Origin of the sequence: Dactylosporangium sp. CA-233914 (assembly GCF_050942935.1) — a bacterium.
Lineage (GTDB): Bacteria > Actinomycetota > Actinomycetes > Mycobacteriales > Micromonosporaceae > Dactylosporangium.
Genome location: NZ_CP192030.1, coordinates 7680616 through 7911301, shown reverse-complemented (window position 1 = coordinate 7911301; position 230686 = coordinate 7680616). Strand labels below are relative to the sequence as shown.

Sequence of the window (230686 nt, the reverse complement as noted above, 5' to 3'; positions counted from 1 at the left end):
GACGGTGGTGCCGCCAGTGACCACGACCTGACGGCTGCCGTCACGGGCAAGATCGAACACGCCGATGATGTCGCCCGGGTTCAGACCCTTGGTGGCCCAGCGGAGCGAGAGGTCAGGCCCGGTCGCGTACACGCTCGCCGAGGTGATGTACAGCAGGCTGGTCCTGCCGTCGCCGTCGAGGTCGGCCGTCATCACCCACGGCGTGGCCCCGCCGAGATAGGCCTTGGCGAGCACACGCGGGCGCCGGATCCTGCCAGGGAGCCGTTGGTTGCCCGAGTTCCGGTTGTCGGCCCGGGGGAGCGCCCACTGTCCTACCTTGAACGGGGTGTCACGGCTCGGCGGCGCCGCGTTCGCCTGCGCCGAATCGGATCCGGTGATCCCAGGTATGGCGACGAGCGCCATTGCCCCAGCGCCTGCGGCCAAAAAGCCGCGTCGACTCACATCAGCCACTATGGCTCCCAAGCGAAAGTAAGGATTGACACATGACCTAAGTCACAGGATATGACCGGGGCGTGAATCCGGTCAATGTCTCGCGAAGCGCGTTGACGCGGTCACCCGCCGGTATGCCGAATGCAGTTGGGGCGACCTGATGTACGCCCTGCAGTGTCGACTGACAGGAGGATCCGTCGTTGCCCACGCCGAGCGGCGTCACCTGCTTGCCATCGCGACGACAACGATGAGGCCTCGGTCGCTGAGAGAACTGGCCAGACGTGCGCCCCTGGGCGGACCCGCGACCGGCCGTAACCCCTCGTCGACATACCCCGCACCGGTGACGACACCAGTCACCGCATTGCTGCGGAGGGGAAGGCGGATCTCCTCCCCGCCGTCCCCTCCCGTCGGCCGGCTCAGTGCGTTTCGTCGATGACGTAGAGGTAGCCGTCCTCCGCGGTCACCACGAGTTCGCTGCGGCGGTCGCCGTCGACATCGGCCGCAATGATGTCGCCGAGTCGCTGGCCGATCGACAGACTCCACTTGACCCGCCGGCGGGGGTTGGGTCGCGCGTCGATCGCGTAAACCGTGCCGTCTGCGGTGCCGATGACGTACTCGATGTGGTTGTCCCCGTCGACGTCGACGGCCACGACGTTTGGAGCGACGCTCCCTCCTGGCACGGTGAAGCTCCACTTCACGGCGCCGGTGGCGGCGTTGTGGCAGGTCAGGACACCGGAGTCGGACAGGGTGGCCACCTCGAGCACGCCGTCGCCGTCGACGTCGGCGAGAGCCGATCGCCGGCCGAAGATCTCGCCCGGGTTGGTCTCGACCTGCCACAGCAGAATTGTCGGGGCACCGGTCGCGTCCAGGTCGATGACGTAGAGGTTGTTGAATCCGGCCGTCATCAGCACCTCGGGCAGGCCGTCGTTGTCGACGTCGGCGATGATCGGCGTGTGGTAGAGACCGAGTGAGTCCCATCCGGTGCCGATGTGCCCCTGAAGGATCTTCACGCCGGACGTGTTGACCCCGTTGAGGTCATAGGTCACGTCGGCAGCCATGAAGATGACGTTGTCGATGCCATCGCCGTCGATGTCGTGGACGGCGGGAGCGCCCGTCCACGGTCCGAACTCGGCGCCGACGTGGCCGGGCCCGTCGTCGCGTGAGGCGAGCAGCGCACCATTTCGCCCGTTGAGGATCCGGCTCACTTCGGTGTTGTAACCGGCCCGGTTCGCACCGACGTACACGTCAAGGCCGTCGTGGCCGCTGAAGTCGCCGAACGTCCACAGGTACGCACCGTTCGGGCCGGAGAAAGTTGGCGCGGGCAGGTCGGTGAAGACGTGCTCCCACACCAATCGGCGGTCTCCGTCGACGACGCGCATGCGGGTGTGGTCGTCCACCGCGTCGACGAAGACCAAACTCCACCGGCCGTCGCCGTTGAGATCGGCGGCGGGTACGGCTTCGAGCCCCTGGCGGTACACGTACTCGCCTCGCCCCGGCAACTGCCACCGCTCGGTCAGTTTGTGATGGCCGTAGTCGTACACGCGCACACGTCCGAAGCCGGGGACACAAATGGAGTTGTGGTCCTTCCGGTCGAGCCGGGCCACCGTGGCCATCCCGCTCAGGCCGGCCAGCTGAGTCTGCGCAATCAGCGTGCCGTCGGGCTTCTCGAGGCGAAGGTAGCCGTCTGCGCTCTGGTAGACGACGGTCGCCGAGCCGGATCCGTCGAGGTCCTCGATACGGTGCAGCACGCCGCCGTCGTCAGCACGCGTCCACGCCTGGGTCACCTTGCCGCCGGCGTAGGTGTAGCCGACGAGCGAGCCACCGGTGAGGACGACGAACGAGCACAGTGGGTCGGCGCGTAGTACCTCGAGCCGGCCGTTGCGTCCGGCGGGGCCGATCGTCGACGGATAGGGCGAGCGCGGATCGGTGACGACGCTGGCACTCGGTAGCGACCAGGCCAGCTGGTATTTCCCGTCGGCTCCGACGGCGTAAAGCTCGACTGTCGCGCTCGCCCCGGGGGTCTGCGTGTGTTCGACCGAGACGAGCAGTTCGGCGTGGCCGTCTCCGTCGAAGTCTTGGACACCGCGCAGATACCGGTCGGCCAGGTCGAGCTTCGGGCTGTCGAGGCCGCCGATCGCGTCGGCAACCAAGACGTGCCAGCGCTTGTCACCGGTGTCGTTGTACAGGCCGCATACGATCTCGACTCGACCGTCGCCGTCCACGTCACGAACGCTGTTGACGGTGCTGCGCAGCGCCTTGTGGTTCTCGGTGTACTCGATGAACTTGTCCCACAGCACCGAGAACCCGGAAGCGTTGTTCTCGACGACCGCCGCGTGCAGGGTCACGCCGTCCGCGAGGTCAACCACCTCGAGCCGGCCGTCGCCGTCGATGTCGACGAGTTGGATGAGTCCGTAGTTGCGGCCGTCGACGTTCGGCCCGGTCTCCCAGTCCACATGGCCGTTCCAGGCGCCGCCGGTACGTCGTTCCCCGGTTGCTCCGGCGAAGGCGGTGACCTCCCGGAACCCAGCAATGACGACCTCGGTGGCGCCGTCGCCGTCCGCGTCGCCGATCACCACCTCGGGTAGGTAGGCCGGGTTGGCGTAGGCCGGGTTCGACTGCCACAGCTGGTACCCCGCAGCCACGCCCTTGTCGAACGCGAACGCGTAGCCATACTCACTGAAGTAGGGCCAGGTCACGATCTGCAGCCCGGCGAGGGCGGGATCGAGATGACCGATTTGAGTGGCCGTGGCGTACACATAGGACGACGCGCCCATGTCCTTCTTCCAGACGACGCTGCCGTCGGTGGCCGAGAGGGCGTACAGGGTAGTCGGGCCGAGCATGACGACCTGGCGCTTCCCGTCCCCGGCGAGATCGTAGACGCCGAGGATGTCAGTCGGAGCGAGCCCGGCGACCGACCACAGCTCGGCCAGTTGGTGGTCGCGCGCGAACAGCACTCCGCCGCTGATATAGAGCAGGCCGAGTGTGCCGTCATCGTCAAGACGTGCGGCCATTACGGGGGAGGACGTTCCGCCGAGATACGTCCGCGCCGCGATACCGGGTCGGCGGATCTTGCCGGGCATCGGTTGGTAGCAGGTGTTGCGGGTGTCCAGGCCCATCCGCGGCCACTGCCCGGCCAACGGCACCGTGGGCGGATGGGCTTCGGCCCGGGGCGCCGACACCAGTGAGCCGGCTAGGCCGGCCAGCCCGGCTCCAGTTGCTCCGGCGATGAACGTTCTGCGAGACAGCTCGCGCATGGCATCCTCCAGCTCGGGGCCAGTTGATGTCCTAGGTCCTAGCAGGAGGGCAAGCTGGCGACAATAGCCAACCGCGACACTCGAGGGAAACGCAGCAAGTATCAATACCCAGCACCGAGCGATCGAGCGCCTCTGGGGTGGCGCCGGTGAGCGTGGGCAAGTGGCGCGGCAGGCCGATGGCTGTCCTCATAGCGGTCGTGGGAGGTGCCACTGTCGTCTGACTCTTGACCTACGTCAGACCTGTGCCTACGCTGGCGGCACGATCCATGACCCGCCCGGAGGGCATCGTGACCGACGCCAGCACGATTACCTACACCGCCAGCGGTACTGGAGCGGTCACTCGGAACGTCGCCGCCAAACTTGGCGAAGCTCCATCGATCATCGATTATGGCGGTGATCCGGCTGGGGCGACTGATTGCACGCCAGCGTTCAACGCGGCGCTTGCGGCCGCGGCAGCCGGAGGCGGCCGGCGAATCTACTTCCCGACGGGAACCTATTCGTTCCGGTCGCGGCCGAACCAGATCTGTGGGTCACCACTCGCGGCTCGAACACGCACGAGACCACGCTCTACATCGACGGCAGCGCGAAGGCAAGCGATCCCAACGGCGCCCGAACCAACAAGGTCCGCGGATGTCACGTCTTCGGCGCTACCGGCTACTCCGTCGTGATCAAGGGTGTATCTGGGTTCAGCTGGCACGGCGGCGGTGTATACCAGGCCGGTGGCACCGGGCAGGTGAGCGGCGGCATTCAGATCGCGGGGACCGCCAATGGCCTGCAGTCCACGAATGCGATCATCGACATCGAGACCTGCCGCTGTCTCAACCTCAGCAACACGCTTGGCGCCAACCTGCGCTTCGGCTCGATAGCAACCGATGGCATCCCAGGGTCCGGCTATTCCGTGGCCAACGAAGGTAGCGCAGCAAACATCGCGCTGCACGCCTGCTACCTCGCGGGCCCCGTCATGGGCAACTGGACGAACTCGGGCGTCTGCCGGCCGACCGGCTGGTCGGCGACCTGACGAAGCGGGCGATCCTGGGCAACGAACCGAGCGGAGTCTCACGCAGGGCTGTACTACGCGCCTCGGCACTTACTGTCGCAGGCGCGGCGTTCGCCGCCGCCTTACCCGACGGATCATTGCCGCGAGCCGCCGCCGTGAGTCACCGGGTCGGCGCCATCGTCACGCTGGACGGAATGCACTACGGCAAGGTGGTCGCAGTCGACGCCCGACACGTACGAGTGCAGGTTGACGGACGGGGCGATCTGCAATTCTGGGCGAAGGAACGCGCACTGATCCAGCGATGACGCGTCATTCACGATCCCACGACTGCCTGGAGTATCCGTGCCCCATGAGTTCCCCGGTTACCGCGACGCGAACGAGCGGCGCGGCGAGTGACGTTCTCGACCTACGTCACGGACCATCCAGCGGCGCGCACACCGAACGCCACGTCGACGGCACGCGCCAAACGTCGACGGCATCCTCCTGGTGACTCGCCCGTGGTGATCAGCGTGTAAATGCCTGATCGGGCCCGCGATGCTCGCCCCGGTCAAGAGTCCGTCAACCTACGAGACCCGAGAAGGAATGATGGTGTCCGAGTCGCTGTCCAACCTGTCGCACGAAGACCGCCGCTTCGACCCGCCGGCGGGGTTCGCGGCGAGCGCGAACGTCACGGCCGACGCGTACCACGAGGCGTCAGGCGACCGTCTCGCGTTCTGGGCGAAGCAGGCCGAGCGGCTGACGTGGGCGGAGAAGTGGACCGACGTTCTGGACTGGTCGGACAAGCCAGTCGCCAGGTGGTTCGTGGGCGGCAAACTGAACGTCGCCTACAACTGCGTCGACCGGCACGTTGAGTCCGGGCACGGGGCTCAGGTCGCCTACCACTGGGAGGGCGAGCCGGGAAACACCCGCTCGATCACCTACGCCGAGCTGAAGGACGAGGTGTGCCGGGCGGCCAACGCCCTGCTCGAGTTGGGTGTGCAGGCAGGCGACCGTGTCGCGATCTACATGCCGATGATCCCGGAGGCGGTGGTCGCGATGTTGGCCTGCGCGCGTTTGGGCGCCCCGCATACGGTGGTGTTCGGCGGGTTCTCCTCGCAGGCGCTGTCCGACCGGGTGATCGACTGCGATGCCCGCATCATCATCACCGCTGATGGGGGGTATCGGCGCGGGGTGCCGTCCGCCCTCAAGCCGGCCGTGGACGAGGCGGTCGAGCGCTGCCCGGACGTGCGGGGGGTCGTGGTCGTGCGCCGCACCGGCCAGGACATCCCCTGGAACGAGGAGAAGGACGTCTGGTGGCACGAGCTGGTCGACCGGCAGTCGGCCCACCACGAGCCCGAGGCGTTCGACGCCGAGCACCCGCTCTACGTCATGTACACGTCCGGGACGACCGGCAAGCCGAAGGGCCAGCTGCACACCTCGGGCGGTTACCTGACCCAGGTGGCGTGGACGCACCACGCCGTGTTCGACGTGAAGCCCGACTCGGACCTGTACTGGTGCGGCGCGGACATCGGCTGGGTGACCGGCCACTCGTACATCGTCTACGGGCCGCTGGCCAACCGGGCGACGTCCTTCATGTACGAGGGCGTCCCGAACAGCCCGGACGAGCACCGCTGGTGGAACATGATCGAGAAATACAAGATCACGATCCTGTACACCGCGCCGACGACGATCCGCACGTTCATGAAGTGGGGCGAGGCGATCCCGCAGGCGCACGACCTGTCCTCGTTGCGGCTGCTCGGCTCGGTGGGCGAGCCCATCAACCCGGAGGCGTGGATCTGGTACCGCAAGAACATCGGCGGTGACCGCGCGCCGGTGGTCGACACCTGGTGGCAGACCGAGACGGGCGCGATCATGATCAGCCCGCTGCCGGGCGTCACGTCGACCAAGCCGGGCTCGGCGGCCAAAGCGTTGCCGGGGATCGGCGCCGAGGTCGTCGACAACGACGGCAAGCCCGTGCCCAACGGCGGCGGCGGGTTCCTCGTGCTTACCGAGCCCTGGCCGGCGATGACGCGCGGCATCTGGGGCGACCCGGAGCGGTTCAAGGAGACCTACTGGCAGCGCTTCGGCGAGCAAGGCTATTACTTCGCCGGGGACGGTGCGAAGAAGGATGACGACGGCGACCTGTGGCTGCTCGGCCGGGTCGATGACGTCATGAACGTCTCCGGGCACCGCATCTCGACCACCGAGGTCGAGTCCGCCCTCGTGTCGCACCCGTCGGTCGCCGAAGCGGCCGTGGTCGGCGCGACCGACCCGACGACCGGGCAGGGCATCGTGGCGTTCGTGATCCTGCGCGGCGGCGTCGAGGAAGGCACGGATACGGTCAAAGCGCTACGCGACCACGTCGCCTCGGAGATCGGGCCGATCGCCAAGCCGCGGCAGATCATGGTCGTGCCCGAGCTGCCGAAGACCCGCTCGGGCAAGATCATGCGCCGGCTGCTGCGCGACGTGGCCGACCACCGCGAACTCGGCGACGTCACCACCCTCACCGACTCCTCGGTCATGGACCTCATCGCGCAGCGCTCCTCGACCGCCCCGGCCGAGGAGTAAGGCCGCCCTCCCGTCGTGTCCCAGCGGGGACACGGGCGCCGACCGTTCGGCGAGGAGAGTAGCCGGCGAAGCATTTACGCGCATGGTCGATCGACCGCCGGTCCGCGAACACGTGAGCGACGCTATGCGGAGACGGCAGGCGCGGACAGGTCGAGAGTTGTCCTCTCAACGTGCTGCGAAGTCACGCAGCCCTGAGGCGACCGCCGTGACGATCGTCTCGAGGTAGCGGCGTGCCCCGGAAGCCGGCCGTGCGCCTGGGCGCCCGCATAGACCAGTTCGTCCCACGCCATCACCCAATAGGATCCGGCGCCGGTGAGGATTCTCCATTGCGCGCCGATCTCCCGCGCGACTACCACCAGGAGCTCGGCGTTGCCGCAATGGCCATTCAGCAGGAAGTCCGGCCGAAACCCGCACCGACCAGGCCACCGCAGATGTCCGTCAACTGGGTGCGAAGGCTGTCGACGGTGCTCGTCAGCGTCGGTCCCAGCGGGACGTGGTAAGGCGAGTAGCTGACGGCCACGCTCGGCGCGACGATCACGTCCACCTCCCCGTCGAGCCGGGCGGCGACCTGGTCTGCTACGTGTTCAACAATGAGCAGATCCGTGTGGAAGATGCGGGCCGTGCTGCTCGCAGGCGCCCACTGGTACGACGGCGACCGCATCGGGGGCGCGCCGAGTTACCGCCTGCCGGGTCAGAGGAGCTTCAATGCCCGCGAGCATGCGTTGTCCACCGCGACCCAGCGACCAACGGGGCCTAGGACCGCCCCGTGGACGCCGGCCACGAACGTCACCGACACCGAGCGGCTCGCGGTGTGGGGCCCCTCGCCGCCCGCGAGGTGGGCGTCGATGACGAGCGGACCCGAGTTCATACTGTGCTGGTTGCCGAGTCGCTCGGGGCACCGTTGTCGTGATAGCCGGCGGTGACCAGCACGTGGGCGAGCTGGGCCCGCTCGTCCTCGCGAAGCGGGAGCAACGGAAGTCGTACGGCAGCGGAACTGCGCCCCATAAGCGCCAGTGCCTCCTTGATCACGGTGATGTGATACCCGGGACGGGCGGTCCTCAGCGCGGCGATCGGCCGAATCCGTTCTTCGACCAGCCGCGCATGCGTCGCCCGGTCACCAGCCGTCGCGGCGTTCCACACGCTGATCGCCAGCGACGGGTCGAGGTTCACCAGTCCCGACGTCATCGTGACCGCCCCGCGCTCTGCGTAGTCCGCGGCTGGCAGCTCTGCCATGCCGTTGATCCAGGCGTAGCGGTCACCGAGCCGGTCGACGCAGCGCTCGAAATGTTCAAGGTCGCCGACCTCGTCCTTGACCGCGACGGCTGCTTCCACCTCGGCAAGGCGTTCGAGCTCGTCTGCGCCGTACACGGCGCCGCTCGTGCTGAAGACCACCAACCCGAGCCCGGAAACGTCACCGAGGTGTCGATAGTGCGCGGCGAGGCCGTCGAGTTCCGGGCGCACGAAGTACAGCGGGTTGACCAGCAGGCCGTCGGCACCGGCATCGGCTGCGACGCGAGCCAGACGGGCCGCGATGTCCGTCGAGTGTCCGACGCCAGCGAGGACCGGCACACGACCAGCAGCTGCGTCGACGGACTCGCGCACGATGTGGCGGTACTCGACCTCGTCCAGCGTCCAGAACTCGCCAACGCCACCGCAAACGACGATGGAACCGACTCCGGAAGCCGCCAGGAAGTCGATCTGTCGTCGATGGCTGGTCAGGTCGAGGTGGCCGTCAGCGGACATCAGAGTGGGGGAGAAAGCCATCACGCCCCGAAGCGCGTCGCGCAGGTGCTGGAGTTCCATGTCAAACCTTCCGTGGGGATGTGTGGTTCTGATATACCAGAACATGTGACCTAGGACCAACCTGAGGAGAACGGGTGATCGACGAGCAAGGACGACTCGGGAGCGATCTGTCACTGCTCACGGATGTACTTCTCGACCTGGCCCGCCTGGAGCGCGGTGAGGTCTGTCTCAGTTCGGCAGGAATGGGGCAACGGGCCGGTGGCGCGGTCCCGGTGACCTTCGGAGTCGGCAACGGATGCGGCGAGTCATCTGACGTACTGAGATGCCGGGTCGCATCCGCGGTGCTGCACGCGCTGAACACGGGAGGCGTGCGTCGGTTGCCGGAAGGCTCCGCCGAATGGTCCTTCATGCGTCCGGGGCTCTCGCTCGGCAAACCGCTGGCGATGTTCGACGTTCAAGAGCAGTCGCACATCACGCTACGGCAGGGGTGCCTGCTGCATCTGAGCATCGAAGCCCAACCCCCGACGCCGCCGCCCGGGCAGGTTCTCGCCCTGGTGGAGCAGTACATCAGGGACCACTTCGCCGAGAACCTCCGGCTCGCCACGGTTGGTCGTGCGGTCGCCGTGAGCCCGTACTACATCAGCCATCTGTTCCAGAGGAAGCGCGACACGACGTTTCTCAAGTACCTCACCAGCGTCCGTATGCAGCACGGCCGCCGCTTCTTGGTCGAGACCGATTTGCCGGTGGAGGCCATCGCCGAGCGAGTTGGCTACAGCGCCGCCAAACGCTTTCGGGAGGTGTTCAAGCGGACCTATCACTTGACCCCCAGCGAGTACCGCAGGCAAGCGACGGCGCGATCGGAGTGGGCGGTGGCCGGATGACGATCGTCGACGTGCACACCCACTTGATGTGGTTCCCGGACCACATTGAGGAGTCGACGGCGCGGGAGGCGCTGAGCGCCAAGCTGGTCAAGTTCGAGCGCAGCAGCGGTTTGGCCCACGCCGCTCACCTGGACCTGCATTGCTGGGACTCCACACCGGAGGAGCACTGGGCCGCGGCGCAGGAGGCCGACCGGGTTGTCGTGTTCGGGCTCCACGCCAAGCCGTCGAGGATCTTCGTCCCCAACGAAGTAGTGGCGGATTACGTGCGGAGGGACCCCGAGCGGCTTGAGGGATGGGCGTCGGTCAACCCGGCGGAGCCCGGGGCGGTTGAAGAGCTGGAACACTGCGTTCAGGATCTCGGCCTGCGTGGCCTCAAGGTCGGGCCGACGTACCAGCACTGGGACCCTCGAGACCCGCGCAAGTGGGCGGTCTTCGAGTACTGCGCTCGCCACGACCTGCCAGTCATCATCCATCAGGGAACGACCTTCCCGTCCACGGCGCGACTGGGGTACGCACAGCCGCTGCAGTTGGAGCCGATGCTGATGCACTTCCCAGACCTGCGGGTGATCATCGCGCACCTCGGTCACCCGTGGGAGCAGGACGTCGTGGCATTGATGCGCAAGGTGCCCAACCTCTACGCCGACATCTCGGCGCTGCACTACCGCCCGTACCGGTACTGGCACGCGATGATCACGGCATTCGGGTACGGCGTAACCCGCAAGCTCCTCCTCGCATCAGACTTCCCCAGTGCCACGATCGGGCAGACGCTCGCCGGGTTGCGTCGGGTGAACGACATCGTCGCGGGAACGCCGTTGCCCATGCTGCCCGGTGACGAGCAGGAGCGAATCGTGCACGAGAACTGGCGAAGGTTTTTCGGGGTCGCATGACGCAGTCCATCGAACCCCGGACGGCGCAGGTCTTTGGCGCCGTGCACCCCGACACCGAATGTCGGGAGCTGGACTCCGTGCTGACCCGAGCAGCCGACGCGGCGGAGGCGCTGAGGTTTACCCCGCCCTCGGTGCTGGCGAGGGCTCTGCATGCAGTTGCGGACGCCCTTGACGACGAGGCACCCGACTTGGTCCGAGTAGCCGATCGAGAGACCGCGCTCGGGACCGAGAGGCTCGCCGGCGAGATGGTGCGCACGTCCTCGCAGTTTCGCATGTTTGCCGATCTCGTTGTGAGCGGCCGGCACCTCGACGCGGTCATCACGACGGACCTTCGCCCGAGTTCGCCGGCACGCGACCTGCGTCGGATCGGGGTACCGATCGGGCCCGTGGCCGTCTTCGGTACGTCGAACTTTCCCTTCGCGTTCGGCGTCGCCGGAGGCGCGACTGGCTGGCGATCAGCCGCGGTGGGGGATCCACGGGCCGGGGAAGGTGTCACCGTCCAGTCGGTCGCCTGCGGCGAGACCGAGCGGATCGGTCACGACGTGGGCGGTGCCACTGTAGGTTGTCGCCTCATCCATGTAGATGATGACGTGTGCGTATCTGGCCAGGTCGGTGCGGTTGGGCAGGGCCATGTGGCCGGTGTAGCCGCTGTGGAAGGTGCAGTCGCCGGCCAGCAGCGGCACGGTGACGCGAGGGAGCCAGCGTAGCGACGGGTCCAACGCGAAGAGGTCGTCCTCGTCACCGAGATTCTGCGGGCGCAGGCCGGTGCGATGCTGGGTGCCGGGCAGGAAAGTCATGCAGCCTCGCTCGGGCGGAACGTCGACCAGCGCTATCCACGCCGACAACGCGAGTCGGTCGCCGGCATGCGGCCAGAACGGACGGTCCTGGTGGAACTCGGTGGCGACATTGTTGTGCGGCTCCTTGACCAGCATCTGATCGTGCCAGAGCCGCAACGGGAACCCGGCGAGTTGTTCGGCGATCCGGCCGAGTCGCGGGTCGAAGGTGAGCGCGCGGAGATTGTCGTCGCGTTGCCAGACGTTGACCAGTTGGCTGAAGGTGCCCTGCTTCTCCAGACTCTCGGCGCGATGCGCGATCAAGTACGCCTCGGCGCTGGTCCGGAAGCGCTCGACCTCGTCCGGATCGAGAACGCCACGTACTCGGACGAAACCGTGTTCGCGGTACGCCGCCACCAGTTCGTCCGGCACTCGGCCGTTGGCACCGATATCGCTTCTTCCGGACTGCTCGGTTGTGGTCATCGTAATCCCTTGCCTCCGACAATTCCTTGCTGTCTGGTTACTGCCCAGTGTCATCGTGGCGTGCCGCCGTGGGCTAGGCCGATCCCTACCAGTAGTCGTACGATCCCGACATGCCTCCAACCCTGCACGAGCACGCGTTGTTCGCCCGGGGACCGATCTGGGGCGGGGTCCATCAGCTGAGCGCGGACGTCGATCTGCACGCGCACGATTTCCTCGAGATCGCCGTGATCGGGGTCGGTCGTGGCCGGCACGTGACGAGCCGGGGCGAGCACGAGTTGCGGCGTGGTGAGGTCGTCATCCTGCGCCCTGGTGCCTGGCACGGGTTTCGAGGTTGCGCTGACCTGACCGTCGCCAACTGCTGCCTGTCAGCCCAGGCGTTACGGACCGAACTGGCCGCGCTATATGACTTTCGGATGCTGCGCCGGATGCTGTGGACCGAGCCGATGGCATCCGGCGCACACGGCGTTGCAGTGGTGACTGTCGATCAGATCGCCGCCGAGGAGGCCATCGCGGAGATCGGCCAGTTCGCACGGGACCTCGCGACCGCTCAAGCCCGGCCGGGCCGTGTTCTGGGCCGGTTGGTCACCGTGTTGGGCATTCTCGCCGACGGCCGTGACCCCGAACCCGCGACTGTCAAGTCGGTGATGCAGCCCGCCGTCGCGGCGACCGTCGCCAGGCTTGAGGCGAATCCCGCGGAGCAGTGGCGACTGGACGATCTCGCCCGGGCGGTCAATCTGGATCCCGCCTATCTCGGCCGCCTGTTCGTACAGCACATCGGGTTGACACCGATGGGCTTTCTGGCCCGGGTGCGGGCCGAGCGCGCTGCTACCTTGCTGGCGCAGTCCACCCTGCCGACCGCTCAGGTCGGCGCCGCCGTCGGCTGGGACGACCCGACATACTTCGCCCGTCGCTTTCGAACGCTGGTCGGGCTGACGCCCAGCGAGTACCGGCGACGTAGCCGAGCCGTCGCGACGCAGCACAGCTGACGGCATGTGCCGAACCGGCCATGACCGGCGGCCTCGCCGCGATAGCGGCCGGTCGTCGGCCAGGGCGCCGTCGATCCAGGTGCGGAAGCGGTTCCCGGTGGTCTGGATCCGGATGCGGCACGTGGTGTCCGCCGCGCAAGGCGAGCGGTGACTCAGAGCCTGGTAAATGACGGGGATCCGGGGCGGTGCATCACGGGTTTGATCGATGTGGTCAACGTTGGCGCGTGTCGGGCTGACACGAGGAAGGGCCTTCGAGTAGGAGCACTGGTGACGAGCTGGGTGACGGGAGGCTGTCACGCCCGGGCCTGCGAGAGCCGGGAGGTGAGACCCTCCCGGCTGCTCGACCTGAGGCGCGTGCCGGGGGATCCGCGCCCGAGAAGGTCAGTGGATCGGTGGCGTCTGGGTTGGGCGCGGTCATGCGTAGGCTCCCGGGTCGGGAAGGGGGCTCGTAGCGGTGCCATCGTCGTTGCCGTAGACGATGAGCTTGACGATTTCGTCCACCGTGCTGCGTTCGCGCTCCCGGATTCCGGCGACGGTCCCGAGGTGCATGACGAGAATGCGGTCGGCAGTACGCCATACCTGCTGCAGGTTATGACTGATCAGGATGATCGCCTTGCCGGCGTCCCGCAGGTCACGGACGAGTTGGAGAACCCGTTCGGACTCTTGCACACCCAGTGCGGCGGTCGGCTCATCCATGATCACGATGTCGGGGCCGCCGATCAGGACGCGGCCGATGGCGACTGCCTGCCGCTGACCACCGGAGAGCAGGTAGACCGGGACGCGCACCGACGGCAGCTTGATGGTCAGCGTGGAGAGCAGCTTCTCCGCTTCGCGGTAGATGCGGCGGCGGTCGACGAACGGTCCCCGGTGGTATTCGCGTCCGAGGAAGAGGTTGGCCGCGACGTCTCGGGTATCGACAAGGGCAAGGTTTTGATACACGGTGGCGATGCCGGCGGCGGTAGCGTCGGCCGGCTTGCTGAAGGTGACCGGGCGGCCCCTCATCAGCACGTGACCCTCGGTCGCGTCGTAGGCGCCGGACAGGATCTTGATCAGGGTGCTCTTCCCGGCACCGTTGTCGCCCAGCACTGCGAGGACTTCGCCGGGGTAGAGCTCGAAGCTGACATCGTGCAGGGCACGCACGTGTCCAAATACCTTGCCGATGCCTTTGGCCGCAAGGATCGGTGCGCGGTCGTTGTCGATCATCGTGCCCTCCGTCGCTCGGCGATCGCGGCCATGACTACGGCCAGGACGAACGCTGCTCCACGAGCCAGTTGCTGGTAATAGGAGTCAACCGACAACAGGGTGAGTCCGTTGTTGAGCACGCCGATGAGGAGGACACCGGCCAGCGTCCGCTCCAGCCGTCCCGCGCCACCGCCGAGCCCGATTCCGCCAAGCAGGACGGCGGTGAGGACATCGAACTCGGCGCCGGCGGCGTAATTCGGACCTCCGCTGCTGGACGTGCCGGTGGTCATGACGCCACCGAGTGCCGCCAGCGCCCCCGTGGTGAGGAAGACTCCGGTGTAGAGCCGCTTGGTGCGTATACCCGCACGGAGAGCGGCGCTCGGATTTCCGCCTACGCCGTAGACGTGCCACCCGGCGCGGGTGAAGGTCATGACGATCGTTGCGATCAGAAAGACGGCCAGCAAGATCCACACAGTGGTCGGAATGCCGAGCGGGCGGTCGTTGACGAAGTTGGGCAATGCCAAGTCCGTCAGCGGCTTGTTCTGCCCGTTGGTGAAGATCAGTGCGATGCCCCGGATCGCGATGCCCATCGCCAGCGTGGCGATGATCGAGTTGATGCCGACACCGACGATCAACGCGCTGTTGGCCAGACCGATCATGAGACCGACGCCGATGCCGGCAACGACGGCGAGTGGGGCGGCCCAGTGCTCGTCTTCGATGAGGATGCCGACGACGACGCTCGTCAGGGCCACGTTGGCTCCAACGGTGAGGTCGAGCTGGCCCGCTATGAGCGCGATGGTCATGCCGGCTGCGAGCACACCGGTGACCGCGACGGCCGACCCGATGTTGAGCAGGTTCCGTTCGGACAGGAAGTATGGCGACGCCTGCCAGAAGTAGATGACCAGGCCCACCAGTGCGACATAGAGGCCGAGGTCGAGCATTCGATCAACCACTGTTCGCCGGCCCGTACGCTCGTCCGAGCCGCGGGTGGAGGTGACCGCACTTCGGCGAAGCCAACCACGTGGGTCGAGCACACCGAGGCCGGTCGAGGCTCCGCCCGGCGATGCGACTTGCCGGGAGGAGGCCGACGACCGCTCGTTGATCCCGGTCGAGCGATCGTGACCGGACGGTGAAGTCACCTTCGTCTCCTGCAGGTGAGCGCGTTCAGGGTTGAGGCTCACTTGCTTGACTTGTCGTTCGGGTAGAACTGGTCGACGTTCGCGGCAGTGAGCACCCGGTCGACAACGTAGGGGGCGAGCGGCTTGCCCATCGTCGTGGCGATCGCCGCCTCGATCCAGTTCCATCCCTCGGCATACGGTTGGTAGTCGACGGCAGCGACGAGGATTCCTGCGTTGCTGGGGTCACGAAGCGCAATGCGAGCCGCCGAATCGCCGCCGTTGCTCACCGCAAGGACGTCGTCCTTGCGCCCAGCGGCCTTGGCGGCGTTGATCGCGCCGATGACCGGTTCGTCGCCGTAGGACACGACCAGGACCGTGTCATGAGGGTGGGCGGTGAGGAAGTCGGTGAACGTGCTGGCCGCCGACGACGTCGGATCCTGACTGGGCGGCGTGAGCATTGTGGTGTTCGCCGCAGGGATGCCGAGCTTCGTCTCGGCGTCGGCGAAGGACGCCTTGACCCGGGTGTCGCAGGGAGTGCAGCTCGCCGCGGTGATCCCGGCGACCAGGACGTTGCGGCCCTTCCACGCGCCGGTCATCTTCGCCTTCGCCTGGTCGGCCATCGTGTCGATGGCCAGCTTGCCGACCTGCTCATCATCGACGCCGAAATGCACCACGTCCTTGAAGCTGCCGTCGATCATGACGATCTTGGCGCCGTCGCGCTTGGCCGCGTTGTACGTCGCATCGTTCATCTGGCCCGAGCCGATCACCGTGGGCTGCTTGACGGCGACCTGTTGGTAGGCGTTCAGCTCCGTGTCGTACTTGAAGTTCAGGTCCGCCTCGTCGAGGTCCACGCCGTAGAACTTGGCCGCGTCTTTCATCCCTTGCGACCACGTTGCGAAGTACGGGTAGCTCAGGCCGGGGCTGAGGAATGCGAACCGGTAGCGCTTGGGAAGCTTCTTCGGCACAGCGAACAGCGGACGTACCTTGTACGTGCCGGTCGCCGCGGCGACCTCGGCCGCAGTGTAGGTCGCGCCGGCCAGGGCGCTGTCGCTCGATCCGCTCCCCGTCGAGGCGCCGTCACCCTCCTTGTTGCTCGATGAACACGCCGAGCTGGACGCGACGAGGGCTATGCCGCACAGCACTACCGTAGTCTTGCACCAGAACGATCTCACGTGCCTGCTTCCTTCCAGGGCCCTCCCGCGCCACCGGCCGAGCGGAGGCCGCGGGCAGTGAAATGTTTCAGTGCTGCGGGACGGTAGCCTCCGATGCTTAGGCACGTCAAGGTTTGGGAGGCGCTTCGGTGGCGAGTCGGAATGGGACAAATTCGGCCAAAGACGCGCCGCCGATCGGGTCCGTGACCATCAAAGAAGTCGCGGCGGCGGCGGAAGTCAGCGTCGGCACAGTGAGTAACGTCTTGAACCGTCCCAACGCGGTGTCCGACGAGACGCGACTCAAGGTGCTCGATGCGATCGACCGGCTGGGTTTCGTCCGGAACGCAGGCGCTTCGCTGCTGCGCGGCGGGCGCGCGCGCACGATCGGGCTCATCACGCTGGACATCCGGAACCCGTTCTTCACCGAGCTCGCGCGCAGTGTCGAGCACACCGCGCGCGAGGCCGGATACCTGCTCGTCCTCTGCAACTCCGACGAGAACCGCACGCAGGAGAAGCGGTACCTGGAGCTCCTGGAGGAGCAGCGGGTGAACGGGGTGTTGATCAGCCCGGTGAACGAACGGGACAACACCCTGCAATGGCTCCGGGACCGCGGTACGGCCGTGGTGCTGCTGGGGCACGATCGCCGCAGCTTCTGCTCCGTCCGCGTCGACGATGTCAGCGGCGGCGAGCTAGCGGCGGATCATCTCCTTGACCTGGGCCATCGCCGGCTGGCTTTCGTCACCGCTCCGCTGACGATCGCGGCGTACAACAGTCGCCTCACGGGCGTGCGCCGCGCACTCGCCCGGCGTGGGTTGCCGGACGACGCGTGCGAAGTCGTCGAGGTCGGGTCGCTGGGTACCGCCGCCGAAGGACGCGTGGCGTCCGACATCCTGGTTGACGATCACCCTGAAGTGACGGCCGCCGTCTGCGGCAACGACCTCCTCGCGCTCGGCCTCATCGCCGGCCTTCTGCGGCACGGCATCCGAGTTCCCGGCGACATTTCCGTCGTCGGCTACGACGACATCGAGCTCGCGGAGCACAGTTCGCTGCCGCTCACGACGATCCGGCAGCCGAAGCAGGAGCTCGGTCGCGTCGCCACCAACCTGCTCATCGAGGAAGGCCAGCGCGGAGCCGCACACGCGCACCAGCAGATCGTCTTCCAGCCGGAGTTCGTCCTGCGCGACACGACGGCTGCGGGCCGCCGCTCCGCGCCCAGGCGGCGCACGGAGGGGCGGTAGGCCGGGCGAGCTTCCCCGACGCCCTGCTCCGCCCTGTGGCAAGCGCGAGTTTGTTCCCCACGCATTGACGCAGTGCTGTGGGTCACATACGCTCCATCCGAGCGACCTATTGAAACGTTCCACCAAATCAGCGCCACGTCGTGCGGCGTCCATCGCATCATGCGAGGTGGGGCGGTAGAACATGTGGAGAAACGATTCAAAGAAGGAGGTGGAGTCTATGCTCCGCCATCGGCGCCGCCAGGCACCCTCTGCGGCAATCGCGGTTCTCATCGCTCTGGTGGTCGGCTTCAACATCCCGGCAGCGGCCGCGGGATCCGGGCCCGCAGGGGCCGCGCAATCGGCATCGCAGGGCCCAACGTTGTCCGCGGAGACCTGGCGGGCTGTCGAAGTCGCCCTGCACAGCACGGTCAGCTACGCGGATCCGTATCGAGACGTGGACGTGACCGCCACGTTCAGCGGGCCGAACGGCCAGCGCCTGACCATGCCCGGCTTCTGGGACGGCGCCAACACGTGGCGCGTCCGCTTCGCACCGCCCACGCCGGGCCGATGGCAGTACACGACCAGGAGCACCGACGCCACCAACACCGGCCTCGATGACCACCATGGAACGATCCTGGCCCACCGATACGCCGGCGACCTGGCGATATACCGGCACGGGTTCCTTCGTACCAGCCCGAATGGCCGGTACATGACATACGCGGACGGCACGCCGTTCTTCTGGCTCGGTGACAACCAGCAGAGCAACCTCACTGGCCAGACCAGGCTCTACGAGTCGAACGACGCCCGGTTCTCGTCAATGTTCAAAGGTATTGTCGACACCCGCGTCGGGCAGGGCTTCAACGTAATCTGGAACGAGACCTTCGCCAACAACGGCGGCAACGTGAACGAGGGCGGACCCGTCTGGTTCGGCGGCACGTTCCACACCCTCAATCCACAGTTCTGGGACAACGTCGACGAACGGATCGGCTACATCGCCAGCAAAGGTGTCGTGGACGCGCTGACGATGGGGGTGGGCAGCAGCCTGACGGATGCCAACAAGGACCAACTCCCGGAATACAAGCGCCTTGCGCGGTACCTGGTCGCCCGCTATGCGGCATACCCGATGGTCTGGCTGACGGCGCAGGAATTCGACCAGCCCGGCAACTGCGCCCAGTGCTGGGTGCAGGTCGCACAGGTCTTCGCCGACGCGGACCCGTATCGGCAACCCGCATCGCTGCACAACTATCCCATCTACGCCGGCGGTGGCGTCGAGCCCCGCGATCAACCCTGGTACGGATTCGTCGCGCTCCAGGAAGGGCACAACCGGGTCGACAGCGTCGCGGACTACTGGCTGAAGCAGTACCAGCAAACACCGACTCGCCCTGTCGTAGAAGCCGAAGCGAACTACGAAGGGATCGACGTGTTCTGGGACAACCACGCGATCGTGCAGAACTGGCAGACACGTGAGAGCGCGTGGAAGGCGCGGGTTGGGGGCGTTGCTGGTAACAACTACGGAGCGGCAGGCGTCTGGTGGGCGTGCTGGACCGCTCAGGATCCGGATTGGAACTGCCTGAACTTCGGTAGCACGCCCTGGAACGAGGGGCTCTTCCTGCCGGGCGCCGAGCAGATGGGCTACCTGAAGTCCTTCTTCACCTCGCTACCGTGGTGGCGGCTCGCGCCAGCACCGACGGTCATCACCTGGGCGGATACCGCGCCGACCGATTCGCAACTCGCGTTCGCATCCACCACTGCGGACCACTCGCACACCGTCGTGTACTACCCGCACCGGCTCGACGGAGGCCAGCCCTACACCGGCACCCTCACCGACCTGCCACATGGCCAGTACAGCATGAAATGGTTCAATCCCCGGACCGGCGGATACGCGGCTGCCGGCTCGTTCAAGGTCACCGGCGCGCAAGGTACCGCGCAGCTCCCGCCCGAGCCCTCCGCTACGGACGACTGGGCGCTGCTCATCAGCAGGGCAGCCCGATGATGGACCAGCGCTAGCTGCCGACGGCGGCACTTGCCGGCCGATCAGCAGGCCGCTGCTCACGATCGTCTCAGGGAACTGTAGCCGACCAGCGGGGGCATGCGGGCCACGCCGAAGATGGCCCGCTCCCCGCTGGTCCGATGACCACCACGCCCCCGGGTCGAGTACGGCGTCGAACGCGTCGACCCGCTGAAAGTTGTTGCCAGGAACGGTACGAGTGGGTCGAGCCAACGCCCTGTTGCCAAGGACAGACCGCTGCGAAGGAGCCGAAATGTCAGGCGTCACGCACCGATTCGATGTCACCCGGCGCGATGTGCTGAAGGGTGTGGGAGCCGCGGCAGTGGTTGTCGCGCTGCCGGTTGGGGCCGGCGGTCCGGCACAGGCAGCCACCGAGACGTCAGCGGCGCGGCAAACGCTGGATCTGGCGGGCATGTGGGAATTCGGCACCGACGGCTCGACCTACCCGTACTCGGTGGCCGTGCCGAACTTCCTCGTTCCGGTTGGTTGGTGGATCTACACGCCGGCCGACTTCCCCGAGGAGACCGAGCGGATCGCGAGCTACGGCTATGACGCCACGTCGCTCACCGAGGGGTGGTACCGGCGTGCGGTCGACATCCCCGATTCCTGGGCGGGCAAACGCGTCGAGTTGCAGTTCGACGGCATCGCGATGTATTCGGAGATCCGCGTCGACGGGACGCTGCTGAAGTCGTCATGGGGGATGTGGCGCACCCACCGCCTCGACATCACCGAGCACCTGCAGGCCGGGCGGCCCATCACGATCTCGGTATACGTGAAAATGGATCTGCAGGCCGACCGCTACTCACACGGCGAGTTCGGCGGCCTCGGGCGTGGAGCCACCTCGCGGGCGCTGGGCATATGGGAGTCGGTCCGGCTGGTCGCAACCGCACCGGTCCTGGTCGATGACGTCTTCTTCAAGCCGCGGACGGACGGCGCGGACATCGACGTCACGATCGCCAACCACACGACGTCCGACGCGGTGTTGCGCGTCCGGAACGTGGCGGCCGCGGTCAGTGACGGCAGGAAACTGTTCGAGCACACTTCCAGCCTCACGGTGGAGGCGGGCGGCGCCGGGACGATCACCGCCTCGGCGTGCGGGGCACGGCCGCGCCTGTGGTCGCCCGACGACCCGGTGCTGTACCTGCTCACCACGATCGTCGAGCGCGACGGCGAGATCCTCGACGAGGTGACGAACCGGGTCGGATTCCGCACGTTCGAGGTGCGGGGCAACGCGTTCTACCTCAACGGCAAGCCGTACTGGCTGCGCGGTGCCGGCCAGTTGCCGACGATCATGGTCGGCCGGGACAAGATCCCGCAGATGCGGCGGTGGCTCGGGCTGCTGCGCGAGGACAACGTGCGGGTGTCGCGCATGCACATGGGTCCGGCACCCTCGCCCTGGTTCGACCTGACCGACGAACTCGGCATGGGCGTGGACGTGGAAGGCATTCGCCAGTGGGCCTTCTCCGGGTCCCCGGCGCCGGCCGACATCTACGTCCAGGCCTGGACCGAGGAGATGCTCGACGTCATCCGGCGCCTGCGCAATCGTCCTAGCATTCTACTGTGGACGACCGGCAACGAGATGGGAACGTACGACCTGCCGAGCTGGACCGTGCTGTCGAATCTCAACAAGGCGATCCGCGCAGCCGATCCCACCCGGCCACTGGTTGCGGACTCGTGGTACCTACGCAACCCAGAGACCTACGAGTCGACCCTGAAACCCGCCGGGATCGACGACGGTGACATCGACGACGTCCATCTCTACCCCGGCTGGTACCAGCGCTCAGCCTTCGTCCTGGAGGCCGGGCAGGTCAACGGCGGTTCGCAATCGGACTTCAACCGTCCAATCATCAGTGCGGAGATCGGCGGGGGCTATCCGGACTTCCACACCGGCCGCCCGGAGGATACCTACCTGAACCTGGTGCACTCGCCGCAGACCTGGGTGGGCGCGCACGCCTACGACGACGACCCGAAGATCTTCCTCGCCACCCACGCCCTGCTCACCAAAGAGCTCGCCGAGATGCTGCGACGCACCCGTTACCAGGGGCGCGCCACCGCAGGGTTCCTGTTGTTCTCCTCCACTACCTGGTTCCAGGACTTCTACAGCAGCCCGAACCCCACCCCGTTCCCCGTGAACGACGGTGTCCGGCTCGCCTATCAGCCAGTGCTGGTGTCACTGGACGACCCCGCCCGACACTTCTACGCCGGCGAGCGGTTCCACACCCGCGTGGTTCTGGTCAACGACGACATGGAGCACGGCGACTACGGCCCTATGAAGCTCTCTTGGGAGATCCACGACGCCGCCGGCCGGCGACTTGCTGCCGCTCGGCCCGTCCAGCTGCCGGTGCTGCCGTACCACAGGAACGTGCCCGCCGACGTCACCCTCGCCATGCCAGCGAGGCTCGCCACCGAGCGGGTCGCCGCCGTCCTGCACCTGGCGGTCAAGCACGGCTCCAAGACGGTCTCGGAGAACCGGTACGACATCGTGATCGCAAGCCGCGAATACGTCGCCGCCGGTTCCGCCGGCGGGGCGGACAGCGTGTGGCTGTACGACCCCACCGGAGTGACACGGCCATCCCTGGACACCGTAGGGCTGCGCTACACCACCGTCGGGAGCCTCGCCGGCCTCGCCGCGGGACGCCCGGACCTGCTCGTCATCGGCAAGGACGCCGTCGACGACACGGTTCTCGCCGCGAACCTGCACGACTACGCCGACGCGGGCGGCCGGGTTGTCATCCTCGAGGGCGGCAACCGGACACGGGAGCTCTTCCCGGCCGAGATCGCAGACGTCCAGACCGTCGACGGCGAGGTTGTGACCCCGGTCCACGACGACGCCAGTGTGTTCGCGGGCATGGACCCGATGGACATGCGCTGGTGGCGACACGACGACGGCAGCAAACCCTACGTCACACACAAATCTGTGCAGATCGACCGCTGGAATGCCGTCAACATCGCCCGGCTCGGCATCTACACCGCGCCGAACCGGCCATTCACGACGCCGTCGTTCGATGAGCGGTCCGGGTATCCGGTCTTCTTGAAGAAGACACGGCCCCAGTCGAACGGCTACCTCGTCGTCTCCGAGCTGACCACCTCGACCTCGGCCACCGTTGATCCGCTCGCCGGCAAGCTGCTCGCCAACCTGCTCGCTATCCCCGGCTCCGTACCACTCGACCCGAACCCGCCGACCTGGGACGGCTTTACGGAGAGCTTCGAGAACGGCCTCGGCGCGTGGTCTGTGCACAAGGGCACCCTGGCGGTCTCGACAAAGAACGCCCGCACCGGCACGCACAGCCTGGGCAAGAACGCGCCGGGACCCGGTGTCATCTACCGCCAAGCCTCACCCACCCACGGCACTGTCACTCTCTGGTTGTACGACGACGCCAGCGCGACGAACACCATGTTCGTAACGCGCGTCGACGACGACCCCGAGACCGGACACTTTCGCGGCATCGGCGTCCGCACGGATATCAACCGGAACAACTACGTGATGCGTATCGATGGCACCTTCAGCGTCACGCCGATCGTGCGGACGACAGGATGGCACCAGTTCCGTTGGGACTACACGTCCGGCGTCGGCGTCACCATGTCCATCGACGGCCAGCCGATCGGCACCGCAACCGGGCTCGCCAAGTTCAGCACCATCGCGCTGGGCGACTGGTGGGGGCTCCCTTCCCAGTACGGCGTCGAGTTCATCGACGACATCACCGTCACGGTGACGTCTTGACCCGGAACGTCGCAGCCGGCGACGGGTAGGGTGAATTCGGTCGGTTCGCCCTCCTGCCGGCGACGGTGATCCGGTGGCCGCCGTCGGCACGGCGCACGGCTGTCACACGGGGGCGGGCTCGTCGGTAGACCGGCGGGACAGCGTAATGGCGGCGGCGACGATCTCGCCGGGCGATATGGCGCGCGTCGCGAGCCAAGGCACAGTTGGTGTACTGGCCGAGGGGGCTGGTGTCCTGGAGGACGATGGCACCGGCCCCCTCCGCCAGTGCAGTCCGCGGATGACGGAGCGCAGATCGTCGCTCGCCGCCTCCGCGGACGGCTGCGGACGGTCGGCGCCCAAGTCAGTCCGCAGCGGCTTGACGGAGGCTACCGGCCAGCCACCGATACGGAGCCTCGTGGCCGGCGTGGGTCCGTCGACGCGCGCCAGGCGTACCTCGATGCCGCCGCGGACCACGCACACCACCCGCCGGCTCCTGGGCGAACAGGGTTCGGAACCCGCTACGGTGACCCGCCCTACCACGCTCGTTGAGCAGCACCACGGCGTTGTCGACCGGGTCGGTGGCCGACGGGCCCGTCAGCGGTGGCGTGGTAGCCGTGGAATAGCCGAGACGGGCGTAGAGCGGGAAATCGTCGCGGCGGGCGCCAGGCCGTGCATGATCGGTGCCGTGGTTCCCGTCTTGCCGCCGTGAGGACAGACCGTCCGGCCCGAACGCCCCGTGCTCCGCGAAATGGGAGACGATGCCGCTGAAGGCCGAGGTCAACTGTCATCTCGGGTTTCGAAACGCGCGCCGCTTACTGGCAAGCGGGGCTCTGCGGAGGAGTGGTACCGGTTCTCGCCGGCGAGTGCACGCGTCCTGTATGCGGAGGGGCTGAGTCCGTAGGCGGTCTTGAATCGTCGACCGAAGTAGCCCGGGTCGTCCCAGCCGACCCGTGCACCGATCTGGGCGATCGGCAGATCGGTTTGCACGAGAAGCCTGGCTGCGGCCTGCTCTCGCAGCCGGTTGAGGTAGGCGATGGGCGATACTCCGAGGTTGCGCTGGAACAACCGAACAAGGTGTGTTCGCTCCGTGGCGGTCGCAGCGGCCAGTTCCGCGAGCGTCCATGCGCGAACTGGTTCGTCCTCCATCAGTTGCGCGGCTCGAGACACGGCGGGATGGAGGAGTGCGGTCGGGCGACGGTGTATCGAGCGCTCGGCGGACCAGGAGCGGTTCAGGATATCGAGGTAGATAAGTAGGTGACCGACAACCTGGATGCGGGAGCGCCGTGCGTGTGTCACATCGCTGATGCTGTGGAGTTCGGCGATTGCCAGGCTCAGGTCGTATGGAGGGAGTTGGATGCGTTGTGGCAGCGGCAGGCTTGATGTGTGGACGGTTTGCATCAGCGGGAGTTCCGTGTCGAGGAACGACAGGGTGCTGTCGATGAGCTCTGGAGCGATGAAGGTGTCGAAGACCACGAGGTTCTCGCATTGGCCGTAGGCGTGCCACTGGTTCGGGGGGATCACGACGGCGCTGCCCGGTTGAATGGGATGGTCACCGTCGGCTGCGATGTGCAGTGCGTGGCCTTGGGTGACGAGGGCGATCTCGAAGAAGTCGTGGTCGTGCGCGGCGATATCGGTGTCGAGTCGGTGGCGGTCTGCCCAGACCGGTAGGCCGTCGGGGTTGAACACGGCTGTCCGTCCGTAGCGGGGCCTTGTTCGGCTACCAGTCAATTTTGTCCTACTTTCCCTCAACCTAGGCGACGGTGCGAGAGATCAGCTGTCCCTAACATCTCAGTCATGGCTGAGCAACGGTACTCGTTCGTCGACTGCTGGGCGACCTCGCGGCGATGGTGGTGCGGCGTATGAGCGGGCGTGCGGTGACGATCGCGGCGTACTACTTCCCGAACTATCATGTCGACCCGCGGAACGAGGGGTGGCATGGTGAGGGTTGGACTGAGTGGGAGTTGGTGAAGCGGGCCACGCCGCGGTTTGCGGGGCATGAGCAGCCGCGTGTTCCGTTGGATGGGTTCCAGGACGAGGCTGATCCCGCCGTGATGAGTGGCAAGATGGCGATGGCTGCCGGTCATGGTGTGGATGCGTTCATCTTCGATTGGTATTGGTACGGTGGTCGCCCTTATCTGGAGCGTCCACTGGAGACGGCGTTCATGCCGAACGCCGCCGCCCATGACATGAAGTTCGCGGTGATGTGGGCCAATCATCACTGGACCAACATTCATCCGTGGAAGTCCGCGACGCCGGCCACCCTGCTCGAGTCGGGGAGTGTCGATGGGGATCAGTTCGAGGCGGCGACGGATTATCTGCTGGAGCGGTACTGCAGCCATCCAGGGTATCTGTGTCTTGATGGCCGACCCTATCTGTCGATCTATGACTTGCCGACACTGGTGGACGGTCTCGGTGGTGTCGACGGTGCGAGAGTCGCGCTGGATGGTCTCCGCCAGCGGGCGGTCCGGGCTGGTTACCGCGGGATACACCTCAACGCCATCACCCGGGAGCGGCCGGTGCTCCCGCAGGACGGTGTTGCGGCGGACGAGGTGACGCTGGTGCGTCGTCTCGGGTTCGACAGTGTGACGTCGTATGTGTGGGTGCATCATCATGCGCTGCCGACGCTGCTGACTCCGTATGCCGACGTTCTGGCGGAGGCGGAGAAGGGTTGGGAGACGTTCACGGCGCGCCATGACGTGCCGTACTTCCCGAACGTGACGGTTGGCTGGGATTCCTCGCCGCGAACGGTTCAGTCCGACCGTTTCAACCCCGGCCTCGGCTATCCACACACCAACATCATCGCGGACGCCACGCCGGAGCAGTTCGGACGGGCGCTGGAGAAGGTACGCACGTTCGTGGAGCGGACCAACACTCCGTTGGTGACCATCAACGCCTGGAACGAGTGGACCGAGGGCACCTATCTCGAGCCGGACACCGTGCATCGATACGGACACCTGGAACAGATCCGCCGGGTGTTCGGCACCCGACCCCGACCCTAACGGTCCACCGCACTGCCCTCGTAATAGTTGTCAGCAGCGACGTGCGGCTCGAAACATGTCGCGTTGTCGGCGTTGACCAGTTGCAGGCGCTCGTCCTGAGCCGCGGCGGGGGTCCACATCGTCAGGCCAGGAGGTGACGATGTGGGCCTGCCCCGTTTCGACGGAGTAGCTGCAGCAGGCACGAGCGCAATCGACACCAGGAAAGTGAGAACGCATGCACGTTGACTGGCCAGTTGAGGACCTCCGGCGGTACCAGCCGGAGCGCGACGAGCCGAGCGACTTCGACGACTTCTGGGCCGCCACGCTCACACAGGCACGGGAACGTGCGGTTCCGGCCCGGTTCACACCGCATGACGTGGGTCTCGCGACAGTCGACGTCCACGATGTCACCTTCGCCGGCCAGCCCGTGCGTGGCTGTTCCTGGTGCCTCGTGGCGCCGGTGGAGTACATCGGCTACAACGGCGGCCGGGGGCTGGCGCACGAGCGGCTGTTCTGGAGTGCCGCCGGGTACGCCCACTTCGTCATGGACACTCGGGGGCAGGGCAGCGACGGTTCGTCGGTGGGAGACACCGGCGACCCGGATCTGGACGGCACCCCGCAGACTCCGGGCTTCATGACCCGTGGCGTGACCGACCCGCAGCGCTACTACTACCGGCGGGTGTTCACCGACGCCGTGCGCGCCGTGGAAACCGTGCGTGAGCACCCGGCTGTCGACCCGACCCGGGTGGTGGTGGCCGGGGGAAGTCAGGGCGGTGGTATCACACTGGCGGTTGCGGGCTTGGTCGACGGGCTCGCCGCCGTGCTACCGGACGTGCCGTTCCTGTGCCACTATCGGCGGGCCACCGCGATCACGGACAGCTTCCCGTACCAGGAGCTGGTCGCCTATTGCCGCACACATCGCGACCAGGCGGACCGGGTCTTCGCCACGCTGCGCTACTTCGACGGCGTCAACTTCGCCGCCCGGGCCGGTGCTCCGGCGCTGTTCTCGGTGGCGCTGATGGATGCGGTCTGTCCACCGTCGACCGTCTTCGCCGCCTACAACCATTACGCGGGGGAGAAGGAGATCACCATCTGGCCCTACAACGGCCACGAGGGCGGAGCCGGTTTCAATCTGGCCGCCCAGCGGGCCTTCCTCGCGAAGCTACTGGACGGCGCTGACATGTAACCCTCGTCAGCGCTCACCGGTCGGACGACCACATGGGCACCGAGCACTACGTGGCCGTCCGCCGCCCCGGCACGATCGCGCCGCACAGCCAAACGGACGGCAACACCGGTCAGGGCCGAGCCGGCGCTCGCCTTCGCCTCGACCATCAGGGCCTTGGCCGGGGCAGGGTCGGCGTCGATGAGGTCCCGGGCCCTTCCGATGTTCAGCCGTACCGCTACGAGCCGCACCTGCGCGCCGTCGTGCGGATCCCGTCCGATCCGGCGCAGTTCCGCCGCGGAGGCGTCGACGGCCACCGCCCGGGCGGCGGTCAGCCAGTCCACGCGGGCCGGCAGCCTGGCCGCTGAGGAGGTGCCCCGGCAGGCGGTACGCCACGAGCACCGACCGGTACCACAGTTACCCCAGCAGGGCCGACCGGCCGGTGAACTCGAGCACCGCCGGGTCGAAGCCGGTCCGGGCCGGGAGCAGGGCCCGCGGCAGCGGCGCGGTCGGGCACTCCACGGCGGCGAACCACACGCCGACACCCACCGCGAGGCGGACCTGCTTCGCGGCAGGGGCCGGCATCCTGACCGGCGAACCGCCGGCGCCGGCCGGCCCCCGGGCGGCTCCTGGTGCGGGTTATGGGGCTCGGGTGAGGATTTCCATGGCATGGTGGTCGGGGTCGTCGAAGTACACGCCGCGACCGTCCCACCGGTGGTTGATCTGGCCGGGTTGGCCGCCGCCCGGCTCGGCGTAGTAGTGCACACCGGCCCGCTGGATGCGGGCGAAGGCGGTTTCGAATTCGTCGTCGTCGACCAGGAATGCGTAGTGCTGCGGTTGGGGCTCGGCGACGGTCATGTAGTCGAGCGTGACGCCGTTGGCGAGGTGGACCGGCGCGAACGGGCCGGCCTCGGCGCCGACTTGTAGTCCGAGGATGTCGGCGAGGAACCGCGCGGACGCGTGCTTGTCGCGGGCTCGCACGATGGTGTGGTTCAGCTGGACGGACATCAATGCTCCTTACTCGTCGAAACTTCACCGTTTGCTCGGTCTGGCTGGCCCGGCTGGCCGTGTTGCCCGCGTGGGGAGGTGACGAGAACGAACACCAGGACGGCCATCACGGTGAGCAGGGCGGTGGACCATGCGGTCGCGTAGACGTAGCCGTGGACGAGAGCGGCCACCTGCCGGGAGGGACTGGGGGCATGGGTGGCGAGGTAGGCGGCGGTGGAGCTCACCGCCAGGGCGTTGATCGCGGCGGTTCCGATGGAGCCGCCAACCTGGGCGGCGGCGTTGATCACCGCCGATGCGACACCGGCGTCGCGCGGGGTCACGCCGCGGATCGCCAGTTGGAACGCAGGTGGGAACAGGGCGCCCATTCCGGCCCCGATGAGTACCTCGGCGGGCAGGACAATAGTGAAGTATCCGCTGTGCGGGGTCAGCTGGGTCATGACCGCCAGGCCCGACGCGGCGATGAGCAGGCCGCCGGCGATCAGGATCCGTGGGGCGACGCGAAGCATCAGCCGGTTGCCGAGCTGATATCCGCTGAGCGAGTTCGCCAGGGTCATGGGCAGCACGGCCAGCCCGGCGCGTGCCGGCGAGTAGCCCAACACGACCTGCAGGTGATAGGTGAGCAGCAGGAACATGCCAAACGCCCCGACGACCGCTGTCGCCGCGGCCACGTACGCCCCGGCCCGGTTGCGGTCGGTGAGGAGGCGCAGCGGTAGCAGCGGGCTGGCCATCCGCCATTGGCGCAGCCCGAAGCCTGCCAACGCGCAGACACCGGCGGCCAGCCAGCCCAGCACCAGCGCGGACGTCCACCCGTGCCTGGCGGCCTGATTACACCCGAACACCAAGGCCGCCAAGCCGCCGGTGGCCAGCCCGGCCGACATCGCGTCGATCCGAGCCGAGCCGAACCGCGGCGGATCCGGCAACACGGACCGGCCGACCGCCAGGACGATGGCTGCGATCAGGACGTTCACGAACAAGCACCAGCGCCAGTCGAGGTACTCGGTCAGGACCCCGCCGAGCAGCAACCCGGCCCCCGCCCCGCTACTGGCCACGGCGCCGTACACCGCGAACGCTCGCGCCCGCTCGCGCTGCTCGGTGAACGTCACCGCAAGCAGCGACAGCGCGGTCGGTGCGATCAACGCCGCGAACGCGCCCTGCAGTGCGCGTCCCGCGACCAGGACGGGCAGCGTCGGGGCGAGCCCGGCCACCAGCGAGGCGAGCGCGAACCCGACCAGGCCGATCTGGAAGGCTCGCCGCCGACCGAGCACGTCAGCGACCCGCCCGCCGAGCAGCAGCAATCCGGCGAAGCACACCGTATATGCGGTCACCACCCATTGCCGCTGGGCATCACCGAATGCCAGGTCACTCTGAGCCGACGGCAATGCGATGTTCACGATCGTCGCGTCCAGCGCGGTCATCAACTGCGCGGCGGCGATCACACCTAGGCCCAGCCAGCGGCCCTTGGATGCATGCGTCGCCGAGTCGCGCCCGGGCATCACATCGGTCATGTCATCCCACCTCCACAAACGTAGGGAAACCCTACGGATAACGTAACCGTAGGATCTTCCTACGTCTACTGGTAGGCTCAAGCGCAGGCGGCACGTGGGAGGGGGCAGAACGCCATGCGCGCCGACGCACGCCGCAACCACGAGCTGCTCTTGACCGCCGCGCGCGACGTGTTCGTCGAGCGCGGACCGGACGCGCCCCTCGACGAGATCGCCCGTCGAGCCGGAGTCAGCATCGCCACCCTGTACCGGCGCTTCGTGGACCGCGCCACCCTCATGCACGCCGTCGTCCTTGCCGCCTTGACCGCCACCGTCGAAGCAGTCGAGCGTGTCCAACGCGATCACGCCGACCCGTTCGACGCCCTGAGCGCCTACGTCCACGCCGTACTGGATCTACGAACCTCGGCGGTCATCCCGACCCTGCTCGACCAACTCGACCTCAACGAGCCGCAGCTCAACGCGGCCCGAACGAAATCGGCCCAACTCATCGAGCAGCTGCTGGACGCGGCACACCACAGCGGCGCACTGCGCAAAGGCGTCGCGTTCGGCGATATCGGCCTGATGCTTGTCCGGCTATCCCGGCCACTGCCCGGCCCAATCCCGGCCGAGACTCAACACGCCCTCGCCCACCGGCACGCCGACCTCTTCCTCGCCGGGCTGCGCACCACACCGTCCGACCAGCGCCTGTGCGGCCCGGAACTGGACCTGGCCGCTCTCCATCAGCTTGAACAGGCAGCCAACGCGCCCACGCGCCAACCATCAACGACGCCCTGACCGGCTGGACCGTGCAAGAGCGTGCCCCCGCACACCTGATCATCCGGCGTCGCCCTGTGGCCATTGCTCTGCTCTCTGGCCATGCCGGGTGGCTGCCTGCCGCTGCTCTGAGTCGCCCGGTCGGGGCTGCGCGAGCAGTACCGCGCCGATGATCAGCAGAATTCCGGCCAGCTGTGGCATCGACAGTGTCTGATGGAGGAACAGATATCCGAGGACGGTTGCCACGACCGGGCTGCCCAGGGCGAGGAAGGAGACCGCGAGCGCCGGCAGCCTCGCTATCCCGCGGAACCAGATCGCGTAACTGATGGCGGCGCCGAGGGAGGCGAGATAGGCGAACCCGAGGATGTTCGGTCCGCTGATCGTGGCGGGCAGCCCTTCGACGGCCAGCGTGAACGGCAACGACAGGAGCCCGCCGGCGGTGAGCTGCCAGCCGGTGAACGGCAGCAGCCCCACGTCGTGCGGGCGGCCCCACAGCTTGGTCAGCGTGATCCCGGTGGCCATGCAGGCCGCGGCCACCAGCGCCGCCGCCACGCCGACGAGGTCCACCGCCGTCGTGCCTTTGAACACCAGCGACACGACGCCGGTCGCGCCGAGGACGCACGCCAACACGTGCGTGAACCGGATCTTGTCCCCGATGAGCAGCGCCGCCATGACCAGCACGATCATCGGCTGTACCGCCATGATCATTGCCGCGATGCCGCCCGGTAGGCGATAGGCCGCGACAAACAGCAGGACGTTGAACGCGCCGATGTTGAGCGTGCCGAGCACCAGGGCTCGCCACAGCCAGATGCCCTTCGGCAGCGTACGGGCGATGGCCAGCAGCACCAGGCCGGCGGGAAGTGCCCGCGCGGTGGCGGCCAGCAGTGGGCGGTCCGGCGGCAACCATTCGGTCGTAACCAGGTAGGTCGTTCCCCAGATCGCCGGGGCCGCCGCCGTCAGGCCCGCGGTGCGCAGTTGTCGATCGCTTCTCACGCCCTCAATCTCACCCTCGACAAACAATGAGTCCAACACATGCTTGTCACGTCATCGATCTCGATACAAGATGGATTGTGGAGCTTCAGCAGATGCGTTACGTCGTCGCGGTCGCCGAGACGAACAGCTTCACCCGGGCCGCCGAACGATGCCGGGTTGTCCAGTCCGCCCTCAGTCACCAGGTCGCGCGCCTGGAACGGGAGCTGGGCGCGAGACTCTTCGAGCGCACCAGCCGCCGGGTCCGGCTGACGCCGGCCGGCGCGGCGTTCCTCCCAGTCGCCCGGCAGTGCCTGGACGCCGCCGAGCGCGCGGCCGCCGAGGTCGCCGCCGCCGTCGGCGAGGTGCGCGGACGGCTCGCCGTTGGCGTGATCTCCACCCTCGCCGCAATCGACATCGCAGGCGCCCTGCGGACCTTCCACCGGCAGTACCCGTTCGTGCGCATCGGCCTGCGCGTAGCCGCGAGCGAGCAGCTCATCGAGCAGGTCAGGCAGGGAGCCGTCGAGGTGGCCGTCGTCGGGCTGCCGACCACGGCCCGACCCCAAGGTGTGCGCGCCCGCGAGCTCGCCCGCGACCGGCACGTCGCCGTGGTCGCGCCGGATCATCCCCTCGCCCGGGCAACGACGGTCGACCTTCGCCGGCTTTCCGCCGAGGTGTTCGTGGACTTTCCGGCCGGGACTGCCGGGCGTACCGAGTCCGACCAGGCCTTCGCGGCCGCCGGCCTGGACCGCGACGTCGCTTTCGAGGTGACCAATGCGCACTTCCTGGCCCGGCTGGTCGGGCAGGGCCTCGGCGTCGCCATGCTTCCGTCCGCCTACGTGCCCCAGCTCACCGGCGTGGTCACCATCGAGGTCGCCGACGCGCCGGCTCGCGTCGAGTACCTCGTCTGGAACTCCGCCGGCCACACGCCGGCGGCGGCCGCCTTCCTCGCCGTGCTCGACCTGCCGGCCAAGCCCGGCACCGAATGACCGCAGCGCTCGTCGCGGCCTCTATGGCGGCGCCGCCGGCCCGGACTCCTCGACGGTGCCGGATCCGGTGAGCTCGGCGTCGGCACCAGGTTTGCTCGTCGTTGCCGGTCATCGTCGCGTCGGACGGTGTGGTGCCCGCGGGCGACGATTGGGGTCTCGCGCCGCCGACTGATGAATCGGCCCGTTGGGTTCGGGTCTGGGTCGGTTGCCCCGCCCGTGAGGGCTTCGGGGTCGGTGAGTTCGTGGCGGAGCTGCAGTGCTGACACCGCCTACAGCTCGTCGGCCGCCGCGAACGACAGGTTGAATCTGTTGTACACCACGGGGGAGCCGGCACGAACGTGTTCGTCACCAGCGGCAGCCCCGGGCCAGTTGAAGAGCGACACGTCGACCACCTCGTTCCGAGCCAGCACCCCGTCGCGGCTGGCCTCCACCCGCGTACACGATCGCGCCGTGCCGACGCTCGGCGATGCCGGGACCCGTCCCGCTCTTCTAGATTTACGTTCTGGGCAGCGCACCTGGACCGGACACCGGACTTACCTTGCGGGCGCTGCCGCTGGCAATCGCCTGGTGAATTGCCTTCCAGAATGTGTGGCGCCGCTGTTGCGAAGTGTTCCGATCTGTTCCGAACAGTGCAGGACCTGGCGGGCCGAGTTGGCGGACCGGTGGAATCAGGACACCGATCTTCGGCATCCTGCTACTGAAGGGGAAGTACGCAATGCGTATTCGTTCTGCTCTCGGCGCCAGCCTCCTCGGCGTCACTCTCGCGCTCGGAACCATGTCCGCCCCTGCTCAAGCGTCCATCCCTTCCTGGTGCTCGGGTGGGGGAGAATGGTCGGACGGCAGGACCTACGGAGCTCATTGTGACGTAACCTTCGCTTACTACGCGAGGGTGAAGTGTACTGACGGCACGACCACCAAGACGGCGCGGGGCGTCGGCACAAATGACAACCGCTGGTCATACGCCTACTGCACCTCATTCGGGCCGGCGTACCGGATCACCGGTGTGGGAACCCCCGTCAGGGCATAACTCACAACTTGGCGCCGACCCGGCGCGTCGAGTACGCCGACGAGTGATCTTGGCGCTGACCCTCGCGGCGGGCCTGAGCCTGGGCGCCGTCATCGCCGTCCCGGCGGGCGCTGCCCAGGCCGACATCGGTTGCTGCTGAGCCCGTGGCCGCCGACCCGCGAGGTCCTGGTCAGCGGCCGGCCCTGGGGGCTGGCTGGATCAGGAACTGCTGGTCGGCGGCGGCGGTGCAGTGCGTCTGTACCGCCTCGGCGCCGGCGTCGATGTCAGCGGGGCCGCCGAGGATGCCGATGCACAGGCCGCTGTGGACGGGGCGGAGCCGGAAGGCGCCGTGTACGGGGGTGTCCACGGTCTCGAGCAGGAACTGCTGGTGGGCCGCGCCGACACAGTCGGCCGGCGCCACCAGCGCGCCGTCGCCGACGAGTGCCTCGTCGACGGTCAGGCAGCCGGTGCCACTGACCGGGTCGTGCCACTGGATCTCGTACACGCCCTCGCCGACGCGGCGCAGGTAGGTTTCCGGGACGGCTCCGGCGCAGGGCCGCTGGACGACCAGGGGCCGGTCGGTGCGGCGGTTGCGCTCCCGGCCCTCGCCGAGGCAGAGGCCATGGTCTTCGATGTGGGCGGGTTTGATGCGGTACCACCCATCGGCAAGTTCGCCCGGGCGCCGCCCGTCGGCGAGGACCAAGGCGATGATCACGAGGGCCACCAGCAACAGCGTCGCTGCGATCGTCGACCCCCGCCGGTGGCCGGGCCGCACGGGACCGGGCGCCTCGTCCGCCGTGGTCGCCATGGTCGACTCGGCGCCTGGCACCGGCGTGTCCGACCCGATGTCCGAGCCGATGGCCGCCCCAGTGGCCGGGCCAGGCGCGGCGGTGGCAGCGGCGAGGCGCTGACGAACGGCCAACCACCCCTGCGTCGTGTTGTCGTCGAGCCCACATGCCCGCACGAACGCGGCCACGAGCTCGGCCCGCGGCAGGCTCCGCCGGCTCAGCGCGCCGGCGATCGTGCTCGAGGGCAGCACGTCGCCGGAGGCCCGCGCCTTCGCGGTCAGCTGCCGGTACGTCAACCCGGACCAGCCTCGCAGCGCGGCAAGCGCCGCGACGAACTCAGCCGGTGTCGTGAGCCCCTCCGGGCGGGGCGGATCGCTAAGTGTGTCGGGCATGCCGGTCATCCTCGGCATCCAGACTTACGGTTTCCTTACGTGGCAGTCGCAGCGCGACCTCATGAGCAGCAAGCACCCGATGAACCGGCTCACGGGCTGTGGTGAGTGACGACGCTTGGGTCGGCTGCGAGGGAGATCCGCCGTCGTGGGGCTCATGTCGGGCAGCGCCGACGCGGTCGCCAGGTATGCCTCGGGGCCCGCCGGGGTGAGGACGACGAGCATACGGCACGGTCCGTCGGTGACCCGGACGGCGACGGGCGACCCCCGCGGTACGAACGCGAGGCCACCGATGCCGACCGACCGGCCGTTCGTCGTCGTCGACGGTCAGCATGCACGCGTACGCGAGCACCAAGAACGCGTGGTCGGTACGCGGCATGGAGTGCGGCGGCGGTGTCTTCCCCCCGCCCGCCAGGTGCAGACCACGCCAACGAACCTGCGGTCATGGTTGCGTCGGCGAGCACGGCGATCGGCTCGCAGATCGCGTCGTCGCCGAAGTCCCGGGGACGCAACCCTATGCGGCCCATCGTCCCGCAAGGTCTTCTGCGAACTCCCGGGCCGGACCGTCACCCGGCGGGGCAGCGACTGGCCGTCCCGGCCCGCCGTTACGGCCTGTCACCGAATCGCCCCCGACGTCGCACGCACATTCCGCGCTCGGTCCTGTCGAGCGCGTCAGCACAGTGATCCGCGCTCGACCTGACACCGGGCTGGTGTGCCGCGGGCGTTCGGTGTCCGACGTCGGCGCGGCGGTTGTGCTGCCGGTGGTCGCTGAGCTGCCGGGTGGACTGCGCCGCGGCGGGACCGTTGCGGTGACTGCGACGACTTCCGCATGCCGTGGGACCACGAGTAACCGTCGGCGCAGCCTTCCTCGACTGTCCGCAACTGATTCCGGCCATGCCAGCCGGCCCGGCGGCGTACCGTCTGGAGGAGTAAGTGTCGGCTCACCTTTGGTGCGGTGGTGACCGGCCCGGGAAGGTAGCCGCCACATGAGCACGCCGGAGCCCGGCACGGTAGTGGACCCACTGCGACAGATGAAGCCGGTACGCCGCCGGCGGCGATGGCCGTTGCGGTCCTATCTGATCGGGCTGCTGGTGCTATTCGTCGTGACGGCCGGGGCAGGCATCTCCGCCGGCTGGGTACAGGCCCGGCACGACGCCGTGTCCGCCGCCCGGGCGGACGCTTCGATGGCGGCCGGCCTGGCGGCGCGGCAGATCGGCGGGAGCCTCGCCACCGTGCGCGCCAGCGTCGAGTCCGTCGCATCCAGCCCGGGCGTAGCGCAGGTGTTCGCCGACCCTGGCGCATGCCGGCTGGCGTTCTCCCTCGGCGGTGCCGATGACGGGCACCTGGACGTCCTACGCCCCGACGGGACCATCGTGTGCTCCTCCACGCCACCGTCCGACGGCCAACCGGCCAACGCCTACGCCGGGTCTTCCTGGCTGCCCAACGCGGTACGTACACCACAAACCGTCGCTCCGGTCCGCGACGACCGCACCGGACGACCCGCCTTTCTGATCACCGCCGTAATCCCCGCACTTGGACTGGTAGCGGCATTCGTCGACCTGACCGCCCTCGGCGCGGCGGCGGGCAACCTGTTCGGCGGAGCCCGCCACCTCGAATTCGTGATCACCACCGAGGGCCACACCGCCGTGCTGACGCGCTGGCCCGACGGACTCCGGTGGGCCGGCACTCAGCTGCGCCACGCCCGGCTCACGACGACCGGCGCCGGCGTCGACGTGACCGGGCTGCCCCGGTTGTACGGGCGGGCGGCCGTCGAGGGCACCGGCTGGCAGGTCTTCGCCGGCGCAGACCGGTCCGCTGCGCTGGCGGACGCTGACCGGCTGGCACGGCACCAAGCCTTGATCGTGGCGCTCGGCCTGTTCGCGGGGCTACTGGCTACGATGGTCGTGCAGCGACGCGTCACCGCCCCGATCGGCAACCTCCGCAGCTCGGTGCGCACCGCCACCTCCGGCAACCTGGACACGACCGTCGCGGTCACCGGCCCCCGGGAGGTCGCCGAACTTGGCGAAGAGTTCACCGCGCTGCTGGCCACCGTCGACCGGGAACTGCAGGAACGCCGCCGCGCAGAACACACCGCCCGGGAACACGAACGCAACTACCGGCAGATGTTCGACGCCAGCCCGAACCCGATCGTGCTGTTCGACGCCGACACCCTTGCCATCGTCGCCGCCAACGCAGCCGCCCTGGCGTACTACGGCCGGCCCGGCGACGCCCTCCTCACGATGACCTACACCGATCTGCTCGCACCGGACGATCTCAACGAGGCAAGCGCCGACGGCGCGGCAGCCGAGCCGGTCGAACGCGACCGGCCACAACGCCACATCAAGCACGACGGCACGATCACCGAGGTAAGCGTCACCACCTACCTGACGTCGTTCGCTGGGCGGGAGGTCCACTGTGCCGTCATGACCGACGTCACCGAACGCGAACATCTGCAGCGACGGCTGCGCCAGTCCGACCGGCTGGAGAGCCTCGGCCAGCTCGCCGCCGGTGTCGCGCACGACTTCAACAACCTCCTCGGTATCATCAACGGCTACGCCGGCATGGCCGCCGCGGACCTGGAACCGGTTGCCGCAGCAGACCCCGCCTGGCGCACTCTGCACGCCGACCTCACCGAAATCGTCTCCGCAGGCGACCGCGCGACTGCCCTCACCCGCCAACTGCTGGCCTTCGCGCGCGCCGACCCCGCACCCGAGACCCGCACCTTGGACCTCAACACCGTCGTCACCGACCTCGACACCCTGCTGCGACGCGCCCTCGGCGAGGACATCACCCTCATCACACACCTCACGGCGCAACCGTGGCCGATCAGAGCCGACCCCGGCCGCCTCGAGCAGGTCCTGGTCAACCTTGCGGTCAACGCCCGCGACGCCATGCCCGGCGGCGGCACCCTCAGCATCGAGACCGCACCAGTCACCGTCGACGAGCACTACGCCGCCCAGCACCCCGGCATGCGAACCGGCCGGTACATGCAGCTGCGGGTCAGCGACACCGGCACTGGCATGAACAAAGCCACGCTGGAACGGGCTTTCGAACCCTTCTTCACCACGAAACCCAAAGGCCACGGCACCGGCCTCGGCCTAGCCACCATCTACGGCATCATTACCCAGGCCGGCGGCCACGCCCAGATCTACTCCGAACTCGGCCACGGCACCACCATCACCGCACTGCTCCCCGCCACCGACGACCTCGCCGAACCGGACACCACACCCGCGGAACATCCGCGGTCAGGCGCCGGCGAAACGATCCTGCTCGTCGAGGACGAAGACAGCCTCCGCGCGATCACCGAACGCATCCTGTACCAGGCCGGCTACACCGTTCTGTCTGCCGCCACGGGCACCGATGCCCAGCTCCCCGCCACGACACACCCCGGGATCGCACTGCTGCTCACTGACGTGATCCTGCCCGACATGCACGGACCCGCCCTCGCCGCCGCCCTGCACAGCACACATCCGGGACTGCCGGTCATCTACCTGTCCGGATACACCGAGACGATCCTCGCCACCCGCAGCACCATCCCCACCGGCGCGACCCTGCTCACCAAACCGGTCAGCGCCCACCAGCTCCTGCATACCGTCGCCCGCGTTCTTGACCACGCAGCCGCGGTAGGCCCGCCGTCGCTGTCAAGACACGCTGACTAGCATCGCCTCCCTGGCCGGCCTCGCCGGCCTCCGCCCCCGTAGGGTCGGTCGGGCTGCAGCCGCCGTGACGCCCAGCCCCACTCGCCGCTCAGGGCGCCGTCCTGGAGGAAGGTCTGGGTAATACGTCAGATGTACCTGCGTCCCTTGCAGGACAACAACTGTAGCGCATGTCGATCACGAAAGCCCGAATCTCTCGCTGGGCTGTCAGGCCGCGCGGTGCCGGTACCAGTCGAGGGTCGCGGCCACGCCTTCTGCGTGTGGGGTGACCTTGGCGGGGCCGAACGCCTTCTGGAATGCCGAGTCGTCGGAGATGAATGTCCGGTCGCGCTGATACCAGGTCTCGCCGAGTTCGCGGACGGTCGGGTTGAACAGCCCGATCAGGCGCTGCGCCGTCCGGCTGAGTCCGGCAACCCGGGGCTTGCCGCCCGCCGCTGCCCACACGAGATCGAGGAATTCGCGGCCGGTGACCGGCGCGGCGGCCGGTAGATGCCAGGCGCGCCCGTCGGCGTCCGTGCGCTCGCCGAGGGTGATGAGACCAGCGGCGATGTCGGGGAGGTACGCGACGGTGTGCGGCTGATCGAGGTCGCCCACCCAGCGGGCGGTCTTGCCGGCCAGGGCGGCGGCGAAGACGGTCGGGCCGATGACGGTGTTGACGCCGCCGGGGCCGTAGTAGTCGGAGGCCCGTCCCAGCGTTGCGCGGATTCGCCCGGACCGGTGGGCGTCGAGGATCAGGTTGTCCACCTCGGTGCGGGCTCGGCCCTTGGGGTTGGTGGCGGCGTACGGCAGGTCCTCGGTCATCGGCCGGTCGACGGGCCCGTAGACGTAGAGGTTGTCGGCCATGACCAGCTTCGCCCCGGCGGCCTCGACGCCGGTGAGGATCGTGCGGGTGAGACCGGGGAACTCCTCGGCCCAGCGCCCGTACTTCGGTTGCGCGCATTGGTAGACGACTGCGGCACCGGCGCAGGCGGCGATGGCTCCCTCGGTGGTCGTGACGTCGGCGCGGAAGTCGTCCGGACCGGCGCCCGCGCCTCGGCTGACGGCGCGGACCCGGTGGCCGCCGGCGGTGAGTTCGGCGGCGACGGCCGAGCCGATCGCACCGCTGGCGCCGAGGACTACGTGCAAGTCAGACATGGGGTTCTCCCGAATTCAGATTTAGTAACGCAGTTATATAACGACGTTACGGTACGATCGCCGTCATGCCAAGACCCAGAAACCGGGACTACGTCGAACTCCGTCGCGACCTCGTCGACGCCGGCGGCCGGCTGCTGGCCGCCGAGGGCCCGTCGGCGTTGAGCACCCGCCGCGTCGCGCAGCAGGCGGGCGTGTCCACCACGGCCGTCTACAGCCTCTTCGGCGACAAGGCCGGGCTGGTTCGCGAGATGTTCCTGGCCGGGTTCGAGCGCCTCGCCGAGGCGTTCGCCGCGGTGCCCCGCACCGATGACGCCGTCGCCGACCTGCGCGGTCTCGGCCAGGCCTACCGCGCGAACGCCCTCGCGAACCCTCACCTCTACGAGCTGATGTTCGGGCGGCCGGTCCCCGAGTTCCAGCCCGATGCCGAGACCGCCGCACTGATCCAGCCCACGTTCGACGCGCTGGTCGCAGCCGTCGCTCGCTGCACAGCGGAGGGCGCATTCGCGCCCTCCGAGCCCTACGACGTCGCCGTCATGCTCAATGGCCTCGCACACGGGCTCTGCAGCCTCGAACTGCGCGGCGCGCTCGGCGACCCCGATGAGGCACGCCACCACTGGGAAAGGGCCTTCGACACGATGGTGCGGGGGCTGGCCAGCGGCTAGCGCCCGACCGGCGCCGGCCAGATCCTATGTGGACGTCGCGGTGCGGTGACGGTCCCGGACGAGGGCAGGGCGACGGGGGCGGGAGGACGGCCGGCGTTTTCCTCAACGCCGCGGGTGCGGCGCCGATGGGGTGTGGTGAGAGTGGCCGTGGTGCTCGAACGCTTGGGGGTCGATGTGGTGGAGCGGGTGGTCGGTTCGCTCGGCGTCCGTACGGCAATCATGGTCACCGTGGTCGTTACCGGCCTGGTCGCCCTGGTCATCGGGGTGCTCGGACTGCTGCAGACACGCTCGGTCGCCGCGCAGGGCGACGAGATGTACCGGCGTGCCGTGGCGCCCGCCGAGACGCTGGGCAAGCTTCACGAGCTGGTGTGGAAGTTCCGGTACAGCGCCCTGGCCACGACCACGTCGGCGGGCGACCAGGCACGCCAGACGTTCACCGCGATGCAGGAGCAGACCCTGAAGGACCTCAACGCCGGCATCGAGGCGTACGGCCGATTCGACCTGACCACCGAGCAGCGCGACGCCTTTGCGTCGTTCAAGCAGAGCTGGCAGGGGTACCTCACCCTGCGCGACCAGGCACAGCAGCTGAGCGCTCAGGGCCGCACGGCCGACCTCGAGGCCCTGCGCGTGCAGAAGCTCAACCCGTCCGCGGACCAGACGATCGCCGCGCTGGACAACATGACCGCCATCTCCGTGCGGATCGGCGAGGCGCGCCTCGCGGCGGCCCGGGACACGTACTCGCAGGCCCGGCTGACCCTGAGCATCGTGCTCGTCGGCGGCCTGCTGCTGGCGCTGATCCTCGCCGGGCTCGTCGCCGGGACGATCATCCGCCCGCTGCAGCGGCTGCGGCAGGCCTTGCAGGCGCTCGCCGGCGGCGACCTGACCCAGACCGTCGACGTGACGGCCCGCAACGAGCTGGGCGAGATGGCGGTGTCAGTCAACGCCGCGACGGCGCAGATGCGCGCCGCGGTCGGTACCCTGGCCGGCAGCAGCACCGGCCTGGCCGGGCGCGCGGCCCAGCTCGAGCAGACCAGCCAGGACCTGGAGCGCAGCGCACAGCGCACCTCCGAGCGGGTGGCATCGATCGGCCAGGACCTCGGCAGCGTCTCCAGCAGCGTGCACTCGGTCGCTGGCGGCGCCGGCGAGATGGGCCAGTCGATCCGGCAGATCTCGGCGAGCGCGAGCGAGGCGGCCACGGTCGCCCGGGACGGCGTCGAGGTCGCCGCCGCGACCGAGGACATCATGAAGCGCCTCGGCATGTCGTCGGCCGAGATCGGCAACGTGGTCAAGGTGATCACCGCGATCGCGGAGCAGACCAACCTGCTGGCGCTCAACGCGACGATCGAGGCGGCGCGGGCCGGCGAGAGCGGCAAAGGTTTCGCGGTCGTCGCGGGCGAAGTCAAGGACCTGGCGCAGGAGACGGCGAAGGCGACCGAGGAGATCGGCCGGCGAGTGCAGGCGATCCAGGCCGACACCGGCAGCGCGGTGGAGTCGATCGCGAGCGTCAGCGAGGTTATCCGGCGCATCAACGAGTACCAGACGACGATCGCGGCCGCGGTCGAGGAGCAGAGCGCAACGGCCGGCGGCATGGCCGGCGATCTCAACGTCGCGGCCGGCGGCGCCGAGCGCATCGGCGGCGGTATGCGCGAGGTCGTGCAGGCGGCGGACAGCACCCGCGACGGCGCGGCCACCGCCCGCGCCGCGGCGGCGGAACTCAGCGAGATGTCGGCCGAACTGCGCACCGCGGTGAGCGCCTTCCGGTACTGATCCGGCAACTTCAAGAAGCGCGCGATACGCCCACATCACCCTGGCCGTGCTCGCCGCCGCGTTCCCGGTCGCCACGCGGGCCGTGGAGGGGGTACCGGCGACGGCGAGCACACGCTGATCCTGTTGACCAGAACCGAGATCCGTCGCCTGTTCGGCAAACTCGTCCTCATTGGACAGACCGCCGCTGCGGTCTCAGATGGTGATGACGGCGATGGCCTGGCCGGTGGTGATGTCCTCGTCCACGGCGACGAGCTGTTCGGTGAGAACGCCGGCCACCGGGGAGGGGATCTCGACGACGGCCTTGTCGGTTTCGACGCGCATCAGGATGTCGCCGGCGGAAACCGACTGGCCTACCGGGGCTTCCCAATCGAGGACGACGACCTCGTCCACCGTATCGGCCACGCGGGGCAGCTTGACGGTCATTCTCATGCGCGTGCTCCTGCCGCCCAGATGTTGCTGAACATGTCGGCCAGTGCCGGATCGGGGCTCGCGGACACGTTGCGGATCACCGTCTCCAGATCCTCGCGGATGGTCGCCTCCCGAGTGTCCAGGTCGGACGTCGATGCCAGCTCGGCGCGCAGGAGTGCCAGCGGGTCGCGGGTGCGCCAGTGCTCCAGCTCGCCGGGCGGACGGTAGGTGGCCTGGTCGGCCCGGGAGTGGCCGGCGAAGCGGTAGGTCTTGGCCTCCACCAGGGTCGGGCCGCCACCGTCGCGGGCGCGGGCCACTGCCTCGCCGATGACCGAGCGGACGGCGGCCAGGTCCATGCCATCCACGGCGATTCCGGGTATGGCATACGACTGCGCCCGCACGTGCAGGTCGGTCACCGAGGTGGTCAGGTCGATCCGGCTGTACTCGCCGTAGACGTTGTTGTCGCAGACGAAGACGACCGGCAGGCGCCATACCGAGGCGAGGTTGAGCGCCTCGTGGAACGCGCCGATGTTGGTCGCGCCGTCGCCGAACACGGCCACCGCGACCCGGCGCTCGCCGCGGGTCTGGAAGGCCATTGCCGCCCCGGCCGCGACCGGGAGCCCGGCGCCGATGATGGCGAACGTGGGCAGCAGGCCGATGTCCGGGTCGGACAGATGCATCGACCCACCGAGGCCACCGGTGCAGCCGCCCGCGCGGCCCATGATCTCGGCGAGCACGGTGGCCGGGGACATGCCGAGGGCCAGCGCGATGCCGTGACCCCGATAGGTGGCCGTGACCACGTCGTCCGTGGCCAGCTCCGCGGCCAGGCCAACGGCCAGGGCTTCCTGGCCGAGGCAGAGGTGGGTCGTGCCGTGCACGGCCCCCTGGGCGAACAGGTCGTTGACACGCGCCTCGAAGACGCGGATCTCGAACATGCGCTCGTAACAGGCGGCCGGCCCGCCCGCCAGCGCGGCCCGGCGGGCGGCCGGATTCGTTTCTAGGACCATGCTCATGCCAGTACCCCTTCCCGCACCCACCACGGCGCCGGGATGTCGTCGGTCTTCAGGAAGGCCGCCACCTGCGTCACGATCTCGGCCGTGTCCGGGCAATACCGCGCTTCCAGCGTCTTGCTGTACGGGACCGGCACGTCGGGGGCGGTGATGCGCAACGGCGGGGCCTGCAGAGACCGGAACGCTTTCGCGGTCACGGCCGCCACGATCTCGGCGCCCCAACCGCCGCCGGCGGGTGCCTCCTCGACCGTGACCAGCCGCCCCGTCCGCGCCACCGAGGCCAGAACCGTGCCCTGATCCCAGGGCACGAGCGTGGCCAGGTCGATCACCTCGAGCCCGGGCGTCTGCGCGGCGGCGTTCACCGCCGAGCGCACGGTCTGGCCCAGCGCCACCACGGTCGCCGAATCGCCCCGCGTGAGCGTCCGGGCCTGGCCCAGCGGGACGATTCCGGTGTCCCCGGTCACGACCTCGCCACGCTCGGCGTAGAGCGCCCTCGGTTCCAGTACCACCACCGGGTCCTCGTCCTGTATGGCCGCCCGCAGCAGGCCGTATGCGGTCTGCGCGTCGCTGGGCACCACCACTTTCAGGCCGGGCGTGGCGGTGAGCCAGTTCTCCAGGGTCTGGCTGTGCTGGCAGGCGAAGCCGAGCCCGGAACCGATACTGGCCCGCACGGTCATCGGTACGCCGAACCGGCCCTTGCTCAGGTACCGGAACTTGGCCGCCTCGGTCACCAGCTCGTCCAGCGCGACGCCGAGGAACTCCATGAACATGATCTCGATCACGGGCCGCATCCCCATCGCTGCCGCGCCCACGGCCGCCCCGGTGAACCCCATTTCGGCGATCGGGGTGTCCCGGACCCGCAGCGGCCCGAACTCGGCCAGCAGCCCCTCGGACGTCTTGAACGGCCCCTCGGCCGCCGCGATGTCCTCGCCGAGCAGCATGACCGCGGGATCTCGCCGCATCTCATCCGCCAGCGCGGCAGCGATCGCCTGACGCACCCTCATCCTGGCCACAGTCTGCCTCACCCACGTCCGCCAAGGGGCGGTCACGCGACCGCCGGGACCATTCTGGAAACGATTCGAATCTTGCCTGGCAAGGTCTTCCGCGTCAATATCATCCGACGAATTCGCGGCGCCACCCACTCAGCGGAGGTCAGGCCCGGCGCAGCACGCTGGAACCCTTTCCGCACATGCGCTCCGCCAGGATGGGAGCCGTGGCCGGCGCAACCGGGGACATATGCGGCCGACCGGACAGGCTTGGCGCCTGATGGCAAAAGGGTCGGGCGGGTGTCGGGTTTGGAGTTTGGGTGGCGGCCCCGCCGCGGTTCCATGGGGTGGATACAGCCGCCGGCGGGCCGATGGTGATCACTCGGCCGGCGAGGAACGCGCCTCAGGGGAAGGCGATGATGCCTGCGGTGGACAGGCGGGTGAGGTGCTCTTCGGTGTACTGCAGCAGGTCCGTCAGGACCTCGCGGGTGTGCTCGCCGAGGCCGGGGCCGGGGGCGTTGCGGTGGGCCGCGTCGCCGAAACGGACGGGGGAGGCGACCTGGCCGACGCGGCCGAGGCGGGGATGGTCGTGATACGACACCAGCTCGCGGGCGCCGACCTGCGGGTCGGCCAGCGCCTCCGCGACGGTGTTCACCGGGGCGCACGGGACACCGTGGGCGGTAAGGATTTCCAGCCAGTGCGCGGTGGTGTGCCGGCCGAAGTCCGCGTCCAGGATGGCCTGCAGCTCGGCCCGGTGACGCAGCCGGTCGTCGAAGGTGGCGAAGCGAGGGTCCTCGGCCAGTTCGGGCCGGCCGAGGGCGGCGACGGTACGTACCCAGAACTTCTCCTTGCTGCCGCCCGCGACGATCCACCCGTCGGCGGTCGGGAAACTTCCGAACGGGATCAGCGTCGGGTGGCTGGATCGGGGAATCCGTTGCGGCTCATGGCCCCGGCTCAGGGCCCAGGTGGCCAGGTAGTTGAGCATGGACACGGCCGTGTCGAGCAGGGCGACGTCGGCATCCCCGCCGACGCCGTCGCGCCGGGCCGCGTGCACGCCGACCATCAGCGAAAGCGCGGCGGAGAGCCCGGCGGCGAAGTCAACCGCTGACATGCCCGTCTTGGTCGGCGGGCCATCGGGTTCGCCGGTGATGCTCATCCAGCCGGCCAGGCCCTGCACCATGTAGTCGAAGCCGGGCTCGGCCCGGCGCGGGCCGGTCATGCCATAGCCGGACAGCGAGCAGCAAACGATTCTAGGATTGATCTCACGCAGGTCCGCGTAGCGCAGCCCGAGCTTCTCCGGCACATCTCCGCGCAAGTTGTAGAACACCGCGTCCGACACCCGGACCAGGTCTTCCAGGACCGCCCGGCCCTGGGGTTCGGCGAGGTCGAGGGCGATACTGCGCTTGTTGCGGTTGAGCGACTCGAAGAACAGGCTGTCGGTCCCGTCCCGGTATGGCGGGACGTACCGCCCGACGTCCCCACCGGGCGGCTGCTCGACCTTGATGACGTCCGCGCCGAGGTCGGCGAGGTGCATGGAGCCGTACGGGCCCGCCCCGTACTGCTCGATCGCGACGATCCGGACGTCTGAAAGCGGGAGTGGCATGAGCAACGGCTCCTTCGGCGTTGACCGGCACCACGGCATCCCGGTACCGTTTCCAGGAACGATACCCAAATGATCTTCCGGGGAGAAGTGCATGCCCACGATTGAAGCCATCGAGACGATTCCGCTCCGGATACCCCTGCGCCACCACTACCGGGGCAGTTACTACTCGATGCGCAATCGGTGCACCATCATCACGCGCATCCGCACCTCCGACGGGGTGGTGGGGGAGGCGTACAACGCGGACACGGACGAGGAGCAGCACGAGATCCTCGCCATCATCCACAACGAGATCGCGCCGCTCGTCGTGGGACTTGACGTGACCCGGGTGGAGCAGGTGTGGCGGGCGATGCTGCCGGTGACATTCGACCAGTTGCGCGACCGGGCCATACCCATGCAGGCGATCGCCTGCGTCGACACCGCCGTGTGGGACGCGTTCGGCAAGTACATGAACCAGCCGCTGTGGCGGATCTGGGGCGGCTACCGGGACCGCATCCCGATGATCGGCATCGGCGGCTACTACGGCTCCAGCGCCGCCGACCTGGAGAAGGAACTCGCCTTCTTCAAGGAGGAGCACGGCATGGTCGGGATGAAGTTCAAGGTCGGTGCCAAGCCGCCGCAGGAGGACGCGAACCGGCTGCGCGAGGCGAAGCGGATCGTCGGTGACGACTTCCTCTTCGTGGTCGACGCCAACCAGGGCTACACCGTGTCCGAGGCGCTGGAGTTCCTGCGCCTGCTCGATGACGAGGTGTCGCTGCGCTGGTTCGAGGAGCCGACCCGGTGGCACGCGGACTGGCGCGGCCTGCGCGACGTGCGCTCCCGCGGCAACGTCAACGTCGCGGCCGGCCAGAGCGAGATTTCCCGGGTAGGCATGCGGGAGATGTTCGTCAACGGCGCCGTCGACGTGTGCAACTTCGACGCCTCGTGGGGTGGCGGCCCGTCCGAATGGCGCCGCGTGGCCGCGCTGGCGCTGGCATTCGACCTCGAACTCGGTCACCACGAGGAGGGGCACCTCGCCTCGCACCTGCTCGCCTCGGTGCCGAACGGGACGTTCGTCGAGTCCTTCTCGCCCACCCGCGACCCGATCTTCTGGACCCTGCTGGCGAACCGCCCCGCGCTGATCGATGGGGAACTGCCCCTGCCGGAGGGCCCGGGCCTGGGCTGGGTTCTCGACGAGGACGTGATCGAGCAGTGCCGGGCCGACCGGTGAAGTGAGCGGCAGGGATACGGCTACTCTGGAATCGATCCCTGAACTCAGGCTGGTAATGGAGGTCATCGATGGCCAGGTTCGAGGCGGACGGCGCGGGCACCACGATCCGTGACGTCGCCGTGCAGGCGGGCGTCGCCCTGTCGAGCGTCTCTCGGGTCCTGTCCGGGCACCCGGACGTCTCGGCGGCGATGCGCGCCAAGGTGGAGAAGGCCGTCGCCGACCTCGGCTACGAGCCGGACCTGCTGGCCCAGTCGATGCGCAGCGGCTCGACCAAGACCATCGGCTTCGTCCTGCGGGACATCTCCAACCCGCTGTTCGCCAACATCGCCCGCGCCTGCGAGCAGGAGCTGCGCCGGGCTGGGTTCTCCATGCTGATCACCAGCTCGGACGGGCACCTCGACGTGGAGGCGCGCAATCTCACCCTGCTGCGCCGCCGCCGGGTCGACGGCGTGATCGTCTCGCTCGTCTCTGAGCGGGCCGAGTCCACTCGCGCCGCGCTGGCCGCGCTGAGCAGCCCGGTCGTCCTGCTCGACCGCGAGGTCGAGGAGCTGCCCGCCGCTGCCGTGCTCTGCGACCACTTCGCCGGGGTCCACCGGGCCGTTGGTGAACTGCTGGCCCGGGGGCACCGCCGGATCGGGCTCATCACCGGGCCCCTGAACGTCCGTTCCTCCCGGGAGCGGCTGCGCGGCTACGAGGCCGCGCATACGGACATCGGCGCTGCGGTGGATCGCAGCCTGATCGCCACCGACAGCTTCGACGCCGACTTCGCCAAGGCCGAGGTGATCCGCCTGCTTTCGCGCAACCCCGAGCCCACCGCGCTGGTCACCGGCGGGATCAGCACCACCGCCGGCGCCCTGCAGGGGCTACGGCAGTTGCGCCGCTCGGTCGGCTCGGACATCGCCCTGGTGACGCTGGACGAGTGGCCCATGTTCGACGTGCTCGCCCCTGACCTCTCCTCGGTTTCCCGCGACTCCGGCGAGATGGGCACCGCCGCGGCCAGGCTGATGCTCGACATGCTGCGCGGGGCCGAGGCCCGCACCGTGATCATCGACACCATCTTCACCCCGCGCGACAGCGTCGGCCCGATCCGGCAGGTCGAGCCGCCGGTCAAGCGCGCCCGCGCCAAAGCCAAACGAACGTGAGAGGCAGCGCCACGATGCAACGACCCCGCCGATCCTGTCTGGCCGTACCCGGCTCCAATCCCCGGATGCTGGAGAAGGCGCAGGGACTCTCCGCGGACCAGGTGTTCCTCGACCTCGAGGACGCGGTGGCCCCGCTGGCCAAGGCCGGCGCCCGGGACAACATCGTGGCCGCCCTCAACACCGGCGACTGGCGGGGCAAGACCCGGGTCGTCCGGGTCAACGACTGGACCACGGCATGGACCGTGCACGACGTTCTCGCCATCGTCGGCGGCGCCGGGGCAAACCTGGATTGCGTGATGCTGCCGAAAGTGCAGAGCGCCGAGCACATCGTCGCGCTGGACCTGCTGCTGACCCAGTTGGAGCGCACGTACGGCCTCCCGGTGGGCCGCATCGGCATCGAGGCGCAGATCGAGAACGCCCGCGGACTGGTCAATGTGGACGCCATCGCGGCCGCGTCACCGCGCCTGGAGACCGTCATCTTCGGCCCGGCGGACTTCATGGCCAGTATCAACATGCGCTCGCTCGTGGTCGGCGAGCAGCCGCCCGGCTACGACACCGGCGACGCGTACCACTACATCCTGATGCGGATCCTGATGGCGGCGCGCGCCAACGATCTGCAGGCGATCGACGGGCCGTACCTGCAGGTGCGCGACACCGAGGCGTTCCGGCGGGTCGCGGCCAGATCGGCCGCGCTCGGGTTCGACGGCAAGTGGGCGCTGCACCCGGATCAGATCGCGGCCGCGAACGAGGAGTACACCCCGCCGCAGGCGGACTATGACCGGGCCGAGCACATCCTTGACGCGTACGCCTTCGCGACCTCCGATGAGGGCGGCCGGAGGGGCGCGGTGATGCTCGGCGACGAGATGATCGACGAGGCGTCCCGCAAGATGGCCCTCGTCATCGCCACCAAGGGCCGCGCCGCCGGCCTGACGCGCACCGCGACGGCCGGCGCATGAACACGACCACCCGACGCCGGCCGGCATCTGGCCCGGTGGCTTTGCCGTAGAGCGAGAAGAGAGCGACATGAGTGAGGGCACCACACATCCGGCCGTGATCGGGCGGTTCTTCGAGGAATTCACGGTCGGGGACGTGTTCCAGCACGGGATCGGCCGGACCATCTCCGAGGCCGATTCCACGTGGTTCACGCAGCTGACCGGGAACACGAACCAGAACCACTTCAACGCGCACTTCGCCGCGAGCAACCCGATCACCGGAGGCCGGGTGATCGTCAACAGCGGCCTGACCGTGGCGCTCGTTCTCGGGCTGTCCGTATTGGACATGAGCCAGAATGCCATCGCCAACCTCGGCTGGTCCCGCATCGAGCTGCGGCACCCCGTCTACATCGGCGACACGCTCTACGCCGAGTCGAAGGTGGTGGAGACGCGGCGCAGCAAGAGCCGGGAGTACGCCGGGATCATCACGATGCACACCCGGGGGCTGAACCAGGACGGTAAAATCGTGGTCTGGTGGGAGCGCGCGGTCATGATTCCCACCCGCGCGTCCGGCATCGCGCAGAACTACTTCCCCGTCACGACGGAAGAGTGGGAGTAGGCGCACGTGAGCCAGACAGCGGAGCCGACCGGCGCCATACCGGAATCGTCGTGGGAGAAGTCCGTTGTGGTCACCGGCGCGGCCGGGGCGATCGGGCGCGAGATCGCGCTGGCGTTCGCCCGCGCCGGTGCCCGGGTCTGCGTCGTGGACCTGGCCGAGGAGCCGCTGGCCGAACTGGTCGGTGAACTGCCCGGGGACGGTCACGGCTACCTCGTACAGGACCTCGCGGACATCGCCGGGCTCGACGGCCTGCCCGAGCGGGTGCGGCAGCGCACCGGCCCGAGCGGAACGCTGGTGCACGCGGCGGCCGTGCTGCGGCGCACCGGCATCTTCGACGTGACCGAAGAGGAGTGGGACCTGCAGGTCAATGTGAACCTGAAGGCCACCTTCTTCCTGAACATGAGCCTGGCCCGGCACTTCCGCGAGCACGGCGGCGGCTCGATCGTGAACTTCACCTCGCAGGGCTGGTGGAGCGGCGGCTTCAACGGCTCGGTCGTGTACAACACGACCAAGGGCGGCATCGTCACGATGACCAAGGGCCTGGCCAGAAGCCTTGCGCCGGATGCCATTCGCGTCAACGCGGTCGCCCCCGGTTTCATCGACACTCCCATGCTCGCCGGCGGCCTGGATGACGCGGCCCTGGCCGGGCTGTCGGGCCAGGTCCCGATGGCCCGCCTCGGCCAGCCGTCCGAACTGGCCGGCGCCGTCGTTTACCTGGCCTCCCCGGCCGCGAGCTACGTGACCGGAACCGTCCTCAACGTCAGCGGTGGCCTGCTCATGTACTGAGCGGCACATCCATGTAGGAGAACTGTAGTGAGCACCCTGCTGGCCGGTGCCTCGGCCGTCAACATCAACCCGCCCCTCCCCGTCGACCCGCAAGGCTTCCTGCGCCGGGCCGAGGCCGTCCGCCGCTACGGCGAGCCCCTCATGGTCACCGCCTGCGTGCTGGATTCCGGGTCGCACCGCGTGGCCGTCCTCGCCGCCGACGTGGTCGGCCTCAGCCCCCTGTACGCCGACCGCATCCGCGCCCGGATCAGCGAGGCCACCGGCATCGCCCCCGAGCACATCCTGCTCAACTCCAGCCACACCCACGCCGCCCCCTGGCCGCGCGAGGACGGCAAGCTGCACGGCGAGTTCCCGGAGGTGACCCCGGCCGAGGCGGCCTACTTCGAGCGCCTGCCCCACGACTATGCCACCGCCGCCCTGCTCGCGGCCACGAACCTCGTCCCCGCAAGGGTTTCCGGCGGCACCGGCCGGGTCACGGGCCTGTCGGTGAACCGCCGCGAGCGTCGTGAGGACGGCGCCACGATCCTCGGCTGGAACAAGGAGGGATTCGTCGACGAGGACGTGCCGGTGATCCGCGTCGACGCCCTCGACGGCAGCGCCATCGCCACCATCGTCGGCTTCGGCTGCCACCCGGTGTGCGTCGGCCCCGAGCGCACCGAGACCAGCCCGGACTTCGTCGGCGGACTGCGCGGCCAGGTCGAGCGCCTCCGGGGCGGCGTATGCGTCTTCCTCCAGGGCGCCGCCGGCAACGTGCTCCCGCTGCAAGCGTTCTGCGACTACTCCGGCCCCGAGCTGGAGATGGGCAGCCGCCTCGGCCTGGAGGCCGTGCACGCCGTGGCGGACCGTGAACCCCGCGTCATCGACATCGAGCGCATCGGCTACGGCTCGGTCACTCCGATCGTCCTCTACCGCCGCCGGGTCGCCCCCGACCAGCCCGCCCAAGAGCTGTCGAGCGTCCGGCGCGTCATCGACCTCCCGCTGCAGCAAGCCCTGTCGCGCGAGACCATGGAGGCCGAACTGGACACTCGCCGCAGCGAATACGACGAGGCGGAGCGCGGCGGCGCGGGTCGCGACGTGCTGAACCCGATCCGCTACCACATCCGCTGGCTGGAGTCGATGCTCCGCCGCCTGGACAGCGGCCCGCTGCCGACCTCCGTCCCGGGCGAGGTCTGGGCCGCCCGTATCGGCGACTGCGCCATCGTCGGCACCCCTGGTGAACTGTTCAGCGAGCTCGGCGCCGAGGTCCGTGCGAAGTCCCCCTTCGCCACCACCATCTTCGCCGGCTACTCCCAGGGCACCCTGGGATACGTCGCCACCTCCGAGGAGTACCCCTACGGCGGCTACGAGCCCACGGTGTCGCAGCGTGGCTACGACCAACCGGCGCCGTTCACCCCCGAGGTCGGCGGGCTGTTGGTCCGGACCTCGCTGGAGTTGCTGCACGAACTGCACGGGGAGGCGTGATGGCTGACGCGTTGAGTGTTCTCGGCCCGGTCAGCGCGGAGAATCTGGGTTTCGTGCTGCCGCACGAGCACCTGACCACGGACAGTTCGGCGCTGATCGTGCCCGGGGGTGTGTACCCGGTCGACACCCCGATGAGCGCACAGACCATAGCCCAGGTCAAGAAGTGGCCCCGCTCGCTCTCCGACAACCTGATCATGGACGCCGACGATGTCGTGCTGACCGATCTGATCCGGTACAAGGACCTCGGCGGCGGCACGCTGGTGGACCTGACCCCGATCGGTATGGGCCGCGATCTCGAGCGCTACCGCCAGCTGTCGCGGGCCTCCGGGGTCAACGTCATCGCCTGCACCGGGTACTACGTGAAGTACGGGCACAAGGGCCGGGTCGAAGGGCGCACCCCGGACGACCTGGCCGCCGAGTTCATCGCGGAACTCCGCGAAGGCGATGGCGTCTCCAGGTGCGGGGCGATGGGGGAGATAGGCATCTCGGCGGTGCCGGAACCGGACGAGTGGAACGTGCTCAAGGCGGCGATCATCGCCCAGCAGGAGACGGGCGCGCCGATCTGGATTCACATCACGACGCTGCGGCCGGTGCCGGAACTGCTGGCCTTCCTCACCCGCAACGCCCGCGATCTGAGCCGAATCGTCATCTGCCACATGGACTATTCGCTGGAAGATCTCGACGTGCACCGCCGGGCGCTCGAAACCGGAGTCAACGTCGAGTTCGACATGTTCGGCGCGCCCTGGTGGAGCAACGCCAACTTCCTCGACCTGCCGACCGACAGCAAGCGGGTGCGCGCGCTGCTGACCCTGTCCGCCGAAGGTGCCGCTGATCAGCTGTTCGTCAGCCAGGACACCTGCATGAAGCAGCAACTCTCGGCGTGGGGTGGGTTCAGCTACGGCCACATGCTGGAGTCGGTCGCGGAGCTCTTCACCGTGCTCGACGCCCCAGCGGGCCTGCTGCACCGCTTCGCCGTGGAGAACACCCGCCGGCTGCTCTGCTGGGCCTGACCCGGCCGGCTAGAAATGATCCATCTTTGCCGCTGTGTGCTGGAAACGATTCTAGGGAGCTGCCCGTGCTGCGTATCTCCTGCTCCGACTACACCTGGCCGGGGCTGTCCCACCCAACCGTGCTCCAGGTGATCCGGGACATCGGGTTCACCGGGGTCGACCTCGGGCTCTTCGGGGACAGCACCCACCTGACGCTCACGGAACTGCGCAACTCCCCACAGCGGTACGCCGCAGAGGTCCGGGGGCGCCTGGCGCAGCACGGCCTCGCGGCCGCTGACCTGTTCCTGACGCCGGACGCGACCAGCCTTGCCCTGCTCGACCCCGGCAATCCGGACCCGGCCGACCAGGCCCGTTCGCTGGAGATCTTCGACGACACCGTCGCGTTCGCCGTGGAACTGGGCGTCTCCGGCATCACCCTGCTCCCCGGCGTCCGTCACCCCGGCCAGACCCACCGCGAGGCCCTGGCCTCGGCCGCCAACGGCCTCGCGGTTCGGGTCGACCGGGCCCGCGCGGCCGGTCTGCGGCTCTCCTTCGAGCCGCACCTCGGCTCGGTCACCGACACCGTCGAGCGCATCGCCGACCTGGTCGCCGCCACCCCCGGCCTGGAGGTCACACTCGACCCGTCCCACCTCGCCTTCGCCGGCGCCACCCCGGCCGAGATGCTGGAACTGGCCGCGGCCGTGCGCCACGTGCAACTGCGGGCGGGCGGCATCGGCAAGATGCAGACCCGCCTGGCCGACAACGAAATCGACTTCACCGCCCTCCTGCACGGGCTCTGGGCCGGCGGATACGACGGCTGGCTCGCCACCGAGTACGTGTGGATGGCGAAGTGGGACTGCGACCGCGTCGACAACACTGCGGAAACCATCGCACTCAAACAGCACGTGGAGGTGCAATGGGCCGCGTGGGCCTGATCGGCGCCGGCGCCTGGGCCCGCGCCTGCCACCTGCCGGCCCTGGCATCCCGGGTCCCCGACATCGAACTGGTCGCTGTCGCCGACGCCGATCCTGCGCGAGCGCAGGCCGCGGCCCGCGAGTTCGGCTTCTCGTCCGCGTATGCGCAATGGCAATCCGTGCTCGCGCACAACCTCGACGCGTGCGTCATCGCCAGCCCCGCCGTCGCGCACCACGAACAGGCCCTGGCCGCCCTGCGCTGCGGCGCGCACGTGCTGGTCGAGAAGCCGTTCACCCTGCGCGCCGACCACGCCGTAGAGCTGTCCCGAACCGCCCGGGAGACGGGCCGAGCCCTGCTGGCCGGCTTCGGCTGGAACCACTCGGCCCTGTTCACCGCGGCCCAGCGCATGCTGAGCGCCCCCGGGATCGGCGCCGTCGAGCACGTCAGCGTGCACATGGCCTCCGGCACCCGTGACCTGTTCCGGGGTGACTCCCTGCTTTCCAGCGGCACGCAGGCCGGCCAGGCCGCCGCCGCCACCTGGACCGATCCCGTCATCTCCGGTGGCGGCTACGGCCACGGCCAGCTCTCGCACGCCCTGGGCGTCCTCTTCGGACTCCTCGACGACCCCATCGCCGACAGCCAGGCGTGGGCGATGATCCCACCCGGCGGACAGGTCGAAACCTCCATGGCGATCGGCGGCCGCCTCCACAGCGGCGCAACCATCGCCGTCTCCGGCGCGAGCTTCGCCCCCAGCATCGACAACGCCCGGCACCAGCTCGACATCCGGCTGTTCGGCTCGGAAGGCATGCTGCTGCTGGACTTCGGCCACGACTCGGTCCGTCTGTCCAGAATGGACGGCCACACCGAGTTCGCCTCGCACAGCGGCGTCTACGACGGCTCCGGCCCCGTGCGAACCCTCATCGACATCACCCTGGGCCTCCTTCCCGCCACACCCCACACCGGACAGGCCGCCGTCCGCACGGTGGAAGCCCTCGAGTCCGCGTATCGCAGCCTGGGGACGATCGACGGTTCGTCCCGGGCTCTGGGCGGGTCTGCTGCGCAGGGGAGGGCGGGATCGTGAGCGCGGTGCGGGTGGCCATCCACGGTGACGGGCAGCTGGGGCGGGCCGTGGCGGCGTTGCTGCGGGAGCGGGACGGGGTCACGGTGGACGGGCCGGTGGCGCGGCCGGAGCGGGGGGCGCTGCTGCGCAGCGGGGCGGACCTCGTGGTGATCGCGACGACGACGCTGCTGGCCGATGTGGCGGCGGACATCGAGGCTGCCGTGACCGCCGGCTCCAACGTGATCGTGTCGGCGGAGGAGTCGTCGTTTCCGTGGGCGGTCGACCGGGAGCTGGCGCGGCGGCTCGACGCGCTGGCGCGGGAGCGCGGGGTGACGATCCTCGGCGGGGGAGTGAACCCTGGGTTCCTGTTCGACGCGTTCGTGCTGACGCTGCTCGGGACGACGGCGGAGCCGGTGACGCTCACCGTCCGGCGGACCGTCGACCTGTCGCGGTTCGGGACCGTCGTGCTGGGGCGGCTCGGGATCGGTTTCCCCGCCGACGAGTTCGCGGCGGGGGTGGCGAACGGGAGCATCCTCGGGCACGCCGGATTCCCGCAGTCCATGGAAATCGTCGCGCACGCGCTGGGACTGGCCGTCGACCGGATCGACAAGCGCATCGAGCCGTTGCTCACCCCGCATCCGGTGCCGCTGGACCAGCGACCGGTGGCCGCCGGGCACAGCGCCGGGGTGCACCAGATCTACACCGCGATCGTCGCCGGAAGGCCTTGGTACACGGCGCACTTCACCGGCCACGTGGATATGGCCGGGGCCGGGCTCAGCGCGCGGGATGAGATCAGCGTGCACGGCGAGCACACCGATATGACCTGCACGATCCAGCCGGGTATCGGCGCACAGCGGGGGTCGGCCGCCATGGTCGCCAACTCAGTGCGGCGGGTGCTGGCGGCCGGCCCGGGATGGGTCACCGTCGCCGATCTGCCGCCGGCCCATCCGTGATTGAGGAGCAGCATGCCACGCATACGAGAGATCACCACCCTGTCCGTCCGCTACCCGGAGCCGAACGACAACAACCAGTTGCGGTATCTCACCTTCGCCAAGGTCCTCACCGACGACGGCGTCGTCGGCTGGGGTGAGGCGATCAGCCAGTTCCCGGCAGCCGCCAAGGCGACCGAGGCGCTGATCGAGGGCATGGCCGAGTGGTTGATCGGCCGGGACATCCACGAGAACGTCGCGCTCTGGCACGAGATGCGCAGCAAGAGCTGGTGGTTCGGCTACCGGGGCGGGATCGCGTCGTTCGCCCTCTCCGCGATCGACATCGCACTCTGGGACGCGCGGGCGCGCACCCTGAACCTGTCGCTGGTGAACCTGCTCGGCGGGGCTCGGGTGGCGTCGCTGCCGGCCGTCGCGTCGACACACGCGTTCGACGCGAGCCTGGAAGCGGAGGCGGAACGGCACGGCCGCTACACCCGCAGCGGCGACTACATGGGCGTGAAGATCGGCATGGGCAAGGCCGGCCAGGCCCGGCTCGGCTACGACATCGACCGGGACGTGAGCTTCCTCGCCCGGCTGCGCGACGAGTGCGGCCCGGACGCGTGGCTGATGATGGACCGGGGCCAGTCGCTCACCTGGACTCTGGACCAGGCCATCGAACGCACCCGGCGCTTCGAGGGGCACGGTCTCAAGTGGATCGAGGAGCCGTTCGAGCCCTGGCAGACAGACGAGTTCAAGGTCCTGCGCGGCAAGGTGGATTGCCTCATCGCCGGCGGCGAACGGGAATGGGACGAGCGGGGGTATGCCGAGGCTCTCGGCCCCGGCGTCCTGGACGTGGTCGGCTGCGATGTCGGCCGGGCCGGCGGCATCACCGGCGCACTGGGCGTCATCCGCCTGGTCGAGCGCCACCACCGCTGGTTCAACTCGCACGCCTGGTCCAGCGCGGTGAACACGGCCGTCTCGATCGCCCTGTCCGCCAGCACGGACCGCTGCCTGGTGCAGGAGCTCAAGCCCGATCCCAATCCGATGCAGTACGAGCTGGTCGACGACCCGATCGTCGCGTCGAACGGCCGGGTGGCGGTGCTGACCGGCCCCGGCATCGGCGTCGAGATCAAAGAGTCCGTGCTGCACAAGTACCGGTTCTAGGAGGATGTATGCGACTGGGCGACGGCCTGGAAGGCCGGGGAGTCCTCGTCACCGGCGCGGCCAGCGGCATCGGCCGGGCAGCGGCGAAGCTGTTCGCTGAAGCGGGCGCGCGGGTCTATGCCGTGGACGTCAACGGCGCGGCGCTGCACGAGGTCGTGTCCGGCCTGCCCGGCGAACATCACGCGATCACGTTCGACCTCGCCGACACGGCCGGCCTCGACCGCCTGGCGCACGAGGCCGATGCCGCCACCGGCGGCCTCTACGCGCTGGTCAACGTGGCCGCGTTGCTGATCCGGGAGCCGGTCGAGGAGGTGACGATCGAGACCTGGGACCGCCAGCTCGACGTGAACCTCAAGGGGTCGTTCTTTCTCACCCGGGCGGTGGGGGAGATCCTGTCCGGGCACGGCCGGGGCGGCCGGATCATCGGGTTCTCCTCGGCGGCGTGGCTGACCGGCCCGGTGTTCGGCAGCGACGCGTACCTGGCGGCCAAGGCCGGCATCATCACGCTGAGCCGGGGTTTCGCCCGCAAGCTCGGCCCGGCCGGGATCACCGTGAACGTCATCGCGCCGGGCCAGATCGATACTCCGATGCAGCACACCGGAATCGATCCGCAACTGGTGGCGGCCGCCACGCAGACCGTCCCGCTGGGACGGATGGGCAGGCCGGACGAGATCGCCCGGGTCGCGCTCTTCCTCGCCTCCGCACACGCCAGCTACGTCAACGGCGCGACGATCGCCGTCACCGGCGGCTCGATCCTGTACTGAAGGAAAGCCCATGCCCGCTCAGTTAGACCCACCTGGCCCGGACCGCGCCCGCGCGCTGCTGGCCGAGTTCGACGCCACCCCGTTCGGCACGCACAGCCCCGAGCTTCAGTCAGTTCTGGAGCGGATGAGGTCGCTTCCCCTGCCGGGCAAGCACTTCCTCTACATGACGAAACCGCACGAGGAGTGGACGCTCGCCCGGTTGTCGGGCACTGCGCCGTTCCGGCTCATCCTGGAGCCGGAAACGGTGTTCACCGATCTGCTCGACGCCGAGCGTCATGTCTTCCGCCTGCGCTGGCAGGAACTCTTCGGAACCACCGTGGACCCGGCGGCCCCGCAGACGCGCCGGAGCGAAGCCACAGCACACCCGGTCATCCCCTCCGTCCTCGGGTATGCCGGACAGGACGGCGTGCACGCCGGCGAGCCCATCACGTTCTACGTCAGCAGTTCCCGTCACCCGTCCTACCGCGCGGACATCGTCCGCCTGCACAACCCCGAGGTCGGCCCGGACGCGCCCCCGTTCCGGGAAACGGTCTTGCGCTCGGTCGTCGACGGCGAGTACCCCTCGGTGGAACAGCCGGTCCACCCCGGCTCGTATGCGCACGTCCCTGGCCCGATCCCGCTTCCCGCCGCCTTCGGCTTCTCCGCCTTCGTCCAGCCGACCCTGCTCTGCGAAGGCGAGCAGGTGATCGCCTCGCTGCGCGGCGAGGACGGCTCACATCGCTGCCTCTACGTCCGCCCGGACGGCCGCGTCGTGTTCACCGACGGCGCCGCCGAGGTCGTCAGCGCGGGCACCGTGCGTACGCGCGACTGGTTCTTGATTTTCGCTGGAAGCGCGGGCGGTGAGCTTTCCGTCGGCGTGCAACAGGTCCCGAAGACATCCTGGGACACCGGCCAGGCCTCGCTGGCGACGGCCCCCACAACCGTTTCCGGCCACGCAACCGGTGTCAGCCTGACCCTCGCCGCTGCGTTGGAGTCCGCATCGGATGGGCGGGTACGGCCGGACCGCCCCTACAACGGCCTGATCGAACGCCCCCGGCTGTACGAGCGCCCGCTGGGACGTCAGGCGGCGGCAGTCCTCGTGCGCGGCGTGGCAGCTGCGTTCGTGCCCCGCACGGAGTCTCCACCGCCTGCCGTTGCGGGCAGTGGGCCGCAACAGCGGCAGGGCCCGCAACCGGGGGTGGTCGCCGAGTGGGATCTTGCGGATGGGATCGACACGCAGGAGATTCGGGGCGGGTATCCGGGCTGGACGGTGAACCTGCCGGCCCGGGCGGTGCGCGGGGTGGCGTGGTCGGGACGGTATCTGGACTGGCGGATGGCGCCCGGCGAGTACGGGGCGATGCACTTTCACAGCGACGATCTCGCGGATGCGGGGTGGGCGCCGTCGTTCACGCTGACCGTGCCGGCGGACTGGGGGAGCGGGACGTACGCGCTACGGCTGATGGCCGGGGCGGAGGAGTTCCGGGTGCCGTTCTTTGTCCGGCCGCCGCGCGGGACGGTCACCGCCGACACTGTGTTCCTGGTCCCGACCGCAACCTATGCGGCGTATGCCAACATGCGGCTGCGCATGTTCGCCCAGTTCGGCGAGATGATGCACGGCCGCCTGACCGTCCTGGACGGCACCGATCTGCTCCTGTCCGTGCAGCCCGAACTCGGCGCGTCAACCTACGACATGCACCGCGACGGAAGCCCCGTGGTCTACTCGAGCCTGCGGCGGCCGGTGACGAACTTCCGGCCCAAGGGCCGGATCTACAAACTCTGTCAGGATCTGCTGATCACGGCGTGGCTGGAGCACGAAGGCGTGCCGTTCGACGTGGTGACCGACGAGGACCTGCACCGGGAGGGGACCGCGGCGATCACCCCGTACCGCGTGGTGGTGACCGCGTCGCACCCGGAGTATCTGTCCGCCCGCATGGAGGACGCGATCGCGGCCTATCTCGCCAGCGGCGGCCGGCTCATGTACCTCGGTGGCAATGGTTTCTACAACGCTTCGGAGTTCCACGAGAGCCTGCCGGGCACGGTCGAGGTCCGGCGGCCGGGGATGGAGTCGCTGTGGCCGACCGACCATACCGAGGCGATGTTCTCGTTCACCGGCGAACCGGCCGGGCCGTTCGGCAAGACCGGGCGGCGGTCGGAGGCCCTGGTCGGGGTTGCCTTCATCACCCAGGGCTTCGACCGGTGCTCCTACTACCGGCGCACAGAAGGCAGCCGAGATCCCCGGGCCGCGTTCATCTTCGACGGCGTGGACGAGGAGCTGATCGGCGACTTCGGCCTGCTCCAGGGCGGAGCGGCGGGGTATGAGATCGACCGGTTCGACCCGGGCCGGGGCTCGCCCCGGCACGGCCTGGTGCTGGCCCGTTCCGAGGGCCACTCCAACATCTACGACCTGGCGGTGCCGTCCCTGACGGAACGGCTGCCGTCGGCCGATCCGGATGCCCCCGAGGCGATCCGGGCGGACATGGTGTTCTTTGAAACCGGTGGCGGGGGAGCGGTCTTCTCGGTGGGTTCGATCGCCTGGTCGGGAAGCCTCTGCCACAACGGTTATGACAACAACGTCGCGGCGGTGTCGCGCAACGTGCTGCGCCGGTTTCGTACGGATGAGTCGTTTTTACTTCCTGGAAACGATTGTTAACCGAACGGCCGAGTGGCTCGCAACGAACTAGCACGTCACAACGTCTCTAGCGGTCGTGCGGCAGATCCACTATTGACCTCTGAGTGCGGTCGCGTTTAGATTCCCGGAATCGTATCCAGTTCTGGAGGCGCACGTGAGACCAGGTATCACCAGGAGAGGGTTCCTCGGGCTCTCGCTGGGTTCGGCAGCAGCGTTCGGTCTCGCCGCCTGCGGCGGCTCCGGACCGCAGAACCGGGGCAGCAATGCCAGTGGCCTGTCCGTCGGGATGAAGGCGGCGATCACCAGCCTGACCCCGTTCGGCATCCAGGGCTACAACTGGTCCCAGATGATGGGGCTGGCCCTCTACGACACGCTGGTGCGCAAGGACGAGAGCGGGAAGCTCGTGCCCGCCATCGCGGAGTCGTTCGACACCAGTGACCCCAAGGTCACCGTCCTGAAGATCCGCAAGGGCGTCAAGTTCCACGACGGCACCCCGATGACCGCCAAGGACGTGGCGTACTCGATCTCCGCCCGGTGCGACCCGGAAGTGATCAAGCAGACCACCGGCCGGCCGGTCATGTCGCCGACCCAGTTCGGCAAGGTCGAGGTCGTCGACGACTTCACCGTCAAGGTGCACACCAACGAGCGGGTGGAGTTCCTGGTCGACCCGCAGCCGATCCTGATCGTCCCGGCGGACTCGTTCGGCAAGGTGAACTTCGCCAACCAGGTCGTCGGCACCGGCCCGTTCAAGCTGGCCAACTTCGTCAGCGGCAGCCGGGTCGACACGGTGGCCAACCCGGATTACTGGGGTGGCAAGCCGCCGCTGGACAAGCTGGACTTCGTCCTGTTCGCGGATGTCGCCACGGAGGGTGTCAGCCTGCGAAGCAACCAGGTGAACGCGCTGTACGACATCGCCCCGCTCTACCTGGACCAGGTCAAGAACGTGCCCGGGACCAGGGTGGTGTCGGCCGCGACCTACGCCAACTGGTGGATCATCCAGATGGGCAAGGAGCCGCTCAACGACGTGCGGGTGCGCAAGGCGCTGCGGTACTGCTTCGACACCAAGCAGCTCAACGCCGCCTCGTTCAAGGGCCTGGGCAAGCAGACCTGGAACCCGTTCACGCTCACGCCGCAGACCAGCGGCGTGAACGCCACGGACGTCACCTACGACCCGGAGCGCGCGAAGTCGATGCTGGCCGAGATCGGCAAGTCCGGGATCAGCGTGCCGCTCAACGCCATCCAGGGGTACGAGGACTGTGCCGCGCAGGCGCAGATCATCCAGCAGGGGCTACAGGCCGCCGGGGTCAAGAGTGAGATCAAGACCCTGGAGGCGAACGCCTGGTTGGAGGCGACCTACACCAAAGGCACCTGGGAGGGGCTGGCGTTCAACGCCGGCAACCTGCCGTTCCCGACCAAGAACCTGTTCGACTACATGACCAACCCGAGCGTGATGCTCAGCGCCTACACCAACGGGCAGCCGCCGGTTCCGGCTGCGGCCGAGCTGTACCGGCAGGTCAAGACCACGCCGTTCGACGCGCCGGAGGCGCCCGGCCTGCTGGCCAAGGCGGAGGCGGCGCTGGTCGACGACGCGCTGGTCTACTTCATGTTCGGCGGGCCGGTTTCGCTGATCCTGCCCGAAGGCCTCAACGGCGTCGAGTCGAATGGATTCGGCGACGTGTTCTGGCACAAGGCATCCTTCTAAACGATCATCAACGGCGGGTTACGGAGGCTATCGCAGTGAAACTGATGGTGGTGAAGATCGTCCTCTCGCGGCTGCTGCAGCTCGCCGTTGTGCTGTTCTTCGTGTCCGTGCTGACCTTCCTGCTCCTCGCCGCGTTGCCCGGCAACGCGGCCGAGAGCAGGATCGGGCCCCTGCCGAACTTCACCCCGCAGCAGCGGGAGCAGGTCGTCGCGGAACTGTCCCGGCAGCTCGGCTTGGACAAGCCACTGCCGGTCCAGTTCTGGATCTGGCTGTCCAACGCGGCCACCGGTGACTTCGGCCTGACCATCCAGGGCCTGAGCGTGCGGGAGACGGTTGTCTCCCGGCTGGCCGCGACGCTGCAGCTCGGGGCGGTGTCGGTGCTGGCCGGGGTGCTCGGCAGCGTGGTCGTCGCGCTGTTCGCGTTCCGGACCCGGTTCAAGACCGTGCGCGGCCTGATCCAGGCCCTCGTGACGATCCTGCTGGTGATGCCGGGCTTCTGGCTCGGCCTCCTGCTGATCATCGGGCTCGCCGCCGAGACGAGCCTCTTCCCGGCCTCCGGCTACACGCCGTTCACCGAGTCGCCGTCGCTGAACCTCAGCCACCTGGTCCTGCCCGGTCTCACCCTGGCCCTGCCGCAGATGGCGCTCTACTTCCGATACCTGTATGCCGGGCTCCAGGACGTGGCCGACCAGCCGTTCATCACCGCGGCAAGGGCGCGTGGCATCACCGAGCGGGCGACCGTGTACCGGCACATCCTGCCCAACGCGATTCTGCCCACCGTCACGGTCATCGGCCTGGTGGTCGGCTCGCTCATGAGTGGCCTGGTCATCGTCGAGTCGGTGTTCAGCTGGCCTGGCCTCGGCTCTCTTCTCGTGCAGAGCGTGTCCCGCAAGGACTACAACGTCGTGGCGGCGGTCGTGCTGCTCACGGCGGTGGCATACGTCGTGGTGGCGTTCCTGGTTGACGTCGCGTACCAGTTCATCGACCCGAGGACGAGGCGGCACGCGTGAAGGCATTTCTGTCCCGGCAGCCCAAGCTGCTCCTCGGCGGCCTGCTGCTGCTCGCCCCGTTCGTCCTGATGGCGATCGCCCCATCGTTGTTCGTCTCGCACGGCCCGGCCGAGATCATCGACGTGCCACTGCTCCCGCCATCCACGTCCCACCCGTTCGGCACCGACGAGATCGGTCGCGACGTGCTCACCCGCGTCGTGTACGGCGCCCGGGTGGACATCGTCATCAGCCTCTCCGCCGCCGCGATCGCGTTCGCCGTCGGCACCCTGTTCGGTCTGCTCACCGGGTTCCTCGGCGGCTTCGCCGACAGCCTGGGCATGCGCAGCGTCGACGTCCTGCTCTCGTTCCCCACGATCGTCCTGGCGCTCTTCCTGATCACCGTCTTCGGCCGGGGCGAGCTGGTCCAGATCCTCGCCATCGCCATGGTCATGGCACCGTCCATGGCCCGGTTCAGCCGCGGCACCGGCCTGGTGCTGCGCAACCGGGGCTACGTGGAGGCGAGCCGGATCTCCGGCGGCGGCATCGGCCACATCCTGCGCCGCCACCTGCTGCCCAACGCACTGCCGACCCTGCTGGTCGCGGCGAGCGTGCTCGCCTCCAGCGCGGTTCTCATCGCCGCGTCGCTGAGCTACCTCGGGGTCGGCACCCAGCCGCCGACCCCGAGCTGGGGCAACATGCTCCGCTCCGCATACGACGTGGTCTACTACGCCCCGTTCTACGGCCTGTTCCCCGGCATCTTCGTCACGCTGGTCGCGGGCGCCTACGTCATGATCGGCGAGGGCCTGCGCCGCCGGATCGCCTCCGGCCGCGCGCTCGCGGCCGGCAACAGCCCGGTGGTCCGGGTATGACGCGCGAAGGATCGTCCATGTCCCAGGGTCTGTCCGTCTCCGGCCTCACCGTCACGTACCGCTCCGGCCATCGCCCGGTGACCGCGCTGGACGGGGCGAGCTTCGACATACCCGCCGGGCACCGGCTGGCGATCGTCGGCGAGTCCGGCTCCGGCAAGAGCACGCTAGGCCTCGCCCTGATGGGTTTGCTCCCGCCCACCGCACAGGTCTCGGCCGACCGGGTCCTGCTCGGCGGCGACCCGATCGACCTCAATGACCAGAGTGCCATGCGCGCCCTGCGCGGCCGGGCCATGTCCATGGTCTTCCAGGACGCCAAGTCCTCGTTGGATCCCGTGCGCACGGTCGGCTACCAGATCGCCGAGGCCCTGAAGGCCCACCACGTGGTGCCGCGCAAGCAGATCTGGCCGAGGGTGGAAGAGTTGCTGTCCGAAGTGGAGATCTCCCAGCCCGCGCTGCGAGCCCGGCAGTACCCTCACGAACTTTCGGGGGGCATGCGTCAGCGAGCGATGATAGCCACCGCGCTCGCCGGTCAGCCCCGCGTGCTCATCGCCGACGAGCCGACCAGCGCCCTCGACGTGACCACACAGGCGACGGTCATGGACCTGATGGGCAGGCTCGCCGACACGGCCGGCATGACCACCCTCCTCATCACCCATGACCTCGCCCTGGTCGCGGGCTTCGCCGACAGCGTCCTGGTCCTGTACGCCGGTCGCGTCGCCGAGTTCGGCACGGCCGCCGAGGTGTTCAACCGCCCGGCCCACCCGTACACCCGCGCCCTGCTCGCCTCGATCCCGAGCCTCGGCACCGAGCGTCAGCGCATCCTCGGCAGCATCCCCGGCCGCCTCCCCGACCTGACCGCCCCGGTCACCGGCTGCGTCTTCGAACCGCGCTGTGCCAAGGGAAATGGCCAGACGATCTGCCGCACCGTCGCCCCGCAGCCGGTCACCCTCCCCGGCGGCGGCACAGCCCTGTGCCACTTCGCCCACGACCCCAACGATGCCCCCGTTGACCTGGTCGTATCCGGGAGATCGGCCGGGCTTGCCGCATCGGCTGGTTCCGCTGAAGCTGCCGGGGCGCGAGGACGCCAAGGGCCGGCTGCGCCTGCGGGGCCGGGCCGCCAGGACGGCACCCCGGAGCGCGACGGCGCGCCCGAGGGCGACCGCGAGGTGGCGGCGGGCGACGTCGTGGCCGGCGCCGGCCGCCCGGGCGGTGGTGCTGTGCTGGAGTTGCGCGGGGTCAGCAAGACGTTCTCGCGCGGGGCCGGGTGGGGGCGCAAGGCATCCCGGGTACACGCGGTCAGCCAAGCCGATCTGGTGATCGAACCGGGTGAATCCGTTGGCATCGTGGGGGAATCGGGGTCGGGGAAGACGACGCTGGCCCGGATCGTCGTGGGGCTGGAGCGCTCGGATTCCGGAAACGTCAGCCGGACGGGCAAGCGCGGCTTCGCGCAGATGGTGTTCCAGGACCCGGGTGACAGCCTCAACCCGCTGATGAGCATCGGCGACGTGATCAGCGAGCCGCTCGTGCTGCGCGATGGCGGTGGTTCGCGGCGCTACCGCGCCGACGTCGTCCGGCTGCTCGACGCGGTGGGGCTGCAACCGGAGATGGCCGCGCGGCGGCCATCGGAGTTGTCCGGCGGCCAGCGGCAGCGGGTGGCGATCGCCCGTGCCCTGGCGACCCAGCCGAAGCTGATCGTCGCCGACGAGGCGGTGGCATCACTGGACATGTCGGCCCGGGGGCAGATTCTCAACCTGCTGACCCGGCTGCAAGACGAATACGGCTTCGCGTACCTGTACATCTCGCACGACCTGTCCATGGTCCGGCACGTCTGCGACCGGGTCGTTGTCATGTACGCGGGGCGCATCGTCGAAACCGCCCCGGTGGACAGCCTTTTCGCCGGGCCTCGGCACCCGTACACCCGGGCACTGATCGACGCGGTGCCGGTGCCCCGGGTCGGCGAGCGGCCCGTACGCACGCTGCTGCGCGGCGAACTGTCCGGACAGGACAGTGCGGCCGGCGGCTGCGCGTTCCGCTTCCGCTGCCCGCTGGCGCAGGAGCGCTGCGAGACGGAAACGCCCGTGCTCCGCGACGGGCAAGGCCACGCGACCGCGTGCCATTTCGCCGTCTGAAGGAGCCATGCTGTTCGATGGTCGGGTACGTGGGGCCGGATGGGCCGGAGTTGCGGGAGAGCCCACGACGACCGGATCCGAGCCTCGGCGTACCGCGGCCGCTTCGAACCGACGCCAAAGACGGCGGAGGCCGTTCACGGGTGCGCGGTGTCCGCGGCGGCGAGCGGGAGCTCCACGCGCAGGCTGGTCCCGGCCCCGGCCGGGCTGTCGAGGAGCAGCCGGCCGCTGAGCGCCTCGACGCGGTCCTTGAGCCCGACCAGGCCGGTGCCGCGGGTGAAGTTCGCGCCTCCGACGCCGTCGTCGCGGATGGCGATGAGCAGGACGCCGTCCGCGGTGTCGACGGTGACGGTGACGTTCGAGGCGCGTGCGTGCTTGGCCGCATTGGTCAGCGCTTCGGCGACGATGTAGTACGTGCTGATCTCGACCGGCTCAGGGAGCCGACCCTCCGCGCGCATGTCGAGGCTGACCGGGACCGGTGAGCGGCGCGCGAGCGCGCGCAGGCTCGCGCTGAGACCGCCCTCGCTCAGGATGGCCGGGTGGATGCCGCGCGCGATCTCGCGCAGCTCCTCCAGCGCGCCGGTCACCCCGTTGACGGCCTGATCGAGCTGCGCGCCGAGCTCGCCGAGCCCGGGCGACATGGCGTCCTGCACCGCGCGGAACTGCAGGGCCAGCGAGACCAGTCGCTGCTGCGCGCCGTCGTGCAGGTCGCGCTCGATGCGCCGGCGCGTCTGGTCGGCGGCGGCGACGATCCGGGCCCGCGATGTGGTCAGCTCGGCCCGGCTCTCGGCGTTGGCGATGGCGGTCGCGACCAGCTCCGTGAAGTCCGCCAGCCGTTGTTCGGTGTCGTGGGAGAGCAGCTTGCTCAGTGAGGCGACACCCATGGCGCCCCAGACCCGGCCTTCGACCACGATCGGGCTCGCGACCCCAGAACGGTCTCGCGCGGCTTGGCCCGTGACCTGGACCGACGCCATGGCGGAGTGGGCGTCGGGCTTGCCGCGCCAGCCTGGCGGGGAGCGGTCGAGCCGGTAGCTGCCCATCACCGTCACCTCGCGGTCCGGCTCGAACCGCACGATCGCCGTGGTGCTGGCGCCGAAGAGCGTGCCGACCTCCTCGGCCACCGCGGTGAACACGAGATCGGGCAGCGCACCGCGGGCCACGAGCGTCGCCACCCGGCGCAGCGCCGCCTGCTCGTCGGCGATCCGGCGGAACTCGGCGTACAGCTGTGCGTTGTCGAGCGAGACGGCGAGCTGACCGGCGATGAGCTTGACCCCGTCGAGCCGCTCGGTGGCGAAGGCGTGACGGAGCAGGCGGTTCTCCATCAGGAGCACGGCCTGCACGGTACCGCGGCTGAGGATGGGTACGGCCACCAGCGAGCAGCGGGCGACGCCGGTGAAGTAGGGGTCGCGGGCGAAGCGCTCGTCGTGGGTCGCGTCGCCCACGACGAGCGGGGCCCGCAGCCGCCGGGCATAGCGCAGCACGGATATCGGCGCCGCAGGTTCGTGGTCGGTGCCGCTGACCGGGATGGCGCCGCCGTCGCCGGGCGCGGGGATCAGCCACGTCCGCCGGTCCTGGCTCCACAGCAGCAGGCGTACGTCGGTGGCGCCGGTCATCGCGCTGAGCACGTGGGCCACCCGGGAGCGCAGTCCCTCGATGCTGGTCTCCGAGCTCAGCGCCTGTGACGCGGACAGGATGCCGAGGAGATCGATCGTTCCGGTCGTAACGGTGGACCGGCGGTGGGGCAGCTCGGCGTTCGGACCGGTGAGCGCGCCGGTTCGTGGCCGCAGGCTCGGGAACGCCCAGTCGAGCTGGTCGGCCTTCGCCGTTGCGCCCCACGCGAGGTAGTCCCGGCGGGCCTCGGCGAGTAGGTCGGAGCCGACGTTCTCGACGCCGTGGGCGAGGTAGCAGCGTGCCGCGCGCTCGGTGATCAGGGCCCGGTGCCATGGGCGGTGGCGCTGGGCGACCTCGCGCCGCGCGGCGTCAAAGCTGAGGGCGGCGCCGCGGAAGTCGCCGACGGCCCAGGCTCGCTCCGCCTCGAGCAACCGCACCAGGTGCTGGAAGTTCGCCGGCGCGTCGGCGGCACGTGCGGCCAGCCACCGCGTCACCTCGTCGAGTTCGGCCAGCGCGGCGTCGCGCGCGTCGCTATCGGCGGCGCGGGCCTGCTCGGCGAGGGCGAGCCCGTGCAGCAGGCGTGCCAGGGCGGTCGCATAGAGGCCCTGCGCGCCGGCCGGCAGGAGCCGCATCGCGGCCGCGGCGTGCCGCTGCAGGCCAGCCTGATCGTCGAGGACGGCGGCCGCGACCGCGCTGGTGACCTCCACGTGCAGCAGCGTCTGCGGGCTTTCGGCGAGCCGGTCGAAGGGTGCCTCGCCGGCGGCGGTTGTGGCTGTGGTTGTGCTCTCGCCGCGCAGCACACCGGCCAGCCAGCGGTAGGTCTCGAGCCACTGGACGGTTTGTTCGTTGCCGGTGCGGTGCGCGAATGCCAGCCCTGCCTCCACCTTGGGGACATAGACGTCGAGCGACGGCGCACATTCCAGCAGGCCCCAGGCGATCGTGTAGTGCGTGTATCCGGCGTTGGCGAGGTCGCCGCCCGCGACCAGCCCCTCGCAGGCCTGCCGGGCCGCCTCGATGCTGCTCTCGATCGGCTCGAACCAGCAGCTCAGCAGGGAGAGCAGGAAGCGGATCAGCGAGTTTTCGGGCTCGTCGCCACGGGCCTCGCTCAGCGCCAGGAACCGCTGCAGCGACCGGTACCCGGCGCTGTAGTCGCCGTGCGTCGACACCGCGGCGAAGCCGGCGTGGCTCATGGGGCCGAGCACGGCCTGCGCGGGGCCGTGCTCGGCCCAGATCCGCAGCGCCTCCAGGCTCAGCCAGCCGGCCATGGCGTGGTCGGCGACGATGAAGAACGCCGGCAGGATCGCGCTGATCAGACGGCTCGCGGCGAGCAGCGTCGGCTCGGTGAGGTCCGGCCGGGCCAGCTCGCCGGCCTCGTCAGTGTGCTCGAGCCACCGGTACAGATCGTTGAGCCGCCGGTCGAGCTCCATCGGGAGCCGGTCCGCGGCCGGCACGGCGATGCCCAGATCGCGCAGCGACCCCAGGCCCAGCCCGATCGCCTCCGCGAACCGGTTCCGGTGGGTCAGGCTGCGTGCCTGCACCATCGTCGCGTTCGCGAGGTCCACCGCGTTGGCGCACAGCCCCTCCAGGATGCGGTACTCGTCGTCCGCCTCTTCCAGGTGCCCCATGCTGTATAGCGCGGCGAGGCGACGGGTGTGCACCTCGACGAGCGCGGCGGTGTCCTCCGGCTCGATCAGCCGCAGCGCGGCGGCCAGCAGTGCGTTCACCGCCGCGTAGTCCCCGATCAACGCCGCCTGCCCGGCGGCGCTGCGCAGCAGCCCAACCACCCGGCGCCGCTCCGCGGCATTGTCAGCCGCGTCGACTACCGGTAGGTACTGCTCCGCCGCGGCTGAGAACAACTCCGGCACGGCGGCGAGCCGCCGTGCCATCGCCAGCCGCAGGGCGCGTAGCCGCGGCGGGCGCAGCCTTCGCAGGATGACCTCGCGGATCCGGTCGTGGCGGAACCGCACCGCCGGTTCCGGCCCGGGCTCGACTATCAGGACGCCGTCGTCAACGGCGGGCGCCAGCCGCCCTTCCACCGCACTTGCCGGCTCGGCCGTGGCTGTCTGCAGCAGGCTCAGGTCGACCCGCCCGCCGAGACACGCCATCGCCTCCGCCAACCGCTGGGACGCCGGCGGCAAGGCATCGACCCGCGCAGCCAGCAGCCCGGCGACATCGGACCGGCCGAGGTGCGCGCGCACAGCCGCCGCATCCCACCGCCAGCCGGCGGCCGTGGCGGTCAGCAGACCATCGCGGCGCAGCGCGTTGAGCAGCTCCACGATCTCGTATGGGTTGCCCGACGTGTACGGCTGGATCACGTCGGCCAGGTCGCACGCCACCGCCTGGTCGACGCGGAGCATCTCGGCGACCATCATGGCAGAGCCGCGCGCGGGCAGGTTGGTCAGCCGGAGGTGGCGCACCCCGGTGCGGCCGCGCCATTGGCACAGCGGCGTCGCCAGCGACTGCGCGGCATCCGGCTCGTCCTCCCGGTACGCTCCGACCAACAACAGGCCGTCGATTCGATCCTCGCCGAACAGGATGTCGATCACGCTGAGCGGCGTGCGCCCGGCCCACTGCAGGTCGTCGACGAACATCACGATCGGCCGCCGCGGCGAGGCGACGGCGCGCAGCGTCTCGACCGCCGTTCGCTGGGCCCGCACCTGCGTGGTCAGCGGATCCCCCGCATCGGCCGGCACTGCCAGCAGCGCCGCGAACTCCGGTATCAGCGCGGTCAGCAGACCCGCGTTCGGCCCGACCGTCTCCAGGATACGGTCGCGCACCTTGCACAGCTCGTCCTCCGGCCCGGACAGCGATAGCCGGCCCAGCGCGCGAAACGCCTGATAGATCCCGTCGAACTCCAGATCCCGCCGGTACTGGTCGAACTTGCCGGCCACGAACCAGCCGTCCCGGCCCGTCACCACCGTACGCAGCTCGTCGACGAGCGCGGTCTTGCCCACGCCGGGCGCGCCGCCGATCAGCACCCCGCGGCACCGGCCCGTCAACGCATCCGCGAACGCCGCCTCCAGCGCGGCAACCTCGGCATCGCGGCCCACCAGCCGCGACGGCGGCAGCAGCCGCAGCGGCACGTCGTGCGCGCCGACCCGCAGCCCGGCCGCCGTATGCGGATCCGTGTCACGCAGTCGTTCGAGGTCGTGGACCACGCCGTCCGCGGTCTGGTACCGGTCGTCCGGCTCCTTTTCCAGCAGGTGCATGACGATCTCGGACAGCCGGACCGGCACGGCCGAGTTCACCTGTGCGGGCGGTACGGCCACGCGGGCCAGGTGGGCATGGGTGAGCTGGAGCGGGTCGCCGGAGCCGAACGGCGGGGCGCCGGTCGCCAACTCGTACAGGGTCGCGCCCAGCGCGTAGAGGTCGGCGCGCTGGTCCACCGGCCGGCCGGTCCGCCCGGTCTGCTCGGGTGCCAGGTAGGCCATGGTGCCGACGATCTCGGCGTAGTGTGTGAACTCAGGGCGGATCTCGCCGAACGACGTCGCGAGAGCGAAGTCGACCAGGCAGAGGGCGCCGCCCGGCGAGACCAGGATATTCGCCGGTGTGATGTCGCGGTGTATCACCTGCCGGCGGTGCATGCCGGCCACCGCCCGGGCGATCTGGACGGCGACCCGGATCAGCTCATCGTCGGGGAGCGGCCTGGCCAGGTCGGCCAGCGTGGTATCGCCCGCGTCGGTGAGCATGATCGACTCGGCGTGATGCGGCGCCTCCGCGAGTTGTGCAACGCCGGCGACCCCGCGCAACCGCTCCAGCATCGCCCGTTCGTGCTGCACCCGCCGCCCCGCGTCCGGCCCCAGCGGCTCCTTGCGGATGATCGAGCTCCCAGCGACGAACAGCCGAGTGACCCGCGTGCGGTCGCTCTCATGCACAATCTCGCCTCTAACTGGCGAATCCCGGCCTGTCCGCATGCAACGCCTCCGCTCCAGCGCGTGCAGCGCCCACCCTCCATCTTCCCGCGCATGCGACCATTCGCGTACAGCCGGGACAAAACGGTGGATGGTCCATCTGCAGGGAGGCATACCGCTATCCAGCAGTACGGCCGACTGGCACCCTTCGGCGGGGAAGGTCCAGCTCGGCTTCCACGACGGCCGTCTGCCGCCGACAGTCGGGGGGAATTGAACCCCCACCCATAGCTACTACGGCCGGTTCATGCTCGACGCCACGCCCGGCCGGTCCATACCGGTGCAGGCCAGGATCGTCGCGGTGACCGTCGCCGACCAGGTCGGTGCCGCCTTCGACGCGGCCCGGACCGCCTGACCCCACGGCACCCACCAGCCGTTGCAGGGCCATGCCGGCCGTGTCGCGGTCGGGTCCGTCGCTCGTCCGGGACGGGCGGATCAGGTACCGTCCTTGCCGGTGTGCCGGGAAGTCTGGTCGGCGATGTGGTCCGTGACCGTGCCGATCGACGGGGTGCCTGGTGTCGCTGTAATTGATCGAAGGATATGAATTACCAAAGGTTATCCACGGGGACTGTCCACGATATGTGGACAACGCGCGGCTTCGTCGGGTCGTGCTTGGCTATAGGTGTGACTGAGCGCGATGGTTGGCGAAGTTGAGCGCGCTAGTTGGCGACGTCGATGGATCGAGCGAGTTCGTCGGTGAGCCGAAGCACGACAGCTGTCACGTAGGCAGGCTTGTTGTCACCCCGCGGCGCGCGTTCAGGTAGGCGCATCGGAAACCAGCCCTGTACCGCTGACGTTGACCGGGGCCGGTGACAACAACGACGCGCTCCGACGGCACTGGTGACAAGTAGCGCGCCGAATCGGTGACAACTCTCGCGCCTCGATGCGACTGAAAGTCCAGGTCAGCAGCCACTGGAGGTGACAACTATCGCGCCTCGGCTCAGTCGGCGAGTTCGCGAAGGGCGTGGCGGAGCTCGGTGTAGTGGTGGCCGGGTTTGCCGGTGCGGGCGCGCCACCAGGCGCGGTCGATGTCCAGCCCGGGGTCTTGTGGGGTGCCCGGGATGGTTGCGGGGTTGCGCCGATTAGGGGCGAAGCGGTGTTCGCCTTGGGTGACGTGAATCCAGACGAAAGCGGTGGCGGTAGCGGTTTGGTGCGCCGCGCTCAGACGGTAGTTGAGATCGGCCCGGAGGGCACGTTGCCGGTCGTTGCCGAGCTGCGTGAGGTGCTGCGGGATGGCCCACATCGGGGGTGGCACGGTAGCGGTGTGACGCCACCCAGGGTGGCGAGCACGTGGTTTCGTCCCGAATTCCATTCGTCCTGAGTCGAGGTCGATCAGCGCTGGTCGGCTTTTGGCTCGCCGGTTGAGTACGCTGTCGGGCTAGGTCGCATGGCGGTGGCTGGGGTCAGCGGGCCGGCGATGGCAACAGCGTCGTCCCAGCCGCAAACGACGGCCAGCACCTGTGTCATCACGACGACAAGCTGCAGTGATGAGGCCGCCGTCCAGGACTTCTGCGGGGCGGCCGCCCTGTCGTTGCGGAAACTTGCGGCGAACTGCGGATCGTTCCGCTCCCAGGCGTCTTGCAATGCCTTGAGATAGGGATGCGCGTCGGCCTCTCTCGGCATTGGTGGGCTTCGACGGGGCCAAGCACAGCGCAAACGGCATTGATTTTCAATACATGCCCGGCTCAGGTGGTGGCGGACTTATATGCAGCCATGTAGATATAGCACATCGACGCTTTGACGTCTTATTGAACATGATTATCATATTCAGTAGCATCGTGTGGTGCTGCTGACGATGGGAGCTTGTGTATGCGTATCCGATCAGGGTTGCGAATGGCGGCTTTCGCCGCAGTTGCTGCGGTGGCGGCGGCCGCGGCGGCCGCGCCGGCGCAGGCGTCGCCGGTGACGGTCATCTCCGAGGGCCACGTCGACGCGGTCGATGTCGGCTACGAGGACGGTCACCTGCAGATCGTGATCCACGACGAGCGCACCGAACCCGGTGCGGAGCTCGACCCGGCACGCGTCGTACTGGTGGCGAAGAAGGAGTCCGCGACGCAGGTGCCGAGCGACCCGGCCTTCGGCTTTCTGGGCTCGCCGGGCTCGACGGTCTACCTGCTGCCGGAGACCCAGGACGAGCACCTGCTCTGGCCGGGTCTGTCCGCTGAGGACATTGAGCCGGGCGTGTTCGGCAACGACGCGGTGACGATCCGGTTCAAGCAGGTCATCGGGCCAGACGGCGTCAGCCTGTTCACGTTCAACCCGGACGGCTCCCCGAACAAGCTGGTCGACAGCGAGGACGGCCTGCCCGACAACGTCACCCTGCAGGCCGGCGCCCACATGCACGAGAACTGGGCGTTCGAGAAGGCCGGCGAGTACCGCATCAAGGTCGACGCAACCGCCAAGCTCGCCGCCACCGGCGCAACCGTGACCTCGCCCGCGGTATGGATCACCTTCTGCGTCAAGAACAAGTAAGGAACCCTGATGAGACTCGTACCCCGCATCTTCGCAGTGCTCACCGCCGCGACGGTCGGTGCGACCGCGGCGGTGACGCTGCTGGCCGGCCCCGCCTCCGCCGCGACGATCACCACCGGCCACGTCGACGTCCTCGACGTCGACTACGAGGCCGGCGCTCTTTCGCTGAACATCAAGACCCACGCGCCGATCAGCCCGGAGACCGACGACCTGGACCCGGCCGGCACCGTCCTGCGGGTGCTGCCGTCATGGACGACGACGGTGCCCTCGGGCGCGGCGTGGTCGTGCCTCGGCCCGGCCGGATCGACCATGTACGTGGCACCGCAGGCGTATGACGCCAACAAGCTCTACGCCGGCTGGGACACCGCCGACGTCGCCCCGGCGCAGGGCCCGGTCAAGCTCGAGCTCGTCAGCGTCGTGTCCAGCCCGGCCGGCGGCCGGTTCACGCTGTACACAACCGCGACGAGCGGCCTGTCCGTGGTGCCCACGTTCCGGCTCAACAGCAACACCGCGGCCGGCTGCGACGTGCCGGTGTGGCCGGGCGGCATCGGCGCCGCCGCGCACGGCCACGGCAACTGGGCGTTCTCCCAGGCCGGCATCTACACGATCACGTTCAAGGCCACGGCCCAGAACGGCGCCGGTGCCACCTCCGGCAACGTCGCCTACACCTTCCAGGTCGGCTGATGCGCGCCGCCGGGCGGCGGGCCCGCGTCCGCCGCGCGGCGGCGCTCGCCCTCATCGTCACGCTGCTGGCCGGCTGCACGGTGAAGCCGGTCCTGCGGGCGCACAGCGACCGGTTGCGGGTGGTGACCACGACCGGGCTGCTACGCGACCTGGTCCGGCAGGTCGGCGGCGACCGGGTCGACGTCGTGTCGCTCGTGCCCGACGGCGGTGACCCGCACACCTACGAGCCGACCCTGCGCGACGCCCGCAACGTCGTCTACGCCGACGTCGCCTTCAGTAACTACGCGCTGCTGGAGGAGCACAGCGTCATCAAGACCCTGGACGCCAACCTGCGCCGCGGCGCGACCAGCGTGTCGCTGGCGGAAGAGGCGGTGAAGTACGCCGCGGAGATCATCCCCCTGGTCGAGCACGCCAATCTCGACACCGTCTGGCTCGGCCTGCGGGTGCGCGGCAACGGCGCCGGACTCGGGGCGACCCGCGCCTCCGACGTGCTCGTCGCCGCGACCGCGCTCACCGGGCCCGGCCACCTCTACGCGTACCTCACCGGGACCTTCGGCGACACCGACGTGTACTTCGACTCCTCCAACGGCTTCCGTGACGACACCGTGACCCTGCCGACGGATGCGCACACCCACCTGTCGTGGGCATTCACGAAGCCCGGCGTCTACCGGCTCACCCTGCAGGCGAGGCTGCGCACTGCGGACACGGCCCCGCTCGTGCCGCTGGACCAGGCCACCTACACGTTCGCGGTCGGCGTCAACCCGGCGAGCGCCGGCCTCCCCGGCGCGACCGTCCTGGACGAAGGCCACGCCGACCTGACCACGGACGTGGACACCGGCCGGCTCGGGGTGCTCTACGACCCGACCGGCGGCGGCGAGCAGGCCCAGCGCTGGTACACCGCCGATGAGGTCGTCATCGACGTGCCGGGCAAGGCGCTCGCCGAGATCCCGGCCGGGCCGCAGTTCCGCTTCCTCGGCCGGGCCGGGACGCCGGTGTACCAGCTGCCGCAGGCCGTGCTCGGCAAGCACGTGCACGGCGAGATCGACCCGCACCTGTGGCAGAACGTCCGCAACGGCATCGCCTACGTGAAGCTCATCCGCGATACCCTGATCGGCCGCGACCCCGCCGGCGCGCCCGTCTACCGGGCCAACGCCGAGCGGTACCTGGCCGAGCTGCAGGCCACCGACGACTACGTGCGACAGACCATCGCGGCCATTCCGAAGGCGAACCGGTACCTCGTCACCACCCACGACGCCTTCGGCTACCTCGCCGCCGCCTATGACATCGCGGTGGCCGGGTTCGTCACGCCCAACCCGTCCGCCGAGCCGTCGCTGGCCGACCGCCGCAAGCTCACCGAGACCATCCGGCAGCTGCGGGTGCGGGCGGTCTTCCTCGAACCGAACCTCAAGGCCCGCTCATCCACGCTCACCCAGGTCGCCGCGGAACAGGGCGTCCGGGTGTGCCCGATCTACGGCGACACCTTCTCGGGTGCCGTGCAGACCTACGTGCAGATGATGCGGTTCAACGCCGACTCACTGCTGACCTGCCTGGGCCGATGAGCCCCCGAGCACTGTTGGAAAGACAGAAGACGATGCATCGGTACCGCACTGCCGCCGCCGTTCTCGCCGCTGCCCTGGCGGTGGGCGTCAGCCCGCCTGGGGCATGGGCGAGTCCATCGGACGATCCGCAGCTGAGTCAGAGCCTCGATCCGAACCAGCAGATCGTGCACGGCGAACGGGTCCTGCAGATCGGCCACGTCGACATGGGACCCCGGTTCGACAACGGGCACTGGCGGTTCCTGATCCACGACGACGCCCGCAAGGCCGACCCCGGCGCGGCCAGCGTGTGGCGCTACCCCGACGAGACCGTGCTGCAGGTGGCCGACGCGGCGAGACTGCCGGTCCCCGCCGACCCCTCCTACACGTTCATCGGCGCCGAGCCCGCGACGCCGGTGTGGGTCGTCCCGCAGACGCAGAACCCCGGCGTCGTGTGGGTCGGCTGGAACACCCAGGACCCGCAGGTCATGCAGCGCATCGACCGCGGCGTCACGATGTCGCTGACCGGCGTGCAAGGGCCCGGCATCGTCACGGTCTACCTGAACTCGGGCGACTTCGGCAAGCCGCAGATCCTGTGGGACTCGCGCAAGACCGAGCCGCAGCCGGTGTGGGTGGACGCGAACACGCACACGCACGCGAACTGGGTGTTCACCAAGCCCGGCGTGTACCTCCTGCAGCTGCAGGTCAAGGCTCAGCTCCGCGACGGCACCACGGCGAGCGACACCCAGCTGATCCGCTTCGCCGTCGGCACCGCGACACCGTCCGCCGACGCGCTCACCGCGACGTGGTCCGGTACGGTGGCCGGCGACACGTCAGCACCGCCGGCGAGTTCCGCTGGTGTGGCCAGGGGCCCTGACCCGGCCGGGGCGAGCCCGGTTTCGTGGCCGCTCGTCACTATCGTCCTGGTCGCGGCCGCGGGACTGGTCGTCGGCAGCATCGTCGCCATCCGCGCCCGGCGCGCCCGGCGCCGGGTCCTCGCCGCCCGAGCCGGATCCGGCCGATGAGCGCTGGTCTGGCCGTGACCGGCCTGGACGTCGACCTGAGCCGCCGCCGAGTCCTGACGGCCGTCGACCTGAGCGTGGACCGCGGCGAGCTGGTCGGCTTGCTCGGCCCCAACGGAGCCGGCAAGACGACGCTGCTGCGCTCGGTGCTCGGCCTCGTCCGGCCGGCCGCCGGGCGGGTCACGCTGGACGGCGTGGATGCGCGGGCCGGACGGGCCCGGATCGGGTACGTGCCCCAGCGGCACGAGTTCGCCTGGCAGTTCCCGATCTCGGTCGCCGACGCCGTCATGACCGGGCTGACCGGCCGCCTCGGCCTGGTGCGCCGCCCGGGCGAGTCCGCCTGGCGGGCCGTCGCCGACGCGCTGGACCGGGTCCGGCTGACCGACCTCGCCGACCGGCCCATCGAACAGCTCTCCGGCGGCCAGCGTCAGCGCATCCTGGTCGCCCGGGCCCTCGCCCTGCAGCCCGCAGTCCTGCTGCTCGACGAGCCCTTCACCGGACTCGACATGCCGACCCAGGAACTGCTCGCAGAACTGTTCACCGACCTGGCCCGGGAGGACCGCGCCGTGCTCATGACCACCCACGACCTGGCCGGCGCGCTGTACACCTGCGACCGCGTCGCCCTGCTCAACCGCACCATCATCGCCACCGGAACCCCCGCGCTGCTGGCGGCCGACCCGGCAGCGTGGATGCGCACCTTCGACGTCTCCGAGGACAGTTCGCTGCTGCGTATCCTGAAGGCGGCCTGAGCCGTGAATCCAGTCGAGTTTCTCACCGACCTGCTCAATCCGGACCTGGCGTTTCTGCCCAAGGCCCTGGCCATCGCCGTCATGTCCTCGATCGTCTGCGGCGTGGTCGGCTGCTACGTCGTGCTGCGCGGCATGGCGTTCATCGGCGACGCCGTCTCCCACGCGGTCTTCCCCGGCCTGGCCGTGGCGTTCGTCGTCTCCGGCAACCTCGTCCTCGGCGGCTCGATCGCCGGCATCCTCACCGCGATCCTGGTCGCGGTCTTCTCCCAGAACCGGCGCCTGCGCGAGGACACCCTCATCGGCGTGCTGTTCGTCGCGACGTTCGCCCTCGGCATCGTCATCATCTCCCAGGCACCCGGCTACGCCGGCTCCCTGCAGCAGTTCCTGTTCGGCTCGATCACCGGCATCCCCACCTCCGACCTGTACGTCGTGGCGGGCACCGGCACCGCGGTCCTGGTCGTGCTGTTCCTGTTCCACAAGGAGTTCGTCACCATCTCCCTGGACCGGGAGAGCGCCCGCGCGATGGGCGTGCGCGTGTTCTGGCTCGACCTCCTGCTCTACGTCATCGTCACTCTCGCGGTCGTCATCAGCGTGCAGACCATCGGCAACATCCTCGTCCTGGCGCTGCTGGTCACCCCGGCGGCCACTGCCCGGCTCCTGACCGACCGTCTCGGCCGCATGATGGCCATCGCCCCCGCCATCGGCGCCGGCTCGGCCGTTATCGGCCTGTACGTCTCCTGGTCCTGGGATCTACCGACCGGCGGCACCATCGTGCTTGTCCTCACCGCAGTGTTCCTGACGGCATGGTTCGTCGCACCGGGGCGCGGCCTCCTCTTCCGGCGGCGACGTTCATCGCAGCCGCAATCCATCGCTGCATGAAAACAAAAATCATCGTCGACAAGGCGATGCTGGACATGAGAATGAGGTTCCTGATGCGACGCGCGCTGCTGCGCCATCCCACGACCCGCCGGTTGATCGCCGCCGGCGCCACCATGGCCGCCCTGGTGTTCGCCGGCCTGTGGGCGCTCACCATGCCCGCGGCCGCGGCCGACCCACCGGTCAGCGGGCAGCGCCGGGTGCTCAACGACGTGCACACCGACGCGCTGGACGTACGGTGGAACGACGGGCAGATGCGGCTGCAGACCCGCATCGGATACGAGCCGTTCGAGTACGAAGACCCGGCCCGGATCGTGTTCCAGCTCCGCGACACTCCGGACACGCAGGCCCAGGTGCCCGACGACCCCGCCTACGCCTTCCTCGGACCGCCCGGCACCCCCGTGTGGCTGGCCCCAGAAACGCAGAATCCGGCCGTGATCTGGCCGGGTTTCGACACCGAGTCGATCGCGCCCGGCACGTTCGCCGGGGACACGGTCGACCTGCACCTGCGAGGCGTCAGCGGGCCGGGCACCCTCGAGGTGTTCTCGTTCAACCCGGACGGCACCCCGGCCCGAATCTTCTCGGCGAACGATCCCGCCTACACCACCAAGACGCTGCAGACCGGCGTCCACGTGCACACCAACTGGTCGTTCACCGCGCTGGGCTGGTACACCCTCACCTTCGAGGCGACCGCCACCACCCCCGGCGGCGACAAGGTGAGCTCCGGCACGGTCGCCTACACGTGGTACGTCGGCGGCGTCGCCGCGACCGACCTGGTCCCGATCGCCACCACGGCGAGTCTCACCGCGGCCCCGGCCGGAGTCTCGGCCGGCGACCAGCTCACACTCACGACGCAGGTCACCCCGCCCGGAGCCGACGGCTGGGCGGAGTTCCTCGACGGCGCTACCCCGCTCGGCACCGCCGACGTCGTCAACGGCACCGCGACGCTCGTGACGTCCGGCCTCGGCGCAGGCGACCACACGCTGACGTCCAGCTTCATCCCACGGTTCGGCAACCATTACGCCCCGGCGACCACGCCCACCCTGCCGTTCACGGTCGCCCCCGGACCCGGCGGGTCACCAACCACATCACCAAGCACCTCGCGGAGCGTTTCGGCAAGTGCGTCGCCTTCGCTGTCGCCCAGCACGGCCGTGACAACGCCGCCGGTCGAAGGCACGACCACGGCGACCACCACCGCTCCGGCCGACACGCCGACTCCTGGTCCGAGCCGCACGACGTGTGTGCCGACGACGAGCACCACGACCGGCGGGGTAGTCCTCGACCAGGGCCATGTCGACTACGCCGCCCGTGTCGTCAACGGGCAGCTGGTGTCGCAGATCAAGGACGGCACGAAGGCCGGCTCGACCGTCTGGCGCAGCCCTGCGGACGTCGTGTTCCACCTGACCGACCAGGCCGCCGCCAAGGTACCGAGCGGGCCGTTCGACTTCATCGGCCCGGCGAACGCCCCGATCTGGCAGATCCCGCAGACCCAGCAGCAGGGCGTGCTGTGGGCCGGCTGGAACACCGAGGAGATCACCACCGCCCAAGTCACGGGCTCGGTCACCTGGAAGCTCACCGGCGTGAACGGCCCCGGCGCCCTGTCCATCTTCGAGTACGACTCATTCGGACAGCCGAAGGTCATCTTCAACAGCAAGGACGGCCTGCCCGACACCTACGCCATCCCGCTGGGCACCCACGCCCACGGCAACTGGGTCTTCACCGCCGCCGGCGCCTACCGGCTCACCTTCACCCAGAGCGCCACCCTCGCCTCCGGCAAGCAGTCGAGCACCACGCAGGTCGTCACGTTCGCGGTCGGCAACACCGACCCCAAGGCCCTGCTGCCGAAGAAGACCACCACGACCGGGTGCGGCTCCGGCAGCCGGTTGCCGACCACCGGCGTGTCGCTGCAGGCGCCGCTCTACGGCGGACTGTCCATGCTCGCCGCCGGCGTGGCCTTGGTGACGCTCGCCTCGACGCGCCGCCGGCCCGGAACGCAGCCCACCACCCACGCGGCGGCACCCGACGACGCGTCGGTCTGACCCAGACGGGGCCGGTATGACCCCGGGCCGCGCGAAGCGTGGGGTCACACCGGTCCACGTCTGAGGAGGGTTCTTGAGTACACAGCTCACCGTGTTGGGCCGGGCCCGTGGCGTCCCCATCGGCTGTGGCGTCCTCATCGGCTGTGGCGTCCTGACCGGCGTCGCGGCGCTGGCAGCAGCGGCGCGTGGTCGCCGCCCGCCTCGGTCGCCGCCGCATCGTCGTCTTCGATGAGCTCAGCTCCGGCGTCGACCGCCGCCACCTGGAATCGATCAGCCGGATCATGCACCGGCTCGCCGGCGAGGGCGCCGTCGTCGTGCTCATCAGCCACGACGCCGACCTGCTTGCCGCAGCCGCGACCCACGAACTGCGGCTGCGCCGCCTCGAACCACGATAAGGAGCGGCATGTTCACCCCGCGTGACACCACCGATCAGATCTCTGGACAGACCGCGCCGATCGTCGACGTGTTCGACCGGGCAGCGCAGACCTATGACCGGGTCGGCGCGGAGTTCTTCAGCCCGATGGGGGCGGAACTCGTCCGCCTCGCCCGGCTGGCTCCCGGCGCCCGGGTGCTCGACGTCGGATGCGGACGCGGCGCCGTACTCCAGCCAGCCGCCGAGGCCGTTGGCCCGTCCGGCAGCGTCGTCGGCATCGACCTTGCCCCTGCCATGGTCGAACTCACCCGAGCCGAGGTCCGCGCCGCCGGGCTGCAGCATGTGACGGTCATCGTCGACGACGCGCAACGTCCGGACCGCATCCGCGGGCCGTTTGACGCGATCCTCGCTGGCATGGTGCTGTTCCTGATGCCCGACCCGCCCGCGGCGTTACGTACGTACCACGAGCTGCTGAAGCCAGGCGGGCGGATCGGCTTCACCACCTTTGCCGCGCCGGACCCTGCGTTCAGCGCGGCCTTGACAGCCCTCGCCGGCCACCTGCCCAGCGAGGCTCCGCGGCATTCGCCGGTCAGCGCGCAGGAGGACGTTTTCGCCACCACGGCGTCGACCGCCGTCGCGCTGCGTACCGCGGGATTCGCCGAGGTCACGGCGAAAGAGCGCGCCTTCGTGACCGAGTTCGACGACGACGAGCATTTCAACCGATGGGCCTGGTCGCACGGCGCCCGGATGCTGCTGGAACGGATCCCCGCCAGCCGGCTTGCCGCCGCTCTCGCCGCTGCCGCAGCGCAACTGGAGTCCGCTCGACAGGCCGACGGCCGCATCCGCCTCACCACCGTGATCCGGTTCACCTTCGCCAGACGATCGGCCTGAGATCGGCTGGCCGGCGGGTGCCGCCGCGAGGACGTGCGCGCGACGCGGGCTTGTCGCGTCATTCGGCCCGCCGGGATGCCTGCCGCGCAGTGGGCAGGCGCCGGGGCGAGCGAGCCCCTCGTGCGCCTGGGAGTCTTCGCCGTGCGCACGGTCTGGCTGGCCAACGTCGTAGTGGTGTTCATCGGCGCGGCCACCATCGCCGGATTCTGCTTCGCGTCGCTGTTCATGCAGACGGTCCTCGCCTCCAGCCCGCTGCAGGCCGCGGCGGCGTTCCTACCGTTCTGCGCTGGCGTCATCGTCGGCGCCCGGTCCAGCTCCGCCCTGATCGCCCGGTTCGGTACCCGGCTGACGATGAGCACCGGCCTGGTGCTGGGCGCGCTCGGGATGCTAGCGCGGTGATCGTTGTTCTCACCAGTAGCTGCACGCTCCCGGCGGCCGTCCTCGCGTTATGCGGAGCTTCGCAGGCAGCGCGGCGATCGGTGGTTTCAGCACGCGACGATTCGCCCCGGAGTTATGTTGGAGCGCCGAGGCCGTGCACGCGGTCGCGGAGCAACACGACCACGTGCATGGCCAGGGGTGCGGGCACGACACCGTCGAGCACGGCGACCACGTCGACTTCGTGCACGATGGGCACCGGCACGCCGCCCACGGTGAGCACTTCGACGAGCACTGACGGGCGCGGCCGGCGCATTGGGCTCAGGACGGGTTCTTCCCGCCCTGGACCCGTGCGTACTTGGTGCGGAACTTCTCGACCCGCTCGGCGGTGTCGACGAGGCGCTGCCGGCCGGTCCAGAACGGGTGGCTGGCGCTTGACAGGTCGACGTCGATGACCGGGTAGGTGTTGCCGTCGCTCCACTCGATGGTCTTGTCGCTGGTGGCGGTGGAGCGGGTCAGGAACGCGAAGTCGGCGGTGCGGTCGCGGTAGACGACCGGGTGGTAGTCGGGGTGGATTCCGGGTTTCACGTGTACACCTCTCAGCTCGCGATTGCGGTCACGTCGGATTCGTCGTGCTCGTGCAGGTCCTCGATGTCCCATGCGGGGAACGGGTCGGGCAGCGCCCGCCAGGCCTCCTCGCCGGCCGCGAGTTCGGCATCGGTGAGCAGGCAAGCCTCGAGCGCCGCTCGCAGGCTGCCGGTGTCCAGGTGGATGCCGATGAAGACGAGTTCCTGGCGGTGCCCGCTCGCCTCGTCCGGGGTGCCGAACGGTTCGCAGCGGGCGGACGGGCCTGCCTGGGACCACAGCGCCTGCACGTCCGGACGGCTGGCCAGGACCAGGAAGCCCTTGGAGCGCACCACGCCGAAGTGGTCGAGCTCCTCGGCGAGGAGGGTCCAGAACCGCTGCGGGTGCAGCGGCCGGTCGTCGCGGAACAGGACGCTGGAGATGCCGTACTGCTCCGTCTCCGGAACGTGCTCGCCGTTGAGTTCGGCGATCCAGCCCGGCGCGGTCTCGGCCCGGTCGAGGTCGAAGCGCCCGGTGTGCAGGATCTCCGCCGGGTCGATGCGCCCGTGGGTCGCCCGCACCTGCCGAGCCGCCGGGTTGAGGCGGCGCAGCAGCGCCTCGACGGTGGCCAGGTCGCCGGGCGCGACGAGGTCGGTCTTGTTGACGACGAGCACGTCGGCGAACTCGATCTGATCCACCAGCAGGTCCGCGATGCTGCGGTCGTCTCCGTCGTACGCCGAGAGCTCCCGCTGCTCCAGCGTCTCACCCGCCTCGATGTGCCCGAGCAGGCCGGCCGCGTCGACGACGCTGACCGTCGTGTCGAGCCGCGCCAGCTCGGAGAGCACCTCGCCGCCCTGCGTGCCGAAAGCGAACGTGGCCGCCACCGGCATCGGCTCGGAGATGCCGCTGGACTCGATCAGCAGGTAGTCGAAGCGGCCGAGCCGGGCCAGCCGGGCCACCTCCTCGAGCAGGTCGTCGCGCAGCGTGCAGCAGATGCAGCCGTTGGTCAGCTCGACGAGTCGCTCCTCGGTCCGCGACAGCGCGGCACCGTCGCGCACCAGCGCGGCGTCGATGTTCACCTCGCTCATGTCGTTGACGATCACGGCGACGCGCAGCCCGTCCCGGTTGGCCAGCACGTGGTTGAGCAGGCTGGTCTTGCCGGCACCGAGGAAGCCCGACAGCACCGTCACCGGCAGTCGCCCGCTCACGGGGTATCCACCACCGGGCGGCCCTTGTAAAGGCCGCAGTGCGTGCACGCCCGGTGCGGCACGACGGTCTCCTTGCGCGGGCATGGGCACGTGGCAAGCGCCGGAACAGCGGCCTTCCACTGCGCTCGCCGGTGCCGGGTGTTCGACCGGGACATTCTGCGCTTCGGTACTGCCATGAGCGTCCTCACTAATTGAAAATGAGTGTCGTTTGCAACAGGGTAACCCCAAGGGCTCGATCTTGCCGAATCGGCATGAGAACTTTCCCTGTGCAGTGAGAGCGCCTACCGTGGCGCGAGTTGTTGGAAATGGTTCCCGATTTCAGGAGAGGGTATGGGATTCGCTCGTCGCCGCGCCTCGGCGATTCTCGGCGCGCTCGGGCTGACCAACCAGTTCGCCGATCTCAAGACGCCCTTCGCGGAGCTCAACGCCGAGCAGGCCGTCACCATGCGGCCCGACGTGATCTTCGTCAACTACGTCGGTGACGAGCGGGCCGCGATCGACGCGCTCAGGCAGGTCCTGCCCGACCTGCCCGCCGTGCGGGCCGGGCACGTCTACGGCGCCGACGAGAGTCACCCGCAGGGCGGCGGTCTCGGCATCATCGACGCGCTCGAGGCTACTGCGGCCGATGTCAAGACCGCGACCGGCAACTAACGGTGAGGACACCTTCCATGACCCGACCGCCCGACGTCACGCAGCAGTTCTGGGAGGCGCTGTACACCGCCTTCAACCGGCCCGAGCCCGGCCCGGTCAACCGGTTCCTGACCGCCGAGATCGCGAACCTCGCCCCGGGCACCGCCTTGGACCTCGGCTGCGCAGACGGCGCGGACGCGATCTGGCTCGCCGGGCACGGCTGGACCGTCGTCGGCGTCGACGTCTCCGAAACCGCCCTGGAACGGGCCCGTGCCCACACTGCCCGGCTCGGCCTGAGCGGCCGGATCATCTTCGAACGGCACGACCTCGCGGCGTCATTCCCAGACGGCCGGTTCGATCTGGTCTCGGCCCAGTTCCTGCACTCGCCGGTCGCCGCGCCCGGGGAACGCGCGGCGATCCTGCGCCGGGCCGCCGAGGCGGTCGCTGCGGGCGGGCATCTGCTCGTCGTCTCGCACCAGAGCATGCCGCCGTGGCATTCGGGGCTGCCGGCCGGGCTCACGGAACACCTCCTCGATCTCACCGTGCCGACTCCCGCGGCGAACCTGGCCGCATTGGCCCTGCCGGGCGAACGCTGGGAGGCGCTGCGATCGGAGACCGTGGTGACCGAGGTCGCCGGGCTGCAGGGGCAGTCCGGCGTCCGCGAGGACCATGTGCTGCACTTTCGCCGCCGGGTGTGACAGCACCGGATCATGGTGAACCAGCCGCCGCCGGGGCCGGGCCTCACGCAGGCCGTCCTGCGTGAGGTCGGGCCCCGGCTGCGCGCGGCGCGCCTGAAGCGGGACCTGACCCTCGACCGGCTCTCGAAGCTCACGGGGATCTCCGCCTCGACGCTCTCGCGCCTCGAGGCGGGCAAGCGCGCCCCGAACCTCGAGCTGCTGCTGCCGATCACCCGCGCACTGCGGATCGGCCTGGACGATCTGATGATGTGGAGCGCCCCCGACCCGCGGGTCCAGCCCCGCATGCGGCGGTACGGCAACCTCACCGTCGAGTATCTCTCGCCCGAGAACGCCCCCGTCGTGACACTGAAGATGACCCTGCTGCCGGGCGACGAGCCGCTCCAGACCCGCAGCCACGACGGCTACGAGTGGTGCTACGTCCTGCGCGGCCGGGCCCGGGTCGTCCTCGGCGACCGCGACCTCGTCGTGGAGGCCGGGCAGGCGGCCGAGTTCGACACCCGCATCCCGCACGCCGTCGCCGCGCTCGGCGGGCCGCTGGAGGTGCTCACCATCTTCAGCCGCAGCGGCGAACGCATCCACCTGCCGAGCTTCACGCCCCGAGCGAACCGCGACGGACGCCCAGGTGCTCAGTCCTCCTCGAAGAGCGGAAAGCAGCCGGCGAACGGGTCTGGCTGAGCCGTCCACGCGGCGAAGCCATCCGCGAGCTCGTCGTCGGTGAGCAGGCACGCCGTGAGGTCCTCGACGATTGCCGGCGCGTCCATGTGTACGCCGATGAAGGCCAGGACGGTCCGCCGGTCGCCGAAGACCGGGTCCCAGGCGAGGTTCGAGGCCAGCCGACGCAGCGGCGTCGCCTCGTTCCAGCGCTGCGCGGGCAGTGCGGCCAGCCAGTAGCCGAGGGTGCCGAGCGTGACGCCGCCGCCCGCGGACTCCCAGCCGATCGCGCCGTCGGGCTGGCTGGCGATCCAGCACTGGCCCCGGCTACGCAGCGTCGGTGATGTCACCCGCTGCAGGGTGTCGTGCAGCCGCTGCGGATGGAACGGGCGGCGGGCCTCGAACAGCACGGACACCACCCCGCAGTCCTCGACCGGTTCGTGCACGCCGACGGTGAAGCCCTCCAGGGCGCGGCCGAGCATCCCCGGCACCTCCGGGTTGTGTCGTCCGGTGCGCCGCAGCAGCCGGGCCAGATCGGTGCAGTCCACTGTGGAGCCTCGACCGGTGTGCAGGTGGGTGGCCCACGGCGCCAGCCGGCGCAGGAGCGTGGCGAGGCGCGCCGACTCGAAGCCGTCGTGGTCCGGGCTGTCCCACAGCAGTACGGTGTCGGCGTACTCCACCTGCCGAACGACGACGTCGGCGACGCTGCGGTCGTCGTGCTCCGAGGCGTGCAGCGCGCGGGTGCGCAGGTCGTCGGAGCTGTCCAGGTCGGCGAGGAAGGTGGCGGCGTCGACGACCGCCACGTAGGAGTCGAAGGTCAAGGACTCGTGTGCCACATGCCCGGCGCAGGCCGCGGCCAGCGCCTCGGGCTCGACCGCCTCGGGCAGCGCGAGCACGAAGTCGCGCCCGGGCCGCTCCCGGCTCAGCCGCAGCAGCGTCGGCAGGACGTCCTCGCGCAGCGTGCACGAGATGCAGCCGTGGACCAGCTCGACGGTGACGTCCTCGAGCAGCTGGGTGCCGTCGCGCACGACCCGCTGGACCTGGCCCTGCAGCACGCCGGTCAGGTCGTGGCGCACCAGGATCAGGGCCGGGTCGGCCAGCAGCAGCGTCCGGGCCACGGCGAGCGTCGCGGCGGGAGCGAAGCCGGCCAGCACCGTCACCGACGGCCGCACCTTCCCGTGGAGTCCGAGGCCGGCGGTCGTGATGTCGGAGGGAACCGTCATACGCCCATCTTGTTGGAAATGGTTTTCATTGTAAAGTAGGTCCCGTGTTGAAGAACCGTGCCGTGAGACGATCGGCCCGCCGATGACGGTCTCGGAACGGCACGCCCCGCACCGCGACGCCATCCTCGGCCTGCTGGCGGCCACCGACCGCTTCCGCAGCGCGAGCGAGGTCCACGTGGAACTGCTCCGGCGCGGCAGCCGGGCCGGGATGACCACCGTGTACCGCGTCCTGCACCAGCTCGCCGAAGCCGGGGAACTCGACGTGGTCGTGCTCGGCGACGGCGCGCGGCGCTACCGCCGCTGCGGGCCGGCCGCCCACGACCATCTCACCTGTCGTCGCTGCGGTCGCACCGTCGAGCTACCCACGGGCTGGATTCATGACTGGGCGCAAACAGTGGCGGATCGGCACGGGTTCCGCGACGTCGACACCGTTCTGCAGCTGAGCGGCGTATGCCGCCGATGCGCCGTGTCCGCGGCCGGTGGCCAGCAGCGGTCGATGGCGCACGGGAAGCAGGCAGACACGCACTGAACGGCCAGCTTCGGCCCGTCGCGCCGGACGGCACATGGCGGGCCTGCGCACGACTCCGCAACTGGACCGCTCGGCGAGACGCCGCGTCCGAGCGCTTCGTTGCGAGCGCCGCTGGAGGCGATGTGCGTATGCCGCCGTCAGGGGCGTCGCGGTCAGCGGCTGCAGCGTGAGCAGGTGCCGAAGATCTCCAGGGTGTGGCCGACGTCGGTGAAGCCGTGTTCGGCCGCGATACGTTCGGTCCAGCGTTCCACAGCCGGGCCGCGGACCTCGACGGTGGCGTTGCAGGACCGGCAGACGAGGTGATGGTGGTGGCTGGCGCCGCAGCGGCGGAACAGCTGCTCACCGCCCGGCAGCCGGGTCACGTCGACCTCGCGGGCCTCCTGCAGCAGCTGCAGCGTGCGGTACACCGTGGTCAGGCCGACCTGCGCGCCGCGTTCGCGCAGCAGCGCGTGAAGTTGCTGCGGCGTGCGGAAGTCCGCGATCTCATCCAGGAGCGCGAGGACCTCGAAGCGTTGCCGGGTGTTGCGGGCGGCGCCGCTGATCATGTCATTCATGGCGACCCCAGCATATGTCGCGATGCGGGTTTCAGCGAAGGCGGCGCAGCGGCGGCAGTACCTCCCGGCCGAGCCGCTCGATGTTGGCGAGGGTCCGCGCCGGTTCGCCGGCCCCTTCGACCATGAGCAGCAGCCGCCGTACCCCGGTGGCGCCGATGGTCGCGGCGAGCCGTTGCACGCAGCGTTCCGGCGGTCCGACCGGGTGGATTGCGAGCAGGTGTTCCAGGTAGGCGGCGGGATCGCGGCGCGGCGGTGCGGTCCCGTCGATGCGCGGCGATCCGCCGGCGGCGGCGAGCCAGGCGGGCATCGTGCGGCGCAGCACCGTCTCGGCCTCCTCGACGGTGTCGGCGACGAAGGCAAGGTGCGTCGAGGCGTGCCCGGGCGGGGGAGTGCGGGTGCCGGCGGTGGCGTACCGATGCAGCATTTCGGCCTTTGCGGTGGTGTCGTCGTGCATGCCGAGCAGCAGCGGCAGACCCCGGGCCGCGGCCAGTTCGACGGTCGAGGACCCGGTGGCCGCGACCCACACCGGCGGCCGGCGCGCGGCGACCGGGACCATCGGGACCTCGCGGAACGCGAACCGGTCCCCGTCGCCGGCGATGGTGGCGGCGCCGGACAGCCCGGCCAGGAGCAGGTCGAGCGCGGCGGCGAACCCGTCGTGGTTGTAGCGGTCCAGGCCGGTACCGAAGACCTCCAGGTCCACCCACGGCCCGCCACGGGCGACGCCAAGGTCGAAGCGGCCGCCGGAGACGGCGTCGAGCAGGGCGGTCTCCTCGGCCAGGGCGACCGGATGCCGGTTGGGCAGGATCACCGCCGCGGTGCCGACCCGCAGCCGGCTCGTACGCCCGAGCAGGTGCCCGGCCAGGACCACCGCGGATGGGCACGTCCCGTAGGCGCTGAAGTGGTGCTCGGCCAGCCAGACGCCGTCGAAGCCGGCCCGCTCGGCCGCCTCCGCGTAGTCGACGGCGGCGCTGAGCGCACCGGCGTGGGTCAGGCCCGGGAACAGGCCGGCGAGCAGGAACAGGTCGATCCGCAGCGCCGGGCCGGGCGCCCCCGGCCCGGCGCCGCGGCCCGGTTCAGCAGTCACGCAGTTCCGGCGACTGGTTGAGCAGCTGCCCGCGCGGCGAGACGAACGCGCGGTACCGGTCGCCGCCGACGGCGGACGGCGCGAACGCCGCGACCCGGTGGCAGTTCTGGAAGGCCAGGGTCACGCCGAAGTGCCGCTCCAGGCCGCCCCGGATGGCGTCGCTGGCCAGGGCGCGCAGGAGCTGGCCGCGCTCGGCCTCGCTCGGCGGCGGGACGCTGTGGTCGGCGAACTCGCCGCTGCCGGTGTGCAGGTCGGCGACGACACCGCTGATGATCGTCCAGGCGTACGGGAGCGACTCCCGCACGCACGCGACGAACTCGGCGTCGTCGACCGGGCCGGCCTCGGCGCGCTCCAGCAGGGCGGTGGGGACGTCCAGGGACATGTGCTCCTCCTCGGTTCTCAGCGCGCGGCGACGGTCGCCGGCGCCAGGGTGAAGCCCGGGGCGATCTGGGCGGTCAGGTCGGTGCCGGCGCGGTCGTTGCCCCACGCGAGCGCGTTGCGGGTGTGGAACTCGGCGGCCTGCTCGGCGTACGACATCCAGTTCTTTGTGCTGGTGTCGAGCGCGGCCTTGAGCTCGGCCAGGGCGTGGGCGTTGGCGGGTTCCAGCTCGTCGATCGGCAGGTGCCGGCCTCGCTCGGCGGCCTTGACGAAGCCGGAGCGGCCGAACCAGCACAGGAGGTCGTCGCCGACCTCGGCCCGCAGGAAGGCCACGTCCTCGGCGTCGTCGACCTTGTTGCCGACCACGACGATGCGCACGCCGTGGTCGCGGGCGTAGCCGACGTACTGCCGGTAGACCCCGACGCTGCGCACCGTCGGCTCGCAGACGAGGAAGGTCAGGTCGAATCGGGTGAACAGGCCGGACGCGAACGAGTCGGCGCCGGCGGTCATGTCGACGACGGCGTACTCGCCGGGCCCGTCGGCCATGTGGTTGAGCAGCAGCTCCACCGCGCCGACCTTCGAGTGGTAGCAGGCGACGCCGAGGTCGTCGGCGGCGAACGGGCCGGTGACGGCGAGGCGCACGCCGCCGATGGTGCGCACGAGCCGTTCGTACAGCGGATTCGCCTCGGCCACGCCAACGATCCGCGAGCCGGGCCCGGGCGGTGTGGTCTTCAGCATCGCCGCGGCGGACGGGATGCGCGGGTTGTCGCCGCGCAGGTACTCCTTGATTTCGTCCAGATGGTCCCCGAGCGCGGGCAGCATGGCGGCCTCGTCGGGGTCGGCGCCGAGCGCGACGGCCAGGTGCTGATTGATATCGGCGTCGAAGGCCAGCACGCGCGGGGCGTCCCGGACCGCGAGGAGACGACAGAACAGTGCGGCGAGGGTGGTCTTGCCACTGCCACCCTTGCCGACGAATGCGGCTTTCACCCCTTATTGGTATCGGTTTCCATTTCCGGAGTCAAGCGGAACCGCCGAACGGCAACCGGTGGATACGACATGCAGATATGCGCTTGTGACAATAGATTCCGCTGGCTTGATCGGGGCGGCGTCCGTGACCTAAGGTCTTTCTTGGAAACGAATTTCATTACTGATTGCTGCAGAAGGTGGGCATAGAGTCGTGGTACGCCGAGGTGTGAGATGGTGGGGAGCCGGTGCCTTGTCGCTGGCGATGTTCCTGACCGCGTGCGGTTCGTCCTCGTCGGGGGAGCCGGCCGCGGCGCCGTCCGGCTCGGCGGTTTCGGTCGTCGCCTCGACGAATGTCTACGGCGACATCGTCAAGCAGATCGCCGGCGACCGGGCCTCCGTCACGTCGATCATCAGCAACCCTGACGCCGACCCGCACTCGTACGAGGCGAACACCCGGACCCAGCTGGAGCTGTCGAAGGCCAAGGTGGTCATCGAGAACGGCGGCGGCTACGACGACTTCGTCGACACCATGCTGAAGTCGGCCGGCGGCTCCCCGAAGGTGCTCAACGTCGTCGACATCTCGGGCAAGAAGGCCGCCGGCGGCGAGGAGCTCAACGAGCACGTCTGGTACGACCTGCCGACCGTGGAGAAGCTCGCCGACCAGCTCGCGGCCGCGCTGGGCGAGGCCGACCCGGCGGGCGCGCCGACCTTCACCGCCAACGCCACCACGTTCAAGCAGAAGGTCCAGCAGCTCCAGGCCCGGGAGACGGCGATCAAGGCCGCCCACACCGGCGCGGGCGCCGCGATCACCGAGCCGGTGCCGCTGTACATGCTGGAGGCGTGCGGGCTGGTGAACAAGACGCCGGACGAGTTCAGCGAGGCGATCGAGGAGGGCACCGACGTACCGGCGAACGTCCTGCAGGAGACGCTCGACCTCTTCGCGCACAAGGACGTCGCACTGCTCGCCTACAACGCGCAGACCTCGGGGCCGGAGACGGAGAAGGTGCTCAGCGCGGCCAAGGCGGCCAAGGTCGCCGTCGTACCGGTGACCGAGACCCTGCCCGAGGGCAAGGACTACCTGACGTGGATGGGCGACAACCTGACGGCGATCGAGACCGCCCTCAAATGAGCACCCGCACGACACCGGCGGTGACCGACGTCGCGCGCGCCAGTGCCCCGGCACTGGCGCTGCGCGACGCGGCACTGCGCTACGGCCGGCGCCGACTGTGGCAGGGACTGAACCTGCAGGTCGAGCCCGGCGAGTTCGTCGCCGTCCTCGGCGCGAACGGCTCCGGCAAGACCAGCCTCCTGCGTGCGGTCCTCGGCCTGCAGCCGCTGGACACCGGGACGCTGCTGGTCGCCGGCCACCCGCCCCGGCAGCACCGCGACGACGTCGGGTACGTCCCGCAGCAGCGCCACATCGATCCGCTGGTCCCGCTGCGCGTCCGCGACGTCGTCGGCCAGGGGCTCGACGGCCACCGATGGGGCACCGGCTGGCCACGGCCCGGCCGCCGCCGGCGCATCGACACCGTCCTGGCCGCGGTCGGCGCAACCCGGTTCGCGGACATGCCCATCGGCCTGCTCTCCGGCGGCGAGCAGCAGCGCGTCCGCATTGCACAGGCGCTCGTCGCCGACCCGAAGCTGCTGCTCTGCGACGAGCCTCTGCTTTCGCTCGACATGCGCAGCCAGCGCACCGTCACCGCCCTCGTGGACAGCCGGCGCCGGACCAGCAACACCGCCGTCGTGTTCGTCACGCACGAGATCAACCCGGTCCTGCCGTACGTCGACCGGGTCCTCTACCTGGCCGGCGGGCAGTTCCGGATCGGCTCCGTCGACCAGGTGCTCAACTCCGCCACCCTGAGCGAGCTGTACGGCATGCCCATCGACGTGCTGCACACCGGAGGAAGGATCATCGTGGCGGGCCTGCCCGAGACCGCGTCGGACGCGCATCACGCCCCGACCGATGTCACGAGTGCCGCATGAGCGCCACCGGCATCTGGCACCAGATCTTCAACTTCGCCGACTACCCGCAGCTGCTGGCGCTCGTGCACAACTCACTCATCGCCGGCGCGATCCTCGGCGTGGTCGGCGGCCTGATCAGCACCTTCGTCATGAAACGCGACCTGCCCTTCGCCGTACACAGCATCAGCGAACTCTCGTTCGCCGGCGCGTCGGGCGCGCTGCTGCTCGGCGTCAACGTCGTCGCCGGCTCCCTGTTCGGCTCGATCCTGGCCGCCGTAGTCATCGGCGCGCTGGGCACCCGGGCCCGGGATCGCAACTCGATCATCGGCGTGCTGATGCCCTTCGGCCTCGGCCTCGGGGTGCTGTTCCTCGCCCTCTACAAAGGACGGTCTGCGAACAAGTTCGGCCTGCTCACGGGACAGATCGTGGCGGTCGACACGCCGCAGCTGTCGTGGCTGATCGTGACCTCGGCAATCGTCCTGATCGGCCTGGCCCTGATCTGGCGCCCACTGAGCTTCGCCAGCACCGACCCCGAGCTCGCGGCCGCCCGCGGGGTGCCGGTGGCAGCGCTGTCGACGACGTTCATGCTGCTACTCGGCCTCACTGTCGCGATGTCCGTCCAGATCGTCGGCGCGCTGCTGGTGCTGAGCATCGTGTGCACGCCGGCGGCCGCGGCCATGCGCGTCACTGCCTCGCCCTTGCTCGTCACCCTGCTCAGCGTTGTTTTCGCGGTCGGCTCTATGGTGGGGGGCATTCTGCTCGCACTCGGCAGCACCATTCCGATCAGCCCGTACGTCACCACCATCTCCTTCACCATTTACCTGATCTGCCGGCTCGTCGGCGCGTACCGCAGCAGGCGCGGCTGGACGAGGGTGCCGAACGATGCCGCCCTGGATTCAGGCCCGGCGGTACCGACGCAGCAGATCGCCGGAGTCGGCCGATAGGCGCTCGACCAAGCAAGCTGCGTCAGGCCGCCGACGCGTGCAACGTCAGCGCCGCGGCGGTGGGCGTGCAGATGTCGCCGACCGAGATCCTCACGACAATCGGTCGGCAGTTGTGCCCCGAATCGGACGACGAGTTCCCGGTCGTGCAGTAGTGGAGTCTGCGAGGCGCCTTCGCACACGGCGACAGGTGGGTTTTGCCCCTGCTGGACATCGAGGTCCTCGCGACGCTGCCGGCGGCGATCGAGGAGGCGGCGCGGCATCTTGCGGCCGCGACGGCTACGAAGACGCGTTCCTGCCCAACGCCTGGTCCTGACCCCTCAAGGATCAACGCGGACACACACTCGCCGATTGTGGGGACTGAGATGATCTCAGCGAGGAATGCTGGCTGATTCGCAGCCCAGCGTTGCGCGGTCCCGGTCCCGGTCCCGGTCGCGTCGTGGGAGTCGTCTCCTTGTTCTCCCGATGCGGCTCGTGGCATCGACGGTCGTGTGGAAGCTGAGGTGCGCACGGCGGCGTGCACGGTCCGCGCGACGCTCACGTACATCCTCACGGCATCGAACGCCGTCGTCGCCACCCCGCGCTGGCATTTGGCGGTGGCCGCTGCCACTGTTACCTTGCCGGTGTCGTCGCCGGCGGCCGGAGCGCCGGGGGAGAGCGTCGAGTTCGATGCGGCGGGCGTTGGAGCGCGACGCGTCAGTCGATGCCGCTGGACTTCGTCCTGACCGTTGACACTGGGATCGACCTGAGCGGAGAGGGCTGTCGCGTGGATTCAGTCGCCCTTGCCACACTCTGGGGTGTCGAGCACGTCGAGCTGGTTCTGCTCCGGCATGGCCATCCCGTGCCGCTGGACGAACGTCTTCCGGCCCAGCGAGACGATCCGCCATTGAGCGGCATCGGAATCCGGCAGTCCGCGGCAGTAGCGGCTACGTTCCCAGCGGGCGCGATCGACGCCATATACACCAGCGACATGGCCCGCGCACGGCAGACCGCCGACGTCGTGGCGGCGGTGCAGGGGCTGTCACCGGTCGTCTTGCCGGACCTTCGTGAGATCGAACTGCCGGACACCGGCTCGCGTCCCCCGGGTGTCGCCGTCGAGCAGTGGGAATCGGCCGGTCGCGAGTTTCTCCACAGCGGACAATGGACAGCCTTTGCCGAGATCGGCGCGGTCCTTGCGTTCCGCCGGCGAGTGCGCCAGACGTTCGACCAGTTGGTTCGGCGGCACGGCGGGACGGCCCGGATCGTCGTGGTATGCCACAGCGGCGTGATCAACAGGTATCTCGCCGACGTTCTGCCGGTTGGCCGTGACTACTTTTACCGGCCTCTTCACGCGTCCATGGTCCGGGTTTGGTGCGACGCTCATCGAACCGTGTTGCACAGCCTCAATGAGACGGCGCATCTCGACCGCGAACTGCTCACGGGGTGAGCTGTCCGGCCGCGCCCCGCGACTCGGGTGCGCTGCAGAGCCTGCCCATGATCGTCGCACGCCCGAGGATGTGAACTTCGGCTCGGGCCCGCCGTCGTACTGACGACACCTGTGGCGAGGAGGGCCGAGGCTGCCCTGTGCCCGGCTGGCCGTACTCGCGACTCAGCGCGTACCGCCGATTCCGGCAAATCGGACAAATACGGCCTGTCTTCCTCGTTTTCGACCGATAGGTTGGTGAGGTCCGTATCGGGTGGATCACGGACCTTTTGTGGCGGCGATAGGCATCTACCATCGGCGATCATCGCATCGACATTCAAAGATCTAGAGATCGGAGAAGTGGTATCTGTGCGCCCTGATATCCCACCCGATTGCACGGTGCCTGGTCTGCTCGCCGCACGCGCCGCCGCCGACCCCCACCAGATCGCGCTGTTGCTCGACGGTGGCGCTGAGGGACCTCGCGAGGAGCTGACCTTCGAACGGTGGCTCCAGCGGGCCGAGCGGGTCGCGGTGTGGCTGCGCGACCACGGGGTGCGCACTGGCGACCGGATCGGCCTGGTGTTTCCCTCCGGCGGCTGGCTCGCGTACGCCGTGGCGTACTGCGGCGTGCTGCGGGCCGGTGCGGTAGCCGTGCCTCTCGGCGGGCACCTCGGCCCGGCGACCGTCGCGGCGATGCTTGACCGGGCACAGGTGACCGGCACCGTCTACTACGCCGAGGCGCCGGGCCCGGGCACACCCGGCTGGCGCTGCACCATTGAGGAGGTCGAGGCCTTCCCAGCGCCGCCGCAGGGCGACGTGCCCGCTGTGCACGCCGGCGACTTGGCCCAGATCCTCTACACCTCTGGCACCACCGGCGTGCCGAAGGGGGTGCTGGCCAGCCACGCCAACCTCACCCACGGTCTTGACCCGAGCGGCAGGCGCCGGCTGCTGGCACACTCCCGGCACAGCGTGCACGCCTTCGCGCTCGGCACCAACGCCGCCCAGGCCATGCTCGTACAAGCGCTCGTCTGCGCGCCCACGACGGTGATCGTCCCGAGGTTCGACGCCGACAGCTTTGCGGCCGCGATCGCGCGGCACCGCGCCGGCAGCGTCTTCGTCGTGCCTTCGATGGCGGCCGAACTGGTCGCCGCGAATGTTTGGCGGTATCACGATCTCAGCTCCGTGCGGCTGCTCGGCTCGACCGCCGCCGCGCTGCCCGCAGCGGTGGCCCGCGCGCTCGTCGAGCACCTGCCCGATGTGACCGTGACCAACTGCTACACCTCCACGGAGGCGGCGCCGGCCCAGCTGACGTTGGTGTTCGACCCGGAACGGCCCACCGCGGTCGGCCGCGCCGACCGGCCCGACGCGCTGCGCGTCACCGACGACAACGGCAGCTCAGTCGCGCGTGGGCGGGTCGGGCAGGTGTGGTTGCGCGGAGTGAGCGCCTCGCGGACCTACCTCGACGACGATGACGGATCCGCCGGGGGCTTCTCCGGCGGATGGGTGGCCATGGGCGACTACGGGTACCTCGACGACGACGGCTACCTGCACCTGATCGACCGCGCCGCCGATGTGGTCAAGTCCGGCGGGCTTACCGCTTCGACACTTCGCGTGGAGGCGGCGCTGTTCGAGCACCCGGCGATCGCCGAGGCCGCCGTCGTCGGGGTGCCGCACCCGATCCTCGGCCAGGTGCTCGCCGCCGCGGTGGTACCCGCCAGCGGACAGCCGCCGGTCAGCGATGCGCAGCTGCGCGCGTTCCTCACTGAGCGGCTCGATCGGCACGAGGTGCCGTCGGTCATCGAACGCGTGCCAGCACTGCCGCACAACGCCGGCGGCAAGGTATCCAAGGAGAGCCTCCGCCCCCGGCTCAGCCTCGGCGTCCGTAAGGGCGGCCCGGTCCCGGCCACCGAGACCGAGCAGGAACTCGGTGCGCTGTGGTCGCAGCTGCTGCGCACCGGCGCGGTCGGGCGCAGCGACGACTTCTTCGCCCTCGGCGGCGACTCGCTGCGCGCCGCCCAACTGGCCGCGCAGGCCACCGAGGCGTTCGGGCTGCCGGTGCCCAGCGCCCTCGCGTTCGACCACCCGGACCTCGCAGGGCAGGCCGCATGGATCGACGCCGTCCGCGCCGCGTCCCTCGACACGGTCAGATCCGAGCCGGTCCCGGCCACGCCCGGCGCCCTCAGCTCGCTGCAGCTGGAGCTGCTGCGTTGGATGGACCAGACAACCCCGGCCCGCGACGTCGGGCCTATGTACGTGTGCGTCGACGTGGAGGACGAGCTGGACCCCGACCTGCTGTGCGCCGGCCTCGCCGCGCTGGTGCACCGGCACGAAGCGTTGCGGACGCGGTGCGTACGCGGGGCCGGCGACGCCTGGCACGCCCTCGTCTTGCCGGAACTGGCGCCCGAACTGGTCGTGCTCGACGCCGCCCACCGGGGCGAAGGCGATCGGCTGCTGGCCCAGGAGCTGATCCGGCCCTTCGCCTGGAGGACCGGCCCGCTCGTCCGCGCGGTCGTCATCCGCCTGGCCCCGCAGCGGCAGCTCTTCGCCCTCGTCGCGCACCACCTCGTGGTCGACGGCTGGTCGTTCGGCATCCTGCTGCACGAGCTGGGCGAGGTGTACACCGCCGCGCGGGCCGGTGCCGCCCCGGTACTGCCCGAGCCGGCGCAGGCCGGCGAGGTTGTCGGCTGGCACCGGGCGCGTTGGCCCCAGGAACGCCGCTGGTGGCGTACCGCCCTGTCCGGCGCGCCCGGCGCGGTGGATGAGCTGCCCGGACGTCGCGCCGTCGCCCGCTACGCCGCAGCGAGCGTCGAAGTCGGCCTCGACACGGAGCTGAACACCGGCCTGCGCGGCGCGGCCATGACCCACCGCACCACCACGTTCGTTGTCGCCGCGGCCGGCTGGTTGGCGGTCCTGGCCCGGCACAGCGGCGCCGCGGAGCTGGTCGTACTCACTCCGGTCACCGGCCGGACCCTTCCCCGGTTCGAATCCGCGGTCGGCTGTCTGACCCAATCGCTGCTGATCCGGGTCACGGTCGGTGACAACCCCTCGTTCGCCACCCTGATCGCCCGGCTGCGCGACGGGCTCCTCGTCGCCACCGACCACCAGGCGTACCCCTTGGCGGAGTTCACCGAAGCCGTGCCGTATCCGGTGGAGATTCCGTTCAGCCGCTGGTCCGGGCACACCCACCTGCCCGGCCTCGTCTCTCGTGGGCTGGCCCTGCCACACGGGCTGGTTTGGCGCTGGCGGCTGCCCGGCCCGGACCAGGGTGTGCCGAAGCTGGAGCTGGCCGAGCACCGCGACCGCCGTCTCACCGGCCGGCTCACCTACAACCGGCATGCGGTCGACCGCCAACTCGCGCGCCGGCTCGGCGATGCGTTCTGCACGGTGCTGCGTGCCGCTGTCCACCATCCCGCCGCTCGCCCGGCGGACCTGCTCGATGAAACGAGGTTCCGATGACGCCCAACCGGCCCCTGTCGCCCGCGCAGCACGGCATCTGGTTCAACGAGCTGACGCAGCCCGTCGGCACGGTCTATCACCTGGCGCTGCGCGTGACCTTCACCGGCCCGCTCGACACCGCCCGGCTCGCCGCCGCGTGCGATGCCGTCGTGGCCCGCCACCCGGTGCTGGCGACCGCCGTGCGGCTCATCGACGGTGAGCCTGCCCTGGTGCCGGTGCCCGCGCCGACGCTGCGCCGGGTCACCGGTGCGGCCGCACTTGCCGAGGAGCTGACCCGTCCGTTCGCGCTGGACACCGGGCCGCTGTGCCGATTCACGCTGGACAACACGGATCCCGGCCGGCAGGTGCTGCTCGTCGTCGCCCACCACCTGGTCTTCGACGGCACCTCCAAGGACCTGCTGCTGGCCGATCTCGCCGCCGCGTACCAGGGCGAGGAGCTGCCGCCCCTCCCCGGGCAGGGACCTGACCCGTTCGGGCCGGAACTGGAGCCGGCCCGGGCGTACTGGCGCACCGCCTGGCAGGAGCCCGCCGAGGTGCTGCTACCCGGCGCGGTCACGGTCGCGGAACCGGCCGCGCCGGCCGAGGTCGTCGAAGTGCCGATCGACGCCCGGCTCGGCGCCGCATTGTCGGCCGTGGCCGACACGCTGGGCGCGACCCGGTTCGAGGTGCTGCTCACGGCGTTGCGTGCCGTCCTGCTGCGCTACGGCAACGATCCGGCAACGGTGGCCGTAGATCTCGATATCCGTACCGAGGCGACCCGCGGGCACATCGGTATGTATGTCAACCAGCTGCCGGTCACCGCAGCGTTGGACCCGCGCGGCAGCTTCCGAGCCGCCGTCGCCGCCACGCGCGAGAACCTACGGGCGCTGTACCGGCTGCGGCAGGTGCCGCTCAGCCGCGCTGTGTCCGCAGTACCCGCCGGGCTGGCGCTCGCCCCGATGTCGGTGAGCTACCGCCGCCAGCACCGCACACCGTGCTGGCCCGGCTCGACGACCGTCGACGTGGACTGGGCCGTGTTCAACCAGGCCGGCCGGCGCACCCTGCACCTGCAGGCGGTCGACGGCCCGGACCGGCTGCGCGTAGGACTGCATTTCCGGCCGGCGGGCCTGGCCCGCGGCACGGCCGTCCGCGTCGCCGGGCACCTGCGGGAGCTGCTCGCCGCGGCCACCGCCGAGCCGGACCGGAGCCTCGCCGAGCTGCCGGTGCTCACCGCACAGGAGCGGGACGAACTACGGGCGTGGAACCACACCACGACCGCGTACCCGGACACCAGCACCATCGACGAGCTGATCACCGCACGGCTGCGCGACAACCCCGGCGCGGTGGCCGTCGAGTCCGACGGGCCCGACCGCGTCCGGCTCACCCGCGGCGAACTCAACGCCCTGGCGAACCGCTTCGCACACGAACTGCGGGCATACGGCGCTGGGCCCGGCCGCCCGGTCGGGGTGCTCGCCCGCCGCGGTGCCGACCTCATCGTCGGGGTACTCGCCGTGCTCAAGGCCGGCGCGGTGTACCTTCCGCTGGACCCGGACCAGCCCGACCCCCGGTTGTACCAGATACTCGCCGACTCCGGCGCCGAACTCGTCCTGTGCGCCAGCCAGCTCGCCCCTCGGCTGGCAGGCGCCCCGGTGCAGGCGCGCGCCCTCCTGCTGGAGCAACCGCCCGCCGGACAGCCGGACACCGACCCGCCGCCACAGGCGGTGGCGGCCGATCCGGCATATCTCATCTACACCTCCGGCTCCACGGGCGCACCGAAAGGCGTGCTCAACAGCCACCGCGGGATCTGCAACCGGCTGGACTGGATGCAGCGGGCTTTCCCGATCGACGCCACCGACGCGGTGCTGCACAAGACGCCGATCGGCTTCGACGTGTCGGTCTGGGAGCTGCTGTGGCCGCTGCTCGCGGGCGCCCGGCTGGTGCCGGCCACCCCCGGCGGCCACCGCGACCCCGGGTACCTGCACGACGTCATCAACCGGCACCGGGTCACCACAGTCCACTTCGTCCCGTCGATGCTCGCCGCGTTCCTCGAGGAGCCCGGTGTCGAAGACTGCACAAGCCTCAAGCGCACGATCTGTTCCGGTGAGGAGCTGACACCGGCTCTCGCCTCGGTCTTCCTCGCCCGGATGCCCGGCGAGCTGTACAACCTGTACGGCCCGACCGAGGCGGCAATCGACGTCACCGCCTGGCACTGCACCCCGTCCGCAGTGCAGGCGGCGGCGCGGCTGCCGATCGGGCACCCGATCCAGAACATGCGGCTGGCCATCGTGGACGCCTGGGACAACGACGTGCCGGTCGAGGTGGCCGGTGAGCTGCTGCTGGCCGGGCCCGGCGTCGCACTGGGCTACCACAACCTGCCGGCGCTCACCGCGCGGCGGTTCGTGACCGACCCCGGCGGCCCGCCCGGGTCGCGGCGGTACCGCACCGGCGACCTTTGCCGCTGGCGCGCCGACGGCACCGTGGAATACCTCGGACGCATCGACCGGCAGCTCAAGCTGCGCGGCACCCGTATCGAACCGGTTGAGATCGAGGCCGCGTTCAACGCCCACCCGGCCGTTGCACAGGCCGCGGTCACGGTCACCGGCACCGGCGACGAGCGACGCCTCGTCGCAGCCGTGACGCCCGTAGCGGGCACCGACACCACCGGGCTGCCGGCCGATCTCCGCGCGCACCTGGCCGCCCGGCTGCCCGAGGCGATGGTCCCCACCCACATCGCCGTGTTCGACACGATGCCGCTGACCGCCAACGGCAAGCTCGACCACACCGCCATCGCCGCGGCGTCCACCACGCGCCCGGCCGCCGCGCCGCCGGCACGCATGTCCCGGCCGGTCGGCGGCACCCCTGACGAAGCCATGACCGAACAGATCAGAGCGATCTGGGCCGAGGTCCTGGGGGTGCCCGACGTCGGTCCTGACGACGACCTGTTCGACCTCGGCGGGCATTCGCTGACCGTCACGCAGATCGCCGCGCGGATGCGTCGGCGGCTGGGCATCGACCTGCCGCTGCACGCGTTCTACGACGCGTCCACCATCTCCGGCTTGCTCGCTGTGGTGGGGAGGCGATCGGCATGAGCGCACCCACCGAGACCGGTATCCCGCTGTCCTGGCAGCAGCAGCGGCTGTGGTTCCTGCACCAGCTGCAGCCCAACGCCACCGACTACCACATCGCGCTGGCCCGCCGCCTGCACGGCCCGCTCGACGTCGCAGCCCTGCACACTGCGCTGACCCACCTCACCGCCCAGCAGGACATCCTGCGCACCCGCTACCCGGCGACGGACGGCGTGCCGCACCAGGTGGTCGATCCGCCCGGGCCGGTACCGCTGGAACACACCGACCTCAGCGACCTGTCGGCGGACCGGCGGGAACCGGCCGCCCGACGGCTGCTGGTAAGCCGCATCGAGACCCCGTTCGACCTGGCCCGTACGGCACCGGTGCGCTGGCTTCTGCTGCGCTTGGCGCCCGACGAGCACGTGCTGTGCTTGATCCTGCACCACATCGCCGGCGACGGATGGTCGCTCGGCGTCCTGTGCGACGAACTGACTGAGGCGTACCGGGCGGCCCGCAGCCGCGGCGAACCGCCGCCGCGGCCCGCCGTGCAGTACGCCGACTACGCACTGCGCCAGCGCGACAGCGAGCCCGAGCAGGCGCAGCTGGGATATTGGCGGGCGCGGCTGGCCGACGTCACGCCGCTGGACCTGCAACCAGGCCGGGAACGCCCACCCGTGCGCACGGGCCGCGGCGCCGTGCTGCGCCACACCTTGCCGCGAGAGCTGTGCGAGGCGGTGGCGGGCCTCGCCCGCGGCCATCGGGTGACCCTGTTCATGACGGTGCTGGCGGCGTACCAGTCTGTGCTGGCCCGGCACAGCGGTAGCGCCGACGTGTGCGTGGGTACCCCGGTCTCGCTGCGCGACAGCGAGGAGCTCGAGCCGCTCGTCGGCTGCTTCGTCAACACACTCCTGCTGCGCGGCGACCTGTCCGGCGCTCCGGGCATGGCCGAGTTGCTGCGCCGCACCCGGGACGCCACGCTCGGCGCGTACGACCATGCGGACCTGCCCTTCGATCGGCTCGTCCGCGACCTGGACCTGCCGGTGGACCTCAGCCGCACCCCGGTGTACCAGGCCATGTTCCGCCTCGACCCGGCCGGTGACACGGTGCTCACGCTGGACGGGCTCACCATCTGGCCGTTCGAGCTGCAGCACCGCACCGCGCAGACCGACCTGACCCTCGAGGTCACCTGGGGGGTGGACGGCGGCGCGGCCTGGGCGGACTTTGTCTACGACCCGGCGGTGCTGACCGAGTCGACTGTGGAGGCGATCGCCAAGCACCTCACCGAATTGCTCGCCGCCGGCTGCGCCGACCCGCATGCACCGCTGCCCGGGCTGTCCGACCGGCTGCGGGCGACACCCGTGCCACGGCCGTCCACGGTGGACATTGCACGGCCCCGGGAGGCGCCGCAAGGACCGGTCGAGACGGCGCTCGTGAAGTTGTGGGCCGAGGTGCTCCAGGCGGGTCCGGTCGCCGCCACCGACGACTTCTTCCACCTCGGCGGCCACTCGTTGCTGGCGATCCGGCTGGTCGCCCGGATGCGTTCCGTGCTACCGCCCGGCACCCGGCCGATCAGTGTGATCGATGTGTTCCAGCAGCGCACCATCCGGCGGATCGTACAGCTCGCCACGGGCGAGGCGCCGGCCCACAGCGGCGAGTTGCTGCATGAGCTGACCCCGCCGGGAGTCGCCGGGCGCCGTGCGATGACGCTGGTCTGTGTGCCATACGGCGGCGGCAGCGCCGTGGTGTACCAGCCTCTCGCCGAGGCGCTGGGCACCGACTGCGCGCTCTACGCGGTGGCGATTCCGGGCCACGACCCCGGCGTGCCGGCCGACCCGCTGCCCCTGGACGAGGTGGCCCGCCGGTGCGTGGCCCAGATCCAGTGCGACATCACCGGGCCGGTCGTGCTGTACGGGCACTGCGGTGTCGGCGGCGCGCTCACCGTCGAGATCGCCCTGCAACTGCAGCAGGCCGGGCGGGAACCGGAGGCGGTCTACCTCGGCGCCACGTACCCGTTCGCCCGCCCGCCCGGCCGGGTGCTCGGCGCGCTGGCCCGCCTTGCCGGACGGGAGCGACTGCGCAGCGGCAAGATCCTCGCCAACTGGCTCACGTCGATGGGCGCCGACCTGGGCGGACTGGACCGCGAGCAGATCGAGTTCATCGTGCGCAACATCCGCCGCGACGGCGAGGCCGCCGAGCGGTTCTACTCCACGCGGCTGGCCGAGCACCGCACCCCGCTGCGCTGCCCGGTCATCTCCGTGGTGGGGGAGCGGGACCCGGTCACCGAGTACGCCCAGGAGCGGTACCGGGAGTGGCATGCCCTTGGTGTGCGCACCGCGCTCGTCGTGCTGCCCGAGGCCGGACACTTCTTCCTCAAGTATCGGGCGGCGGAGCTGGCGCAGATCGTCACCGGCACGCACACCGCCCTCGCCGTCGGCACACTGCGGGCCGATCCCACGCCGCACGCGCGATGGTGGGTGGCCGGCATCTCGGACGCACCGGACGGTGCGACGGGGGTACGGCCCAGCATGGTTCGCTTCGTGAGCGTCGCGGCCGGCCAGTTGGTGTCCATCGCGGGCTCGGCGATCACCGACTTCGCCATCCCGCTGTGGGTCTATCTCCGCGTCGGCTCACTGACCCAGTACGCCATCCTGGCCGTCCTGGCGATCATGCCGGGCGTGCTGGCCGCACCCCTCGCCGGCGTGGTGGTGGACCGCGGCGACCGTCGTCGCGTCATGCTCGGCGCCGACCTGCTCGCGGGAGGCGCGGTCGGCACGGTCGCGCTGCTGTACGCCACCGGCACGCTGCATCTCGGTTTCGTGTACGTGCTGGTGGCGTGGTTGTCGATCGCGCTGACATTCCAACGCCTGGCGTACGCCTCCGCGGTGCCGCAGTTGGTGCCCAAGCGATACCTCGGTCATGCCAACGGCTTGGTGGAGATGTCCACCGGCCTCGCGCAGTTCCTCGCCCCGCTGCTGGCCGTCGCGCTGGTCGCGGTCGTCGGGCTGGGTGGCGTGCTCGCCGTGGACCTGGCCACGTTCGCCGTCGCGGTCGGCACAGTGCTCGCGATCCGGTTCCCCGCCGCGATGGCGTACCAACGCCGAGAGTCGCTCGGCGCGGAGATGCTCGGCGGCCTGCGTCACGTCGCAGCCCGCCCGCACGTGCGCGCGATGCTCGGCTACTTCGCCGGGCAGACGGTCTTCCTGTCCGCGCTCATGCTGGCGATCAACCCGCTCGTCCTGTCGTTCGCCGACCTGTCCCAGGTGGCCGCGGTGGCCGTGTGCGGCGGCATCGGCGCCGCGCTGGGCGGGCTGGCGATGACCGTGTGGGGCGGCCCCGTGCACCGCCGCATGCGCGTGGTCGTGCTGGGCACTGTCGTGCAGGGCGCCTTCGGCGTCCTCACCGGGCTGCGCCCGTCGGTGGCGCTGGTCGCCGTAGGGCTGGCCGGGATGCTCGGCATGCTGGCCATCATCCGCGGCACGTACGGCACCATCGTGCACACCAAGGTGCCGCAGCGGCTCCAAGGCCGTGTCTTCGCGGTCAACCAGATGATCTCATGGTCGACCATCCCGCTGGGCTTCGCGGTCCTGACGCCGCTGTGGGCGCACGTCTTCGAACCCATGCTTCGTCCAGAAGGGGCACTGGCCGGCTCGCTCGGACTGCTCGTAGGCACCGGACCGGGGCGTGGCATCGGGCTGATGTACGTCGTTTTCGGCCTCGTCATGGCCGTGTCCAGCATGGTGTGCCTGCGGGTCGGCAGGGTGGCCCGCTTCGACGACGAAGTCCCCGACACCGAGCCGGACGACCTGCTCGGCCTGACCGGACACCACACCAGGGAGGCAGCGCGATGAAGCTCGTCGTGGCCAGCAACAGTGCCCCGCGCTGGCACCAGCGCAACGGGCTGGAGCCGCGCTCACCGGGCGGACTCGTTCCACTGCTCGTCGGCTTGCTCGGTGAGCACGGCGGCGACTGGGTCTGCACCGTGCCGCCCGGAGAACCCGACCGCGGCGGCGAGCCGATCCGGCTGCCCGGCGACGTCACCATCCACCAGGTGTACGAGAAGCCCGACGTGCTCCAGGAGCACTACCTGACCATCGGTGTCCGGTTGATGCTGTGGCTGTTCCACTACCTGTTCGACACCGGGGCCGAGCCGGTGTTCGACGCCCGGTTCACCCGCGCGTTCGCCGCCTACGAGCGGGTCAACCGCGCGCACGCCGAACGGCTGCGCAAGGTGTGCACCGGAGCGGACGACGAACTGTTGCTCATCAACGACTACCACCTGTTCCTGGTGCCGGAGATGCTGCACGACGCCGGATCGCATCGGTTCGGACAGATGGTGTACTTCCACGGACTGCCCTGGTGCGAGCCGCAGTACTTCGCCCTGCTGCCCGCGCCGTTGCGCGACCGTATCCTCACCAGCCTGCTGCACTGCGACGTGGTCGGCTTCCACGACTCACGCTGGGCGCGTGCGTTCATCGCCTGCTGCGAACGGTTCCTGCCCGGCTGCCGGGCCGGCGGACACGACGTGCAGTACGCCGGTGGCAAGACGCGTGTCGTGGTCGCGCCGTTCCCGCTCGATGTCGCGGTGCTGGACCGGATGCGCACCGACGAGCGTACCCTGCAGTGGCAGGAACGGCTGGCCGGACCCGCGGCCGGCCGGAAGGTGCTGGCCCGCGCCGACCGGCTGGACCTGTGGAAGAACCAGCCCCGCGGGTTCGCCGCGTATCGCGCCCTGCTGGAGCGGGAACCGGGCCTGGCCGACGAGTGGTGGTTCTGCGCGGTGGCGTCCACGCCTACCCGGGGAACCGAACGCAGCGAGGCCTATCAGCAGCTGTGCGAGTCGCTCGTCAACGACATCAACGACACCTACGGCAAGCCTGGGCGCCCGGCCGTGTCGCTGGTGTATCCGGACGCCGCGAGCACCCGCAACTGCGTAGCGGCAGCACTGAGCACCGCATCCGCCACGCTGGTCAACCCGACCCTCGACGGGATGAACCTCGTCGCCAAGGAGGCGCTCTACCTCGCCGAGTGGGCACCGACGTTGCTGTCGGTCAACGCCGGCTCCTACGAACAGCTCGCCCCGTACGTGCTGCCGGTCCAGCCGTACGACGTGCTCGCCACCGCCGACACGCTGCGCTCGGCGATGCGCGGCACCGCCGCTATCCCGAACCCGGACCGTCGCGCCGCGCTCGTGGCCACATTGGCCGGTCAAGGCCCCGCCGGGTGGCTCGCTCAGTTGACCGACCGCTGACATACCGCACCTTTGGAGGCACCCATGAGATCCACCACCGCCCGGCACGACATCGATCGCGACCTGGTGCTGCGACATCTGCGGCGGCTGGGCAACCTGGCCGACACCCCGCAGGCGGCGCCGACGCCGCTGCCGGTCGGCATCGCCGGGGTGGCGCTGGAACGCGACGGCGTCCTCACCGTCGACGGACAGCTTGCGCACGGTACGCCTCGACGCGTGTCGGAGCTGTTCAGCGCGGGCAGCCATCCGCCGTACCTGGCCGACTCCGTGCTCACCGCGACGATGTGCCACAGCGGCCACGACCCGGTCATGTACCACGCGTTCCGGCACTTCCTGCCGCCGCGGGACCTGCGCAGCGGGCGGCACCTGCCGGCCGATCCGTCCGGTGCGGTGACCTCCGGCCCTGGTCGCCTGCTGGCCGACCTGGTGATCTACCAGCCCGGCGAGTTGCCCGGCGACGAACCGTTCCGCTCCACCGGGCACTGGAACCTGCCCGGCCAGCTAGAGATCTTCCAGGTGCTCACCGGCCGGGTCGCGATGCTCGTCGCGGGCCGCAACCGCTCGGCCGAGCCGTTCGCCTATGTCCAGGTGTGCCAGGCGGGAGAGACGATGGCGGTACCGTTCGAAGTGTGGCACGTCAGCTACGTGCTCGACGGCCCGGCCGCGGTCTTCAACGTCACCACCATGCTGGAAGCCGGACCCGTCGGCGCCGGGGCGGGCGTGAGCAAGTACAGTCGCAGCGCTCCGGTGGCGATCACCGTCCGCCGCGAAGGTCCTGACCTTCGGTGCGTCAGCACGCCGGCCGCGATGCGGATCTGGGGCGAGCCCGGAGAGCCGCCGCGCATCGACTGGCTGCACGGGCTGCTGTCCGCCGGCCAGAGCCTGGCCGACCTGCACCTGCACGGCACGCCCGAGCAGCTTGAGGCGATCGTGCAGGCCGCGCGGGAGGCGTACCGGCAGGGCTGGCCGGTCAGCGATCTCAAGCCCTGCGCTGGCCGAAGCCCCGGCCGCCCTGATGAGGGCCGGGCCGGGTCTGGGGGTCCCGCAGATGTTGCCCCGGTTGCTGGGCGATGGGCCTGGATGTAGCTGGTGACCGATGCGGCATGATGGGCCGCCGCGCTGCCGCGCTGCCGCGCGGCGACCTGCAGCGGGTATTTGGGGAGCGCTCTCTGGACCAGAGATGTCGGCGCTACTCAAGGTGCAGTCGACGATATGGCCATTATTCGGGATCCGGATAACGTTCTCCATGGGACCTTTGCTGGAGCGGGGAGGTCGCTGACCGGCATCGGTGGCTTGCTCTCTGGCTGCTTCTGTCGGCCATTGGTAGAACGACGGGCGTGGACCTTGTGATAGAGAACGTTCTCTGTATAACGTTCTCTGCGGTGGTAACACCCCTCCACCAACGTGACGAAGGAGCCTTGTATGTGGTCCAAGCTCCCAATCGGCCGGCGGTCTCGGGCCGGCCGAAGTCCGCACCGCCGGCCTGCAGTACCAGCTCTGATCATCGGGCTGGCGCTCGCCAATATGGCGGTCGGGCTACCCGCATCTTCGGCGTATGCCCACGGAGACCCCTACGGAACCGGGTCCGGCAAGTACGGGTTCGAGATTCCGCGCGCCGCGACAGTCCGTCCGCTCGGTGAGATCGTTGCCGGGACGTGCCCGGAAGGATTCCTTCCCTACGCCTGCAAGCCGGACTCGCCTGGGTGGCCCTACCCGGGGGTCACCTTCCCGATGACGGTGCCTGGGATGGGGATTCCGCTGGGCGGCATCGGTGCGGGCAGTTTCATGATCAACCAGTCGGGCACGTTCGGACCTTGGTTCTTCGGCGGCTCGCAGAACCCTTCGTGGGAGACACGCGCGCTGCCCCAGGCCGCCTTTCACGTTCGCGAGCAGATCGGCAACCGGCCCGCGACAGTCCGGACGCTGGCAACGGACGGCGCGCACCCTGTTGACTACAAGGGTGACCCGCTCAGTACCAGAGATTGGGAGGATCCTCTTCCGGCCTGGAACACGCTGGCGGCCGGCGACGCCGACTACGCCGCGCTCTATCCGTTCGGCTGGATGACGTACAAGCCGTTCAAGACCAACGTCTCGATGCGGTTCTACTCGCCCATCGTGGCCGGTGATGAGCGCCGCAGTTCCCTGCCGGTGGCGTACTTCGACGTGCGGATATCGAATGACACGCGCGAGACCGCCAAGGTCTCGACCATGTTCACCATGCCGAACGTGGCGGCCCACGAAGGTCGTCAGCCAGTGACCGTCCGGAATGGTCTGAGCAGCCAGTACCGGGGCGACAAGAGCAAAGGCATCCAGGCGGTCACCCTCTCGTCGGATTCGCCGGCCAACACGGCGGACGCTTACAAGTCCGAGTGGACGATCGCCGCGGTCGTGGACAAGGGGCAGTCCTTCACCTACACGACGTCGTGGAACGCCGCGGGTGATGGTGCGGACGTGTACGCCCCGTTCTCCGCCACCGGCTCGTTGGGCAACAACGCACTGGATTCCTCGTCCTCGGCGGGAGCCATCGCCGTGTCGGCTACGCTCAAGCCCGGCGAGACCGCAACGATTCCATTCGCCCTCTCCTGGGACTTCCCGCAGGTCGGCTACGCTGACAACAACACCGTCTGGATGCGCCGCTACACCGACTTCTACGGTGCCAGGACGACGGCGAAGAACGACTACATCCCCGGCAGCTACCCGTTCCACCAGAGCTACGCGATCGCCAAGGACGCGTTGGTGGATCGCAGCAGGAACCTCCGCGATGTACTGAACTGGTGGGCTCCGATCGTCAAGTCCAGGTCCTGCCCGGACTGGCTCAAGGAAGCCACGCTGAACCAGCTCGCGAATGTCACCTTCCACACCGCGCTCTGGGAAGGAGGACTCGTGAGGAATACGAGGCCCGGCACCTCCGGTAGCGACCGCATCGGAACGGCCATCCCGGGGACGCACAACTACCTGGGACTCGATGCCAACTCCGGAGGCCTGTCAACGTTGGGGCAGGGCGCCGAGATCGGCATCTACAGCTACAGCGTCTACTCCGACCTCTTCCCGACCATCGAGCGAGATCGGATGCGCGGCAAGGCCGAGGCCATCTTGGCCGGCACAAGCCACGGAGACCCCTGGGACTTCAGCATGACCGAGGGGGAGGGCGACAACCCGTTCATCTCGTGGCGGCCGGGCACGGACTCCGGCCCGGGTCTCTCCTGGTTCCTGGACCGCCCATCCATCAACGTCTTCCGGATGTACGACTACGCACAGCGGCACAACGACAAGGAGTTCTTGAAGTTCGTGTACCCGGCGATGAAGAAGACCTTCGCCTACCTGCAGAAGACCATCCCGGCCGACTACGCCTTGCCGGAGGTGCCGTCGGCCAACCACCCGTCGCCCGGGCTGCTGAGCCCGCAAGCGATGGCGAACGCGTACAACGGAATCCCCTCCAACCGGTTCGACGCGTACGTCTCGGGGCTGTACATTCTCGCGACCGAGGCAATGATCGCGGCCGGCGAACGGATGCACGAGGACCGGGCTGCCATCGATGATCTCCGCGCGGACCTGGCCGCCGCGAAGCGGGACTTCGAAAAGCTGTTCTGGGTCGAGCAGGGCGGGTACTACCGCTACACCCTTCCTGAGACAGCGAGCGGCAACCAGGACGCGATGATCGCGACGTTCCTGGCCCAGTATCTGGCTGAGCGCGCCGAGCTGCCCGACGTCGTCAACCTCGGTCACTATGCGCGCCACCTGAAGACCGTCCAGCGCTTCACGTCGGGCTTGACCGACGAGAAAGGACGCCCGGTCGGGGCAAATCTGCTCGGGTCAGCGGCCGGCTCCTCGGGTGGGGTCTGGCCACAAGCGAACTATGCATTTGCTGCCAACCTGGTCTCGGCGGGACAGCGAACAGGTGACCGTCAGCTGATGCAGCAGGGACTTCGGGTCGCGCAAGGCGTCGCCGTCCAACTTTGGGACGTCCCCGGGCATGGCTACGAGTTCAACACCCCGATCAGCTACGAGGCACGGGGCACGGGCAATTACCTCTACCCGGGATGGGAAGGCAACCTCGCGGCTTGGCAGCTGCTCGATGTACTGAACCGCGGTAGGTGACAGCCGAATCCACCGAAGGCCCGGACGAGACGCTGCTCGCTCCCGTCCGGGCCACCGGGGCATCGTGTTCGGGAGAGGCCGTCATCCGGCCGAGGGGTTGCGAGCGGGCCGAGTTCCTTGTCGACGGCGGCTCCTGAGGAGCCGAACATGCTCACGACCGGCCACCGCAGGCCCGCCGTGATGAACGATGTGGCCAGGCTCGACGGCGTGTCGCACATGACGGTGTTCCGGGTGCTGAACGACCATCCGAACGTCAGCCCCGCGACGCGCTGGCGAGTGCTCGGGGCGATGCGGCAGCTCGACTACCGGCCCAACGCGACGGCCCGCGGACTGGCCTGGGCATCGGCCAGTCCGCGGCTGGTAGGCGACCCTGCTGGGCATCGAGCGGGCCGCCCGAGCGGCTGGTTATGGCGTCAGCCACATCGACTACGCCGGCATGGCGTCGGCGCTGAGCGCCCTGGCCCACCAGTCCGTGGCCGGCCTCGTGGTCATCGCGCCGCAGACCGCGGCCGCGGCAGCGCTACGCTCGATGCCGCTGTCCATCGAGCCAGACACCGGCGGCGAGATCCCGGCGATCTCCGTCGGCCAGGTCACCGCCGCCCGCGTGGCGGTGCAGCAGCACTGCTCCGCCGCGCCGATCTATCCGAGCCTGTGACTGACTACGGAGAAGGCGCGCAGCGGGTTACGCGACATCAATTACCGGACGGCTCGGTAGGCTACTCGCCGTACGAGCGCGGAGGTGTCGGTGGCGGCCACTGCGAGCATGCGACCGGTGAAACCTGAGGCCACCTCCGTGGAGAGGTAGCGGCCGTCCAAGCGGGCGAGTTCCCGTGGGCCGTCGGACTCGACGATCGACAGCACGATGGTGTCGGGACCGGCGTCGCCGAATGGCACGTTCGGTGACGAGGGTGTCTGCGCGGCCAGGCGCAGGACGGCCGGTCCGCTGGGTGCCGGTGCCGGTGCCGTGGCCAGGACGACGTCGAGGTCGCCGATGCGGGCCGAGGCTCGCACCGTGCCGTCGACAATGTTCAGTTGATAGTGATGCCGATGATCGAGGCGGACCTGGAACCCGCCGTTGCCCACGATCATCGCCTCGGCGGTCCAGCGCAGATCCCGCAGCCGGGTACACAGCAGGCCGGTCGAGCCGTGTGGCCCCGGGCTCGGCGGCAGGACTCGGATCCCGCCGCCTGGTACCGGCTCGGTCGTTGTCGCCGGCTCCCCACCGGGCACGACCCATCGCTTGTGCAGGTCTGCCGTGTCGAAGTCGTCGTCGAAGTCGGTCGTCGTCTCGGGCACCTCGTAGCGGTCCTCGACGAACACCGGCCACCCGTGGTGCCAGTCGACACCGGCCAGGAAGGTCTCGCGGCCAAGTACGTGAAAACCCGGGGTCGACCCGCGGGGTCGAACGCCGAGGTAGACCGCGCCCCAGCCGTCAGGGGTCCGCACCAGATCGGCGTGACCGATGTTCTGGGTGGGGTGGATGGTGCTGCGATGGGTGAGGACGGGATTGCGCGGGCAGCCTTCGAAGGGACCCCACGGATGCGGGGCTCTGGCCACGGTGGCGGTATGGCCGCGCTCGGTGCCGCCTTCGGCGAGCAGCAGGTACCAGAGGTTGCTGATCTGGTAGAGGTGTGGGCTCTCCACGGCGCCGAGGCCACTGCCCTGCCAGACGGGGTACGGCGTCGCGATGTCACCGGTTCTGACGTCCAGGCGGCTCTGCAGGATGCCGACCTCGCCGTCGGTGAACGACATGGCTTTCCAGGTCAGGTAGCAGTCCCCGTGCTCGTCCCAGGCGATGTCGGGGTCGATACCGATGGCGCCGGGAATGCGGACCGGTTCGGACCACGGTCCGGCCGGATCGTCGGCGTAGACGAGAATCTGGCCACGGTCGTAGTCGCTGGCGTTCGTGGTGACGTACCAGAACCTGCCGTCGTGGTGGCGCAACGTGCCTGCGTACAGGCCTGTGGAGGGACGGGCGTCGCCCCGGGCGAACTGCGAGCGGCGGGTGAAGATATGTCCGATCTGGGTCCAGCCGAGCAGGTCGCGGCTGTGCCAGATCGGTACCCCGGGAAAGTATTCGAAGCTCGAATGGGCCAGGTAGTAATCCTGGCCGGCCTGGCAGATCGTCGGGTCGGGATAGAAACCAGCGACGATCGGCGTGGTGGCGCTGTTGCCGCCTGCGTGGCGCGTGGTCTCAGACATCGATTCGCTCCACGTCGGACACGAGGGCCTCGGAGAGGAAGCTACGTTCGGCGCTGGTCAGGAGCCGGGCCGGGCCGATGAGCTGGAAGGAGCCTTCGAGCCGGCGGTCGTGCGCGTCGAGTCCGACGAAGAGGTCCACCCGCGCCGGTTCCACCGCGAAGTTCCGAGCCATATTCGTGTAGCCCAGCTGGGCGGCTGCAACCTGGAAGCTGACGCGCCGGGCGGCACCGGCCGGCACGGTCACGCGGGCGAAACCGGCCAGCTGCTGGGCCGGCCGTGTCACCCCTGTCGTGTTGACGCGCAGGTAGAGCTGGACCACGGCAGTGCCGGCACGGGCTCCGCTATTGGTGATTGTCGCGTTGACGGTCGCAGTTTCGTCGGTGCCGACGTGCGGATCGACGCGGAGGTCCGACAGGTCGAATGTGGTGTAGCCCAAGCCGTGCCCGAAGGGGTACAGCGGTGTGGCCGGCATGTCGAGGTAGTGATTCCCCACACCGGGCGGCAGTTGCCCGCGGTATCCGGATCCGGCCTTCTGGTGGTGGTAGACCGGTATCTGGCCGCCGTGCCGCGGAATGCTGTACGGCAGCTTGCCGCTGGGCTCGGCCCGGCCGAAGAGGATCTCCGCGACACTGCCGGGACCGTAGGGCCCGCCGAAGGGTGCCACAACGATCGCGGCGGCCTCCTGCACGACCGGCGGGAGCGTGTACGCGCGGCCTTGGAAGAGCACGACGATCAACGGTGTGCCGGTGGCGGCGACCGCTTCGGCGAGGCGTGTCTGTGCGGCGGGCAGCGCGATGTCGGCGCTGTCCGACCCCTCGCCCTCGGTTCGTTCACCGTTGAACCACAGACTGGCGCCGCCGAGGGCGAGGACGGCGACGTCGGCCGCGCGGGCGGCCGCGACAGCTCGCTCGAGTTCGTCCGGCCCCAAATCCTCGGTCAGCGTGGAGCCTGCGGCAACGTCGACCCGGGCGGCATCGTCATGTATCGCCTCAGCCAGCGATCGTGCGCCGTAGTTCGCGCGGACGAGCTCGTCTGCGGCGATCGGCGGCAGAGCGGTGCTGTTCCATGCAGCCATGTCCGGGTCGATGCCGACCGCGTTGCCGAGTCCGCCGCTGGACATGATCGACGTCATCTCGCGGAAGGCGGGGTAGGTGTAGGTGGGGAACTGCAGACCGACGGCGTCGGCGTGCGGTCCGATGACCGCCACATGCCGGCCGGGCGGCAGCGGCAGGATGCCGTCGTTCTTCAGCAGCACGACGCTGCGGCGCGCCAGTTCGCGGGACAGGTCCGTTCCTTCGGAGGCGACGGTGCCCACCTCGATCGTCTCGGCCGGATACGGGTTTTCGAACAGGCCCAGTTCGAACTTCGCACGCAACACTCGCCGCACTGCCGTCTCGAGATGCGCGGGATCAACGGCGCCGTTGTCGACTTCAGCGGCCAGCACGTGGCCGAACCCGTACGGGGCGGGGTTTTCCGTGTCCATGCCCGCGATCAGGGCCAGGCGTCCCGCCTCGGCAGGGTCGGCGGCGACGTGCTGCCGGTCGACCAGGTGATTCAGCGAGGTGTAGTCGGAGGTCACGAAGCCGTCGAAGCCGAGTGTGTCGCGCAACAGATCGGTCAGCACCTGACGCGAGGCGGTTGCCGGCACCCCGTCCACGTCGGAGTACGAGTTCATCACCGAGCGCAGGCCGGCAAGCTGAATGGCTGCCTCGAACGGATAGGCGAACAAGTCACGCAGGGTACGCGGACTGATCTCGGTCGTGGAGAGGTTCACGCCGCCCTGGGGCAGGCCGTAGCCGACGAAATGTTTGCCGGTGGCGATGACGCCGGTGGACAGGTCGGCGCCTTGCAGCCCGCGGGTGTAGGCGACGCTCATCGTCGCGGCGAGGTACGGGTCTTCGCCGTAGGTCTCGTGGACCCGGCCCCAGCGGGGATCCAGAGCGATGTCCATGTTCGGTGAAAGCGCCTGTCTGATGCCCAGCCGACGCATCTGCCGACGGATCAGATCAGCCATCTCCAGGACCAGGTCCGGGCTCCAGGTCGAGGCCAGCCCGATTGCGGTGGGAAAGACCATGTGACCGCCGGCGAGGAAGCCGTTGAGGGCCTCGGCGTGCAGCAGCAGCGGCACACCGAGGCGGGTACGGGTCAATGCCAGGTGCTGGATGCGTCCGACCACTGCGGCCGTCTGGGCGGGGTTGTCGAGCGCGAAGTTGCAGATGTGTCCGGGCGCCTTGGCGAGGATGTCCTCCAAGCCGTCAGGGTCGCTGCCGTCGGGCATGGCCAGGGCCCACGGCGCGACCGCGGTCAGCTGGTAGCACTTCTCCAGCGTCGTCATCTTCCGAGCCAGCAGGTCCGCGCGGGTCGTAGCCGGCAGGCTGGCGTCGAGGTGGTCCTCGTTGATCACGGTCGTGGCTCTTTCCGAGTCTGCCGGACCATGCGACGGCCGGACTTGCGACTGGGTTCGGTCGGTCGGTGGTGGCCCAGCCGGGGGAGTGTCGCCAGACTAAGACTAGAACGTTATCCGGTCAATGCGAGGCGAACGCGGACGCCCTTGCTCCTATTAGAGGTGCTGTTCGATTGACCACCAGTTTCTGGAGTGTGGCAGTTGACATGACCGTTGCGAGAACGTTCTACTGATGCCGCGCCAGCAGTGGACGGAGTCCACGTACGAACTCACACGCACAACGCCTGTTCCGAGACACCCCCCATGGAGCGCCCATGAGCACGTACCGTCGCATCGCGGCCGCGGTGTCCGCCGCCACCCTCCTGGCCGTCGCGGGCTGCAGTTCGAGTTCCGACTCGGGCAGCGACAAGACCGACAGCATCACCATCTGGCACAGTTCCGCCGACCAGCCGGCCATCACCAACCTCTACCAGGGCTTCACCAAGGCGACCGGCGTCAAGGTCAACCTCGTACCCTTCCCCGCCGACGGCTTCGAGACCGCCGTGCAGACGAAGTGGGCCACGGGTGACCGTCCCGACATCCTCGAGTACCACCCGACCACGAGCGCGGCCGCGCAGCTCAACGCGAAGCAGAACATGCAGGACCTGTCGAAGATGAGCTTCGTCGGGAAGTCCGGCAACCTGTACAAGATGGCCGGCTCCTTCAACGGAACCGTCTACGCCGCCATCACCGGACTGCCCAGCATCTTCGGCGTCTTCTACAACAAGTCGGCGTTCGAGAAGGCCGGCGTCGCCGTGCCGCAGAACTTCGACCAGCTGCTCACCGCCTGCGGCGCGCTCAAGGCCAAAGGCGTGACGCCGTGGTACGAGTCGGGCCAGAGCCTGTGGCCCACCCAGATCCTGCCGTCGTTGTACATCGCCGACCAGAACACCGGCGGCGCCTACAGTGAGAAGCTGCGTACGAACGCGCAGCCCATCACCGACCCGAACGGCCCCCTCGTGCAGTCGCTCAAGGCGTACGAGAAGGTGCGCGATGCGTGTTTCCAGAAGGATTACGCGACCGGCACCTTCGAGAAGGGGATCGCAGAGGTGTACGGCGGCCAGTCCGCGATGATCGGGCTGCACTCGGACACCTACAACCTGTGGGCCGACGCCGCCGGTGGCGACGAGACCAAGCTGTCCAACGCGGTCGGGTTCACCGGGATCTCGTCCACCTCGTCGAAGACGTGGTTCGGGCCCGGTCCGCTGGGCTCCTATTATGCGCCGAAGACCGGTAAGGAAGGCCGCGAGAAGGCCGCTCGCGACTTCATCGACTACGCGACCGGCGCCGGGTATCAGCAGCTGCTCGACGACAACAAGGCGTTTCCGACCATCGACGGCTACAAGGTCCCGGCCGGCATCAGCCCACTCAAGCAGCAGTTCAAGGACGCGTACGACAACGGGTCCACAATCGGCTTCGCCACGGACGTGATCGGCTTCAGCGATGCGTTCCAGCCCCAGATGGGCAAGCTGCTCAACAAGCAGGCCACACCCGAGGACGTTGCCAAGAACGTCCAGACGGCCGTTCAGCGGGCCTCGAAGGCCGCCGGAGTCGCCGGATGGTGATCTCCTCCCTCGAGGTGGGGAACAAGGCCGGCGCTCGCCGCACGCGGCGGGCACCGGCCCCCGGCCGGCGCTCCCGGACCCGGTGGCGTTGGTTCATCCTGCCGTCGCTGGTGCTGCTGCTCACATTCTTCGTCCTGCCGTTCGTCCTCAACGTTCCCTTCGCGTTCTCCGGCTGGTCGACCTACAGCGACGACATCCGATTCGTCGGCTTGGACAATTTCGACGCGCTCTGGGAAGACGGCACGCTGCGCGGGGCCATCCTGACCACGCTGGCCTACGCCGTCATCGCGATGCTGGTGCAGAACACCGCGGCGCTGTCACTCGCTTTGGTGCTGCAGCGCACCACTCGGGTCAACTCCTTCTTCCGCTCGCTGTTCTTCATCCCGGTGCTGATCTCACCGCTGGCCGCCGGCTACATCTGGCGCGCCATCGTCGCACCCGAGGGGCCGATGAACCAGTTCATCGGACTGTTCTCACCCGGATTCGACTACGCCTGGCTGGGCCACCCCACGACCGCCCTCATCGGCGTTGCGTTCATCGACGCGTGGAAGTGGAGCGGTCTGGCGACCCTGGTCTACATCGCGGGCCTCAACAGTGTTCCCGCCTCCTTGCTGGAAGCCGCGGAGGTCGACGGCGCCGGCCGGGCACGCCGCTTCTTCAGCGTTCAGTTCCCGTTGCTGGCGCCCGCGTTCACCTTCAACGTCGCCACGACGCTCATCGGCGCGCTGAGCGCCTACGACATCATCGCCGCGACCACCAGCGGCGGCCCGGGAACCGCGACCACCACACTCAACGTGGCACTGCAGCAGCAGTTCAAGGCCGGCTTCCTGGGATCCGCCAGCAGCCTCGGGCTGGCGGTGACCATTCTGGTCATCGCGATCGCCGTTCCGCTGGTGGCCTGGCTCCGCAAGCGGGAGGTCGCCTGATGGCCGCCGCGTCCGCCACGCCCAAGATCACTCCCGGTCGGCCGCGTGCATCGCTGACCCTCGGTTCAGTGATCAAGTACGTCCTGCTCACCCTGTTCGCCATCCCCTGGGTCGTGCTCCCGCTATGGCTCATGCTGATCAATTCGGCCAAGCGGGAAGGTGAAGCGGCCCTCCTGTCGGTCACATTGCCGAAAGAGTGGGCTGTCCTGCACAACTACGCAGCGGTCATCCGTGACGGCGACTACTTCACCGGCCTGCGCAACTCGCTGCTGGTCGCGGTGCCCACAGTGCTGGCCGTACTGCTGCTGGGCTCGATGGCGGCCTGGGGCTACGCGCGGAGCACGAAACGCCGCAGCCAGCTGTTCTTCTACATCAGCGCATTGTCGATCCTGCTGCCGCCGGCGGTCATCCCGACCATCTACCTGCTGACCACCCTCAACCTGGACGGCAGCCTGGGGGGCTACTCCCTCATGGTGGTCGGCACCCGTCTGGGGTCGGTCATCTTCCTGACGACCGGTTTCATCCGGGGCATGCCGGTGGAACTGGAGGAGGCCGCCGCGATCGACGGCGCCTCGCGGATCCGCACCTACTTCTCGGTGATGCTGCCCCTGCTGCGCCCGATTCTGTTCGTCGGTGGCGTCCTGCTGGTCATCAACATCTGGAACGACTTCTTCTTCGCGTTGCTCCTGCTCCGCGGCTCCGAGAACGCCACGCTGCCGCTGACCCTGTACTCCTTCGCCTCCTCGTCCTTCGTGGGCATCAAGTGGAACCTCGTCTTCGCCCATGTCGTCATGACCAGCCTGCCGTTGCTGGCCGTCTACCTCGTCGCCCAGCGACAGGTGCTGGCCGGACTCACCGAGGGAGGACTGAAGGGTTGACTCTCGCTCAGCCGTCGCCGTCAGCCTGGACACGACCGGACCTCCCTACGGCAACCACCGAGAACGCCCAGTTCGTCGGCCCCGACGCGGCATGCCCCCAAGTTCCGATACTGCGCCGCCGCTTCCGCGTGGCCCGTACACCCCAGCAGGCGCGGATCTTCGTCACCTACCTGGGGATCGGGCGGTTGTGGCTCAACGGTCAACCGGTCAGCGACGATGTGCTCGCGCCAGGGTGGCAAAGCTACCGGCATCGGCTCGCCTACGACTGCTACGACGTCACCGCGCTGCTGCGCCGCGGGGACAACGTCCTGGAGGCCCGTGTTGCAGACGGCTGGTATGCCGGTCGGCTCGGCTTCTTCGGGCAGCGCTGCGTGTACGGCACCGACCGCGCCGTCTGGGCTCGAATGGAGATCCTGCACGACGACGGCTCGGCGAGCACTGTGGAGACCGATGCCGACTGGCAATGGCGTCCCGGTCCCACGCTGCACGCGGACCTGTACGACGGCGAGACCCATGACGCCCGGCTGGAACCGGCGACAGATGACGACGAACCGGACGGCTGGCGCCCGGTCGCGTTCTGCGAGTTCGATCCGGCGAGGCTGGAAGCGCGCATCGGGCCGGCAGTGCGCCGTACCGAGATTCTCCCGCCGCACGACATCTTCACCACGCCGGCCGGCAAGGCGATCGTGGACTTCGGCCGTAACCTCGTCGGCTGGGCTCGCATCCAGGTCAGCGGGCCGGCCGGTACGGAAGTGACGCTGCGCTTCGCCGAGGTGCTCGAGGACGGCGAGCTCGGTGTCCGCCCGCTGCGCAGCGCGGCCGCCACCGACCGGTACATCCTGGCCGGCCGTGGCACCGAGGCGTGGGAACCGTCGTTCACCTATCACGGGTTCCGCTACCTGCAGGTTGACGGCTGGCCTGGCGGCTTACCGCATCGCGACCACATACAGGCGGTCGTTGTGCACTCCGACATGCAGCGCACCGGATGGTTCCGCACGTCCCATCCTGAGCTGGCCCAGCTGCACGCCAACGTCGTGAACAGCATGCGCGGCAACTTCGTATCCATACCCACCGATTGCCCGCAGCGCGACGAGCGGCTCGGCTGGACGGGCGACATCGCCGTCTTCGCGCCGACGGCGGCGTTCCTGTACGACTGCACCGACCTGTTGCGCAGCTGGCTGGTCGATGTCGCGCACGAACAGCGACCCGACGGCGCGCTGCCCATCTTCGTCCCCGAGGTGCCATTCCCGGCCTCAGCGCTCGACGATCCGCAGTTCACCGCGCGGCATGTGGCCGTCTGGGGAGATGCGGCCACCCTCGTGCCGTTCGCGCTCTACGACGCGACCGGCGATGAGCGAATCCTGGCGGAGAACTATAACCTGATGCGCCGATGGGTCGATGGCGTGGCCACCGAGGTCGGCCCGTCCCGGATCTGGGATCGTGGCTTCCAGTTCGGCGACTGGCTCGACCCGGCCGCGCCACCCGACGAACCAGGCCGCAGCGCGACCGAGCCGGCGCTGGTGGCCACCGCATACTTCGCCAACTCGGCGCGGCTGCTGTCCCGGGCCGCCGGCATCCTCGGCCGCGACGACGAACTCCGCTACCGGCAGCTGGCGCGGGAGGTCACCGACGCGTTCCGGCACCGTTTCCTGGCGGACGACGGGCAGTGCACCAGCCACTCCCAAACCGCGTACGCCATCGTGCTGTGCCTGGATCTGGCGGAAAGCGACCGGCAGCGGGCCGGAGCAGCGCGCCGGCTCGTGCAACTGGTCCGCGAGGCGGGACACCGCATCGGGACCGGCTTCGTCGGCACGCCGCTGATCCTGCGGGCACTCACCATCGCCGCAGCCATCGACGACGCCTACGAGCTGCTCCTCCAGCGCGACCACCCGTCCTGGCTGTACGCGGTGTCGATGGGCGCAACCACCGTGTGGGAGCGCTGGGACAGCATGCTGCCCGACGGCACGATCAACCCCGGCGAAATGACCTCGTTCAACCACTACGCGCTCGGCGCCGTCGCCGACTGGCTGCACTCCACCGTGGCAGGCCTGAGCCATGACAGTCCCGGCTACCGTCGCCTCCGCATCGCTCCACGACCGCGCGGGCCGCTCCGCGATGCCGGAGCCACCCATCTGACGCCATTCGGTCCGGCCTCGGTGGACTGGCGGCTCGACGGTGCGACGCTCACCGTCGACGCGCTGGTCCCTGCGAGTGCCACCGCGGTCATCGACGTCGAAGGCCACCCAGAGCTGGAGTGCGGTCCGGGTCGGCACATCCTCCGGTTCACTGTTCCAGCCCCAGGCACCGTGGTTGACGGATCGCGGACCACAGGGGCCGGGGAAGATCCGTGACGCCCGCCCGGCGGCCGCGTCGTAGCACCGGCACGGTGTTCGCTCTTTCGCTGCTGGCCGTCCTGGGGCCGATGACCACCGACCTCTACCTGCCCGCATTTCCCCGCATAGCCGCGGACCTGCACGCCAGCCCCGCCGAGATCCAGTGGTCGCTGTCCGTGACGCTGGTCGGTGTGGCAGTCGGTCAACTGCTCTTCGGTCCGATCAGCGATTCGGTCGGGCGGCGTCGGCCGCTGTTGTGCGCAGCGATGATTCATGTCGCGGCCAGCGCGGCCATCGCAGTAACCAGCAGCGTCGCGGGTCTGCTGGTCTGGCGGCTGCTGCAGGGTCTGGGCGCTGCGGGCGTGTCGGTGCTGACCCTGGCCATCGCCCGCGACCTGTTCGAAGGCCGGCGTCTGGTTCGCGTCCTGGCTCACCTTGGGCTGCTGAGCGGCCTGGCCCCGGTTGCGGCTCCGGTGCTGGGGTCGCTGCTGCTCAACGCCCTCGACTGGCGGGGGGTATTCCTCGTGCTGGCCGGTTACGGACTGCTCGCGATGGCCGGGTACGCCGCAGCCCTGCCTGAGACCGCGACCGGTGCCGGTGCACGGCCGGCTGCAGTCAAGGACCGATACCGCGCGGTGGTGACGGACCGTGCGCTGCTCGGGGCGGCGGTGATCGGCGCCACGATGGCCGCAGGCGTGTTCGCCTACGTGTCGGCGTCCTCGTTCGTGTACCAGGGGACGTTCGGATTCAGCGCCAACGTGTATGCGCTGGTGTTCGCCGTCAATGCCGCCGCGTTCGCCCTCGGTTCCCCGGCCGCGGCCTGGGCATTGAAGCGTCTGTCCCCGCAAGTACTGCTCCGCTGGGCGCTGGGCGCAGCGTTCGTCGCGGCAGTGGTACTGACCACGTCAGCGGTCCTCCACGCCGGTGCCGTGGGCCTGACCTTCGCCTTCTTCGGCTTCCTGCTCGCAGCCGGCATCTGCATGCCGACGATCCAGATCGTCGCGCTGGAGCAGCACGCGATGCAGTCCGGCACCGCGGCGTCGATCTTCGGATTCATCAACTTCGGGTTTGCCTCGATCATCTCTCCGCTGTCGGGAGTCGGTGGTGATCGGATCCTGACCCTGGGGGTGTTGCTCGCCGCACTCGGGTGCGCCGCGACGTTGTCGCTCGAGTTGCTCGTCAGACCCGAGCTGAAGGGTCGAGCACATGCAGCGGCCGGCGGCCCCTCACCGTCGCTCGAAGGCCATGAAAGGGTCTGAGCAGTGCTTCTAAGATACAAGTACCGATGTGCCGGCGGACCGGCATGCTCAGACGAAAGGCAGGTGCGCGATGGCCGTTGAACCTTGGTCTGCGGGCCAGAGGCCGGCCAAACGCGCCACCATCGTCGACGTCGCACGTCATGCGGGTGTCTCCACCGCCTCCGCGTCGAAGGTGCTGCGAGGGGTGCAGGGCGTCAGTCCCGAGATGCGCGAACGGGTCGAAGCGGCCATGGCGGCCCTGTCCTACCGGCCGCACCGCCTCGCGCGGGGGATGCGGGGCAGCACGTTCACGGTCGGCGTCATGCTCTCCGACATCGACAACCCCTTCTTCGGCGTCCTCATCAAGGGCCTGAACGAAGTGTTCGCCACCCAGAAGTACGAGCTGCTCATAGCTCCGGCCACCAGCGGCGAGGACTCGCAGAACGCCGTCATCGACTCGCTGATCGATCACCAGATGGACGGGCTGGTGCTCGTAGCTCCACGTAGCCACGAGGACCACCTGGAGGAAATCGGCAAGCAGATCCCCACGGTCGTCATCGGCCCGCATGGCCCGTCCCAGCAGTACGACACCGTCTCCGGAGACGACCGGCTCGGCTCCGAGCTCGTCGTGGACTACCTTGTCGCACTCGGTCACCGGCGCATCGCGTTCCTTGTCAACCAGCACCCCTCCGACCTGGTCAATCTCCCCGAAGAAGCTCGAGCCCGCGGCTACGAGGAGGCTATGGCCCGCCGGGATCTCACCAGCGAGGTGACGCTCATCGAGGGTGACTGGAGCCACGAAGGAGGCCGGGCCGTGGGCCAGCGCGTCCTGGAGACCTACCCCCGTCCCACCGCAATCTTCGCCGGTGCCGACGTCGCCGCCCTCGGCGTGCTCGCCAGATGCTGGGAGGCCGGAGTGCGGATTCCCGAGGAACTGTCCGTGGTGGGCTACGACAACTCGCCCACCGCTGCCCTCGTGCCCGTCTCACTGACCAGCGTGGACCAATCCGGCCACGAGATGGGTGCGACCGCCGGCCGGCTGCTGCTCGATCGTATCGGCGGCCGGTCCGAGCCCCGCAACGAGGTCCTTACCCCGCGCCTCGTCGTCCGGCGCACGACCGGCGCTGCGCACAGTTGACCGAGCGGGCTGGCGGGGCCGGTGGCAGGCCCCGCGGGACACAGCCGCAGGTCGGCAGGGCGCGGACGAAGCCACATCAGGTCAGGAGGGTGGCGCCCAGGACGGTCACGACCGCGGCCCGGTCGGTGTCATCGGTTGCGGCGATGGCGGCCATGGCGGTGGCGGAGACCATGCCGAGGCCGGCTCCGGCCACGATGTTGCTCAATCCCGCCACGGCGGCGACGAGGCCGAGCCGCGCGACGCGGGCGCGACCCGGGCGGGCGGCAATGGGCGCCAGCACCAGGGCGGCCAGCGCCGTTGCGAGCAGCTGCGCGGTAGCGACCATGCCGGAGCTCGCGTGGGACAACTGCAGCCGGTGGGCCATGCCCGGCATCAGGACCGGCATCAAGTTGGAGCCGAGGTTGCCAAGCGTCGCCCCCGCGATGAGAGCCGCGCTCACACGGATGCCGATCGAACGCTTCCTCATCGAGAACTCTTCTCTCGTCAGCGTCGAGCATGAGATCAAGAATGAACGGGAGCCACCGGAAAGGGCAGTGGATCTCGTGGGTCAGCTGTCGAATCCGAATCCGATGCGGTCCATGGTTCGCAGCCAGAGGTTGCGGCGGCCGCCGTCGGCATCGGCGCGGATCATCGAGCGGCGGGTGAGTTCCACGCCGGCCCAGCGGAGTGGCTCGGGAGGAAACGGCAGCGGGCGGGAGCCGACCATCCGGGTCTGGGTGCGCTCGGTCGGGCGTCCGTCGAGCAGATCGAGCATGACCTCGGCCCCGAAGCGGGTGGCGCCGACGCCCAGGCCGGTGTAGCCGGCGGCGTAGGCGACGCGGCCGCGGTGTGCCTTGCCGAAGAAGGCGGAGAACCGGGTGCAGGTGTCGACGGCGCCGCCCCAGGCGTGGCTGAACCGTAGGCCTTCAAGCTGTGGGAACGTCTCAAAGAACTGGTTTGCCAGTTTTGTGAAAGTGGCCTCGCGGTGCTCGTATTCGGGGCGAAGGCGGCCGCCGTAGTGGTAGACGGCGTCGTAGCCGCCCCACAGGATGCGGTGGTCGCTGGTTTGGCGGTAGTAGTGGAACTGATTGCCGGAGTCGGACATGCCCTGCCGGTTGTGCCAGCCGATCGCGGCCCGTTGTGCCTCGGTGAGTGGCTCGGTCACCACGGCGAAGTCGTAGACCGGCACGATGTACGGGCGCACGCGGCGCAGCAGCGACGGGAAGACGTTGGTGCCGAGTGCGACCCGGCGGGCGTCGATGCGGCCGTGGGCGGTACAGGCCCGCACGCCGGCGCCGTTGCTGCGTAGTGCGGTGGCCGCGGTGTGTTCGAAGATGCGCACGCCGAGGCGATTGCACGCGTCGGCCAGGCCCCACGCGAGACGGGCCGGGTTGACCAGCGCGGTGCTTCTGCGGTCCCACACGCCGGCGTGGAAGGTGGGGGAGACGACCTCTGCGCGTAGCGCGTCCGCGTCGAGGAACTCGACGGCGCCGCCGTACTTGGCCGCTGTCTTGGCCTGCTCACGGAGATCGGCCACCTGATGCGGGGTGGTGGCGACGTCCAGTGAGCCGGTGCGCTCCCAGTCGCAGTCGATACCGTAGCGGGCCACGGCATCCTCGATTGCCTGGAGGTTCGCCGTGCCGAGGCGCTCGAGCTGGGCCAGTTCGTCTGGCCAGCGGCGTAGGCCGTTCGCGAGGCCGTGGGTGAGGCTGGCGGCGCAGAAGCCGCCGTTGCGCCCGGAGGCCGCGTTGCCGATCCGGTCGGCGTCGATGAGCACGACATCGCGGGCGGGGTCGCGTTCCTTGGCCAGTAGCGCCGTCCACAGGCCGCTGTAGCCGCCGCCTACCACGAGCAGGTCGCAGTCGGTATCGTCCGGTAACGGCTCGCGGGGTGCGGGGCGGGTCGGATCGTCGAGCCAGAACGGCGCTCGGCTCGCGTCGGCGAGAGCGGTCGCCATCTCATTCCTCCCTGAATGGGCCGTCAACGTCGATGTCAAGGGCGTTGACGAAGGGGCCGCATCTCGTACCCGTTGGGGTCATGCGACTGGAGAAGGGGCGCGGTTGATCAGCTGGAACGGGCGCTCAGGACGGAGCCTGATCGGCCGGCTGCAGGTACAGCTTGCGGAGGGTGGTTTCGACCGAAGACCGCGTCCTCCTCGACGTCGTGGTGGCCGCGTGGGTCGGCGGTGCGGCCGTCGACGACGAGCTTCGCGCCAGCTTCTTCGCCGGTATCCGATGCACCGGCTGACGCGATCGCGGTGCGCGGCGGTGACGAGCGGACCCATGTCGGCTTCCCGCCCGCCCTCAGTGTGGTCGGCGCCGTCGCGCGCCACCTCCGCGACGGCGTCGGACAGGACCTTGCCGTGCTCGGCGGTGATGATCGCGGCGAGCTCGGAATCTCGGTGATGGAGCAGCTCGCGGAACGCGAACAGGACCTGCGTCCGTCGAGCCAATGTCGCCTCGCCCCAGGCTCGGGCGGCGCGCGCCGCCGAAGAGATCACGTCTTGCGCGTCCCGGTCGCTGGCGGCGCGGCCGGTCAACCGTCCGGTGGCCGGGTTGACCACGTCGGTCGGAGGTACCGGCGAATTCGGCGCCGCCGACCCAATGTGTGATGTGAGGTGCCATGTCGTGGCGCGCTCCTCGCCTGGCCGTATTGTTGCTGTCGTTGTGTAACGACACACACATTACGCCTCCGGAGGCTCCCGTCCAGTCCCGAGTGCGTCGCGATCTTCGGATATCGCCCCTCGCGGTAGCACTTCGCAGGAATGGCGGCCATCACAACTGACGCCACCACGCAACCGGAAGAACGAGGACCGCCATGTCTGCAAGCGTCGCGCTCGAACTGGCCGAACATCACCGTGCACTGCTGGGCAAGACCATGCAGGAGGCGCTCGACGCCGCTGCGCAGCGCTGGAATGTTGTATGTGTTGCGTTACACAACGGGCGTAATGCATACTACGAGCTGCGAGGCGGCGTCCGCAGGCGCGGCTGAACGAGGTGCGGAAACAGCGCGCAGAGGAGTGCGTCGGGATGAGCCGAGTGGACGTGGTCGTCGCCGGGGCGGGCTTGGCGGGCCTAGTTGCTGCTCGGGATCTGGTGGCGACCGGGGCGGAGGTGGTACTGCTGGAGGCTCGTGACCGTGTCGGCGGCCGTACCTGGACCGCGCCGTTCGAGGCCGCCGGTGTGGACGTCGACCTGGGGGCCGAATGGGTTTCGCCCCGCTGCCACGAGGCGGTGGTGCGTGCGGCGGGCCGTTACGGCATCGAGTTAGCGCTCGATCAGGACCAGGAATGGGACGACGAAAGGCAGCCTCTCGACCGGCAATCGCTTGCCGAGTATGAGCAGGCGCTGGCGCGGCTCGACGGCGACGCTGTACTCATCGACTTCGACCGTCCCGACTGGTACCGCACCGTGGCGCATCTCGACATGACGATGGCCGACTACCTCGACAAGCTCGATCTCAGCAGGCGGCCCCGCGAAGTGCTGCTGGCCGAGACCTTCGCCCTGACGGGCGCCAGCGAGAACGCCTATTCGGTCATCAACCTCCTGCACGAGATCCGCGGATTCGGAAGCGCAGCAGCCGCGTTCACCGGCGAGTCGGCGCGGATCGCCGGCGGCGCCGACAGCATCGCCCGGGCCATTGCGCGTGAAATCGGCGGCGTCGTTCGGCTGGGACACCGCGTCGAGGGCATCGGTCCGCACGAGCACGGGGTCGCGGTGACCGGCGCCGGCTTCTCGGTGACGGCCGCAGCGGCGATCGTCGCGTTGCCCGTCAACGTCCTGGCGGATCTGCGCCTGGACATCCCGCTCGGCCCCGAGGCCGCCCGGGTCATCGCCGAACGGCACGTCGGTCGGGCGGCCAAGGGGTGGGCGACGGTCTCCGGCCAGGTGGAGGCGAACTTGCACTCCGGTGGTTGGCCGGACGCTGTCGAGGTGTACGCGCTGCGGGGGGCGCGTGGGACGGCGGTTGCTCGCTTCGGCGTCGCCGAGCCCAGTCACGGCGCGGCGCTGCAGCGGGCGTGGGTGGCGCTGCGAGCCCGTCATCCGCAGGTCGGCGACGAGGTCGCGTCGTTCTCCCACGACTGGTCGGCTGACGAGTTCGCCCGCGGCACGTGGCACGCCGCGACGCCGGGTCAGGCGCAGGGCTGGCACGAACTGGCCGCGATGCCGGGTCCCTGCTTCTTCGCCGGTGGCGACATCTCCCGTCGGTGGTTCGGCTGGATGGACGGAGCGATCACCTCCGGTGCCGACGCGGCGTCGCGCGCCGCGGCATTTGTCCAGGGCCGTGTGGTGTCGAGCGTTCGCGGATGACCAACCCGGACGGGGCCGATTTGGATCAGGTGCGACCCGGCGACGCGTGTTTTGTCTGCGGGCCAGGGCAAGACCACGGAATGTGCGGCCGTGGTGTGCCATGCCGGTGATCGCCGACGGTTCAGGCTAGACGACGGGCGCCCGGGCCCTGGGATGAGGTGCTGTCTGACCTGGCCGGCCGTGATCTACGGTCGGTGCATCATTGAACACCGGGTGAGCCTGTCAGGCGGTGACCGGCAGGTCTATGAGGTTCATGAAGTGGTGCAGCGCCGCCGTCTGTCGCTCGGGCGTCCACATCTGCGGATGTTCGATGGCCGAGAGCACGACCCCGGCGGTCCACAGGCGGATCAGGTCCACGGTGGCCTCCATCCGGTGCGGGGCGATGAAGTCCTGAATGGCGGTCCGGATGAGGTCGCGCATGCCCGGCTCGATCAATGACAGGTGCCGCTGAATGGCCGGCTCGACGTTGCGATAGCTGACCAGCGCGACGCGGGCCTTCTCGACCGCCATCGCGTCCTCGTCGATCGGCAGAAAGTACCGCACGACGGCCTCGAGACGATTGTGCGGATCCTTGATAAGGCTCAGTTCCTCCTGCGCGGTGCGGGCGTCCTGGAGCGCCTGCTCCAGCATCTTCGTGAAGAGGGCTTCGCGGTTGGGGAAATAGTGCGTGACCATGGTGACCGAGCCGCCGAGCCGGTCGCTCACCGCGCGAAGCGTGAAGTTGGCGAATCCGACGTCGCCCAGGACGCGGACCGCCGCATCGACGATCCGCCCGCGCCTTTCGTCATGATCGACGTAGATCGGCATCGCGCCTCCCGTTGGGCTTCGTTGTAGAACGGTCATTACATCATAGGCCGGTGGCGGCAACGACTTCGCTGCCGCCACCGGTGCTCTTGGTCAGGGCCGGGTGTCGGTGACGCCGGCGTGGAGCGGGTCCGGCTCCTCCTTGAGGGCAGCCTTGTGCAGCTTGCCGCTGGCCGTGTACGGCAGTTCGTCGCGAAACTCGACGTACCGGGGCACCTTGAACGGCGCCAAGCCCTCCCGCGCCCACGCGACGACCTGCTCGGCGGTGATTCGCGCACCGTCGGCGGGCACGATGATCACCTTGACCTCCTCGCCGCGCAGGGCGTCCGGCACCGGCACCGCGGCGATGTCCTCGACGCCTGGCATCTCCCCGATGTGCAGCTCGACCTCTGCGGCGGAGATGCTCTCGTCGCTGCGGCGGATCATGTCGCGGAGGCGGCCGACGAAGAAGTGCTGGCCGTCTGGGTCCTTCACGGCGACGTCGCCGGTGCGGAACCAGCCGCCGGGCAGGAACAGCTGCTCGTTGGTCTCGGGGCGGTTGTGGTACCCCAGCATCATGCCGCTGCCGCGGAAGCACAGCTCACCGGCCGTGCCGGGCGGCACCTCGTCGAGGTTGTCGTCGATGATCTTCGACTCGCGGTTCGGGAAGCAGAAGCCCATCGAGCCGTTGCCGGCCAGATCGTCGCGCTCGTACGGAACAGCGGTGCCCGAACCGATCTCGGTGCTGGCGTAGCATTCGCGGGCCTTGACGCCGAACCGCTCCTCGATCGGCGCGTATGCGGCGCCGGGCATGCCGGAAACCGGGGCCCGCTTGAGTGATAGCGACCGGTCGCGCGGGTCGTCCGGGAATTCGAGGATGTCCTCGTCGATCCAGGCGAAGTCGATGCGGTAGTCGTGCAGCCAGTTCATGAACTTGCGGCGGCTCAGGCCCGGCGTGATGTACAGCGCGCCGCCCTTGAACAGGGCGATCATCAGATACGCCTGGTTCTGCATGTAGTAGAAGGGATGATCGGCGAGCAGGCGCACGGAGTGCTGGTCGAGCGCCGCGCCGTAGATGCCCACCTCCACCCAGTACTCGTGGGTGAGCAGGCATCCCTTGGGCAGCCCGGTGGTGCCGGAGGTGAACTGGATGTTGGTGACCTCGAGCGGCTCGGCGCCGGTGCGGCGCGGGGTCTGTGTCGCGGCCAGGAGCTTGTCGTAGCTGAGGCCGGCGAGGTCGCTCGCGCCGACCGAGACGGTCCGGTCCAGCGTGACCGGGCCGATGCGGCCGTCGGCGGCGTGGCTCGCGATCAGGTCGTGGGTGCCGATGAGCCAGGTCGCCTCGGCGTCGCCGAGCATGAAGCCGATCTCGCGACCGGTATATTTCGGGTTGAGCGGCACGATGGCCGCGCCGGCCTCGAGGATCGCTAGCCAGGCGATCGGGAACTCGATCTGGTTGCGCACGATCACGCCGACCTTGTCGCCGGGGCCCAGGCCGGCCGACTCCAGGCCCGAGCGCAGGCCGGTGACCGCGGTGCGGAACTCCTGCCAGGTGAGCGAGCGTTGCTCGCCCTCGATCTCGTGCAGCGCCAGGCGCTCGGGCCAGGCCTGGGCGGCGGCGTCGAGAGCATCGGGGATGGTCTTGCCGAGCAGCGATCGCTGGTGCGGTGTCAGGTCGGCCGTGATCGTCTGGCTCACTGCTGGGGCTCCTTCGTACCGAGCGGGCCGGCCTCGTTGTCGACAACCCAGAGGGCGTGCTGGGTGGCGATGAACGCCGGCTTTTCGCGGCTCCGGACCTGGCCGGTGAGATCGGCGGTGACCAGGTAGCCCTGCGGGCCGCGATCGGTGACCTGGCGGATGGTGCCGGTGATGCGGAACTGGTCGGTGACGCGGACCACGGACACGAATCGCACGCGGTCGAGGCCGTAGTTCCAGGGCACGCAGCGGAAGTTCGACTCGAACACGTGATTCAGCAGGTAGTCGATCATCCCGAGGATGTGGAAGCCTTCGACGAGACCGTCTCCGTAGCCGTCGCCGTCCTCTTCCTCGTACGGGTGTGGATAGCTGTCGAGGTACGTCGAGTACTCGAACTGCTCGGACCGCTCGGGGTCGACCGAGAACCACGGCGTCGTGAAGGCCCGACCCGTGAGCGCCGGTATCGCGTCGGGCGAGTCAATGGTGATTGTGACGACTTCGGAGGTGTCGGTGAGATCTACCGTCACGCTGATGTTCCCTTCGTTATATGACGGACAAAACATATAGAAAGCACGCCTGTGTCAGGCGGTGCGGCGGCGGGGCCGCCAGCCGGGCCGGGGCACCGCGTCGAGCAGTGCCTGGGTGTAGGGCTCCTGCGGCGAGTCGAGGACGTCCGCGGTCCGGCCCTGCTCGATCAGGCGCCCGTCCGCAAGGACGATGCAGGTGTCACTGACCTGGCGGACCACGCCGAGGTCGTGTGACACGAAGAGGTAGGTGATCTGCGTCTTTTCGCGGATGTCGGCCAGCAGATTGAGCACCTGTGCCTGCACGCTGACGTCCAGGGCGGAGACCGCCTCGTCGAGGATCAGCAGCGCCGGGTCCAGGGCGAGCGCGCGGGCGATGGCGACGCGTTGACGCTGCCCGCCGGAGAGCGACTCGGGGTACTGCGCGGCATGCCGTTCGTCGAGGCCGACCGAGTCGAGCAGCTCCGCCACCCGCTCGACGCGCTCGGCCTTGTTGCGCATGCCTCGGATGCGTAGCAGTTCGTGCAGACCAGAACCGATGGCCTGGCGCGGGTCCAGCGAGCCGTACGGATCCTGGAAGACCATCTGCACGCCCGGCCCGGTCAGCGCTACCGTGCCCGCCGACGCGGTTTCCAGGCCGGCCACGATCCGCGCCGCCGTGGTCTTGCCCGAGCCGGATTCTCCGACGACCGCCAGGCACGAGCCGCGCTCGACGGAGAAGCTGACGTCGCGCAGCGCTTCGCGTTCGCCGTCGGCGCGGCTGCGAAACGTCTTGCACAGGCCGCGAACATCGAGTGTCAAGGTCATGGCACACGCTCCTGCAGCCGGTCCGCGATCTCCTCGACGCGGTGGCACGCGACCGAGTGGCCTTCGATGGTCCTGCGCTCCGGAAGCTCCACGCTGCATCGATCGATGGCAAAGGGACACCGCGGCACGAAGGGGCATCCCTGTCGCGCCTCGTACGCTGCGAGAGGCCGTCCCGGAATCGCGGTCAGGCGGTGTACTCGAGTGGTCGACGGACGTGATCGAAGCAGGCCCGCAGTGTACGGATGCAGGGGCCGCGCGCAGAGTTCGGCCGACGCCGCGGTCTCGACGATCGAGCCGGCATACATGACCGCGAGCCGGTCGGTGACCGCGGACGCCAGGTCGAGGTCGTGGGTCACGAATAGCATCGATACGTGCCGGTCGCGGATCTGCTCGAGCAGGATCGCCATGACGTCGGATTGCACCGTGACGTCAAGGGCGGTCGTCGGCTCATCGGCGAAGATGAGCCGCGGCGACGGCAGCAGGGCCGCCACGATCATGACCCGCTGCAGCAGGCCGCCGGAGAGTTGGTGCGGGAACTGCGCCAGCCGCCGCTCGGCATCGGCGATGCCGACATCGCGCATCAGGCCGCAGGCCCGCTCGATCGCCTCGCCGGGACTCATCTGGCCGGTGTGCACCGGGCCTTCGGTGAGGAACTGAGCGATGGTACGAGTGGGATTGATGTGTGCGCGGGGGTCTTGATGGATCAGCGCCACGTCCCGCGATCGGTACCGGGCGAGGTCGCGGCGGTTGAGCTTCAGCACGTCACGATCCTCGAACTGGATGCGTCCACCGGTCGTCGCGGTGTGCGGCAGCAGGCGCATGGCCGCCTTGATCGACATGGATTTACCGGAGCCGGACTCGCCGACCAGCCCGACCGACTCGGCGGCGCCGATGCTCAGCGACACGTCGCGTACGAGCGTGCGTTCGGCCCGGCGATGGCGTACGCCGACATGCAGTCTGTCGATCGTCAGTAGCGATGGTTGGCTCATCGGCGGCCTCCGGATCGGGTTGACAGCTGGGCGCCGAGGACGTTGAACGCGACGACGGTAACGACGATCAGCGTCCCTGCCACGAGGCTCTGCTGGACGGCGCCGTTGAGCACCTCGGATCGCCCGTCCGAGACCATGACGCCCCACTCGGCGGCGGGCGGCTGGATGCCGAGCCCGATGAACGAGACGGCCGCGAAGTCGGCCAGCGCCGAGCCGAACCCGTAGGTGGCCTGGGCGACGACCATGGCAGCGACGTTCGGCACCAGGTGGCGCAGGCAGATGCGCCACGACGACATCCCGGCCAGTTGGAGGCTCTCGACATAGCCTCGATGGCGTTCCCGCACGGCGACACTGCGCACCACCCGAGCCATGTACGGCGTGTAGACGAGGCCGAGTGCGAGTACCGGTGCCCAGAAGCCGGCGCCGAACACGGCCGAGGACAGCACGGCCACGAGAATGCCGGGTACGGAGAACAGGATGTTCAGGAACCGATTGACGAGCCGGTCGACCCAGCCGCCGTGCCAAGCGGCGAGGACGGCGATCCCCGTTCCCAGCACGGTACTGATCAGCACGATCATGGCCGGTCCGGCGAAGCTGAGCCGGGCTCCGGTCAGGGCGCGGGAGAGGATGTCGCGGCCCAGCGAGTCGGTGCCCAGCAGGTGCGCCGCGTTCGGCCCCTGGCTCGCCGCGAGCACGTCGGTGGCGTCCGAGTCGTAGGGGGAGATCCACGGTCCGATGATCGCCAGCAGGGTCAGAGCTCCCGTGAGCACCACGGATGTGGCCAGTGCCGGGCCGGGCATGGCGGCGAATCGGCCGCGGGTGACGTCTCGGGCGGTGCCCCAGGTGATCGCCATCAGGCCTTCGTCCTCTCCCGCGGATCCAGCGCGACCTGGACGAGGTCGATCAGGGTGGTGACCACTACGAACACCACCACGATGATCAGGCTGACCGCCGTCACCACTGGGTAGTCCTTGCTGGAGATGCTGCGGACCAGCAGGCCGCCGATGCCGTCGACGGCAAAGGCCTGCTCGACGATTACGGTGCCGGCGACCAGGCCGGCGACGGCCAGGCCCGACGCGGTCAGGACCGGCAGGGCAGCGTTGCGCAGTGTGTGATGGCGCAGGACGACGCCGGCTGGCACACCGCGACCGCGGGCCGTCGCGACGTACTCCTGGTCGGCCTCCTCGGTGACGGCGGCTGAGGTCAGCTGCGACACGTAGGCGCCGTAGCCGATCGACAGGGCGATCGCCGGCAATGTCAGGTGCCACATCCGGTCGAGGACACCGTCGCCGCTTCCGTAGGTGGGAAACCATCCGAGTTTGACCGCGAGAATGCCGATCAGCGCGTTGGCGGCGACGAAGCTGGGCACAGCTACGCCTAGGCCGACGACGGTCGAGACGACGGCCCGTCCGCGCCGGCTGACGCCGCCGGCGATGCCGAGCCCGATACCCACCACCAGCACAAGGAGGGCGGCCATCGCGACGAGCATGAACGTCGTCAGCAGACGTGGCCCGATCAGGCTGGTGACGCCCTGGCGGGACGTCAGCGAGGTGCCGAAGTCGCCGTGCAGTGCCCCGGTGAGCCAGTGCCAGTAGCGCACCAGGAACGGGTCGTCGAGGCCGAGCCGCGCGCGCATGTTCGCGCGCGCGGCGTCGGTGGCCTTCGCGCCCAGGACCTGCGCGACGGGGTCACCAGGGGCCATCGACAGGCCGGCGAAGATGACGAACGACGCGGCCAGGATCGTCGCGAGCGCACCGGAGACGGTCGCGACGATCCGCCGCGCCAGCTCACTGTGCGGCACCGATGTACGCCATCTGTGGCATCGACCAGTACGCGAACGAGGTGACGGCACCGGTCAGCTTGTTGCTGATGAAGGTCGCCGTGTTCACCGAGGCCAGCGAGATGAGGCCCGACAACGGCTCATAGATCTGCTGGGCCTGCACGATCAACTGCGCGCGCTTCTTGGCGTCGAAGGTTGAACGGGCCTCGGTGAGCAGCCTCGTCACCTCGGGGTTGTCGAAGTTCGTGTAGTTGTACGGCTGGCCGGGCAGCAGGTCGAAGCCGAGGGGCTCGAGCGGGTTCTGCTGCGAGTTGAAGCTCGCGCTGTAGAGCAGGTCGATGCCCTTGCGCTTGGTGGCGTCGTAACCGGCCTGGTCGAACACCAGCGGCTGCAGCGGCTCGATCTTGATGTTGATCCCGATCGCCTTGGCCTGCTGCTGGAACAGCTGCGCCACGCGCGACGACGTCTGGTCACCGGCCTGGACGGCGAGCACCAGCTCGCTGCCGTCGTATGACGATTCCTGCACAAGCTTCTTGGCGGCTTCGAGGTCGTACGAGCGCGCAGCGACCCACTTGTCGTAGTCGGGCCGGTAGATGTCGCGCTCGGCGTCGGGCCAGGTGACCGGTGTCAACTCGGTGTAGTTCGGCTCGGCGGCGCCGCTGAACACGACCTTGGCGATCGCGGAGCGGTCGACCGCCCGCTGGAACGCGTCCCGCAGCTTCTGATCCTGTAGGGGGCCATCGGGACGGGCCACGGAGATTCCGACGCTCTGGGTCGACGGCCCGAACACCACCCGGCCGGCCTCGGACGTGCTCAGCTTCGCCAGCGTCGAGACGGGCAGCTCGTAGGAGCCGTCGATCTCGCCGGCGTTCAGCGCCTGCGCCAGTGCGGTGTCGTCCGAGACGAAGGTGAAGTCAATCTGTCTGGCGCGGGGCTTCAGTTCGGTGTTCCAGTAGCTGTCGTTGCGTTCGATCATGATGCCGCTGCCCGAGCGCCAGGACCCGAACTTGTACGGTCCGCTGCACATGAGCCCGCCGGCCGTCGTTCCCACCTGGTCGCCGGCCTTTTCGGCCCAGCCCTTCTCGATGACGACGCCCGCCAGGGTCGCCAGGCCGGGGACGAAGGTCGAGTCCGGCTGGCTGAACGTCACCGTCACCTCGTTGCTGCCGGTCGCTTCGATGTTCTGAACCAGCAGGAAGGCGTACGCGATGGCGGAGTCCTCAGCCGCGGTCCGTTGCAGGCTGAAGGCCACGTCCTGCGCGGTGAGCGGCGTGCCGTCCCAGAACTTCACGCCGTCGCGGATGGTGAGCTTGAGCTCGGTCGGGGAGACCTGCGTGTAGGTCGCCAGGTTCGGGCTGACGTTGAACCCCGCGTCCATCTTGAGCAAGGCCTCGCACATGTTGCGCACGATTTGGCCCGAGCCGTACGTGACGGCGTTGCGCGGGTCAAGCGTGTCGGGCTCGCCGGTGACGTTCCAGGTGATCTTGTCGACGTCGGCCTTGGCCTGCGGCAGCGACGAAACGAGCTTCGTCGCGTCGACCGGGTTGGTGTGGTTGCCGCCGCCGCACGCCGACAGCGCGCCGCCGACGAGCAGCGCGGCTGCGGTCGCGGTCAGCCTGCGTATCGCCTTGGAGTCAAGTTTCACGCCTTCTCCTCTGTCCGGGAGCCGCACCGGGGCCTGTGACCCACGTCATGCTGATCGTGTAACAGGGAAGATATAACCAGCCAGACAATACGCGCAACAGTCCCGTCATATGCTGCGGCCCGCTGGGCGGTGCCAGTGGGCCGCGGGGGAGACGAACGGTGTGGCACGTGGTCAGATCGCGGGACGGCGGGTGTGCCAGCCGGTCGCACGCTCGTATCGTGCCGCCACCGAAATCACGTCGGCGTCGGCCCAGAGGGGGCCGATGAACTGCAGGCCGATAGGCAGTCCTTCGTCGTTGAATCCACCCGGCACGCTCAACGCCGGTAGGCCGGCGTGCGCCGGCGGCTCGGTCATCGCGTGCAGCAGCAGGGCCAGCGGCGGAGCTTCTTCTCCGCCGACGAGGCGGGTCGGGCCGTAGTCACCGTTGTGCGGGAAGGCGGCCACGGCCGTCGTCGGCGTCACCATGATGTCGGCGCCGGCCATCGCCGTAGCGAACGCGTTGTAGATGGCGGTCTTGCCGTGCCGGAACGCGGCGTTGACCTGCCGGCCCGTGACGCCCCGCGCGCGCTGCGCCATCTCGGTGACCATGGGCCACACCTCGACACCGTTGGCCTCCATCTCCTCCGCGTACTCGAGGTACTCGTAGCCGTTGAGGTGGTCGAAGAAGATCGACGTGTCCGGCAGTTCGATGCCCACCTCCTCGACCGCCGCGCCCGCGGCACGCATGTCCTCCAATGCCTGTGCGAACACCTTGCGCACGTCCGGGTCGAGAACCTTCTGTCCGGCGTCGAAGCAGGCGGCGATCCGTACGCCGGTCAGATCGCCCGGCGTGAGCGCGGCCTCGATGTAGCTTCGGGTGTCGCGGGGGACGGAGAAGCGGTCGGCGGGATGGTGACCCGCGGTCACCTCCAGCACCATCGCCGCGTCCAGCACGGTACGAGCGATCGGGCCGTCGGTCGAGTCCCCGTCCGTGCTGTCGGCGGTCGGGATGCGGCCGATAGAGGGCTTGATGCCGACCACGCCGCACAGCGCTGACGGCACCCGGATGGACCCGCCGCCGTCCGAGCCCCAGGCGATCGGCCCCACACCGGCGGCTACGGCCGAGGCCGCGCCCCCGCTGGAGCCGCCGGCAGTGTAGCCCGGTCGCCACGGCGTGCTGGTTGAACCGGTCAGCTTGCTCTCGGTTACCCCCAGCAGGCCGAACTCCGGGGTCGTGGTCTTGCCCAGCAGAATGACGCCCTGCTCCTTCAGTCGTGCCCACCCGATCGCGTCGTCCTCCGGCACAAAGTCGGCATACGCGATGCTCCCATAGGTGGTCCGCACACCCGCCGTCTCGGCCAGATCCTTGACGGTCATCGGCACGCCATACAGCGGCGGCAGGTCATCGCCGGCGCGGAAACGCCGCTCGGCCTCCTTCGCGTCGGCCCTGGCCTGCTCGGCGGTGGTCGTGACCATGATGTTCACGACCGGATCGACGCGCTCCATCCGGTCGAGCACCGCGTCGACCACCTCGACCGGCGACACCTCGCGGCGCCGATACAGCTCTCCGAGCTCTGCAGCACTCTTCCAATGGAGCTCTTCGGACATGGCATCTCCTCGGGTCGAGCCGGTCGGCACGCACATCTGGCGGCGGGCCGCTGAGATGTTTGGTGCGTAATGCAACGGACGTTATACATTAACTGTGGCGTTGTGAAGGGCATGCGCGCGACGGCTCTCGGCTTCTTCGGAGATCCAGGGTTCGGGATCAGAGGTCGATGAGCGGACCGTCCTGCCGGCTCAGAGCGAGCAGGAGCTGCCGGGACTGTTCCATCTCGTGCGGATCGGTGCCGCCCTCCCACAGTCCGGCGATGGATGCGCCGTCGGCCGCCCGCACGATCAGCAGGACGCGCTGCGGATGCAGGCCATCAGCCTCAAAGGCCTCCACCCACTGCTGCGTGTCGCGTTGCAGTACCTGCGCGACGCCGGGTGCGGTGGCAAGCGTGGCGACGAGGACGGCGTGCTCGGAGGCTGCGGAGCCGTCGAGCAGGTCGTCGAACGTGGCGTTGACGTAGCCGCGCACTAGGCGTCCCGGCGCGTTGTCGCGGGGGTCGATGGCCGAGTGCACGGCGGCCCTCCACTGCTCGGCGAGATCCTCGGCCAGGGCGACCAGCAATTGCTCGCGCGACTTGAAGTGATGCAGGAGGCCGCCCTTGGAGATTCCTGCCGCCTGGGCGATCGCGTCGACGCTGGCCCCTGAACCGCGCTTGCCGACGACCTCCGTGGCGGCATCGAGGACCACCCTGCGCGTCCTGGCAGTGTCCCGCTCCCGACCCTGCACTCCATACCTCCTGGCGTCTCCCGACGGCGTCCGTGCGCCCGAGGTCACATTGTATGAACCGACCATATGGTTTGCACTGCCGACCATATGGTCGGTAGCGTGGAGGCATGACGAGGTGCAGGCCCGATCCAGTCGAGGTACCGGCGATCGCGAAGGCCGGTGCCCGGGAGTGGGCTGCCCTGGCAGCACTCGCCCTGGCGGTGACGCTGCTGGCCGTCGACGCAGAGGTCCTCGCACTGGCGGTGCCCGCGCTCACCGCAGACCTGGCACCGAACTCGACGCAGGTGCTGTGGATCGGCGACGCCTACTCCTTCGCGCTGGCCAGCCTGCTCATCAGCATGGGCACGCTCGCCGACCGGATCGGCCGCAAGCGGTTGCTGCTCATCGGCGCCGCCGGCTTCGGCGCTGCCTCGCTGCTCGCCGCGTTGGCGCCGACCGCGGGCTGGCTGATCGCCGCTCGCGCGCTGCTCGGTGTCGCGGGAGCCACCGTCATGCCGTCGACGCTGTCGATCGTGCGCAACATGTTCACCGACCCGAGGCAGCGCACCCGCGCCGTCGCGGTGTGGTCGGCCGGCGCGGCCGGCGGCGCGGCGCTGGGCCCGCTGGTCGGCGGCGCCCTCCTTGAGCATTTCTGGTGGGGGTCGGTCTTTGTCATCAACCTGCCGAACATGCTGCTGGTCCTGGTCAGCGTCGCACTGCTGGTGCCCGAGTCCCGCAACCCCGACCCGGGACGATTCGACCTGGCCAGCGCGGCGCTGTCGGTCGCAGCGATCGTGCCGATGGTGTGGGCGGTCAAACATGCGTTCAACACCGGCATCGACGCCGCCGGCCTGCTGGCGACCGTATTCAGCATCGTTGCCGCGGTCATCTTCGTGCGCCGCCAGCGCACCCTGCGGACCCCGCTGGTCGACGTCACGCTGTTCGCCAGACGGGCCTTCACCGGCACCGTGCTCGCGTCGATGGTCGCCGTGTTCGCCTTCAGCGGCCTACTGTTCTTCTTCTCCCAATACCTGCAGCTCGTCCGCGGCTACTCGCCGCTGCAAGCCGGAATCCGGGAACTCCCGGGCACCATCGCGGCGATCGTGGTGGTCGTCGTGGCCGCGCGTGTCATCACCCGCCTCGGCGTCGGAAACGCCTTGGCCGCATCCTTGCTGGTCACCGCGGCCGGCTTCGGCCTGCTAGCGGTGGCCGAAGGCTTCGGAGGCTACACCGGCCTGGCACTGGGGCTGGTGGTCATCGGCCTCGGTGTCGAAGTCGCGTACACTGCCGCCACCGACTCCATTCTCAGCTCGGCGCCCAGCGAACGGGCCGGAGCCGCCTCCGCGATCTCCGAGATGTCCTACGAACTCGGTGTGGCGCTGGGCATCGCCCTGCTCGGCACTTTGCACACCGTCTTCTACCGCAACGGCCTGCCCGACCTGAGCGGCCTGCCCGACCCGGCCCGCCAAGCCGTCACCGAGTCCCTGGCCTCAGGCGCCCACGTCCTGACCGACGCCGGGCCGCACGCCCAGATCCTCGCCCACGCCCGGGACGCGTTCGCGCACAGCATGCAGCTCACCTCCGTCATCGCGGCGCTGCTGCTCCTCGTCGCTGCCGTCATCGCGTGGAAGGTCGTACCCTCCAACCGGGAACTCGACCAGTGACATCATCTCGCGGGATACCTTCTCAGTTGGGACTGCGACGGTCAGACTTGGCCGGCGCGGCGAAGGCGACGACCAGGCGCCTACGCCACGAAGCGCCGGAGCTTGCGCTGTGGCTGCGCATGAAGCCCGACATCGCCCTGCAGTGGGCGTACGACTCAACAAGCTGATCTCATGCGCACGAAAATCGGTGCCCCCGCCCCGAATAGCCGGCACGTCCTACCTTAGGGCTTTGTTAGGTCGCGGCGTATCGCGCGTGGTGCGTCCACGGCTGGTCGAGTTCACTGCACGGATGTTGGAGGGTGTGGTCGCGCGGTCGGATCAGCGGGTCAAGGGCGAGTTGGATGTGCGTGGGCTGCTCACCGACAGGGCGCAAGTCGATGCGGCCGATGGCGGAACGCCTCGACGCTGACCCGGCCTTCACCTGCGTAGCCGTAAGCGCTGCATGCCGCCGTCGACCGCGAGCACGGTCCCAGTGGTCGCCGACGAAAGCGGGCTGGCCAGGTAGGCGATGGCGCTGGCGACCTCGACGGCGGTGACGAGCCGGCCGATGGGCTGGCGGGCGTTGAGGGCGGCCCGCTCGGCCTCGGGGTCGGTGGTGTCTGCGAGCAGCCGGTTGATCCACGGCGTGTCAGTGGTGCCCGGGGCGACACAGTTCACCCGGATCCCCTCGGACAGGTGGTCGGCGGCCATGGCCAGGGTCAACGACAGGACGGCGCCCTTGGTCGCCGAGTACAGCGCGCGCTGCGGCAGGCCCGCGGTCGCCGCGATCGACGACACGTTGACGATCGCGGCGTGCGCGGATTCGCGTAGCCAGGGCAGTGCAGCCCGGGACACCCGGACCGTGCCGTGCACGTTGACGTCGTAGACGCGGGCCCATTCGGCGTCGCCGTTGTCTGCGATCGTGCCCTGCGCGCCGATCCCGGCGTTGTTGACGACGATGTCGATCCCGCCGAGCGTGGCGGCGGCCGCGGCGACCGCGGATCGCACCGAGGCGTCGTTCGTGACGTCGGCGGACAGGCTGTGCAGGGGTGCGTCGACGTCGGGGTTGAGGTCGAGGCAGGCCACGCGCGCGCCGTGTTCGGCGAGCAGCGTCGCTGTGGCGAGGCCGATGCCGGAGGCACCTCCGGTGACGATCGCGGTAAGGCCCGTGAATTCGGACATGCTCAGCCCTCCGCGGTGGCTGCGTCGAGGAGTTCGAGCAGGTGGTGGTAGGGGTGGCCGGTCGCGCGGGTGAGCCCGACCTCGCAGGTGCGGTTGACGGACGCATGGGCGGCGTAGTGGCCGCCCGCTACGGTCGTCGCCTCGGCGCGGGTGGCGGACGCGGTCAGTTCGGGGTGCAGTAGGCCGCGGTCCCCGGCGAACGCGCAGCACTGCCAGCCGTCGGGGACGTCGACCCGGTCAGCGATTGCGGTGGCGATGCGATTGATGGCGTCGTCGAGGCCGAGCCGGACGGAGGAGCAGGTCGGATGCAGCGCGAGCGACGGCAGTCTGCGAGTGACGGTGAGCCGGGGCAGCAGATGGTCGGCGACGTAGGCGACCGCGTCGACCGTCTCGATCTCATTGAGGATCTTCTGGAGGCCTTCGGTGCAGGAGGTCGCGTCGATGATCACCGGCTCGGTGGTCCCGGCCAGGGTGGCCTGGACCCGTCGGCGCATGACGTCGTAGCCATCGTGCAGGCCCTTCGACGACCAAGGGGTGCCGCAGCACAGTTCACCGATGCCGTCGGGGATGTGCAGCCGGACGCCGGCGCGCTCGGCGAGGCGGGTCATCGCGGCCATGACTCCCGGGCCTCCGGCCGCTGGCGCGAACATCGTGTTGAGGCAGGAGGGCAGATAGACGGCGTCGGCGTGCTGGCTGCGCTTCGCCATGCGACGGACACCCCCGCGGGGCAGGTCACGGCTCCAGGCCGGCACGACGTCGGGGTTTCCGATGCTACGGGCGGAGCGTGTCGCCCACTCGGCAAGCGCTGGTGGCAGTACCCCGGCAGTGTCGAGCGCCAGATTCATGGCGCGGGTGGTGGCGTCCCAGTGCCGGGCGGCGCCCTTCCACGTCTGCTGGGCGATGCGCCCATTGGCTTCGGCGCGCAGCCGTTTGGTGAGGTCGCCGGTGTTGATCAGGACCGGGCAGGCGGTGGCGCACATGCCGTCAACCGCGCAGGTGTCCACCGCGTCGTACCGATACTCTCGGTCGAGCTGATGAGCGAGCGCCGTTTCGCCGGCCGCGCGGGCGGCGGCGGCCTCCCGGCGCAGCACGATGCGCTGTCGCGGTGTGGTGGTCAGGTCGCGGCTGGGGCACACGGGCTCGCAATAGCCGCATTCGACGCACCGATCGACTTCGGGTTCTACGGTGACGACCGGTTTGAGATGACGCAGGTGGGCATGCGGATCGTCGGTGAGCAGCACTCCCGGGTTGAGCAGCCCCTTCGGGTCGCACGCGCGTTTGACCTCCAGCATGGCCTCGAACAGTTCGTCGCCAAACTGGCGGCGCACGAACGGGGCCATAACCCGGCCGGTGCCGTGTTCTGCCTTGAGCGTGCCGCCCCGGGCGAGGACCGCGTCGACCATCCCCTCGGTGAAGGCGGCGTACCGGCCGGTCCCGTCATTGGTGCCGAACTCTTCGTTGAGCATGAAGTGCAGGTTGCCGTCTTTGGCGTGGCCGAAGACGACACTGCGCTCGTAGCGGTGCCGGTCGAACAGGCGACCGAGGTCGTCGCAGAGCCCGGCGAGCGCCGGCACCGGCACAGCGACGTCCTCGAGCAGGGCGACCGTTCCGGCCGGTCGGTTTCCGGCGACCGTGGCGTAGAGGCCCTTGCGGATGTGCCACAGGGCGGCCCGGCCGGCCGGGTCACGGCTGAGCCGGGCCGGCAGGCTCAGCCGCAGCCGGTCGAAGACCTGGCGGGCCTGCTCCTCGCATTCGGTGAGCCGTGCGTCGTCGGCCTGCTGCCACTCCACCAGCAAGGCCGCGTGCCGCTGCACGGCGAGCGCGGTCAGCGTGGCGTCCGCCCTCGGATCGGCCTGGGCGACCCGCAGCGACTCCGCGTCGAGCAACTCGATCGCCGCGGGTCCGGCTGCGACCAGTTCCGGCATGGCTGCCATCGCCTCGTGCAGGCTGTCGAACACGATCAGGCCGGTGCTCGCTGACCGGTGCACCTCGACGGTACGGAAGACCGCCTCCGCGACGAACCCGAGCGTGCCCTCACTGCCGATCATGAGGTGGGCGAGGATCTGCACCGGCGTGCGGTAGTCGAGGAAGCTGTTCAGCCCGTACCCCATGGTGTTCTTCATGGCGTACTGCTCAGTGATCCGACGTACCGAGCCGGGGTTGCTGCGGATGCGGTCGCGCAACCGCTCGAGGGTGGCGGCGAGCTCCGGTTCGAAGTGCCGCAGCCGGGTGTCTGCGTCATCGGCAGCGGTGTCGACCACCGTGCCGGACGGCAGGACCAGGGTCATCGATTCGAGGGTACGGTAGGTGTTGGCGTGGTTGCCGCAGGTCATGCCACTGGAGTTGTTCGCGACGACCCCGCCGATCGTGCAGGCGGTCTCGCTGGCCGGGTCCGGCCCGAGTCTGCGGCCGTACCGGGCGAGCCGAGCGTTGACCTGCCGCAGCACCGCGCCGGGCTGCACCCGCACCCGAGCGCCGTCGTCGAGGACCTCGATGTCGCGGAAGTGCCGGCGCACGTCGGCGAGGAGCTGGTCGGTGCCGGCCTGCCCGCTGAGGCTCGTTCCTCCGGAGCGGAACGTCACCCCAAGACCGAGCTGAGCACTGGCGCGCATCAGTTCGGCGACCTGACCGGCGTCGGCCGGCACGATGACGGCCTGTGGGGTGAGCAGGTAGTGCGAGGCATCGTGCGCCATGCCGAGACGGTCGGACGCCCGGCTCCGGACCGATCCGGGAGCGACCCGTTCGAGGGCGGCCAGCAGCTGATTGGCGGTCATGACTGCGGCATTCGGGGGTCGACGAGGATCTTCGGGCCGGGGCCGACGCCAGCAGGGCGCTGTCCGGCAAGGACGTCTGTGATCTCGTCGAGGCCGACGGTGGTGGCGACCAGGGCCCGCGGATCGACGGAAGCATCAGCGTACGCAGTGATGGTGCCGGCCAGGCCGGCGGAGGCCCCGAGAATGCCGACAGCGGTGACGTCCTTGAGAGCGAACTCGCGGGTGTCGACCGTGCTGGGCGATCCGGCAAGGCCGACGTAGACGATGCGGCGGCCAGGCTCGACCAGGTCGAGAGCGAGCGCTGGCAGGGCCTGGGCGTTGGAGGCGTCAACGACCGCGTCCCAGGGCAGCGCCGGCAACGTCTCGCGGGTCCACGCGTTGGTGAAGCCGAGCGAGCGGGCCAGTTGCAGGCTGGTCTCGCGGTGGCCCATAAGGTGGACTTCGGCTCCGCGGGCGCGACCGAACATCGCGACCAGCAGGCCGATGGTGGCGGTGCCGAGCACGAGCAGCCGTTCGCCGGGCACAAGTGTGGCGGCCTCGACACTGCGTAGCGCGTTGCCGCCAGGTTCGACCAGGGCGCCGAGGGTGGGGTCCACAGTGTCCGGCAGGGCGTGCAGGTACGCCGTCGGGAAGACGAGCTGTTCGGCGAGCGCGCCGGGCAGGCCGTCGCGGATCCCGAGCTCATGCCGTTCGGCGCAGACGTGATGGCGGCCGCTGCTGCAGCGTACACAGTGCCCGCAACCGATCATGGTGTCGCCGGTGACCCGCCGGCCCAGCCAGGCCGGGTCGACGCTGTCACCGAGCGCGGTGACCACGCCGCTCCACTCGTGGCCGGGCCGGATCGGGTACGAGGAGGCGCCGGTGTGCAGATAGCTCATCTCGCCGGTGAACAGCTCGATGTCGGTGCCGCAGACACCGGCCAGGTGGACATCGATGACCACCTGGCCGGGGCCGGCGATCGGCGCCGGCACCTCCTGGATCTCGGCCTTGTGCGGGCCGGTGAACACCAGCGCCCGCATCAGTGCGGGTCCACGACGTGCTGGCGGGCGGTGCCGAGCCGGTCGATGCCGAGCTCCATGACGTCGCCCGTCTGCCATGGCCCAGCGGGGTTGAACGTCTCGGCGGACTTACCCTTGGCCCACTGGCCGCCGCGCTCCATCTGGAAGGCCCGCTCGCTGACGTCGTTGACGAGCACATATCCGGCGATGTGGTCGCGGGCCTGCCCGGGGGAGTCGAGGCAGGAGGTCCGCTTGCCGATGACGATGCCGAGCTCCACCTCCCAGTCGGTCTTTGTGGCGCCCCGCGGGATGCGCACGTCGTCGTTCGGGCCGATCAGGGTGTTCGGGCTCTTGGTGAACAGGATCGGCTCGGTGGGGACGGCCTGGCCGGTCTCGGCGGCGTGGTCGCTGAAGTTGAGGCCGATGCACAGGATCTGGTGCGGGCGGGCGAGCGGCGCGCCGATCCGCTGATCGCCGAACTCTCGGACGTCGCTGGCGGCGATCCGCTCGGCGACCGGTCTGGCGAGGATGGCCGCACCGCCGGCGGTGAAGAATCTTTCGTCGAAGTCGCTGACCAGGTCAGACACGTCACCGTAGCAGGTATCGTCGACGCGGACGGCTGGCTTCTCGGCACCATAGGCGCCGATGCGCATGAGTAGCACGAAGGCTCCGGTTGTCAGAGGGCTGGGTTCCAGTACGTGGTGGGCAGGCCTACGGCGTCGACACGGGCGGTGAAGACCCGCCCCGAGTCGGGATGTTTCGCCAAGTCGTCGTGGCTGAGCTCGGCGGTGGCGGTGGTGATGACGAGCACCTCCAGGCCAGGGCCGGCGAAGGCGACGCTGGAAGTGTGCGGTGCAGCGACGGCGACGGCGGCCAGCAACTGGCCGCCCGGCGTGTAGCACTCGACCCGGCCACGTCCCCAGATGGCGATCCACAGGTTGCCGTCGGCGTCGGCGCACATGCCGTCCGGATACCCGTCGTTGATCCGGAACGCCTCGCGGCGTTCGCCGAAGGCTGCGGTGGCTGGGTCGTAGGCGCGGGTCCACACCGTGCCGGGCACGGTATCGATGCTGTACAGGCGGTCGCCAGCCGGGCTCCAGGCCAGTCCGTTCGACAGCATGAGGTCGGCGTCGATCGTGGTCAGGCCGTCACGGTCGAGGCGCACCAGGACTTCCGTGCCGGACTGCTGCCTCGGGTCGAGGCTGCCGACCAGGAACCGGCCTGCCGGGTCAACCGCGCCGTCGTTGAGCCGGCTCGTGGTCCCCGCCGGCAGCACCCGGGCCAGTTCGGTACGCGTGCCGTCGAGCCAGACCCGAGTTAGCGTCTCGCGTTCGGCGACCAGAAGGTCACCGGAGGCCTCGACGGCGACGGCTCCGACCTCCGCGCCGAACCTCCAGGTGCCAGTTGCGATGATCGTGTCGGCGGCCACGTCGAGTACGCCCTGGTGGACGGAGTGACCGTCGATGTCGACCCAGAGCAGCCGTTGCCGGTCGGGGTCCCAGACCGGACCCTCGCCGAGGCGGAAGACTCCAGCGTCGGTCGGACGCGCGGTGTAGGACACAGTCACTGGGTCTCCGAGGGGTTGGCGACGATAGCCCGGATGGCGGCCAGGTCGTCGACGAGCTGTTTCAACGGCGTGCGGTAGGTAAGACCGCTGATGCTGATCGCGCCGCTGGGCACGGTCGGTGAGGCCAGGTAGACCGCAACGGCGAGGCAGTTGACGCCGGGCTCGTTCTCCTGGTCGTCCACGCCGTATCCCCGCTCGCGGGTGCGGACGAGCTCCGCATGCAGTTCCTCGGTACTGCCGATCGAACGCTCTGTGGGCTGGTGCAGGCCACGGCCGCCGACCCAGTCGCGGACCTGCTGTTCGGTGTGCAGCGTCTGCGCAAGCAGCACTTTGCCGACCGCGGTGCAGTGTGCAGGGTTGCGGCCGCCGACTACCGAAGTCAAGCGCACCGCACCGGACGTGGGGTCGAGTTTCGAGCGGTACACCACGTCGCGGCCGTCGAGGGCGGCGTAGTGGACGGTTTCGCCGTATCGCTCGCAGAGCCGCTGCAGAACCGGCTGGACGCGGACGTGGTCGGGACGTGCCTCGTGGTGGGCGAAGGCGAGCCGGAGGAACTCGTCGCCGAGCACGTAGCGCCCGTAGCCGTCCTGTGCCGCGAAGCCGGCGCGCCGCAGCGAAGCGAGGGCGCGGTGCACCGTCGGTTTCGGGCTGGCCATGACGCGTGCCATGTCCTCCAGGCCGACGCCGTTCGGGTGTTTCGCCAGCTCGGCGAGGACCGCGAGGACACGATCCGAACCGACGAGCTTGCCCTCGGACTCATCCGCTTCCATCCCCGATCCCTCCATGATTCCGGATATTAGACCCAAGTTCCAATTGAATGAAAGTGGCGTTTCGGCGGGGTTCCGGATGGGGGCGGGAGGCCCTAGTATTCCAGCGTTGTTCCAAAGTTCTGATCAGAGTTCCAATAATCGGAATACGGGGGAGTCATCGTGCAGCCACGCCGCAGTGCGCAGTGGTATGCGGGCGACGACCGCAACAGCTACATCCATCGCGCGTGGATGCGCCGCGGCCTGCCTGCCGACGCGTTCGGCGGACGACCGCACATCGCCATCGCCAACACTGCATCCGACCTGACCCCGTGCAACGCCCACCTCGACGAGGTGGCCCGCAGCGTCGCCGACGGCATCTATCAGGCTGGCGGCATCCCGCTGAACCTGCCGGTGGTGTCGCTCGGCGAGACCCAGGTACGCCCCACCGCGATGCTGTGGCGCAACATGGCGGCGATGGCGGTCGAGGAGATGCTGCGCGCCAACCCGATCGACGGCGTGGTGCTGCTCGGCGGCTGCGACAAGACCATCCCGGCGCTGCTGATGGGCGCCGCCTCGGTCGACCTGCCGGCGGTCGTGGTGCCCGGCGGGCCGATGCTCACCGGAACCTTCCGCGGTGCCCCGCTGGGCTGCGGCACCGATGTGTGGAAGCTCAGCGAAGAGGTACGCGCCGGGTCGCTGACGGCCGCCGAGTTCCAGCGCTCCGAATCCTCGATGATCCGCAGCAAGGGTCACTGCAACACCATGGGTACCGCCTCCACGATGGGCCTGCTCGCCGAGGTCCTCGGCATGACCCTGCCCGGTGTGGCCGGCACCCCGGCCCCGGACAGCCGTCTGCTGGAGGCCGCCCACGCCACCGGTGTGCTCGCCGTCCAGATGGTCGACGCCGACCGCACCCCGAGCGTCGTGATGACCCGCGGCTCCTTCCTCAACGCGATTGTCGCGCTGGCTGCCCTCGGCGGTTCCACCAACGCGGTCGTGCACCTGCTCGCCATTGCCGGGCGGCTCGGCGTCGAGTTGAGCCAGGACGATTTCGACCAGGTCGGTGCCGAGGTGCCGCTGCTGGTGGACCTGCTGCCGGCCGGCCGGTTCCTGATGGACGACCTGTACCGGGCCGGCGGCCTGCATGCCGTGCTCGCCGAGATCCGCGACCTGCTCGACCCCACCGCTGTCACCGTTACCGGACAGCCCCTGGTCGACCACCTCGACGGTGCGCGGGTCTACGACCGTGAGGTCATCCGGCCCCGGGAACAGCCGCTGCGGCCGCATGCCGGGATCGCCGTGCTCTACGGCAACCTCGCCCCCGACGGCGCGGTGATCAAACCGGCCGCCGCCTCCCCAGAACTGCTGCAACACCGCGGCCCGGCCGTCGTGTTCGACTCCGTCGAGGACCTCCACGCCCGCCTCGATGACCCATCCCTGGACGTCACAGCCAACTCAGTGCTGATCCTGCGCGGATGCGGCCCCAAGGGCTACCCCGGCATGCCGGAGGTCTCCAACATGCCACTGCCGGCCAAGCTACTTGGACAGGGCGTGCGCGACATGGTGCGCATCTGCGACGGGCGGATGAGCGGCACCGCGTACGGAACAGTGGTGTTGCATGTGGCCCCGGAGGCCGCCGCCGGCGGACCGCTCGGCAAGGTCCGGACCGGCGACATGATCATCCTGGACGTCGAAAACCGGCGTCTCGACGTCGACATCCCCGACGCCGAGCTCGCCGCCCGCGAACCCGCACCCGAAGCGGTGAAGGCCTTCGCCGCGCCCGCCCGCGGCTGGGAACGCCTCTACGTCGACACCGTCGGTCAGGCCAACACCGGCGCCGACCTTGACTTCCTTCTCGGCTCCAGCGGTGACCAGGTGTCCCGCGAATCCCACTGACAAAGGACCCCCATGAGTAGTGCGCGCACCGCTGTCATCACCGGCGCCTGCAGCGGTCTCGGCGCTGCTGCCGCCACCCGCCTGGCCGCCGACGGAGTCAACGTGGTCACCCTCGACCTCGCTGACGGCGCCGATCTGCACGTCGACGTCAGCGACGCGCACGCCGTCCGGGACGCCGCCGGGCGCATCGGCCCGGTCGACATCCTGATCAACTCGGCGGGCATCGTCGGCCCGAACGCGCCGCTGTGGGAGATCCCGCTCGACGGCTGGGAGCAGACCTTCGCCGTCAACGTGCGCGGCACCTTCAACACCTGCCAGGCGTTCGCGCCCGGCATGCGCGACCGCGGATGGGGACGCATCGTGAACATCGCCAGCATGGCCGGTAAGGACGGCAACCCCAACATGTCGCCCTACTCGGCCTCCAAAGCCGCGGTCATCGCCCTGACCAAGTCCCTCGGCAAGGAGCTGGCCACCAGCGGCGTGCTGGTTAACGCGATCGCCCCGGCCGTCATCGAGACCCCGATGAACGCCGGCACCGGGCCCGAGGCGCTCGCGCACATCACCAGCCTGATCCCGATGCGGCGGGTAGGCCGGCCGGAAGAGGTCGCCGAACTGATCGCCTGGCTCGTGTCGGACAAGGTCAGCTTCTCCACCGGGGCCGTCTACGACATCAGCGGCGGCCGCGCCACCTACTGACAGGCAGCGGGTACGGCGACGCGTCACCCCGGGGACGATGCTCATCGGTTTTGGCGCCAAGCTCCTGCCGGAACACCGCTGACCGTCGGCCCTGGTGAGGGGGCTCAAGCCAAGGCGCCGATCGTGGCGCAGAGCGGCCGAGGCGCAGTCTCGCCGAGAGCATCAGCGGGACTGCGCCTGGCTCACTCACGAACCGGCCGCAGATCAGTGAGCTTGTGCGGCTGCTAAGGGTTTCCCACCCGCAGCGGCACTGTCTGGAACATGTTCCGGACGGAGTCCCCGACAGAGACGGTGCGCCCGTCGACCGCGGTCTTCCAGCCGTTGGTGGCGGCGTCCCAATACTTCAACTGGTCCGTATCGATGTGTACCCGAACGGTCGCCGACTGGCCTGGACGCAGTTCGACCTGGTCGAAGCCGCCGAGGGCGTACTTCGCGAACTGGGCTCTGGACGAGGAGCGAGGAGCACCGATGTAGAACTGCGGCGTTGCGGCGCCGGCCCGTCCTCCGGTGTTACGAACCTTCACCGAGACCGTTGCTCCAGTAGCGTCCGGTCGAACGGTGAGATCCGAGTACCGGAAGCTGGTGTACGACAGTCCGTAGCCGAATGGAAATAGCGGGTTCTGGCCGGTCTTGTCGTACCAGCGGTAGCCGACGTAAATTCCCTCGTCGAAGTTGAGACTGCCGTTCTGGCCGGCCAGGCCGGCAGGGGTGGCGGGGACGGGGCCCTGATTGGCGCTCGCCGGGAATGTCGTGGGCAAGTGGCCGGATGGGTTCACGTCTCCGTAGAGCACGCGCGCGAGGGCTGTGCCGAACATCTGCCCGGGCAGCCACGCTTGCACGACTGCCTCGACCTTGTTCAGCCACGGCATCAGGACGGGGCCTGCGGTGTTGAGCACGACGATGGTGCGCGGGTTGGCCTGGGCCACCGCTTCGATCAGCGCGTTCTGGTCGCCCGGCAGGGACAGGGAATCGCGGTCGGCGCCCTCCCCGATGGCGAAGTTGGCCAGGACGATGGCGACGCGAGCCTTCTTCGCGGCCGCCACCGCCGCCGGGATCTGCGACTGCGACGGCGTCTGCCAGGCCAAGTTGATGCCGTTGTTGCCAAAAGCCGTGCTGACGCTCGAGTACGACACCTTCAGCGTGACCGGCTTACCAGCCTTGAGCGTGATCGTGCCCTGCGCGGGGTACATCGGGCCACTGAACAGGTATGAGGTGGGCTTGAGGGTATTGATGACCTGCTGGCCGTCGACGGTGAACGTCATGTTGCCCGACACCAGCGACGTGAATCGGTACAGCCCTGTCTCGGCCGGGGTGAGCGTTGCGGTCCACTCGGCCGAGTAGGGAGCTTTGAGACCTTGCGGCACGCCGGGAAGGTTGATGCTCGTTTCGCTGGTGGTCCGGGCCGGCGTCCCCTCGGGCGCTGCCGTGTCCCAGTACTTCGCGGTCCATCCGTTGATCTGGCCATCCGCGGACTTGAGTGCGGGGCCGGCGACGAGGTCGGTCGCCGCCACGTCCCCGGCCGACCCCTGCGCCTGGATGATGGACGTGTGGGAACCGGCCCGGGCAGTGATGCCGTTCAACGGGGTGATGTTCCGGCCGACCGTGGTCGGCACGGCGGGGCCGCCGCCCTCGATGTACTGGGCGTCATCGCCGGACGGGCCGATCACGGCGATCGAACGGTCGGACTTGTCGTTCAGCGGCAGGACGTTCTTGTCGTTTTTCAGCAGGACCATGCCCTCGGCGGCGACTCGTGTCGCGAGCTCTCGATGCGCCGCCGTGCTGATCTCCGTCTTCGACACCGGGGGGTTGTCGAAGATGCCGGAGTTGAACACCGCGTACAAGATGCGATAGTCGCTGTCGTTCAAGGTTTTCAGCGGGATCTGGCCGGAGGTGTACATCTCGGCCGTGCGCTGCTGGTTCCCGCCGTCGAAGCCGGCGATGTCGACGCCCGCCAACGCGGCGAGGACGGCGTCGCGCTGGGCGAGGAGGAAGTCCGGGATGACCAGCCCTTGGAAGCTGCTCTTGAGACTGCCGAGCAGTTCCGGGTTCTGGCAGGCCGGTTTGCCGTTGACCTGGTTGTACGAGCACATGACGGAGTCGGCGCCGTTGCCCTTGACGGTCGCGATCACGGGCGCTTCGTAGATCTCGTGCAGCGCCTGTTGCGGGATGTTCTCGTTGATCGCGGCCGTCCGACCGAAGTACGCGTTCGGGTCGTCGGACTCGAAGCCCATCCGCCCGTACTCCTGGGTGTTGGCGCCGTAGTGCTTGACGGTCGTCATCACGTTCCGCGATTTTGCTCCGTCGACCTCGGCGCGCGCGGTCGTGCCGACGAGATACGGATCCTCACCGAGGTTCTCGGCCTGCCGTCCGGCCAGGGGCTGGCGGGCGATGTCCGTCGCCGGCCCGAGCCAGATCGAGCGGCCGCTGTCGCGCGCCTCCTGCGCGACGGCGGCACCGTACTGCGTGGCGAGGTCCGTGTCGAACGTCGCTGCCAGCGTCTGTGCGGACGGAAAGGACGTGGCGCCCTGGACCCCGATACCGCTCGGCCCGTCATGGGACGCGAGGACGGCCGGCATGCCGTACTTCGTAAGGGGCTGCAGGTTATCCAGCGCCAGCTGCACCTTCTCGTTGAAGGTGAGCGCGTCGAGCAGAAGCTGCGCCCGTTCGCCGGGAGATTTGGACGTGTCTCGCCAGGGCTGGTCCGCGGCGACCGCAGGTGTGGGCGAGCCGGTCATCGCGACGGTAACGGCTAAACAGGCGAAAACGGCGGTTAGTGTGCGTTTGCTGAGCGGACGCATGGATCTCCTTAGAGATGCAGTGCCGACGGGGTGTTGTCGACAACATCGGCACACCATAAGCGCAGAGTGCGGTCAGCCTCAACCGTTTCTGACGAGTTCGGCCCCGGACGGGCTCTGGACCGGGGAACGGGGCCCCGAGTCCAGCGCAACGCCGGCTCGAGCGCATCAGGTACCGCCCCGACCTCGTGACCGGCTTCCCGCCTACACCAGCAGGTCCTGCGGCCTGGAGCGACTGCGGTTGCGGTGCTCTGGCTTCGGGCACTGTATGAATGGACTGTGAAGAAGGTTGCCACGATCTACGACGTCGCCCGGGAAGCGGGGGTGTCGCACCAGACTGTCACCCGCTACCTGCAAGGATTTGAGGGAATCCGCGATAGCACGCGTCAGCGCGTGGAAGCGGCGCTCGCGCGGCTCCAGTACCGTCCGAACCCGGCTGCGCGGCAACTCCGCCTGCGCAGGTCGAACCGCATAGCGGTCCTGGCAGACAGAATCGGCCAGGGTGGCCCAGCTCTGATCGTCCGGGGTGTCACGGAGCTGGTCCAGAAACGCGGGTACGTCAGCGACATCATCGCCGTCGATGGCGAGGATCCGGAATCGGTCGACGCTGCCATTGACCTTGCGACCGAATATCAGGTGGCAGGGATTCTGGCCACCGCACAGACGGACGTCGTGCTGGAACGGCTGCAGCGTCGCACTCTTGCCGTTCCCATGGTCATCGATGCTCAACTCGTCGACCCGGTCAGCGGTGTCCTGGTCGGTCAGCTCGTCGGCGAGAAGGCGGCCGAACACCTGCTCGAACTCGGTCACCGGCGAATCGGCTACGTAAGCGGTCCGGACGGCTGGTTCGCAGCACGCGACAGAGCGGCAGGGTTCATCGCAGCTGTTCAGGATGCGGGGGGAGAGATCGTGTGGGTCCGGGAAGGCGACTGGTCCGCTCACTCCGGCTACCAAGCATGGCAGGCCTTGACTGCCGATGAGTACGCCGTGACGGCGGTGGCAGCGGCAAACGACTCGATGGCGATTGGCGTGATGGCCGCGGCCCTGGACAGCGGCCACGCAGTCCCGGAGCGGCTCAGTGTCATCGGCATCGACGATGTCGAGGAAAGTCGCTTCGTACGGCCGGCGCTGACCACAGTGCAGCTGGACTTCGAGGGGGAGGGCGCCCGCCTTGCGGCGCAATTGATCGACCGGATCTCCCTGGCCGGTTCGGCGTCGGACGCCGACCCGATGAGCAGCACCGGCAGTGAGCCGTACAGCCCGAACCTGATCGTTCGCAGCTCTACAGCGCGGGTCATGCAACGTCCGCGTTCGAACAGCGCGAAGCGTCGTCCAGCGTGAGGAGCGAAATCGGTGTGTCGGGGCGCGGCCGGAGGGTTCCTCTGCTTCGTGTGCGGTCCTGCGGTGAGCGGTAGGCGCGGACATGGCCGTCCGTGCCGACCGGCTGTCGCCGAAGCGCGGCAGCCAGTGGTGTTCGGCCGTTCGGGGCATCGCGGACGGAGTCGCGGACCGGTGACACCGTGCGCGGCCCGGGTCGTCGCCGCGCGCAGTCCCTGCCTGTCCGCGTTCTTCGAGGACCGCTCCCGGGCAACGCCGGCTCCACGTCTCGGCTAGGTAACAAGCCCAGAGATCGGGTTGCGCGCTTGATTCCGAACGCCGTAACCTCGCCGCAATGTTGTCGACAACATTTCAAGAGACGGGCTGCTAATGGCTACCAACCCCACCTTTTCGGGCATCCTCTTCGGCGCAGCGTATTACGCCGAGTACCAGCCGGATGGAACGCTCGAGCGCGATCTCGACCTCATGCGCGAGGCCGGGTTCAGCGTCATCCGCGTGGGGGAGTCGGTATGGTCGACGTGGGAGCCCCGCGAAGGAGAGTTCGACCTCGAGTGGCTGCAACCTGTGCTCGATGCCGCCCACGTACGAGGCATCGCCGTCGTCCTCGGCACACCGACCTATGCCGTACCGCCCTGGCTGCAGCGTCTTCACCCGGAGATCGCCGCCGAGCCGAAGACCGGCGTTCGTAATGGGTGGGGCGCCCGGCAGGAGATGGACCAAAGCTCCCCGGCATACCGCTTCTACGCCGAACGCGTCGTCCGTGAGGTCGTTGGCCGGTACGCCGATCATCCTGCGGTGATCGGCTTCCAGGTGGACAACGAACCGGGCCTGCACCTACCCCACAACGAACACACCTTCCAGCGTTTCGTCAACTGGCTCAAAGCCCGCTACGGGGATGTTGAGAGCCTCAATCGGGAGTGGGGGCTCGTCTACTGGTCGCACCGGCTCTCCGACTGGGCGGACCTGTGGCGACCCGACGCGAACACCACTCCTCAGTACCAGATCGAGTGGCGTCGCTTCCAGGCGACGCTCGCCACCGAGCTCATCAGCTGGCAAGCCGACGTGGTTCGCGAGTACGCGCGCGAGGACCAGTTCGTCACGACGTGCATTTCCTATCCACGGCCGCAGGTTTCCGATGACGAGTTGGTCGCGTCCCTCGACGTGGTTGCCGGCAACGCTTACTACAGAATGCAGGACGGGCTCGACGCCGGCGTGGATGTGCCGCGGGAAGTGCTGTGGTGGCACACGGGGGTGTGGGCGCTCTTCCAATGGGGAGACCGCGCCTACGCGTCGGCACAGACGCAGTTCCTCGTGACTGAGACCAACGCGCAGTCCGTCGGCGACCCGTGGCAGAACCACCCCCCGTACCCCGGACAGATCAAGCAGGCGGCGTTCGCGCTGCTCGCCCGCGGGGGCCGGATGGTGGAGTACTGGCATTGGCACACGCTGCACTTCGGCGCCGAAACGTACTGGGGCGGCGTCCTGCCGCACAGCCAGCAGCCCGGGCGCATTTACCGGGAGGTGGCGGAGCTCGGCGCCGCGCTGAAGGCGACCGGACCGGTGCTGGACGAGTACGTGCCGGACGCTGACGTTCTCCTGCTGTATTCCACGGACACCAAGTGGTCGTTCGAGGCCTATCCGCCGCTGCCGCTGCCGGGCGGCGGCCCGGACACGGCCGCTTACCTCAACATCTTCGACGCCTTTTACCGCGGATTGTTCGAGGCGGGGGCGCAGGTTCGCGTCAAGCACACGCGTCAGTTCGTCGCGACGCCGGTCGAGGAGCTCGTCGCCCGGTATCCGGTCCTCGTCGCTCCCGCGATCTACGTCGCCGACGATGCGACGCTCCAGCACCTTCGGGCGTACGCAGCGTCCGGGGGCCATCTCGTCGTGGGCATCCGCACTGGATATGCCGACGAGCTCGTCCGCGCGCGGCTGGCGATCGCTCCCGCCTTCCTCGCAGATGCGGCGGGCATCAGCTACGACGAGTACAGCAATATCGAAACTCCGCTCACCGTCCGCTCGACGAGTGGCCTGAAGCTGGAAGAGGGCGCCGCAGCCACCGCCTGGGTGGAGGTCCTTCGCGTCGGCGACGCAGAAGTCCTTGCCGAGTTCGACCAGACGGAACTCGGTGCGCAGGCTGCGATCTCGACACGTCCGTTCGAGGCGGGGAGGGTCACCTACGTGGCCACCGTGCCCAATCCTCCGCTGTCGCGCAGCCTCGCCCGCTGGCTGGTTCCCCATCGTGCGACGACCGAGTGGGCAGCGGGCACCGCTGTCACGGTCTCCACCGGTACGGCGAACGGACGTCGCTTGGCGTTCGTCTCCAACTGGTCTGCCGAGCCGACCCATCTCACAGCGCCGTTCGCCGTTCGTGACGTCGTCACTGGTGAGGTCTGGGATTTCGGCGCACACATACCCCTCGAGCGGCGCGCCGCGTTGCTGCTCGAGGCCACCGGCCACTCACCCGAGTAGCTCGAATCCCTCCACGAAAAGAGACCAATGAGAACCGTACGGAAGACAGCGATGACGCTGGGAACGCTTGCGGTCACGGCCGCGTTAGTGCTCGCCGGTTGTTCCAAGACCGGTTCGAGCGACCAGCAGCAGCAGACCAAGAACGTCACGCAGGCGGACATCGACAAGGCGATGGACACGCCCACCACGCTCACCTTCTGGTCTTGGGTGCCCGACTTGCAGAAGGAGGTCGATCTGTTCGAGAAGAAGTACCCGAAGATCAAGGTCAACCTCGTCAACACGACGGACTCGGCCCGCAGCTACACGAAGGTGCGCGCGGCGTTGAAGGCCGGCAACGGGGCGCCCGACGTTACCCAGATCGGTTACGACTACCTCGGCTCCTTCAAGCAGACGAACAGCCTGCTCGACCTGACGCCGTATGGTGGCAAGGAACTCGCCAACGACTACGTCGACTGGGTGTGGAACCAGGTTTCGGACGCCAAGGGCGTTTGGGCGATCCCCCAGGACTCCGGGCCCATCGGCACCCTGTATCGCAACGACATCTTCAGCAAGGCCGGACTCGGCGGCGCCCCGGCGACCTGGGACGACTTCGCGAAGGCGGCCGAGCAGGTGAAGTCGAAGACCGGGTCGTACATCACCAACCTGCCCGGCAACGACATGCCTCAGATCGTCAGTCTGTTCTGGCAGGCCGGCGCCAAGCCCTTCTCCTACGACGGCGACAAGACCGTCGGCATCGACCTCAACGGTGCCACCGAGAAGAAGGTCATGGCCTACTGGCAGGACCTGATCAAAAAGGACCTGGTGTCGACGGACGCCGACTTCACCGACGAGTTCTACCAGGGCCTGTCCCGCGACAAGTACGCCAGCTGGCTCGTGGCCGCATGGGGACCGGTGTTCCTGCAAGGAACCGCGAAGGACACCGCCGGGAAGTGGCGCGCCGGGAAGATTCCTCAGTGGCAGGCCGGCAAGGACGTCTCCGGCAACTGGGGTGGGTCGTCAGATGTCGTGCTCGCCTCGTCGAAGAACCCGATCGCGGCGTACCAGCTGGCGAAGTTCATCAACCACGACGCGGAGTCCACGCTCAAGCTCGCCAACGAGCAGTTCCTCTTCCCGACCAACACGGCCACCCTGCAGGACCCGAAGTTCACCGACCAGGCCAGCGACTTCTACGGCGGGCAGAAGGTCAACCAGTTCTTCTCCGACGTGTCGAAGACGGTCGACAAGGACTTCCAGTGGCTGCCGTTCATGGACTACGCCAACACCAGCTTCAACGACACACTGGGCAAGGCGATCGCCGAGAAGGGAGACCTCGCGGCCGGACTGACGCAGTGGCAGGACAAGTTGGTCTCCTACGCCAAGCAGCAGGGCTTCACCGTCAAGTAGCCGATCCGACCGGCCCGAGCCCCGCGCCCGGGCCGGTCTCCTGGAGAAACCATGACCTCACTCCCCGTACGCCGGCCGGCGTCTTCGGTCCGGCGTGGGCAGACACGAGCCGCGTGGCTGCTCGTCATCCCGTTCATCGTCGTCTTCGCCGCGATGTTCATCGTTCCGCTGGTGTATTCCGCATACCTCAGCCTCTTCACCTCCCGGCTCGTGGGCGGTGAGGTCTTCGACGGGTTCGCCAACTACACGCGGGCACTGCAGGACCCGAGCTTCTGGGCGGGCCTGAGGCGCGTGTCCCTGTTCCTGTTCATCCAGGTGCCGATCGGGCTGGCCGCGTCGATCTTCTTCGCGCTGGCACTGGATAGCGGGCGGGTCCGTGGCGGCAAGGCCGCCCGTCTGCTCATCTTCGTCCCCTACGCGATCCCCAGCGTGGTCGCTGCGCTGATGTGGGGCTATCTCTATGGGGCTGACTTCGGCCTCATCACCCAGGTCTTCGAACGTGTCGGGCTACAAGCACCCAACCTGCTCTCGCCCCACACGGTGCTGGGTTCGACCATGAACGTCGTCTGTTGGGAGTTCATCGGCTACAACATGATCGTCCTGTTCGCCGCACTCCGATCGGTACCGACGGAACTCTACGAGGCAGCGGAGATCGACGGGGCGGGGCAGTGGCGTATCGCGTGGAGCATCAAACTCCCAGCCATCCGGCCTGCGATCCTTCTCACGATCATCTTCTCGATCATCGGATCCTTTCAGCTCTTCAACGAGCCGAATCTGCTCTTCAACATTGCGCCTAATGCGATCGGGACCGACTTCACGCCCAACCTGTACGCGTACAACGTCGCTTTCAAGAACCAGGAAGTGAACTACGCGGCCGCTATTGCATTCCTCTTGGGCATCATCATCATGATCGTTTCCTTCGCCGTCCAGACGGCCTCCAGCCGAAGGGAGCGCAGCCGATGACCGTCTCACCTCTCGCACCCGGGGCCGCGCGAGCCGTCGATGCACCGAAGCCTCGCCGCAAGCCCCGCAGAGTCGCGGAACGCGACAAGCGCCGAAGCACCTTGCTGACGATCTTCGTCTGGATCTCGGTCATCTACTTCATCGTTCCGCTGCTCTGGTTGACGATCTCCACGACGAAGGACAACGGGGATCTGTTCTCGACGTTCGGGCTGTGGTTCGGAAGGACATTCGAGTTCTTCAACAACGTCGGAAACCTCTTCACCTTCCAGGGAGGCGTCTTCTGGCAGTGGATGCTCAACACCGTCATGTACGCGGTGGTCAGCTCTGTCGGTGCGGCGATCCTTGCGACCGCGGCCGGCTATGCGCTCGCGAAGTACCGGTTCCGGGGCGGCACGGCAGTGTTCTCGGTGATCCTCGGCTCCATCATGGTGCCGCTCACCGCCCTCGCACTGCCGACGTACCTGCTGTTCTCAGCGGCGGGTCTGACGGACACCGTGTGGTCGATCATCCTGCCCTCGCTCGTCAGCCCGTTCGGCGTGTACCTGATGCGCGTCTACGCAGCTGACGCCGTAGACGACGGCCTCCTGGAAGCCGCCCGCGTCGACGGCGCCGGAGAATTCCGCATTTTCGTCACTATCGGGCTGCGGTTGCTCGCCCCGGGCATCGTCACCGTCCTGCTGTTCCAGTTAGTGGCCACCTGGAACAACTACTTCCTGCCGCTGATCATGCTGAACACGCCGTCGCTGTTCCCGGTGACAGTCGGCCTCGCCCAGTGGCAGGGCACGGCGTCCGCCGGAGGAGGCGCCCAGGTGTTGTTCTCCACCGTGCTCACCGGATCCTTCGTCTCCGTTCTGCCGCTCATCGCCGCGTTCATCTTCCTGCAGCGGTACTGGCAGTCCGGACTCGCAACCGGAGGAGTGAAAGGGTGATCCCCGAAACACCGATCATCCCAGGGTTCCACCCGGATCCGTCCATCTGCCGCGTCGGCTCGACCTACTACCTCGTCACGTCCAGTTTCGAGTACGCCCCCGGTGTTCCCATCTTCAGTTCCGGTGATCTGCGTCGATGGAAACAGATCGGACACGTGCTGGACCGTCCGGAGCAGCTCGAGAGCGTGAACGCCAGACCGTCCGGCGGCATTTACGCACCGACGCTGCGTCACCACGACGGCCTTTTCTGGATGATCACCACCAACGTCACTCGCGGGCCCGGCCAAATGCTCGTCACGGCCGAAGACCCCGCCGGCCCCTGGTCCGACCCGCTGCGCATTCCGGACGCACACGGAATCGACCCGGATCTGGCCTGGGATGACGACGGGCGTTGTTGGTTGTCCTGGTCGGGCGAGCTGCCCGCCGGACAGCAGGCCGTGCTCCAGGCTCAGCTCGACCCCGTAACCGGATCGCTGCTCACAGAGCCGATGGTCCTCTGGCGTGGTACCGGAGGTCAGTTCCCAGAAGGTCCGCATCTCTACAGGAAGGACGGCTCCTGGTATCTGGTGATCGCCGAGGGCGGCACCGAACGCGGACACGCCGTCACTGTGGCGCGCGCTTCGTCGCCGAGCGGCCCGTTCGAGCCGTGCCCTTCCAACCCCGTTCTGACGGCGCGAGGAACGGATTGGCCGACGCAGAGCACCGGTCACGCCGATTTCGTCCAGCTCCTCGACGGCTCGTGGGCGATCGTCTTTCTCGGCGTGCGACCACACGGCTCGACGCCCGCCTGGCACGTTCTCGGGCGTGAGACCTTCGCCGCCCGGCTCTCGTGGGACAACGGCTGGCCCCGTGTCGACTGCGCTATCGAGCCGGCCCGCGGCGAAGTGCTCGTCGAAGCACTCACCGCCGACGGCATCCCGCTCTCGTTCGCCTCGCCGTCGGATCTTCCAGCGGAGCTCCTCCACATCGATGGCGGGCAATGGCACCTGCGTGGAACTGCGGAGCAACCTTTCGTCGGACGACGGCAGGAGCACCTGTTCACCTCTACGCGCGCGAAGGTCGGACCGGGCGCCGGGCTGGAACTTCGGATCGACCCGCACCATCGCGTGACCGTGCAGGTCGGTCCCCACTGGGTACGCGCGGTGGCGACAATCGGCGACATGCCGATAGCAATCGGCGAACTCTCAATGGACGCACCTTCGACGATCGAACTGCGCACGGAACCGTCACCTGAACTCGCCGGCACGCCGCGGCACGGTCCGGATCTCATCGTCGCGCGTGCTTTCGACGGTCGCGGGTGGCGCGACCTCGGACGCATCGACGGCAGGTATTTCTCCACTGAGGTGGCCGGCGGTTTCACCGGACGATTCATCGGACTCGTCTCTGACAACCAGGACGCCGTCGTGGAGGAGTTCTTATACCACGGAAGCGACTCGTACACCGCGTTGGCCGATTCGCTGACGGATACGCCGGGGCGGCCATGACCGGCCGCTGGGCGGACGGATCTCTGCGAGACGCACGCCGTCGGCGTCGACATCCGGATGCTCCGGACCGATTCGGACGGCCGCATCGGCTTCAGCGAGCCGGGCTCAAACCATGATTCGCGCACTCCAGTGAAGACGCGGTCCGTACAGACCAGGCACGACGACGCTCGATTCTTCGAACACTCGGACCAGGTGCCGCTGCACGACATCACGCAGAGACTCCGAACCCTCATGCGCGCCCACACCTGCTCCCGCTCGCGCTCGGAGCGCAGAGACCGAGGCCCTAGCGGCTGCAGTTGAGGGAACGGTCACGGCGGCGGCCCGGCAGCCGCAATCCAGCTGTACCCGCACGTCGCCGTCATCGTGGACGAGACAGCCGCGGGCCCGACTCAGCCGAACCGGCTATCGCCGCTTCGCCGAAGCCAGAAAGGAACGTGGGATGAAGAGCAGGTACAGGGCAGTGCGTACTCTCGCGGGGACGCTCGCCGCAGCGGTAGGAGTCAGCCTCGCGGTAGCGTCGCCCGCTGTAGCGGCATCCAGCAATTCCGCATCGGCGACGCCGCCCGTGACAATTCCAGCGCTGCAGTCATGGACTGCAGCGACGGGAACGTTCACGTTTACCGGCAAAAGCCGGGTGCTCGTCAATCAAGGCGACATGCCCAAGCTCAAGCCGGTCGCCGACCTCCTCGCCACCGAGCTCGGGAGCCGGTTCGGCTTCAAGGTGAAGGTCGCATCCAACGGCAACAAGCCCGACCCGGGCGACATTGTCATAGGGCTGCGGAAAGGCATCCCCGGCATCGGGGAACAGGGCTACCAGCTGGCCGTAGAAAAGAGTGCCTCTATCACGGCCGGCACAGAGGACGGCGCCTTCAACGGCACCCGCACGATCCTGCAATTGCTGAAGCACGGGAACACGATTCCCGCCGGCACGGCCCGCGACTGGCCGACCTATCCCGAGCGCGGCGTCATGATCGACCTCGGGCGCATGTACCTGTCGCTGGACTGGCTCAAGGCCCGCGTCCGTGACATGGCCTACCTCAAGCTCAACACGCTGCAGCTCCATCTGAGCGACGACGAGGGCTGGCGAGTCCAGAGCAACCTGGGTTTGCAGTCGGCGCAGTATCTGACGAAGAACGAGATCAAGAGCCTGGTGGCCTACGCGGCGACATACCACATCACGGTGATCCCCGAGATCGACATGCCCGCTCACCTCGGCGTGCTGCTGCAGAAGTACCCGCAGTACCGGCTTGTCGACAAGAACGGCAACGTCTCCCCGACCAAGATCGACTTCACGATACCGGCAGCGCGCGACCTGCTGAAGAGCATCATCGCGGAGTACCTGCCGCTGTTCCCTGGCACGTACTGGCACCTGGGCCAGGACGAGTACCTGGCGAACAGCCAGTTCGCGAACTACCCGCAGCTGGAGCAGTACGCCAAGACGACGGTCGGACCCAACGCCACCGCCAAGGACGCGGTGATTCAGTTCGCCAACGAGATGAACAGGTTCATCCGCAGCAAGTGCAAGGTCGGGCGCGCATGGAACGACAACGTGGGTCCGGGCACCACAATTGAGATCGACAAGAACGTCGTCGTCCAGTACTGGACCGATTCCGACAGTGAGGACCTGTTTGGTCCGAACGGCCCGTACACGCCGCAGACGCTGCTCGACAAGGGCTACCAGATCGTCAACGACAGCCTGCTGCCCACGTACGCCTACCCGTCGGGAGGTCGGACGCCGCAGATCCATGTCAACTACCTGTACGACGCTTGGTCGGTCGAACAGTTCTACGGCTACCTGTACTTCGAGCAGAACGGCACCTATGTCAAGATCCTGCCGGTGAAGACGGTGGCTGTGGGGGCCCCGGGGCTTCGCGGTTCCATGCTGAACATCTGGAACAGCGGTGGGACCTGGACGCAGGACGAGGCCGCGACGGACATCTACCCGCGGATGCGAATCATGGCGCAGAAGACGTGGAACTCTCCGCAGCCCGCGGCTGACTACACCGGCTTCCAGCCGATCATCGATCAGGTCGGATCGCCGAACAGCTGAGTGAACGAACCCTAGGTCGCCCGCGCCCGCCTTGGGCGCGGGCGACCTCCGACCAGAGCGACGCGCCCGGGTGTGGCGTACTACCAGAGGAAATCCGATGAAGCGCTTCCTGTTCAACGATGGCTGGCAGTTCCGACAGAAGGTGAACCCCTTCGACGAGCTAAGCGGCGCGGTGGCGCCCTACGTCGATGTCTTCGTCCCGCACGACGCGATGATCGAGCGCGAGCGCGATCCGCAGGGGGACAGGGCGGCGGCCTACTTTCCCGGGGGCACGTACGAGTACCGCAAGACGTTCGCGGTTCCGGAGGACCTCGAGGGGCAGCGGATCGTGCTCGAGTTCGAGGGTGTCTACCGGGACGCGGCGGTCTACATCAACGGTGCGTTCGCTGGGCATCGCCCGTACGGGTACTCCACATTCACCATCGACGCCGACGAGTTCCTGCGCCCCGGTGAAGAGAACGTCATCAGAGTGGAATGCCGCAATGGACAGGATTCCCGGTGGTACAGCGGGGCCGGCATCTACAGGGACGTCTGGCTCCACGTCGGCTCGCAGGTCCATATTCCCCCGCATGGGCTGCGCGCGAGCGCACCCGACATCGATGACACCGGCGCCATCGTCGAAGTCGCGGTACAGGTCGCCAACGCAGGCAACCGGCGGACAACCGTGGATGTCGCCGTCAGCGTCGTCGATCCGAGCGGAGCCGAGGTCGCAACGGGAGTAGTGCCCGTCACGGTGTCTCCCAACAGCAGCTCGCTGAGCAGGCAACGACTCTACGTCCGCGCGCCCAAGCTCTGGAGCGCCGAGCATCCGGTGCTCTACACCGCCGAGGCTCGGATCACCCGCGACGCAACGACGCTGGACGACACGGTGGCGACGTTCGGCATCCGAAAGCTTCAAGTCGACCCGGTCAACGGGTTCCGCGTGAACGGCGAGACCGTCAAGCTGCGCGGCGCGTGCATCCACCACGACAACGGCATTCTCGGGGCCGCCACGATCCCTGCGGCGGAGGAGCGACGCGTCCGGCTGCTCAAGCAGGCGGGCTTCAACGCAATCCGTTCAGCGCACAACCCCGCAAGCGTCGCGCTGCTCGAGGCCTGCGACCGTCTCGGGATGTTCGTCATCGACGAGACCTTCGACATGTGGGCCGCGCCCAAGATGGACCGAGACTACTCCCTCGCCTTCCCGGAGTGGTGGGAGCGGGACGTTGAGGCGCTGATCGCGAAGGACTACAACCACCCCAGCGTGCTCATGTATTCGATCGGCAACGAGGTAACCGAGACGGGGTCGCCCGCGGGCGGCCTGATCGGCCGCTTGCTGGCGGAGAAGGTGCGTTCACTGGACCCGACGCGTTTCGTGACGAACGCCATCAACGGGCTGCTCGCGGTGATGGACGACGCGAAGGCGATCGCCGCGCAGCGCGGAGGCGACGCCGACGACGCCACCGGCATCAACACGCTGATGGCCGGGCCGATTGACATCATGAACGAGATCAGTGCCTCCCCGCTGGTGACCGAGAAGACCGCGGAGTCTTTCGGTCTGCTCGACATCGCCGGGATGAACTACGTCGACTCGCGGTACGTCCTGGACAAGGAGTTGTTTCCCAACCGGGTCATCGTCGGAACGGAGAGCTTCCCGACGAACATCGACCGCACCTGGGCCCTCGTGACCGAAAACGCGCACGTGATCGGCGACTTCACCTGGACGGGCTTCGACTATCTGGGCGAGGTGGGCCTCGGCCGACCTCAGTATCTGGCCGAAGGCGAGCCGGCACCCACGGCACCCTACCCGTGGATCGCGGGTTGGTGCGGCGACCTCGACCTGATCGGCGAGCGCCGACCCGCCTCCTACTACCGCGAGATCGTCTTCGGTCTGCGGCGCGAGCCATACATCGCAGTGCGGCGCCCGCGCGACGATGGCAAGGTCCTCTCCGCCGGGCCGTGGGCGTGGAGCGACAGCATCGGCAGCTGGACCTGGGCCGGTCAGGAGGGCCGGACGCTTGGCGTTGAGGTGTACAGCGATGCGGACCGGGTGGAGCTCACCGTGAACGGCAGGGTGATCGGCTCCGCGGCAGCGGGCAGGGTGAACCGCTACACCGCGGTTTTCGACGTCCCCTTCGAGCCCGGCACGCTGACGGCAACGGCCATCAGGGATGGGGTCAAGGCGGAGTCATTCAGCCTTGCGACAGCCACGGGGCAGCCGCGGCTGGCGGTCACGGTCGAGGACGCCGGCGCCACGGAACAGCATCTGTTCGCACGAATTGCGGTCGCCGACTCGGACGGAACTGTTTTCACGGGCGCAGATCGTGCCGTGGAGGTCGAAGTCACCGGACCTGCGGAGCTCGTGGCGCTGGGAAGCGGAAACCCCGCTCCCCGCGACACCTACGCAACCGCACGGCACGAGACCTTCGACGGGCGGGCGCTCGCGATCGTACGACGCGCCGCTTCGGGAAGGGTTGTCATCCGGGTGTCGGCCGAGGGCTGCGAGCCGGCCGAGGCCGGACTCGACGGCACCGCTTGAGCGGCAGTTTTGCCGCCATCCGCCGCTTGGATACACGAGACCAATGCTCCATTGTGGATGGACGGTCGGGGAGCGGCCGCTGGGCCCGACGGAAGGACTCGCGTGGCCGGCGCACCGTCGAGCGCCCGACGGAACCCGGCATGGCAACGCCGGTCCGGCACTGAGGGGAGCAGCATGCGTGCCACCGGCCGCCATGGGGCCGCCGTGATGAACGATGTGGCCAGGCTCGCCGGCGTGTCGCACATGACCGTGTCCCGCGTGCTCAACGACCACCCGAACGTCAGCCCGGCGACGCGTCAGCGGGTGCTCGAGGCGGTGCGGCAGCTCGGCTACCGGCCTAACCCGATGGCGCGGGGGCTGGCGGGCCGCCGGTCGCGGGTGGTCGGTGTGGTGTCCTTCGACACGATCCTCTACGGCCCGGCGGCGACCCTGTTGGGCATCGAGCGGGCCGCCCGCGCGGCCGGCTACGGGATCAGCATCGTCATTCTCGAGCACGTCGACCACGCCAACATGGCGTCGGCACTGAGCGCGCTGGCCGACCAGTCGGTGGCTGGTGTGGTGGTCATCGCGCCGCAGACCGCGGCCGTGCTGCACAGCATGCCTCTGGGCATGGCTGCTGTGGCCGTCGAGTTCAACGTCAGCGGCGAGATCCCGGCGATCTCCGTCGACCAGGTCACCGGTGCCCGGATGGCGGTGCAGCACCTGATCGACCTCGGCCACCGCCAAGTGTGGCACCTGTCCGGCCCGCGGGACTTGCACGAGACCCAGGGCCGCATCGAGGGCTGGCAGGCGGCGCTGGCCGACGCCGGCCTGGCCACTCCGCGGCTGATGACCGGGGATTGGAGCGCCCGCTCGGGCTACGACGCCGGGTTGGAGCTGGCCGCCCGCGACGACGTCACGGCCGTGTTCGCCGGCAACGACCATATGGCAATGGGCATGATGCGCGCCTTCCACGAGCGCGGCATCCGGGTGCCCGACGACGTGAGCATCATCGGCTTCGACGATATTCCCGAGGCCGAGTTCCTCTCACCGCCACTGACGACCATCCGGCAGGACTTCGACGAGGTCGGCCGGCGCCGTATCGCCGCGCTGCTGCGCCGCATCGAGGCCGACCTGCCCCACGGCCCCGACAGGCCGTCGCCGGACCCACACGTTGCCCCGATCCTCGTCCCGCGCCACAGCACGGCACCGCCGCAGCGCTCTACGCGTGGCTGCGGGTGATGGCCCAGAGGGACTGGGAGCCACTATGGGATGGTCGAAGGACGCTCGTCATCAGGGAGACTGCGGGGAGTGAGTTCGGGTCGGCGACGCAGCCGGACCGGACGATGCGCGTGGGAGCAGGTCCGCCGGGATCATGATCCACCTCCTCGATCTGGTCTCCAGCCAGATGCGTAGCAGTGTGGAGACGGCCACCGCACTAGCTCCTGCTTTGGGCGCGGATCTCCGTATCCGGGTCATGTGCCGCGGATTGGACCCTTCCTCCCACCAGCGTCGTGCTTGTTCGGACTTGCCTGCTCCGAGCCGGGCGACCAAGACCCGCACCTGCCCCAGCGGCACTTCGACAATCGGATCATCCAGCGCCGCCATCCAGGCGAGCACCGCAGACCGACGCTCCGCCGGCACCTGGGGTGTCAGCCGGGATACTCGTTGGCCATGTCCGCGCCGGACGGCAAGCTGCCATGTCTCGATGCGACTGCGCATCCGCGCGCTGAACGGCATGACAGCGCTGACCTTCTCGATGGCCGCGCCCAGATCGAGCGGCGCGACAGCCTCCGGGATTTCCCTTTCATTGATCGACCAGGTTCGACGGCTGCGGTCGTAATCGGCCAGCTTTCCAGGTCCGGAACTCGTCGATCTCCCTGGTGTGCAGCAGGCATAACAGGAGCAGGTTGCTGGCGTCACGGTTGTCCGTTTCGCTCATATCCGGATCCCAGCGAGGGCCGCCTTCACTGCGTGCATGGATGTGGACCACGCGACTGTTCAGAACGTGCTGTTGCCCGGACAGCCCATGACCCGGAGTCTTTCCAGCTGCCGGGTCACCGCGGCGCCGGGTTCATCGGCCAGCCGTCGGCGCAGAGGTGATCGCGGTACGGGTCAACGAGCGTGGTGCTGTATTGCGGCGGGCGTTGCAACTGCTCCGCCGTCGCCGCCCGGGCATGGCGCTTGACTGTGTTCAGCGCTCATCCTGACCGGCAGCCCGACATCTTCATCGAGGAGGGCGTGCACCGCGGCGTGCCGGTCGAGGATGCACTGCTGGCGGGCCAGGGTCTGCCGGGGTGGGCCGGGGTGCAAGCAGCCGTGGTGTGCGACGACGGTCTTCTCCGCGGTGAGGCCGTGCCACAGGTGCCGCCGGTCGCTGACCTGCACCTCTCGCCGGGCGCGCTGCCGGATCGCCTCTAAGCAGTTGACCCGTCCCGGCATACCACCTGGATACCAGGATGCCGAAGTAGCCACTCGGCGAGAGTGGCGGCCTTACGGTCCAGCGGCACGTTGACGCGCAGGTGCGACACACCACTCACCGCCGTCCGTCAGGACTGCCCGGTACTGATCGGGCGCTCTCGATGCCATTCCGTCCCAGTGGCTCGGCGTCGAAGCCAAACTAAACGAACGTTCTATATAGCGGTCGGGTTGTGGGCGGTTGGCCCGCTCTTGGTCCGCAGGCTCGGTCGGCCAAGCATGTGCAGGGCGGTTCGGCACCTCTGGCATGTCCATGGGCGAAATTCCCGGTAGGCCCGGACTTGAGTCGGTCACCTCGGGCCTGCTCGGCGCGGCGAGCGGGGTGAGCTGAGCGCCTCCGCTCCGCTGAAGCCTGGCGGCTGGATGAGGGGGGCAGGGGAACCGGAAAACTTACCGAACGCTCGCTATTGACAACCGGTGCAAGCCCTTCGTAAGTTCACTCAATATTCGGAAGGGTCTTCTCGACAGGCGTCATGATCGCGCCGCATCAGACCCGAGGAGGATCAACCTATGTCGTGGACCCCATCTGGGCCGTTGTACGGAGTCACGGTTCTTGAGGCGGGTGGCACTGGACCGGTGCCCTTCGCAGCAACACTGTTAGCCGATATGGGCGCCACGGTGGTCAGGGTCGATACCGTGACTGCTGCAAAGGAGGACTCTTCCCATCTCGACGCGCGATTCTCTCGGCGCAGCAGGCGTTCGATAGCTCTCGACCTGAAGTCGCTGGAGGGCAAGGAAATCTTCCTGCGACTTGTTGCGTCGGCGGACGTTCTGCTGGAAGGTTTCCGACCGGGCGTGATGGAGCGGCTCGACCTCGGCCCATCCGAGTGCGCCCGAGTCAATAGGGGACTCATCTACGGGCGAGTGACCGGGTGGGGGCGTGAGGGCCCGCTTGCCGGCGCGGCTGGTCATGACATCAACTACGTTGCCTTGTCAGGCGCGCTTCACGCGACCGGGACAGCTACCAGTGGGCCGGTCCAGCAGTTGAACATCCTGGGTGACTACGCGGGCGGCGCCATGTTTCTCGCATTTGGCGTGGTTTGTGCGCTTCACGAGCGTGGGAAATCCGGAGTCGGTGATGTCGTGGACGCAGCCATGCTGGATGGTGCGCTGTACCTGACGGGCAACACCCTGGTGGACCATCAGCTCGGCCGGTACATCGATGAGCGCGGGGTCAATGACCTTGACGGGGGAACGCCATACTACGGCGTCTATGAGACGGCAGATGGCAAGCATGTAACGATCGCGCCCGGGGAGGCGAAGTTCTGGGAACGATTCTGCGAGCTGGTTGGGATCGACCTTGGACCATTGCCGACGAAGGAGAACCGATCGACATGGCAAGACACTAAGAATCGACTACAAGAAACCTTTCGGAGCCGGACGCGAGATGAGTGGACGGAGCTCTTGGAGGGAACGGACGCGTGCTTTGCACCGGTGATAAGCCTCCGCGAGGTGCCCGTACATCGCCAGATTGCCAGCCAAGGTAAGTTGCGACTTAACGAGGGCGTCTTTCAGCCGGCGCCAACTCCACGTATGGCCAGAGCGGGCGAGTCTGAACTTGGGCCCTCCCCGCGGCCAGGCGCAGACTCCCGACGCCTTCTCCTCGACATCGGGTACTCGAATGACGAAATCGACTCCCTCATGGCAGTCGGAGTCGTTGCCGAGACCGAGGAGCCACTCGCGAACTAGTGGCCGATCGGCCGCGACCCCTTTTCAAGCAAGACGCACACAAGCTACTAGCCCCTAGGCCTATAGCTGACATAGATAGGAATTGGCTAACGTGCAGGAACACGCTATGGAAAGTGCAACCGGCTCTTGGCAAGACGCCTTTCTGAACATGAAGTCGATCGTTTTCGTGGGCGCCACGAATGACCAGCGTAAGCAGGGTTACGTGGTCTTGGACCACATAAAGCACGGCGGCTTCTCGGGCCCTGTATACGGGGTGAATCCCAAAAGGCCTGTAGTCTTCGGAGAGCGTACGTATGCTTCAGCTCTCGACCTCCCAGAAGTGCCCGACCTCGCCTTCATCGCAACCGCCCCTGCCGCCGTGCCTGACGCGCTCAGGGATGTTGGACGGGCGGGAATCCCGCTCGCCCTCGTGCATACCTCGGGATTTGCAGAGGTCGGCGGCAACGGCGTCGCACTGCACGAGCAGATGCTGCAAGTCGCCCGGCAGTATGGCGTGCGGATCATCGGTCCCAACTCGGCCGGAGTTTTCCGAGCGGGTCATATGAATCTCCTGGCCAAGCACGACATCCCCAGCGGGCCGATCGGACTCTTGACGCAGGCTGGTTCAGTCATCACAGCACTTGCCGACCAGGCAGAACATGCACATGCCGGATTCTCGATCGTAATCGCATATGAGAACCAAGCAGATCTGGGCTTGGACGAATTTGTTGACCTCCTCATTGAGGATGAAGCTACTAAGGTCATTGCGATCTACGCGGAAGGCATCCTAGCGGGGCGCGGCGAAGTCACCTATGCCGCCCTCCTGAGAGCAGCTGCTGCCAAGCCAACGATTGTCCTCAAAGGCGGCACAACGGAAGGTGGAATGCGCGCCGTGGCTTCACACACGGCTGCGATTACCTCGTCGAAGGATAGGTTCGAAGCGCTCGTCCGGAGCAGCGGCGCTGTGTCGGTAGACAGCATGGAGGACATGCTAACGATGGCGAACGTGCTCGCCATGTGTCCGCCTCTGAAGACCCGTGCCATTGCCGCGGTGGGTACCGGTGGAGGGCTGGGCACACTCCTGGCAGATGCGCTGTGCCGGCAGGACCTTACAGTGCCGGCGTTCACTCCAGGAACCGTCAGGGAGGTTGCTTCAGTACATACTATCCCCTACGGAGCTAGCGGTAACCCCGTGGATCTGGTCGGCGGGCAGCACGTCGAGGCGCGCCTCCACTCCAAGGTCAACGCCATCGTGCGGAGGCTGGAGCCAAGTATCGGTGGATATCTCAATTATGGCTTTTACGGGCGATATGAAGAGAACAATCACGAGACGAAGGATGCGAGCGGAAGGTCCCTCCTGGAATTCGCGCGCGGACTCGTTGAGTTTGCAAAGGCGGAGCGAGTTCCCGTCCTATTCTATTCGCCTTTTGCGATGGACGACACCGAGGAACTTCGGATTCTTCGCGATGGCGGGATCCCGACATTCCACTCGATCCCGCTCGCAGCCAAGTCGATGCGTGCTCTGGCAGATGCCTACGAGGGCAAGCAGCGGGCCACGGAACGACTGAGGCAGCTCGATGAGCTATTCCACAATAGCCTAGAGCTGGGTGTGGCGGACCCGAAGGGTGGGCTCGTCCCGGATCACAAGGCGCTGGCCGCCCTCGATTCCATCGGGGTACCAGTTGCAAACTGGGCCTTCGTGAGCGTTGGTGACCTCTCGCGGGCCGGAGCGGTCAGCGAATCCGTTGGCTACCCACAGGTCGTCAAGGTCGTAGTAGACGGCCTTGCGCACAAGTCAGACGTTGGCGGGGTGCGGACCGGTGTGTCGTCGCAGAGCCAGGCGGTCACAACGGTGAACGAACTAACCGAGCTTTTCCGATCCCAGCACTCGAGCAAGTCACTAACCGGATTCTTGATCATGAGCCAGGTGCCAGCGGATCACGAGTTGCGGATCGGCATCGTCAAAGATGAATCCCTTGGACTCATCGTCGATGTTGGGTTCGGGGGCACGGCCACCGAACTGGTTCAGGATCATGTATCAGACATCGCCCCGCTGTCTTCTCACGAGGCGGAAGAGCTCATTCAGCAACTGCGCATGTTCCCGTTGCTGAACGGATACCGGGGCGGCGCGGTGTATGACACGAAGGCCATCGCTGAACTCATTTCTAAACTCACGATCGCCGCATGCAGCGATAGCCGCCTCATGGAGCTTGAAGTCAACCCCCTGCGCATATCACCGCACGGCATCAATATTGTTGATGTCAAGTTGCGACGGAGCGTGGTCGAAGATACCTGAGCGTGCTGCGCACACCGTTCCGTGGGCCTCGCACGCGGCGACGACGTATGCCCACGGAACGGTGTCCATGGCGGAAATTGACGGCCCGGATGCGGCGATGCGGGGGTGCCCTTAGCTGAGCTGTCTGTCTTTCGTAACTCCCTGCCTCTGGGATACGCCAACGATTCTGCTGGATAGTGGAGCTGCTATGAATGACCACCTGATCGTTACTCTCGACAACTCAATCGGCACCATTCTATTGAACCGTCCTGAGAAGCTGAATGCAATGACGGGGGAGATGTACCGCGGTATCGCCAAGGCGGTGCAAGAACTTGATGACGACCCTGTGTGCCGAGTCATCGTCCTGCGCGGGGCCGGTCGCGCCTTCTCGTCTGGCGGGGATCTCTCATCCCAGGCTGACGGCTGGAGCTCTGATCCTGCCGAGGTGCTGCGTTCCCGTGTCGTCATGGCGAACTCATCAAGATGGGCGGTCTGGGATTCATCGACCCCCGTGGTCGCCGTGGTGCAAGGTTACTGCCTCGGCGGAGGTTTTGAACTTGCGCTGCCCGCTGACTTCACGCTGGCGCATGAAGACGCCCGGTTCGGCGAGCCAGACGCGCTGTTCGGAGCGGGCCCGGCATTTCTACTGTTGCCCTGGGTCGCTGGGCACAAGATTGCCAAAGAGCACCTGATGCTGGGCCAGCAGTTCAGTGCCCAGCGCGCATACGAATGCGGCATCGTGACACGCGTTTACGCCGGCAACGAGTTCGAGGTCGGCGTAGACGCCTTCATTGCCGACATACTCAAGCTTTCACCGCATGCTCTGGCGGCTATGAAGGCGGGCATCAACCGCAGTTACGAAATCGCGGGAATGCGCACAGCGATCGACACCTGGGTTGAGCGCGCGGTAATGCTGCCGGGGGTTCCAGACGAACAGTCCGCGCTGTTCATGGAGGGGGTGCGGCGCGGCAAGGTCGCTGATGCCATCCGTCAGCGCAATAGTTACCACGAGTCGGACAAGGCATAAAGGCGAGTCGGTCTATTTGGCGAGGGCCAGCGGTTGAGGCCCGGATTCTCGGTTAGCAGCCGTAACGATAGGGAGTGACGCGATGAAGCGACTCATTCTCAACCAGGTACTCGCCGGCTTCTGCGTGGTGCTTGGGGCCTTGACCTTAGTCTTTTTCATGGTGCGTCTGGGAAGCGATCCAACGGCAATCATTCTGCCGCAGGATGCGCCCGAGTCGGCACGGGTCTCCCTTCGAGCTGAACTCGGACTGGATCGGCCACTGGCGGTGCAGTACTTCGACTTTGTGCTCAAGGCTCTTCGTGGTGATCTCGGAACGTCCTACTTTGACTCCACGCCGGTCTCAAAGGTGGTGCTGCAGTATCTGCCGAACACGCTGATGCTTGCTGGCACTTCCTTTGTTGTGACGCTTCTTATCGCGATCCCCCTTGGAACGCTAGCTGCGGTTCGCCGAGGCAGAGCCATCGACAGCTTTGTGCAGGCCGCCGCGGTTTTCGGCACATCGATTCCAGGGTTCTGGTCTGGCCTGATGCTCCTGCAGGTCTTCGCTGTTGGTCTTGGGTGGTTTCCGACGTATGGCTCGACTGGCCCTTCAAGCATTGTGCTTCCGACCGCGTGCTTGGTGATCTTTCTTTTCCCAACTATTGCTCGCTTAACTAGGTCATCGGTGCTTGAAACCTTGTCCCAACCGTATGTCGAAACGGCCCGGGCGAAGGGTGCGGGTGAGTTCCGTGTCGTGGCCATCCATGTGATGCGCAATGCACTCATCCCGATCGTAGTGCTGGCAGGAATTCAGCTTGGCGGACTATTGGGCGGCGCCGTGATCACTGAGGCTGTTTTTGCATGGCCTGGCATCGGGACGCTCGCAATCCAGTCGATTAGTCGCAGCGACTACCCAGTGGTGCAGGGGGTGGTCATATATGCCTCACTCATCTATGTCGCGGAATCCGTTGTGACAGAGATCCTCGCCGCCTCGATCAATCCGCGACTGCGAGGCCAGCAATGACTATGATTCCCCCGCCTAGGGTTGAGGTATCGCGCAAGCTGGCTTGGATTGGACGTCGCTCCCGACAGCGTAACGCCTCCAGCGTTTCTCAAGCGATTACTCTCGCCCTTGTCGCGATCACGCTCCTTGGGTATCTCGTGATTGTCCTTTTCGGTCCTAGTCTCGCGCCCATGGACCCTCTGGCCCAAGACCTGTCGAGCCGCCTGCTCCCCCCTGGGTCCAAGGGAAGTCTCGGGTCCTATCCGCTCGGTACCGACCCGTTGGGCAGGGACATGCTGTCTCTGTTGCTGGCAGGCGCACGAACGATTGTCTTGCAGAGTCTCATAGCCGTGATGCTCGGAGCGACCGCTGGTGTTGGTCTCGGCTTGGTGTGCGGGTATTTCGGGGGAGCCCTCGGCCGGCTTTTGATGCTGCTTACCAACCTTCAACTTGCGTTCCCGTTCTTCCTGCTTGCGCTGTCGGTCGTTGGGATCCTCGGCCCGAGCTTCTGGCTGATCGTCGTCGTAGTTGCTCTCGCTTCCTGGGTCGAACTGGCACGGGTCACGTACATGGAGGCGAGGATTCTTTGTCAGAGCGAATTCGTCCTCGCGGTCCGGGTGATGCGGGGTAGCGTATTTCGGATAATCCTCCGGCACCTCTTGCCGAATGTGGCACCGTCCGTTCTCATTCTTTCTTCCCTGCTGTTCGGTTCTGCGATCGTCACGATTTCCGGACTCGGATTTGTAGGCTTGTCGCTCCCCGGTGAAGTCCCGAACTGGGGACAGATGCTCGGCGAAGGCCGCGCGTATATCACCACCGCTTGGTGGCTGACGGTACTTCCCGGACTAGCCATCTTTGCGCTGGTGCTCTGCATTAACGTGGCCGCGGAAAGACTGCGTAGCCGTTTGGTAGGTGGACGTATGAGTTGAGGGTCGTCTGTCCGAATAGACGAACCCTTCGTTGTCGAGTAAGGGAGATATGAAGTGATCCTGAAGAAGCTCGGCGCCGCTACGGCAGCGGGTCTTGCCGTAACCCTGGTGGCGGCTTGCTCGTCGGTGCCTGGACAAGGGCCAAACGCCTCAACGGTTGTTCGAATCGCCTTGAGTAGCGGGCTGGACAAGCTGGATCCGCATGTTTCGAGCAACGGATCCGACATGGATATCATGCGTCAGATCTACGAAACGCTGCTGGAGATTGATCCAAAGACTGGGGACCTAAAGCCGTCGCTGGCGACGAGCTACGAGCTGGTCAACCCCACGACGTGGCGCTTTGCACTGCGGCGCGATGTCCAGTTTACGAACGGGGAGAAGTTTAACGCGGAGGCTGTCAAGTACTCAATTGACCGCATTCTAAACCCAGCGACGGCCTCCACAAACGCAAGCCAACTCTCCTCCATCAAAGCGGTTACGGTGGTAGACGAATTCACAGTTGACGTAGTCACATCGTATCCCGATCCGTCTCTTGTGCGTCGCATGCAGCCGGTCGGTGGGTCCGGCCGCGTCTTCATCGCTCCTCCAAAGTACTTCGCCGAGCACGACAAGGAATACCTCAGTAATCATCCGGTTGGAACTGGTCCCTTCAAGCTGAAGGAGTGGAAGAAGGGCCAGTCCCTCACGTTCGAGCGTAACGAATCCTATTGGGGGCAGAAGCCGGACGTTACGGAGGCGGTGGTTTCCTTCATTCCGGAGAACGCAACTCGCGTGAATGCGCTGCTGGCCGGCCAGGTGGACTTGATCGGTGCAGTACCTATTCAGGACATCGACCGTCTTGAGAAGACCAATGGTGTTCACATCGCAGAGAGTGGCCGGGGTATGGTTATTACCCTCTCGCTCGATATGCGGAAGCCCCCCTTCGATAACCTCAAGGTCCGCCAGGCGTTCGCGCACGCTATCAACACCAGGGAGATCGTCGACAAGATCCTCGGAGGGCACGGCGTTGTACTTGGGGTTCCGATGGCTCCTGAGGTGCCTCAGTTCGATAAGTCCATCCAGCCGTACGACTATGATCCTAAGTTGGCAAAGCAGCTTCTTGCAGAATCGGGCTATACCCCCCAGCAGCTGACGATCAATACGAAGACGTCGAATGGGCGGTTCAACGCGGACGCGCAGATCTACGAGTTCGTCAACAAGCAACTCAACGATGTCGGCTTCACAGTTAACCCACAGGCGGTGGAGTGGGGCCGGCTCGTTGCGCAGCTCGCGCAGGGGGATGGCGGCCCGTTCCTGATGACGGGCTGGGATTTCTCCGAAGGGTCACCAAGCAAGCAGAAGTCATTCCTGCACAAGACGTCGCCCATGAAGATGGCAGTCCTGCCGCAGTGGGACGCAGTGGTCGATAGGGCCGAGCGGACCACGAACCAGGATGAGAACCTGCAGTTATGGCAGGAGGCGCAGAAGATCGAGCATGATGAGTACGCGATCGGCGCCATCTGGCGACTCAACGCCGTCTATGGCGTCAGCGATCGCGTGCAGTGGGAGCCATCCTTCGGAGAGAACCTCATCCTGAAGCAGATCCGGGTAGCTAGTCAGCCGGCTTCGAAGTAGAGGTAGCGTCGGATGATCCACACGCCTGAGGGCGGCGCGAGTGGTGGTCCAGTGGCCGACTCAATCGAAAGTCGGCCACAGGACCATGGCAGGGCAGCGCCACCACTCCTCGATGTCCGGGGCCTGTCCGTCACCTTCAACACCCGAGGGGGTCCGCTTACGGTTGTCCGAGGCCTCGATCTGCAACTGGGTCGTGGTGAGACGTTGGCGGTCGTTGGCGAGTCGGGTTCGGGCAAATCGGTCTCGATGCGGGCTCTGCTCGGGCTGTATACCGATGCGGGGAGGGTCTCCGTCGCCGGCTCAGCACGATTGGACGGAGTTGACCTTGTTGGCCAGAGCCGACGGCGCCTCCGCGCAATCCGCGGAAACCGCATAGCCCTGATTGCTCAGGACGCCTTGGCATCGCTTAACCCATCTTTGACGGTTGGCTATCAGCTGTGCGAGGCAATCCGCCTGCACAAGCGATGGGATACCAAGCGTGTACGCGCGCGCGCCATCGAGCTGCTCAACATGGTGGGAATCCCGTCGGCGAGCAGTAGGCTCTCGAACTACCCGCACGAGTTCTCGGGAGGTATGCGCCAACGAGTGCTGATTGCGATCGGCCTGGCCGCTGACCCTGAGATCCTGATTGCGGACGAGCCTACGACCGCGCTCGATGTAACGATCCAAGCCCAGATTCTTCTCCTATTGCAAGATATCCAAAGCCAAACTGGCCTTGGCCTGATCATGATCACTCATGATATGGGAGTTGTTGCCGAGACTGCTGATCGAGTATGCGTCATGTACGCCGGCTCGGTCCTCGAGAGTGGCGCGGTAACCGACGTGTTTGCCTCGCCAAGACATCCTTACAGTGTTGGCCTCCTTGACGCGTTGCCGCGGTTGGATCGAATCGACGAGCGGCTGAAACCCATTCCGGGTAATCCGCCGCGCGTCGGGCTGCTTACTCCTGGGTGCACGTTCGCGCCGCGTTGCTATATGGCGAGGCCGGAGTGCGCATCTCACACTATGGCTCTCGAGACCGTTGGCGTGCATCACAGGTCCGCCTGTATGTTCTGGGACCGCCTCGAGAACTCGGAGGAGACGCCGTGATTGATCAGCCTATGCCGATCCTTAGGGCGGAGGCCGTACACAAGACGTATCGGACCAGGGGCAGGTCATCTTCCGCCGTGTATGCCCTTCGTGGTGTTAGTCTCTCCATTCAACCAGGGCAGACATTGGGAGTGGTCGGCGAATCCGGTTGCGGGAAGTCCACCCTGGCGCGCGTACTCGTAGGGCTCGAAACGCCTTCGCAGGGACGACTGCTGGTTCATGAGCAGGATGTCGCCGTAGCGCGTCGACGCGCGCAGGACGCGCTGATGCGGCAGGTGCAAATGGTTTTCCAGTCACCTGCGACTTCGCTGGACCCTCGGATGTCGGTGCGGCAGATCATCCGCGAGCCGATGGACGTAATTCGACCTCGGATCCCTCGGGGTGCAAAAGGAGAGCGAGTCAATGAGCTCCTTGGAGCCGTTGGGTTACCTGAGGAGATTGGGGGACGCCGTCCAACGGCACTTTCAGGGGGGCAGCAGCAGCGAGTGGCGCTCGCACGGGCGTTGTCGTCTCATGCCAAGGTGATCGTTTGCGACGAAGTTGTGTCGGCGCTCGACGTTTCCATTCAAGCTCAGGTGGTGAATCTGCTACGCGACATGCAACAACAAACGGGCGTCTCGTACGTCTTCATCGCCCATGACTTGAGCGTCGTCGCCACCATCGCGCACCATGTCGCGGTTATGTACTTCGGTCGAGTCGTGGAGTACGGCGCGCGAGAGCAGATCTACGGAAATCCCCAGCACCCATATACCCGCGCCCTGTTGTCATCGGTGCCCGTCCCAGACCCGGCACTGACCCCGACCGAACGAATCGTGCTGACAGGGGACCTGCCGTCGCCGACGGAGATACCCACTGGCTGTCCCTTCCGGACGCGGTGCTGGCAGGCACAGGACATTTGCGCACATCAGGACCCGCCCTTGGCTCACAACGCCGATGCAAGCCATGAAGTGGCATGCCACTTTCCAATGGAAATGTAGGAGGTCGAAAGGAATGAGGATTTCCGGTGATGAGGCGACCCTTCGACTTCGGTTGCGCTCGGGGGACACGCACTACCCAAGCAGTGTCATTCCCGCCGGCAGTCTGATGGCCTACATGGGCGACGCCGGCACGCTGCTGCGAGCGCAAAACGAGCAGGATCCGGGGTTCCTTGTCCGTTGGGAAGGTGCCGACTTCATCGTTGCCTGCTTCATCGGGGACTTCGTCGAAGTGCGTGCGCAGCTGGTTAGCACCGGGAATAGGTCGTGGCGAGTGCTCTCGACCGTGCACAAGCTTGTAGGCGCTGCGAATGAGATTGACGAGAAGGCTGGGGTCAAGACTGTCTTCGATCCGCCCCTGCTTGTCGCGTCAGGAACGTATGTCGGAGCGGTACCCCGATACCGCGGCTGAGCACCGGCTGAAATTTTATCCATGGGCAGTTATAGGAGCGATCTTTCATGTCCACCATGGTTCCCCGGCGTTGCGGTGAGCAAACGGTCTCGGCTGTTGATGCTATCGCAGGGCGCAGGTCCATTCGGAGGTTTCTTCCGGACGCCATCGAGCGGACCACAATTGAAGCCGTCCTCGCTCTTGCATCACGGGCGGCCTCAGGAGTGAATGCCCAGCCTTGGAACGTGTACGTGGCCACAGGTGAGTCTCGGGACACGCTTGCGAAGGAGGCGCGGAGCGTCGCGTTGATGGGTGCTGATCAACCAGAATATGACTATGCGCCGAAGCTTTGGGAGCCGTACGTAAGCAGACGTCGAAAGATCGGATTTGATCTCTACTCCAAGTATGGCGTCGCGAGAGACGACTATCCTGCGCGCAATGAGGCGGCGCTTCGGAACTTCGACTTCTTTGGGGCGCCGGTCGGCTTGTTCTTTACGATGGATCGCCGCTTCAAGTATGGGCAATGGTTGGACATGGGAATCTTCATGGACAGTGTGATGCTTGCGGCGAGGGCGCACGGCCTCGATACCTGCGCCCAGGAGGCTTGGTGCAGAGTGGGAACTGCCGTCCGGGCAGTTCTCCGGATCCCGATGGACCAAGCGCTCATCTGCGGCATGTCACTCGGTTATGCCGACGAGTCCGCGCCGGAAAACCATCTCGCGACCGAGCGTTCCGCGGTATCAGATTTTGTCATCTTTCGAAGCTAGCTTTCACCGAGCCTCGGTCGGACCTTGCAGTCAACGCACCTGCTTCCCTGAAGCCCCGTTCCCAATGGGGGCCAGCTTTGGCGGACCCGGACTCTTGTCGGGCAGGGCAGGGGACGCGGAAGAGGGTTCGTGCATCTGGCACACAATCGCGCATCTTGCCAGTCGTCCGACCAAAGGAATGGGACCTGGAAGCTGCTCGCCGAACTTGCAACGGTCGCAGTCGAGGCCGCACCAGGCTGCGGCACCTTGGCAGCGCGGTGCAGGCAGCGGCCGAGAAAGGCGAGATGCCGCTCCGCAGTCCGGCCGGCGCCAGCGCAATGACCCGGCGGCTGTTGAAGGCCCTGCGAATCATCGAGCTGCGATTGGAAAGGCGACGACCCGGCTGACGCGGACGAACGTGGTCAGCCGGGTCGTGCCGCTGGCGGGGCAGTGGCACCGTGGCACCAGCTGTCGCACGTACCCGCTTCAATATGCTCAGGCTGCCGCGGCCGTCACGTTCGTCATGCTGGCCTGCGATGTCTCATGCAGCCGGGAGCTGCCGTAGCCGGTCGTGGTCCTGCTCTTCACGCGGCTCCCCATCGGTGCCGGCATCGGTCCCGAGGCATGGACGATGGAGGATGCGGGCCGCGCCTACTCACAGCGTGGCACGGCCAAAACCTGGCCTTGCGGGACCTAGCGGCTGATCATTGCAGTGACCGGCGCCGAAGCCCGGGACGGTGCTGCGGCAGTGGCAGGCCCACTTCCCCCGGATGGCGGCGCACGCCGTCCCGGCAAGTCTAGATCGCCGCCGGTGAGTCCGGGCGACCCGCGTGCAGACCTGAGCGCGACATGCTCGATCGAGGCCTGCGCGTCCTGGCCGACAAACTCAGGGAGCAATGGCCCGACAGCATCCACCTGCGCCGGTTCCAGACCACCGATCAGGAGTAACTGCGCGCCGACTTGATCGACATGGACCGCCGCAGCGAAGAAGAACAGCGGCCATGGCGCCGCGTCGTCCATGACGTGGCCCGCGGCAGCGCACCGCTCGGCCTGCTCGCCGGGGCCGAAGACGACAATTGGAACCCCTCCACGGTCGCGGCTGTGCTCTCCCGGCCAGCGGCCTGGGCCGACTCCCTGCGCGCCTCGGTTCTACCGGCGCATCGTCACCCAAGTCCACCGCCGCGCTCCAGCCACCTCCCGCACTGGCTCTGCGCCGCCGTTCGCTGTGCCCTGACAGCAACTGGGTCGTCGCTCATGTTTGTCAGCGACGGGATCGGGCCCCCTGCACGTGGGCGGACCTGAGACGGTACATGATCGTCGCTCGCAACGTCAGACCGAGAGCTTGAGCGACCGGCCGATGATTTCCTTCATGATTTCGCTGGTGCCGCCGTAGATGCGGGAGACGCGGGAGTCCGCGTAGGCGCGGGCGATGGGGTATTCGAGCATGTAGCCGTAGCCGCCGTGGAGTTGGACGCAGGCGTCGACCACACGGCCTTGGACTTCGGTGGCCCAGAGTTTGGCCTTGGCGGCGTCGACACGGTTGAGGGTGCCAGCGTTAAGTTCGGTGATGCAGCGGTCGACGTACAGCTGGGTCAGTTCGACCTCGGTGACCAGGTCGGCCATGCGGTGCCGGGCGGCTTGGAACTCCCCGATGGCTTTGCCGAAGGCGTGGCGTTGGCGGACGTAGTCGATCGTCCAGCGCAGGGCGGCCTGGGCGGTGGCGATTGCAGCGGTGGCGACCGAGACGCGTTCCTGGGCGAGATTGCGGGTCAGTCCGGCGAATCCGGTGCCTTCTTCGCCGAGGAGGTTGGCGGCGGGGACGCGGGCGTCGGTGAAGGACAGTTCCGCAGTGTCTTGGGCGTGCTGGCCGACCTTGTCGAGGTTGCGGCCGCGCTCAAACCCGGGTGTGTCGCGTTCGATGACCAACAGGCTCAGTCCTTGGTGGCGGTCCTCGCCGGTGCGGACGACGGTGATGACTAGGTCGGCGTTGATGCCGTTGGAGATGAAGGTCTTGGCGCCGTTGACGATGTAGTGATCGCCGTGGCGCACGGCGCGGGTGCGGATGCCGGCCAGATCGGAGCCGGCGCCGGGCTCGGTCATAGCGATCGCAGTGATGCTGCGGCCGCTGGTGACGTCAGGCAGCCAACGCTGTTTCTGTTCGTCGGTGGTGAGGTCGAGCAGGTAGGGCATGCAGATGTCGGCCTGCAGTGCGATGCCAGCGACGGCGGGGGCTACGCCGAGGTGGGCGGCTTCTTCGATCAGGATGGCGTTGTAACGGAAGTCGCAGACTCCGGCGCCGCCGTACTGCTCGGGTACGGCGGCGAAGGCGCCGAGGTCGGCGGCCTGGTTGAATAGCGTGCGGGGCACGAGCCGGGCCTTGTCCCACGCGGGGTAGTCGGGAACGACGTGCTTTTCGATCCAGGTCCGCACGCTGGCACGGTAGATCTCGTGTTCGGGCTCGAAGATGCAGCGGTCCATTGGGGTTCCTCGGGAGTCGTCGAGTGGTGGCACAGCGAAGGGCTAGTGTCGCGTGATCCTGGTGTCGTTACCTCGTGTTGTTGTTGACGAGTTGTTTGGCGCTGGTCTGGACCCAGCGGACCTTGGCGAGGATCTCGTCGGCGGTGGCGGTCCAGATGAAAGGTTTGGCGTCGGTGTTCCAGTGCTGCACGTAGTCGCGGATGCGCACGATGAGGGCGTTGACCGAGGTGAACGTGCCGCGGCGGATGGACTGGCGGGTGATCAACCCGAACCAGATTTCGATCATGTTCAACCAGCTGCTGCCGGTCGGGGTGAAGTGGAACGTGACGTTCGGGTTCGCGGCCAGCCAGGCCTGGACGTCGGGGGTGTTGTGGGTGGACAGGTTGTCCAGGACCACGTGGATCTCTTTGCCGGCGTGGGGTTTCACGGCTTTACGCAAGAACGCCAGGAACCGGGCGCCGTCGCGGACCGGCTGGCAGTCGGCGACAACCTGGCCGGTGGCAACGTCCAGGGCAGCGAAGAGCCTGGCGATGCCGTGGCGTTTGTAGTCGTGGGTGCGTTGCTCGGTGACCCCGAAGTCCATAGGCAGCAACGGTTGGGTGCGATCGAGGGCCTGGACTTGGGTCTTTTCGTCGATCGAGAGCACGACCGCACCGCCGGGCGGGTCGAGGTACAAGCCGACGATGTCGGCGACCTTCTCGGCGAACCGCGGGTCTTTGGACAGTTTGAAGGTGCCCTGCCGGTGTGGCTTGAGATCGTTGTCCCGCCACAGTTTCGCCACGTAGTGCCAGGACACCGACACGCCCTCGGTGCGTTTCAGGTATGCGGCCAGCTGCCGGCTCGACCAGTGCGACAGACCCGTCTCCACCGGCGGCGTGGCCCTGGTCAACGCCAGGATCCGAGCTCGGACGGCGGCCGGGACCTGCTCGCGAGGCGCGGCGTGGGATCCGTCTTCCAGGCCGGCCAGTCCGTTGCCTGCGTACCTGTCGACCCAACGGTCCACAGTGGGCAGTGACACCCCGGCCAGTGCCGCAACATCCTTGCGGCGCTTGCCCTCCGCCATCCACAGCACGATCCGCGCCCTGGTCGCCACCACCGCCGGCACGTCCCGGCTGTTGATCACCGTCCGCAGCTCTGCGATCTGGGTCTCGGTCAGCATCACACCAGGATCAACGATCGACCGACATAACGCAACCAGAATCACGCGACACTAGCTGGCTCTACTCGCCGCGCCAGTTCGGTGGCCGCTTCTCGGCGAACGCGGAGGCGCCCTCGATGGCGTCGTGGGAGACGAAGACCGGGTCGGTGATCTGTTCTTGTCGCGTCCAGCGTTCCTCGCGGGGCCAGCCAGGGGCTTCAGCGATGATGCGTTTGCTGGCGCGCACGGCCAGCGGCCCGTTGACTGCGATCGCAGCGGCCAGGTCGAGGGCGGCGTCCAGTGCCTTGCCGTCCTCGACCAGGGCGTTGACCAGCCCGAGCTCGTGCGCGCGCGGCGCGTCGAGGAACTCGCCGGTCAGCGCGAGCTGGGTTGCCACGTTGGGTGGGATGCGTTCTGGCAGCCGCAGCAGCGCGCCGCCGGCCGCGACGAGTCCGCGTTTGACCTCCGGTATCCCGAACCGCGCGCCGCGCCCGGCGGTGATCAGGTCGCAGGCCAGCGCGATTTCGAACCCGCCGGCCAGGGCGTAGCCCTCGACAGCGGCGACGAGGGGCTTGGCCGGCGGGGCCTGCACGATGCCGGCGAAGCCGCGGCCGGGCAGTTGCGGAAGCTCGCCGTCGACGAACCCCTTGAGGTCCATTCCGGCGCAGAATACGCCGTCGGCGCCGGTGATGATGCCGACGGCCAAAGCGTCGTTGCCGTCGAGTTCGTCGACAGCCGCGGCGATCGCCTGCGCGACCGGAAGGGTGATCGCGTTCCTGGCCTGGGGCCGGTTCAGGGTGATGACCAGGATGCTGCCCTCGGTGCTCACTTGGACGTCCTGCTGCTCGGTGCTCATCGTCTCGTCCTCATCGTTGAGTTGTCTTCGCGGGTCAGCCGAGGCGTTCGATGATGGTGGCGTTGGCCATGCCGCCGCCCTCGCACATGGTCTGCAAGCCGTAGCGTCCTCCGGTGGCCTCGAGGTGGTTGACCAGGGTGGCCATGAGGCGGGTGCCGGAGCCGCCGAGCGGGTGCCCGAGCGCGATCGCGCCGCCGCGTGGGTTGAGCCGGGCCGGGTCGGCGTTCAGGTCGGCCGCCCAGGCGAGCGGGACGGGGGCGAACGCTTCGTTGACCTCGTAGGCGTCGATGTCCCCGATGGACAGGCCAGCCTTCTTCAGCGCCTTGGTGGTTGCGGGGATAGGGCCGGTGAGCATGATCTCCGGGTCGGAGCCGACCACGGTGAAGGTGTGGAAGCGGGCACGTGGGGTCAGCCCCAGCTCGTTCGCCTTTTCCTCGCTCATGATCAGCGCGCCGCTGGCGCCGTCGGTCAGCGGGGAGGAGTTGCCCGGGGTGATGTGCCAGCCGATCTCCGGGTACCGCTGGGCGAGTTCGTCGTCGTGGAATGCCGACGGCAGGCCCGCCAGGGCCTCGACCGTGGTGGACGGACGCACCGTCTCATCGACCGTGTGGCTCATGCCGTTGGGCAGGGCAACGGGAATGATCTCGTTGCCGAACAGGCCTTGGGCGGCGGACTCGGCAGCGCGGCGGTGAGACTCAGCCGAGAAGGCGTCCAGGGCCTCGCGGTCCAGCTTCCAGCGGGCGGCGACCAGTTCGGCGCCGACGCCCTGCGGCGGCAGGCTGGGGAACCGCCTGGCAAGTGGACTCTGCGGGTCGCCCCCAGCGGCGGACGCGAACATCCGCACGCGGCTCATCGACTCGACGCCGGCGGCGATCACGATGTCGTAGGCGCCGGCGATCACGCCCTGGGCGGCGAAGTGGGCGGCCTGCTGGGAGGAGCCGCACTGTCGGTCGACGCTGGTGCCGGGCACCTCGATCGGGAACCCGGCCGTCAGCAGGGCGTTGCGAGCCACATTGAGAGCCTGGTCGCCGGACTGGGTGACGCAACCAGCGATGACGTCCTCCACGAGCGCGGGATCGAGGTCGTTGCGCTCGACTAGTGCCTTCAGGACGGCCGCCAGCAGGTCGACCGGGTGAACACCGGACAGGGCGCCGCCGGGCTTTCCCTTGCCTGACGCGGTGCGGACGATATCGACGATGACGGCCGTCGTCATGATCGGTGTTCCTTTCTTTCGTGGTGTGGCGCCGACGAGACCAGCTCGGCGGTCGGGGTCGCGCTGCCTCTGCGTCTAGCTGCGTAGGCCGCGGCTGATGACCAGACGTTGGATCTGGTTGGTGCCCTCGAAGATCTGCATGACCTTGGCTTCGCGCATGTAGCGTTCGACCGGGAAGTCGCGGGTGTAGCCGGCGCCGCCGAGGACCTGTACGGCGTCGGTGGTCACCTTCATAGCGTTGTCGGTCGCGACGAGCTTGGCGATCGACGCCTGCCTGGAGAAGGGATGCCCGGCGTCGCACAGCCGCGCGGCGTGCAGGTAGGTGGCGCGGGCCGACTCAACGGCGGCGGCCATGTCGGCCAGCACGAAGGCGAGGCCCTGGTGGTCGATGATCGCCCTGCCGAACGCTTCCCGTTCCTTCGCGTAGGCCACGGCGGCGTCCAGCGCGGCCTGCGCCACACCGGTGGCGACCGCGGCGATGCCGAGCCGGCCGGAGTCCAGCGCAGCCAATGCGATCGACAGCCCTTCCCCTTCGGCGCCGATCCGGCGCCCGGCCGGGACCCGGGCCTGGTCGAACAGCATCGTGGCCGTCGTCGAGCTCATCAGCCCCATCTTGTCCTCGGGCCGGTCCGCTGACAGGCCGGGCGTCGATGCAGGTATGAGGAAGCAGGAGATCCCTCGCCCGCGGCTGTCGCCAGCGGTCGCCTGACTCGCTTCGTCAACAGCGTCGGGGACGCGGGCCATGACGGTGTAAAAGTCGGCCTGACCGCCGTGGGTGGTCCATGCCTTCGCCCCAGTCAGCAGGTAGTCCCCGCCCTCGAGGAGTGCGCGGGCGTGCATCGCGGCCGGGTCGGAGCCGGCATGCGCCTCGGACAGGCAGTACGCGCCGAGCAGTTCCCCACCGAGCATGTCCGGCAGCCACCGCTGTTTCTGGTCTTCGGTGCCGGCGTGGAACAGTGCGAAACATGAGAGGGCGTGGACGCTGACCCCGACCCCGACCGCGGCCCACGCTGCGGCGATTTCCTCCAGTACCTGCAGGTACACCTCGTACGGTTGGCCTCCGCCGCCACACTGCTCGGGGTAGGGCAGCCCGAGCAGACCCGCGCGGCCGAGGGTTCGGAACGCCTCACGGGGGAAGGTGTGGGTGCGTTCGGCCTCGCCGGCGGCGGGGCGTAGTTCCTTGTCGGCGATGCTGCGCGCCAACTCGATCAGCGCGGCCGACTCCTCGGTCGGCATCAACCGGTCAACCGGCATGCGCACGCTCCTGGACGTCCGGGGCGAGCCAGTCCCGCAGGACCGACTCGTTGTCCGCCCCCGGCGTTCGCGGTGGACGGGGATTCGTGGGTGTGGAGCGGGAGAACCGCGGTGCCGGGGCGGGCTGGGTAGTCCCGTCGATGTCGGTGAAGGTGCCGCGGGCGGACAGGTGCGGGTCGGCCGGGGCCTCGGCGAGCGACAGTACCGGGGTGACGCAGGCATCGGTCCCGGCGAACACGGCCGTCCATTCGTCGCGTGTCCTGGTAGCCAGACGTGCGGCGATTCGCGCGCGCAGCTCGGGCCAGCCGGCGCGGTCGTACTGCTCGGGCAGCTCAGCAGCGTCAAGGCCGAGCCCGGCCAGCAGCGCGGCGTAGAACGGTGGTTCGAGGGCGCCGAGGGCGACGTAGCGGCCGTCGGCGCACTGATAGACGTCGTAGAACGGTGCACCGCCGTCGAGCAGATTGCTGGCTGGCCGGTCGACCCACGCTCCGGCGCCGAACATGGCCCAGGTCATCTGCATCAGCAGCGAGGCGCCGTCGACCATCGCCACGTCGATCACCTGCCCGCGCCCGGAGCACTCCCGCTCCCACAGCGCCGCCAACACACCGACCAGGCACAGCATCGAGCCGCCGCCGAAATCCCCGACCAGGTTGACCGGCACCGACGGCGGCTGCCCCGGCCGGGCGATCGAGTGCAGCGCGCCGGTCAGGGCGATGTAGTTGATGTCGTGCCCAGCTGTCCGCGCGCGGGGGCCGTGCTGGCCCCAACCGGTCATCCGCGCATAGACCAGCCGGGGGTTGGCCTCGAGCACAACCTCCGGGCCCAAGCCCAGCCGCTCGGCCACACCGGGCCGGTAGCCCTCGACCAGCACGTCGGCGGCGTCGATGAGCCGGCGCACAGCTGCCAGATCATCGGCGTTCTTCAGGTCGGCGGCGAACGACCGCCTGCTGCGCAGCAGGTGATCCGGTTTGCCGCTCAACACGTCCAAGCCCGGGGTGGGCCGCTCGATACGGACGACGTCGGCCCCGAAGTCGGCCAGCACCATGCAGGCGTGCGGGCCTGGCCCGATGCCGGCCAGCTCAACGACCCGCAGACCGGCCAGCGGACCCGTCGACGTGTGTGCGGTGCTCATGCCAGGTAGTCCGGCAGTCGGGTACCGATGATGTGTTCGGCCTCGGCCACGATCGCCTCGATCACCTCGGCGCACGGGGCGATGTCATCGATCAGTCCCTGGCTCTGCCCGGCCCACCACACCCCGCCTTCGACGTCGCCCTCGATCAGGACCCGCTGCCGACCGCGGGCACCGGAGGCGAGTTCGGCGACGTCGGCGAAGCTCGACCCCGGGTGGGCGCCGATCTCGGCGATCTGCTCGGAGATCGAGTTGCGGGCCACCCGGGCGGTGTTGTGGAAGGAACGGAACACGAGCACGGTGTCGCGTTCGCTGTTGGCCACGATCTGCTGTTTGACGTTGGTATGGGCGGGCGCCTCGTCGGTGGCGATGAACCGGGTGCCCATGTTCACCGCGCATGCCCCCATCGCCAGTGCGGCCACCAGCCCGGAGCCGGTGGCGATGCCGCCTGATGCGATTACCGGGATGTCCAGCGCCTTGACGGCCGCGGGAATCAGGACGAGTCCGGGGACGTCGTCCTCGCCGGGGTGGCCGGCGCACTCGAAGCCGTCGATGCTGATGTAGTCGACACCCTTGGCCTGGGCCGACAGGGCATGCCGCACGCTGGTGGCTTTGTGGATCACCACGATCCCGGCGGCCTTGAAGTCCGGCAGATGCGGTGCCGGGCTCGACCCGGCGGTCTCGACGACTTTGATGCCGGACTCGACGATCGCGGCCCGGTACTCGTCGTACGGGACGGGGTTGATCGTGGGCAGGATCGTCAAGTTGACTCCGAAAGGACGGTCGGTCAGGTCGCGGGTACGGGCGATCTCCTGGACCAGGTCCTCCGGCGTCGGTTGCGTCAACGCGGTCAAGAACCCCAGCGCTCCGGCGTTCGCCACCGCACTGATCAACGGTGCCGTGCCATAGCCGGTCATCCCGCCACACAGGATCGGATGGGCGACACCCAGATCGCGGGTGAACTGCGTGCTGATCATCCTTACTCCTTCGATGCTGCGAGGCGGGGCCGACGCTGAGCCCATGCAGGGCAGGTGGTGGGGCGGTTCAGCGCGGGGCCATCCGGATCGCGCCGTCCAGGCGGATCGTCTCGCCGTTGAGCATTGGATTGCGCACGATCGAGGCCACCAAATCGGCGTACTCGGACGGCTGCCCGAGCCGGCGCGGGTGCGGAACCTGCGCGCCCAACGACGCGCGCACGTCTTCGGGCAGCGTTGCCAGCAGCGGCGTCTCGAACAAGCCGGGCGCGATGGTGACCACTCGGATCTCGTATGACGCGAGGTCACGGGCCACGGGTAGGGTCAGGCCGACGATGCCACCCTTGGAGGCGGAGTACGCGGCCTGGCCGATCTGTCCGTCGAACGCAGCCACCGACGCGGTGTTGACGATGACGCCGCGCTCGCCGTCGATGCTCTCGTTCTTGGCGATCGCCGTGGCAGCTAGGCGGATGACGTTGAACGTCCCGACGAGGTTGACCGAGACGACCTTCATGAAGTCCCGCAGCGGGAACGGGCCGTGCTTGCTGACCGTCTTGATCGCCGGGCCGATGCCGGCGCAGTTGACCACGATGCCCAGCGACTTGCTTGCGTTCGCTGTGTCCACCGCCGCCTGCACCGCGACAGGATCGGTGACGTCCGCACCCACGAACGCGACGGCATCACCGAGGTCGGCGAGCCCCTCCTGTGAGGCGGTCGGCAGATCGAGCGCGACAACCCGAGCTCCCTCGTCCACCAACCGGCGGACCGTGGCTAATCCGAGCCCGGATGCTCCTCCAGTGACCAGCGCCGTCCTGCCGGCGATCTGCATCGAACCTCCCAGTTCAAGAACCTTACCGAACGCTCGCTAAAGATACGTGGCCGTGGTGGCGGCCCGCAAGAGCCTCCATCTGGATGGGTCAGTGCTCCAGCACCGCGTGCATCCGCGCCCGAACTTCAGGCAGGGCCGAACGGGCGGCGATGGAGGCGGCTTCGGCGGCCAGATGCGCCGCGAGGCCGCCGGTGGACGCCTGCCGCAGCAGTCGGGCGGTGGCGGCCAGCTCGGGTCGCGCGTTGCGCTGCGCCAGTAGACGTGCGGCCCGCTCGAGGTCGCCGTCGTCGGCGATGCTGCTGACGACTCCCCACTCGACCGCGTCGTCGGCGGACAGGACGCGTTCGTTCAGCAATAGGTCGGCGGCTCGACGGCGGCCGACAACGCGGGGGAGGTGCCAGGTCGTACCTCCGTCAGGGGTGAGACCAGCGGTGGTGTAGGCGGTCAGAAACCGCGCTGTGGGGCTTGCGATCACGAGGTCACACAGCAGTGTGAGCGCGAGCCCTGCACCAGCCGCGGCGCCGTCCACGGCGCACACCAGCACGGCCTCGGCGTCGACCAGCGCCTGAACCGTGCGGTGGAACTGCTCGGCGAGTTCGGCGACGTAGTCGCTCGGATCGGGTGCGGCGAGCATCGCGCGCAGATCTCCGCCGACGCAGAAGTGCCGGCCGGCGCCAGTGAGCAGGATGGCGCGGGATCTGGCCTGCCCGGCGGTGGCGACCGCCTCGTTCAGTTCCGTGGCTGTGGGCAGGTCGAGCGCGTTGCCGACCTCAGGACGGCTCAACCGAATCTCGGCAACTGCGTCGACGAACCTGATTTCGACAGTCACTGCCGACTCCTTTCGCGCTGCCTATGCCCCGAGCAGCGCAGCGTCATCGTCTGTGGACATCAACGTTGAACGGTTGCCGGGGACCCGGCTGGACCCCGGCAGTCGGTCGGCTCTTGAGTGCCGCCGCGGCTTCGTCTGATCGCGGTCAGCGACGCCGTGGGGCCTTGCGCACGGTCAGTGTGTCGCCGCGGTCGAGGACGTGGTCTTCGAGGTGGTGAATGGTGTGTAGGTGGCGAGGTCGAGCGCGCGCCGACCGTCAGGGTGCTGGCGCAACGGCATCGTGCGGCCGGCGTTAACGTCCTTGTCGACCGGGTGCGCTGGGCGCTGCCTTGCCATCGCCTGATGGTCCGGGCGAAGCGAGGGGGGTGTCGCGCGGTAGTCTGGCGTTTCTGCGCTGTGCCCGCGTGACCGGGTACCGCGCGACCGCGGTCACATCAGATGGAGAGACAGGTCGACTTCTATGGCAATGCAGACCCGTGGCGGACGTACGGCCGTTCTGCAGGGAGCGATCCGGCTGTTCACCAAGGTGGGATTCCACGGGGCGTCGGTGCGCGACATCGCCCGCGAATGCGATGTCACCGTCGCCTCCATCTACTACCACTTCAGCTCTAAGCAGGAGATCCTGCAGGAGATCATGGCTACCATCCTCACCGATGTAATCGCTGAAACCCGCGCCGCGGTACTTGCTGCCGGCAGCGGACCTGATCAACAACTTCGCGCACTTGTGCGCGCGTGGGTCTTGTTCCACACGCGGCGACAGTCCGAGGCTCTGATCGGCGCTTCGGAGATCCGCAGCTTGGACGAGGATGGCCATCGGCAGATCGTGGCCCTGCGCAACGAACAGGAGAATCTGTTCCGGGGCGTGGTGGACCGCGGCGTCAGCGAAGGCGTGTTCGCCACTCCTTATCCACACCAGGCGAGCCGCGCGATCATCAATATGGGCCGCACCGTCGTCGACTGGTACCACGTGGGCGGCCGGACCAGCCCCGAACAGATCGCTGATGAGTACGCCGAGCTAGCACTGGCCCTGGTTCAGTCTCACAAGGGTCTTGATGACCACCTCCACTGATGCGATCAGCCACTGAGTGCCCAGTGTCCCCGGAAGCGCCGCAGGAACCGCCCAGCGGACTGGCCCACCGGCAAGGGGCTAACGCTTGACGGCGCTCGCCCGTGCCGACTACGCTAATTTTAGCGACCGTTCAATATAAAAATTCCGGCGCAATCGGTGAGCCGACTATTCACAGGCCGCACGACAAGCTGGCAGAAGTATGCCGACACCCTGGCCCCTGCTGCTCCGCTCTCATCCGTCAGGCGTAGGTTGCAAGAGCGGTCAGCCGAGTAGATCCCCGAAGGCGCCAGTTACGATCCGTTCGATGTGAGCGTATGGGATCGGCTGGCTCAGATCATCGATCCGCATGCATGCGTCGGCGGTCTTCGCTCGCACCAGACCCAGCGCAAGGTCGGCGGTGGTGTGGGCTACCTGGGCGATCGTCAGTGAGCCCTTGGGGTTGTACCACAGGCCTGTGCCATTGCACATCTCGATCAGTGCAAGTCTGGCGACGTGCTGGTCAGGGATATCGAAGGTACCGGCCGCCATGCCTCGATTGAGGATGTCGGCCCAGATCTGTTCGTAGCTATCGCGAAGCTCGACGACCGTGGCATGGGTCGTTTTTCTGAGTGAGCGGAGTTCTAGGTCGAGGACGCGAGTCTCGTGGCGGTAGGTTGTGTGGAGGCAGACGTGGGCTTGGACGAGGCCCACGAGCTGCGTGGCCGGGTCCTCGGAGAGGACCGCCACGCCTCGCCCGTAAGCGATGGTGCGCTCCATGCCACGGAGGATGATTCGTTCGAGTAGGTCGTCCTTGGTTCCCATGTAATGGTACAGCGACGCGGTGCTGACGCCCGCTGCTTCGGCGAGGTCGCGGATGCCGGTCGCGGCGAAGCCCTTCTTGGCGAATAGCTCGAGAGCGGCGCGATTGATGCGGTGGTTCGCGTTGGTCATGCGTCGGCTCCCGGCTGGCGTTTAGTGGTTTCGGGTGGGTCGAGTCGGCTAGGCGGCCCGGGTTCCCCTCGGCCGGTGGCCGAGACTGCAAGGAGTCTACGGCCACCGGCGGGGGATTTCGGCGGTGACGTGTTCACATCGCTAGCCGTCTCGCTGCCACGCGCCTTCGCCGATACCCTCGTCGCGCAACTGTCGTTTATCGATCTTCGAGGTTGGCGTGTGCGGCAGATCGCCCCGGACCTGGATGTACCGCGGCAGCATGTAGTCGGCCATCCGTGGCCGTGCGTAGTCGATGAGCTCAGCGGGGTCGATGGTTGTTCCGGGTGTGGGGACGACGTGGAGCTTGACGTCGTCCTCCCCGAGCTCGCTGGGGACGGCGACCGCAGCGCATTCGGCGATATCCGGACGGCTGAGGAATACCTCCTCGATCTCCTGAGCTGAGATGTTCTCTCCGCGACGCCGAATGGAATCTGATTTGCGACCGTCGAAGTGATAGTGGCCGTTGGCGTCCCGGTGGGCGAGGTCGCCGGTGTGGAACCACAGGTTGCGGTTCGCTTCCAGCGTCTGTGTCGGCATGCCGAGGTAGCCGTCGAACATCATGCCCGGCAGTGCTGAACGAACGGCGATCTCTCCGGTGGCGCCCTTGGGAACAGGGTCGTCACGGTCATCCAGGAGCGCAACCTCGAACGGCCACACGGGGACACCGCAGCTGGACTTCGGGCCGGACCAGTCGAGTTCCTGGAACAGAACGGGTGAGGCCTCGGTAAGTCCGTAGCCCGAGATCAGCCGCAGCTCGAACCGTTTCTCAAATTTGTCCGCGAATGCCGGCACTGGAACTCCCCAGCCGAGACGGGCCGGGTTGTCAGCATCGTCGTCCCGCGGCGGCTGGTTCCACAGCATCGTCAGGGTGGCACCCATGAAGTCGAACACGGTCGCCTCGTAGTCACGGATGTCTGTCCAGAACCTGCTCACACTGAACCGTGGTGCGATAGCCGCGGTTGACCCGTTCAGCAGCGCGGGCACGGTAGTGAGATAGGTCGCGTCAGCGTGGAACAACGGGAACGGGCAGTACAAGACGTCGTTGGTGGTCAGTCCGGCCACCGAGCTGAACAGGGAGGCGCTGCGGATCACCGAACGGTGACTGAGCACGCAACCTTTCGAGCGACCGGTGGTTCCGGACGTGAAGATGACCATGGCGGCATCGGTGGGGTCGACCGGAACCGGCGTTGGCCGACCGCTGGCCAGGAGGTCATCCCAGGACAGCACCTCCAAGGCTGGGAACCGCCGCTTGGGCTCCGCAGTCGAACCTCGTACGACCAGGCGCTGGATCTGTGGGCAGTCAACGGCCACATACGCGAATGCATCCAGGTAGGCGGCGTCGATGACCAGGGTAGTACAGCGGGTGCCGCCAAACGCGCTGGCCAGCGCTTGTCCCTTGAAGCCTGTGTTGACGGCGGCGTAGACGGCACCGACACGGTTGAGGGAGAACCACGTCACCAGCGTTTCGATGGAGTTGGGCAGCATGACGGCGACGAACTCGCCGTACCCGATCCCGATGTCTGCGAGGCCCTTGCTCCAAGATTCGACGGTGCTGTCGAACTGTGCGAAGGTCAGAGCTTCCTTCGCGTGACGCAGGAACGTCGCCTCGCCACACAGGTGCGCCTGTGTCGCGAGTAGTTCGCCCAAGGCGATGTCGTTGGGCGGTGTCCAGCGAAGGGACGCCGAACGCGCCATGCTCACGCTCCCGACTGGGCGGCGGTCGTCTTGGACAGGAACTCCTGGATGCGGTCGCGGCTGTCGAGGATGGAAGTGGTCTGAAGGGCTGCGGTCTCCCCATCGATCGCTGCCTTCACCTCGGCCTGGGTTACCGCATTGAGCAGCTGCTTGGTCACCGGCAGGGTTGGGGAGGCCGACTTGACGATGTCGCGAGCCAGATTGACGGCGCGAGCACGCAGTTCGCCGTCTGGCACGATCTCGTTGATCAGGCCGACCCGATGGGCCCAGGCCGCATCGTACATCCGGCCCGTGAAGAGCATCTCTCGTGCCCGCCCGTCCCCGATGAGACGTGGAAGCAGTGACGAGGTCGCATTGCTGATCAACAGCGACCGGGTTACCTCTGGCGTGCAGAAACGCGCACGTTCCGTGGCGATTCGGATGTCGCAGGCGAAGGTCAGCTCGAGTCCGCCGCCGACCGCGTACCCGTCGATCGCAGCGATCACCGGCTTCGGCATCGCGCGCAACTGATACGTCAAACCCTGGACGACCTCCAGGATGTTGCTGTGCTGCTCGTCGGTGATGGTCGCAGCCTCGTTGAGGTCGTCGCCGGAGCAGAACGTGTCGCCCTCGCCAGTGAGTACCACGCACTCGACCTCCGGGCTGGACGCGACCTCATCCAGCGTCAACGCGAGCAGGCGGAGAGTCGCGTGGTTGAAGGCGTTGCGCACCCTCGGGCGGTTGAAACTCACCACGGCGATGCCGTCCTCGACACTCTTCAGGATCGTCGGTTCCATGTCTACAGCCCCAGCCTCTCGTTGAACGTCAGATTGTGGCTCAGTCTATCGATCGATCGATCGGAGTCAAGCGTCCTTCGTGAGAATTTGGGCAAGTGCCGAGTGGTGCTACTCGAAGCGGAGGCCTGCACTAGGCGGGGTTGACAGGTGATGCGGGTCACCGTACGGTGAGCGGACTCTGGCTGCTATCGATCGATCGATCGAGCAACGCAGTCCGGCTCGAACGTTGTTCAAGAGAGGAGGGTGCCGCGATGGTGCCAAGTCGAATGACCGGTCTAGGGCTGGTAGCCACTGTCGCGATGCTCGCGATCGCTGCCACTGGCTGTGGTTCGTCTTCGGACGACGGCAAAGGGGATGGTTCGATCTCGGGCACCAAAGTCTGCATGGACAAGTACGTCACCTCACCGAGCACGGCCGACATCGTCAACGGCGTCGAGGAGGCGTTCAAGGGTAGCGGCATCAAGTTCGTCGTGAAGTCCTCCGAGGCAGACTCGGGGACCACTCAGACGATCATCCAGCAGTTCATCAGCGACGGTTGCGACGCCTACATGCCAGTCGCTACATCTGCGGCTCAAGCGACAAAGGCCAAGGTTGGCAAGAAGCCGATCGTCTTCGTCGCCTCCTCCACGCCGGTTCAAGCAAAGCTCGTCGGCAGCATCGACAAGCCGGGCGGCAACGTCACGGGCGTCTCTGACCCCTACCCTGTGCGGGCAGAGATCGACGCCATGCTCAAGATCAAGCCAAGTATCAAGAAGGTCGGCATGATCTGGAAGGTCGGCGACCCTGCTGGTGACGAGCTGGCCAAGGAGGCGCGCAACCACTTCGATGAGCTGGGTATCGCGGTCGTCGAGGCTACTATCGGCACGGTCAGCGACGCATCCCAGGCAGCGCAGTCGCTGGTTGGCAAGGTCGACGCCATCGAACTGCCTGGAGATACCACCACGCTGAGCGCCGTCCCGGCCATCCTGAAGGTGGCAAAGTCGAACGATATGCCTGTCTTCGGTGCTGCCAACGACACAGTCAAAGCGGGCGGCATCGTCGCTGGTACCTGGAACTACGTCGACGTCGGGCGTGTTGGCGGCGAACTCATGCTCAAGATTCTGCGCGGGGCCGATCCGGCGACCACGCCCGTGGTGGTGCCCTCCGACGTCGAACTCGCGGTCAACGTCAAGGAAGCAGAACGCCTAGGCCTCAAGGTGCCTAGCGACCTCAAAGCCACCCAGGTTGGATAGCTGCATGTCGACAATTGAACTAGGTCTCCAGATCGGATTCCTCTACTGTCCGTTCGCATTGGGCATCTATGTCGCGATGCGTGCGCTGAGTTTGCCAGACCTGACGCTCGAAGGGTCGTTTGGACTCGGAGGTTGCGTCTGTGCCGCGATGCTCGCCGACGGCAGAGGCGCCGTTCCCAGCCTGGCAATCGGGTGCCTGGGCGGGGCGGCGCTCGGGCTGCTCACGACGTTCCTCCACCTGCGCCTGCACCTGAACGTGCTGCTCGCCGGAATCCTGGTCACCACCGGATCCTGGTCGCTATGCATCCTAGTGATGGGCGCCAGCAACGTCAGCCTCCTGACCCAGCAGACGATCTTCACCTGGGCGCAGGACGCCGGCCTCGACAGTGGACGAGCCACACTCTTCGTGGCAGGAGGAATAACCGTTGTGCTCGGCGCGGCGTTGATCGCGTTCTTCAATTCTCGACTCGGTCTGTCGATGCGCGCGACCGGCATGAACATCCAAACAGCGCGGTCGATGGGCGTGCGGACCGAGGCACGGCAGGCGGTCGGCTTGGCGACGGCAAACGGCCTCGCGGCTTGCTCCGGCGCGCTCGTTGCACAACAGCAGGGATTCATGGATGTCTCAGCATCCTCGGGGGTCGTCGTCATCGGGCTTGCCGCGCTGATGATTGGTATCGCAGTCATTCCCAGCCCCCGACCCCACTGGGCCATCCTGAGCGTCATCCTGGGCGCCTGCATCTACCGCACCATGGTGGCCTGGACCCTTGAGCAAGGGCTGGATCCGAACTACGTCAAGCTCGTCACCGCCGTCGCGGTCGCCACTGTGCTCGCGGTCCGCAATGCCAGTTTCTCCCTCAAAGCGCTGCCGTGGACGGAAGGCGGTCGGCGGCGCCGACGGCGTCGATTCACCTACTACGAGAACGACAAGGTGGCGACCTTCCTGTGACATTGGCCGTGAGTGACACCCCTTCCCCGGAGCCGGCACTGCACGTCGCGAGGTGCTCTAAATCCTTCCAAGGCCCCGGCCAGGAAAAGGTCCGCGCTGTCGACGACGTCTCCTTCACCGTGCCTGCCGGACAGATCGTCGCCCTCCTGGGCTCCAATGGCGCCGGCAAGTCGACGCTCCTGTCTATGGTCGCCGGCGGTACGCTGCCCGATGAGGGACGGATTCACGTGTCCGGAGCTGACCTCACCGAACTCCCGTCATGGAAACGAGTCGGCCACCTCCGCCTGGTGCGTCAGAACCCTGAATACAGTGTCTTCCCAGCCCTGACGATCGAGGAGAATTTCGCCTTGGCGGCCGCCTCGACCCGACGGCGACCGAAGATGCGTCGCGCCGAACTCCGCGAGGAAGCCACAAAACTCCTTGAGCCGTTCGGGCTGAACCTGGAGTCCCGCCTCTCCGCGCTCGCAGGCTCTCTCTCCGGCGGACAGCGCCAAGCCGTGGCTGTCGCCATCGCCATGCTGGCGGGAACCGGACTCCTGCTTCTGGACGAACACGTGGCCGCGCTCGACCCGCGCAGCGCCCGGCTGGTCAGCGACCAGACCGAACAAGGACTGCGCGCCACTGGAGCATCGGCGCTGATGGTCACCCACGATATGACCCATGCTCTGGAACGTTCAGATCGCATCCTCATGATGCACCGCGGACAGCTCGTTCTAGATATCTCCGGGCCCGACAAGGACGATCTGGACGCCCCCGCCTTGATCCGTCGGTTCGAAACCGAAACTGGGGGACGTGTGTCCGATCGCGAACTCCTCTCATAGAACTACGCGTCAGGAGATCCACATGACCGAGAAGCCGAAGCCCCGAGATCTGATCCGCATGTCGCACGACGAGGTGGACGCATTTATCAAGACTGGCCGTACTGCCCTCCTGGCGACCCAAGGACCCCGCGGCTGGCCGCACGTCGTGCCGATGTGGTTCGGCTACTTCGACGGAAACATCTGGTTTGAGGCCCACTCCAAGTCTCAGAAGGTCCTGAACGTCCGCCGCGACAACCGCGTCACCGTCACCCTGGAACGGGGAGACACCTACGATCAGTTGCGCGGCATCAGTATCGACGGCGAAGCCGAAATCGTCGACGATCCAGAGACGCTCTGGCGCATCGGAGTCTCCGAATGGGAGCGCTATCACGGGCCGTACCACGATGGCCTCCGATCCGAGATCGAGTCGATGCTTCACCGACGTGTCGGAATCCAGGTGAGGCCCATCAAGATTCGGTCCTGGGACCACCGCAAGCTGAACCTTCCAAGGTCCGAGGTTGCCGGCTCCACCGCCCCAGAAACTCATGAGGCGCGGTCTTAGTCGCTCACGTCCGTGGTCGCGTGCCTAGAGTGCGCACCAGCAACGACGCCTTGAAAGATCGGGATTGGAGCGCTCAGTCGGTCCGCCGGTGCGCTGGACGGCAGCCGGTGAACCAGAGACTGGGCGAGGACTGCGGCGTGCTGCAGCGTGAACGGAATCGAGGCAGATCGCTCTTGCCCAGAGCCGTCAGCAGCACGCCGACCACCGCAAACCCGGGAACTTCGAGACAGACTCAAGCGCCGCGACGCCACGTTGATCGGGCTCAACTGCATGGGATCGGTCAACCTCACGATCGCCGAGGCCTTTACGGAGGACACATCCCGGCGCGGATGCAGCCGGGATGTGTCTCCTTCATTGCCCAGAGTGGCGGAGCTGGCATCGCGTTCCTCAACATCGACTACGGCATCGGCGTCAACTGCATGGTGTCCTGGTGCTCTACCGGAACCACCTCCTACCAATCGACGTCGGCAAGACCCGCCTGCGCGCGGACCGGATCGCTACAGCGCTACCAGCCTCGGCCTGGCAATGCCGCTCGGCCGGTGCCGGGTCGAAAGGCCCCCGCTGGTACGACTGGGCCTGGCTCGGCGACGTCAGCACCGCACCGACCCCGGACGACAGCGGTCACCACAGCCTGCTGATCAGGCGCAACACCACCACCGGCGAACTGGCCTTCCACCGCTGCTGGACACCACAACCGGCCAGTCTCGCCCACCGCGTCGCGGTGGCCGGCAGCTGCTGGAGCATGGAAGAGGCGTTCCAGACCGCCAAACGCCAGGTCGGCCTCGACCAGCACCAGGTCCGCAGCCGGGATGGCACCGGTACACCACCCTCACTTGGCCGCCGGTGGCCAGCGGCTGCAGCCAGCCATCGACGGGCAGGAAGAGAACGGTCTCGCCCGTGCTGGTACGACCGGCACCGCTCGTCGTGGTGGAACGCGGTCCGTGTGGTCGGCTGTCGCTCATGCTGTCGGTGCCTCGTAGGTCAGGTAGCTGCGCTGGGTCGCGATGTGTCCCGCGATGTGCTTCGCATCGTGCCAGACACCCCAGATGAAGCTGGAGCCGCGCCGCGACAGCCACGGCAGGCCCACGAAGTAGACGCCCGGCTCGGAAGAGATGCCCCGCCGGTGCTGAGGCTTGCCGCTCTCGTCGAGCGCGCCGACCCGGAGCCAGCTGTAGTCGGTGGCGAAGCCGGTGGCCCAGACGATGGAGGTCAGGCCGGCCTCGGCGAGGTCGAGCGCGAGGACCGGGTCGGTGACGCAGGCGGGGTTGGGGCCGATCACCCGGGCGTCCGGCTCCTCGGGCAGGTCGAGCCCGTTGCGCTCCACCCAGGCGTCGGCCTGGTCGAGAAGGGCTAGGAGGTTGGCGTCGCCGGCGGCGATGTTCTGGGCGAGGTCGGACCGGAAGCGCAGTACGCCGTCGTCGTACGCGTCGGTCAGGCCGACGAGTTGGATGCCCTGGGCGGCGAGGGCGCGGAAGTCCACGGTGTGGCCCCCTCGGGCTCCGCTCACCGCGATGGTGACGTGCTCCGCGCCGGCGGCGGGCGTCTCTTGGTCCCACAGGCCGAGGACGCCCAGCCACCAGCAGAAGTCCCGGCCGCGGTAGCTCCGCGGCGGGCGGTCGTGCGGGCCGACCGAGAGGTAGACCTGGCGGCCGGAGCGCTGCAGCTCGTCGGCGATCTGTACGCCGGACGAGCCGGCGCCGACCACGAGGACCGCGCCCTGGGGCAGCTGGTCGGAGTTGCGGTAGCCGCTGGAGTGGATCTGCACCGGCACGGCGCCGTCGGGGACGATTGGCGGGATCACCGGCTTCTGGAAGGGGCCGGTCGCCGCGACCACGAAGCGGGCGTCCATGACGCCGTCGGAGGTCTCGACGCGGAACCCGGGGCGGCGCTCGTGCGGGGTCACCGAAGTGACCTCGACGCCCGTCCGGATCGGGGCGGCGATCTTCTTGGCGTACGCCTCGAAGTAGTTGGCGACCTGGTCCTTGGTCGCGAAGCCGTCTGGGGCGATGCCATGGAACTCCAGGCCGGGGAATCGGTCGTGCCACGCGGGACCGTTAGCGACCAGCGAATCCCAGCGCTCAGTACGCCAGCGCTCGGCGATCCGGCTGCGCTCCAGCACGAGGTGCGGCACGCCGTTGTTGCGGAGGTGCTCACTCATCGCCACACCAGCCTGACCGGCCCCGACGACGAGGACTTCCACCTCCTGCGGCTCCTGGTTCGACATTCCCGACCTCCACCCCCGAAACGGCAACACCGGTTGTCCGGGAGATCGTGCGCGCACCGCATTGGTCCTGTCCAACAGATCTTATTGGAGCAGTGGATCGTTTCTTCTGATATGCGAGGCGACCGACGCCTGCATCTATTTGATAGATGCGAGTCGTAAGAAACATCTATTGGACACATGTCGAACAGGGCTGGTGGACTTAGGGTATGAGCATCGTCATCGGCGGCCACACCCGGATCCGCCCGTTTAACACCCGGGACACCTACCCGGAGCAGAGCCTCGACAACGACCTGTGTCAGGCGGTCGTCGCCGGTAACACGGTCTACGTGCGCGGCCAGATCGGCCAGGACCTTGACACCAGCGAGTCGGTCGGCATCGGTGACGTCGAAGCCCAGACGGGGCGGGCGATGGCCAACATCAAGATGCTCCTGGAGGAGGCCGGTGCGCGGATGGAGCACCTGGTCAAGCTCACCATCTACATCGTCGACCTGCGCTACCGCGAGTCGGTCTACCGGACAATCGGCCGTTGGACCAACGGTGTGTACCCGATCTCGACCGGCCTCGTCGTGTCCGCTCTCGCCCGCCCCGAGTGGCTGGTCGAGGTCGACGCGATCGCCGTGATTCCGCAGGGCGCGCAGTGACGTTCTCGGTCCTCGCCACCGACGGCAACGGCGCTGTCGGAATCGCCGTCACCTCGTCGAGTCCCGCTGTGGCCGCGCGGTGCATCCACCTGCGCCCGGGCGTCGGTGGCGCGTTGTCGCAGAACATCACCGACCCGCGACTCGGGACCGAGCTCCTCGACGCGCTCGAGAGCGGCCTCGACGCGACGGCCGCGCTCACGAAGGTCACCGAGGGTCGCGAGCTGATAGAGCACCGCCAGCTCACCGTCCTCGGCCTGGACGGCAGCGGCGCGGCATTTTCCGGCGCCGGCTCACTCGGCGTCCACCATCACGTCGTCCAGCCGCAGGTCGTCGCGGCCGGCAACCTGCTCGTCGACACCGCCGTCGTCGACGCCGTCGCTGCGGGCTTCGGGTCCGCGACCGGCGAGTTCGAGGAGCGTCTCTTGGCCGCGTTGGAGGCCGGTCTCGCAGCCGGCGGCGAGGCCGGCCCAGTCCGCTCGGCCGGCCTGTCGGTCGTCCGCGACGTCGCCTGGCGAGTCACCGACCTGCGCGTCGACTGGAGCGACGCTCCCATCGAGCAGCTCCGCGAGCTGCTTGAGGTCTGGCTCCCACAGCGCGACGACTACGTCACCCGCGGGCTCGACCCGACCGCCGCGCCGTCGTACGGCGTTCCCGGGGACGATTAACCCGATGGGCGCCAGTAGCCGGGACTCCGTGGCCCGCACCGTCGCCGCCGACGCTGAGCGGCTGATCCGGCTCTCCGAGCAGCTCCACGCCCACCCCGAGACTGGGTGGGAGGAGCACAACTCCTCCCGGTGGGTCGCGGAGGCGCTCGCCGAGACCGGCTTCGACGTCACGCAGGCGTACCTCGGCCTGGAGACGGCGTTCCTCGCGACCTACGGCAGCGGGCCCTTCCGGCTCGGCCTCTGCGCGGAGTACGACGCGCTGCCGGGCCTCGGCCATGCCTGCGGGCACAACCTGATCTCCGCGATTACCGTCGGCGCCGCGCGGGCACTGGCCCCGCTGGCTGACGCCGCTGGGCTGATCATCGAGGTCTACGGGACGCCCGCCGAGGAGGGCGGTGGCGGCAAGATCGAGCTCCTGGAACGCGGTGCGTTCGCTGGCCTGGACTTGGCGATGATGGCACACCCTGCGCCCGTGGACGTCGCTGAGGCCGAGCCGTTCGCGGTGTCGCACTCGCACGTGGAGTTCCAGGGCAAGGCCGCCCATGCCGCGGCGTACCCGGAGCAGGGCGTCAACGCCGCTGACGCGTTCACCGTCGCCCAGGTCGCGATCGGCCTGCTCCGCCAGCAGTTGCCGCCGACAGTTCGCGTCCACGGCGTGATGACCAACGCGGGAGAGGCGCCCAACGCCATCCCCGCGCGCACCGAGGGCCGCTGGTATGTCCGCGCCGAGTCGCTCGCCCAGCTCACCGAGACCGAGGACCGAGTCTGGAAGTGTTTCCAGGCCGGTGCCGTCGCGACCGGGTGCGAGCTCGAGATCACGCCCGAGAGCAAACCGTACGCCGAGTTCCGCATTTTCCAGCCCGCGCTCGACGCCTACGTCCGCAATGCCACCGAGCTCGGCCGGGTATTCGATCAGGGCACGCCCGCGCGCCAGATGAACCGCGCCTCCACCGACATGGGCAACGTCTCACAGGTCGTGCCGGCCATCCACCCGTACGTCGGCATCGGCTCCCTGCCGGCGCTCAACCACCAGCCCGAGTTCGCCGCCCACTGCGTCGGCGGCGACGCGGAGAAGGCGCTCCTCGACGCTGCGACCGCCCTGGCCTGGACCGCACTCGACGTTGCCAGGAGCGCGTCCCGATGACCTTACTCCGGTGGGCAGCCACCGATTTCGTCGAAGCCCTCGGCGCGGTGAAGTTGGCGTCGGCGCGGCCCAATCACGAGCCCGGCCTGCTCGACGGCCGCCGGTTCGCGGCGTGTGCGGCCGTCGCCGAAGAGGTGCGCGCCGCCGCCCTCGACGACCAGTTCGTCGTCGACGTCATACGGGGCGGCACCGGCACCTCGACCAGCATGGACTCTGGTGTACTGCGCCAGAAACTCGTCGGTCAAGTCGTTGCGGCATGACGGGATGCCGAGCACCGGGCGTCCCATCGCTGCGTTGGTGTTGACTGATGAGGAGCGCGGCGTGTTGGTCCGCTGGTTACGGCGGGCGAAGACGGCGCAGGTCCTTGCGATGCGGGCGAGGACCGTCCTGGCGTGTGCCGAGGGCGCGTCGAACGCTGACGTGGCAAAGGTCTGGGCGTGCATTCGGACACGGTGGGCAAGTGGCGCAGGCGGTTTCTGGCCGTGCGGCTGGACGGGCTGATCGATGAGCAGCGGCCGGTGAGGCCGCCGTCGATCGCCCTGGACAGGGTTGACCAGGTTGTGGTCGCAACCTTGGAATAGACGCCGGGCAACGCCACGCACTGGTCGCACACGTCAATGGCAGAGCGGTCCGGACTGTCGAAGTCCACGATCGGCAGGATCTGGCGGGATTTCGGTCTCAGGCCGCACCTGGCGGACACGTACAAGCTGTCCACCGATCCGCAGTTCATCGAGAAGGTCGTCGACGAGGGCAAGCTCGCCACCGGCAACGCGGGAATCGCCACGCCGCTGCTCGGGTACGCGGGGGAGGCCGAGATTGTAAAGGCCGCGCGCTGGGGGCCTGGGACGTGCGCGAGTTCGCGCACGCCGGTGGCGTGGAGGCCGCGGAGCTGGACCGGCTGCTCCAGCCCACGCGGTTCGCGAACCTCGACGTCGCTGTTTGCGGCGTCGAGGGACCCGACAGCGCCGAAGGGCTGACCTGCGGCAGGATGGTCGTCATGGCGGATTTCGGCTTCACGCTCACACAGCTGCGCTACTTCGCCGCGGCTGCGGAGCTGGGCAGCATGACCGCCGCGTCCCGGCAGCTGATGGTCTCGCAGTCCGCGGTGTCGACCGCGATCGCGCAGCTGGAGAAGGCACTCGGCGTACAGCTGCTGCTGCGCCACCACGCCCGCGGCCTTACCCTCACCGCGGCGGGGGAGGCATTTCACCACGAGCTCCGCAGCTACCTGGTCCACACCAGCGAGCTGGCCGAGGTGGCCCGCTCGTCCGGCCAGGCACTCACCGGCGACCTCACGGTCGGCTGCTTCACCACGTTGGGGCCGTTCGAACTGCCGCGCCTGCTCGCCGCCTGCCAGGCCGACCACCCGGGCATCCGGGTCGCCGTCGTCGAGGACGAGCACGCCGCGCTCAAGCAGGCGCTTCGGTCGGGGCGCTGCGAGCTGGCGCTAATGTACGGCTATGACCTCGACGACGACATCGAGCACGTCCGGGTCGGGGTCGCGCCGCCCTACGTCCTCGTTCCGCGCACCCACCGGCTCGCGTGCCGGAAGAAGGTCGCCCTGCAGGAGTTGGCCGACGAGCCGATGGTCCTGCTGGACCTCCCGCACAGCCGGCAGTACCTCGAACGGCTCGTCGAGTCGCTGGGCGTCCGACCCGCGGTGCGGCACCGGACGTCGGGGTTCGAGACCGTTCGTGCGATGGTCGCCAACGGCCAGGGCTGGTCTGTCCTCAACCAGCGCCCCGCCAGTGACACGACCTACGACGGCGCCGAGGTCGTCACGCTGGAGATCGCCGACCGGGTCGACCCTCTCGAGGTGGTCATAGCCTCGATGATGGACGTGCGGCTGACCGCCCGCGCCCAGGCGTTCGTCAGGTCTGCGGTCGGCACCCGCCGGCGGACCAGGAATGAACAGTCTGCGAGTCGGTAGGGTCGGGCGCACGCGGTTCTCCTCGTGACGTGGGGCCAGGAATTGGGGGATAGGTGCTCATGGATGAGGCAAGAAGGTGGTTCCACCCGGAGTTCCGCGATGGTGCGGTCCGCATCGTGCGTGAGACCGGCAAGTCGATCGCTCAGGTTGCGCGTGATCGGAAGATCAACGACTCGGACCGCCCGGAGCCGATTTGCAAGGTGCCGCTGCTGCGCTGCCACGCTATTCCTTCCCTCCTCGGCCGGCCTGTGAGTTGCGGTCACTTGTCGAAGCGATCGGCACGCGCCGTTGCCACGGCCGCCGCGGCGGCATGCGCGGCCGCGCCCACATCGCCGCCGACTTCAACTTCCTCGCCGCCGCCACCAACCTGGCACGGCTAGCCATTCTCGGCCTGACCCACACCAACGGCTGGACCCTCCACTCGGCCTGACACGGCAGCCAGCGGCGCAACCGGCACCCTTGCGACACCAGTGCAAGCCCCGCAACGCCCTACCCACTAACGGATCAGGCTCCAAGCCGCTCCTCACACCACCAACCCCAACCACCATCAAACAGCAACGGTGGTTGATCGGAAACGCTGATCAACCACCGCTAAACCAGTCACCTAGCAAGTGCGTGGGTGGCCCGGTTCTTCTCAAGCGGCTGATGCGGCCGCGTGGTGACGGTGTCCTTCAGTTCGCGAATACCTGCTTGGCGACCACCATGGCGCTCATAGCCCTGGGCCAACCTGCGTAAAAGGCGAGGTGGGTCAGGGCCTCGACGATCTCCTCCTGGGTACAGCCGTTTTCCTGGGCCAGTCCGATGTGGTAGACAAGTTGGTCCGTGCTGCCGTTCGTCGCCAGGCAGGCCACCGTCACAAGGCTGCGGTCACGAGGTGAAAGCTCCGGCCGCTTCCACACCTCGCCGAACAGTACGTCGTCGGTAAAGTGGACAAGGCCAGGCGCCAAGTCACCGAAGTGTTTTGCGGCGCCCGAGGGCTTCTTTTCGGGGTTCTGATCGGTCATGTCCCGACTTCCTTCTGCTCGGGTTACATCGTGTCATCGGTAAGGCACTCGGTGGGAAGGGATCTCGGTCGCGACCCGGCAAGCGCAAGGGCAAGGCGCGCGCTTGCTGTCCGGTGCGCACCCTGTCGGGTCAAGGAGGCCGAGAGAATCAGCGGGCTGCTGATAGAAGCCTCGACCTGGGCGATCCAGTTCGTGCTCCGCGCCAATGCGGCCAGTTGACCTGGTGACCTTCGACGGTTACGAGGGGCGTTCCTGCGCGCTCCCATGGCTGGCCAGCGGCACGCCTTCGGGTCCTTCTCGTACGTGACAAGGTTCTCCTCACCGAGCTTCTGGGGTGGAGATCGCGAAAGCTCCGCGATTGTCTGATGATATGGATGAATGCCGATGTTGTATTGGCGCGGCCGACTCGGCACGTCGAAGGTGCGGTTGTCGTGTTGCGGTTTCGCCAGGCGATGTAGCGGTGGATCATGCTGGCTTGCTTGGCGTGGGTCTGGTGGTCGGTGTCGTCGAGGGTGAAGTACCGCAGGGCGGTGGCCTGTGCCTCGATGTGGTTCGGCCAGGAGCAATTCGTTGGTGTGTAGGCGTTCTCGACGTTGTTGGCCGCTGCCCAGTTCCCGCCGGAGGTGTCCACCCGGGTGGTCAAGTGCGGGCTGAAGTTTGTCATAGTCGATCGCGATCCGCACGTCCGTTGGGTACAGCGAGCGCAGGTATCAGCAGAACTGGAGGAACTGTGCTCGCTTCTTGCGCTGTTTGACATGCACGTACATGGCGTGGCGTCCCAGATCCAGGGCGGCGAACAGATGTCGCACACTGTGCGGGCGGGTGTAGGTGGCCCGGCGGCAAGGTCTCGGGTCACGGTCGGGGTCCTTTGCCGGCCGCCTCGTTGGGCCACTCCCGGCCGGGGTGTGGTTGCAGGTTCAGCGGCCCGAACTCGTCCATGGTGAACACGTGGCCACGCACTGCCCCGTCCCGCCCGGGGCTACCGGGTCGGCATCGGTCGCTCTGACGTTCTGGCCGCGGCGCTGCGCCGGGCGACCGAGTTCCGCCGCTTCGCCGCCGAGGACGTGCGAGCGGTTCTCGCCGCCGGCCTGGCCGCACCGACCCTGGGACCACTCGGCACCAACCTCGACGGCTCATTGCCGGTAGCGCACACGGTGAGCCCAGCTCAAGGTCGGTTGCCGAGCGTCATCCATCGTGTCGATCAGCGACGGTTCGCCAATCAAAATCGCGACGCGTCAACTCGGCGCAGAGCTAGGTCGCCAGGCCCATCAGTTTTTCTGATCGTTGAGTTCACTAATTTCGGCTTTCCTTGTGGACATGACCTGTGTCACTCTTTCCAACACCACCCGGTAAGTGACGCCTAGCCGGCGCACTCGCCACCATTTCGGCCACTAAGCAGAGTGCAGGAGAACTGACCGTGAAGGTTGTGGATTGCGAGTTCGATCTTCCGCCCGATGAGACGGGGAATGCGCGGCACGCGACGATGTCGTCGCAGATCGAGGGACAGAAGAACGAGATGCGGGTGGCCAAGCGCCTGCCAATGCGTGAGGGCTACGGGTTTGCGAATTACGCGCACGTCTTCGGGTCGCAGACGAAGGAACGGCCGGCTACCGGGGTGTCCATGAGCGACTACCTCGCCACCGCGCGCAAGGCGGGTGTCGTCGCAGGAGTGACGCGGGGGCTCACGAACGAGCAGACGTGCGAAATCGTTCGTGAAGGCGAAGGTGCCCTCATCGGTTTGGCGTACATACACCCCCTCGACGGAATGGCTGGCGTCTTCGAATTCGAGCGTCTGATTCGTGACGGAGGGCTCGGTGGTCTCGCGGTTTCGTCTGTCTACAGCGGCCTTCCGGCCACACACTCGCTCTACTACCCGCTGTACGCCAAGTGCGTCGAGCTCAAGGTCCCCGTCCGGATCTATTCCGCCATGAGCTATGCCAATGACCGCGCATACGACCTGGGACACCCGCGCCACATCGATCGCGTCGCGATCGACTTCCCGGAGTTGCGCATCGTTGCTGGCCTCGGCGGATGGCCTTGGGCTGATGAGATGGCCGCGCTCTTGCGCCGACACCCAAACCTGTACGCGGACACCTCCGCCCATCGACCGCGTCACATCGGCAAGCCGAACTCGGGTTGGGATCGATTCCTGCACTACGGCAACACGATCAACCAGGAGAAGATCATGGTCGGCCTGTCCAGGCAGTTGATGGGTCAGCCGTTCGAAACGCTTATCGACGAGTACGGCACGCTCCCCCTCAAGGAAAGTGTCCTCTCGAAGTGGCTCTACCAAAACGCGGCCGAGTTCTACCGCATTAGCTGAACTTCGTCGTGGGTATCAGCGTCACGCGCCGGCGCGACGAATCAACAATTCGTCAGGACACAGGAGTGATTCAGAACATTGTTCTCCCCAAATAAGATGGCGCTGATCGGCGCTTCTCCCCGATCCAGATTCAGTCAGCGGGTCATCCGGACCAGCACACGGTTCGGGGTTATGTCCGATGTCGTCCTGGTGAACCCGCGCGGCGGAGAGATAGACGGGCATCCGGTGGCGCGCAGCATCAGTGAAGTGAACGAAACGATCGACGCTGCCGTGTTGGCGGTTCCCAACGCGGCTACTTCAGCCGTGATCGACGAATGCCTGGACGTGGGCGTGTCGCACTTTGTCGTGCACTCCTCCTGGTTCGAGCGTCGGGACCACCCCCGGACTGTGGAGATGCGGGAGAGGCTGAACAGCCGCGGCGCGACCCTGATCGGCCCGAACTGCATGGGATGGGTGAACCTTAACGATCGTCGCTGCCTCTACGGGGGCCACATCCCGGCCAGTATCCGGCCTGGAGGTGTCTCCCTTGTCGCGCAGAGCGGTGGCGCGGCCATCGCATTCCTAAACTCTGCGTACGGCACCGGCGTCGATTGCATGATTTCGACAGGGAACGAGATGGTGACCACGCTAGAAGACTGTCTTGCGGTGCTCATCGATCGTCTCGAGACCACGACTATCGCGCTCTTCATCGAAGAGTTGCGCCAACCCGACCGGTTCGTTGAGCTGGCGCGCCGGGCCGCCGACGTCGGCAAACCAATCGTCGCCCTGAAGTCAGGCAAGTCCTCGGTAGGCAGCAAGGTGAGTCAGGGGCACACGGGGGCTCTTACCGGCGAGGCGCGGGCGTACTCCGCGGCATTCCGAGCGGCCGGCGTCATGGAGGCGAACACGTTCGAGGAGATGTTCGCCCTTCTGGCGCTGGCCGAGGGTACCCAGACTCGCCACGCGAAGGGCGGACGCACGATCATCTTCGGCATCTCCGGCGGCGAGCTAAGCCACGTAGCCGATCTGGCCGAAGCCGCAGATGTCGTATCTGCCGACCTGGACGAGACAACCGCGAAGGACATCGCGAACGTACTGGGCCTCGCGGGCGGCAACACCCCAATCGGCGTAATCGATGTCGGAGCGGGGATGCCTGCCGGAGGCCACGACTTCGCTGTGCAGTTCAACGATGTCATGCGGGTCATCGAGAACGACGCCAACGTCGACCTCGTTGTCCTGTCGAGCAACCTCGCATCGACGTTCGACCCCGAGCAGATTGGGGTCTACCGAGAGATGTACGAAGCTGCCGCGAACGTCATGGGCTCGTACCTCAAGCCCGCGGTCGTGCTCTCCCCACCAGCCGCGCCAGTCCATGAGGACGTGCTGAGCCGTTTGACAGAACACGGCATCCCGGCACTGCGAAGTGCTCCAGACGCACTGCGCGCGCTTGCGAAGTACCGCCGAGGGGCAGACTCCGCGTCAGCTCACCGTGGTGGAAACCCGTCGCGCCCCGAAAACCCGGAGCGCGGGACGTGGGTCCGGGACGCTCTCCGCGAGGGCGTTGACCTCGGCGAGTTCGAGCTCAAGAACCTGCTCGAGGCTTACGGTATCCAACGACCCCGCGAAGTACTAGTGTCTACGCCAGCGCAGGCGGTCGAGGCGGCCGATCGCATCGGTTACCCAGTGGTGGCGAAACTTCATGCCGCTGGCGTTCTGCACAAGACCGAGCTCGGTGGCGTGAAGCTGGGCCTTCACTCCACCACTGCCGTTAGCGAGGCGGCTAGCTCGATCCTGTCGAGGGCGATGGAGCAAGTTCCGGATGCTGAGTGCCAACTCCTCATCGCCGAGCAGGTTGGTGGGGTGCGCGAGCTGATCGTGGGCGCGAAGCTCGACCGTGGCTTCGGGCCGATGGTTCTCGTCGGGGCCGGCGGTGTTGACGCCGAAGCGATGAACACCTTCGACGTCGCCCTCGCGCCGCGCACGTTCGATGAGGCGATGCATATCGTGTGCACCAGCGCCATCGCTCGGCTGATCCTCCATCGCGGTTCGGGAGACATCGAGTCGCTCAGGGGGCTCGCGGAGGTGGTCCTGGGGCTCGCCGAGATCCTGAACGACTCTGACGGAGGCATTGAAGAGATCGAGATCAACCCTCTCCTGATGCGTTCTGACGAGTCCGCACGCTTCTGCGCGCTAGACGCCGCAGCAGTCCTCCGATCTTCACGGTCAATGCAGACGGAACTTGCGTCGAACCGGGATCAGGTCATCGCCGCTCGCGACCAGAGAGGAGGCGCGGCCAACAACGACCTCTGAAACCGTTGGCGCGAAGAGAACCTCGGTGACTCATCCGACACGATCGGCCGGCCTAAGCCCGGGACCGGATGGCAGCTGATCGCGATGCCTTCGTCACCGAAGCGCCGGAACGAACAGGTGGATCTCAGTCGGTCCGAACGAATAGGTGGATATCAGCTAGTCGGAACGAATAGGTGGGTTTTCAGTTGATTGGATCTCGAAGAGGTGTCGGTCGCCTGTTAGTGCTGGTGACCGCGACGGCGCTGCTCCTCGCCGCCTGCGGGGAGTCCCCAGGCAACTCAAAGACAGAGGTGATCATTGGTGCTGGATCTACGACCTTCACGGTCGCTAATGCGCCCTACACTACGCTGCCTCAGGCACTGGGCTTCTGGAAGGACGAGGGTCTCGATGTAAAGGTCAACGGATTTCAGGACGGCGGCACCGCGGTTCAGGCCGTGGTCAGCGGCAAGGCCAACATCGCGTTCCCCTCACTCGGAACGATCTCCCGGGCTTCTGAAAAGGGCGCAAAGCTCAAGGCCTTTTACAACCAGTACAACAACGGGTTCGTTCCTGAGGTGCCTGAGGGCAGCAATATCCAGAGGCTGGCTGACTTCGAAGGCAAGACCGTGGGCGTCATCGGACTGGACTCGAGCGGCACCCTCATGCTGCGAGGTGCGATGACTGCCGAGGGGTCGGATCCCGGTAAGGTAAAATGGGTCGCTGTTGGTGATGCGGCGACAGCATACACCTTTCTTCAACAGGGCCGGATCGATGCAGCGGCGCTCTACGACTCGGCATACGGCGAGATCGAGTTCCGCGGTATCAAGCTTCGCCCGATCGGTCCGGAGTGGTTCAAGCGTCTCTCGCTCCAGCAGGTTGGTGTTTCCAGCGAAGACTACTTCAAGAAGCACCAGGACGAGATCGTTCGAGTGCTGCGAGGAATCGCGAAGGCCACGATCTTCGCGGAGGAGAACCCCGAGGCTGCGATCCGGATTCACTGGAAGATTGTTCCAGCAAGCAAGCCGGTGGGCGTCAGCGATGAAGCCGCAATGGACCAGGCCAAGCGCGTACTCGCGGCGCGAAACGCCCTCACCGCAAAGGACAACGGTCAGCTGGGTGGCGCGTCGGAAGAGCAACTGAAGGCAGTTGACGACTTCATGAAGAAAGCCGGCATCGTGCCGGCGAGTTTCGACCTGGCGGCCCTTTACGACAACTCCTTGTTCAAGGAAGTCAACAACTTCGACGCGGAGAAGATCCGCGAAAAGGCCCGTAACTACAAGGTCGAATAACCAGTAGCAGGCCCCACCGATGGGGAGGTGCCCGCGCTTCATCCCCCGCTGAAGCTGCGAGCACCTTCCCGAGCTTATCAAGGAGAACTCCCTCAAATGCCGCTCCGTACGTCAACTCAGGGCAAGAACACAGACCCTGTTGGGAAGCAATTGCACGACACGCTGACCGCCGATTCGATCACGAAGCGGTTCGGGAAGGACCCGGAGTTCGTCGCGCTTCAGGACGTGTCCATTCGACTAGCCAAGGGCGAATTCGTCAGTATTCTCGGTCCGTCCGGGTGCGGAAAGACGACCCTGCTTCGCATCTGCGCCGGACTCGCGACTCCCACGGAAGGCGCGCTCCTGCACGACGGCGTGGAAGGTCCCGCCACGCGCAAGAGTTTCGGCATGGTGTTCCAGCAGCCTGGCCTGCTGCCGTGGCACAACGTCCTGGCAAATGTCGAGTTGGGCGCCCGCCTGCTTCGGCTGGACCGTCAGCGTGCACGTCGCCGCGCACAGGAACTGCTGGAAATGGTCGGGCTAAGCGACGCGCAGGCGAAGTTCCCGAGCGAGCTATCCGGAGGCATGCAGCAGCGGGTTGCCATCGCGCGGGCCCTGCTTCACGACCCCGCTCTCCTCTTCATGGACGAGCCCTTTGGCGCACTTGATGCGCTGACCCGGGAGCACATGAACAGCGAACTTCAGACGATCCACATGCGTGAGGGCAAGTCGGTCCTCCTCGTGACCCACAGCATCCGCGAGGCGGTCTTCCTGTCAGACCGCATCTACGTCATGAGTAGTTCGCCCGGGCGAATCATCGAGGAGATTAACGTCGATATCCCACGTCCCCGCACCAACGACTCCGACGCAGCCCCAGAACTTGCGCGGCTCGAGGAGCACCTGCGCGGGCTGCTGGTGGAAGGTGGTTCCCAGTGAGTGCCTCGTTGCAGAGCGCCGCAAACCGGCGGTTAACGCCGCGCAACACCCCTGCGGTTCGCGCCAAGCGTGCAAAGGGAGGCCGGGTCCGCGGGCTCGTGAATTACTGGCCCGCAGCCGCACTGTCTATCCTGCTCCTGGTAGGCGTGCAGGTCGCTGTCGACCGTAGTTGGGTCTCAGACCTCATTCTGCCTCGACCGACTGACGTCTGGGAGTCACTGAAGATCGGCTTCTCCTCCGGGCTGTACCTCGAGCAAGGTCGCTCGACACTGACCGCGATGCTCGGTGGGTTCATCTGCGCGACAATCGCCGCGCTGACGCTCGCAGGCCTTATGACCAGTTCACAGTTCATCGACAGGCTCGTCATGCCGTACATCGTCGGGCTGCAGAGCATGCCGAAGATCGCGCTGGCCCCCCTCCTAATCATCTGGCTGGGCTTCGGCATGAGCGCCAAGATCGCAATCGTTGGGCTCCTCGCGTTTTTCCCAATCATCGTGAACGCGCTCGAAGGTATGAAGGTTCGCGATCGTGTGCACTACGAGCTGTTCGTTTCCTTCGGCGCATCGCGGTGGGACGTCTTCTGGCACCTGCGCTTGCCGAGCGCGATGCCGTCCATCTTCGCCGGACTGCGTGTCGGGATGGTGCTCTCGCTGCTGGCCACCGTTGTTGCTGAGCTCGTGGGTGCGCAGAGCGGCCTCGGGTACATCATGCTTCTCGAGAAGGCCAACCTGAACATCCCCGGGGTTTTTGCAATCCTGGCCATCATGCTGGTCATGGGTCTGGCCCTGAACGCGTGCATGACGCTGCTGGAACGCCGCCTGACGTTCTGGGCGCAGGACGTCTCCAAGATTGACTTCTAACATCGGGGCGCGCGCAGCCGCCGAACGCGCTAGACGGGTTTGCCTACTACTGCCGCACGTATCGGACATTGGATGGCCGCTACGTCTATCACCCTGATCGAACCGAAGTTCAGGCAGGCGTTCTGCCCGGCTTGTCGGCCTCGACGACACGCTCCCGCCTGACGACGATCGGCTAGCGGATCAGGCCTGGCACACGGTCTTGACTGAACTCGAGCTCGGGAGATCTTTGAGCCGCACGACGGTTTGCTGCAGCCGGCCCGTACGCCACAGTTCTGCCGAAGCGGCGCAAGCAATTCCTCGCCCGCGCCGAATGCGGGACAGCATTCGCGAGCTGTCCTGGCTGGAGCCGAGTCGTTGTTTCAATACTGAAATGATGTGGCGCGTTGTTCATGTCGAGAACCGTCCACCCGAAGGCGGAGCTTGTCTGTCCGCTGTGGAGCGTCAGAAGTTGTTGTCGTGGTCTCGTCGGGTGAGGGCGGTGCAGGCTCTCGCGCTGCGGGCCAGGATCGTGCCAGCGTTTGCGGAGGTACGAAGGACGAGGACGTGGCCGCGTCGTTGGGTGTCTGGTCGCAGGCGGTGAAGAGGTGGCGGGCCAGGTTCGTGCGGGATCGGTTGAAGGGTTCGTCGGATGAGCCTTGTCCGGGCGCAGCCCGGAAGATCCCGAGCAGCAAATTGAAGCTGTGATCACCAAGACCCTCAAAGGGCGCCGACCGACAGCGACACCCTTCGTTTGGGTCAAGATGCCCGACGAGATCCTCGACGACATCGCCAACTACTGCACGACTTAATCAACTCATCAACGACTCAGAACACTAGGAGGTGCCCGGTGGGCATCAACCAGCGCGCCCAGGTCCAGATGACCGAGATGGAGATCGCTTCGTATGTGGAGGGCAAACGCACTGCCACATTGGTGACGATTGGCAAGGACGGTCATCCGCACGCGGTGGCGATGTGGTTCGCCGTCCTGGATGGCGTGATCTGGTTCGAGACCAAGGCAAAGTCGCAGAAGGCGGTCAACATCGGCCGTGACCCCCGGGTGACCGTGCTGCTGGAGGACGGCCTGACCTACGACAGGCTGCGCGGCGTCTCGTTCGAGGGCACTGCGGCGATCGTCAACGACCCGGACGCGCTTTGGGCGGTCGGCGTCAGCGCCTGGGAGCGCTACAACGGGCCATACACCGAGGAGGCGAGACCGCGGGTCGAGGCCATGCTTCACAAGCGAGTCGCTGTGCGGGTGGACGTCGCGCGCACCCGAAGCTGGGACCACCGCAAGCTCGGCCTGGGACCCGTCCCGCTTGCCGGAACCACCGCGCAGCTGGACGCCTAACACTCCAGCCGCACTTCCAGAAGGCCGAGTCTTCGCTGGTAGCGGCTTGCCTTCGCGCGGTACTGGTGTCGGCGGCGCCACTGTGGTCATCGATCGATATGATCAAGGGGGTCGGATGATGGTGATCAGGTGTGCCAGGAGATGTCGGACGTCGCCGAGGGTGAGGCGGACGAGGCCGTCCCGCTCTGGTGCATCGCCCCCTTTTCGACGGTGGCGGCGGTAACGGCGAGGAACGCGTGGGCAACCATAACGAGGCAGGCGTCGTAGTGACGGACCTGGTAGTGATCAGGGCGACAGGAGGTCGCACAGCTCCGAGTGGACGCGCAGGTAGGAGGCCGCCTATGGCGGTTGCGTGATTCTGGCGTGTGTTCGACGCCTGTCTCCGCCTCGACGTGCGTCGCGGGTAACTGGTGGTTGAGCGTCGGCCGCAGGGCCATCGAGTACGAAATCTCGTCCACGATGGACAGTCGCGCCGTCCCGGCAAGCCGGACGGTGCATCAACCTGCCTGTTCCTGCCAGCGGGCTCACCATTTGAGCGCCGGCAGGAAGACCGGCGGTTCACCTTCACACCAGCCTATCGCGGCTGCTTGAGCTGGATGCTCGTAGTCGGCCGGGACCTCCGGCATCGCCCATCCTGGCCGGTCATCAGTCGATGACTAAACCCGCCCAGCCGTTCCCGAGTGCCGTCGCAGGCGGTGTTGATCAGATGCCGGCGGATGGTGGCGGCACGGGCGCTGCCGTGGCGTCGTCCGGCAAGGATGCCTGCGGCGCGGATGAGGTCGTGGGCGATGGCGATGCAGGTTAGCCAGGCGTAATTGGCGTTGCAATCCGAAAGTGCTCGAGCTGACGCAGGGTGGCGCGGACATCAATTCCTCTGATGACAGTGATGCATAAGTTCGACTGTACATGTAGGGGTGGTCGAGAGAGAGTCGATTCACCGCGCTGAGCTCGAGAACGAGTGGCTGGCGAGGCAAGTCAGCCCAGTAATGTGCCCGAGGCGGCTCTGGTTCCGCGAACGAGGAGACATAGCGAACGCCAATGAGTGTCAGCCGAACCGATACGGATGCGCCGCCTGGAACAACGCGGGGCGCCCGGGTGCGCCGATCGCCAGCGATCTCGTGGGGATTGATCGCGGCGATCGTCATCGCGGCCTCGAACCTCCGGCCGGCGCTCACTAGTGTCGGAGCGCTGCTTCCCGAGATATCGGACTCCAGCGCTCTGACTCACGCTTGGGCCGGCGTCCTGGGAACCTTGCCGTTGCTCACCTTCGCGGCCGTATCCCCGGCCGTCGGCCGCCTCTCGCGGCGCCTAGGCGACGCTCGACTGATGGTGCTCGCCATGTCGGCGTTGGCGTTCGGCACGCTTATCCGCTCGTCAGGTGCACTGTGGGGCCTGTTCGTGGGAACACTGGTTCTGTCGGCAGGAATCGCCGTGGGTAACGTGCTGTTGCCGGCCATCATCCGACACCGAGTGGCTGTGGAGGCGATACCGCACGTCAGTGCCATATACGTGACCATCTTGGGCCTATTCGCAGCTGTTTCACCAGCGATCGCGGTACCACTCGCGCATTGGCTGCCCGGAGGGTGGCGACCGGCCCTGGCGTGGGCACTCATTGTCTGCTTGGTCGCTATCGCAGTGTGGTTGCCCATGCTACGGGCCGAGCGAGACGAGCGCCTTAGCCGCGCTCGTGCTGAGCCACTGTCTGATGGACTTGATGTTTCTGCCGCCCCTCGTATTGAACTCTGGCGTTCTTCGCTGGCGTGGCAAGTCAGTCTGTTCATGGGGATGCAGTCGCTGGCCTTCTATAGCATCGTTGCGTGGTTGCCGACCATCCTCCGCGCTGATGGCGTCACCAGTACGACCGCGGGCTGGGCCTTATTCGTCTATCAGATCGTGTCCACCGCCTCGAGCATGGTTGTTCCCGTTCTGACGCCGCGGCCCATTCGCAGTCAGGGCGCAATCGCTGTGGCTGCTGCGTTGCTTGTTTCATCCGGCTTCTTGATGCTGGTTGTGTTGCCCGACTGGTACCAGTGCGCGTGCGTACTGATGGGGGCTGGAGGAGGTGCCTGCCTAGTCCTGGCATTGGCCTTCCAGAGTCAGCGAGCCCGGAACCGTGTCGAGGCGGTCGCGCTGGCTGGAATGGCACAGTCGGTTGGGTACCTGATTGCCGCTACAGGGCCGTTCACGCTCGGAGTCCTGCAGGGGTTTACCGGCACCTGGGCCGTGCCACTCCTCATGTTGTCTAGCCTGTCGCTGATCATGGCTGGGATTGCAGCCTGCGCTAGCCGGGACAAGCACATTCCGCTTCGAGGCTGAAACGAGGTCCAGCGCGCCAGCGAACTGCTCCTAGAGCGGTTGTTGAGACCGTACGCTCGCGTGGGTGTCCACTGTGGTCGGTGCGCGATCGCAAACATCGTCCACCCGATCCGCCGCCGGCCGGCCTGGTCAACGCCGTTGAACTCATCTGTGATGTACCAGGCGGCAGGCACGCGAGGGGCTCCCGGCGCTCCGGACTTACGGGAGGTCCAGCGACGGGCCAGCTCTTGCTTGCGGCGCGTCGCTACCTATAGGGTCGAACCTTACGAACACTGCCATCAGGAGATCTGATGTCGCCGTCACCGACCGTACGACAGCTCGAGTACTTCATAACGACTGTCCAGTTTGAGAGCGTGACTCGGGCGGCCGCGGCACTGCTCGTTTCGCAGTCCGCTTTGTCGATGGCCCTGTCCGAGCTCGAGAAGAACCTCGGAGTACAGTTGCTCATTCGGCATTCGAGGGGGGTGTCGCTGACTCCGGTCGGGGAACACATCCTTGGCGAGTCCCGTCGCCTTGTCGCGGCCATCGAGGATCTCAAGACCTCCGCCTTGGGATTTCAGAACGTCTTGGCTGGATCACTGAATATCGGTTGCTTCCGGTCGATCTCGCCGATCCTCTTGCCCCGCGTCATCAGCACTTTCGCGAAGAACCATCCCGACGTCACGATCAATTTGGTGGAAGGCGGCTTCAAGGAACTCGTCGAGCAACTACACGCTGGGCTTATCGAGATCGCCGTCCTCTACGACTACGAGAGCCGTTCGGCAGAAGGTTCGGCAGATCTAATTCGGCATCGGATCGGTTCAGCTGCCCCGCATATCGAGTTGCGTGCCGACCATCCGCTCGCGAATCGCGAAGGTCTGGCCTTGGCTGACCTCGCCGAGGAGCCGTTGATCCTGCTCACCCAGGTGCGAGGCGAGTCGTACTTTCGCTCCCTCTTCGAGGCCGCAGGGATTGAACCGAACATTCGCTATCAGACGACCAACTTGGAACTCGTCAGGGCTCTCGTCGCACGCGGACTTGGCTACACGGTTCTGATCCAGCGGGCGCCGATCAGCCTCAGCTCAGAAGGCCTTCCCATCGTCACGCAGGAACTAACGGACACCTTTGATCCGATCGCAATTACGGCCATCACTCTCGGAACCTCGCCGCCAACTGCTCGAACCCGCGCGTTCATTGCGATCTCGCGCGAACTCTGGCAGGGCGACGCCATGCGACTCGATCCTTGAGTGGCTTCCTTCTATCGACTCGGGTCGGACAGTGGCGTTTTGAGACTTTGTCTCAAGGCTTTAGAACGTACTTGCCGACCGCGCGACGCGCGGCAATCAGCTTGAGTACCTGACCGGCGTCGACGAGTGGGGCCACCGACGGTGTCGGAGGATGCAGGTCGCCAACGGCGATGCGAGCAAATACGTCTTCCAACAGGCGCACATTTCCGACCACGCCTCCCACCTCGCGGGACCAGTCTCCCCAGTCGATACCGACGACAGATCGGTTCCGAAGCAACACGACATTCGTCGGAAGCCTCGGGATCTTGCCCGACGCGAAGCCGACCACGCAGTACCGGCCACCAGTCGCGAGTGCGCGCAGCGCACTCTCTGCGGCCGCACCCCCGACCGGGTCGATCACCACATCGGCGCCGCCCCCTGTCGCCTGCCGGATCTGGTCCTTGAGGTTGTCGTAGCCGATGGCCGCGCTCGCGCCAGCCTTGAGGGCCACCGCTCGCTTCTCCTCCGTCGACGCGACCGCTGTGACGCTCGCCCCCAAGCCGCGTGCAATGTCGACCGCAGCGAGGCCGATTCCACCGCCAGCGCCGAGAACGACGACCTGCTCACCCGGGGTGATCGACACGCGGTGAGTAGTGCCGAACGTGAGCGTCAGGTAGCTCTCCATGCTCGCAGCGGCGAGTTCCGTTGCGATGCCGTCCGGTACGACGGCCACCGCGTACGCAGCCACGACCACATGTGAGGAGTACGCGCCGCCGATGCCGTCCAGGACGGTCGCCACACGTTGGCCCATCAAAGCTGTATCCACTCCAGCCCCAACTGCCACAACCACGCCGACGAGGCAGTTGCCCGGCGTGAAAGGCAGCGGAGGCTTCACCTGATAGGCGCCCCGGACGATCAGGCCATCGACGAAACTGACGCCCGCGGCCTCAGTCTCGATGAGGACCTCGCCGGGTCCGGCTTCAGGCGTTGGCTCCTCAACGAATTGTAGGAGCTCCGGGTCGCCGAACTGGGTGCAGATCATCCGTCGCATCACGGATCGGTCCTTTCGTCGGCCGCACGTTCCGTTGGCGATCGTGCGGGATGGGGTCACGGCAATGGTGCCGTTGCTAGCGGCCTCGCCACCGCGGCGACCGCTTCTCCAGAAAAGCTGCGACACCTTCCTGGTGGTCCTCGGAGGCAAGGATCGAGTCCAGCGCCTGATCGGTTCGCAGCCAACCGACGTCCTCGGCGGTCGCGATAACGTCGTTCATCGCCGTGAGGCTCGCAGAAACAGCGAACGGCGAGTTCTCACAGACGCGTTCAGCCAACTCGATGGCGCCGTTCTGAGCCTCGCCGTCATCGACGATCTCATTCACCAGACCGAGCTCGTAGGCCCGCCTTGCGGTCAACGGTTTGCCGGTCAGCACCAGCTGCTTGGCAACCATGAGGGGCAAGGACTGCCAAGTTCGGAAGAGGCCCCCACAGGTCGGAATGACGCCGCGGGCGACTTCGGGGAGGCCGAATCGCGCCGACCGTCCGGCCACCACCATGTCACACGACATGACCAGTTCGAAGCCCCCACCGAACGCAATACCCTCGACTGCCGCGATCAGCGGCGTTCGACGGCGCCGCTTGATGAGACCGTACGGCCCTCCTCGCTCCGTCGGATCTCCGGCCCCGCTAGCGAGGTCGGTGCCGGCCGAGAAGGCGCCTTCCCCCCCGACAAGTACGCCGCACCACAGATCCACGTCGTCATCGAGGTGGTTCAACGCCTCGTCCAATGCAGCGGTCATCAAGGGGTCGACGGCGTTGCGCTTGCTCTCCCGGCACATGCGGATGATCAGCACCGGTCCTCTGCGCTCGACGGAAACCCGCTGCTCGTTGCCCACAGCACCCTGGTCAGTCATATCTCTTGCCTGGTCCATTCAGTCAATCGTTCACTGTAGATATCTCTGGCCGTTCTGCTCGCATTGCTCGATGGCCTGGAAGGAACCGCTGATCCGGACCCCAAACTGGCGGTCGGGCCAGATGTTGCCGGGACGTCTGGCGTTTGCCGTGATCACCACGCCGTTGGCCAAACGCTCCCGCAACGACGGTAGGAACGCCACAAGGTTCGGACCCGCCCGATGTGGTCGCCGCCCGAGCGGGTTCTGGGACGCCAACTCGGCGAAGGTTGCGGTCACCTTCGGTGAGGTCAGTGAGCGTCAATCCGGGCGGCGCACGCAGACCACAGAGACGCCGGATGGGGCAACCTCGACGAATATCCAGCGACGGACGCGTGGACGACCGCTACACCCTCAGCTACGAAGAGCCCGGATTCTCGGCACGGCGCAACTACTGGACCTCGGAACCAACGATGGCCTTCGCGTCGCCACGATGTTCTTCAGTGCCGCGCCCTGTGCTGGCGACGAAATCGACGTAAGCGCCCCCTGGGCCGATCGCTCGTCAAACGGGCGCCTCCACCGTCACCGACATGGGTTTCCGGACAGGCCGCGGATCCCGCCTGTCGGTTCCGTGAAACCGGTGCCGATTCAGCGCTGGAGCGGCCGGACGGAGCAGCCAACGCTCACCAGGACCTGCTCGGCCGGACGTGACTTCACACCCAGGGAACCCCACGAGCTTACGGACGTCGTCTTCACTTTAGTCAGGAATGGTGGGGTATACGTGCACCACGTGCGGGCCGGGCCGGCTGCCGGTGCCAGCGAGCGTCGCCACAGCCGTGAACCGCTGCCCTTGCGCACGAGTTTCGCCGCAACAGCGTTGCCGATGCCACCGCGCTCACGTGCCACCGGTGTCCGAGAGATGTAAGTCAGTCCAGCGCGACGCCTGCGTCCGTGGCGTCGCGCTGGACTGTCGCGAGCCCCAATCCCGAGGCGCCCCCGGTGACCCGCGTGGACTTGCCATCAACCTGCATAGTTCTTCACTCCTGCTTGATGTCGTGGTTGTGATGGAGCCGGCTACGTCGGGTCGCACTCGGCCCGCGCTGGGCTCAGCGAGACAGGCCGGCAAGGTCGCTGACGTACTGCACTGCCTTGGTCGTATCAAACGAGCGAAGAATCTGCAGCTTCTCTGCCTCGAAGGACCCTTCCGCGTGGGTGGCGAGAACCCGCTGATAGCCGCCGTAGTCGCGGGCAGTCAGATCACTGATGAAATTGGCGATCCGGAGGCGCTCGGCTCCCGAGACTGCGCCGGCGTAGTACTTCTCGAGGACCTCGCGCACCTCGGGCACAGCCCAGTCGTCAGCGCCCGGACCGGTGATCAGTAGACCGCCTGCGAGGTCGATGAGGTGCTGAGTGGCTTCGGAGAATCCGTGTGCGAAGTGGTACTTGGCCATGTTGACTAGGAGCGGATCTGGCCGCCACACACCGTTCTCGCCCTCGGTGGCGCGCAGAGCTGAGAGCTCGGCGAGGCCGCGCACAGTCTCGGCCCAAGTGATGAGCTCTGTCAGCTTGGCCTTGACGTGCCCGGCCTTGGCGATGCCGTTGGCTTCGGCGACGAGAACCGCCGCGCCGATGACCTGATCGAGCAGGGGCAGCTTGTAGTTGATCGCGGTGAAGCGGTGGTAGTCCACGAAGGCCAGGGCCAGCGGGCCAGCTTCGGCTGGATCGCCGTTAACGAAGACACGGTCCTTGGGCACTCGAACGTCATCGAACACGGTCAGCGACTCGAGAAGCTTGTGACGCGAGGAGAGAGGGTGCTCGAAAGCGGTGCGCTCGCCCGCCATGTAGGGCGAGACGTACAGCGTCAGGCCGGGGGTGTCGATCGGCAGGGCGAAGGACACGGCGTACGGCTCGTCACCTGGCCCCATGGCGCGGGTCGGCAGGACGACAATCTCGTCGGCGTTGGCCGAGAACGAAGTGTGGGTCTTCGCGCCGCGGACAGTGATGGAGTCGGCGTCCTCGGCGACGATGCGGAGGTATAGGTCGGGATCTGCTTGCTCTGACGGCCCCTTTGACCGGTCGCCCTTGACGTCGGTCTGGCCTACGCAGAGGGCGAGGTCTTCACGACGTACACGGTCGACGAACTCGCGCGCGTTTGCCAGGCCGCGGCCCGATGTTGCGCGAAGCAGCGCGAACAGTGCATCAGATCCGACCTCCTTGAGAACGATGGTGCCGCCGCCCAGGCGCGAGACCTCCTCGATCAGTCGGCCGCGGCGGTGGAGGTCGTCGGCGGTCTGCGGTGGAACCCAGAAATAGGACGTCGGGTCTCCGCCGATCTCGGTAACCGCGAGGTCCGGGCGACGGTCGTGGATCGCGTAGCACAGCGCCGAGTGGTCGACCGCAGACGCGAGTTCGGGGTGCTCAACGACGTCCTTGACGGTCTTCCCGCGGTAGACCACCCGTCGGCCGTCCTTGAGGCCGGCCTTGTACTGGTCCGGCGTTCTCAACACCATCTCGTCTCCCTGCGCTTGTCAAGACCTACAACTTAAACGAGCGTTCGGTAAGAATGCAAGCCTTCCTCCATGCCGCGACGCCTAGTGGACGAGGTGTGAGCTGGGAATATACGTAAGTGACCCTGTCTCCCCTAATTTGATCGCTCGTTATCGGACGCAGGACCAGGTGTGTTCGTGTGACGCCGGCCATCGTCCTGCGCCTGCTGGCTCAGCGGATACCAGCACATGACTACTGAGAACCGGCAGCTGGAAGCCTGATCACCGACGCCATCAGTACGCTCGCGCCGCGCGCCGCGATGGATTCGCCGCGGCACGAGCGGTCAGCTCAGCCGAATTCGCCGACCTTCGCTGCGAGGTCCGCGAAGTGCGGCAACATCAGGCTCGGAACCTGCCCGGGACCCCGCAAAGTACAGGTACGTCAAATCCCCGGGTGTCAGGGCTCACCGTCCGCGCTCCCTACGTGATTCGCCTGGTAGGAGACTGGCAGCCGGGCGACGTCAGTGGCGGGGCAGGACCGGTGTGATGTCGAGCCCCGGTCAGCTCCGCGGACCGCGACCACAGACGCGCCACCAGGTCGCGGCCGGTTTGGGAACTCGCTCGCCGTGCTGGCGCGCCGTCGCCACCGCGCCTCGACGCTGACCCCGGTGTCGATGACGAACTGCCGGTTGTCGCGCCGGAACGCGGCGATGTCGGCCAGGCGGGTGGACTTCACGACGACTCCGTGCTCGGCGCCGCAGGTGAGCACGATCAGGGCGTGCGGCAGCAGCAGCCCGATGGTGCGGTGCTCGCGCTTGCCGCGGCTGAACGATTGTGAGGGATCGTCGATGGACGATGGTCGTGTCCTGGCGCCCCCTTCGGCTCAGGGGGTACGGATCAGAGGGGCATCGTTCCGCGCGTCGCGACGATTCTGGGCGGGTCTACGGGACGACGAGTTCGGACCGGTCGGCGGGATGTGGATGCTGCTGGTTGTTGCGGCTCGTCACCACGAGCCGTGGAGCGTATGGCGACCACCCGTACTCGGCAGTTTCGGGCAGCCGGGGCATCCGCGCGGTCACCCTGGCGCCGGCTTGCAGCAGCACCGGTTCACGGTCAAACAGGCCGCCGCCGAACTCGGTATCCCCGCCGACGCCGTCTACAACTGGCTGCGCCTCCGGCAGGTACCCGCCCGCCGCGATCCCAGCGGACGCTGGTGCATCCCCTGGGACCCCGCTACCCGGGAGATCTACCGGCAGAAGGTTGCCGGCTCCTTCCGGCTCAAGCCGGTCCTGCCGGCGTGCGGTGCGGATGCCGCCGGCACGCCGACGGCGTGGAGAGGCCGGCGTAGCGCCAGTCCAGGCGTCGTGGCCTCGCCCTCCGAGTAGCCTCGCAGGTCCACCGACGGCGGGCCGTCAGGGAAATGGGCGGTGCCGTAACCGCCTGCGCGGTCGGCTTTGTTGCCGAGCTACTCGCGGGCAGTCGAGGCGGATGCCTTATCCGGGTGGAGGGGTGGCGTGGAGGATGCCGTCAAGCAGGACGTCCAGGGCCCAATCGGCGCGGGTGCTGGGGTTGCCGGAGATCAGCAGGTGGCCGAGGCGGGCGATGTGTGGTGTGCGGGCGGCGTCCACCTCGGCCAGGACGGCCGTCAGGGTGTCGAGGTCGCCGGATGCGTGCCGGGCAGGCTTCGGTTGCGTGTGTTCGACGGCGATCGCGGTGGGATAGAGCAGCAGCATGTCGACGCCCCAGGCGGCCGCCCGGTCGTCGGCGCCGCCCTCGTGCAGCAGGTTCAGGATCGCCTCGACCAGAGCAAGGTAGTGCGGGCCGCTCGGCTGCGTCGACAGCGCCATCCGGGCGAGCTCGGGCCGTTCACGCAGGACGGTGTGGTAGCCGATGAGCAGGGCCTTGAGCCGGTCGCGCCAGGTGCCTTCGGGCGGCGTGGCCTCGACGACCGGTGCCAGCAGCGCGTCGAGGATCTGGGCGTGCAGGTCCTCGGCATCACGCACGTAGACGTAGAGCGAGGCGTGGCCGGTGTCGAGGGCGGTGGCGACCCGACGCATGGTGACTTTCCTCAGGCCCTCGGCGTTCATGATCTGCAACGCCGCATCGATGATGCCCTGCCTGGTCAGCGCGGGTTTCGCGGGGCGTTCCCGCCGACTCTGCACAGTCACGTAGTCACGCTAGCACGCATCCCGCCTTGGACGACCATGGTCGTTACGACCATGGTCGTGCTAGCGTCTCGGTCATGACACAGCCCACCATCGCGATCGTGGGGGCCGGCCTCTCGGGCCTCGTCCTCGCCCGCATCCTCCAGATCAACGGCATCGACGCGACCGTCTACGAGGCCGACGCCACCGGAGACGTCCGCAGCCAGGGCGGCTCCCTCGACATCCACGACGACTCCGGCCAGTTTGCCCTGCGCGTGGCCGGCCTCTACGAGCGGTTCCGCGAGCACGTGCAGCCGCAGGGCGAGCACGTCCGCGTCCTCGATCGGCATGGCAAGGCGCACATCGACGCGGGCCCGCCCGGCGGCGAGGGCGGCCGCCCCGAGATCGACCGCACCACCCTGCGCCGCCTGCTGCTCGACTCCCTGACTCCGGGGCGCGTCGTCTGGAACCACAAGGTCATCAGCACCAAACGGCTTACGAACGGCGGAACCGAACTGACCTTCGCCGACGGCGGCACCGCCATCGCCGACCTGCTGATCGGCGCCGACGGCACCTGGTCGCGGGTGCGGCCACTGCTGTCCGACGCGACGCCCGCGTACTGCGGCATCACCCACATCGAGATCCACATTCCAGACCCGGCCGCCCATCCGGACCAGGCCACGACCGTCGGACCCGGCGTGCTGTTCGCGCTCGGCGGCGACCGGGCGATCATGGGCCACGGAGGCACGCACATCGACCTCGGCGCCGCGCTGCGCGTCCCGCCGGACTGGCTGGCCGGCAGCGGTGTCGACTGGTCGGACCCGGCTGCTGCCCGCGCGGCGTTGCTCGTCGAGTACCCCGACTGGGCGCCCGCGCTGACCGCGCTGGTCGACATCGGCGACTCGTTCACGCCACGTCAGATCTTCGCCCTGCCCGTCGGGCACCGCTGGGATCGCGTCCCGGGCGTGACCCTGATCGGAGACGCCGCGCACGTGATGTCCCCCTACGCCGGGGAAGGCGCAAACCTCGCCATGCTCGACGGCGCCACCCTGGCCCAGGCACTACTCGATCACCCCGGCGACGCCGAGACGGCGCTTCACGCCTACGAGACGGAGATGTTCCCGCGGGCGGCGAGATCGGCACAGGCATCCGACCAGGGCCTGGAAATGTGCTTCGGCCCGCAGGCACCCCACGAGATCGTCAACTTCTTCTCGGAGGCCCGCCGATGAACGTCGCCCTCGGACCCGTGCACCTGACCGTCGCGGACCTCACGCGCAGCACCGACTACTACACGCGCGCCATCGGCATGCAGATCCTCAGCCATGACAACGGCCGAATGTCACTGGGAACCCCCGGACACGTTCTCGCCGTCCTCCAGGAAGAACGCGGCGCGGTAGCGCCACCCCCGTCCAGCCCCGGCCTGAGCCACTTCGCACCCCAGCTACCGACCCGCGCCGACCTGGCACGCTTCACCCAGCACTACGCACCGTGGCAGCGCGAGCTTCGCCTGGTCGACCACACCGTTGCACACTCCGCCTACGTCACCGACCCCGACGGCCACCAGATCGAGATGACCTGCCACCGGCCCCGCGACGAGTGGCGCTGGCAGGACGGCCGCCCCGAGGTCGTCGCCGACCCGCTGGACCGCGATGCGCTCCTCTCCGAACCCGGCGCCGACAAGCCATACGCGGGCATGCCCGAAGGCACCACGATGGGCCACGTCCAACTCAAGGTGACCGACCCCGGCCTCACCGCGACCCGCCCGTTCTACTGCGACGTGCTCGGCTTCACGTTCGTCGGCGCCCTCGCTGACATGTTCCTCGCCGTCGGCTTCACCAACGACAACCGAGCCCAGCTGGTCCTCACCAACCGCTTCGCCAGCGAAAACAACACCCCGGCCCGCGAAGGCACCGCCCGTCTCCTGAGCACCGACTTCACACACCTCGACCTCGGCGCGCTCGCCGCACGCCTCTCCGCCGCTGGTCATCCCTACGAGCTGTCCGCCGGCACCCTTCACGTGAACGACCCCTCCGGCAACCTCCTCCGCTTCATCTCCTGAACCCCCAAGACGCCGCCGACGCCGGCCACTGCGCCCGCTGGCAGCACATGCTGGCAAACCCCCATTGTCAGGTCGCGGAACGAGTACACCTCCGGATCAGGTTTGCCGATACCGCTAGCGCCGCCGACGACCGAAACCATCGTCACCTTGCCGCAGTCTGGCTCGTCGGAGCGCTTGTCGAGTTGATCGAGGACATCCCGCACCACAGCAAACTCGTAATACCAGCCAGCAACCACAGACGCGCAGGTTAAGACAGCGCGCACAGGCGCCGGGCGTTTTCGCAGCTGGGACGGTGGTAACCCGCTCCGACAGACCCGTACGCTGACGAGGACCGGTCGGCCGCTGCCATGCGACAGCGGCGCCATGGCGATGCTGGCCCGACGCGATACACTGCGCCGAGCCGGCATCGTCGCGACTGGGCTCCCACAGCAGGCCGTCAACCCCAACCGCATCGCCCTTCGGTACCGCTGTCAGTGCTGCGCGGTGCTCGTCGAGGTCGCCGAACTGCCCGCCGGCCGGTCGCGGCTCATCGCCGCCGCCCGTGACATCACGGCTCGCCTCGGCGGCGCGCCGGTAAAGTCGACCCGCAACCGCGCGATGCCGGAGAACGTCCCGGGGAAGCCGGCCCCGGTCGGAGACCTCGATACCCTGGCACTGCGCCCACTCACGGATCGCCCGATTGCGGTGCGGTCACCACGCACCGGCCCAGCAGGCGCCGCTCCTCGTCCAGACATACGTCCGCGTCCTCCTGCTACAGCCCGCCGTCGATGTCGTCGATGACCTGCTGGATCACACGCCTCGCCACAGGGCTGGCTGGGGGATGACACGAGCCGGATGAGGAGACGGTCACGTCCGGAATCTGTGGGAGCCGGCGGGTGCGAACCCGCCGACCACCCGGGCTACTAGTCCCGCCAAGCCCACGGCGGACTCACGCCGAGCGACGAAGCCACGCCCGCCAGTGCCGGCCCGGCGGCCATGCCTTCGGACCACGCACTCCTGCCCTGCCAGCCGGTTCCAGAGCTCGTCGCGTATTTCTCTCCTGCGGCCGACGGCGACCGTTATTCGCCGTCGGCGAGTGCCTGGCGGAGCGCGGTGAGGCATTGGATGGCGGCGGCGGCGTCGAGCCGCGCGTTGATGTGCTTTTCCAATGCCGCACACCGCTGCTTGAGCACCCCGACGACGTGCTCGCCTTCCGGGGTCAAACAGATTACGGCGGAGCGGCGGTCCGCGGTGGAACGGCGGCGGCGCAGGAACCCGGAAGCCTCCAGACGCTGCACGGACCTGGTGATGCTCGAGGCGTCGACGCCGGTCGCCCGGGCCAGCTCGCCCGGGGGGAGCTCGCCGTTGCGGGCGAGTACGAACAAGACCTGTTCCTGTCCGGCATAGACGCCCAGGCCCTCCGCCACCGTGCGTAAGGACGACAGGTACGCCCGGCTGAGCGCCTGCACGGACGCAAGCAGCGGCATGTCCGAGACGACGAGGTCCACCGGCTGACGGGTCGCATGAGCCGCGCCCTCGTCGCGAACCGCCACGTGAGACCACCTCCAGACGCGTCAAGGCGTCAGCTCGCCCGACTCGCCAAGCGTTGCCTATCCACGACGAAGATACCTAAGGATCTCGTCGCGCATATCGCCCGGGTCCATCGTCGGCTGCAACATGAACCTGCTGTCGATCACCGCGGTGGGAACCCCGAAGATCCCGGCCGCGGACGCGGCTTCGCGATCCGCGGCCACGGCATCGCGGTACGCGTCCGCTGCCAACATGGTGGTTGTCCGCTGCGCGTCAAGTCCGACGCTCGCAGCGATCGTGGCCAGGGTCTGCGTGTCGGACAGGTCGGCACCGTCGGCCCAGTATTCGCGATGGAGCCTGAGGACCATTTCGGTACCACGGCCCTCATTGGCGGCAATGTGCATGAGCCGGTGGGCGTCGGCAGTGTTGTACGGCTTGACGAGGTCGGGCCGGAACTCAAGTCCGGAGGCACGCGCGCGGACCGCGACCCGAGCCGCGGCTGCGCGTGCAGCTTCAACACTCCCATTGAACGACGCGAGGTACTCGAACAATGTAGGCGGACGCACGCCCACCAGCCGCGCGGCGTCCGGCCGCGGATCGAGCTGGAAGCTGCGCCAACGCACCTCCACCGCCACGATGTCCGCGAGCGTGTCGAGCGCACGGACGAGGTTGGCCGATCCGTAGTAGCAGTGCGCGCAGGCGATGTCATGCCATACGTCGAGCCGCATCGTCGACCGATCACCCGTCGGCGAACTCGCCATGGCGTCCTCCTTTCGGCGTCTGCCGGTGTTCCGTCACACCGGAGACCACTCTTGCCGGATGCTTGACCGACCAATTACTTTACTGCTTGACCGACCAAGTACTCAAGAGCGGTTGGCAACCTCGCGCAGTCGGCGGCGCACCGCGTCGACAGCGCCCAGCGCACCTGGCACTCAACGATGGGATGAACATGACCCACGACAGTCCGTCCGCACCACAGGCGTTTCCCACCAGAACCCTCGCCGCGCTGGTGGTTGCGGTCACTTCGTACTCGCTGATGCAGACACTGGTGGTGCCCGGTCTG

Annotated in this window: 193 protein-coding genes and 4 pseudogenes (2 of these 197 running past the window's edge); 118 read left to right on the top strand and 79 right to left on the bottom strand. The window is 67.9% G+C overall.

The genetic code is table 11. The features are described 5' to 3' along the window. Both ACQPY0_RS35190 and ACQPY0_RS35185 read right to left on the bottom strand, forming a co-directional pair. Positions 1–402, bottom strand: the 5' end (the start) of a protein-coding gene (locus tag ACQPY0_RS35190) for an FG-GAP-like repeat-containing protein (RefSeq protein WP_432970505.1). It extends 2352 nt beyond the left edge of the window; only the first 402 of its 2754 coding nucleotides appear in the window; it begins with the start codon at positions 400–402; the stop codon falls past the left edge of the window. 443 nt (positions 403–845) lie between these two features. Continuing rightward, the gene (locus ACQPY0_RS35185) at positions 846–3683 is read right to left on the bottom strand and encodes a PQQ-binding-like beta-propeller repeat protein (RefSeq protein ID WP_432970502.1); all 2838 of its coding nucleotides are present in this window, start codon (positions 3681–3683) and stop codon (positions 846–848) included. A 266-nt stretch (positions 3684–3949) separates the two neighbouring features. Here ACQPY0_RS35185 and ACQPY0_RS35180 point away from each other — a divergent pair, with 266 nt between their 5' ends. The 3 genes from ACQPY0_RS35180 to acs all read left to right on the top strand — a co-directional run bounded on the left by ACQPY0_RS35180 (position 3950) and on the right by acs (position 7227). After that, positions 3950–4351 carry a glycosyl hydrolase family 28-related protein gene (locus tag ACQPY0_RS35180; RefSeq protein ID WP_432970499.1) on the top strand — a complete coding sequence of 134 codons (402 nt, stop codon included), beginning with the start codon at positions 3950–3952 and terminating at the stop codon, positions 4349–4351. Continuing rightward, positions 4348–4701, top strand: coding sequence for a hypothetical protein (locus tag ACQPY0_RS35175; protein WP_432970496.1), 354 nt, complete (start codon positions 4348–4350; stop codon positions 4699–4701). Before ACQPY0_RS35180 ends, ACQPY0_RS35175 begins: the two co-directional genes overlap by 4 nt. 567 nt (positions 4702–5268) lie before the next feature. Next, positions 5269–7227 (top strand): acetate--CoA ligase, encoded by a 1959-nt coding sequence (gene acs, locus ACQPY0_RS35170; protein ID WP_432970493.1) that lies wholly within the window; start codon positions 5269–5271, stop codon positions 7225–7227. A gap of 385 nt (positions 7228–7612) precedes the next feature. Here the strand turns inward: acs and ACQPY0_RS35165 are convergent. The 3 genes and pseudogenes from ACQPY0_RS35165 to ACQPY0_RS35155 form a co-directional block, all read right to left on the bottom strand. After that, positions 7613–7946, bottom strand: a pseudogene (locus ACQPY0_RS35165) (creatininase family protein). Continuing rightward, positions 7919–8095 carry a hypothetical protein gene (locus tag ACQPY0_RS35160; protein ID WP_432970490.1) on the bottom strand — a complete coding sequence of 59 codons (177 nt, stop codon included), beginning with the start codon at positions 8093–8095 and terminating at the stop codon, positions 7919–7921. The pseudogene ACQPY0_RS35165 and the gene ACQPY0_RS35160 overlap by 28 nt, the downstream one beginning before the upstream one ends. Next, positions 8092–9030: a dihydrodipicolinate synthase family protein gene (locus ACQPY0_RS35155; protein WP_432970487.1), complete on the bottom strand. Its 939-nt coding sequence runs from the start codon at positions 9028–9030 to the stop codon at positions 8092–8094. The genes ACQPY0_RS35160 and ACQPY0_RS35155 overlap by 4 nt, the downstream gene beginning before the upstream one ends. A 74-nt stretch (positions 9031–9104) precedes the next feature. Between ACQPY0_RS35155 and ACQPY0_RS35150 the strand changes: the two genes are divergently transcribed. The 3 genes and pseudogenes from ACQPY0_RS35150 to ACQPY0_RS35140 all read left to right on the top strand — a co-directional run. Continuing rightward, the gene (locus ACQPY0_RS35150; protein WP_432970484.1) at positions 9105–9851 is read left to right on the top strand and encodes a helix-turn-helix domain-containing protein; all 747 of its coding nucleotides are present in this window, start codon (positions 9105–9107) and stop codon (positions 9849–9851) included. Beyond that, complete coding sequence (locus tag ACQPY0_RS35145; protein ID WP_432970481.1) at positions 9848–10738, top strand: amidohydrolase family protein; 891 nt, start codon at positions 9848–9850, stop codon at positions 10736–10738. Before ACQPY0_RS35150 ends, ACQPY0_RS35145 begins: the two co-directional genes overlap by 4 nt. After that, positions 10735–11103, top strand: a pseudogene (locus tag ACQPY0_RS35140) (aldehyde dehydrogenase family protein); the annotation flags it as partial. The gene ACQPY0_RS35145 and the pseudogene ACQPY0_RS35140, both read left to right, overlap by 4 nt. A 90-nt stretch (positions 11104–11193) precedes the next feature. Here ACQPY0_RS35140 and ACQPY0_RS35135 read toward each other — a convergent pair. Next, positions 11194–11994, bottom strand: coding sequence for a phytanoyl-CoA dioxygenase family protein (locus tag ACQPY0_RS35135; protein ID WP_432970478.1), 801 nt, complete (start codon positions 11992–11994; stop codon positions 11194–11196). A 137-nt stretch (positions 11995–12131) separates the two neighbouring features. Here ACQPY0_RS35135 and ACQPY0_RS35130 point away from each other — a divergent pair, with 137 nt between their 5' ends. Further along, on the top strand, positions 12132–12980 hold the full coding sequence (locus ACQPY0_RS35130; RefSeq protein WP_432970475.1) for an AraC family transcriptional regulator: 849 nt from the start codon (positions 12132–12134) through the stop codon (positions 12978–12980). Between the two features lie 414 nt (positions 12981–13394). Here the strand turns inward: ACQPY0_RS35130 and ACQPY0_RS35125 are convergent, their stop codons facing one another. From ACQPY0_RS35125 to ACQPY0_RS35115, 3 genes are all read right to left on the bottom strand, one after another. Continuing rightward, a complete protein-coding gene (locus tag ACQPY0_RS35125) occupies positions 13395–14183 on the bottom strand; it encodes an ATP-binding cassette domain-containing protein (protein WP_432970472.1) in 789 nt (262 codons plus the stop codon). Beyond that, complete coding sequence (locus tag ACQPY0_RS35120; RefSeq protein ID WP_432970469.1) at positions 14180–15103, bottom strand: ABC transporter permease; 924 nt, start codon at positions 15101–15103, stop codon at positions 14180–14182. The genes ACQPY0_RS35125 and ACQPY0_RS35120 overlap by 4 nt, the downstream gene beginning before the upstream one ends. Before the next feature lie 236 nt (positions 15104–15339). Continuing rightward, on the bottom strand, positions 15340–16452 hold the full coding sequence (locus ACQPY0_RS35115) for a sugar ABC transporter substrate-binding protein (protein ID WP_432970466.1): 1113 nt from the start codon (positions 16450–16452) through the stop codon (positions 15340–15342). A gap of 182 nt (positions 16453–16634) precedes the next feature. Here ACQPY0_RS35115 and ACQPY0_RS35110 point away from each other — a divergent pair, with 182 nt between their 5' ends. From ACQPY0_RS35110 to ACQPY0_RS35100, 3 genes are all read left to right on the top strand, one after another. Continuing rightward, positions 16635–17669, top strand: a complete 1035-nt coding sequence (locus tag ACQPY0_RS35110; RefSeq protein ID WP_432970463.1) for a LacI family DNA-binding transcriptional regulator — start codon at positions 16635–16637, stop codon at positions 17667–17669. Positions 17670–17946: 277 nt separating this feature from the next. After that, positions 17947–19641: a DUF4038 domain-containing protein gene (locus ACQPY0_RS35105; RefSeq protein WP_432970460.1), complete on the top strand. Its 1695-nt coding sequence runs from the start codon at positions 17947–17949 to the stop codon at positions 19639–19641. 427 nt (positions 19642–20068) lie between these two features. After that, on the top strand, positions 20069–23377 hold the full coding sequence (locus ACQPY0_RS35100; protein ID WP_432970457.1) for a glycoside hydrolase family 2 protein: 3309 nt from the start codon (positions 20069–20071) through the stop codon (positions 23375–23377). A gap of 756 nt (positions 23378–24133) precedes the next feature. Here ACQPY0_RS35100 and ACQPY0_RS35095 read toward each other — a convergent pair. Next, positions 24134–25042 carry an AraC family transcriptional regulator gene (locus ACQPY0_RS35095; RefSeq protein WP_432970454.1) on the bottom strand — a complete coding sequence of 303 codons (909 nt, stop codon included), beginning with the start codon at positions 25040–25042 and terminating at the stop codon, positions 24134–24136. Between the two features lie 173 nt (positions 25043–25215). Here ACQPY0_RS35095 and ACQPY0_RS35090 point away from each other — a divergent pair, with 173 nt between their 5' ends. Both ACQPY0_RS35090 and ACQPY0_RS35085 read left to right on the top strand, forming a co-directional pair. After that, entirely contained in the window at positions 25216–26355 is a 1140-nt protein-coding gene (locus tag ACQPY0_RS35090; RefSeq protein WP_432970452.1) for a glycosyltransferase WbsX family protein, read from the top strand. A 214-nt stretch (positions 26356–26569) separates the two neighbouring features. Then, a complete protein-coding gene (locus tag ACQPY0_RS35085; RefSeq protein WP_432970449.1) occupies positions 26570–27520 on the top strand; it encodes an acetylxylan esterase in 951 nt (316 codons plus the stop codon). Here the strand turns inward: ACQPY0_RS35085 and ACQPY0_RS35080 are convergent. From ACQPY0_RS35080 to ACQPY0_RS35065, 4 genes are all read right to left on the bottom strand, one after another. Beyond that, a complete protein-coding gene (locus ACQPY0_RS35080) occupies positions 27433–27747 on the bottom strand; it encodes a hypothetical protein (protein ID WP_432995506.1) in 315 nt (104 codons plus the stop codon). The two genes, ACQPY0_RS35085 and ACQPY0_RS35080, sit on opposite strands and share 88 nt — an antisense overlap. 166 nt (positions 27748–27913) lie before the next feature. Further along, entirely contained in the window at positions 27914–28081 is a 168-nt protein-coding gene (locus ACQPY0_RS35075) for a hypothetical protein (RefSeq protein ID WP_432970446.1), read from the bottom strand. A 54-nt stretch (positions 28082–28135) separates the two neighbouring features. Next, positions 28136–28504 carry a VOC family protein gene (locus ACQPY0_RS35070; RefSeq protein ID WP_432970443.1) on the bottom strand — a complete coding sequence of 123 codons (369 nt, stop codon included), beginning with the start codon at positions 28502–28504 and terminating at the stop codon, positions 28136–28138. Next, positions 28504–30009: an MFS transporter gene (locus tag ACQPY0_RS35065; protein WP_432970440.1), complete on the bottom strand. Its 1506-nt coding sequence runs from the start codon at positions 30007–30009 to the stop codon at positions 28504–28506. The genes ACQPY0_RS35070 and ACQPY0_RS35065 overlap by 1 nt, the downstream gene beginning before the upstream one ends. A 114-nt stretch (positions 30010–30123) precedes the next feature. Between ACQPY0_RS35065 and ACQPY0_RS35060 the strand changes: the two genes are divergently transcribed. Next, the gene (locus ACQPY0_RS35060) at positions 30124–30780 is read left to right on the top strand and encodes a TetR/AcrR family transcriptional regulator (protein ID WP_432970437.1); all 657 of its coding nucleotides are present in this window, start codon (positions 30124–30126) and stop codon (positions 30778–30780) included. A gap of 39 nt (positions 30781–30819) precedes the next feature. Here the strand turns inward: ACQPY0_RS35060 and ACQPY0_RS35055 are convergent, their stop codons facing one another. Beyond that, positions 30820–31752, bottom strand: coding sequence for an EamA family transporter (locus tag ACQPY0_RS35055; protein WP_432970434.1), 933 nt, complete (start codon positions 31750–31752; stop codon positions 30820–30822). A gap of 77 nt (positions 31753–31829) precedes the next feature. On the opposite strand from ACQPY0_RS35055, the gene ACQPY0_RS35050 reads away from it, so the two are divergent. Next, positions 31830–32717: a LysR family transcriptional regulator gene (locus ACQPY0_RS35050; protein ID WP_432970431.1), complete on the top strand. Its 888-nt coding sequence runs from the start codon at positions 31830–31832 to the stop codon at positions 32715–32717. A 269-nt stretch (positions 32718–32986) separates the two neighbouring features. On the opposite strand, the gene ACQPY0_RS35045 is transcribed toward ACQPY0_RS35050, so the two are convergent. Further along, positions 32987–33148 (bottom strand): hypothetical protein, encoded by a 162-nt coding sequence (locus ACQPY0_RS35045; protein ID WP_432970428.1) that lies wholly within the window; start codon positions 33146–33148, stop codon positions 32987–32989. 765 nt (positions 33149–33913) lie between these two features. After that, a complete protein-coding gene (locus ACQPY0_RS35040; protein ID WP_432970425.1) occupies positions 33914–34903 on the bottom strand; it encodes a helix-turn-helix domain-containing protein in 990 nt (329 codons plus the stop codon). A gap of 983 nt (positions 34904–35886) precedes the next feature. On the opposite strand from ACQPY0_RS35040, the gene ACQPY0_RS35035 reads away from it, so the two are divergent. After that, positions 35887–38559, top strand: a complete 2673-nt coding sequence (locus tag ACQPY0_RS35035; RefSeq protein ID WP_432970423.1) for an ATP-binding protein — start codon at positions 35887–35889, stop codon at positions 38557–38559. 204 nt (positions 38560–38763) lie between these two features. On the opposite strand, the gene ACQPY0_RS35030 is transcribed toward ACQPY0_RS35035, so the two are convergent. Then, positions 38764–39690: an NAD-dependent epimerase/dehydratase family protein gene (locus ACQPY0_RS35030; RefSeq protein WP_432970420.1), complete on the bottom strand. Its 927-nt coding sequence runs from the start codon at positions 39688–39690 to the stop codon at positions 38764–38766. A gap of 65 nt (positions 39691–39755) precedes the next feature. Between ACQPY0_RS35030 and ACQPY0_RS35025 the strand changes: the two genes are divergently transcribed. Together ACQPY0_RS35025 and ACQPY0_RS35020 are read left to right on the top strand one after the other, a co-directional pair. Next, the gene (locus ACQPY0_RS35025; protein ID WP_432970417.1) at positions 39756–40352 is read left to right on the top strand and encodes a TetR/AcrR family transcriptional regulator; all 597 of its coding nucleotides are present in this window, start codon (positions 39756–39758) and stop codon (positions 40350–40352) included. Positions 40353–40502: 150 nt separating this feature from the next. Further along, entirely contained in the window at positions 40503–42119 is a 1617-nt protein-coding gene (locus ACQPY0_RS35020; protein WP_432970414.1) for a methyl-accepting chemotaxis protein, read from the top strand. Positions 42120–42311: 192 nt separating this feature from the next. Here ACQPY0_RS35020 and ACQPY0_RS35015 read toward each other — a convergent pair whose 3' ends face one another. The 4 genes from ACQPY0_RS35015 to ACQPY0_RS35000 all read right to left on the bottom strand — a co-directional run bounded on the left by ACQPY0_RS35015 (position 42312) and on the right by ACQPY0_RS35000 (position 46219). Further along, a complete protein-coding gene (locus ACQPY0_RS35015; protein ID WP_432970411.1) occupies positions 42312–42542 on the bottom strand; it encodes a lipoyl domain-containing protein in 231 nt (76 codons plus the stop codon). A 2-nt stretch (positions 42543–42544) separates the two neighbouring features. Beyond that, positions 42545–43540: a thiamine pyrophosphate-dependent dehydrogenase E1 component subunit alpha gene (locus ACQPY0_RS35010; protein WP_432970408.1), complete on the bottom strand. Its 996-nt coding sequence runs from the start codon at positions 43538–43540 to the stop codon at positions 42545–42547. Further along, on the bottom strand, positions 43537–44541 hold the full coding sequence (locus tag ACQPY0_RS35005) for an alpha-ketoacid dehydrogenase subunit beta (protein WP_432970405.1): 1005 nt from the start codon (positions 44539–44541) through the stop codon (positions 43537–43539). Before ACQPY0_RS35005 ends, ACQPY0_RS35010 begins: the two co-directional genes overlap by 4 nt. Positions 44542–44926: 385 nt before the next feature. After that, a complete protein-coding gene (locus ACQPY0_RS35000; RefSeq protein WP_432970402.1) occupies positions 44927–46219 on the bottom strand; it encodes a CaiB/BaiF CoA transferase family protein in 1293 nt (430 codons plus the stop codon). On the opposite strand from ACQPY0_RS35000, the gene ACQPY0_RS34995 reads away from it, so the two are divergent. From ACQPY0_RS34995 to ACQPY0_RS34915, 17 genes are all read left to right on the top strand, one after another. Further along, complete coding sequence (locus ACQPY0_RS34995; protein ID WP_432970399.1) at positions 46218–47333, top strand: mandelate racemase/muconate lactonizing enzyme family protein; 1116 nt, start codon at positions 46218–46220, stop codon at positions 47331–47333. The two genes, ACQPY0_RS35000 and ACQPY0_RS34995, sit on opposite strands and share 2 nt — an antisense overlap. A gap of 68 nt (positions 47334–47401) precedes the next feature. Beyond that, positions 47402–48475 carry a LacI family DNA-binding transcriptional regulator gene (locus ACQPY0_RS34990; protein WP_432970396.1) on the top strand — a complete coding sequence of 358 codons (1074 nt, stop codon included), beginning with the start codon at positions 47402–47404 and terminating at the stop codon, positions 48473–48475. A 14-nt stretch (positions 48476–48489) separates the two neighbouring features. Beyond that, on the top strand, positions 48490–49431 hold the full coding sequence (locus ACQPY0_RS34985) for an HpcH/HpaI aldolase/citrate lyase family protein (protein WP_432970393.1): 942 nt from the start codon (positions 48490–48492) through the stop codon (positions 49429–49431). A gap of 67 nt (positions 49432–49498) precedes the next feature. Next, positions 49499–50026 carry a MaoC family dehydratase gene (locus tag ACQPY0_RS34980; RefSeq protein WP_432970390.1) on the top strand — a complete coding sequence of 176 codons (528 nt, stop codon included), beginning with the start codon at positions 49499–49501 and terminating at the stop codon, positions 50024–50026. A gap of 6 nt (positions 50027–50032) precedes the next feature. Next, positions 50033–50812, top strand: coding sequence for an SDR family NAD(P)-dependent oxidoreductase (locus tag ACQPY0_RS34975; protein ID WP_432970387.1), 780 nt, complete (start codon positions 50033–50035; stop codon positions 50810–50812). Between the two features lie 27 nt (positions 50813–50839). Then, the gene (locus ACQPY0_RS34970; RefSeq protein WP_432970384.1) at positions 50840–52273 is read left to right on the top strand and encodes a hypothetical protein; all 1434 of its coding nucleotides are present in this window, start codon (positions 50840–50842) and stop codon (positions 52271–52273) included. Beyond that, on the top strand, positions 52273–53283 hold the full coding sequence (locus tag ACQPY0_RS34965; RefSeq protein WP_432970381.1) for a phosphotriesterase family protein: 1011 nt from the start codon (positions 52273–52275) through the stop codon (positions 53281–53283). The genes ACQPY0_RS34970 and ACQPY0_RS34965 overlap by 1 nt, the downstream gene beginning before the upstream one ends. 65 nt (positions 53284–53348) lie before the next feature. Further along, the gene (locus tag ACQPY0_RS34960) at positions 53349–54197 is read left to right on the top strand and encodes a sugar phosphate isomerase/epimerase family protein (protein WP_432970378.1); all 849 of its coding nucleotides are present in this window, start codon (positions 53349–53351) and stop codon (positions 54195–54197) included. After that, entirely contained in the window at positions 54179–55258 is a 1080-nt protein-coding gene (locus ACQPY0_RS34955; RefSeq protein ID WP_432970375.1) for a Gfo/Idh/MocA family protein, read from the top strand. The genes ACQPY0_RS34960 and ACQPY0_RS34955 overlap by 19 nt, the downstream gene beginning before the upstream one ends. After that, positions 55255–56190, top strand: a complete 936-nt coding sequence (locus ACQPY0_RS34950) for a hypothetical protein (RefSeq protein ID WP_432970372.1) — start codon at positions 55255–55257, stop codon at positions 56188–56190. The genes ACQPY0_RS34955 and ACQPY0_RS34950 overlap by 4 nt, the downstream gene beginning before the upstream one ends. Before the next feature lie 12 nt (positions 56191–56202). Continuing rightward, positions 56203–57330 (top strand): mandelate racemase/muconate lactonizing enzyme family protein, encoded by a 1128-nt coding sequence (locus ACQPY0_RS34945; RefSeq protein ID WP_432970369.1) that lies wholly within the window; start codon positions 56203–56205, stop codon positions 57328–57330. An 8-nt stretch (positions 57331–57338) separates the two neighbouring features. Next, positions 57339–58094 carry an SDR family NAD(P)-dependent oxidoreductase gene (locus ACQPY0_RS34940; RefSeq protein ID WP_432970366.1) on the top strand — a complete coding sequence of 252 codons (756 nt, stop codon included), beginning with the start codon at positions 57339–57341 and terminating at the stop codon, positions 58092–58094. Between the two features lie 10 nt (positions 58095–58104). Continuing rightward, positions 58105–60723 (top strand): N,N-dimethylformamidase beta subunit family domain-containing protein, encoded by a 2619-nt coding sequence (locus ACQPY0_RS34935; RefSeq protein ID WP_432970363.1) that lies wholly within the window; start codon positions 58105–58107, stop codon positions 60721–60723. 133 nt (positions 60724–60856) lie between these two features. Next, positions 60857–62404 carry an ABC transporter substrate-binding protein gene (locus tag ACQPY0_RS34930; protein ID WP_432970360.1) on the top strand — a complete coding sequence of 516 codons (1548 nt, stop codon included), beginning with the start codon at positions 60857–60859 and terminating at the stop codon, positions 62402–62404. 44 nt (positions 62405–62448) lie between these two features. After that, entirely contained in the window at positions 62449–63414 is a 966-nt protein-coding gene (locus ACQPY0_RS34925) for an ABC transporter permease (protein ID WP_432995504.1), read from the top strand. After that, on the top strand, positions 63411–64262 hold the full coding sequence (locus ACQPY0_RS34920) for an ABC transporter permease (protein WP_432970357.1): 852 nt from the start codon (positions 63411–63413) through the stop codon (positions 64260–64262). Before ACQPY0_RS34925 ends, ACQPY0_RS34920 begins: the two co-directional genes overlap by 4 nt. Before the next feature lie 17 nt (positions 64263–64279). Continuing rightward, entirely contained in the window at positions 64280–66391 is a 2112-nt protein-coding gene (locus ACQPY0_RS34915; RefSeq protein ID WP_432970354.1) for a dipeptide ABC transporter ATP-binding protein, read from the top strand. A gap of 134 nt (positions 66392–66525) precedes the next feature. Here the strand turns inward: ACQPY0_RS34915 and ACQPY0_RS34910 are convergent, their stop codons facing one another. From ACQPY0_RS34910 to ACQPY0_RS34900, 3 genes are all read right to left on the bottom strand, one after another. Then, positions 66526–71913 carry a protein kinase domain-containing protein gene (locus ACQPY0_RS34910; RefSeq protein WP_432970351.1) on the bottom strand — a complete coding sequence of 1796 codons (5388 nt, stop codon included), beginning with the start codon at positions 71911–71913 and terminating at the stop codon, positions 66526–66528. A 934-nt stretch (positions 71914–72847) separates the two neighbouring features. Next, positions 72848–73150, bottom strand: a complete 303-nt coding sequence (locus ACQPY0_RS34905) for a hypothetical protein (protein WP_432970348.1) — start codon at positions 73148–73150, stop codon at positions 72848–72850. Positions 73151–73239: 89 nt separating this feature from the next. After that, a complete protein-coding gene (locus ACQPY0_RS34900) occupies positions 73240–73530 on the bottom strand; it encodes a hypothetical protein (RefSeq protein ID WP_432970345.1) in 291 nt (96 codons plus the stop codon). Between the two features lie 210 nt (positions 73531–73740). On the opposite strand from ACQPY0_RS34900, the gene ACQPY0_RS34895 reads away from it, so the two are divergent. The 11 genes from ACQPY0_RS34895 to ACQPY0_RS34845 all read left to right on the top strand — a co-directional run bounded on the left by ACQPY0_RS34895 (position 73741) and on the right by ACQPY0_RS34845 (position 83221). Then, positions 73741–74379 (top strand): choice-of-anchor M domain-containing protein, encoded by a 639-nt coding sequence (locus ACQPY0_RS34895; protein WP_432970343.1) that lies wholly within the window; start codon positions 73741–73743, stop codon positions 74377–74379. Positions 74380–74388: 9 nt separating this feature from the next. Then, positions 74389–75063 carry a choice-of-anchor M domain-containing protein gene (locus ACQPY0_RS34890; RefSeq protein ID WP_432970340.1) on the top strand — a complete coding sequence of 225 codons (675 nt, stop codon included), beginning with the start codon at positions 74389–74391 and terminating at the stop codon, positions 75061–75063. Further along, a complete protein-coding gene (locus tag ACQPY0_RS34885) occupies positions 75063–76622 on the top strand; it encodes an anchored repeat ABC transporter, substrate-binding protein (RefSeq protein ID WP_432970337.1) in 1560 nt (519 codons plus the stop codon). Before ACQPY0_RS34890 ends, ACQPY0_RS34885 begins: the two co-directional genes overlap by 1 nt. A gap of 32 nt (positions 76623–76654) precedes the next feature. Beyond that, positions 76655–77623 carry a choice-of-anchor M domain-containing protein gene (locus tag ACQPY0_RS34880; protein ID WP_432970334.1) on the top strand — a complete coding sequence of 323 codons (969 nt, stop codon included), beginning with the start codon at positions 76655–76657 and terminating at the stop codon, positions 77621–77623. After that, entirely contained in the window at positions 77620–78369 is a 750-nt protein-coding gene (locus tag ACQPY0_RS34875) for an anchored repeat-type ABC transporter ATP-binding subunit (RefSeq protein ID WP_432970331.1), read from the top strand. Before ACQPY0_RS34880 ends, ACQPY0_RS34875 begins: the two co-directional genes overlap by 4 nt. 3 nt (positions 78370–78372) lie before the next feature. After that, a complete protein-coding gene (locus ACQPY0_RS34870; RefSeq protein WP_432970328.1) occupies positions 78373–79248 on the top strand; it encodes an anchored repeat-type ABC transporter permease subunit in 876 nt (291 codons plus the stop codon). After that, positions 79245–81284, top strand: a complete 2040-nt coding sequence (locus tag ACQPY0_RS34865) for a TIGR03773 family transporter-associated surface protein (RefSeq protein WP_432970325.1) — start codon at positions 79245–79247, stop codon at positions 81282–81284. The genes ACQPY0_RS34870 and ACQPY0_RS34865 overlap by 4 nt, the downstream gene beginning before the upstream one ends. A 185-nt stretch (positions 81285–81469) precedes the next feature. Continuing rightward, positions 81470–81679, top strand: coding sequence for a hypothetical protein (locus ACQPY0_RS34860; protein WP_432970322.1), 210 nt, complete (start codon positions 81470–81472; stop codon positions 81677–81679). 8 nt (positions 81680–81687) lie between these two features. Beyond that, entirely contained in the window at positions 81688–82548 is an 861-nt protein-coding gene (locus ACQPY0_RS34855; RefSeq protein WP_432970319.1) for a class I SAM-dependent methyltransferase, read from the top strand. A gap of 120 nt (positions 82549–82668) precedes the next feature. After that, positions 82669–82947 carry a hypothetical protein gene (locus ACQPY0_RS34850; RefSeq protein WP_432970316.1) on the top strand — a complete coding sequence of 93 codons (279 nt, stop codon included), beginning with the start codon at positions 82669–82671 and terminating at the stop codon, positions 82945–82947. Between the two features lie 133 nt (positions 82948–83080). Continuing rightward, positions 83081–83221, top strand: a complete 141-nt coding sequence (locus ACQPY0_RS34845; RefSeq protein ID WP_432970313.1) for a hypothetical protein — start codon at positions 83081–83083, stop codon at positions 83219–83221. Between the two features lie 23 nt (positions 83222–83244). On the opposite strand, the gene ACQPY0_RS34840 is transcribed toward ACQPY0_RS34845, so the two are convergent. Genes ACQPY0_RS34840 through rpmF form a run of 3 tightly spaced genes read right to left on the bottom strand, consistent with a single transcriptional unit; the run spans position 83245 to position 84871 of the window. Further along, positions 83245–83511, bottom strand: a complete 267-nt coding sequence (locus tag ACQPY0_RS34840) for a type B 50S ribosomal protein L31 (RefSeq protein ID WP_432970310.1) — start codon at positions 83509–83511, stop codon at positions 83245–83247. Between the two features lie 11 nt (positions 83512–83522). Then, positions 83523–84695, bottom strand: coding sequence for a GTP-binding protein (locus tag ACQPY0_RS34835; RefSeq protein WP_432970307.1), 1173 nt, complete (start codon positions 84693–84695; stop codon positions 83523–83525). After that, positions 84692–84871, bottom strand: coding sequence for a 50S ribosomal protein L32 (gene rpmF, locus ACQPY0_RS34830; RefSeq protein WP_432970304.1), 180 nt, complete (start codon positions 84869–84871; stop codon positions 84692–84694). The genes ACQPY0_RS34835 and rpmF overlap by 4 nt, the downstream gene beginning before the upstream one ends. A gap of 154 nt (positions 84872–85025) precedes the next feature. Between rpmF and ACQPY0_RS34825 the strand changes: the two genes are divergently transcribed. Genes ACQPY0_RS34825 through ACQPY0_RS34815 form a run of 3 tightly spaced genes read left to right on the top strand, consistent with a single transcriptional unit; the run spans position 85026 to position 86698 of the window. Continuing rightward, on the top strand, positions 85026–85346 hold the full coding sequence (locus tag ACQPY0_RS34825) for a hypothetical protein (protein WP_432970301.1): 321 nt from the start codon (positions 85026–85028) through the stop codon (positions 85344–85346). A 17-nt stretch (positions 85347–85363) separates the two neighbouring features. Beyond that, positions 85364–86023, top strand: a complete 660-nt coding sequence (locus tag ACQPY0_RS34820; protein ID WP_432970298.1) for a class I SAM-dependent methyltransferase — start codon at positions 85364–85366, stop codon at positions 86021–86023. Positions 86024–86035: 12 nt separating this feature from the next. Then, a complete protein-coding gene (locus tag ACQPY0_RS34815; protein ID WP_432970296.1) occupies positions 86036–86698 on the top strand; it encodes a helix-turn-helix domain-containing protein in 663 nt (220 codons plus the stop codon). Here ACQPY0_RS34815 and ACQPY0_RS34810 read toward each other — a convergent pair. Then, positions 86650–87897, bottom strand: a complete 1248-nt coding sequence (locus tag ACQPY0_RS34810; protein WP_432970293.1) for a CobW family GTP-binding protein — start codon at positions 87895–87897, stop codon at positions 86650–86652. The two genes, ACQPY0_RS34815 and ACQPY0_RS34810, sit on opposite strands and share 49 nt — an antisense overlap. Positions 87898–87979: 82 nt before the next feature. On the opposite strand from ACQPY0_RS34810, the gene ACQPY0_RS34805 reads away from it, so the two are divergent. Then, positions 87980–88426, top strand: a complete 447-nt coding sequence (locus ACQPY0_RS34805) for a Fur family transcriptional regulator (RefSeq protein ID WP_432970289.1) — start codon at positions 87980–87982, stop codon at positions 88424–88426. Positions 88427–88578: 152 nt separating this feature from the next. Here the strand turns inward: ACQPY0_RS34805 and ACQPY0_RS34800 are convergent, their stop codons facing one another. From ACQPY0_RS34800 to ACQPY0_RS34785, 4 genes are read right to left on the bottom strand one after another with little or no spacing between them, the layout of a single operon-like run. Continuing rightward, positions 88579–88980 (bottom strand): Fur family transcriptional regulator, encoded by a 402-nt coding sequence (locus ACQPY0_RS34800; RefSeq protein WP_432970286.1) that lies wholly within the window; start codon positions 88978–88980, stop codon positions 88579–88581. A 31-nt stretch (positions 88981–89011) separates the two neighbouring features. Next, on the bottom strand, positions 89012–90064 hold the full coding sequence (locus ACQPY0_RS34795; RefSeq protein WP_432970283.1) for an LLM class flavin-dependent oxidoreductase: 1053 nt from the start codon (positions 90062–90064) through the stop codon (positions 89012–89014). Then, positions 90054–90446 (bottom strand): SCO5389 family protein, encoded by a 393-nt coding sequence (locus ACQPY0_RS34790; RefSeq protein WP_432970280.1) that lies wholly within the window; start codon positions 90444–90446, stop codon positions 90054–90056. The genes ACQPY0_RS34795 and ACQPY0_RS34790 overlap by 11 nt, the downstream gene beginning before the upstream one ends. Positions 90447–90463: 17 nt before the next feature. Continuing rightward, entirely contained in the window at positions 90464–91429 is a 966-nt protein-coding gene (locus ACQPY0_RS34785) for an ATP-binding protein (RefSeq protein ID WP_432970277.1), read from the bottom strand. 229 nt (positions 91430–91658) lie between these two features. Between ACQPY0_RS34785 and ACQPY0_RS34780 the strand changes: the two genes are divergently transcribed. The 12 genes and pseudogenes from ACQPY0_RS34780 (at position 91659) to ACQPY0_RS34725 (ending at position 112214) form a co-directional block, all read left to right on the top strand. After that, positions 91659–92537 (top strand): metal ABC transporter solute-binding protein, Zn/Mn family, encoded by an 879-nt coding sequence (locus tag ACQPY0_RS34780; RefSeq protein WP_432970274.1) that lies wholly within the window; start codon positions 91659–91661, stop codon positions 92535–92537. Further along, entirely contained in the window at positions 92534–93391 is an 858-nt protein-coding gene (locus ACQPY0_RS34775; protein ID WP_432970271.1) for a metal ABC transporter ATP-binding protein, read from the top strand. The genes ACQPY0_RS34780 and ACQPY0_RS34775 overlap by 4 nt, the downstream gene beginning before the upstream one ends. Beyond that, the gene (locus ACQPY0_RS34770) at positions 93388–94314 is read left to right on the top strand and encodes a metal ABC transporter permease (protein WP_432970268.1); all 927 of its coding nucleotides are present in this window, start codon (positions 93388–93390) and stop codon (positions 94312–94314) included. The genes ACQPY0_RS34775 and ACQPY0_RS34770 overlap by 4 nt, the downstream gene beginning before the upstream one ends. A 700-nt stretch (positions 94315–95014) precedes the next feature. Continuing rightward, positions 95015–95737 (top strand): histidine phosphatase family protein, encoded by a 723-nt coding sequence (locus tag ACQPY0_RS34765; RefSeq protein WP_432970265.1) that lies wholly within the window; start codon positions 95015–95017, stop codon positions 95735–95737. Positions 95738–96112: 375 nt separating this feature from the next. Further along, the gene (locus tag ACQPY0_RS34760; RefSeq protein WP_432970262.1) at positions 96113–99169 is read left to right on the top strand and encodes an AMP-binding protein; all 3057 of its coding nucleotides are present in this window, start codon (positions 96113–96115) and stop codon (positions 99167–99169) included. Further along, on the top strand, positions 99166–102237 hold the full coding sequence (locus ACQPY0_RS34755; RefSeq protein WP_432970259.1) for a non-ribosomal peptide synthetase: 3072 nt from the start codon (positions 99166–99168) through the stop codon (positions 102235–102237). The genes ACQPY0_RS34760 and ACQPY0_RS34755 overlap by 4 nt, the downstream gene beginning before the upstream one ends. Further along, positions 102234–106061 (top strand): MFS transporter, encoded by a 3828-nt coding sequence (locus tag ACQPY0_RS34750; RefSeq protein WP_432970256.1) that lies wholly within the window; start codon positions 102234–102236, stop codon positions 106059–106061. The genes ACQPY0_RS34755 and ACQPY0_RS34750 overlap by 4 nt, the downstream gene beginning before the upstream one ends. After that, positions 106058–107461 carry a trehalose-6-phosphate synthase gene (locus ACQPY0_RS34745; protein ID WP_432970253.1) on the top strand — a complete coding sequence of 468 codons (1404 nt, stop codon included), beginning with the start codon at positions 106058–106060 and terminating at the stop codon, positions 107459–107461. Before ACQPY0_RS34750 ends, ACQPY0_RS34745 begins: the two co-directional genes overlap by 4 nt. A 24-nt stretch (positions 107462–107485) precedes the next feature. Continuing rightward, positions 107486–108547, top strand: a complete 1062-nt coding sequence (locus ACQPY0_RS34740) for a hypothetical protein (RefSeq protein ID WP_432970250.1) — start codon at positions 107486–107488, stop codon at positions 108545–108547. Between the two features lie 660 nt (positions 108548–109207). Beyond that, positions 109208–111559 carry a GH116 family glycosyl-hydrolase gene (locus tag ACQPY0_RS34735; RefSeq protein ID WP_432970247.1) on the top strand — a complete coding sequence of 784 codons (2352 nt, stop codon included), beginning with the start codon at positions 109208–109210 and terminating at the stop codon, positions 111557–111559. 147 nt (positions 111560–111706) lie between these two features. Further along, a pseudogene (locus ACQPY0_RS34730) lies at positions 111707–111814 on the top strand (LacI family DNA-binding transcriptional regulator); the annotation flags it as partial. A gap of 181 nt (positions 111815–111995) precedes the next feature. Next, entirely contained in the window at positions 111996–112214 is a 219-nt protein-coding gene (locus ACQPY0_RS34725) for a hypothetical protein (protein WP_432995911.1), read from the top strand. A 41-nt stretch (positions 112215–112255) separates the two neighbouring features. Here the strand turns inward: ACQPY0_RS34725 and ACQPY0_RS34720 are convergent, their stop codons facing one another. Both ACQPY0_RS34720 and ACQPY0_RS34715 read right to left on the bottom strand, forming a co-directional pair. After that, positions 112256–113761 carry a glycoside hydrolase family 43 protein gene (locus ACQPY0_RS34720; protein WP_432970244.1) on the bottom strand — a complete coding sequence of 502 codons (1506 nt, stop codon included), beginning with the start codon at positions 113759–113761 and terminating at the stop codon, positions 112256–112258. Further along, the gene (locus ACQPY0_RS34715; RefSeq protein ID WP_432995502.1) at positions 113754–116039 is read right to left on the bottom strand and encodes a glycoside hydrolase family 3 N-terminal domain-containing protein; all 2286 of its coding nucleotides are present in this window, start codon (positions 116037–116039) and stop codon (positions 113754–113756) included. Before ACQPY0_RS34715 ends, ACQPY0_RS34720 begins: the two co-directional genes overlap by 8 nt. 440 nt (positions 116040–116479) lie before the next feature. Between ACQPY0_RS34715 and ACQPY0_RS34710 the strand changes: the two genes are divergently transcribed. From ACQPY0_RS34710 to ACQPY0_RS34685, 6 genes are all read left to right on the top strand, one after another. Beyond that, on the top strand, positions 116480–117769 hold the full coding sequence (locus tag ACQPY0_RS34710) for an ABC transporter substrate-binding protein (protein WP_432970241.1): 1290 nt from the start codon (positions 116480–116482) through the stop codon (positions 117767–117769). After that, entirely contained in the window at positions 117763–118695 is a 933-nt protein-coding gene (locus ACQPY0_RS34705) for a carbohydrate ABC transporter permease (RefSeq protein ID WP_432970238.1), read from the top strand. The genes ACQPY0_RS34710 and ACQPY0_RS34705 overlap by 7 nt, the downstream gene beginning before the upstream one ends. A 68-nt stretch (positions 118696–118763) precedes the next feature. Further along, a complete protein-coding gene (locus tag ACQPY0_RS34700; RefSeq protein WP_432970235.1) occupies positions 118764–119573 on the top strand; it encodes a carbohydrate ABC transporter permease in 810 nt (269 codons plus the stop codon). 128 nt (positions 119574–119701) lie between these two features. Beyond that, the gene (locus ACQPY0_RS34695; protein ID WP_432970232.1) at positions 119702–121924 is read left to right on the top strand and encodes a family 78 glycoside hydrolase catalytic domain; all 2223 of its coding nucleotides are present in this window, start codon (positions 119702–119704) and stop codon (positions 121922–121924) included. Positions 121925–121959: 35 nt separating this feature from the next. Beyond that, entirely contained in the window at positions 121960–123165 is a 1206-nt protein-coding gene (locus ACQPY0_RS34690) for a multidrug effflux MFS transporter (RefSeq protein ID WP_432970229.1), read from the top strand. A gap of 70 nt (positions 123166–123235) precedes the next feature. Further along, on the top strand, positions 123236–124282 hold the full coding sequence (locus ACQPY0_RS34685) for a LacI family DNA-binding transcriptional regulator (RefSeq protein ID WP_432970226.1): 1047 nt from the start codon (positions 123236–123238) through the stop codon (positions 124280–124282). A gap of 76 nt (positions 124283–124358) precedes the next feature. On the opposite strand, the gene ACQPY0_RS34680 is transcribed toward ACQPY0_RS34685, so the two are convergent. The 3 genes and pseudogenes from ACQPY0_RS34680 to ACQPY0_RS34670 form a co-directional block, all read right to left on the bottom strand. Beyond that, entirely contained in the window at positions 124359–124748 is a 390-nt protein-coding gene (locus ACQPY0_RS34680; RefSeq protein ID WP_432970223.1) for a hypothetical protein, read from the bottom strand. 81 nt (positions 124749–124829) lie between these two features. After that, positions 124830–126218: an NAD(P)/FAD-dependent oxidoreductase gene (locus ACQPY0_RS34675; protein ID WP_432970220.1), complete on the bottom strand. Its 1389-nt coding sequence runs from the start codon at positions 126216–126218 to the stop codon at positions 124830–124832. 426 nt (positions 126219–126644) lie between these two features. Next, positions 126645–126824, bottom strand: a pseudogene (locus ACQPY0_RS34670) (aldehyde dehydrogenase family protein); the annotation flags it as partial. Between the two features lie 254 nt (positions 126825–127078). Here ACQPY0_RS34670 and ACQPY0_RS34665 point away from each other — a divergent pair. Continuing rightward, on the top strand, positions 127079–127252 hold the full coding sequence (locus ACQPY0_RS34665) for a hypothetical protein (RefSeq protein WP_432970217.1): 174 nt from the start codon (positions 127079–127081) through the stop codon (positions 127250–127252). 47 nt (positions 127253–127299) lie between these two features. Next, a complete protein-coding gene (locus tag ACQPY0_RS34660; protein ID WP_432970214.1) occupies positions 127300–128571 on the top strand; it encodes a flavin monoamine oxidase family protein in 1272 nt (423 codons plus the stop codon). Between the two features lie 222 nt (positions 128572–128793). Here the strand turns inward: ACQPY0_RS34660 and ACQPY0_RS34655 are convergent, their stop codons facing one another. The 10 genes from ACQPY0_RS34655 to ACQPY0_RS34610 all read right to left on the bottom strand — a co-directional run bounded on the left by ACQPY0_RS34655 (position 128794) and on the right by ACQPY0_RS34610 (position 139072). Further along, positions 128794–129378 (bottom strand): TetR/AcrR family transcriptional regulator, encoded by a 585-nt coding sequence (locus ACQPY0_RS34655; protein ID WP_432970211.1) that lies wholly within the window; start codon positions 129376–129378, stop codon positions 128794–128796. Positions 129379–129468: 90 nt separating this feature from the next. Next, positions 129469–131052, bottom strand: coding sequence for a class I adenylate-forming enzyme family protein (locus tag ACQPY0_RS34650; protein ID WP_432970208.1), 1584 nt, complete (start codon positions 131050–131052; stop codon positions 129469–129471). After that, positions 131049–131576, bottom strand: coding sequence for a hypothetical protein (locus ACQPY0_RS34645; protein ID WP_432970205.1), 528 nt, complete (start codon positions 131574–131576; stop codon positions 131049–131051). The genes ACQPY0_RS34650 and ACQPY0_RS34645 overlap by 4 nt, the downstream gene beginning before the upstream one ends. Before the next feature lie 54 nt (positions 131577–131630). Beyond that, the gene (locus ACQPY0_RS34640; RefSeq protein WP_432970202.1) at positions 131631–132380 is read right to left on the bottom strand and encodes an ABC transporter ATP-binding protein; all 750 of its coding nucleotides are present in this window, start codon (positions 132378–132380) and stop codon (positions 131631–131633) included. Next, positions 132377–133369 carry an ABC transporter ATP-binding protein gene (locus tag ACQPY0_RS34635; protein WP_432970199.1) on the bottom strand — a complete coding sequence of 331 codons (993 nt, stop codon included), beginning with the start codon at positions 133367–133369 and terminating at the stop codon, positions 132377–132379. The genes ACQPY0_RS34640 and ACQPY0_RS34635 overlap by 4 nt, the downstream gene beginning before the upstream one ends. After that, entirely contained in the window at positions 133366–134223 is an 858-nt protein-coding gene (locus ACQPY0_RS34630) for an ABC transporter permease (protein ID WP_432970196.1), read from the bottom strand. Before ACQPY0_RS34630 ends, ACQPY0_RS34635 begins: the two co-directional genes overlap by 4 nt. Continuing rightward, entirely contained in the window at positions 134223–135170 is a 948-nt protein-coding gene (locus ACQPY0_RS34625; RefSeq protein WP_432970193.1) for an ABC transporter permease, read from the bottom strand. The genes ACQPY0_RS34630 and ACQPY0_RS34625 overlap by 1 nt, the downstream gene beginning before the upstream one ends. Then, positions 135157–136794, bottom strand: a complete 1638-nt coding sequence (locus tag ACQPY0_RS34620; protein WP_432970190.1) for an ABC transporter substrate-binding protein — start codon at positions 136792–136794, stop codon at positions 135157–135159. The genes ACQPY0_RS34625 and ACQPY0_RS34620 overlap by 14 nt, the downstream gene beginning before the upstream one ends. A gap of 171 nt (positions 136795–136965) precedes the next feature. After that, positions 136966–138381 (bottom strand): amidase, encoded by a 1416-nt coding sequence (locus tag ACQPY0_RS34615; RefSeq protein WP_432970187.1) that lies wholly within the window; start codon positions 138379–138381, stop codon positions 136966–136968. Positions 138382–138538: 157 nt separating this feature from the next. Then, positions 138539–139072 (bottom strand): TetR/AcrR family transcriptional regulator, encoded by a 534-nt coding sequence (locus ACQPY0_RS34610; protein ID WP_432970184.1) that lies wholly within the window; start codon positions 139070–139072, stop codon positions 138539–138541. A gap of 146 nt (positions 139073–139218) precedes the next feature. On the opposite strand from ACQPY0_RS34610, the gene ACQPY0_RS34605 reads away from it, so the two are divergent. Then, entirely contained in the window at positions 139219–140754 is a 1536-nt protein-coding gene (locus ACQPY0_RS34605; RefSeq protein WP_432970181.1) for an MFS transporter, read from the top strand. A gap of 417 nt (positions 140755–141171) precedes the next feature. Here ACQPY0_RS34605 and ACQPY0_RS34600 read toward each other — a convergent pair whose 3' ends face one another. From ACQPY0_RS34600 to ACQPY0_RS34575, 6 genes are all read right to left on the bottom strand, one after another. Next, entirely contained in the window at positions 141172–141915 is a 744-nt protein-coding gene (locus tag ACQPY0_RS34600) for an SDR family NAD(P)-dependent oxidoreductase (protein ID WP_432970178.1), read from the bottom strand. A 2-nt stretch (positions 141916–141917) separates the two neighbouring features. Then, on the bottom strand, positions 141918–144689 hold the full coding sequence (locus ACQPY0_RS34595; RefSeq protein WP_432970175.1) for an FAD-binding and (Fe-S)-binding domain-containing protein: 2772 nt from the start codon (positions 144687–144689) through the stop codon (positions 141918–141920). Continuing rightward, positions 144686–145708, bottom strand: a complete 1023-nt coding sequence (locus ACQPY0_RS34590; protein WP_432970172.1) for a zinc-dependent alcohol dehydrogenase — start codon at positions 145706–145708, stop codon at positions 144686–144688. Before ACQPY0_RS34590 ends, ACQPY0_RS34595 begins: the two co-directional genes overlap by 4 nt. Continuing rightward, on the bottom strand, positions 145708–146274 hold the full coding sequence (locus ACQPY0_RS34585; RefSeq protein ID WP_432970169.1) for a fumarylacetoacetate hydrolase family protein: 567 nt from the start codon (positions 146272–146274) through the stop codon (positions 145708–145710). Before ACQPY0_RS34585 ends, ACQPY0_RS34590 begins: the two co-directional genes overlap by 1 nt. Before the next feature lie 89 nt (positions 146275–146363). Then, entirely contained in the window at positions 146364–147254 is an 891-nt protein-coding gene (locus ACQPY0_RS34580; protein WP_432970166.1) for an SMP-30/gluconolactonase/LRE family protein, read from the bottom strand. Further along, complete coding sequence (locus ACQPY0_RS34575) at positions 147251–148024, bottom strand: IclR family transcriptional regulator (RefSeq protein WP_432970163.1); 774 nt, start codon at positions 148022–148024, stop codon at positions 147251–147253. The genes ACQPY0_RS34580 and ACQPY0_RS34575 overlap by 4 nt, the downstream gene beginning before the upstream one ends. 159 nt (positions 148025–148183) lie before the next feature. On the opposite strand from ACQPY0_RS34575, the gene ACQPY0_RS34570 reads away from it, so the two are divergent. Together ACQPY0_RS34570 and ACQPY0_RS34565 are read left to right on the top strand one after the other, a co-directional pair. After that, positions 148184–149899: an IlvD/Edd family dehydratase gene (locus ACQPY0_RS34570; RefSeq protein ID WP_432970160.1), complete on the top strand. Its 1716-nt coding sequence runs from the start codon at positions 148184–148186 to the stop codon at positions 149897–149899. Between the two features lie 12 nt (positions 149900–149911). Further along, the gene (locus ACQPY0_RS34565; RefSeq protein ID WP_432970157.1) at positions 149912–150595 is read left to right on the top strand and encodes an SDR family NAD(P)-dependent oxidoreductase; all 684 of its coding nucleotides are present in this window, start codon (positions 149912–149914) and stop codon (positions 150593–150595) included. A 224-nt stretch (positions 150596–150819) separates the two neighbouring features. Here ACQPY0_RS34565 and ACQPY0_RS34560 read toward each other — a convergent pair whose 3' ends face one another. Further along, a complete protein-coding gene (locus tag ACQPY0_RS34560) occupies positions 150820–153393 on the bottom strand; it encodes a beta-glucosidase H (RefSeq protein WP_432970154.1) in 2574 nt (857 codons plus the stop codon). 276 nt (positions 153394–153669) lie between these two features. On the opposite strand from ACQPY0_RS34560, the gene ACQPY0_RS34555 reads away from it, so the two are divergent. The 21 genes from ACQPY0_RS34555 to ACQPY0_RS34455 all read left to right on the top strand — a co-directional run bounded on the left by ACQPY0_RS34555 (position 153670) and on the right by ACQPY0_RS34455 (position 180700). Continuing rightward, positions 153670–154731 (top strand): LacI family DNA-binding transcriptional regulator, encoded by a 1062-nt coding sequence (locus ACQPY0_RS34555; protein WP_432970151.1) that lies wholly within the window; start codon positions 153670–153672, stop codon positions 154729–154731. A 366-nt stretch (positions 154732–155097) separates the two neighbouring features. Continuing rightward, positions 155098–157200, top strand: coding sequence for a beta-galactosidase (locus ACQPY0_RS34550; RefSeq protein ID WP_432970148.1), 2103 nt, complete (start codon positions 155098–155100; stop codon positions 157198–157200). Between the two features lie 51 nt (positions 157201–157251). Continuing rightward, positions 157252–158583: an ABC transporter substrate-binding protein gene (locus ACQPY0_RS34545; protein WP_432970145.1), complete on the top strand. Its 1332-nt coding sequence runs from the start codon at positions 157252–157254 to the stop codon at positions 158581–158583. A gap of 51 nt (positions 158584–158634) precedes the next feature. Then, positions 158635–159546: a carbohydrate ABC transporter permease gene (locus ACQPY0_RS34540; RefSeq protein WP_432970142.1), complete on the top strand. Its 912-nt coding sequence runs from the start codon at positions 158635–158637 to the stop codon at positions 159544–159546. Further along, a complete protein-coding gene (locus ACQPY0_RS34535) occupies positions 159543–160475 on the top strand; it encodes a carbohydrate ABC transporter permease (protein WP_432970139.1) in 933 nt (310 codons plus the stop codon). The genes ACQPY0_RS34540 and ACQPY0_RS34535 overlap by 4 nt, the downstream gene beginning before the upstream one ends. Beyond that, the gene (locus tag ACQPY0_RS34530) at positions 160472–161959 is read left to right on the top strand and encodes a family 43 glycosylhydrolase (RefSeq protein WP_432970136.1); all 1488 of its coding nucleotides are present in this window, start codon (positions 160472–160474) and stop codon (positions 161957–161959) included. The genes ACQPY0_RS34535 and ACQPY0_RS34530 overlap by 4 nt, the downstream gene beginning before the upstream one ends. Before the next feature lie 439 nt (positions 161960–162398). Further along, on the top strand, positions 162399–164009 hold the full coding sequence (locus tag ACQPY0_RS34525; RefSeq protein ID WP_432970133.1) for a beta-N-acetylhexosaminidase: 1611 nt from the start codon (positions 162399–162401) through the stop codon (positions 164007–164009). Positions 164010–164106: 97 nt separating this feature from the next. After that, a complete protein-coding gene (locus ACQPY0_RS34520) occupies positions 164107–166527 on the top strand; it encodes a glycoside hydrolase family 2 TIM barrel-domain containing protein (RefSeq protein ID WP_432970130.1) in 2421 nt (806 codons plus the stop codon). Positions 166528–166734: 207 nt separating this feature from the next. Then, on the top strand, positions 166735–167748 hold the full coding sequence (locus ACQPY0_RS34515; protein WP_432995500.1) for a LacI family DNA-binding transcriptional regulator: 1014 nt from the start codon (positions 166735–166737) through the stop codon (positions 167746–167748). Between the two features lie 466 nt (positions 167749–168214). Further along, on the top strand, positions 168215–168349 hold the full coding sequence (locus ACQPY0_RS34510) for a hypothetical protein (protein WP_432970127.1): 135 nt from the start codon (positions 168215–168217) through the stop codon (positions 168347–168349). 341 nt (positions 168350–168690) lie between these two features. Then, positions 168691–168927 (top strand): hypothetical protein, encoded by a 237-nt coding sequence (locus ACQPY0_RS34505; protein ID WP_432970124.1) that lies wholly within the window; start codon positions 168691–168693, stop codon positions 168925–168927. 567 nt (positions 168928–169494) lie between these two features. Further along, the gene (locus ACQPY0_RS34500) at positions 169495–170673 is read left to right on the top strand and encodes a CaiB/BaiF CoA transferase family protein (protein WP_432970121.1); all 1179 of its coding nucleotides are present in this window, start codon (positions 169495–169497) and stop codon (positions 170671–170673) included. A gap of 106 nt (positions 170674–170779) precedes the next feature. After that, positions 170780–172948 carry an acetate--CoA ligase family protein gene (locus tag ACQPY0_RS34495; RefSeq protein ID WP_432970118.1) on the top strand — a complete coding sequence of 723 codons (2169 nt, stop codon included), beginning with the start codon at positions 170780–170782 and terminating at the stop codon, positions 172946–172948. A 187-nt stretch (positions 172949–173135) separates the two neighbouring features. Further along, on the top strand, positions 173136–173954 hold the full coding sequence (locus ACQPY0_RS34490; RefSeq protein WP_432970115.1) for an enoyl-CoA hydratase/isomerase family protein: 819 nt from the start codon (positions 173136–173138) through the stop codon (positions 173952–173954). Between the two features lie 82 nt (positions 173955–174036). Then, positions 174037–174957: an ABC transporter permease gene (locus ACQPY0_RS34485; RefSeq protein ID WP_432970112.1), complete on the top strand. Its 921-nt coding sequence runs from the start codon at positions 174037–174039 to the stop codon at positions 174955–174957. 170 nt (positions 174958–175127) lie between these two features. Continuing rightward, the gene (locus ACQPY0_RS34480; protein ID WP_432970109.1) at positions 175128–175865 is read left to right on the top strand and encodes an ABC transporter permease; all 738 of its coding nucleotides are present in this window, start codon (positions 175128–175130) and stop codon (positions 175863–175865) included. Between the two features lie 54 nt (positions 175866–175919). Continuing rightward, the gene (locus ACQPY0_RS34475) at positions 175920–177479 is read left to right on the top strand and encodes an ABC transporter substrate-binding protein (RefSeq protein WP_432970106.1); all 1560 of its coding nucleotides are present in this window, start codon (positions 175920–175922) and stop codon (positions 177477–177479) included. Positions 177480–177683: 204 nt separating this feature from the next. Beyond that, complete coding sequence (locus tag ACQPY0_RS34470) at positions 177684–178568, top strand: ABC transporter ATP-binding protein (protein WP_432970104.1); 885 nt, start codon at positions 177684–177686, stop codon at positions 178566–178568. Between the two features lie 11 nt (positions 178569–178579). Next, positions 178580–179545 (top strand): ABC transporter ATP-binding protein, encoded by a 966-nt coding sequence (locus ACQPY0_RS34465; RefSeq protein WP_432995498.1) that lies wholly within the window; start codon positions 178580–178582, stop codon positions 179543–179545. Positions 179546–179558: 13 nt separating this feature from the next. Further along, entirely contained in the window at positions 179559–179954 is a 396-nt protein-coding gene (locus tag ACQPY0_RS34460; protein WP_432970102.1) for a hypothetical protein, read from the top strand. Between the two features lie 47 nt (positions 179955–180001). Beyond that, complete coding sequence (locus ACQPY0_RS34455; RefSeq protein WP_432970099.1) at positions 180002–180700, top strand: nitroreductase; 699 nt, start codon at positions 180002–180004, stop codon at positions 180698–180700. A 1308-nt stretch (positions 180701–182008) separates the two neighbouring features. Here ACQPY0_RS34455 and ACQPY0_RS34450 read toward each other — a convergent pair. From ACQPY0_RS34450 to ACQPY0_RS34405, 10 genes are all read right to left on the bottom strand, one after another. Next, positions 182009–183157, bottom strand: a complete 1149-nt coding sequence (locus ACQPY0_RS34450) for an acyl-CoA dehydrogenase family protein (RefSeq protein WP_432970096.1) — start codon at positions 183155–183157, stop codon at positions 182009–182011. 67 nt (positions 183158–183224) lie between these two features. Next, positions 183225–184319, bottom strand: coding sequence for an IS630 family transposase (locus ACQPY0_RS34445; protein ID WP_432995421.1), 1095 nt, complete (start codon positions 184317–184319; stop codon positions 183225–183227). A gap of 58 nt (positions 184320–184377) precedes the next feature. Next, on the bottom strand, positions 184378–185151 hold the full coding sequence (locus tag ACQPY0_RS34440; RefSeq protein WP_432970093.1) for a crotonase/enoyl-CoA hydratase family protein: 774 nt from the start codon (positions 185149–185151) through the stop codon (positions 184378–184380). Between the two features lie 34 nt (positions 185152–185185). Beyond that, a complete protein-coding gene (locus tag ACQPY0_RS34435; RefSeq protein WP_432970090.1) occupies positions 185186–186364 on the bottom strand; it encodes a thiolase family protein in 1179 nt (392 codons plus the stop codon). Between the two features lie 75 nt (positions 186365–186439). Next, the gene (locus ACQPY0_RS34430; protein ID WP_432970087.1) at positions 186440–187618 is read right to left on the bottom strand and encodes an acyl-CoA dehydrogenase family protein; all 1179 of its coding nucleotides are present in this window, start codon (positions 187616–187618) and stop codon (positions 186440–186442) included. Next, positions 187608–188750, bottom strand: a complete 1143-nt coding sequence (locus ACQPY0_RS34425) for a CaiB/BaiF CoA transferase family protein (RefSeq protein WP_432970084.1) — start codon at positions 188748–188750, stop codon at positions 187608–187610. The genes ACQPY0_RS34430 and ACQPY0_RS34425 overlap by 11 nt, the downstream gene beginning before the upstream one ends. After that, complete coding sequence (locus ACQPY0_RS34420; protein WP_432970081.1) at positions 188747–189769, bottom strand: NAD(P)H-dependent flavin oxidoreductase; 1023 nt, start codon at positions 189767–189769, stop codon at positions 188747–188749. Before ACQPY0_RS34420 ends, ACQPY0_RS34425 begins: the two co-directional genes overlap by 4 nt. A 22-nt stretch (positions 189770–189791) precedes the next feature. Beyond that, positions 189792–190550, bottom strand: coding sequence for a 3-hydroxyacyl-CoA dehydrogenase (locus ACQPY0_RS34415; protein ID WP_432970078.1), 759 nt, complete (start codon positions 190548–190550; stop codon positions 189792–189794). Positions 190551–190638: 88 nt separating this feature from the next. After that, positions 190639–191379 carry an enoyl-CoA hydratase/isomerase family protein gene (locus ACQPY0_RS34410; protein WP_432970075.1) on the bottom strand — a complete coding sequence of 247 codons (741 nt, stop codon included), beginning with the start codon at positions 191377–191379 and terminating at the stop codon, positions 190639–190641. A gap of 174 nt (positions 191380–191553) precedes the next feature. After that, positions 191554–191715 (bottom strand): hypothetical protein, encoded by a 162-nt coding sequence (locus tag ACQPY0_RS34405; RefSeq protein ID WP_432970072.1) that lies wholly within the window; start codon positions 191713–191715, stop codon positions 191554–191556. Positions 191716–191839: 124 nt separating this feature from the next. Here ACQPY0_RS34405 and ACQPY0_RS34400 point away from each other — a divergent pair, with 124 nt between their 5' ends. Then, positions 191840–192448 carry a TetR/AcrR family transcriptional regulator gene (locus ACQPY0_RS34400; RefSeq protein ID WP_432970069.1) on the top strand — a complete coding sequence of 203 codons (609 nt, stop codon included), beginning with the start codon at positions 191840–191842 and terminating at the stop codon, positions 192446–192448. A 261-nt stretch (positions 192449–192709) separates the two neighbouring features. Here ACQPY0_RS34400 and ACQPY0_RS34395 read toward each other — a convergent pair whose 3' ends face one another. The 3 genes from ACQPY0_RS34395 to ACQPY0_RS34385 form a co-directional block, all read right to left on the bottom strand. Next, positions 192710–193378 (bottom strand): TetR/AcrR family transcriptional regulator, encoded by a 669-nt coding sequence (locus ACQPY0_RS34395; protein ID WP_432970066.1) that lies wholly within the window; start codon positions 193376–193378, stop codon positions 192710–192712. Positions 193379–193519: 141 nt separating this feature from the next. Then, a complete protein-coding gene (locus ACQPY0_RS34390) occupies positions 193520–195112 on the bottom strand; it encodes an AMP-binding protein (RefSeq protein ID WP_432995496.1) in 1593 nt (530 codons plus the stop codon). A gap of 2 nt (positions 195113–195114) precedes the next feature. After that, positions 195115–195888, bottom strand: a complete 774-nt coding sequence (locus ACQPY0_RS34385) for an enoyl-CoA hydratase/isomerase family protein (RefSeq protein ID WP_432970063.1) — start codon at positions 195886–195888, stop codon at positions 195115–195117. A gap of 266 nt (positions 195889–196154) precedes the next feature. Between ACQPY0_RS34385 and ACQPY0_RS34380 the strand changes: the two genes are divergently transcribed. From ACQPY0_RS34380 to ACQPY0_RS34365, 4 genes are read left to right on the top strand one after another with little or no spacing between them, the layout of a single operon-like run. Then, on the top strand, positions 196155–197120 hold the full coding sequence (locus ACQPY0_RS34380; RefSeq protein ID WP_432970060.1) for an ABC transporter substrate-binding protein: 966 nt from the start codon (positions 196155–196157) through the stop codon (positions 197118–197120). Between the two features lie 4 nt (positions 197121–197124). Further along, the gene (locus ACQPY0_RS34375) at positions 197125–198069 is read left to right on the top strand and encodes an ABC transporter permease (protein WP_432970057.1); all 945 of its coding nucleotides are present in this window, start codon (positions 197125–197127) and stop codon (positions 198067–198069) included. Next, positions 198066–198890, top strand: coding sequence for an ABC transporter ATP-binding protein (locus ACQPY0_RS34370; protein WP_432970054.1), 825 nt, complete (start codon positions 198066–198068; stop codon positions 198888–198890). The genes ACQPY0_RS34375 and ACQPY0_RS34370 overlap by 4 nt, the downstream gene beginning before the upstream one ends. A 22-nt stretch (positions 198891–198912) precedes the next feature. Further along, positions 198913–199431, top strand: a complete 519-nt coding sequence (locus tag ACQPY0_RS34365; protein WP_432970051.1) for a pyridoxamine 5'-phosphate oxidase family protein — start codon at positions 198913–198915, stop codon at positions 199429–199431. A 958-nt stretch (positions 199432–200389) separates the two neighbouring features. Here the strand turns inward: ACQPY0_RS34365 and ACQPY0_RS34360 are convergent. Further along, positions 200390–201655: a flavin-containing monooxygenase gene (locus ACQPY0_RS34360; RefSeq protein ID WP_432970048.1), complete on the bottom strand. Its 1266-nt coding sequence runs from the start codon at positions 201653–201655 to the stop codon at positions 200390–200392. Between the two features lie 206 nt (positions 201656–201861). On the opposite strand from ACQPY0_RS34360, the gene ACQPY0_RS34355 reads away from it, so the two are divergent. The 7 genes from ACQPY0_RS34355 (at position 201862) to ACQPY0_RS34325 (ending at position 206465) form a co-directional block, all read left to right on the top strand. Further along, a complete protein-coding gene (locus ACQPY0_RS34355) occupies positions 201862–202296 on the top strand; it encodes a RidA family protein (RefSeq protein WP_432970045.1) in 435 nt (144 codons plus the stop codon). Continuing rightward, positions 202293–202961 carry a DUF1028 domain-containing protein gene (locus ACQPY0_RS34350; protein ID WP_432970042.1) on the top strand — a complete coding sequence of 223 codons (669 nt, stop codon included), beginning with the start codon at positions 202293–202295 and terminating at the stop codon, positions 202959–202961. Before ACQPY0_RS34355 ends, ACQPY0_RS34350 begins: the two co-directional genes overlap by 4 nt. A 4-nt stretch (positions 202962–202965) precedes the next feature. Continuing rightward, positions 202966–204105: a M20 family metallopeptidase gene (locus ACQPY0_RS34345; RefSeq protein WP_432970039.1), complete on the top strand. Its 1140-nt coding sequence runs from the start codon at positions 202966–202968 to the stop codon at positions 204103–204105. Continuing rightward, complete coding sequence (locus ACQPY0_RS34340) at positions 204102–204365, top strand: hypothetical protein (RefSeq protein WP_432970036.1); 264 nt, start codon at positions 204102–204104, stop codon at positions 204363–204365. Before ACQPY0_RS34345 ends, ACQPY0_RS34340 begins: the two co-directional genes overlap by 4 nt. Positions 204366–204542: 177 nt before the next feature. Further along, entirely contained in the window at positions 204543–204686 is a 144-nt protein-coding gene (locus ACQPY0_RS34335; protein ID WP_432970033.1) for a hypothetical protein, read from the top strand. A 266-nt stretch (positions 204687–204952) separates the two neighbouring features. Beyond that, complete coding sequence (locus ACQPY0_RS34330; RefSeq protein ID WP_432970030.1) at positions 204953–206035, top strand: LysR family transcriptional regulator; 1083 nt, start codon at positions 204953–204955, stop codon at positions 206033–206035. Between the two features lie 253 nt (positions 206036–206288). Then, complete coding sequence (locus ACQPY0_RS34325) at positions 206289–206465, top strand: hypothetical protein (protein WP_432970027.1); 177 nt, start codon at positions 206289–206291, stop codon at positions 206463–206465. Positions 206466–206706: 241 nt separating this feature from the next. Here ACQPY0_RS34325 and ACQPY0_RS34320 read toward each other — a convergent pair whose 3' ends face one another. Beyond that, on the bottom strand, positions 206707–207039 hold the full coding sequence (locus ACQPY0_RS34320; RefSeq protein ID WP_432970025.1) for a carboxymuconolactone decarboxylase family protein: 333 nt from the start codon (positions 207037–207039) through the stop codon (positions 206707–206709). Between the two features lie 1417 nt (positions 207040–208456). Between ACQPY0_RS34320 and ACQPY0_RS34315 the strand changes: the two genes are divergently transcribed. The 9 genes from ACQPY0_RS34315 (at position 208457) to ACQPY0_RS34275 (ending at position 219563) form a co-directional block, all read left to right on the top strand. After that, on the top strand, positions 208457–209362 hold the full coding sequence (locus ACQPY0_RS34315; protein WP_432970022.1) for an amidohydrolase family protein: 906 nt from the start codon (positions 208457–208459) through the stop codon (positions 209360–209362). Between the two features lie 96 nt (positions 209363–209458). Next, positions 209459–211651, top strand: coding sequence for an acetate--CoA ligase family protein (locus ACQPY0_RS34310; protein WP_432970019.1), 2193 nt, complete (start codon positions 209459–209461; stop codon positions 211649–211651). A gap of 221 nt (positions 211652–211872) precedes the next feature. Further along, the gene (locus ACQPY0_RS34305) at positions 211873–212919 is read left to right on the top strand and encodes an ABC transporter substrate-binding protein (protein WP_432970016.1); all 1047 of its coding nucleotides are present in this window, start codon (positions 211873–211875) and stop codon (positions 212917–212919) included. A gap of 96 nt (positions 212920–213015) precedes the next feature. Then, positions 213016–213834: an ABC transporter ATP-binding protein gene (locus ACQPY0_RS34300; RefSeq protein WP_432970013.1), complete on the top strand. Its 819-nt coding sequence runs from the start codon at positions 213016–213018 to the stop codon at positions 213832–213834. Then, a complete protein-coding gene (locus ACQPY0_RS34295) occupies positions 213831–214694 on the top strand; it encodes an ABC transporter permease (protein ID WP_432970010.1) in 864 nt (287 codons plus the stop codon). The genes ACQPY0_RS34300 and ACQPY0_RS34295 overlap by 4 nt, the downstream gene beginning before the upstream one ends. Positions 214695–215329: 635 nt before the next feature. Beyond that, on the top strand, positions 215330–215482 hold the full coding sequence (locus ACQPY0_RS34290; protein WP_432970007.1) for a hypothetical protein: 153 nt from the start codon (positions 215330–215332) through the stop codon (positions 215480–215482). Between the two features lie 38 nt (positions 215483–215520). Further along, positions 215521–216021, top strand: a complete 501-nt coding sequence (locus ACQPY0_RS34285; protein ID WP_432970004.1) for a pyridoxamine 5'-phosphate oxidase family protein — start codon at positions 215521–215523, stop codon at positions 216019–216021. Between the two features lie 1038 nt (positions 216022–217059). Then, positions 217060–218337: a CynX/NimT family MFS transporter gene (locus tag ACQPY0_RS34280; RefSeq protein WP_432970001.1), complete on the top strand. Its 1278-nt coding sequence runs from the start codon at positions 217060–217062 to the stop codon at positions 218335–218337. A 290-nt stretch (positions 218338–218627) separates the two neighbouring features. After that, positions 218628–219563 (top strand): LysR substrate-binding domain-containing protein, encoded by a 936-nt coding sequence (locus tag ACQPY0_RS34275; RefSeq protein WP_432969998.1) that lies wholly within the window; start codon positions 218628–218630, stop codon positions 219561–219563. A gap of 52 nt (positions 219564–219615) precedes the next feature. On the opposite strand, the gene ACQPY0_RS34270 is transcribed toward ACQPY0_RS34275, so the two are convergent. The 5 genes from ACQPY0_RS34270 to ACQPY0_RS34250 all read right to left on the bottom strand — a co-directional run bounded on the left by ACQPY0_RS34270 (position 219616) and on the right by ACQPY0_RS34250 (position 224647). After that, positions 219616–220593, bottom strand: a complete 978-nt coding sequence (locus ACQPY0_RS34270) for a zinc-binding dehydrogenase (RefSeq protein WP_432995494.1) — start codon at positions 220591–220593, stop codon at positions 219616–219618. Positions 220594–220669: 76 nt separating this feature from the next. Beyond that, the gene (locus tag ACQPY0_RS34265; RefSeq protein ID WP_432969995.1) at positions 220670–221431 is read right to left on the bottom strand and encodes an enoyl-CoA hydratase-related protein; all 762 of its coding nucleotides are present in this window, start codon (positions 221429–221431) and stop codon (positions 220670–220672) included. Positions 221432–221479: 48 nt separating this feature from the next. Beyond that, positions 221480–221725, bottom strand: a complete 246-nt coding sequence (locus ACQPY0_RS34260) for a hypothetical protein (protein WP_432969992.1) — start codon at positions 221723–221725, stop codon at positions 221480–221482. Between the two features lie 806 nt (positions 221726–222531). Next, a complete protein-coding gene (locus tag ACQPY0_RS34255; RefSeq protein WP_432969990.1) occupies positions 222532–223935 on the bottom strand; it encodes a 4-hydroxyphenylacetate 3-hydroxylase N-terminal domain-containing protein in 1404 nt (467 codons plus the stop codon). A 433-nt stretch (positions 223936–224368) separates the two neighbouring features. Further along, entirely contained in the window at positions 224369–224647 is a 279-nt protein-coding gene (locus ACQPY0_RS34250; protein WP_432969987.1) for a hypothetical protein, read from the bottom strand. A 355-nt stretch (positions 224648–225002) separates the two neighbouring features. Here ACQPY0_RS34250 and ACQPY0_RS34245 point away from each other — a divergent pair, with 355 nt between their 5' ends. Next, entirely contained in the window at positions 225003–225296 is a 294-nt protein-coding gene (locus ACQPY0_RS34245) for a hypothetical protein (RefSeq protein ID WP_432969984.1), read from the top strand. 108 nt (positions 225297–225404) lie between these two features. Here the strand turns inward: ACQPY0_RS34245 and ACQPY0_RS34240 are convergent, their stop codons facing one another. Then, positions 225405–226079 (bottom strand): TetR/AcrR family transcriptional regulator, encoded by a 675-nt coding sequence (locus ACQPY0_RS34240; RefSeq protein ID WP_432969981.1) that lies wholly within the window; start codon positions 226077–226079, stop codon positions 225405–225407. Between the two features lie 74 nt (positions 226080–226153). On the opposite strand from ACQPY0_RS34240, the gene ACQPY0_RS34235 reads away from it, so the two are divergent. Together ACQPY0_RS34235 and ACQPY0_RS34230 are read left to right on the top strand one after the other, a co-directional pair. After that, positions 226154–227284 (top strand): FAD-dependent oxidoreductase, encoded by a 1131-nt coding sequence (locus tag ACQPY0_RS34235; protein ID WP_432969978.1) that lies wholly within the window; start codon positions 226154–226156, stop codon positions 227282–227284. After that, entirely contained in the window at positions 227281–228114 is an 834-nt protein-coding gene (locus ACQPY0_RS34230; protein ID WP_432969975.1) for a VOC family protein, read from the top strand. The genes ACQPY0_RS34235 and ACQPY0_RS34230 overlap by 4 nt, the downstream gene beginning before the upstream one ends. Here the strand turns inward: ACQPY0_RS34230 and ACQPY0_RS34225 are convergent. The 3 genes from ACQPY0_RS34225 to ACQPY0_RS34215 all read right to left on the bottom strand — a co-directional run bounded on the left by ACQPY0_RS34225 (position 228069) and on the right by ACQPY0_RS34215 (position 230384). Then, positions 228069–228350 (bottom strand): hypothetical protein, encoded by a 282-nt coding sequence (locus tag ACQPY0_RS34225; RefSeq protein WP_432969972.1) that lies wholly within the window; start codon positions 228348–228350, stop codon positions 228069–228071. The two genes, ACQPY0_RS34230 and ACQPY0_RS34225, sit on opposite strands and share 46 nt — an antisense overlap. A gap of 822 nt (positions 228351–229172) precedes the next feature. Continuing rightward, positions 229173–229646, bottom strand: coding sequence for a MarR family winged helix-turn-helix transcriptional regulator (locus tag ACQPY0_RS34220; protein WP_432969969.1), 474 nt, complete (start codon positions 229644–229646; stop codon positions 229173–229175). 57 nt (positions 229647–229703) lie between these two features. After that, positions 229704–230384 carry a DsbA family oxidoreductase gene (locus tag ACQPY0_RS34215; protein ID WP_432969966.1) on the bottom strand — a complete coding sequence of 227 codons (681 nt, stop codon included), beginning with the start codon at positions 230382–230384 and terminating at the stop codon, positions 229704–229706. 188 nt (positions 230385–230572) lie between these two features. Here ACQPY0_RS34215 and ACQPY0_RS34210 point away from each other — a divergent pair, with 188 nt between their 5' ends. Continuing rightward, a protein-coding gene (locus ACQPY0_RS34210; protein ID WP_432969963.1) for an MFS transporter crosses the window boundary here: on the top strand, positions 230573–230686 show its 5' end (the start). 921 nt of this gene lie beyond the right edge of the window; only the first 114 of its 1035 coding nucleotides appear in the window; its start codon is at positions 230573–230575; its stop codon lies off the right edge, out of view.

Coding starts and splice junctions, on each gene's coding strand:
- ACQPY0_RS35085 (WP_432970449.1), top strand. CDS start 26,570: ATGCACGTTGACTGGCCAGTTGAGGACCTCCGGCGGTACCAGCCGGAG.
- ACQPY0_RS34955 (WP_432970375.1), top strand. CDS start 54,179: ATGGGCCGCGTGGGCCTGATCGGCGCCGGCGCCTGGGCCCGCGCCTGC.
- ACQPY0_RS34910 (WP_432970351.1), bottom strand. CDS start 71,913: ATGCGGACAGGCCGGGATTCGCCAGTTAGAGGCGAGATTGTGCATGAG.
- ACQPY0_RS34520 (WP_432970130.1), top strand. CDS start 164,107: ATGAAGCGCTTCCTGTTCAACGATGGCTGGCAGTTCCGACAGAAGGTG.
- ACQPY0_RS34980 (WP_432970390.1), top strand. CDS start 49,499: ATGAGTGAGGGCACCACACATCCGGCCGTGATCGGGCGGTTCTTCGAG.
- ACQPY0_RS34515 (WP_432995500.1), top strand. CDS start 166,735: ATGAACGATGTGGCCAGGCTCGCCGGCGTGTCGCACATGACCGTGTCC.
- ACQPY0_RS34890 (WP_432970340.1), top strand. CDS start 74,389: ATGAGACTCGTACCCCGCATCTTCGCAGTGCTCACCGCCGCGACGGTC.
- ACQPY0_RS34805 (WP_432970289.1), top strand. CDS start 87,980: ATGACGGTCTCGGAACGGCACGCCCCGCACCGCGACGCCATCCTCGGC.
- ACQPY0_RS35040 (WP_432970425.1), bottom strand. CDS start 34,903: ATGCCCGACACACTTAGCGATCCGCCCCGCCCGGAGGGGCTCACGACA.
- ACQPY0_RS34605 (WP_432970181.1), top strand. CDS start 139,219: ATGACGAGGTGCAGGCCCGATCCAGTCGAGGTACCGGCGATCGCGAAG.
- ACQPY0_RS35065 (WP_432970440.1), bottom strand. CDS start 30,009: ATGACCGATGTGATGCCCGGGCGCGACTCGGCGACGCATGCATCCAAG.
- ACQPY0_RS34235 (WP_432969978.1), top strand. CDS start 226,154: ATGACACAGCCCACCATCGCGATCGTGGGGGCCGGCCTCTCGGGCCTC.
- ACQPY0_RS34940 (WP_432970366.1), top strand. CDS start 57,339: ATGCGACTGGGCGACGGCCTGGAAGGCCGGGGAGTCCTCGTCACCGGC.
- ACQPY0_RS34855 (WP_432970319.1), top strand. CDS start 81,688: ATGTTCACCCCGCGTGACACCACCGATCAGATCTCTGGACAGACCGCG.
- ACQPY0_RS34895 (WP_432970343.1), top strand. CDS start 73,741: ATGGCGGCTTTCGCCGCAGTTGCTGCGGTGGCGGCGGCCGCGGCGGCC.
- ACQPY0_RS34460 (WP_432970102.1), top strand. CDS start 179,559: ATGAGGATTTCCGGTGATGAGGCGACCCTTCGACTTCGGTTGCGCTCG.
- ACQPY0_RS34355 (WP_432970045.1), top strand. CDS start 201,862: ATGAGCATCGTCATCGGCGGCCACACCCGGATCCGCCCGTTTAACACC.
- ACQPY0_RS34485 (WP_432970112.1), top strand. CDS start 174,037: ATGAAGCGACTCATTCTCAACCAGGTACTCGCCGGCTTCTGCGTGGTG.
- ACQPY0_RS34510 (WP_432970127.1), top strand. CDS start 168,215: ATGCGACTGCGCATCCGCGCGCTGAACGGCATGACAGCGCTGACCTTC.
- ACQPY0_RS34255 (WP_432969990.1), bottom strand. CDS start 223,935: ATGGTGTTGAGAACGCCGGACCAGTACAAGGCCGGCCTCAAGGACGGC.
- ACQPY0_RS34415 (WP_432970078.1), bottom strand. CDS start 190,550: ATGCAGATCGCCGGCAGGACGGCGCTGGTCACTGGAGGAGCATCCGGG.
- ACQPY0_RS34715 (WP_432995502.1), bottom strand. CDS start 116,039: ATGCCCGACGGCAGCGACCCTGACGGCTTGGAGGACATCCTCGCCAAG.
- ACQPY0_RS34710 (WP_432970241.1), top strand. CDS start 116,480: ATGAGCACGTACCGTCGCATCGCGGCCGCGGTGTCCGCCGCCACCCTC.
- ACQPY0_RS34770 (WP_432970268.1), top strand. CDS start 93,388: ATGAGCGCCACCGGCATCTGGCACCAGATCTTCAACTTCGCCGACTAC.
- ACQPY0_RS34790 (WP_432970280.1), bottom strand. CDS start 90,446: ATGTCCCTGGACGTCCCCACCGCCCTGCTGGAGCGCGCCGAGGCCGGC.
- ACQPY0_RS34815 (WP_432970296.1), top strand. CDS start 86,036: ATGGTGAACCAGCCGCCGCCGGGGCCGGGCCTCACGCAGGCCGTCCTG.
- ACQPY0_RS34320 (WP_432970025.1), bottom strand. CDS start 207,039: ATGACCGATCAGAACCCCGAAAAGAAGCCCTCGGGCGCCGCAAAACAC.
- ACQPY0_RS34905 (WP_432970348.1), bottom strand. CDS start 73,150: ATGTGGGCCATCCCGCAGCACCTCACGCAGCTCGGCAACGACCGGCAA.
- ACQPY0_RS34525 (WP_432970133.1), top strand. CDS start 162,399: ATGAAGAGCAGGTACAGGGCAGTGCGTACTCTCGCGGGGACGCTCGCC.
- ACQPY0_RS35015 (WP_432970411.1), bottom strand. CDS start 42,542: ATGACCGTCAAGCTGCCCCGCGTGGCCGATACGGTGGACGAGGTCGTC.
- ACQPY0_RS34340 (WP_432970036.1), top strand. CDS start 204,102: ATGACCTTACTCCGGTGGGCAGCCACCGATTTCGTCGAAGCCCTCGGC.
- ACQPY0_RS34535 (WP_432970139.1), top strand. CDS start 159,543: ATGACCGTCTCACCTCTCGCACCCGGGGCCGCGCGAGCCGTCGATGCA.
- ACQPY0_RS35060 (WP_432970437.1), top strand. CDS start 30,124: ATGCGCGCCGACGCACGCCGCAACCACGAGCTGCTCTTGACCGCCGCG.
- ACQPY0_RS35035 (WP_432970423.1), top strand. CDS start 35,887: ATGAGCACGCCGGAGCCCGGCACGGTAGTGGACCCACTGCGACAGATG.
- ACQPY0_RS34900 (WP_432970345.1), bottom strand. CDS start 73,530: ATGCCGAGAGAGGCCGACGCGCATCCCTATCTCAAGGCATTGCAAGAC.
- ACQPY0_RS34450 (WP_432970096.1), bottom strand. CDS start 183,157: ATGGACCGCTGCATCTTCGAGCCCGAACACGAGATCTACCGTGCCAGC.
- ACQPY0_RS35160 (WP_432970490.1), bottom strand. CDS start 8,095: ATGAACTCGGGTCCGCTCGTCATCGACGCCCACCTCGCGGGCGGCGAG.
- ACQPY0_RS34435 (WP_432970090.1), bottom strand. CDS start 186,364: ATGACGACGGCCGTCATCGTCGATATCGTCCGCACCGCGTCAGGCAAG.
- ACQPY0_RS35090 (WP_432970452.1), top strand. CDS start 25,216: ATGAGCGGGCGTGCGGTGACGATCGCGGCGTACTACTTCCCGAACTAT.
- ACQPY0_RS34215 (WP_432969966.1), bottom strand. CDS start 230,384: ATGGCGAGTTCGCCGACGGGTGATCGGTCGACGATGCGGCTCGACGTA.
- ACQPY0_RS34745 (WP_432970253.1), top strand. CDS start 106,058: ATGAAGCTCGTCGTGGCCAGCAACAGTGCCCCGCGCTGGCACCAGCGC.
- ACQPY0_RS34750 (WP_432970256.1), top strand. CDS start 102,234: ATGAGCGCACCCACCGAGACCGGTATCCCGCTGTCCTGGCAGCAGCAG.
- ACQPY0_RS34270 (WP_432995494.1), bottom strand. CDS start 220,593: ATGCGACGGATGATCTGCACCCAGTTCGGCGACCCGGAGCTCCTACAA.
- ACQPY0_RS34765 (WP_432970265.1), top strand. CDS start 95,015: ATGCCGCTGGACTTCGTCCTGACCGTTGACACTGGGATCGACCTGAGC.
- ACQPY0_RS34280 (WP_432970001.1), top strand. CDS start 217,060: ATGAGTGTCAGCCGAACCGATACGGATGCGCCGCCTGGAACAACGCGG.
- ACQPY0_RS34310 (WP_432970019.1), top strand. CDS start 209,459: ATGGCGCTGATCGGCGCTTCTCCCCGATCCAGATTCAGTCAGCGGGTC.
- ACQPY0_RS34735 (WP_432970247.1), top strand. CDS start 109,208: ATGGGGATTCCGCTGGGCGGCATCGGTGCGGGCAGTTTCATGATCAAC.
- ACQPY0_RS34740 (WP_432970250.1), top strand. CDS start 107,486: ATGAGATCCACCACCGCCCGGCACGACATCGATCGCGACCTGGTGCTG.
- ACQPY0_RS34945 (WP_432970369.1), top strand. CDS start 56,203: ATGCCACGCATACGAGAGATCACCACCCTGTCCGTCCGCTACCCGGAG.
- ACQPY0_RS34420 (WP_432970081.1), bottom strand. CDS start 189,769: ATGGGCTCAGCGTCGGCCCCGCCTCGCAGCATCGAAGGAGTAAGGATG.
- ACQPY0_RS34275 (WP_432969998.1), top strand. CDS start 218,628: ATGTCGCCGTCACCGACCGTACGACAGCTCGAGTACTTCATAACGACT.
- ACQPY0_RS34635 (WP_432970199.1), bottom strand. CDS start 133,369: ATGAGCCAACCATCGCTACTGACGATCGACAGACTGCATGTCGGCGTA.
- ACQPY0_RS35030 (WP_432970420.1), bottom strand. CDS start 39,690: ATGTCTGACTTGCACGTAGTCCTCGGCGCCAGCGGTGCGATCGGCTCG.
- ACQPY0_RS34600 (WP_432970178.1), bottom strand. CDS start 141,915: ATGTCCGAATTCACGGGCCTTACCGCGATCGTCACCGGAGGTGCCTCC.
- ACQPY0_RS34665 (WP_432970217.1), top strand. CDS start 127,079: ATGTCTGCAAGCGTCGCGCTCGAACTGGCCGAACATCACCGTGCACTG.
- ACQPY0_RS34230 (WP_432969975.1), top strand. CDS start 227,281: ATGAACGTCGCCCTCGGACCCGTGCACCTGACCGTCGCGGACCTCACG.
- ACQPY0_RS34965 (WP_432970381.1), top strand. CDS start 52,273: ATGGCTGACGCGTTGAGTGTTCTCGGCCCGGTCAGCGCGGAGAATCTG.
- ACQPY0_RS34985 (WP_432970393.1), top strand. CDS start 48,490: ATGCAACGACCCCGCCGATCCTGTCTGGCCGTACCCGGCTCCAATCCC.
- ACQPY0_RS34360 (WP_432970048.1), bottom strand. CDS start 201,655: ATGTCGAACCAGGAGCCGCAGGAGGTGGAAGTCCTCGTCGTCGGGGCC.
- ACQPY0_RS34720 (WP_432970244.1), bottom strand. CDS start 113,761: ATGTCTGAGACCACGCGCCACGCAGGCGGCAACAGCGCCACCACGCCG.
- ACQPY0_RS34630 (WP_432970196.1), bottom strand. CDS start 134,223: ATGGCGATCACCTGGGGCACCGCCCGAGACGTCACCCGCGGCCGATTC.
- ACQPY0_RS34615 (WP_432970187.1), bottom strand. CDS start 138,381: ATGTCCGAAGAGCTCCATTGGAAGAGTGCTGCAGAGCTCGGAGAGCTG.
- ACQPY0_RS34345 (WP_432970039.1), top strand. CDS start 202,966: ATGGGCGCCAGTAGCCGGGACTCCGTGGCCCGCACCGTCGCCGCCGAC.
- rpmF (WP_432970304.1), bottom strand. CDS start 84,871: ATGGCAGTACCGAAGCGCAGAATGTCCCGGTCGAACACCCGGCACCGG.
- ACQPY0_RS35100 (WP_432970457.1), top strand. CDS start 20,069: ATGTGGGAATTCGGCACCGACGGCTCGACCTACCCGTACTCGGTGGCC.
- ACQPY0_RS35155 (WP_432970487.1), bottom strand. CDS start 9,030: ATGGAACTCCAGCACCTGCGCGACGCGCTTCGGGGCGTGATGGCTTTC.
- ACQPY0_RS34885 (WP_432970337.1), top strand. CDS start 75,063: ATGCGCGCCGCCGGGCGGCGGGCCCGCGTCCGCCGCGCGGCGGCGCTC.
- ACQPY0_RS34490 (WP_432970115.1), top strand. CDS start 173,136: ATGAATGACCACCTGATCGTTACTCTCGACAACTCAATCGGCACCATT.
- ACQPY0_RS34725 (WP_432995911.1), top strand. CDS start 111,996: ATGGCGTCGGCGCTGAGCGCCCTGGCCCACCAGTCCGTGGCCGGCCTC.
- ACQPY0_RS35025 (WP_432970417.1), top strand. CDS start 39,756: ATGCCAAGACCCAGAAACCGGGACTACGTCGAACTCCGTCGCGACCTC.
- ACQPY0_RS34800 (WP_432970286.1), bottom strand. CDS start 88,980: ATGAATGACATGATCAGCGGCGCCGCCCGCAACACCCGGCAACGCTTC.
- ACQPY0_RS34400 (WP_432970069.1), top strand. CDS start 191,840: ATGGCAATGCAGACCCGTGGCGGACGTACGGCCGTTCTGCAGGGAGCG.
- ACQPY0_RS34595 (WP_432970175.1), bottom strand. CDS start 144,689: ATGACCGCCAATCAGCTGCTGGCCGCCCTCGAACGGGTCGCTCCCGGA.
- ACQPY0_RS34500 (WP_432970121.1), top strand. CDS start 169,495: ATGTCGTGGACCCCATCTGGGCCGTTGTACGGAGTCACGGTTCTTGAG.
- ACQPY0_RS34875 (WP_432970331.1), top strand. CDS start 77,620: ATGAGCGCTGGTCTGGCCGTGACCGGCCTGGACGTCGACCTGAGCCGC.
- ACQPY0_RS34825 (WP_432970301.1), top strand. CDS start 85,026: ATGGGATTCGCTCGTCGCCGCGCCTCGGCGATTCTCGGCGCGCTCGGG.
- ACQPY0_RS34675 (WP_432970220.1), bottom strand. CDS start 126,218: ATGGCGACCGCTCTCGCCGACGCGAGCCGAGCGCCGTTCTGGCTCGAC.
- ACQPY0_RS34565 (WP_432970157.1), top strand. CDS start 149,912: ATGAGTAGTGCGCGCACCGCTGTCATCACCGGCGCCTGCAGCGGTCTC.
- ACQPY0_RS35120 (WP_432970469.1), bottom strand. CDS start 15,103: ATGCTCGACCTCGGCCTCTATGTCGCACTGGTGGGCCTGGTCATCTAC.
- ACQPY0_RS34640 (WP_432970202.1), bottom strand. CDS start 132,380: ATGACCTTGACACTCGATGTTCGCGGCCTGTGCAAGACGTTTCGCAGC.
- ACQPY0_RS34560 (WP_432970154.1), bottom strand. CDS start 153,393: ATGCGTCCGCTCAGCAAACGCACACTAACCGCCGTTTTCGCCTGTTTA.
- ACQPY0_RS34865 (WP_432970325.1), top strand. CDS start 79,245: ATGAAAACAAAAATCATCGTCGACAAGGCGATGCTGGACATGAGAATG.
- ACQPY0_RS34385 (WP_432970063.1), bottom strand. CDS start 195,888: ATGGAACCGACGATCCTGAAGAGTGTCGAGGACGGCATCGCCGTGGTG.
- ACQPY0_RS35125 (WP_432970472.1), bottom strand. CDS start 14,183: ATGATCGACAACGACCGCGCACCGATCCTTGCGGCCAAAGGCATCGGC.
- ACQPY0_RS34915 (WP_432970354.1), top strand. CDS start 64,280: ATGTCCCAGGGTCTGTCCGTCTCCGGCCTCACCGTCACGTACCGCTCC.
- ACQPY0_RS34935 (WP_432970363.1), top strand. CDS start 58,105: ATGCCCGCTCAGTTAGACCCACCTGGCCCGGACCGCGCCCGCGCGCTG.
- ACQPY0_RS34480 (WP_432970109.1), top strand. CDS start 175,128: ATGGACCCTCTGGCCCAAGACCTGTCGAGCCGCCTGCTCCCCCCTGGG.
- ACQPY0_RS34550 (WP_432970148.1), top strand. CDS start 155,098: ATGGCTACCAACCCCACCTTTTCGGGCATCCTCTTCGGCGCAGCGTAT.
- ACQPY0_RS34390 (WP_432995496.1), bottom strand. CDS start 195,112: ATGGCGCGTTCGGCGTCCCTTCGCTGGACACCGCCCAACGACATCGCC.
- ACQPY0_RS34775 (WP_432970271.1), top strand. CDS start 92,534: ATGAGCACCCGCACGACACCGGCGGTGACCGACGTCGCGCGCGCCAGT.
- ACQPY0_RS34365 (WP_432970051.1), top strand. CDS start 198,913: ATGACCGAGAAGCCGAAGCCCCGAGATCTGATCCGCATGTCGCACGAC.
- ACQPY0_RS34455 (WP_432970099.1), top strand. CDS start 180,002: ATGTCCACCATGGTTCCCCGGCGTTGCGGTGAGCAAACGGTCTCGGCT.
- ACQPY0_RS34300 (WP_432970013.1), top strand. CDS start 213,016: ATGCCGCTCCGTACGTCAACTCAGGGCAAGAACACAGACCCTGTTGGG.
- ACQPY0_RS35135 (WP_432970478.1), bottom strand. CDS start 11,994: ATGACCACAACCGAGCAGTCCGGAAGAAGCGATATCGGTGCCAACGGC.
- ACQPY0_RS35185 (WP_432970502.1), bottom strand. CDS start 3,683: ATGCGCGAGCTGTCTCGCAGAACGTTCATCGCCGGAGCAACTGGAGCC.
- ACQPY0_RS34880 (WP_432970334.1), top strand. CDS start 76,655: ATGCATCGGTACCGCACTGCCGCCGCCGTTCTCGCCGCTGCCCTGGCG.
- ACQPY0_RS34685 (WP_432970226.1), top strand. CDS start 123,236: ATGGCCGTTGAACCTTGGTCTGCGGGCCAGAGGCCGGCCAAACGCGCC.
- ACQPY0_RS34545 (WP_432970145.1), top strand. CDS start 157,252: ATGACGCTGGGAACGCTTGCGGTCACGGCCGCGTTAGTGCTCGCCGGT.
- ACQPY0_RS35010 (WP_432970408.1), bottom strand. CDS start 43,540: ATGAGCATGGTCCTAGAAACGAATCCGGCCGCCCGCCGGGCCGCGCTG.
- ACQPY0_RS34430 (WP_432970087.1), bottom strand. CDS start 187,618: ATGCCGGTTGACCGGTTGATGCCGACCGAGGAGTCGGCCGCGCTGATC.
- ACQPY0_RS34465 (WP_432995498.1), top strand. CDS start 178,580: ATGCCGATCCTTAGGGCGGAGGCCGTACACAAGACGTATCGGACCAGG.
- ACQPY0_RS35005 (WP_432970405.1), bottom strand. CDS start 44,541: ATGAGGGTGCGTCAGGCGATCGCTGCCGCGCTGGCGGATGAGATGCGG.
- ACQPY0_RS34575 (WP_432970163.1), bottom strand. CDS start 148,024: ATGGAAGCGGATGAGTCCGAGGGCAAGCTCGTCGGTTCGGATCGTGTC.
- ACQPY0_RS34380 (WP_432970060.1), top strand. CDS start 196,155: ATGACCGGTCTAGGGCTGGTAGCCACTGTCGCGATGCTCGCGATCGCT.
- ACQPY0_RS34540 (WP_432970142.1), top strand. CDS start 158,635: ATGACCTCACTCCCCGTACGCCGGCCGGCGTCTTCGGTCCGGCGTGGG.
- ACQPY0_RS34680 (WP_432970223.1), bottom strand. CDS start 124,748: ATGAGGAAGCGTTCGATCGGCATCCGTGTGAGCGCGGCTCTCATCGCG.
- ACQPY0_RS34375 (WP_432970057.1), top strand. CDS start 197,125: ATGTCGACAATTGAACTAGGTCTCCAGATCGGATTCCTCTACTGTCCG.
- ACQPY0_RS35070 (WP_432970443.1), bottom strand. CDS start 28,504: ATGTCCGTCCAGCTGAACCACACCATCGTGCGAGCCCGCGACAAGCAC.
- ACQPY0_RS35075 (WP_432970446.1), bottom strand. CDS start 28,081: ATGCCGGCCCCTGCCGCGAAGCAGGTCCGCCTCGCGGTGGGTGTCGGC.
- ACQPY0_RS34495 (WP_432970118.1), top strand. CDS start 170,780: ATGGAAAGTGCAACCGGCTCTTGGCAAGACGCCTTTCTGAACATGAAG.
- ACQPY0_RS34655 (WP_432970211.1), bottom strand. CDS start 129,378: ATGCCGATCTACGTCGATCATGACGAAAGGCGCGGGCGGATCGTCGAT.
- ACQPY0_RS35180 (WP_432970499.1), top strand. CDS start 3,950: ATGACCCGCCCGGAGGGCATCGTGACCGACGCCAGCACGATTACCTAC.
- ACQPY0_RS34810 (WP_432970293.1), bottom strand. CDS start 87,897: ATGACGGTTCCCTCCGACATCACGACCGCCGGCCTCGGACTCCACGGG.
- ACQPY0_RS34990 (WP_432970396.1), top strand. CDS start 47,402: ATGGCCAGGTTCGAGGCGGACGGCGCGGGCACCACGATCCGTGACGTC.
- ACQPY0_RS34395 (WP_432970066.1), bottom strand. CDS start 193,378: ATGACCAACGCGAACCACCGCATCAATCGCGCCGCTCTCGAGCTATTC.
- ACQPY0_RS34405 (WP_432970072.1), bottom strand. CDS start 191,715: ATGGCAAGGCAGCGCCCAGCGCACCCGGTCGACAAGGACGTTAACGCC.
- ACQPY0_RS34995 (WP_432970399.1), top strand. CDS start 46,218: ATGCCCACGATTGAAGCCATCGAGACGATTCCGCTCCGGATACCCCTG.
- ACQPY0_RS34590 (WP_432970172.1), bottom strand. CDS start 145,708: ATGCGGGCGCTGGTGTTCACCGGCCCGCACAAGGCCGAGATCCAGGAG.
- ACQPY0_RS34755 (WP_432970259.1), top strand. CDS start 99,166: ATGACGCCCAACCGGCCCCTGTCGCCCGCGCAGCACGGCATCTGGTTC.
- ACQPY0_RS34705 (WP_432970238.1), top strand. CDS start 117,763: ATGGTGATCTCCTCCCTCGAGGTGGGGAACAAGGCCGGCGCTCGCCGC.
- ACQPY0_RS35145 (WP_432970481.1), top strand. CDS start 9,848: ATGACGATCGTCGACGTGCACACCCACTTGATGTGGTTCCCGGACCAC.
- ACQPY0_RS34820 (WP_432970298.1), top strand. CDS start 85,364: ATGACCCGACCGCCCGACGTCACGCAGCAGTTCTGGGAGGCGCTGTAC.
- ACQPY0_RS35000 (WP_432970402.1), bottom strand. CDS start 46,219: ATGCACTTCTCCCCGGAAGATCATTTGGGTATCGTTCCTGGAAACGGT.
- ACQPY0_RS34925 (WP_432995504.1), top strand. CDS start 62,449: ATGGTGGTGAAGATCGTCCTCTCGCGGCTGCTGCAGCTCGCCGTTGTG.
- ACQPY0_RS34425 (WP_432970084.1), bottom strand. CDS start 188,750: ATGAGCACCGCACACACGTCGACGGGTCCGCTGGCCGGTCTGCGGGTC.
- ACQPY0_RS34440 (WP_432970093.1), bottom strand. CDS start 185,151: ATGAGCACCGAGCAGCAGGACGTCCAAGTGAGCACCGAGGGCAGCATC.